At 67.9% G+C, this 221,326-nt stretch carries 222 protein-coding genes, 1 tRNA gene, 1 pseudogene and 1 CRISPR repeat array (2 of these 225 only partly in view); of the genes and pseudogenes, 113 read left to right on the plus strand and 111 right to left on the minus strand.

Annotation, left to right across the window (positions count from 1 at the left end; genetic code table 11):
* The 6 genes from LAJ50_RS02550 to LAJ50_RS02575 form a co-directional block, all read right to left on the minus strand.
* Positions 1-831, minus strand: the start of a protein-coding gene (locus tag LAJ50_RS02550) for an asparagine synthase C-terminal domain-containing protein (RefSeq protein WP_138652122.1). 915 nt of this gene lie to the left of the window's left edge; the window shows 831 of its 1,746 coding nt (coding positions 1-831); it begins with the start codon at positions 829-831; the stop codon falls past the left edge of the window.
* The gene (locus LAJ50_RS02555) at positions 831-1,511 is read right to left on the minus strand and encodes a lasso peptide biosynthesis B2 protein (protein ID WP_138652124.1); all 681 of its coding nucleotides are present in this window, start codon (positions 1,509-1,511) and stop codon (positions 831-833) included. The genes LAJ50_RS02550 and LAJ50_RS02555 overlap by 1 nt, the downstream gene beginning before the upstream one ends.
* A gap of 47 nt (positions 1,512-1,558) precedes the next feature.
* Positions 1,559-1,696, minus strand: a complete 138-nt coding sequence (locus LAJ50_RS02560; protein WP_138652126.1) for a benenodin family lasso peptide — start codon at positions 1,694-1,696, stop codon at positions 1,559-1,561.
* A gap of 47 nt (positions 1,697-1,743) precedes the next feature.
* On the minus strand, positions 1,744-1,890 hold the full coding sequence (locus LAJ50_RS02565) for a benenodin family lasso peptide (protein ID WP_138652128.1): 147 nt from the start codon (positions 1,888-1,890) through the stop codon (positions 1,744-1,746).
* Between the two features lie 168 nt (positions 1,891-2,058).
* Positions 2,059-2,697, minus strand: coding sequence for a GntR family transcriptional regulator (locus LAJ50_RS02570; protein ID WP_138652130.1), 639 nt, complete (start codon positions 2,695-2,697; stop codon positions 2,059-2,061).
* Between the two features lie 39 nt (positions 2,698-2,736).
* Positions 2,737-3,555, minus strand: a complete 819-nt coding sequence (locus LAJ50_RS02575) for a GntR family transcriptional regulator (RefSeq protein ID WP_138652132.1) — start codon at positions 3,553-3,555, stop codon at positions 2,737-2,739.
* Positions 3,556-4,173: 618 nt separating this feature from the next.
* On the opposite strand from LAJ50_RS02575, the gene LAJ50_RS02580 reads away from it, so the two are divergent.
* The 15 genes from LAJ50_RS02580 to LAJ50_RS02650 all read left to right on the plus strand — a co-directional run bounded on the left by LAJ50_RS02580 (position 4,174) and on the right by LAJ50_RS02650 (position 17,880).
* Positions 4,174-5,118 (plus strand): LysR family transcriptional regulator, encoded by a 945-nt coding sequence (locus LAJ50_RS02580; RefSeq protein ID WP_138652134.1) that lies wholly within the window; start codon positions 4,174-4,176, stop codon positions 5,116-5,118.
* Entirely contained in the window at positions 5,115-5,378 is a 264-nt protein-coding gene (locus tag LAJ50_RS02585) for an EexN family lipoprotein (protein ID WP_138652136.1), read from the plus strand. The genes LAJ50_RS02580 and LAJ50_RS02585 overlap by 4 nt, the downstream gene beginning before the upstream one ends.
* Positions 5,379-5,598: 220 nt before the next feature.
* A complete protein-coding gene (locus LAJ50_RS02590) occupies positions 5,599-7,596 on the plus strand; it encodes a conjugal transfer protein TraG (RefSeq protein ID WP_138652164.1) in 1,998 nt (665 codons plus the stop codon).
* Complete coding sequence (locus LAJ50_RS02595; protein WP_138652138.1) at positions 7,593-8,069, plus strand: ribbon-helix-helix protein, CopG family; 477 nt, start codon at positions 7,593-7,595, stop codon at positions 8,067-8,069. Before LAJ50_RS02590 ends, LAJ50_RS02595 begins: the two co-directional genes overlap by 4 nt.
* On the plus strand, positions 8,066-9,109 hold the full coding sequence (trbB, locus tag LAJ50_RS02600; RefSeq protein WP_138652140.1) for a P-type conjugative transfer ATPase TrbB: 1,044 nt from the start codon (positions 8,066-8,068) through the stop codon (positions 9,107-9,109). The genes LAJ50_RS02595 and trbB (LAJ50_RS02600) overlap by 4 nt, the downstream gene beginning before the upstream one ends.
* Positions 9,106-9,483 (plus strand): TrbC/VirB2 family protein, encoded by a 378-nt coding sequence (locus tag LAJ50_RS02605; RefSeq protein WP_138652142.1) that lies wholly within the window; start codon positions 9,106-9,108, stop codon positions 9,481-9,483. Before trbB (LAJ50_RS02600) ends, LAJ50_RS02605 begins: the two co-directional genes overlap by 4 nt.
* On the plus strand, positions 9,480-9,743 hold the full coding sequence (locus tag LAJ50_RS02610; protein WP_138652144.1) for a VirB3 family type IV secretion system protein: 264 nt from the start codon (positions 9,480-9,482) through the stop codon (positions 9,741-9,743). The genes LAJ50_RS02605 and LAJ50_RS02610 overlap by 4 nt, the downstream gene beginning before the upstream one ends.
* A gap of 14 nt (positions 9,744-9,757) precedes the next feature.
* Complete coding sequence (gene trbE, locus LAJ50_RS02615; protein ID WP_138652146.1) at positions 9,758-12,199, plus strand: conjugal transfer protein TrbE; 2,442 nt, start codon at positions 9,758-9,760, stop codon at positions 12,197-12,199.
* A complete protein-coding gene (gene trbJ / locus LAJ50_RS02620) occupies positions 12,196-12,924 on the plus strand; it encodes a P-type conjugative transfer protein TrbJ (RefSeq protein WP_138652148.1) in 729 nt (242 codons plus the stop codon). The genes trbE (LAJ50_RS02615) and trbJ (LAJ50_RS02620) overlap by 4 nt, the downstream gene beginning before the upstream one ends.
* 12 nt (positions 12,925-12,936) lie before the next feature.
* Positions 12,937-13,272 (plus strand): hypothetical protein, encoded by a 336-nt coding sequence (locus tag LAJ50_RS02625; RefSeq protein ID WP_138652150.1) that lies wholly within the window; start codon positions 12,937-12,939, stop codon positions 13,270-13,272.
* Positions 13,269-14,696, plus strand: a complete 1,428-nt coding sequence (gene trbL / locus LAJ50_RS02630) for a P-type conjugative transfer protein TrbL (protein WP_224096444.1) — start codon at positions 13,269-13,271, stop codon at positions 14,694-14,696. The genes LAJ50_RS02625 and trbL (LAJ50_RS02630) overlap by 4 nt, the downstream gene beginning before the upstream one ends.
* An 11-nt stretch (positions 14,697-14,707) precedes the next feature.
* Positions 14,708-15,412 carry a conjugal transfer protein TrbF gene (gene trbF / locus LAJ50_RS02635; RefSeq protein ID WP_138651818.1) on the plus strand — a complete coding sequence of 235 codons (705 nt, stop codon included), beginning with the start codon at positions 14,708-14,710 and terminating at the stop codon, positions 15,410-15,412.
* Positions 15,409-16,401, plus strand: coding sequence for a P-type conjugative transfer protein TrbG (gene trbG / locus LAJ50_RS02640; protein ID WP_138651816.1), 993 nt, complete (start codon positions 15,409-15,411; stop codon positions 16,399-16,401). The genes trbF (LAJ50_RS02635) and trbG (LAJ50_RS02640) overlap by 4 nt, the downstream gene beginning before the upstream one ends.
* Position 16,402: 1 nt before the next feature.
* Entirely contained in the window at positions 16,403-17,662 is a 1,260-nt protein-coding gene (locus LAJ50_RS02645; protein ID WP_138651814.1) for a TrbI/VirB10 family protein, read from the plus strand.
* Entirely contained in the window at positions 17,659-17,880 is a 222-nt protein-coding gene (locus LAJ50_RS02650) for a DUF2274 domain-containing protein (RefSeq protein ID WP_138651812.1), read from the plus strand. The genes LAJ50_RS02645 and LAJ50_RS02650 overlap by 4 nt, the downstream gene beginning before the upstream one ends.
* Here LAJ50_RS02650 and LAJ50_RS02655 read toward each other — a convergent pair.
* The 3 genes from LAJ50_RS02655 to LAJ50_RS02665 form a co-directional block, all read right to left on the minus strand.
* On the minus strand, positions 17,877-18,224 hold the full coding sequence (locus LAJ50_RS02655; protein ID WP_138651810.1) for an XRE family transcriptional regulator: 348 nt from the start codon (positions 18,222-18,224) through the stop codon (positions 17,877-17,879). The two genes, LAJ50_RS02650 and LAJ50_RS02655, sit on opposite strands and share 4 nt — an antisense overlap.
* Positions 18,225-18,237: 13 nt before the next feature.
* Entirely contained in the window at positions 18,238-18,582 is a 345-nt protein-coding gene (locus LAJ50_RS02660; RefSeq protein WP_138651808.1) for a type II toxin-antitoxin system RelE/ParE family toxin, read from the minus strand.
* Between the two features lie 80 nt (positions 18,583-18,662).
* Positions 18,663-19,934, minus strand: a complete 1,272-nt coding sequence (locus tag LAJ50_RS02665; protein ID WP_138651806.1) for a site-specific integrase — start codon at positions 19,932-19,934, stop codon at positions 18,663-18,665.
* A gap of 90 nt (positions 19,935-20,024) precedes the next feature.
* On the opposite strand from LAJ50_RS02665, the gene dusA reads away from it, so the two are divergent.
* From dusA to LAJ50_RS02690, 5 genes are all read left to right on the plus strand, one after another.
* The gene (gene dusA, locus LAJ50_RS02670; RefSeq protein ID WP_138651804.1) at positions 20,025-21,035 is read left to right on the plus strand and encodes a tRNA dihydrouridine(20/20a) synthase DusA; all 1,011 of its coding nucleotides are present in this window, start codon (positions 20,025-20,027) and stop codon (positions 21,033-21,035) included.
* Positions 21,036-21,048: 13 nt separating this feature from the next.
* The gene (locus LAJ50_RS02675; protein ID WP_130550462.1) at positions 21,049-21,960 is read left to right on the plus strand and encodes an arginine deiminase-related protein; all 912 of its coding nucleotides are present in this window, start codon (positions 21,049-21,051) and stop codon (positions 21,958-21,960) included.
* 148 nt (positions 21,961-22,108) lie between these two features.
* Complete coding sequence (locus LAJ50_RS02680) at positions 22,109-22,483, plus strand: hypothetical protein (protein ID WP_130550463.1); 375 nt, start codon at positions 22,109-22,111, stop codon at positions 22,481-22,483.
* A gap of 74 nt (positions 22,484-22,557) precedes the next feature.
* Positions 22,558-23,241 carry a response regulator transcription factor gene (locus LAJ50_RS02685; protein ID WP_130516330.1) on the plus strand — a complete coding sequence of 228 codons (684 nt, stop codon included), beginning with the start codon at positions 22,558-22,560 and terminating at the stop codon, positions 23,239-23,241.
* Positions 23,241-24,701: an ATP-binding protein gene (locus LAJ50_RS02690; RefSeq protein ID WP_130550465.1), complete on the plus strand. Its 1,461-nt coding sequence runs from the start codon at positions 23,241-23,243 to the stop codon at positions 24,699-24,701. The genes LAJ50_RS02685 and LAJ50_RS02690 overlap by 1 nt, the downstream gene beginning before the upstream one ends.
* A 382-nt stretch (positions 24,702-25,083) precedes the next feature.
* On the opposite strand, the gene LAJ50_RS02695 is transcribed toward LAJ50_RS02690, so the two are convergent.
* Both LAJ50_RS02695 and LAJ50_RS02700 read right to left on the minus strand, forming a co-directional pair.
* On the minus strand, positions 25,084-25,869 hold the full coding sequence (locus LAJ50_RS02695) for a M90 family metallopeptidase (RefSeq protein WP_138651800.1): 786 nt from the start codon (positions 25,867-25,869) through the stop codon (positions 25,084-25,086).
* Positions 25,836-26,087, minus strand: coding sequence for a hypothetical protein (locus tag LAJ50_RS02700; protein ID WP_130550467.1), 252 nt, complete (start codon positions 26,085-26,087; stop codon positions 25,836-25,838). Before LAJ50_RS02700 ends, LAJ50_RS02695 begins: the two co-directional genes overlap by 34 nt.
* 140 nt (positions 26,088-26,227) lie before the next feature.
* On the opposite strand from LAJ50_RS02700, the gene birA reads away from it, so the two are divergent.
* The 5 genes from birA to LAJ50_RS02725 all read left to right on the plus strand — a co-directional run bounded on the left by birA (position 26,228) and on the right by LAJ50_RS02725 (position 30,010).
* A complete protein-coding gene (gene birA, locus LAJ50_RS02705; protein WP_138651798.1) occupies positions 26,228-27,229 on the plus strand; it encodes a bifunctional biotin--[acetyl-CoA-carboxylase] ligase/biotin operon repressor BirA in 1,002 nt (333 codons plus the stop codon).
* On the plus strand, positions 27,226-27,990 hold the full coding sequence (locus tag LAJ50_RS02710; RefSeq protein WP_138651796.1) for a type III pantothenate kinase: 765 nt from the start codon (positions 27,226-27,228) through the stop codon (positions 27,988-27,990). The genes birA and LAJ50_RS02710 overlap by 4 nt, the downstream gene beginning before the upstream one ends.
* A gap of 11 nt (positions 27,991-28,001) precedes the next feature.
* The gene (locus tag LAJ50_RS02715; RefSeq protein WP_138651794.1) at positions 28,002-28,784 is read left to right on the plus strand and encodes an SPOR domain-containing protein; all 783 of its coding nucleotides are present in this window, start codon (positions 28,002-28,004) and stop codon (positions 28,782-28,784) included.
* A gap of 21 nt (positions 28,785-28,805) precedes the next feature.
* Positions 28,806-28,881: transfer RNA gene (locus LAJ50_RS02720), tRNA-Thr, on the plus strand.
* Between the two features lie 151 nt (positions 28,882-29,032).
* The gene (locus tag LAJ50_RS02725; protein ID WP_138651792.1) at positions 29,033-30,010 is read left to right on the plus strand and encodes a site-specific integrase; all 978 of its coding nucleotides are present in this window, start codon (positions 29,033-29,035) and stop codon (positions 30,008-30,010) included.
* Here LAJ50_RS02725 and LAJ50_RS02730 read toward each other — a convergent pair.
* From LAJ50_RS02730 to LAJ50_RS02790, 13 genes are read right to left on the minus strand one after another with little or no spacing between them, the layout of a single operon-like run.
* Positions 29,994-30,266: a hypothetical protein gene (locus LAJ50_RS02730; RefSeq protein ID WP_138651790.1), complete on the minus strand. Its 273-nt coding sequence runs from the start codon at positions 30,264-30,266 to the stop codon at positions 29,994-29,996. The genes LAJ50_RS02725 and LAJ50_RS02730 overlap by 17 nt on opposite strands.
* The gene (locus LAJ50_RS02735; protein WP_171044547.1) at positions 30,259-30,435 is read right to left on the minus strand and encodes a hypothetical protein; all 177 of its coding nucleotides are present in this window, start codon (positions 30,433-30,435) and stop codon (positions 30,259-30,261) included. The genes LAJ50_RS02730 and LAJ50_RS02735 overlap by 8 nt, the downstream gene beginning before the upstream one ends.
* Positions 30,432-30,587 carry a hypothetical protein gene (locus LAJ50_RS02740; RefSeq protein WP_171044546.1) on the minus strand — a complete coding sequence of 52 codons (156 nt, stop codon included), beginning with the start codon at positions 30,585-30,587 and terminating at the stop codon, positions 30,432-30,434. The genes LAJ50_RS02735 and LAJ50_RS02740 overlap by 4 nt, the downstream gene beginning before the upstream one ends.
* Positions 30,584-31,249, minus strand: coding sequence for a hypothetical protein (locus tag LAJ50_RS02745; RefSeq protein WP_138651788.1), 666 nt, complete (start codon positions 31,247-31,249; stop codon positions 30,584-30,586). The genes LAJ50_RS02740 and LAJ50_RS02745 overlap by 4 nt, the downstream gene beginning before the upstream one ends.
* Positions 31,246-31,587, minus strand: a complete 342-nt coding sequence (locus LAJ50_RS02750) for a hypothetical protein (RefSeq protein ID WP_138651786.1) — start codon at positions 31,585-31,587, stop codon at positions 31,246-31,248. Before LAJ50_RS02750 ends, LAJ50_RS02745 begins: the two co-directional genes overlap by 4 nt.
* A complete protein-coding gene (locus LAJ50_RS02755; protein ID WP_138651784.1) occupies positions 31,584-31,829 on the minus strand; it encodes a hypothetical protein in 246 nt (81 codons plus the stop codon). The genes LAJ50_RS02750 and LAJ50_RS02755 overlap by 4 nt, the downstream gene beginning before the upstream one ends.
* On the minus strand, positions 31,822-32,313 hold the full coding sequence (locus LAJ50_RS02760) for a hypothetical protein (protein ID WP_138651782.1): 492 nt from the start codon (positions 32,311-32,313) through the stop codon (positions 31,822-31,824). Before LAJ50_RS02760 ends, LAJ50_RS02755 begins: the two co-directional genes overlap by 8 nt.
* Positions 32,313-33,050: a hypothetical protein gene (locus LAJ50_RS02765; protein ID WP_138651780.1), complete on the minus strand. Its 738-nt coding sequence runs from the start codon at positions 33,048-33,050 to the stop codon at positions 32,313-32,315. The genes LAJ50_RS02760 and LAJ50_RS02765 overlap by 1 nt, the downstream gene beginning before the upstream one ends.
* 30 nt (positions 33,051-33,080) lie before the next feature.
* Positions 33,081-33,329 (minus strand): carbon storage regulator, encoded by a 249-nt coding sequence (locus LAJ50_RS02770; protein WP_171044545.1) that lies wholly within the window; start codon positions 33,327-33,329, stop codon positions 33,081-33,083.
* The gene (locus tag LAJ50_RS02775; RefSeq protein WP_171044543.1) at positions 33,326-33,511 is read right to left on the minus strand and encodes a hypothetical protein; all 186 of its coding nucleotides are present in this window, start codon (positions 33,509-33,511) and stop codon (positions 33,326-33,328) included. Before LAJ50_RS02775 ends, LAJ50_RS02770 begins: the two co-directional genes overlap by 4 nt.
* Entirely contained in the window at positions 33,508-33,825 is a 318-nt protein-coding gene (locus LAJ50_RS02780; RefSeq protein ID WP_138651778.1) for a hypothetical protein, read from the minus strand. Before LAJ50_RS02780 ends, LAJ50_RS02775 begins: the two co-directional genes overlap by 4 nt.
* 29 nt (positions 33,826-33,854) lie before the next feature.
* Positions 33,855-34,715: a Rha family transcriptional regulator gene (locus LAJ50_RS02785; protein ID WP_205961508.1), complete on the minus strand. Its 861-nt coding sequence runs from the start codon at positions 34,713-34,715 to the stop codon at positions 33,855-33,857.
* The gene (locus LAJ50_RS02790) at positions 34,712-34,873 is read right to left on the minus strand and encodes an Arc family DNA-binding protein (protein WP_138651776.1); all 162 of its coding nucleotides are present in this window, start codon (positions 34,871-34,873) and stop codon (positions 34,712-34,714) included. Before LAJ50_RS02790 ends, LAJ50_RS02785 begins: the two co-directional genes overlap by 4 nt.
* Before the next feature lie 101 nt (positions 34,874-34,974).
* Between LAJ50_RS02790 and LAJ50_RS02795 the strand changes: the two genes are divergently transcribed.
* On the plus strand, positions 34,975-35,475 hold the full coding sequence (locus tag LAJ50_RS02795) for an Arc family DNA-binding protein (protein ID WP_138651774.1): 501 nt from the start codon (positions 34,975-34,977) through the stop codon (positions 35,473-35,475).
* Positions 35,476-35,927: 452 nt separating this feature from the next.
* Here LAJ50_RS02795 and LAJ50_RS02800 read toward each other — a convergent pair whose 3' ends face one another.
* Positions 35,928-36,233: a hypothetical protein gene (locus LAJ50_RS02800; RefSeq protein ID WP_138651772.1), complete on the minus strand. Its 306-nt coding sequence runs from the start codon at positions 36,231-36,233 to the stop codon at positions 35,928-35,930.
* Between the two features lie 148 nt (positions 36,234-36,381).
* Positions 36,382-37,044, minus strand: a complete 663-nt coding sequence (locus tag LAJ50_RS02805; RefSeq protein ID WP_138651770.1) for a S24 family peptidase — start codon at positions 37,042-37,044, stop codon at positions 36,382-36,384.
* Positions 37,045-37,115: 71 nt separating this feature from the next.
* Here LAJ50_RS02805 and LAJ50_RS02810 point away from each other — a divergent pair, with 71 nt between their 5' ends.
* From LAJ50_RS02810 to LAJ50_RS02955, 30 genes are all read left to right on the plus strand, one after another.
* Positions 37,116-37,379, plus strand: a complete 264-nt coding sequence (locus LAJ50_RS02810) for a bacteriophage CI repressor (protein ID WP_138651768.1) — start codon at positions 37,116-37,118, stop codon at positions 37,377-37,379.
* 228 nt (positions 37,380-37,607) lie between these two features.
* Entirely contained in the window at positions 37,608-37,970 is a 363-nt protein-coding gene (locus LAJ50_RS02815; RefSeq protein WP_138651766.1) for a hypothetical protein, read from the plus strand.
* Positions 37,970-39,031 (plus strand): DUF1376 domain-containing protein, encoded by a 1,062-nt coding sequence (locus LAJ50_RS02820; protein ID WP_205961507.1) that lies wholly within the window; start codon positions 37,970-37,972, stop codon positions 39,029-39,031. Before LAJ50_RS02815 ends, LAJ50_RS02820 begins: the two co-directional genes overlap by 1 nt.
* A complete protein-coding gene (locus LAJ50_RS02825; RefSeq protein WP_138651764.1) occupies positions 39,031-40,908 on the plus strand; it encodes a bifunctional DNA primase/helicase in 1,878 nt (625 codons plus the stop codon). Before LAJ50_RS02820 ends, LAJ50_RS02825 begins: the two co-directional genes overlap by 1 nt.
* A complete protein-coding gene (locus tag LAJ50_RS02830) occupies positions 40,905-41,288 on the plus strand; it encodes a hypothetical protein (protein WP_138651762.1) in 384 nt (127 codons plus the stop codon). The genes LAJ50_RS02825 and LAJ50_RS02830 overlap by 4 nt, the downstream gene beginning before the upstream one ends.
* Before the next feature lie 20 nt (positions 41,289-41,308).
* Entirely contained in the window at positions 41,309-41,830 is a 522-nt protein-coding gene (locus tag LAJ50_RS02835) for a hypothetical protein (RefSeq protein WP_224096445.1), read from the plus strand.
* A gap of 420 nt (positions 41,831-42,250) precedes the next feature.
* Entirely contained in the window at positions 42,251-42,793 is a 543-nt protein-coding gene (locus LAJ50_RS02840) for a hypothetical protein (protein WP_138651758.1), read from the plus strand.
* Positions 42,790-43,107, plus strand: a complete 318-nt coding sequence (locus LAJ50_RS02845) for a hypothetical protein (RefSeq protein ID WP_224096446.1) — start codon at positions 42,790-42,792, stop codon at positions 43,105-43,107. The genes LAJ50_RS02840 and LAJ50_RS02845 overlap by 4 nt, the downstream gene beginning before the upstream one ends.
* On the plus strand, positions 43,104-43,370 hold the full coding sequence (locus LAJ50_RS02850; RefSeq protein ID WP_138651756.1) for a hypothetical protein: 267 nt from the start codon (positions 43,104-43,106) through the stop codon (positions 43,368-43,370). Before LAJ50_RS02845 ends, LAJ50_RS02850 begins: the two co-directional genes overlap by 4 nt.
* Before the next feature lie 26 nt (positions 43,371-43,396).
* Entirely contained in the window at positions 43,397-43,789 is a 393-nt protein-coding gene (locus tag LAJ50_RS02855) for a hypothetical protein (protein WP_138651754.1), read from the plus strand.
* On the plus strand, positions 43,786-44,076 hold the full coding sequence (locus tag LAJ50_RS02860; RefSeq protein WP_138651752.1) for a hypothetical protein: 291 nt from the start codon (positions 43,786-43,788) through the stop codon (positions 44,074-44,076). Before LAJ50_RS02855 ends, LAJ50_RS02860 begins: the two co-directional genes overlap by 4 nt.
* Entirely contained in the window at positions 44,073-44,441 is a 369-nt protein-coding gene (locus LAJ50_RS02865) for a hypothetical protein (protein ID WP_138651750.1), read from the plus strand. The genes LAJ50_RS02860 and LAJ50_RS02865 overlap by 4 nt, the downstream gene beginning before the upstream one ends.
* Positions 44,441-44,935: a DNA packaging protein gene (locus LAJ50_RS02870; protein ID WP_138651748.1), complete on the plus strand. Its 495-nt coding sequence runs from the start codon at positions 44,441-44,443 to the stop codon at positions 44,933-44,935. Before LAJ50_RS02865 ends, LAJ50_RS02870 begins: the two co-directional genes overlap by 1 nt.
* Positions 44,925-46,394 carry a terminase gene (locus tag LAJ50_RS02875; protein WP_138651746.1) on the plus strand — a complete coding sequence of 490 codons (1,470 nt, stop codon included), beginning with the start codon at positions 44,925-44,927 and terminating at the stop codon, positions 46,392-46,394. The genes LAJ50_RS02870 and LAJ50_RS02875 overlap by 11 nt, the downstream gene beginning before the upstream one ends.
* Before the next feature lie 68 nt (positions 46,395-46,462).
* Positions 46,463-46,663 (plus strand): hypothetical protein, encoded by a 201-nt coding sequence (locus tag LAJ50_RS02880; protein ID WP_138651744.1) that lies wholly within the window; start codon positions 46,463-46,465, stop codon positions 46,661-46,663.
* Positions 46,664-46,666: 3 nt separating this feature from the next.
* On the plus strand, positions 46,667-48,346 hold the full coding sequence (locus LAJ50_RS02885; RefSeq protein WP_138651742.1) for a portal protein: 1,680 nt from the start codon (positions 46,667-46,669) through the stop codon (positions 48,344-48,346).
* The gene (locus tag LAJ50_RS02890; RefSeq protein WP_138651740.1) at positions 48,346-48,690 is read left to right on the plus strand and encodes a hypothetical protein; all 345 of its coding nucleotides are present in this window, start codon (positions 48,346-48,348) and stop codon (positions 48,688-48,690) included. Before LAJ50_RS02885 ends, LAJ50_RS02890 begins: the two co-directional genes overlap by 1 nt.
* Positions 48,623-49,318, plus strand: a complete 696-nt coding sequence (locus LAJ50_RS02895; RefSeq protein WP_138651738.1) for a hypothetical protein — start codon at positions 48,623-48,625, stop codon at positions 49,316-49,318. The genes LAJ50_RS02890 and LAJ50_RS02895 overlap by 68 nt, the downstream gene beginning before the upstream one ends.
* Before the next feature lie 66 nt (positions 49,319-49,384).
* On the plus strand, positions 49,385-50,380 hold the full coding sequence (locus LAJ50_RS02900; protein WP_138651736.1) for a major capsid protein: 996 nt from the start codon (positions 49,385-49,387) through the stop codon (positions 50,378-50,380).
* A gap of 15 nt (positions 50,381-50,395) precedes the next feature.
* Positions 50,396-50,818, plus strand: coding sequence for a Bbp16 family capsid cement protein (locus LAJ50_RS02905; protein WP_138651734.1), 423 nt, complete (start codon positions 50,396-50,398; stop codon positions 50,816-50,818).
* A 14-nt stretch (positions 50,819-50,832) separates the two neighbouring features.
* A complete protein-coding gene (locus LAJ50_RS02910) occupies positions 50,833-51,159 on the plus strand; it encodes a hypothetical protein (protein WP_138651732.1) in 327 nt (108 codons plus the stop codon).
* 84 nt (positions 51,160-51,243) lie between these two features.
* Positions 51,244-51,561: a capsid staple protein gene (gene gp10 / locus LAJ50_RS02915; RefSeq protein WP_224096447.1), complete on the plus strand. Its 318-nt coding sequence runs from the start codon at positions 51,244-51,246 to the stop codon at positions 51,559-51,561.
* Positions 51,562-51,564: 3 nt separating this feature from the next.
* Positions 51,565-52,182, plus strand: coding sequence for a hypothetical protein (locus LAJ50_RS02920; protein ID WP_138651728.1), 618 nt, complete (start codon positions 51,565-51,567; stop codon positions 52,180-52,182).
* Positions 52,179-54,671, plus strand: a complete 2,493-nt coding sequence (locus tag LAJ50_RS02925) for a hypothetical protein (RefSeq protein WP_138651726.1) — start codon at positions 52,179-52,181, stop codon at positions 54,669-54,671. Before LAJ50_RS02920 ends, LAJ50_RS02925 begins: the two co-directional genes overlap by 4 nt.
* 25 nt (positions 54,672-54,696) lie before the next feature.
* A complete protein-coding gene (locus tag LAJ50_RS02930; protein ID WP_138651724.1) occupies positions 54,697-55,122 on the plus strand; it encodes a hypothetical protein in 426 nt (141 codons plus the stop codon).
* Positions 55,122-55,622, plus strand: a complete 501-nt coding sequence (locus tag LAJ50_RS02935) for a hypothetical protein (protein WP_138651722.1) — start codon at positions 55,122-55,124, stop codon at positions 55,620-55,622. Before LAJ50_RS02930 ends, LAJ50_RS02935 begins: the two co-directional genes overlap by 1 nt.
* Complete coding sequence (locus LAJ50_RS02940) at positions 55,622-57,838, plus strand: hypothetical protein (protein ID WP_138651720.1); 2,217 nt, start codon at positions 55,622-55,624, stop codon at positions 57,836-57,838. Before LAJ50_RS02935 ends, LAJ50_RS02940 begins: the two co-directional genes overlap by 1 nt.
* Entirely contained in the window at positions 57,835-65,256 is a 7,422-nt protein-coding gene (locus LAJ50_RS02945; RefSeq protein ID WP_138651718.1) for a zeta toxin family protein, read from the plus strand. Before LAJ50_RS02940 ends, LAJ50_RS02945 begins: the two co-directional genes overlap by 4 nt.
* A gap of 63 nt (positions 65,257-65,319) precedes the next feature.
* Complete coding sequence (locus LAJ50_RS02950) at positions 65,320-66,852, plus strand: hypothetical protein (protein WP_138651716.1); 1,533 nt, start codon at positions 65,320-65,322, stop codon at positions 66,850-66,852.
* Positions 66,852-68,429, plus strand: a complete 1,578-nt coding sequence (locus LAJ50_RS02955; RefSeq protein WP_138651714.1) for a hypothetical protein — start codon at positions 66,852-66,854, stop codon at positions 68,427-68,429. The genes LAJ50_RS02950 and LAJ50_RS02955 overlap by 1 nt, the downstream gene beginning before the upstream one ends.
* A gap of 87 nt (positions 68,430-68,516) precedes the next feature.
* Here the strand turns inward: LAJ50_RS02955 and LAJ50_RS02960 are convergent, their stop codons facing one another.
* Positions 68,517-68,939, minus strand: coding sequence for a hypothetical protein (locus LAJ50_RS02960; RefSeq protein ID WP_138651712.1), 423 nt, complete (start codon positions 68,937-68,939; stop codon positions 68,517-68,519).
* Between the two features lie 835 nt (positions 68,940-69,774).
* Here LAJ50_RS02960 and LAJ50_RS02965 point away from each other — a divergent pair.
* The 5 genes from LAJ50_RS02965 to LAJ50_RS02985 all read left to right on the plus strand — a co-directional run bounded on the left by LAJ50_RS02965 (position 69,775) and on the right by LAJ50_RS02985 (position 73,254).
* Positions 69,775-69,930 (plus strand): entericidin A/B family lipoprotein, encoded by a 156-nt coding sequence (locus tag LAJ50_RS02965; protein WP_130550471.1) that lies wholly within the window; start codon positions 69,775-69,777, stop codon positions 69,928-69,930.
* A gap of 198 nt (positions 69,931-70,128) precedes the next feature.
* Entirely contained in the window at positions 70,129-70,338 is a 210-nt protein-coding gene (locus LAJ50_RS02970; RefSeq protein WP_130516345.1) for a CsbD family protein, read from the plus strand.
* A gap of 138 nt (positions 70,339-70,476) precedes the next feature.
* Positions 70,477-71,775 carry a tryptophan--tRNA ligase gene (locus LAJ50_RS02975; RefSeq protein WP_138651710.1) on the plus strand — a complete coding sequence of 433 codons (1,299 nt, stop codon included), beginning with the start codon at positions 70,477-70,479 and terminating at the stop codon, positions 71,773-71,775.
* A 95-nt stretch (positions 71,776-71,870) separates the two neighbouring features.
* Positions 71,871-72,812, plus strand: a complete 942-nt coding sequence (locus tag LAJ50_RS02980; protein WP_138651708.1) for an MBL fold metallo-hydrolase — start codon at positions 71,871-71,873, stop codon at positions 72,810-72,812.
* Between the two features lie 85 nt (positions 72,813-72,897).
* A complete protein-coding gene (locus LAJ50_RS02985; RefSeq protein ID WP_138651706.1) occupies positions 72,898-73,254 on the plus strand; it encodes a hypothetical protein in 357 nt (118 codons plus the stop codon).
* A gap of 10 nt (positions 73,255-73,264) precedes the next feature.
* On the opposite strand, the gene LAJ50_RS02990 is transcribed toward LAJ50_RS02985, so the two are convergent.
* The gene (locus LAJ50_RS02990; protein WP_138651704.1) at positions 73,265-74,023 is read right to left on the minus strand and encodes an SDR family oxidoreductase; all 759 of its coding nucleotides are present in this window, start codon (positions 74,021-74,023) and stop codon (positions 73,265-73,267) included.
* Between the two features lie 135 nt (positions 74,024-74,158).
* Here LAJ50_RS02990 and LAJ50_RS02995 point away from each other — a divergent pair, with 135 nt between their 5' ends.
* Entirely contained in the window at positions 74,159-74,503 is a 345-nt protein-coding gene (locus tag LAJ50_RS02995) for a DUF6172 family protein (protein ID WP_138651836.1), read from the plus strand.
* Between the two features lie 315 nt (positions 74,504-74,818).
* On the opposite strand, the gene LAJ50_RS03000 is transcribed toward LAJ50_RS02995, so the two are convergent.
* The 6 genes from LAJ50_RS03000 to LAJ50_RS03025 form a co-directional block, all read right to left on the minus strand.
* On the minus strand, positions 74,819-75,415 hold the full coding sequence (locus LAJ50_RS03000; protein ID WP_138651702.1) for a hypothetical protein: 597 nt from the start codon (positions 75,413-75,415) through the stop codon (positions 74,819-74,821).
* Positions 75,416-75,520: 105 nt separating this feature from the next.
* The gene (locus LAJ50_RS03005) at positions 75,521-76,921 is read right to left on the minus strand and encodes a dihydrolipoamide acetyltransferase family protein (RefSeq protein WP_138651700.1); all 1,401 of its coding nucleotides are present in this window, start codon (positions 76,919-76,921) and stop codon (positions 75,521-75,523) included.
* Positions 76,918-77,274, minus strand: a complete 357-nt coding sequence (locus LAJ50_RS03010) for an SH3 domain-containing protein (protein ID WP_138651698.1) — start codon at positions 77,272-77,274, stop codon at positions 76,918-76,920. Before LAJ50_RS03010 ends, LAJ50_RS03005 begins: the two co-directional genes overlap by 4 nt.
* Before the next feature lies 1 nt (position 77,275).
* The gene (locus LAJ50_RS03015) at positions 77,276-78,316 is read right to left on the minus strand and encodes an alpha-ketoacid dehydrogenase subunit beta (protein ID WP_224096538.1); all 1,041 of its coding nucleotides are present in this window, start codon (positions 78,314-78,316) and stop codon (positions 77,276-77,278) included.
* A gap of 10 nt (positions 78,317-78,326) precedes the next feature.
* Positions 78,327-79,406, minus strand: coding sequence for a pyruvate dehydrogenase (acetyl-transferring) E1 component subunit alpha (pdhA, locus tag LAJ50_RS03020; RefSeq protein ID WP_138651832.1), 1,080 nt, complete (start codon positions 79,404-79,406; stop codon positions 78,327-78,329).
* A 175-nt stretch (positions 79,407-79,581) separates the two neighbouring features.
* Positions 79,582-83,082, minus strand: coding sequence for a Calx-beta domain-containing protein (locus tag LAJ50_RS03025; protein WP_224096539.1), 3,501 nt, complete (start codon positions 83,080-83,082; stop codon positions 79,582-79,584).
* 216 nt (positions 83,083-83,298) lie between these two features.
* Here LAJ50_RS03025 and LAJ50_RS03030 point away from each other — a divergent pair, with 216 nt between their 5' ends.
* Positions 83,299-84,168 carry a tryptophan 2,3-dioxygenase family protein gene (locus LAJ50_RS03030; RefSeq protein WP_130550984.1) on the plus strand — a complete coding sequence of 290 codons (870 nt, stop codon included), beginning with the start codon at positions 83,299-83,301 and terminating at the stop codon, positions 84,166-84,168.
* A 113-nt stretch (positions 84,169-84,281) separates the two neighbouring features.
* On the plus strand, positions 84,282-85,802 hold the full coding sequence (locus LAJ50_RS03035) for a peptide MFS transporter (protein WP_130550481.1): 1,521 nt from the start codon (positions 84,282-84,284) through the stop codon (positions 85,800-85,802).
* Positions 85,803-85,870: 68 nt separating this feature from the next.
* On the opposite strand, the gene LAJ50_RS03040 is transcribed toward LAJ50_RS03035, so the two are convergent.
* Entirely contained in the window at positions 85,871-86,710 is an 840-nt protein-coding gene (locus LAJ50_RS03040) for a helix-turn-helix transcriptional regulator (protein WP_130550482.1), read from the minus strand.
* A gap of 92 nt (positions 86,711-86,802) precedes the next feature.
* Here LAJ50_RS03040 and LAJ50_RS03045 point away from each other — a divergent pair, with 92 nt between their 5' ends.
* Entirely contained in the window at positions 86,803-87,261 is a 459-nt protein-coding gene (locus tag LAJ50_RS03045; protein ID WP_130550483.1) for a DUF6265 family protein, read from the plus strand.
* A 94-nt stretch (positions 87,262-87,355) separates the two neighbouring features.
* Here the strand turns inward: LAJ50_RS03045 and LAJ50_RS03050 are convergent, their stop codons facing one another.
* Entirely contained in the window at positions 87,356-87,925 is a 570-nt protein-coding gene (locus LAJ50_RS03050; protein WP_130550484.1) for a MarR family winged helix-turn-helix transcriptional regulator, read from the minus strand.
* A 48-nt stretch (positions 87,926-87,973) separates the two neighbouring features.
* On the opposite strand from LAJ50_RS03050, the gene hppD reads away from it, so the two are divergent.
* The 4 genes and pseudogenes from hppD (at position 87,974) to LAJ50_RS03075 (ending at position 92,257) form a co-directional block, all read left to right on the plus strand.
* A complete protein-coding gene (gene hppD, locus LAJ50_RS03055; protein WP_138651830.1) occupies positions 87,974-89,083 on the plus strand; it encodes a 4-hydroxyphenylpyruvate dioxygenase in 1,110 nt (369 codons plus the stop codon).
* Between the two features lie 183 nt (positions 89,084-89,266).
* Positions 89,267-89,597 (plus strand): annotated as a pseudogene (locus LAJ50_RS03060) (endonuclease domain-containing protein).
* Positions 89,598-89,631: 34 nt separating this feature from the next.
* Complete coding sequence (gene hmgA / locus LAJ50_RS03065; RefSeq protein ID WP_138651694.1) at positions 89,632-90,930, plus strand: homogentisate 1,2-dioxygenase; 1,299 nt, start codon at positions 89,632-89,634, stop codon at positions 90,928-90,930.
* 715 nt (positions 90,931-91,645) lie between these two features.
* Positions 91,646-92,257 (plus strand): lectin, encoded by a 612-nt coding sequence (locus LAJ50_RS03075; RefSeq protein WP_138651692.1) that lies wholly within the window; start codon positions 91,646-91,648, stop codon positions 92,255-92,257.
* Between the two features lie 104 nt (positions 92,258-92,361).
* Here the strand turns inward: LAJ50_RS03075 and LAJ50_RS03080 are convergent, their stop codons facing one another.
* The 5 genes from LAJ50_RS03080 to LAJ50_RS03100 form a co-directional block, all read right to left on the minus strand.
* Positions 92,362-93,660 carry an APC family permease gene (locus LAJ50_RS03080; protein ID WP_138651690.1) on the minus strand — a complete coding sequence of 433 codons (1,299 nt, stop codon included), beginning with the start codon at positions 93,658-93,660 and terminating at the stop codon, positions 92,362-92,364.
* On the minus strand, positions 93,657-94,439 hold the full coding sequence (locus LAJ50_RS03085) for a hypothetical protein (protein WP_138651688.1): 783 nt from the start codon (positions 94,437-94,439) through the stop codon (positions 93,657-93,659). Before LAJ50_RS03085 ends, LAJ50_RS03080 begins: the two co-directional genes overlap by 4 nt.
* Positions 94,440-94,461: 22 nt before the next feature.
* A complete protein-coding gene (locus LAJ50_RS03090) occupies positions 94,462-95,313 on the minus strand; it encodes a MurR/RpiR family transcriptional regulator (protein ID WP_138651686.1) in 852 nt (283 codons plus the stop codon).
* A gap of 856 nt (positions 95,314-96,169) precedes the next feature.
* Positions 96,170-97,267 carry a dipeptide epimerase gene (locus LAJ50_RS03095; protein ID WP_130550490.1) on the minus strand — a complete coding sequence of 366 codons (1,098 nt, stop codon included), beginning with the start codon at positions 97,265-97,267 and terminating at the stop codon, positions 96,170-96,172.
* Entirely contained in the window at positions 97,264-98,706 is a 1,443-nt protein-coding gene (locus tag LAJ50_RS03100) for an SH3 domain-containing protein (protein WP_138651684.1), read from the minus strand. Before LAJ50_RS03100 ends, LAJ50_RS03095 begins: the two co-directional genes overlap by 4 nt.
* A gap of 253 nt (positions 98,707-98,959) precedes the next feature.
* Between LAJ50_RS03100 and LAJ50_RS03105 the strand changes: the two genes are divergently transcribed.
* The 7 genes from LAJ50_RS03105 (at position 98,960) to LAJ50_RS03135 (ending at position 108,957) form a co-directional block, all read left to right on the plus strand.
* Positions 98,960-100,339 carry a transglutaminase domain-containing protein gene (locus LAJ50_RS03105; protein WP_138651828.1) on the plus strand — a complete coding sequence of 460 codons (1,380 nt, stop codon included), beginning with the start codon at positions 98,960-98,962 and terminating at the stop codon, positions 100,337-100,339.
* Between the two features lie 44 nt (positions 100,340-100,383).
* Positions 100,384-103,377: a TonB-dependent receptor gene (locus LAJ50_RS03110; RefSeq protein WP_138651682.1), complete on the plus strand. Its 2,994-nt coding sequence runs from the start codon at positions 100,384-100,386 to the stop codon at positions 103,375-103,377.
* Between the two features lie 56 nt (positions 103,378-103,433).
* Positions 103,434-105,011, plus strand: a complete 1,578-nt coding sequence (locus LAJ50_RS03115) for a serine hydrolase (RefSeq protein ID WP_138651680.1) — start codon at positions 103,434-103,436, stop codon at positions 105,009-105,011.
* A 32-nt stretch (positions 105,012-105,043) separates the two neighbouring features.
* On the plus strand, positions 105,044-105,820 hold the full coding sequence (locus tag LAJ50_RS03120) for an N-acetylmuramoyl-L-alanine amidase (RefSeq protein WP_138651677.1): 777 nt from the start codon (positions 105,044-105,046) through the stop codon (positions 105,818-105,820).
* Complete coding sequence (locus LAJ50_RS03125) at positions 105,817-106,524, plus strand: M15 family metallopeptidase (protein WP_224096448.1); 708 nt, start codon at positions 105,817-105,819, stop codon at positions 106,522-106,524. The genes LAJ50_RS03120 and LAJ50_RS03125 overlap by 4 nt, the downstream gene beginning before the upstream one ends.
* A gap of 75 nt (positions 106,525-106,599) precedes the next feature.
* Positions 106,600-107,844 (plus strand): DUF819 family protein, encoded by a 1,245-nt coding sequence (locus tag LAJ50_RS03130; protein ID WP_138651675.1) that lies wholly within the window; start codon positions 106,600-106,602, stop codon positions 107,842-107,844.
* A gap of 162 nt (positions 107,845-108,006) precedes the next feature.
* Positions 108,007-108,957 carry a sodium:calcium antiporter gene (locus LAJ50_RS03135; protein WP_138651673.1) on the plus strand — a complete coding sequence of 317 codons (951 nt, stop codon included), beginning with the start codon at positions 108,007-108,009 and terminating at the stop codon, positions 108,955-108,957.
* Here the strand turns inward: LAJ50_RS03135 and LAJ50_RS03140 are convergent, their stop codons facing one another.
* The 6 genes from LAJ50_RS03140 to LAJ50_RS03165 are packed head-to-tail and all read right to left on the minus strand — an operon-like array spanning position 108,958 to position 114,868.
* Positions 108,958-109,344 (minus strand): Na+/H+ antiporter subunit G, encoded by a 387-nt coding sequence (locus LAJ50_RS03140; protein WP_138651671.1) that lies wholly within the window; start codon positions 109,342-109,344, stop codon positions 108,958-108,960.
* A complete protein-coding gene (locus LAJ50_RS03145) occupies positions 109,341-109,625 on the minus strand; it encodes a K+/H+ antiporter subunit F (protein ID WP_130550498.1) in 285 nt (94 codons plus the stop codon). Before LAJ50_RS03145 ends, LAJ50_RS03140 begins: the two co-directional genes overlap by 4 nt.
* Positions 109,622-110,122 (minus strand): Na+/H+ antiporter subunit E, encoded by a 501-nt coding sequence (locus tag LAJ50_RS03150; RefSeq protein WP_138651669.1) that lies wholly within the window; start codon positions 110,120-110,122, stop codon positions 109,622-109,624. The genes LAJ50_RS03145 and LAJ50_RS03150 overlap by 4 nt, the downstream gene beginning before the upstream one ends.
* A complete protein-coding gene (locus LAJ50_RS03155; protein WP_138651668.1) occupies positions 110,122-111,663 on the minus strand; it encodes a monovalent cation/H+ antiporter subunit D in 1,542 nt (513 codons plus the stop codon). Before LAJ50_RS03155 ends, LAJ50_RS03150 begins: the two co-directional genes overlap by 1 nt.
* Positions 111,660-112,040, minus strand: a complete 381-nt coding sequence (locus LAJ50_RS03160) for a Na+/H+ antiporter subunit C (protein WP_138651666.1) — start codon at positions 112,038-112,040, stop codon at positions 111,660-111,662. The genes LAJ50_RS03155 and LAJ50_RS03160 overlap by 4 nt, the downstream gene beginning before the upstream one ends.
* Positions 112,040-114,868 carry a monovalent cation/H+ antiporter subunit A gene (locus LAJ50_RS03165; protein WP_138651665.1) on the minus strand — a complete coding sequence of 943 codons (2,829 nt, stop codon included), beginning with the start codon at positions 114,866-114,868 and terminating at the stop codon, positions 112,040-112,042. Before LAJ50_RS03165 ends, LAJ50_RS03160 begins: the two co-directional genes overlap by 1 nt.
* A 147-nt stretch (positions 114,869-115,015) precedes the next feature.
* On the opposite strand from LAJ50_RS03165, the gene LAJ50_RS03170 reads away from it, so the two are divergent.
* Positions 115,016-115,915 (plus strand): SDR family oxidoreductase, encoded by a 900-nt coding sequence (locus tag LAJ50_RS03170; RefSeq protein ID WP_138651824.1) that lies wholly within the window; start codon positions 115,016-115,018, stop codon positions 115,913-115,915.
* On the opposite strand, the gene LAJ50_RS03175 is transcribed toward LAJ50_RS03170, so the two are convergent.
* The 5 genes from LAJ50_RS03175 to LAJ50_RS03195 all read right to left on the minus strand — a co-directional run bounded on the left by LAJ50_RS03175 (position 115,909) and on the right by LAJ50_RS03195 (position 120,757).
* Complete coding sequence (locus LAJ50_RS03175) at positions 115,909-116,391, minus strand: Mpo1-like protein (protein WP_130550504.1); 483 nt, start codon at positions 116,389-116,391, stop codon at positions 115,909-115,911. The genes LAJ50_RS03170 and LAJ50_RS03175 overlap by 7 nt on opposite strands.
* Before the next feature lie 238 nt (positions 116,392-116,629).
* Complete coding sequence (locus LAJ50_RS03180; RefSeq protein ID WP_138651663.1) at positions 116,630-118,330, minus strand: peptidoglycan-binding protein; 1,701 nt, start codon at positions 118,328-118,330, stop codon at positions 116,630-116,632.
* 113 nt (positions 118,331-118,443) lie between these two features.
* Complete coding sequence (locus LAJ50_RS03185; RefSeq protein ID WP_224096449.1) at positions 118,444-119,013, minus strand: hypothetical protein; 570 nt, start codon at positions 119,011-119,013, stop codon at positions 118,444-118,446.
* Between the two features lie 219 nt (positions 119,014-119,232).
* Positions 119,233-119,703, minus strand: coding sequence for a hypothetical protein (locus LAJ50_RS03190; RefSeq protein WP_224096450.1), 471 nt, complete (start codon positions 119,701-119,703; stop codon positions 119,233-119,235).
* Positions 119,704-119,830: 127 nt separating this feature from the next.
* Complete coding sequence (locus LAJ50_RS03195) at positions 119,831-120,757, minus strand: phosphoribosylaminoimidazolesuccinocarboxamide synthase (protein WP_130550507.1); 927 nt, start codon at positions 120,755-120,757, stop codon at positions 119,831-119,833.
* A gap of 368 nt (positions 120,758-121,125) precedes the next feature.
* Here LAJ50_RS03195 and LAJ50_RS03200 point away from each other — a divergent pair, with 368 nt between their 5' ends.
* From LAJ50_RS03200 to yegS, 5 genes are all read left to right on the plus strand, one after another.
* Positions 121,126-121,467, plus strand: a complete 342-nt coding sequence (locus LAJ50_RS03200) for a J domain-containing protein (RefSeq protein ID WP_130516420.1) — start codon at positions 121,126-121,128, stop codon at positions 121,465-121,467.
* Between the two features lie 26 nt (positions 121,468-121,493).
* Positions 121,494-122,165, plus strand: coding sequence for a ribulose-phosphate 3-epimerase (rpe, locus tag LAJ50_RS03205; protein ID WP_138651661.1), 672 nt, complete (start codon positions 121,494-121,496; stop codon positions 122,163-122,165).
* On the plus strand, positions 122,162-122,641 hold the full coding sequence (locus tag LAJ50_RS03210; protein WP_138651659.1) for a GNAT family N-acetyltransferase: 480 nt from the start codon (positions 122,162-122,164) through the stop codon (positions 122,639-122,641). Before rpe ends, LAJ50_RS03210 begins: the two co-directional genes overlap by 4 nt.
* 10 nt (positions 122,642-122,651) lie before the next feature.
* Positions 122,652-123,815, plus strand: a complete 1,164-nt coding sequence (locus LAJ50_RS03215; RefSeq protein ID WP_138651658.1) for a lactonase family protein — start codon at positions 122,652-122,654, stop codon at positions 123,813-123,815.
* A gap of 309 nt (positions 123,816-124,124) precedes the next feature.
* Positions 124,125-125,051: a lipid kinase YegS gene (gene yegS, locus LAJ50_RS03220; protein WP_130550511.1), complete on the plus strand. Its 927-nt coding sequence runs from the start codon at positions 124,125-124,127 to the stop codon at positions 125,049-125,051.
* 91 nt (positions 125,052-125,142) lie between these two features.
* Here the strand turns inward: yegS and LAJ50_RS03225 are convergent, their stop codons facing one another.
* Entirely contained in the window at positions 125,143-125,544 is a 402-nt protein-coding gene (locus LAJ50_RS03225) for a helix-turn-helix domain-containing protein (protein WP_130550512.1), read from the minus strand.
* Positions 125,545-125,599: 55 nt separating this feature from the next.
* Here LAJ50_RS03225 and LAJ50_RS03230 point away from each other — a divergent pair, with 55 nt between their 5' ends.
* The 3 genes from LAJ50_RS03230 to LAJ50_RS03240 are packed head-to-tail and all read left to right on the plus strand — an operon-like array spanning position 125,600 to position 127,698.
* A complete protein-coding gene (locus tag LAJ50_RS03230) occupies positions 125,600-126,658 on the plus strand; it encodes an MDR family oxidoreductase (RefSeq protein ID WP_305015714.1) in 1,059 nt (352 codons plus the stop codon).
* A 29-nt stretch (positions 126,659-126,687) separates the two neighbouring features.
* The gene (locus LAJ50_RS03235; protein WP_138651656.1) at positions 126,688-127,476 is read left to right on the plus strand and encodes an SDR family oxidoreductase; all 789 of its coding nucleotides are present in this window, start codon (positions 126,688-126,690) and stop codon (positions 127,474-127,476) included.
* Positions 127,477-127,509: 33 nt separating this feature from the next.
* Complete coding sequence (locus tag LAJ50_RS03240; protein WP_138651655.1) at positions 127,510-127,698, plus strand: hypothetical protein; 189 nt, start codon at positions 127,510-127,512, stop codon at positions 127,696-127,698.
* Positions 127,699-128,029: 331 nt separating this feature from the next.
* A CRISPR array of direct repeats spans positions 128,030-130,464; the repeat unit is 32 nt; unit sequence GTTTCAATCCACGCGCCCACGAGGGGCGCGAC.
* Positions 130,465-130,589: 125 nt separating this feature from the next.
* Here the strand turns inward: LAJ50_RS03240 and cas2 are convergent.
* The 7 genes from cas2 to LAJ50_RS03275 form a co-directional block, all read right to left on the minus strand.
* On the minus strand, positions 130,590-130,928 hold the full coding sequence (gene cas2, locus LAJ50_RS03245; RefSeq protein ID WP_138651653.1) for a CRISPR-associated endonuclease Cas2: 339 nt from the start codon (positions 130,926-130,928) through the stop codon (positions 130,590-130,592).
* A 10-nt stretch (positions 130,929-130,938) separates the two neighbouring features.
* A complete protein-coding gene (gene cas1c, locus LAJ50_RS03250; protein ID WP_138651652.1) occupies positions 130,939-131,973 on the minus strand; it encodes a type I-C CRISPR-associated endonuclease Cas1c in 1,035 nt (344 codons plus the stop codon).
* Positions 131,974-131,975: 2 nt separating this feature from the next.
* The gene (gene cas4 / locus LAJ50_RS03255) at positions 131,976-132,608 is read right to left on the minus strand and encodes a CRISPR-associated protein Cas4 (protein ID WP_138651651.1); all 633 of its coding nucleotides are present in this window, start codon (positions 132,606-132,608) and stop codon (positions 131,976-131,978) included.
* Between the two features lie 19 nt (positions 132,609-132,627).
* Positions 132,628-133,494: a type I-C CRISPR-associated protein Cas7/Csd2 gene (gene cas7c / locus LAJ50_RS03260; protein ID WP_138651649.1), complete on the minus strand. Its 867-nt coding sequence runs from the start codon at positions 133,492-133,494 to the stop codon at positions 132,628-132,630.
* The gene (gene cas8c, locus LAJ50_RS03265; protein WP_138651647.1) at positions 133,491-135,332 is read right to left on the minus strand and encodes a type I-C CRISPR-associated protein Cas8c/Csd1; all 1,842 of its coding nucleotides are present in this window, start codon (positions 135,330-135,332) and stop codon (positions 133,491-133,493) included. The genes cas7c and cas8c overlap by 4 nt, the downstream gene beginning before the upstream one ends.
* On the minus strand, positions 135,329-136,003 hold the full coding sequence (gene cas5c, locus LAJ50_RS03270) for a type I-C CRISPR-associated protein Cas5c (RefSeq protein WP_138651645.1): 675 nt from the start codon (positions 136,001-136,003) through the stop codon (positions 135,329-135,331). Before cas5c ends, cas8c begins: the two co-directional genes overlap by 4 nt.
* 390 nt (positions 136,004-136,393) lie before the next feature.
* The gene (locus LAJ50_RS03275; RefSeq protein WP_138651643.1) at positions 136,394-138,685 is read right to left on the minus strand and encodes a CRISPR-associated endonuclease Cas3''; all 2,292 of its coding nucleotides are present in this window, start codon (positions 138,683-138,685) and stop codon (positions 136,394-136,396) included.
* 157 nt (positions 138,686-138,842) lie between these two features.
* On the opposite strand from LAJ50_RS03275, the gene LAJ50_RS03280 reads away from it, so the two are divergent.
* The 9 genes from LAJ50_RS03280 (at position 138,843) to LAJ50_RS03320 (ending at position 147,538) form a co-directional block, all read left to right on the plus strand.
* Complete coding sequence (locus LAJ50_RS03280; RefSeq protein ID WP_130550515.1) at positions 138,843-139,943, plus strand: PLP-dependent cysteine synthase family protein; 1,101 nt, start codon at positions 138,843-138,845, stop codon at positions 139,941-139,943.
* 178 nt (positions 139,944-140,121) lie between these two features.
* Positions 140,122-141,762 carry a malonate decarboxylase subunit alpha gene (gene mdcA, locus LAJ50_RS03285; protein WP_138651641.1) on the plus strand — a complete coding sequence of 547 codons (1,641 nt, stop codon included), beginning with the start codon at positions 140,122-140,124 and terminating at the stop codon, positions 141,760-141,762.
* Positions 141,763-141,773: 11 nt separating this feature from the next.
* Entirely contained in the window at positions 141,774-142,091 is a 318-nt protein-coding gene (gene mdcC, locus LAJ50_RS03290) for a malonate decarboxylase acyl carrier protein (protein WP_130550517.1), read from the plus strand.
* Positions 142,088-142,996 carry a biotin-independent malonate decarboxylase subunit beta gene (locus LAJ50_RS03295; protein ID WP_138651639.1) on the plus strand — a complete coding sequence of 303 codons (909 nt, stop codon included), beginning with the start codon at positions 142,088-142,090 and terminating at the stop codon, positions 142,994-142,996. Before mdcC ends, LAJ50_RS03295 begins: the two co-directional genes overlap by 4 nt.
* Positions 142,987-143,691, plus strand: coding sequence for a biotin-independent malonate decarboxylase subunit gamma (mdcE, locus tag LAJ50_RS03300; RefSeq protein WP_138651637.1), 705 nt, complete (start codon positions 142,987-142,989; stop codon positions 143,689-143,691). The genes LAJ50_RS03295 and mdcE overlap by 10 nt, the downstream gene beginning before the upstream one ends.
* Entirely contained in the window at positions 143,684-144,334 is a 651-nt protein-coding gene (gene mdcG / locus LAJ50_RS03305; RefSeq protein WP_224096451.1) for a malonate decarboxylase holo-[acyl-carrier-protein] synthase, read from the plus strand. The genes mdcE and mdcG overlap by 8 nt, the downstream gene beginning before the upstream one ends.
* A gap of 26 nt (positions 144,335-144,360) precedes the next feature.
* On the plus strand, positions 144,361-145,197 hold the full coding sequence (mdcB, locus tag LAJ50_RS03310) for a triphosphoribosyl-dephospho-CoA synthase MdcB (RefSeq protein ID WP_138655354.1): 837 nt from the start codon (positions 144,361-144,363) through the stop codon (positions 145,195-145,197).
* Positions 145,194-146,120 carry a malonate decarboxylase subunit epsilon gene (gene mdcH, locus LAJ50_RS03315; RefSeq protein ID WP_138655352.1) on the plus strand — a complete coding sequence of 309 codons (927 nt, stop codon included), beginning with the start codon at positions 145,194-145,196 and terminating at the stop codon, positions 146,118-146,120. Before mdcB ends, mdcH begins: the two co-directional genes overlap by 4 nt.
* 68 nt (positions 146,121-146,188) lie before the next feature.
* Positions 146,189-147,538, plus strand: coding sequence for an SLC13 family permease (locus LAJ50_RS03320; RefSeq protein WP_138655350.1), 1,350 nt, complete (start codon positions 146,189-146,191; stop codon positions 147,536-147,538).
* Positions 147,539-147,608: 70 nt separating this feature from the next.
* On the opposite strand, the gene LAJ50_RS03325 is transcribed toward LAJ50_RS03320, so the two are convergent.
* Positions 147,609-148,328 carry a GntR family transcriptional regulator gene (locus tag LAJ50_RS03325; protein WP_130550524.1) on the minus strand — a complete coding sequence of 240 codons (720 nt, stop codon included), beginning with the start codon at positions 148,326-148,328 and terminating at the stop codon, positions 147,609-147,611.
* A 176-nt stretch (positions 148,329-148,504) separates the two neighbouring features.
* Here LAJ50_RS03325 and LAJ50_RS03330 point away from each other — a divergent pair, with 176 nt between their 5' ends.
* Positions 148,505-150,526, plus strand: a complete 2,022-nt coding sequence (locus LAJ50_RS03330) for a M3 family metallopeptidase (RefSeq protein WP_138655348.1) — start codon at positions 148,505-148,507, stop codon at positions 150,524-150,526.
* A 266-nt stretch (positions 150,527-150,792) separates the two neighbouring features.
* Positions 150,793-151,494: a hemolysin III family protein gene (locus LAJ50_RS03335; RefSeq protein WP_138655346.1), complete on the plus strand. Its 702-nt coding sequence runs from the start codon at positions 150,793-150,795 to the stop codon at positions 151,492-151,494.
* Positions 151,495-151,507: 13 nt separating this feature from the next.
* Here LAJ50_RS03335 and LAJ50_RS03340 read toward each other — a convergent pair whose 3' ends face one another.
* Genes LAJ50_RS03340 through LAJ50_RS03355 form a run of 4 tightly spaced genes read right to left on the minus strand, consistent with a single transcriptional unit; the run spans position 151,508 to position 157,135 of the window.
* The gene (locus LAJ50_RS03340) at positions 151,508-152,626 is read right to left on the minus strand and encodes a hybrid sensor histidine kinase/response regulator (protein ID WP_130550527.1); all 1,119 of its coding nucleotides are present in this window, start codon (positions 152,624-152,626) and stop codon (positions 151,508-151,510) included.
* Positions 152,623-153,204 carry a chemotaxis protein CheB gene (locus LAJ50_RS03345; RefSeq protein WP_130550528.1) on the minus strand — a complete coding sequence of 194 codons (582 nt, stop codon included), beginning with the start codon at positions 153,202-153,204 and terminating at the stop codon, positions 152,623-152,625. The genes LAJ50_RS03340 and LAJ50_RS03345 overlap by 4 nt, the downstream gene beginning before the upstream one ends.
* Positions 153,201-154,049 (minus strand): CheR family methyltransferase, encoded by an 849-nt coding sequence (locus LAJ50_RS03350; protein ID WP_171044695.1) that lies wholly within the window; start codon positions 154,047-154,049, stop codon positions 153,201-153,203. Before LAJ50_RS03350 ends, LAJ50_RS03345 begins: the two co-directional genes overlap by 4 nt.
* A complete protein-coding gene (locus LAJ50_RS03355; protein WP_224096452.1) occupies positions 154,022-157,135 on the minus strand; it encodes a response regulator in 3,114 nt (1,037 codons plus the stop codon). The genes LAJ50_RS03350 and LAJ50_RS03355 overlap by 28 nt, the downstream gene beginning before the upstream one ends.
* Positions 157,136-157,359: 224 nt before the next feature.
* On the opposite strand from LAJ50_RS03355, the gene LAJ50_RS03360 reads away from it, so the two are divergent.
* Positions 157,360-157,737 (plus strand): response regulator, encoded by a 378-nt coding sequence (locus tag LAJ50_RS03360; RefSeq protein WP_130550530.1) that lies wholly within the window; start codon positions 157,360-157,362, stop codon positions 157,735-157,737.
* 129 nt (positions 157,738-157,866) lie between these two features.
* On the plus strand, positions 157,867-160,188 hold the full coding sequence (locus LAJ50_RS03365; RefSeq protein WP_138655405.1) for a S9 family peptidase: 2,322 nt from the start codon (positions 157,867-157,869) through the stop codon (positions 160,186-160,188).
* A 236-nt stretch (positions 160,189-160,424) separates the two neighbouring features.
* On the opposite strand, the gene LAJ50_RS03370 is transcribed toward LAJ50_RS03365, so the two are convergent.
* Positions 160,425-160,727, minus strand: a complete 303-nt coding sequence (locus LAJ50_RS03370) for a hypothetical protein (protein ID WP_130550532.1) — start codon at positions 160,725-160,727, stop codon at positions 160,425-160,427.
* Between the two features lie 290 nt (positions 160,728-161,017).
* Between LAJ50_RS03370 and dinB the strand changes: the two genes are divergently transcribed.
* The 6 genes from dinB to gph all read left to right on the plus strand — a co-directional run bounded on the left by dinB (position 161,018) and on the right by gph (position 169,065).
* Positions 161,018-162,118 (plus strand): DNA polymerase IV, encoded by a 1,101-nt coding sequence (gene dinB, locus LAJ50_RS03375; protein ID WP_138655403.1) that lies wholly within the window; start codon positions 161,018-161,020, stop codon positions 162,116-162,118.
* Positions 162,119-162,156: 38 nt separating this feature from the next.
* Complete coding sequence (locus tag LAJ50_RS03380) at positions 162,157-162,534, plus strand: hypothetical protein (protein WP_138655401.1); 378 nt, start codon at positions 162,157-162,159, stop codon at positions 162,532-162,534.
* A 69-nt stretch (positions 162,535-162,603) separates the two neighbouring features.
* Positions 162,604-163,875, plus strand: a complete 1,272-nt coding sequence (locus LAJ50_RS03385) for a TolC family protein (RefSeq protein WP_224096453.1) — start codon at positions 162,604-162,606, stop codon at positions 163,873-163,875.
* Positions 163,872-164,861 (plus strand): efflux RND transporter periplasmic adaptor subunit, encoded by a 990-nt coding sequence (locus tag LAJ50_RS03390; RefSeq protein WP_138653330.1) that lies wholly within the window; start codon positions 163,872-163,874, stop codon positions 164,859-164,861. Before LAJ50_RS03385 ends, LAJ50_RS03390 begins: the two co-directional genes overlap by 4 nt.
* A 194-nt stretch (positions 164,862-165,055) precedes the next feature.
* Positions 165,056-168,241 (plus strand): CusA/CzcA family heavy metal efflux RND transporter, encoded by a 3,186-nt coding sequence (locus LAJ50_RS03395; RefSeq protein WP_138653328.1) that lies wholly within the window; start codon positions 165,056-165,058, stop codon positions 168,239-168,241.
* A 173-nt stretch (positions 168,242-168,414) separates the two neighbouring features.
* Positions 168,415-169,065 carry a phosphoglycolate phosphatase gene (gph, locus tag LAJ50_RS03400; protein ID WP_138653327.1) on the plus strand — a complete coding sequence of 217 codons (651 nt, stop codon included), beginning with the start codon at positions 168,415-168,417 and terminating at the stop codon, positions 169,063-169,065.
* Positions 169,066-169,069: 4 nt separating this feature from the next.
* On the opposite strand, the gene LAJ50_RS03405 is transcribed toward gph, so the two are convergent.
* A complete protein-coding gene (locus tag LAJ50_RS03405) occupies positions 169,070-169,423 on the minus strand; it encodes a metalloregulator ArsR/SmtB family transcription factor (RefSeq protein ID WP_138653325.1) in 354 nt (117 codons plus the stop codon).
* A gap of 70 nt (positions 169,424-169,493) precedes the next feature.
* Between LAJ50_RS03405 and LAJ50_RS03410 the strand changes: the two genes are divergently transcribed.
* From LAJ50_RS03410 to LAJ50_RS03420, 3 genes are read left to right on the plus strand one after another with little or no spacing between them, the layout of a single operon-like run.
* Positions 169,494-170,378, plus strand: a complete 885-nt coding sequence (locus LAJ50_RS03410; protein ID WP_138653324.1) for an MBL fold metallo-hydrolase — start codon at positions 169,494-169,496, stop codon at positions 170,376-170,378.
* Positions 170,375-170,800, plus strand: a complete 426-nt coding sequence (locus LAJ50_RS03415; protein ID WP_138653322.1) for a YeeE/YedE family protein — start codon at positions 170,375-170,377, stop codon at positions 170,798-170,800. Before LAJ50_RS03410 ends, LAJ50_RS03415 begins: the two co-directional genes overlap by 4 nt.
* The gene (locus tag LAJ50_RS03420; RefSeq protein WP_138653321.1) at positions 170,797-171,213 is read left to right on the plus strand and encodes a DUF6691 family protein; all 417 of its coding nucleotides are present in this window, start codon (positions 170,797-170,799) and stop codon (positions 171,211-171,213) included. Before LAJ50_RS03415 ends, LAJ50_RS03420 begins: the two co-directional genes overlap by 4 nt.
* Before the next feature lie 279 nt (positions 171,214-171,492).
* Here the strand turns inward: LAJ50_RS03420 and LAJ50_RS03425 are convergent, their stop codons facing one another.
* The 36 genes from LAJ50_RS03425 to LAJ50_RS03600 all read right to left on the minus strand — a co-directional run bounded on the left by LAJ50_RS03425 (position 171,493) and on the right by LAJ50_RS03600 (position 208,613).
* The gene (locus tag LAJ50_RS03425) at positions 171,493-171,738 is read right to left on the minus strand and encodes a DUF2274 domain-containing protein (protein WP_138653319.1); all 246 of its coding nucleotides are present in this window, start codon (positions 171,736-171,738) and stop codon (positions 171,493-171,495) included.
* Positions 171,735-173,003 carry a TrbI/VirB10 family protein gene (locus tag LAJ50_RS03430; protein ID WP_138653318.1) on the minus strand — a complete coding sequence of 423 codons (1,269 nt, stop codon included), beginning with the start codon at positions 173,001-173,003 and terminating at the stop codon, positions 171,735-171,737. The genes LAJ50_RS03425 and LAJ50_RS03430 overlap by 4 nt, the downstream gene beginning before the upstream one ends.
* A 2-nt stretch (positions 173,004-173,005) precedes the next feature.
* Positions 173,006-173,998, minus strand: a complete 993-nt coding sequence (gene trbG / locus LAJ50_RS03435) for a P-type conjugative transfer protein TrbG (protein ID WP_138653317.1) — start codon at positions 173,996-173,998, stop codon at positions 173,006-173,008.
* Positions 173,995-174,699, minus strand: coding sequence for a conjugal transfer protein TrbF (gene trbF, locus LAJ50_RS03440; RefSeq protein WP_138653315.1), 705 nt, complete (start codon positions 174,697-174,699; stop codon positions 173,995-173,997). Before trbF (LAJ50_RS03440) ends, trbG (LAJ50_RS03435) begins: the two co-directional genes overlap by 4 nt.
* Positions 174,700-174,716: 17 nt before the next feature.
* Positions 174,717-176,093, minus strand: a complete 1,377-nt coding sequence (trbL, locus tag LAJ50_RS03445; RefSeq protein WP_138653314.1) for a P-type conjugative transfer protein TrbL — start codon at positions 176,091-176,093, stop codon at positions 174,717-174,719.
* A complete protein-coding gene (locus LAJ50_RS03450; protein ID WP_138653312.1) occupies positions 176,090-176,380 on the minus strand; it encodes a hypothetical protein in 291 nt (96 codons plus the stop codon). Before LAJ50_RS03450 ends, trbL (LAJ50_RS03445) begins: the two co-directional genes overlap by 4 nt.
* An 11-nt stretch (positions 176,381-176,391) precedes the next feature.
* Positions 176,392-177,132 (minus strand): P-type conjugative transfer protein TrbJ, encoded by a 741-nt coding sequence (gene trbJ, locus LAJ50_RS03455; protein WP_138653310.1) that lies wholly within the window; start codon positions 177,130-177,132, stop codon positions 176,392-176,394.
* Positions 177,129-179,579: a conjugal transfer protein TrbE gene (gene trbE / locus LAJ50_RS03460; protein ID WP_138653308.1), complete on the minus strand. Its 2,451-nt coding sequence runs from the start codon at positions 179,577-179,579 to the stop codon at positions 177,129-177,131. Before trbE (LAJ50_RS03460) ends, trbJ (LAJ50_RS03455) begins: the two co-directional genes overlap by 4 nt.
* Positions 179,580-179,591: 12 nt before the next feature.
* Positions 179,592-179,861 carry a VirB3 family type IV secretion system protein gene (locus LAJ50_RS03465; RefSeq protein WP_138653306.1) on the minus strand — a complete coding sequence of 90 codons (270 nt, stop codon included), beginning with the start codon at positions 179,859-179,861 and terminating at the stop codon, positions 179,592-179,594.
* Positions 179,858-180,241 (minus strand): TrbC/VirB2 family protein, encoded by a 384-nt coding sequence (locus tag LAJ50_RS03470; RefSeq protein ID WP_138653304.1) that lies wholly within the window; start codon positions 180,239-180,241, stop codon positions 179,858-179,860. Before LAJ50_RS03470 ends, LAJ50_RS03465 begins: the two co-directional genes overlap by 4 nt.
* Entirely contained in the window at positions 180,238-181,266 is a 1,029-nt protein-coding gene (trbB, locus tag LAJ50_RS03475; protein WP_138653302.1) for a P-type conjugative transfer ATPase TrbB, read from the minus strand. Before trbB (LAJ50_RS03475) ends, LAJ50_RS03470 begins: the two co-directional genes overlap by 4 nt.
* Entirely contained in the window at positions 181,263-181,739 is a 477-nt protein-coding gene (locus LAJ50_RS03480; protein WP_138653300.1) for a CopG family transcriptional regulator, read from the minus strand. The genes trbB (LAJ50_RS03475) and LAJ50_RS03480 overlap by 4 nt, the downstream gene beginning before the upstream one ends.
* A complete protein-coding gene (locus LAJ50_RS03485) occupies positions 181,736-183,736 on the minus strand; it encodes a conjugal transfer protein TraG (protein ID WP_138653298.1) in 2,001 nt (666 codons plus the stop codon). The genes LAJ50_RS03480 and LAJ50_RS03485 overlap by 4 nt, the downstream gene beginning before the upstream one ends.
* A gap of 232 nt (positions 183,737-183,968) precedes the next feature.
* Positions 183,969-184,247 carry an entry exclusion lipoprotein TrbK gene (locus LAJ50_RS03490; RefSeq protein ID WP_138653296.1) on the minus strand — a complete coding sequence of 93 codons (279 nt, stop codon included), beginning with the start codon at positions 184,245-184,247 and terminating at the stop codon, positions 183,969-183,971.
* A complete protein-coding gene (locus LAJ50_RS03495) occupies positions 184,244-185,188 on the minus strand; it encodes a LysR family transcriptional regulator (protein WP_138653294.1) in 945 nt (314 codons plus the stop codon). The genes LAJ50_RS03490 and LAJ50_RS03495 overlap by 4 nt, the downstream gene beginning before the upstream one ends.
* Positions 185,189-185,352: 164 nt before the next feature.
* Entirely contained in the window at positions 185,353-185,697 is a 345-nt protein-coding gene (locus LAJ50_RS03500; RefSeq protein WP_138653292.1) for a lipid-A-disaccharide synthase N-terminal domain-containing protein, read from the minus strand.
* Positions 185,697-186,419, minus strand: coding sequence for a glycosyltransferase family 2 protein (locus LAJ50_RS03505; protein WP_138653290.1), 723 nt, complete (start codon positions 186,417-186,419; stop codon positions 185,697-185,699). The genes LAJ50_RS03500 and LAJ50_RS03505 overlap by 1 nt, the downstream gene beginning before the upstream one ends.
* Before the next feature lie 85 nt (positions 186,420-186,504).
* A complete protein-coding gene (locus tag LAJ50_RS03510; RefSeq protein WP_138653288.1) occupies positions 186,505-187,494 on the minus strand; it encodes an NAD-dependent epimerase/dehydratase family protein in 990 nt (329 codons plus the stop codon).
* 96 nt (positions 187,495-187,590) lie between these two features.
* Positions 187,591-190,092 (minus strand): heavy metal translocating P-type ATPase, encoded by a 2,502-nt coding sequence (locus LAJ50_RS03515; protein ID WP_138653286.1) that lies wholly within the window; start codon positions 190,090-190,092, stop codon positions 187,591-187,593.
* A 230-nt stretch (positions 190,093-190,322) separates the two neighbouring features.
* Positions 190,323-190,694, minus strand: coding sequence for a diacylglycerol kinase (locus tag LAJ50_RS03520; protein ID WP_138653284.1), 372 nt, complete (start codon positions 190,692-190,694; stop codon positions 190,323-190,325).
* A gap of 117 nt (positions 190,695-190,811) precedes the next feature.
* Positions 190,812-192,554, minus strand: coding sequence for a glycosyltransferase family 39 protein (locus tag LAJ50_RS03525; protein WP_138653282.1), 1,743 nt, complete (start codon positions 192,552-192,554; stop codon positions 190,812-190,814).
* On the minus strand, positions 192,551-194,284 hold the full coding sequence (locus tag LAJ50_RS03530; RefSeq protein ID WP_343228013.1) for a phosphoethanolamine--lipid A transferase: 1,734 nt from the start codon (positions 194,282-194,284) through the stop codon (positions 192,551-192,553). Before LAJ50_RS03530 ends, LAJ50_RS03525 begins: the two co-directional genes overlap by 4 nt.
* Positions 194,285-194,299: 15 nt before the next feature.
* Positions 194,300-194,932: a hypothetical protein gene (locus tag LAJ50_RS03535; protein WP_138653280.1), complete on the minus strand. Its 633-nt coding sequence runs from the start codon at positions 194,930-194,932 to the stop codon at positions 194,300-194,302.
* Positions 194,933-195,029: 97 nt separating this feature from the next.
* Positions 195,030-198,185: a CusA/CzcA family heavy metal efflux RND transporter gene (locus tag LAJ50_RS03540; protein ID WP_138653278.1), complete on the minus strand. Its 3,156-nt coding sequence runs from the start codon at positions 198,183-198,185 to the stop codon at positions 195,030-195,032.
* 13 nt (positions 198,186-198,198) lie between these two features.
* Positions 198,199-199,191, minus strand: coding sequence for an efflux RND transporter periplasmic adaptor subunit (locus LAJ50_RS03545; protein ID WP_138653276.1), 993 nt, complete (start codon positions 199,189-199,191; stop codon positions 198,199-198,201).
* Positions 199,188-200,474, minus strand: coding sequence for a TolC family protein (locus LAJ50_RS03550; RefSeq protein ID WP_138653274.1), 1,287 nt, complete (start codon positions 200,472-200,474; stop codon positions 199,188-199,190). Before LAJ50_RS03550 ends, LAJ50_RS03545 begins: the two co-directional genes overlap by 4 nt.
* A 58-nt stretch (positions 200,475-200,532) precedes the next feature.
* The gene (locus tag LAJ50_RS03555; protein ID WP_138653272.1) at positions 200,533-200,916 is read right to left on the minus strand and encodes a hypothetical protein; all 384 of its coding nucleotides are present in this window, start codon (positions 200,914-200,916) and stop codon (positions 200,533-200,535) included.
* Positions 200,917-201,119: 203 nt separating this feature from the next.
* The gene (locus tag LAJ50_RS03560; protein ID WP_138653270.1) at positions 201,120-203,114 is read right to left on the minus strand and encodes a relaxase/mobilization nuclease and DUF3363 domain-containing protein; all 1,995 of its coding nucleotides are present in this window, start codon (positions 203,112-203,114) and stop codon (positions 201,120-201,122) included.
* A 448-nt stretch (positions 203,115-203,562) separates the two neighbouring features.
* Positions 203,563-204,162 (minus strand): S26 family signal peptidase, encoded by a 600-nt coding sequence (locus LAJ50_RS03565; protein WP_138653266.1) that lies wholly within the window; start codon positions 204,160-204,162, stop codon positions 203,563-203,565.
* The gene (locus tag LAJ50_RS03570; protein WP_138653264.1) at positions 204,159-204,716 is read right to left on the minus strand and encodes a DUF2840 domain-containing protein; all 558 of its coding nucleotides are present in this window, start codon (positions 204,714-204,716) and stop codon (positions 204,159-204,161) included. Before LAJ50_RS03570 ends, LAJ50_RS03565 begins: the two co-directional genes overlap by 4 nt.
* Positions 204,713-204,976: a chromosome partitioning protein ParB gene (locus LAJ50_RS03575; protein WP_138653262.1), complete on the minus strand. Its 264-nt coding sequence runs from the start codon at positions 204,974-204,976 to the stop codon at positions 204,713-204,715. Before LAJ50_RS03575 ends, LAJ50_RS03570 begins: the two co-directional genes overlap by 4 nt.
* Positions 204,973-205,611: a ParA family partition ATPase gene (gene parA, locus LAJ50_RS03580; RefSeq protein ID WP_138653260.1), complete on the minus strand. Its 639-nt coding sequence runs from the start codon at positions 205,609-205,611 to the stop codon at positions 204,973-204,975. Before parA ends, LAJ50_RS03575 begins: the two co-directional genes overlap by 4 nt.
* 265 nt (positions 205,612-205,876) lie before the next feature.
* Entirely contained in the window at positions 205,877-206,722 is an 846-nt protein-coding gene (locus LAJ50_RS03585; RefSeq protein WP_138653256.1) for a replication initiator protein A, read from the minus strand.
* Between the two features lie 26 nt (positions 206,723-206,748).
* Complete coding sequence (locus tag LAJ50_RS03590) at positions 206,749-207,033, minus strand: helix-turn-helix domain-containing protein (RefSeq protein ID WP_138653254.1); 285 nt, start codon at positions 207,031-207,033, stop codon at positions 206,749-206,751.
* An 88-nt stretch (positions 207,034-207,121) separates the two neighbouring features.
* Positions 207,122-207,910 (minus strand): DUF2285 domain-containing protein, encoded by a 789-nt coding sequence (locus tag LAJ50_RS03595; protein WP_138653252.1) that lies wholly within the window; start codon positions 207,908-207,910, stop codon positions 207,122-207,124.
* 352 nt (positions 207,911-208,262) lie between these two features.
* Positions 208,263-208,613 (minus strand): DUF2958 domain-containing protein, encoded by a 351-nt coding sequence (locus tag LAJ50_RS03600; protein ID WP_205961530.1) that lies wholly within the window; start codon positions 208,611-208,613, stop codon positions 208,263-208,265.
* 318 nt (positions 208,614-208,931) lie between these two features.
* On the opposite strand from LAJ50_RS03600, the gene LAJ50_RS03605 reads away from it, so the two are divergent.
* Complete coding sequence (locus LAJ50_RS03605) at positions 208,932-209,225, plus strand: helix-turn-helix transcriptional regulator (RefSeq protein ID WP_138653248.1); 294 nt, start codon at positions 208,932-208,934, stop codon at positions 209,223-209,225.
* A gap of 70 nt (positions 209,226-209,295) precedes the next feature.
* Here LAJ50_RS03605 and LAJ50_RS03610 read toward each other — a convergent pair whose 3' ends face one another.
* The 6 genes from LAJ50_RS03610 to radC all read right to left on the minus strand — a co-directional run bounded on the left by LAJ50_RS03610 (position 209,296) and on the right by radC (position 215,682).
* Positions 209,296-209,610 carry a DUF736 domain-containing protein gene (locus LAJ50_RS03610; RefSeq protein WP_138653246.1) on the minus strand — a complete coding sequence of 105 codons (315 nt, stop codon included), beginning with the start codon at positions 209,608-209,610 and terminating at the stop codon, positions 209,296-209,298.
* A gap of 759 nt (positions 209,611-210,369) precedes the next feature.
* Positions 210,370-212,412, minus strand: a complete 2,043-nt coding sequence (locus LAJ50_RS03615) for a ParB N-terminal domain-containing protein (RefSeq protein ID WP_138653244.1) — start codon at positions 212,410-212,412, stop codon at positions 210,370-210,372.
* Positions 212,413-212,491: 79 nt separating this feature from the next.
* Positions 212,492-213,316 carry a DUF932 domain-containing protein gene (locus LAJ50_RS03620; RefSeq protein WP_138653242.1) on the minus strand — a complete coding sequence of 275 codons (825 nt, stop codon included), beginning with the start codon at positions 213,314-213,316 and terminating at the stop codon, positions 212,492-212,494.
* 692 nt (positions 213,317-214,008) lie between these two features.
* The gene (locus tag LAJ50_RS03625) at positions 214,009-214,287 is read right to left on the minus strand and encodes a hypothetical protein (RefSeq protein WP_138653240.1); all 279 of its coding nucleotides are present in this window, start codon (positions 214,285-214,287) and stop codon (positions 214,009-214,011) included.
* A 298-nt stretch (positions 214,288-214,585) separates the two neighbouring features.
* The gene (locus tag LAJ50_RS03630; RefSeq protein ID WP_138653238.1) at positions 214,586-214,933 is read right to left on the minus strand and encodes a DUF2958 domain-containing protein; all 348 of its coding nucleotides are present in this window, start codon (positions 214,931-214,933) and stop codon (positions 214,586-214,588) included.
* A 239-nt stretch (positions 214,934-215,172) separates the two neighbouring features.
* Positions 215,173-215,682, minus strand: a complete 510-nt coding sequence (radC, locus tag LAJ50_RS03635; RefSeq protein ID WP_138653236.1) for a DNA repair protein RadC — start codon at positions 215,680-215,682, stop codon at positions 215,173-215,175.
* Between the two features lie 385 nt (positions 215,683-216,067).
* On the opposite strand from radC, the gene LAJ50_RS03640 reads away from it, so the two are divergent.
* The 5 genes from LAJ50_RS03640 to arsH are packed head-to-tail and all read left to right on the plus strand — an operon-like array spanning position 216,068 to position 219,134.
* Complete coding sequence (locus LAJ50_RS03640; protein ID WP_138653234.1) at positions 216,068-216,391, plus strand: helix-turn-helix domain-containing protein; 324 nt, start codon at positions 216,068-216,070, stop codon at positions 216,389-216,391.
* Between the two features lie 4 nt (positions 216,392-216,395).
* The gene (locus LAJ50_RS03645; protein ID WP_138653232.1) at positions 216,396-216,893 is read left to right on the plus strand and encodes an arsenate reductase ArsC; all 498 of its coding nucleotides are present in this window, start codon (positions 216,396-216,398) and stop codon (positions 216,891-216,893) included.
* Positions 216,894-216,903: 10 nt separating this feature from the next.
* On the plus strand, positions 216,904-217,980 hold the full coding sequence (arsB, locus tag LAJ50_RS03650) for an ACR3 family arsenite efflux transporter (RefSeq protein WP_138653230.1): 1,077 nt from the start codon (positions 216,904-216,906) through the stop codon (positions 217,978-217,980).
* A 16-nt stretch (positions 217,981-217,996) separates the two neighbouring features.
* Positions 217,997-218,419: an arsenate reductase (glutaredoxin) gene (gene arsC, locus LAJ50_RS03655; protein ID WP_138653228.1), complete on the plus strand. Its 423-nt coding sequence runs from the start codon at positions 217,997-217,999 to the stop codon at positions 218,417-218,419.
* Complete coding sequence (gene arsH / locus LAJ50_RS03660) at positions 218,412-219,134, plus strand: arsenical resistance protein ArsH (protein WP_138653226.1); 723 nt, start codon at positions 218,412-218,414, stop codon at positions 219,132-219,134. The genes arsC and arsH overlap by 8 nt, the downstream gene beginning before the upstream one ends.
* Positions 219,135-219,168: 34 nt before the next feature.
* On the opposite strand, the gene LAJ50_RS03665 is transcribed toward arsH, so the two are convergent.
* Both LAJ50_RS03665 and LAJ50_RS03670 read right to left on the minus strand, forming a co-directional pair.
* Positions 219,169-220,332 (minus strand): PDDEXK nuclease domain-containing protein, encoded by a 1,164-nt coding sequence (locus tag LAJ50_RS03665; RefSeq protein ID WP_138653224.1) that lies wholly within the window; start codon positions 220,330-220,332, stop codon positions 219,169-219,171.
* Positions 220,329-221,326 carry the 3' portion of a site-specific integrase gene (locus tag LAJ50_RS03670; RefSeq protein ID WP_138653222.1) on the minus strand. It continues 202 nt past the right edge of the window, so 998 of the gene's 1,200 nt are visible here — the last part of the coding sequence; the start codon falls outside the window, past its right edge; it ends in the stop codon at positions 220,329-220,331. The genes LAJ50_RS03665 and LAJ50_RS03670 overlap by 4 nt, the downstream gene beginning before the upstream one ends.

A 221,326-nucleotide genomic window follows, 5' to 3' on the forward strand; every position in this document is an offset into this window, starting at 1 on the left:
ACGCTCGTCTGCGCCGGGGACTGGCGTGACGAGCGTACAACAGGCCACACGGACGCGTGCCTGACGCAGACACACGCCCACAATCGAAGAGTCCAGGCCGCCCGAGAGCTCAAGCAGGATCGATCGGTCGATCTTTGCCCATGCTTTGATGACCATCAGGACGGCGGAGCGAACGTCGGCTGCCGCTTCGCTGAAGTCGCGATGGCGTTTCCCAGCGGCGACGTGATTCCAAGGAGACCAGATCAGCGATCTAGTGATTTCCTGCCCACAAAGCTGTAACGAGCAGCCAGGCAGCAGTTCATGGACATCGACCAGCGCGGTGCGGTGCACCTTATGATTGGGGAACGTCAGCAGGTAGGCGATGGAGTCCCAATCGATCTGCTTTCGATACAGCCCAGCCGCAGTCGCCACGGAGATGTCGGAGGCGACAAATCCAGATCCGTTCCGAAGAACGTAGACGCAGCCTACGCCACCGGAAGGATCCCGCGTGACGGTAATGCCTGCGGCGCCATCGATCGGAGGCTGCACGAGCACGTACTCGCCCCAGAAGTGCTTGAGCAAGTGCTCGCGGAGCTGACTCGGTTGCGCGAGCGCTGGAAGCCGCCCGCCGTCCGCGACGGACCTGCCAGTACTGGTGAATAAACGGCCGATCAGAACTCCATTTCCAGGCAGCAGGAGGATCGAAGTTTGCTCCTGGGCGAACACCTTGACCGGACCCAAGGTGCAGCGAAGCCGCATGCCGGCGTTCTCGAGGCCACGTTCGGTTTGTCCATCCATCCCGCATCCGGCGGGGCCTTCGCGCTCAACCAGGACGACGTAGGAGCAGCTCATCAGACGACCCGGATTTGGACAAAGGCGCTGGTGTGTCCGACGGTATCGTTGAGAGCCAGATCACCGGCTTGGACCCAGCAATGCGCCGAGAACGGATTGCTCGTGACGCCGAAGACAATGTTCGCGTGCAAGCCTCGCTTGGCAAGAAATCGCGTCATCGCAAGCGAGTCAAGAAGGCAGATTGGATCGACAGGGACGTAGCGACGACTGCGACGAAAGTCCTCCACTGCCTCCGTCAGACCCAACTGACGAGCATCGTTAGCTACCGTGTCGGAGGATGACGCATGCTCTCGCCGGTATGCGACAAGCGCGTCGAGAACGTGCTTAAGCCTGCGTCGCTTCAGTTGCCACTGCGTGGCGCACACAATCGCGAAGGATTCGATCAACGTGCTTAATGGGATTCTTCGGGACGAGGACCTGCCTTCGACCAGACTCCGTCGAGGGCATTCCAAGGCAAGCCTCGCTTGGTGTCTTGGCTCAGGCTGCCCATTTGCAAGGATGTTGGCCTCAACCAGGGGGCGAACGTCGGCCTCCGCGCTACCATCGCTCTCGAGCAAGGCGATGAGTGCCTGCTCCATGTCATCGGAAAGCCGAAAGTAGCGATCCTGATCGACGTCCTGGAAGATCAGCCCGCCGTCAACGTAGCAGTAGCTCAGGTCGTCGCGCAGTCGGTAAGGCACAAACTTCTCCTAGGGTGAGGCGCGCCTGTCGGCGCGCCTCACGATGCTCACTCGTCGGAAATGCCGGCCGGACGCATACCACCGACCGTTTCGTCCTTGGAGAGGACGCCCTTCGTTTCGGTACTCACGGCACCGAGCACGATGACGGCGGGGATGCGCCCCTCGCAATCTTTGAGGACTTTCATGGAGAGGTCTCCTATTAGCGTTGGGGGGGGGCTGCGGCGCGAGCCGCTTACTCGTCGGAGATGCCGGCCGGGCGAATGCCGCCGACCGTCTCGTCCTTGGACAGGTTGCCCTTGGTCTCCGTGCTCACGGCGCCGAGCACGATGACGTCCTGCTTCTTCGCCTCCGGCGAAGCGTGGTTCTTGCTGGTCTTCATGTCGATCTCCTGGGTTGGGGTATGCCATGGCTGTCATGGCGCATTTATTTGAGAACCTACTTTTCGTGATTTGCACGTAATTTCGACGAAATCACTAAGAAATTCTTAACAAATTTCGAGAGGCATGCTTATTCTGTTGAAACCTCTAGCAAAATTAGAATGGCGCGTTCATTGCTTTGGTCCGTCCTGTTTCGCAGCGTGACGGGCCATCACCGCAACGATTCGGGGCACCAGCTCTCTGCGGCGCTGGTGGTACTCGAACAACGCCTGGCGAAGGCGTGGGAGGTCTCGCTTTAGCCACAGCCGGTTGATATCAGCCAGTTCCTCGAGTGCGTCTTTGCAAAACGGTCGCTCGGTATGTCGTGCCGCGGCGAGCCGGTCGCTCGCGAGCCGCGCCTCTCTGCTCAGATCCGGCCACTGCGTGCCTGACGCGATCGCATCGAACAGTTGCCGGGTCAGCAAGACCGCATCCACGCCGCGCCGGTTGAACGCGGGTCCACCGGCGGGTTCGCTGTCGGCCGGCGTGAGATTGCACGAGTGGATCAACAAGAACTCCATCCAGTTGTACTGGCCGCGCAGGCTGACTTCGGTGGGCAGCGGAGCGCGGTAGCCGGCTCGGCCATGAGCCTCGAGTACACCATCGGAGCAAAGGCAGTAGAACGCGGACCGGACCGGCGTCAGGCTCGTGCGGTACTTCTGCGCCAATGGCGCGGGATCGATGCGGACGCCCGGCCGATAGCGGCCCTTATGTAGGCCGAGCCGAATGGCATCACAAATCTGCTCGACCTTTGAGTGTTTGGCTTCCATCAGTAGCTCCTCTCCACGGCATCTCGCCACGCGCAGCGGTCAGCGTCGGGATGCGGGCGGCGACGTGCTCAGCAGCTCGACGACGTCGGCCGCCATTCGCCTGCGGCGCGCGAGGTAGTTGGACAGCGCTGCCTTCAACGCCTTGAGGTCGCGCCGCTGCCATGCTTCCTGCAACTGCGACAGTTCCGCCGATGCGTCGGGGATCAGTGCAAACTCCGCCGGGCGGACCGGACCGAGAAGGCAGTTCATCCGCCCGATGTCGGCCGGCAGCACGCTTCCGGCGGCCGGCGGCATCTGCTCGAAGAAGATCGTCGTTTGCGTTGGCAGGTCGGTGTCCTCGCTGACCCCGGTAGCCGTGGTCGTGGCAGGAGACGGCTCTCTCGGCAGCACCGCGAGCAGGTTGCACGCCCGATCGGTGCACCACTGAGCGAAGTCGTAGTGGTCCAGCAGCACGGCCTCGGTGATCGGCGGCACACGAAACGCGCGCGCGGCGTCCAGCTCGACCACCTCCTCGCCGAGCAGGCGATAGAGCGCGAACCGAATCACGCTCCGGCCGCTGCCGTACGCCTGGGCCATCGCCGTGGGCTCCAGAGGTTCCGCTGGACGGTATCGGCCGCATTGCAGCGCCCTGCGGATGCGCCGGAAGACGAAGGCGCGCAGCCGATAGCGGGGGTCGTCTACGAGCAGGCCGGCGCCGACAAGGCGCAGGAGCGCACACTGCACCTCGATCGGTGTGGTGTTGAACGCCCGCGCGATGGCCGCCGTGTCCAGGCCCGCGCCTGGCCAGACATGCCCGTCGCGCGTGGCCTGCCGGATGTGCTCGTGCACCCGTTCGTTCGCGGGCAGGCGGTCATCCATCGCCAGCCCCTCGCCAACGATGTGGCCGGAGGATGCGGCGTACGGATACCGCGTCCATCCTCCAGTGCCGCGCTTCGTTGCACGGCCGCTCGCTCCGCGAGCACCTGGCTCTCATCGAAAAGATCCTTCTACGTGTCGCTCCCTCCCCTGGAAACGAGCCTATCGATGCGACGTCGCCCATTTCCGTGAGCTACAGCACACGCCGTAGGTGCGGGCACGTAAAAGAGGCGGGCATCGAGCATGCGGCTCGCTGGTGCGTAGGGGAACGCCCCGAATCCGTGTAGGGAAAGTCCTACACACCGGACCGTCGCGCTGACGTCGCCTTTCGTACGAAACGGCTCGCGGGTCGTCCGGCGCGTCGCGGTGTGAGTATCCGTGAGGAATGGCGACGCCCCGACTGACGGCCCCTTCGGGCCGGTTGTCGGCAGGAAAATGTATACGGCAGGCCCGCAGGCGGCGCTACACTGGCTGCCAAGGTTCCGAACGCGCTCGGCGCTGACGCGCCACCGCTTGCCCCTCCCGCGGGAACCGATGCGCTCGGGGCGAGCGCTCTGTGATCTGCACGCGCGAACTGTGCGAACGCTTCGGGCCGCATCCAGACCACCGGGAGGCTGGACGATGGAACTGCGCCATCTGCGCTGCTTTTTTGCGGTCGCTCAAGAACTGAGCTTCGCTCGGGCCGCCGAGCGGCTGCACATGGAGCAGTCGCCCCTCTCGCGCACGATCAAGGAACTGGAGGAAGACCTCGGCGTGCAGTTGTTCGTGCGGACGACGCGCAGCACGCGGCTGACGCGCGCCGGCACGCTGCTGCTCGAGCACGTCCCGCGCGTCTTCGCGGCGTTCCAGCAGGCTCGTGATGCCGCCCACGCCGGCGCAAATGGCTGCGAGGCGCAGCTGCGCATCGCATTGTCCGACGGAATCACGCTCTCGCGCCTGCCGGTGTTGCTGGCGCGCTGCCGCGAGGAAGAGCCTGATGTGGACTTCCGGCTGTACGAGGTGCCGCTGGCACAGCAGATCAAAGGGCTGCAGGACGATCTGTACGACGTCGGGTTCGCGCAGTCCGATGAGGTCGGGGAGCGGCTTCTGGCCGAGCCGGCGTGGAGCGAGCCGCTGGTCGTCGCCGTGCCGGCCCGGCACGAACTGGCGGCTGTGGCGCGCATCCCGCTCGACGAACTGCTGCGCTACCCGCTGGTGCTGTGCGACCCGCAGGTGTGCGAGGGCCACGCGCGGCAGGTCGAACGAGCGCTGCGCGCGGCGGATCTGGACCCGCTCATCGTCGATCGCGTGGCGTCGTTCGAGCTGATGATGGCCTTGGTCGCCGCTGGTTTCGCGCTCGGTCTGTCGGGCGCGTCGCAACTGGCGGCCATCGGTCACCCGGGCGTCGTGGCGCGTCCGCTCGCCGGTCGCTCACCGATGCTGACCACCTATCTGCTGCGCTCGGCCCGAGCCCCATCGCAAGTGCTGTCGCGCTTCGTGGAGCGGGTCGCGAATCTGGACACGCGCGATGCGACCAGCAGCGTCGCGGCGCCCACACCCGATAGCCCGGAGGAGATCACGTCATGAAGCGGACTGTACTACTGCCGTGGGCGCTGGCGGTGGCGGCGTGCGGCCAAACGCCGGCGCCGACCGGAACGGCGCTACCGACGGTCGAGGAATTGGCGGCCGATCCGGTACGGCTTAAGGAACTGCGCCAGCAGTGCCGGCTCGAACGCGGCAAGGTCGGCGAGGAGCTGTGCATCCGCGTGGCCGAGGCGACGCGCAAACGGTTCATCGGCGACGGCACGGCGCCATATACGCCGCCGAAGGAGCCGCCGAAGTTCTAATGCGCGGCCGGATCGGGTGAGTCGGCGATTTTCTCGCTGACACGCCGTAGCGCGCTGGCGCACGCCTTGTTTGTCGCGTCTTCGACTGCACGCGAATCCTTCCATTTTCATCGGCCGTCATGCTGAAAACGGTCTTTGACCGACACCGACTCTGCACCGATTTTTGCGCGTGCGGCACGTCTTCGTGTCGCGCGTCGATTGGATGGAGTCGGAGGTCGCGATGCAGGGCACGCAGGTCCTGTTTGGACAAATCGCCGCGGTATTCGGCATCGTCATCGCCGGCGTGTGGGCCGCCACGCAGTGGACGGCCGCCGCCCTGGGCTACCAGCCACGCCTCGGTGCGCCGTGGTTCGATTTGGCCGGCACACCGGTCTACCACCCGTGGCGGCTCATTGAATGGTGGTTCTTTTTCGACGCCTACGCGCCGACGATTTTCGACCTCGGCGGTGCGATCGCTGGCAGTAGCGGTCTTCTGGCCGTGGTCGTCGCCATCGCCATGTCGCTGTGGCGCTCGCGACAGGCGAAGCGGGTCACGACCTATGGCTCGGCGCGCTGGGCCGACGCCGCCGACATCCGTAGAGCCGGCCTTGACCAGCCTGCCGGCATCTTCCTCGGCAAGTACCGCAACGACTATCTGCGCCATGAGGGCCCGGAACACGTCCTGACTTTTGCGCCGACACGCTCGGGCAAGGGCGTGGGTCTGGTGGTGCCGACGCTCCTGTCTTGGCCCGCGTCCGCGGTCATTCACGACATCAAGGGCGAGAACTGGCAGATCACCGCCGGCTGGCGGTCGCGCTTTTCGCATTGCCTGCTGTTCAACCCGACCGATGCGCAGTCGGCGGCCTACAACCCGCTGCTGGAGGTGCGGCGCGGCGCGCAAGAGGTGCGCGATGTGCAGAACATCGCGGACATCCTGGTCGACCCGGAAGGCGCGCTGGAACGGCGCAACCACTGGGAGAAGACCTCGCACGCACTGCTGGTCGGCGCGATCCTGCACGTGCTCTACGCAGGCGAGGACAAGACGCTGCGCGGCGTCGCCAACTTCCTGTCGGACCCGGCCAGCCCATTCGAGCTGACCTTGCACCGCATGATGACGACGCAGCACCTGGGCGACGCGCCGCATCCCGTGGTCGCCTCGGCCGCACGCGAAGTGCTCAACAAGTCGGACAACGAGCGCTCGGGCGTGCTGTCTACGGCGATGTCGTTCCTGGGGCTGTACCGCGACCCCACGGTCGCCGAAGTCACCTCGCGCTGCGACTGGCGCATTGCCGACCTGATCTCGGCCGACTATCCGGTGTCGCTGTATCTGGTGGTGCCGCCTTCGGACATTTCGCGGACGAAGCCGCTAATCCGGTTGATCCTCAACCAGATCGGCCGCCGGCTGACCGAATCGCTCGACGGCAGCGACGGTATCGCGCGCCGCCACAAGCTGCTGCTGATGCTCGACGAGTTCCCGGCGTTGGGTCGACTGGACTTCTTCGAGACGGCCCTGGCCTTCATGGCCGGCTACGGCATCCGCAGCTTCCTCATCGCGCAGTCGCTCAATCAGATCGACAAAGCCTACGGCCAGAACCACTCGATCCTCGACAACTGCCATGTGCGCGTGACGTTCGCCACCAACGACGAGCGCACCGCGAAGCGCATCTCGGAAACCCTGGGCACCGCCACCGAGCTGCGCGCGCAGCGCAACTACGCCGGACACCGACTCTCGCCGTGGCTGGGGCACCTGATGGTGTCGCGTCAGGAGACGGCACGACCGCTGTTGACGCCGGGCGAAGTGATGCAGCTGCCGCCGGACGAGTCGGTCGTCATGGTCTCCAGCGTCGCGCCAATCAAGGCGAAGAAGCTGCGCTACTACGCAGACGCCAACTTCCAACGGCGTGTGCTGCCGTCTCCAGCGCTCAGCGCTGGGCGTTACGCCGATGCGCCGCCACAGCGGCCTGACGACTGGAGCGGCCGCGCGCCGCTGTCACCGCCGACCGCCGGTCTGGCGTCGGTCGCTGCGAACAGCGGCGCGTCGGAGGACGGCGGTCCGCGCCAACAGCCTGAGCTGTCCGAGGTCGCCGTGTACCGCGCCGAGCCGGCGCTGCCGGCCAGCGATGTCTCGCTGCTGGATGACGACGACGCGCCGCTCCCGCTTCCGCGCCACTTCGATCCGGCCCTGCAACGCACGGCGCGGTTGGCGTCCCTCGATCCTGACGACGGTATCCGGCTATGAGTCAAGCCCGCCTCAATCTGTTCATCCAGCCCGAGCATGCGCGACGCCTGGACGAGCTGGCCGCCATGAAGGGCGTATCCAAATCCTCGATCGTCGCGGCCGCGCTGGCGTCGTGGCTGTCGCCGGATGCCGGCGACCGGCGCGAGGCGGCGATGGCCAAGCGCCTGGATCGGCTGTCGCGCCAGCTCGAAAAGCTCGAGCGCGACCAGGCCATCCTGATCGAGACGGTCGCGCTGTACGTGCGCTACTTCTTGACCGTCAGCACGCCGGTACCGGAGGGGCACCAGAACGCGGCGCGCGCGCAGGGCAAAGCGCGCTACACCGAATTTGTCGAGCAGCTGGGCCGCCACCTGCTGCGCGGCCGCAGCCTCGTGCGTGACGTCGTAGAGGAACTACAGCCCGAGTCCGCGCGACTCGACGATCTCGCCGCGCAAGCTGCCGCGCAAGCTGCCGCGCAGGAGCGCGCGTCATGAGCCCGGCGACGCAGAGCGCAGCCACGGCGCGCCCACCGTCGGTGACGGCGTACGAGCGCAGCATCCGCATGCTGCGATCGGCGATGGGACCGCAGATCGCGGCGGCGCTTGACGATCCGGACGTCGTGGAAGTCATGCTGAATCCCGATGGCAGCCTCTGGGTCGATCGGCAGTCGACCGGCCGCACGCCGCTCGGCGTCGCGCTGTCGGAGACTGACGGCGAGCGGATCATCCGGCTCGTCGCCGCACACGTCGGCGCGGAAGTGCATCGCGGCCGGCCGATGCTGACGGCCGAGCTGCCCGAGACCGGTGAGCGCTTCGAGGCCGTGTTGCCGCCGGTGACGCCGGCGCCGGCATTCGCGCTGCGCAAGCGCGCGATCGGCGTCATCCCGCTCGAGCGCTATGTCGCAGACGGCGTGATGACTGCGGCGCAGGCTTCGTTCCTGGTGCGGGCGGTGCGTGACCGGCAGAACCTGCTGATCGTCGGCGGCACCAGCTCGGGCAAGACCACGCTCGCCAACGCCTTGCTCGCCGAGATCGCCGCGACCGGCGACCGTGTGCTCGTGCTCGAGGACACGACCGAGCTGCAATGTGTCGCACGCGACCATGTGCCGCTGCGCACGCGCGCCGGCGTGGTCTCGATGCGCGATCTGGTGCGGGCCACGATGCGGTTGCGGCCCGACCGCGTGATCGTCGGCGAGGTGCGTGGCGGTGAGGCACTGGATCTCATCAAGGTCTGGGGCACCGGCCATCCGGGCGGCATCGCGACGATCCACGGCGGCTCCGCCTTGGGCGCCTTGCTGCGCCTTGAACAGTTGATCCTCGAGGTCGCGGTCCATCCGCCGCGTTCCCTGATCGCCGAGGCCGTCAACCTCATCGTCCATATCGACGGCCGCGGCCGCAAACGCCGCATCGCGCAGATCGCCCGCGTGGCCGGCGTCGATGCGTCGGGCTACCAGCTGGTCGATGCGCTTCAAGCCGAACCGGCGACACCGTCGCCTGGCGATTCCCACCCCCGTCCTACCGGAGACCTGCCATGACGCACGTTGCTGCTTTGCGTTTTTCCGTATTTCCGTTTGCGCGGCATGCGCCGCTGCGCGACTTGGTCGTGGCCGCGCGACGTGGCCTGCTGCTCGCGGCCGTGATGCTCGCGACGATCGGCTCGGCGCAGGCCGCCGGCTCCTCGATGCCGTGGGAGGACCCGCTGCAGGCGATCCTCGATTCGATCCAGGGACCGGTCGCGCGCATCGTCGCGGTCATCATCATCATCGCCACTGGGCTGGCGCTCGCGTTCGGCGATACGTCCGGTGGCTTTCGGAAGTTGATCCAGATCGTGTTCGGTCTGTCGATCGCGTTCGCGGCATCCTCGTTCTTCTTGTCGTTCTTCTCATTCTCCGGCGGCGCCATCGTATGAGCGGCGATCTGCCCGGCTTTGAGGTGCCGCTGCACCGCTCGCTGACCGAGCCGATCCTGCTCGGCGGGGCGCCGCGCACCGTCGCCATCGCCAACGGCACGCTCGCCGCGGCCGTGGGCCTCGGGATGCAGTTATGGCTGCCCGGCCTCGCGCTGTGGATCGTCGGCCATGCGCTGGCGGTGTGGGGCGCGCGCGTCGATCCGCAGTTCATGGTCGTGTTCTCACGGCACCTGCGGCACCGGCCGCTGCTGGACGCGTAGGGGAGGGCGCCGCGATGCTGCATTTAGCCGAATACCGCCGACGACCGGCGCTGCTGGCGGACTGGCTGCCGTGGGCCGGCCTGGTCGCGCCCGGCGTCGTCCTCAACAAGGACGGCGCGTTCCAGCGCACGGCGCGCTTTCGCGGGCCGGATCTGGACAGCGCGACGCAGGGCGAGCTGATCGCCACCTCCGCCCGCGTCAACAACGCACTGCGCCGGCTCGGATCGGGCTGGGCCTTGTTCGTCGAGGCCGAGCGCCGGCCGGCAGCCGGCTATCCGCGTTCGGATTTTCCCGAGCCGCTGTCCTGGCTCGTGGACGAGGAACGGCGGGCGGCGTTCGAGGACGGCGGAATGCACTTCGAGAGCGGCTACCACCTGACGTTGGTGTTTCTGCCGCCGGAAGAGTCGCGCGCTCGGGCCGCGCGGATGCTCTACGAGCACACGCCGACGGCCGGCGTGGACTGGCGCGAGCGGCTGGCCGCATTCGAGGCCGAGTCCGATCGACTGCTCGACCTGCTCGACGGCGCGCTGCCCGAGATCGCGTGGCTCGACGATGCGCAGACGCTGACGTACCTGCACGGCACGGTCTCGACGCGGCGTCACCCGTTGGCGGTGCCCGAGGTGCCGTTTCATCTCGACGCGCTGCTGGCCGACTGTCCGCTGATCGGCGGCCTGGCGCCGATGCTCGGCGAGACCCATCTGCGCGTAGCGACGGTGAGGGGCTTTCCAACCTCCACCTGGCCGGGACTGCTCGACGAACTGAACCGGTTGGGCTTCGCCTACCGCTGGTCGACGCGCTATCTCTGCCTGGACAAGGCCGAGGCCGAGCGTGAGCTGACGCGGCTGCGCCGGCAGTGGTTCGCCAAGCGCAAGAACGTGCTCGCGTTGCTGCGCGAGACGATCTATCAGCAGGAGTCGCCGCTGCTGGACACCGATGCGGCGAACAAGGCGGCCGACGCCGACGTCGCATTGCAGGAGCTGGGCAGCGATCAGGTGGCCTACGGCTACGTGACCGCGACGGTGACGGTGCTCGACGCCGATGCAGACCCGGCCGACGAGAAACTGCGGCAGGTCGAGCGCGTGATCCAGGGCCGCGGCTTCGTGACGATGCCCGAGACGCTGAACGCCGTCGAGGCGTGGCTTTCGTCGCTGCCCGGCCATGCGTACGCCAACGTGCGACAGCCGATCGTCTCGACGCTCAACCTCGCGCATATGATCCCCGTGTCCGCTGTGTGGGCCGGGCAGGAGCGTAACGCCCACCTCGATGCACCGCCGCTGATCGTCACCCGGACCGAGGGCGCGACGCCGTTTCGGCTGGTCACGCACGTCGGCGACGTCGGCCACACCGTGGTCGTCGGTCCGACCGGCATGGGCAAGTCGGTGCTGCTGGCGACGCTGGCGATGCAGTTCCGGCGCTACCGCGGCTCGCGCATTTTGGCCTTCGACCTTGGCCGCTCGATGCGCGCGACGATCCTGGGCCTGGGTGGCGAGCACTATGACCTCGGCGGCGATGGCGACATCGCGTTCCAGCCGCTCGCGCAGATCGACGAACCCGCCTATCGCGCCTGGGTCGCCGAATGGATCGAGGGCCGGCTGCTCCATGAGGGCGTAACGGTCGGCCCCGACGAGAAGGCTGCGGTCTGGTCGGCCTTGGGAAGCCTGGCCGGCGCGCCGGTCGAGCAGCGCACGATGACGGGGCTTTCCGTGCTACTGCAATCGAACACGCTGCGTCAGGCGCTCGCGCCTTACGTGCTCGGCGGTGCCCACGGCAAGCTGCTCGACGCCGATCACGACCGCCTCGGCAGTGCCGAGGTGCAGTGCTTCGAGATGGAAGACCTGATGGCGAGCCGGGCCGCAGTGCTGGCCGTGTTGCGCTACTTGTTCGCGCGCTTCGAGGATCGCTTTGACGGTTCACCGACGCTGCTGATCCTCGATGAGTCCTGGCTGTTCCTGGATGAACCGGTGTTCGCGGCGCGGATCCGCCGATGGCTGAAGACGCTGCGCAAGCGCAACGTCAGCGTGATCTTCGCCACGCAATCGCTAGCCGACATCAAGGATTCGACGATCGCGCCGGCGATCATCGAAAGCTGCGCCAGCCGCATCTTCCTTCCGAACCCGCAGGCGACAGAGCCGCAGATCCGTTCGATCTACGAGGGCTTCGGGCTCAACAGCCGGCAAATCGAGATCGTCGCCACCGCCGAGCCCAAGCGCGACTACTACTACCAGTCGCGCCTCGGCAACCGCCTGTTCGATCTGGACCTCGGTGCTGTCGCGCTGGCGTTCGCTGCCGCCGCCTCGCCGCAGGATCAGCGCGACATCGACCGCGTGCTGCAGGACGCCGGCACGTCGGGCTTCGCCGGCGCGTGGTTGCGCCACCGCCGTCTGGACTGGGCCGCCGAGCTGCTGGCCTCGGCGCCCAGCGCAGCGTCCATCCACCCCCAGGAGAAACTGCCATGAAGAAGACCGTCCTCGCGCTGGCGCTCGCCTCGGCGCTGTGCACCGGCTCGGCCGCCTACGCCCAGGCGATCGTGATCGATCCGACCAATCTGATCCAGAACACGATCACCGCAATCCAGGCACTGGAGCAGGTCAACAACCAGATCCGTCAGCTCCAGAACGAAGCCCAGATGCTGGCCAACCAAGCGCGCAACCTCGCGAATCTCGACTTCACGGTCGTCGACCGGTTGCGCTCGGCGCTGGCGACGACGCAGCGACTGATTGCTCAAGCAGAGGGGATGGCTTACGACATCCAGAATCTCGATCACCAGTTCCGGATCTTGTACCCGGAGGAGTACGCCGAGACGATCAGCGGCGACCAGATGTACCAGGACGCGCGCGAGCGCTGGAAGTACACGCTGCAGGGACTGCATACCGCGATGCGGATGCAAGCGCAGGTGTCTGCGCTGGTCCGCGACGATCAGGAAGTCCTGACCGATCTGGTCAACCGCAGTCAGTCTGCCGAGGGCGCCTTGCAGACGATGCAGGCGATGAACCAGCTGCTCGCGCTGCAGGCCAAGCAGACGATCCAGGGCCAGCAGCTGCAGCTCACGCAGGAGCGTGCCGCCTCGCTGGAGCTGGCGCGCCAAGCGGCGGCGGTCGAGCGCTCGCGCGAGGTGCGACGCCGCTTCATCGGCGAGGGCACCCCGTACACGCCGTATCCGGTGCATTTCTACGGGCAGTGACGGGGGACCACGATGCGAATCCCGCTCGCTCTGCTGGTCCTGCTACTGGTCGCATGCGGCCAGCAGCAGACAGAGGACCTGACCGCCGTGCTGACCGCCGATCCAGCACGGCTGAAGGCGTTACGCGCGCAATGCGAGGCGGATCGGCATGCGGCCGGCGAAGACGCCTGCCGTGCGGCCGCCGAGGCATTCCGGCTTCGGTTCTTCTCCCGGAACACGGGACCGGACGAATACAACACGCTCGAGGAGCTGCCGGCGATTCCGCCGAGCTTCGATACGCCGCCCGAGGACGAGGTGGCTGTCGATGTCGAGCCGGACCGTGCGGATGACGCGGAGGCCACGCAGTGAACGACGTCACGATCATCGATCGCTTCCTCGATACGTTCTCGCGCTACATCGACTCAGGTTTCGGGCTGTTGCAGGGCGAGGTGGCGTTCCTCACCGCGACGCTGATCGTCATCGACATGACGTTGGCGGGTCTCTATTGGGCGCTCGGTCATGCGACCGGACAGGGCGAGGACGTCATCGCCAAGCTGATCCGCAAGGTGCTCTACGTCGGCGCCTTTGCGTACATCCTCGGCAACTTCAACTGGCTGGCCGGCATCGTGTTCCGCTCGTTCGCCGGCTTGGGCCTGACCGCCACCGGATCGGCCGTCTCGATGGAGCATTTTCTGCAGCCGGGGCGGCTAGCGAAGACCGGTCTGGATGCGGGTTGGCCGATCTTCCTTCAGCTCGACGCGCTGATGGGATTCCCCGATGTGTTCCTCAACCTCGACGCGATCATGGTGCTTTTCCTCGCGTGGCTGGTCGTGATCCTGTGCTTCTTCGCGCTGGCGATCCAGCTTTTCATCACGTTGATCGAATTCAAGCTGACTACGCTCGCCGGATTCGTACTCGTCCCGTTCGCGTTCTGGAACAAGACCGCATTCCTGGCCGAAAAGGTGCTCGGCAACGTGGTGTCCTCCGGCATCAAGGTGCTGGTGCTGGCCGTCATCGTCGGTATCGGCACCGGACTGTTCCACGAGTTTCAGACCGTGCCAGGCGAGCCGTCCATCGATCACGCGCTGGTCGTGATGCTGGCCTCGCTCGCCTTGCTCGCGCTCGCGATCTTCGGCCCGGGTATTGCGAGCGGGTTGATCTCTGGCGGACCGCAGCTCGGCGCCGGCGCGATGGCTGGTGCGGCGCTCGGCGCCGCCGGTACGGCCGTTGCCGTCGGCGCCGCGGGGACCGGCGTCGGTGGAGCCATCGCGGCGGGCGCACGCATGGCGCCGGCCGCCGCGCGCATGACCGGTGCCGGTGCGCGCATGGCCGCGGGCGCGGCGCGCGGCGCAGGCGCGGCGTTCAAGACCGGGTCGGCCGCGGCCGGCGGTGGCGCGCGGGGTGCCATGGCCGGCATCGGCAGTGTCGCCTCCCGCGGCGCCCAGGTCATCGGCGAGCGAGCGGCCGCCGGCGCGAACACGCTCAAGGAGCGCGCGGTCGCCAGCTTTCGGGAGGGCGCCGCCTCGCCCGCAGGCGCCCCGGTGGGCCAAGCCGGCACAGCGGGCGCGCCGAACGCAGCGGCGGGTTCGGCTGCGGTTGCTGGCGGGCAACAAAAGGGCGCTCCCGCGGGCCGGGCGCCCGCTCACGCCGCGGATCAGCAACCCGCCTGGGCCAAGCGCCTGCAGCGACAGCAGCGCCTCACGCATGCGGCCACGACGCTCGCGCACACGCTGCGCGGCGGTGACAGCGGCGCGTCGGGCAGCGGCCCGTCCTTGCGCGATTCGGATTCCTAGGGAGATCAGCGATGCGATTCAAACGACCCCAAGTGCGCTATGCCGTCACGCCGCCCCCGGAGACGCCGTACCAGGCGGCGGCCCAGGTCTGGGACGAGCGCATCGGCTCGGCGCGTGTGCAGGCGAGCAACTGGCGCCTGATGGCATTTGGCTGCCTGATTCTGGCGCTGCTGATGGGAGGCGGCCTCGTCTGGCGTTCCGCGCAGTCGATCGTGACGCCGTACGTCGTCGAGGTCGACCGCAGCGGTCAGGTCCGTGCGGTAGGCGAGGTGGCGACGGCCTACCAGCCTGCCGATGCGCAGATCGCGCATCACCTGGCTCGCTTCGTGACGCTCGTGCGCTCGCTGTCGATCGATCCGGTCGTCGTGCGCCGGAATTGGCTCGACGCCTACGACTACACCACCGACCGTGGCGCAGCGGTCCTCAACGAGTACGCGCGCGCCAACGATCCGTTCGCACGCATCGGCCGAGAGTCGGTGACGGTGCAGATCACCAGCGTCGTGCGCGCCAGCGATAGCTCTTTCAACGTGCGCTGGACCGAAGAGCGATTCATGAACGGAGCGCCGGCCGGCGTCGAGCGCTGGACCGCGGTCGTCTCGATCGTCCTGCAAACGCCGCGCACCGAGCAGCGCCTGCGTGCGAATCCGCTGGGGATTTACGTCAACGGTCTGTCCTGGACCCGCGAGCTGGACGCACCTGAAGGAGCCAAGCCATGAATCCGTTTTTCCGAATCTGGGCGTTGCTGATCGCGCTGGCGTTGGCTGGCTGTGCGAGTCGCGGCACACCGGCGCCGCGCATCTCGCTGGACGAGCCGGTGCAGGCGCAGCCGTTGCCCGAGCCGCCAGCGCCGGTCGAAGTCGTCGCGGTTCCCGAGCCGCTGGCGCTGCCGGCGCAACTCAAGCCACTGCCCACCGGCGACGAAGTGAAATCCGCGCCGGAGCCATCTGACGAGACGACCCGGGTCTCGCGCGCCAATGCCGAGGCGCGCATCGCGCCCACGCGAGAAGGCTACGTGAACGCGATCCAGGTGTGGCCCTACACCGACGGCGCGCTGTATCAGGTCTATGCGGCGCCCGGGCGAGTGACCGTCATCTCGCTGCAGGCGGGCGAAGAACTGGTCACGGTCGCCGCGGGCGACACGGTGCGCTGGATCGTCGGGGACACATCCAGCGGCGCCGGCGAGGCGCTGCGCGTCAACGTGCTGGTCAAGCCGATCCGATCAGGGTTGAAGACGAATCTGGTCATCACGACCAGCCGGCGCACATATCTGATCGAGCTGACCTCGACCGAGAAGGCATGGATGGCGTCGGTATCCTGGGACTATCCCAAGGATCGGATGCTGGCGTTGCAGAAGCAGGCGCGGGATGCGCAGGCGACGGCGCCGGTCGATACCGGACTGTCGCTCGAGCGCATCCGCTTCCGGTATGCGATCATCGGCAGCAATCCGCCGTGGAAGCCGCTGCGCGCGTTCGATGATAGCGAGAAGGTCTACATCCAGTTCCCGCCCGGCATCGCCCAGGGCGAGCTGCCGCCGCTGTTCGTGATCGGGCCGGCCGGCGACGGGCAACTGGTCAACTACCGCTTCCGCTCGCCGTACTACATCGTCGACCGGCTCTTCGGCGCGGCCGAGCTGCGCCTGGGCGGCAAGCAAGGCGACGTCGTGCGGATCGAGCGGACCGATGGCCAGCCGCCGCGAGGGATGTGACATGCGCCCGACCGATACGAGGCCCGACACAGGCAAGGTGGCGCCCGAGGCGGTGGCGCTGCGCGCCCGGCCGCGGCCGGTCACGCGGCTGAATCGGCGCACGCTGGTCATCCTTGTCGGCGGCCTGTCGATCGCCGTGCTCGGGGCCACGATCTGGTCGCTGCAACCGCAGCGGCGCGGCGCCAATGAGCAGACCGAGCTTTACAACGTCGATCGCGTGTCGAAGTCCGAAGGGCTGGACGGCCTGCCTTCGGACTACTCGAAGCTGCCGCCGAAGGTGCCCGAGCTGGGGCCGCCGCTGCCGGGCGACCTCGGGCCGGCCATCGTGAACTCGCAGCAGGCGGTGACGCCGACGTATGTACCGCCTGGCCACAATCCCGAGGATGCCTTGCGCAAGGAGGCCGACGCGGCGGCGGCCTCATCGGTGTTCTTCCGCTCGGGTGGCCAGGGCCAAGCGGCGCCTGCCGTGGCGCAGGCGGCGCTGGATGCCGCTGGTGCCACCCACACACAGGCGGCCTTCGACCCGCTCGCCGCCGGGCCGGCCTCGACGGCGGCGCAGGTGGATCCGATCACCTTGCAGAACCGGCAAGAGCAGAAAGAGGCATTCCTGCAAGGCGGCTCTACGGAAACCCGCAATTCCGGCAACCTGCAAATGCCGGCATCGCCGTATCAGGTCATGGCCGGAACGGTCATCGCCGGCGCGCTGGTGACGGGCATCAAGTCGGACTTGCCCGGCGACGTGATCGCGACGGTGACGGAGCCGATCTACGACACCGCGACCGGCGGCCACCTGCTGATCCCGCAGGGATCGCGCATTCTCGGCCGCTACAACAGCCAGGTCAGCTATGGCCAGAGCCGCGTCCAGGTCGTCTGGCATCGGATCATCCTGCCCGACACCTCGTCGCTGATGCTCGACAACCTGGTCGGGACCGATCCGGCTGGCTATGCCGGGCTCGAGGACGATGTGAACTACCACTGGGGCCGCATCTTCGCCGGCGCCGCGCTGACGACGCTGCTCGGCGTCGGCGCCGAGCTGGCGGCGCCCGAAAACCGACAGGACGGCGATCGCGTCGTCATCGCCGGTCGCGACAGCGCACAGGAGAGCATCAATCAGGTCGGCCAGGAGATGACCCGGCGCAACCTCAATATCCAGCCGACGCTGACCGAGCGGCCGGGCCTGCCGGTACGCATCATCGTCAACCGAGATCTGGTGTTGCGGCCGTACCAGCCGCTGTTCTTCAACCGAGGCGCTGCACGATGAGCACGACCAGGAAACTGCGGCTCGGGCCGCTGCCGAAGACCGAGAGCGTCAAGGTGACGTTTGCATGCCCGGCCAGCCTCAAGGTCGACCTCGATCGCTATGCGGCGCTGCACGCGCGGACCTATGGCGAGGCGGTGGACGCGACGACGCTGATCCCGTACATGCTCGAGGCGTTTATGGCGCGCGACCGGGCGTTCAAGAAGCCGCCGTCCGCCTAGCGCGCAGCCGCTTCGGCCGCCGCTTCGGGCGACGCCTCGTGATCGGCGAAGTTGCTGATCTTGACCGCTCCGTCCGGGAACCGGGCCACGATCTCCAGATCTCCACCCATCGCGCGGATGTAGTCGCGCAGCGTGCTGATGTACATATCGGCGCGGTTCTCCATCTTGGAGACGGCGGCCTGGTTGATGTGCAACGCCTCAGCCAGCTTGACCTGCGACAACGCCTTGGCCCGACGCAGCTCGTGCAGCGGCATTTCGGCCACCAGCTGCTCGTAAAGCGCATCCGACCGTGCGCGCGACGCCGGCGACATCTTCGCTTCAAGTTCGGCAAACGGCTTGGCCATCGATCAGTCCTCGTTACTTCAGCGTCTTCAGGTGTTCGTCGTACAGGCGGTCGGCAATAGGGACGTGCTTCTTGTACCAGCGGTCGTCTCCGGTCTTCTCCCCGCCGAGCAGCAGGATCGCGCTGCGCCGGGGATCGAAGGCGTACAGCACGCGGAACGGCCGGCCGCCGTACTGAACCCGCAGCTCCCGCATGTTCCCGTGCTTGGAGCCCTTGATGCCGCTGCTGTGCGGGAACCGCAGGTTGGGACCGTAGCTGCGCAGCAGCAGGACGCTCGCACGCACCGATTCGATCTCCGCTTCGGTCAGCTCAGCCCACCATTCCGCGAAGGTTTCGGTGTACTCGACATCCCATTCCATGCCCTGCGATCCTGAGAGGAATATAACTTATGAGGAATACAACGTCAAGGGAATACCCGGAGACACCGGTAGCGAGCCCGTCACGCTGAAAGTGCGAGCTGGCGCGGTGCTACCTGGCCGGCTTCAACGGGCTCGCTTTGATCTAGAAGCAGACTGGTTAGACGCTGGAGCAGTGGCGTTACGTCGGGCGCCGCTGTTGATTGCGTGATCGCCTGTTGCGACGCCCATGCCGCTTGAATTTGTGATGCCAGCAGCTGTGCCGCCGCACGTACCGTGTCGGAAACATCGGCCGGACCAGGTGAGCGGTCGGCACCAGCCCGATGCAGATGCTCGGGGCGCAGATTCGTATAGCGCTTGAGTTGCTTCCAGTCCCGATGCCCAGTCACGAGGGCGACCTGCTCGATACGCAAGCCCGCCTCAAACAACCGGCTAGTGCCTTCATGGCGTAGATCGTGGAAGTGCAGATTCTTGATCTTGAGTGCCTTGCATGCACGGCGAAATGCCGCGCCCACCGAGCGAGAGTTGTACGGAAAGATGATGTCGCCGCGCGGGCAATGCTTGCGCTGCAGGCGAATCAAGTGCAGCGCGTCGAAGCCAGTCAGATTGAGTAGCGGTACCCACTGGTCATTGCCATCCTTTTCGCGCGGATCCTTCCGGTCTTGGATGAGGACCAGACGCCGTTCAACGTCCAACTCGCTCCAAAGGATGCGGCAGATTTCCTCTTGGCGCATCGCGCTGGCGATCGCGAAGCGGACTATGCGGCCCATAGGAATCGACGCGCGATCATTGTTGTCGAAATGGTCCAGAAGCCGAGTCAATTCGTCGGCAGTTGGACGCCGATCGCGCGCTCGCGACTTCCCGACCAAGCCTAGTCGCTTGAGCGCGACGCGTGCCAAATCGACTGGCTCCACTTTGACGTCAATGCCGTGCACGGCCGCTGCGTGAGTAAGCACAAGCTTGAGATAGCCCAGGTCCGCACTCAGCGTCACCGGGCCGGCACCCTCTTTCGAGCGATCCTTGCCGAACTGGATCAGGCGCTCGCGAGTAAGGTCCTTGAGCTTGACCTTGCCGAGCTTCGCCTTGAGTGCGTCGAGGGTGAAACGCTTGGAGCGTCGCGGCGCTTTGCCGACCTCGCGCATGTCTTCGACGTGCAGGTCCACAAGGTGTTCGAAGGTCGTCGGATCTACTTTGGCCCGCTTCAGCGGTGCCTCGCCAAGATCAATCCGCCGCTCGGTCGCAGTTGCCCATTTCCGGGCGTCTTCATGGCGGAGGAAGGTCTCGCTCGCATAGCATTGCTTGCGCCGGACCTGAACGCGCCAGTGACCTGATGGAAGTTGGATGATCGTGGCCATTTTCGTGTGCGCTGCGTGTGCACTGGACCGTCGTAGCAGGGCGAATTTGGGCAAATTCCAGTGCACACGAGCGTGCTTTCGTCTCGCTCTATGTTGCTGATTATACGAGATAAACCATTGAACTACAAAGGGAAAATTTTATCCACAGCCCCCATGATGGACTGGACCGACCGCCATTGCCGGGCGTTCCATCGGGTACTCGCGCCCAACGCCTTGCTCTATACCGAGATGGTCCACGCCAATGCGGTGCTGCAGGGCGATCGGGAGCGGCTGCTTGGCTATGACGCCTCGGAGCATCCGGTGGCGCTGCAGCTGGGGGGCAGCGAGCCCGCGCGGCTGGCCGCGGCCGCGCGCATCGGGCAGGACTACGGCTACGACGAGGTCAACCTCAATGTCGGCTGTCCCTCCGACCGCGTGCAGGCGGGGCGCTTCGGCGCCTGCCTGATGAAGGAGCCGGCGCTGGTGGCCGAGTGCATCGCCGCGATGCGCGAGGCGGTGAGCATTCCGGTGACGGTGAAGTGCCGCCTGGGGGTGGACGAGCTGGAGGACTACGCGCATTTCGCCGGCTTCATCGACACGGTCGCCGCGACCGGCTGCGACACCTTCATCGTGCACGCCCGCAAGGCCTGGCTCGATGGCCTGTCGCCCAAGGAGAACCGCGAGATCCCGCCGCTGCGCTACGAATGGGCCTACCGGCTCAAGCGCGAGCGTCCCCAGCTGACGATCTCGCTCAACGGCGGCATTGCCGACCTGGACGCGATCGCCACCCACTTGTCGCAGGTCGATGCGGTGATGCTCGGCCGCGCCGCCTATCACGATCCCTACCTGCTGCATCGCGCCGATGCGCAGCTGGCCGGCAGGCAGGCGCGCCCGCGCGAGGAGCTGCTGCGCGCGCTGCGGCCCTATGTCGAGGCGGCGCTGGCGCGCGGCGTCGCGCTCAAGCACATCACCCGCCACGTGCTGGGCCTCTATGCCGGCCAGCCTGGCGGGCGCCAGTTTCGCCAGATCCTGAGCGAGGGCGCGCACCGCCCCGGCGCCGACTGGTCGCTGGTCGAACGTGCGCTGGCCGCCACCGGCGCCCCGCTGACCGTCGCCGCCTGAGGCGGGTGCAGCCGTGATCACGCGTGATCCGCAGGCCTTCCTCGCCCTGGCGCGCACCCTGGGGCCGGACTGGGGCGCGGCCACCGCGCGCGGCGTGTTCCTGGTGTCGCCCGACGGTTTCGCCCGCGCCGAAGAGTCCGCCCGCGACAACGCCTACATGGCCAACCACGGCTTCGACGCGGCCGCGGCGCTCGCCGAACACCGCGCGCTGCACCAGGCGCTGTCGGCGCAGCGGCCGGTGGTCGCCTTCGCCGGCGATGCGGCGACGCCCGACGCGCTGTTCCCCAACAACGTCTTCGCCACCGTGCCGGGCCGCGCGATCGTCGGACGCATGCGCCATCCGGTGCGGCAGCGCGAGGCCGCGCGCGAAGACATCCGCGCCTTCTTCACCGACGTGCTCGGCTACGCGCTGGAGGACCTCTCGACCCAGCCGCACCCGTGCGAGCTGACCGGCTCGCTGGTGGTCGACCGTGCGCGCGGCCTGGCCATCTGCGGGCTGTCCGAACGCTGCGACGCGCAGGGGGCCGCGTTGATGCATGCCGCGTTCGGCCTGCGCGCGACGCTGCTGGTCGAACTGGCGCCGGGCGAATACCACACCAATGTGGTGCTGGCGCTGCTGGCCGGCCGCGCCGCGCTGGTCAGCGGCGGCGGCTTCGCCCAGCCGGAACCGCTGCTGGAGGTGCTGCAGGCGCTTTATGGTTCGGGCGTGATCGCGCTGGACGCGGCCGAGCAGCGGGCCTTCGCCGGCAATGCCATCAGCCTGACCTCCGATTCGGTCTGGATGAGCCGCACCGCGCACCGGGCGCTGCGCCCGGCGACGCTGGCCGGGCTGGAGGCCGCTGGCCTGCGCCCGCACTCGGTGCCGCTGGCCGCCATCGAGGCCGCCGGCGGCTCGCTAAGATGTTGTGTGGGCGAGATTTTCTGAGGCGGCGGGGCGCCTGAACGAGTCCGCAGCCCCGTTCAGAAAATTCAGAACGGATTCACCGCCGCGCCCCAAGACTGGCCCCTCACCTCGCCACCGGAGTGTCGGTCGCGGTTCATCCCACCGCGCGAATAGCCGTTACGATTCCGTTATGACCAGCCGCCGCGCCTTAGATGCCCTTTTAACCGTTGCCCTCCTGCTGGGTGCGACGTCTGCGGCCTGGGCGCAGGTCGATCCGGGCCTGCCGCCGCTGGCGCAGCGCGGTCCGGGCGGTCGCCTGGACGCGGCCGACGCGGTGCGTCGGGCCCAGGCCGAGAGCGGTGGCCGGGTGCTGGGCGCCGAGCGCGTGCAGTTCGACGGCCGCGACATCATGCGGGTCAAGGTGATGGATCAGGACGGGCGCGTGCGCTACATGGACAGCGATGCGATGGGCCGGCGCGACACGCGTCGCGGCGGCGAGGCAGGCCCGGGGCGCGACGACTTCCCGCCGATGCGTCCACGCCGGGCTAACCCCCCACGCCCGTAAGCTGAACGGCATGGCGAGCCGTTCAGCTTGCCTCCCGATACTCAGGCACGTTCCCTTTCAGTTAGGAAGACTCCATGCGCATTCTGCTGGTCGAAGACGAAGCTCCGCTGCGTGAAACCCTGGCCGCTCGCCTGAAGCGCGAAGGCTTTGCCGTCGATGCGGCGCAGGACGGCGAGGAAGGGCTGTACATGGGCCGCGAGGTGCCGTTCGACGTGGGCATCATCGACCTGGGCCTGCCCAAGATGTCGGGCATGGAACTGATCAAGGCGCTGCGCGACGAGGGCAAGAAGTTCCCCGTGCTGATCCTGACCGCGCGTTCGAGCTGGCAGGACAAGGTCGAGGGCCTCAAGCAGGGCGCCGACGACTACCTGGTCAAGCCGTTCCACGTCGAGGAGTTGCTCGCCCGCGTCAACGCGCTGCTGCGCCGCGCCGCCGGCTGGAGCAAGCCCACGCTGGAATGCGGACCCGTCGCGCTGGACCTGGCCGCGCAGACCGTCAGCGTCAACGGGAGCAACGTCGACCTGACCAGCTACGAGTACAAGGTGCTCGAGTACCTGATGATGCATGCCGGCGAACTGGTCTCCAAGGCCGACCTGACCGAGCACATCTACCAGCAGGATTTCGACCGCGACTCCAACGTGCTGGAGGTCTTCATCGGCCGCCTGCGCAAGAAGCTCGACCCCGACGGCGCGCTCAAGCCGATCGAAACCGTGCGCGGTCGCGGCTACCGCTTCGCCATCCCGCGCAACGAGGGCTGATGCCCGGGGCCGCGCCTTCCGCGCAGGCCCCGGCGGCAGGGCGCGAACGCATCGTCCGGTGGCGCCCGCGCTCGCTGCGGGCGCGCCAGCTGCTGGCCGCCAGCGTGGGCCTGGTGGCTTTCCTCGCGCTGGCCGGCGTGGCGCTGGACCGTGCCTTCGTCACCACCGCCGAGGACAACCTGCAGCGGCGCCTCGAAGGGTATGCGTACTCGTTCGCCAACAAGGTGGACTTCGCCCGCGACGGGTCGCTGATCAATCCATCGGATGCGGCCACGGTGATCGATCCGCGCTTCGGCCAGCCCGGCAGCGGGCTGTACGCGCAGATCGTGCTGCCCAATCCGGAAGCCGGCTGGGGCTCGGATTCGACCCTGGGCCCGTATCTGCCGCAGGGCAAGATGCTCAAGCCCAACGACAAGGTCTTCGAAGGTCCGCTGGACATGGTCCAGCTCGACGGGCGCGATGGCGCGGTGTATCGCTTCGGCCTGGGCACGGTGTGGGCCGCGCGCGGGCCCAAGAGCGAGTTCTCCTACTCGATCTACGTGCTCGAAGACACGCAGGTGCTCGACTCGCAGCTGCAGACCTTCCGCCATGCGCTGTGGGTCTATCTGGGCAGCGCCGGCGTGGTGCTGCTGCTGCTGCAGGGGCTGATCCTCAACTGGAGCCTGCGCCCGCTGCAGCGCGTGATCAACGAACTCAAGCGGGTCCAGCGCGGCGAAGCCAAGGGCATGACCGAGCACCATCCGCGCGAGCTGGAGCCGCTGACCGAGAGCATCAACGCCTTCATCGATTCCGAGCGCGAGAACCTGGAGCGTCAGCGCAACACGCTGGCCGACCTGGCGCACAGCCTGAAGACGCCGCTGGCGGTGCTGCGCGCGCAGCTGGACGACGGCGTGCACGCCAATGCGCTGCGCGAGGAGCTCAACGTCCAGCTCAAGCGCATGAACGACCTGGTGTCCTACCAGCTGGCGCGCGCGGCCTCCACCGGCCACAAGCTGTTCTCGGCGCCGGTGGACATCGAGCCGCACGCCGACCAGATCGTGCGCGGGCTGGAGAAGGTCTACGCGGCCAAGGGCGTGATCTGCGAGTTCGAGATCGATCCGTCCGCGCGCTTCCACGGCGAGGTCGGCGACCTGCAGGAGCTGATGGGCAACCTGCTGGAGAACGCCTTCAAGTGGGCGCGCTCGCGCGTGCTGCTGACGGTCGCGCCGATCAACTCGGCCGGCAACCGCCGCGCCGGCCTGCTGCTGGCGGTGGACGACGACGGCCCGGGCATCCCCGAGGACAACGTGGCCAACATCCTCCAGCGCGGCGTGCGCGGCGACGAGCGCGTGCAGGGCCACGGCATCGGCCTGTCGATCGTGCAGGACCTGGTGCGCGGCTATCGCGGCGAGCTGACCGTCAGCCGTTCGCAGGAACTGGGCGGGGAGCGGTTCGAGGTGAAGCTGCCCGAGGGGCTGTGAGTCGGTCCCAGGTGCGCAGGCGGCCTGGGAAGCAACATCCTTCTTCGACTTCGACCCTCCCTGTTTGCCGCCGGGCGGGCGGCGCAGTCGGACATCACGAGCCGCGGCCAACTTCCTGCCGTCGTTCCCGAGAAAGCGGGAACCCACGGACGTTGCGCGACCTGGACGGACGTCCATGGATCCCCGCGTCCGCGGGGATGACCGCTTTTTGTGCTTCCCGTGCTACCACCCTCGACGCAGCAAGCCTCCCAAACGAGGTTTGAGCCCGCAAGCTCCTGATCGATTCCCGATTCCCGATTCCCGATTCCCGATTCCCGATTCCCGATTCCCGAATCCCGAATCCCGAATCCCGAATCCCGAATCCCGGCGCCGCGCAGCGGCGCTAGAACAGCGCCGGCGGCGCGCCATAGAGCTTGACCAGGTGGTCGGCGACTTCGGGCATCGCCTCGCGCAGGACCTGCGGGGCGGAGAAGTGGTATTCGCTGACCACCGCGAAGAATTCCTCCGGCGACTCGGCCGCGTAGTCGTCGATGCGGGTGCGCTTGCCGGCGTCCACGCGGGCGCACAGGGCGTCGTAGTGGCGCTGGAAATCCCTGGCCCAGGCGCGTTGCCAGGGGCCGGGCAGGGGCGGGCTGCCGTCCAGCACGCCGTTGAGGCTGTCGAGCTTGTGCGCCATCTCGTGCACGGCCACGCAGTAGCCGGAGGCCGGATCGTCGATTTCGGCCCTCACATCGGCCCAGGACAGGATCAGCGGGCCGCTGTCCCAGGACTCGCCCGCAAGCTCGTCCTCCCACTCGTGCAGCACGCCGGCCGCGTCGACGTGGCTGCGCTGCACGCGGAAGGCCTCCGGATACACGATCAGCTGCGACCAGCCGCGCAGCCCGCCGATGCCGAACTCCAGCAGCGGCAGACAGCACAGCGCGGCCAGCTGCACGCGCGCGCGTTCGTCCAGCTCCAGGCCGCCCAGCGCGGTGATGGTCTTCTGGTGGAGGAAGCGCGCCGCCAGCGCACGCAGCGTCTCGCGCTGGGACGGCTGCAGGCCGCGCACCCACGGCAGGCCCTCGCCGGCCTGCTGCCAGAGCGTGTCGTCGAGCGCGGGGGGCTGGCCGCGCAGCCAGCGCAACAGCGGCTGGATCAGCGGAACATCCCGGGCAGGAAGCTGTTCCACTTCGGCGCGCGCATGCGCAGCACGCCTTCGTCGTCGCCACCGCCGCCCTGGCTGGTCGCAGGCACGGCGGCATGGCCGTAGCCGGATGCCGCGCTGGTCTTGTCCGTCGCCGTGCCGGTCGTGGACTCGCCGGCGCGATTGCCCGCCGCCGTCGGTGCGGTCGCGGACACGGCGGTGCGCGCGCTCTGGGCCAGCACGGGCGAGGCGACGCAGGTCATCAGCACAACGGCAAGGCAGGCGCGAAGCATCGGAACACTCCGGGGCGGGGCACACAGCGGCGAATCCCGATCATAACGCGGTTTTGACTTCCTGTACGCCATGACAGGCGCCGCCGGGCCTCCCCCATAATGGCGGCCTGATGACCGCCCTCCCTGTTCAGTCTCCTGCGTCCGCCGAGCGCGAGCGCCAGCTCCTGTCGCGGCTGATGCAGGGCCCGGTCTCGGGCGACCTGCTGGCGCAGGAGACCGGGCTGACCCGCACCGCCATCTGGAAGCGGGTGCAGGCCCTGCGTGAGGCCGGCATCCCCATCGCCGGCAGCGCTGGCCAGGGCTATGCGCTGCAGGCACCGCTGGAGCTGCTGGACGCCGCCGCCCTGCGCGCGGCCCTGCCGGCCCGGGCGCTGGCGCTGATCGCGCAGCTGGAAGTGGCCTGGAGCCTGGATTCGACCAACAGCGAACTGCTGCGCCGGGCCAGTCCGGGCCATGGCTGCGCGGTGCTGCTGGCCGAGCGCCAGACCGGCGGCCGCGGCCGACGCGGGCGGAGCTGGGCCTCGCCGCTGGCCGCGCACGTCTATCTGTCGGTGGCCCGGCGCTACAGCGGCGGCCTGGCCCGGCTGGGCGGACTGAGCCTGGTGGCCGGCGTGGCGGTGGCCGAGGGGCTGCGCGCGCTGGGACTGGGCCAGGTGGGGCTGAAGTGGCCCAACGATCTGGTGGTCGAGGGGCGCAAGCTCGGCGGCCTGCTGGTCGAGGGCGGCGGCGAAGCCGGTGGCCCGGTGCGTGCCGTGATCGGCATCGGGCTCAACGTGCGCATGCCGCCGGCCCAGGGTCAGGCAATCGATCAGCCGTGGATCGATCTGGCCGGCGCGCTGCCGACGCCGCCCTCCCGCCAGGACGTGGTCGTCGCCGTGCTGGAGCAGCTGCTGCCGGCGCTGGAACTGTTCGATACCGAAGGACTTGCGCCGTTCCTGCCGCGCTATGCCGCGCTGGATGCACTGTGCGGACGCGCGGTGGCGGTGAAGCTGGACGAAGGCGAGGTCGTCGGCACCGCCGAGGGCATCGCCGAGGACGGCGCGCTGCGCGTGACCACCCGCCAGGGCCTGCGCGTCTTCCACGCCGGCGAAGTCAGCGTGCGCGCGGCATGACTTCGGAAGCGAGGCCACAGCGCTGGCTGCTCGACCTGGGCAACACCCGGCTCAAGGCTGCGCCGCTGCAGGCCGACGGGCGGATCGGCGCGGTCGTCGCGCTCGACCACGGGCGCGGGGCGCTGCTGGACCAACTGCGCGCGCAGCTGCCCGCGCAGGGCGTGTCGGCCTGCCTGGCAAGCGTCGCCGCCCCGGCCCTGACCGCCGGCGTGCTGGAGGTGCTGCAGGAACGCTTCCGCCTGGTCTCGCTGGCGCGTACCCAGGGGCGGCTGGCCGGCCTGCGCGTGGCCTATGCCGAACCGGCGCGGCTGGGGGTGGACCGGTTCCTGGCCATGCTGGGCGCGCGGGCCCGCGGCGCCGGGCCCTGGCTGGTGGCCGGCGTGGGCACGGCGGTGACGATCGACCTGGTCGATGCCGACGGTGCGCATCTGGGTGGACGCATCGCGCCCTCGCCGCAGCTGATGCGGCAGGCCCTGCACCGAGCCGCGGCGCAGCTGCCGGCCGAAGGCGGGGTGTTCGACGAGTTCGCCAGCGAGACCCACGACGCACTGGCCTCCGGCTGCGACGGTGCCGCCGTCGCCCTGATCGAGCGCAGTCTGGCGCAGGGGGCGCAGCGCCTCGGGCAGATGCCGTCGCTGCTGCTGCACGGCGGTGGCAGCGCCCCGCTGGCGGCCTTGCTGCCGCAGGCGCTGCGCGTCGACAGCCTGGTGCTGGAAGGCCTGGCCGTGTGGGCCGGCGTTTCCGGTGCGCCGGCCCGATAGAATCCCGCGCCATGCTGATCCGTGCCCTGATCCTGTTGCTGGTCGTCCTCAACCTCGGCGTCGCCGCCTGGTGGCTGATGGCCCCACCGCCACCGGCCTCGGCGCCTGCGGCACAGGTCGATGGCCTGCCTCTGCTGGAGACGCCCACGCCGCAGCAGCTGGCCCAGGCGCGTCGCGCCGCCGCCAGCCGCCCGGCGGCCGAGGCGCCCCCGGCGCCGCAGCTGGTCGAAGCCAGGCCGACCACGTCGGTCGCGGCCGCCCCGACGCCGCAGGCCAAGCCCGTCGCGCCGCCCAAGCCTTCGACCGAGCCTGCGCCGGTTGCGGACGCCGCCAAGCCGGCACCGCCCATCTGCGCGTCGCTGGGGCCGTTCGACAGCGAGGCCGAGGCGCGCGCCGCGCAGGGCAGGCTGAAGCCATCGCCCGCGTCGGCCCGGCTGCGCAGCCAGAACCAGCCGGCCCGTGCCTATTCGGTGATGGCGCCGTTCGCCGATCGCGCCGCGGCCGAGGACATGGCGCGGCGGATCTCGGCCGCGGGCTTCGACGATCTGATGGTCATCTCCAACGGGCCGACCTCCGGGGTGGCGCTGGGCCGGTACAGCACGCGCGAGGCGGCCCAGCGTCGCCAGCGCGATCTGGAGGCGGCCGGCTTCGACGCGCGCATGGAAGCGGTCGGCCCGGAGGGCCCGGTGCAGTGGTGGATCGATGTGCGCGCCAGCGTGCCGGCGGCCGCCCTGCAGGGCCAGGCCGGCGCCGCCCGCGCCGTGGCGCAGGACTGCGCGCGCGCCAGCGGCTAGAATGCGCCGCGACGCGTCATCGCCGCTTTAGCTCAGCAGGTAGAGCAACCGCCTTGTAAGCGGTAGGTCGTCCGTTCGATTCGGACAAGCGGCACCATGACCCCTCTTTCGGCGCTCCCTACTTCGCCCCGTATCGCCACATAAGCCCACGAAATCAGCGGGTTACGGCAGGCGCCATTACCCGTTTCGCCCCGACGTGCCCCGTATCGAAAGGCACACGGGCACACGAAATGGCACACAATCGCCCCATGGCCTCCATCCGACCACTGGGCAATCGATACCGCGCTTTCGTGAAGGTGGACGGCCGCCGCGCGACGAAGGTGTTCGATACCAAGCGCGCCGCGCTCGCCTGGGCGCAGGAGCAGGAGGCCCAGCTCGCCGGCACAGAGCTGCCGGACAAGACCCTTGAGGAGGCGTTCAAGCGCTACTCGGACGAGGTGACGCCAGGCAAGCGTGGCGGCCACTGGGACCGCGTGCGCATCGCGCGGTTCATCCGAGAGGACCGCATCGCCAAGCGCCGCATCCTGAGCCTGTCACAGAACGACATGGCCGAGTGGCGCGACGCACGGCTCAAGCTGGTGAAGCCGGCGACCGTGGCCAGGGAAATGAACCTGATCTCCGCGGTGCTGGAGGTGGCCCGGCTGGAATGGCGGTGGCTGAAAGAGAGCCCGATGCGGGACGTGAAGCAGCCGCCGAAGCCAAAGGGGCGCGCGCGCCGGATCTCGCCGGAGGAGGTCGAAGCCCTGGCCCAGGCGTTCGACGTGTGGGACACGTTGAAGACGGACACTCAGCGCCATCGGGTCGGCTTGGCGTTCCTGTTCGCGCTGGAGACCGCGATGCGGTCTGGCGAAATCTGTGAGTTGCGCTGGACCGATGTCCACCTGGACGAGCGCTATGTGACCGTGCGCACCAGCAAGAACGGCGACAGCCGCGACGTGCCGCTGACGGCCCGCGCGGTGCAGATCCTGCGCGCCCTGCCGCTGGGCTTCGGTCCCGTGTTCGGCCTGTCGGCCTCGAAACGTGATGGCCTGTTCCGGAAGGTCCGCGACGGCGTTCCGACCATCGCGAACCTGCACTTCCACGACGCCCGCGCGGAGGCGGTCTGGCGTCTGTCGAAGAAGCTGGACATCCTGGAGCTGGCCCGTGTGATCGGGCACCGAAACCTGTCCAGCCTCCTCATCTACTACCGCGCGACCGCGGCTGAACTGGCTAAGAAGCTCGCTTGATCTTGACCTTGGCCTCGTCGTCGGCCCAAAGGATCACGTCAGCCCGCCGCCACAACTTCTTGGCGCCGATATTGATCGGCTTGGGGAAACTGGTTCGTACTGCCACGCGCTCCAGGAACGCGCGGCGGTTCACCGTCCCCTTGCGCGTGGTCAGGCCCAGGAGGAAGGCGCACGCGTCGGCGCTGAGCCATTCGGCATCACGCGCCATGGCCGCGATCGTAGCCACGTCGATCTCAATGGAGGTCTCGTCAGCCATAGGGCCCTCCCAGGTAGGGCAGTCGGCCGGGCTGCCACGCCACCTTGTCGTTGTAGCGAATGTGCTCGTACTCGCCGGTGAGCCGGTGCCGGCGCTCAGTCGGCCAGCCCATCCAGTTGCGGGCGGTGATCTCCCAGAGGAGTCGGTCCAGGGCCTTAAGCAGCCTCACGGCGCCACCTCCCGCACGAACGCGAACGTCCCCGTCGGCTCGAACACGTTGAACGCCCAGGCGGCCAGCTGCGCAGTCCAGCGCCACCGGTGTTCGCTGGCCTCGATGGCGGGCATGCCGGCATAGCCGGCGATCATGACGCGGTACTTCATGTGGAAGCCTCCGGCCGCGCCTGGAGCGTGGAATCCCAGCCGCCCAAGTAGCGCGTCCCGCGAATTACTCGGAAGCGCCCAGCTTGTACGTCCCACATATCAGGCCGTTTGACTGGCTGGAACTCGAACCAGCCCCATTCACCGTCGGCATCCATGGCCAGAAACTTGGCCCAAAGCGGCGCCTCGTCCCAACTTGGCGCGGCGTGCTCCAACTCGGCGATGCGCTCGGCCGCCGCGTGGGCAACTTCCGTGCCATGTGAAGCTTGGAGCCGCCAGTCCTCCATCTCCTGCTGTAGGGCTGCCGCCGTCTGCTTCGCGCGCAGGGCGTAACCGGCACCGTCGAGCATTTCCTCTATCAGGTGCTGCAACCAATCCTGCTGCGTGAGGTCGGTGCGGTCCAGGGTAGTGCCGTACTTGGCCCGGCCAGCCTGATCGCGCTGGATCAGCATTTCGACCAGTGACCTGGTGGTGTCGCTGATGAATGGCGGACAGAGCATGTCGGCGATCAAGCCGCCAACCAGTTGGCGCTGGTGCTCGATCTCCTTCGCGCCGCTTTCCAGGAGATCAGCCGTCACCTTGTCGGACAGGGGGAGAAAATCGCCGGTGGGCGTGTGCCGCGCCGCCGCCTCGTCGCGCAGGGCTTTCAGGATGTCGGTGCTCATCCGACCCTCCTCACCTTGGCGGCCGACTCGACCATGCCAAGCACGTGGCAGTTGTCAGCCGTCACCGTGATTGCCACGGTCGGATGGGAGCCGCAGACCATCCGCAGGCTGCCGTCATCACGCAGGTATCGGATCTTCTGTTGGCCGGCGTGCTCCACTACGTAGAGGCCATCGGCGACGAAGCGGCGGATGGCCAGGTTCACCAACAGAACATCGCCGGGGACGTAGGCCGGGGCGTTGCAGTGATCTCGCACCAGCACGTGGGCGTAGTCGCCGGCCGGCAGCGGGAACAGCGCGGAGGGATGCGTTTCGAGCATCCCGTGGGGCTGGATGTTCATAGCTTGGCGTTCCTCTTGGCAAGGAGTTCGGTGGCGCGGCTCACGCGATCGAGGACGGCGCCGATGGTCCGGCCTTCGATGGTGTCGACCTGGGAGCCGTGCGGCTGCATGACCTGCAGCAGGGCTTTGGCCTCAGCGAGCGCTTGCTGGACGCCGGGGTCCACGGGGTCTTCCAGAGGAGGCAGCGGCGATTCGCGCAGGATCTGGGTCAGCTCCTCCCGGAGTAACTGGAGGTCATTCATTGCGCGCCTCCCGAATTTCGGCCAGCGTGTCGGTGATGGCCTCGCGCACAGCCTGCTTGGTCGTGGCGACACCCTTGCGGGCATTGCGCTGGACTACCAGTTCGGCCATGCGATCCAGCTTCGCTTCACGCTCCTTCTGCTGCCAGAACCTCGCTTCGATTTCTTCGCGTGCCTTGGCTACGCGCTTGCGCGCCCGTTCCATGGTGTCAGGCTTGCCACGCCTCACGTTGTACTCGAAGCCCATGCGCGCCAAGTCCTCCAGCCCTTCATCAAGGCGGCGCATCGGAGTACTCGCAATAGCGGCTTCTAGTGCAGCGCGCGCCTGAGGATCCGTGACTTCCTTGCCCTTGGCGCGCGCCCTCTTGACGAGCAGGCCCACCACCACGCCCTTCTGCGCTTCCAGCGCGCTGGGCGCGGTCAGGGCGGCGACAAGCTCCGGCGTGCGAACGATGCGATCCTTGGGAAACTGGACAACGGCGCCCATCACGCACCACCCGCCCGAGCCTTAGCGCCTCTGGCAATCCACATTTCATACTCGCCGTCATTGCACTCGCGCATGCTCTTGTGCGCCATGCGTCGGGCCTGCTGTCTGGTAATAGCGCCTCCGCAAAGCTCAGCGGCGGCCATCCAAGCGTCGGTGCGGAGCTTGATGGCCGCGGCCAGGTCGCCGCGATACTTAGCTTCGCGCTCCTTGACGCGCCGCGCTTTCTGGCGGGCGAACCACGCTTTCGCTCTCTCCTGGCGCTTCTTTACCTCTGCGTCGCTGTAGTGGACTTCATAGCGGCCTCTTGCCGCCTCCAGGGTCTTCGCGGGGAGCCCAAGCGGCATGCCCTCATGCCTGTTAGAGTCGATCGCGTCGTGCGCGATTGCGGTTGCGTACCACGAGGTTCCGCGGAACCTGTAGTGCATGGCCTCCTCGAACAGGTCAGGCGCGCCCAGCTCGGTTGGCTCATCCTGGCGCGCGGTCCAGCCAAGGAACTTGGCGCGCTGCATGAGGGCTGCGGCGCCCTTGACGGTCTCCACAACCACCTCGCCGGCTTCCTCGCCGCCAGCGCCGAAGTAGCAGAGCTTGAAGGTGTCGCCGCGGTGGGCTGCCAGCCATTCCACGTTCAAGAGGAAGTGGGCGATGAGGGTGCGTGCGCTGATGCCCGAGGCGATCAGTTCGTCGATTGGGTCAGCCGGCGACCTTTCATCGGTCTGAGGTACACTGCTGTTCGCCATGTGAAACTCCTGATCTTGGTCGTGATGGATCTACTTGGCAGACGGCTCGGGCGCGCCAACGCTCGGGCCGTCACTGTTTTCGGACTGCGGCATGTGCTCCGGCACGAAGTTCACCGCTCGATCGATGGTCGTTTCCTTCGGCGCATAGACGTGCAGCTTTGCCCTGCCTCGATGGGCCGCACGGATCTGGATCTGGATGTCGTCGCCGAGGAAGATCGTGGTTCCCGCGCGTACGAAGAGCTCGGCGGGTCTGAAACCGGGTGGTGCGTCGTTTTTCACGGGTGCGGCTCTCCTTGCGCCAGGCGGAAGGCCGGCACGTGGTGGGTTGGTTGGGGGTTGGTGGCGGGCTGAGTGGCGGTAGCACGCGCCAAGTGGGCGGCGTGGATCTCGCCGACGCGCAGCGGGATCACCACGGCGGCGACGCCGGCCAGGACGGCCCAGGCGATGGTGAGGCGGCTCATGCGGTCCGGGCCTTGAGACAAGCGCGGAACAGGCGGGCGCGTGCGTTCTTTTCGTCTGCCTTTGCTCGCCAAAGCTTGTCGCGCACCAGCTGGGGCAACCCGTGCAGCATCTGGTCCCACTCCGGCGAGTTCTTGGGGATAAAGTCGATGCCTTGTTGAGCCTTCCACGTCTCGCAAGCCAGACCGAACTCAAAAGCGGACTGCTTGCGCGCCTCGACCGCCAGCTGGTACTCAATGGCCTTGAGTCCTACGGCCCCGAGATTCCCCACGGTGGCGAGTGCCTGCGCACTCAGTTCGACGACGTTGGTTTTCATGCAGGTTGGTCCTTATTGGCTGGTGACAGTCAGGAGGCGAAAGGCATCTGACCTTCGAGCTCACGGTTGAGCTTGAAGCGGCCCTTGACGTAGGGATGGCTGCACTGAGTGGCGCTGACGCGCTTGCACTCGGACACGAACCGGGCAAAAACCTTGTTCACATCGGCCACCCAATACACCGCGTAGGTGGCACCCTTGGCGCTCTCGTGCTCGTTGCGCACCATGCCGGCGGGCTTGATGGTGAAAGGCGCCTGTCGCATCACCTCATGGATGATCCCGGCAGACAGGCCGTACTTCGCGCCCAGGCGCTTCACAATGTGGGTGATGCCCTCCGCGTTCGAGGGTCTGCTGGTCCAGACGTTCGACTCGGCCACCTGCTCCAGCTTTGCGTCGATGCGGTGGAGCTCGTTGGCTTGCACGGCCTGCTGCTGCTCGGTCGCGGCCAGGCGACGCTCGTGTTCAAGGTTGAGCTGGGCCATCTGCAGCAGCATTTCGGCGGGCGAAAGGCTCTGGGGCTTGATCAGACGCTGGCGCATGTCGAAGAAGGCCCGGACGAGCCGCTTCTTGAAGAAGCGCACGGTGTCCGAGTTGCGCATATACGTCAGGAGCAGGGTGGACTGCTGCTCGTTCAGTTCGGCGTATTCGGTGTCACCGCCGCCGTGCTGGCCATCCGATCTTGGTCGGATTTCAAATCTGACCAACCCGAATTCTTCCAGATCGGTCAGGTAGGTCCTCACCAGCTTGATAACGCTGGCGTGCTCGTTATCGGTGTTCTCGGCCATCACCAGAGTGGTGGTGACGGCTGTATCTCCGCTCAGGGTGACCAGATCGGTCGAAGGGGCTGGGCCGGGGCTTCTTCTGGATTCGATCAGAGTGGTGTGGTCAATCACGGGGTGGGTTCCTTGTGTTGGGCCTGCTTCATGCGTTCGGTCAGCTCGCTGGTCAGCTGGCCATTGATGGAGCGGTGCTCTTGGCGCGCTTTCTCCCTGAGCCAGGCGTACAGCACAGCCGGGATCCGGAACTGGCTGCGGACTTCTTCGTCTTTCATCGGGGTTGTCCTTGTGACACGACGGTGGTGTCGCGCCTATCAGGACACGACACGAGATTGGTGTCAAGACTTTCTGACACGAAAATGGTGGAATGCGCGCTATGAGCGACGACGGCTACACACGAATCACCCTGCGCATCCCTGACGGTCTGCACGCAAAGCTCACCGCAGAGGCGGCGCGCACCTCCAAGTCGATGAATGCGGAAATCGTGGCCAGGCTGAATGAGTCCTTGGACATGCCAAAGCCCACGGAGAGCGCGCTGGAAATGCGGATGCGGCTTGGCTCCTATCGCGAGATGCTTTCGTCCGCTGCTTCGATGTCTGGCCACCAGCTTGCTGCCCTGCGAGAGATCCAGGCGGACGGGCACACCGAAGGGATGACCGATACCTGGCCTATCAAAGAAGGCGAGGACGTAGACACAAAGCTGGAAGAACTGAGCCATGCACAGCACTTCTTCCACCAGCAGTTCGACCGCGTGAGTCGGCTCCTGCTCGACATCGCACTCGCCGAGATCAAAGGCAAGCCCATTCCCGCTGACGGTATCCGTGAGCTCCTTAAGCAGCACGGCATCCCCTCGACTGCGATCGATTACGCGCGGTAGACCGGAACCGCCGAACTTAGGGTCAAGGCCTTGGCCGCGATCAGCGGCCGGCACACGGCGGTCGCCGTCGCAGTCCGCGCAGTAGCCGCCACGGGCCTCGAACTCGTCCTCATCGTGGACGAAGGCGCCGCAGCTGTTGCAGAAGTCGTTGCAGGCGCTCACCGCGGCAACCTCACGCGGCGAGACAGCTCGGCCATACGGCAGCGGTGGGTCAGCGCACAGTCGGAGCCCATGCCCGCGTAGCGGTAGTTGATCTGGCCCAGGAGGTCGCCTCGCAGGCGTGTATAGCCGGCGAGTCCGAGAGGCAGCGTGGGCGGACATCACCCACGACGGCACGCCATCGAGGCGGCGCATGGGCTCGTAGAAGCGATTCCACAGCCGATCAGCAGTACGGAATGCTCGGTAGTCCGAGGCCCAGCGAGTGCGTGGGCCGGACAGGGGGAGCGGGGCGCTCACAGGGCACCGCCGATGCGGGCGATGGCTTCGCGGGCCTCACAGCAGGTCAGGAACTCGCACAGCGCGCCATGCTCGTCCACCATCGACTCGTAGTCGTAGCCGGGTGTCGCCGCCGGGTTCCAACGCGAAACGGTGACCGGCCAGCCGGGCTCATACTCAATGAACCACGGTCCGGGCACCGCAGTCACATCAACCGGCGCGCCCTTCGTCTCACTTGCAGTGCGGATGAGGGGCTGGCTTTGCGCTTGCCCCTCGCCCCCGACGGGGCGGCTGACTCTTCTTCCGTGATGCTGGTGATCCATGACGTTCCCCACTCAGTCGCCGGGACATCCGGCGTGGTGGGATCAGTCTATAGCGATGGACTATTCAGTCAATAGCTATGAACTTCAAAAGTGTCGAGGTATGAACTTAGTTCATCTTTTGTTTAGCTTTTCATGCGTCCCAGGCTGGTCAGCCTTCCCAGCTCCCGATCCATCGCACGCGCCCAACGATTCGCCACTGATTGGCGCCGTCTAGCGGGGTTGGCTTGCGCCACTTGGGGTCGGATTTGTTGTCGCTCTCGAAAAACCAGCGGCCGTCGATCTCGGTGAGGCGCTTGGCCACCGCCCCTTCGTCAGATTCCAAAACGAAGATCTCGCCGTCGCGTGGAGAGGTATCACTGCGGTCAACCAAGATGGCATCGCCGTCGTGAATCCGCGGCTCCATGGAGTCGCCGCGGCCGTAGTAGACCTCCAACTGCCTGCCGAGAAGGCCCTTGCGGCGCAGACTCGACTTGCGGAACAGGAGCCGGTGGGTCTCGGCGTACTCGCTCGGGGTGGCGCCGTCGCCGAGGGCCAGGCTGTGGGCGTAGCCGGGGACTTGCGCGGTGTCATCATCGAGCTGGGCTGACACGTCATCCATGCTGCCGCGGCCGGTCAGAAGCCAGTCCGAGCTCACGCGCAGGGCCGATGCGATCTTCTTGGCCGTCGCGCCCCAAATCTTCTCTGGCTGGGTGACGCCGTTGAGGATGTTGTAGACGGCGCCCTTGGACAGTTTGGTCAGTCGGATTACATCCGGCGGGGTCATGCCGCGCTGATCGAGCGCCTGCTGGAATCGTTTGGCCATCGTGGTCATAGCCAGAACACTAAACTTTTTGCAGTTCACAGCTATTGCCTACCGGAGTTCAGAGCAATATACTACCGGCTATGAACATCACCAAGCGCGAAGTTCGGGCCGCCCTGGGTTTCACCAAGGACAAGCAACTCGCTGAGTTCTTCGGCGTCGGCAAGGCCGCGATCAGCGCCTGGAAGGAAGACAAGCCTATTGTCCGGGCCAGACAGATCGAGCTGGTCGCTCGAGCACCCGACCGATTCAAGTTCGACGCCGATGGGCGCGTCGTCGCCTATGGCGCCCAGCTGGAGCCGATGGAGACGGGCAAGACCGTGGCGCTGAGCCCGGTCAAGGATTGATTTCAAAGCATTGATGGTTCGCGGGCGCGAGAGCGTGAGCGGCGATAGGGAGGCCCAGGACGGGCCGCCCGAATTGGGGCAAGGACGGCGACCACGTGGATGAGCGTGTCACTTGGGGCTCATCCGCGCCTGGCGCTAAGCGGGCTGCTACGGCAGCCATTCGTCCGAAAAGACGAAGCCCCGGCCGTCTCGCGAACAGGACCGGGGCTTCAAGCACGAGGCCCAAGTATGCCACACATTCAACCCCGGGAAAACCGGATCTCCGGAACAACCGAGCCCGAACTAGTCGATATCGGCAGCTATGCCGACCAGATCGTCGAGGAGCTTCGGCTCGACCTCGAAATGCCGCTGGTGAAGGTCGAAGAGAGACTGGACGACCGCCGTGTCGGCGTGGTCCTGTTCGACCGCGAAAACCCCGGCTTCAAGTACGACTTCTACGTCAGAAACCGCGCTGACGCACTCGATTGGATCTCTCACCTGGCTGAAAAGCGCTGGGTGACGACCAAGCATCTGCAGCTCCTCGCGGCGCTGGCCAAGCGGGAGTTCCAGGACAACTGGGAATCCCACCCCAGCGAGTGGGAGTCGGTGTGATGGAACCTCTCGTACCGGCTGGCGTGGACCTTCGCGGACTGCTGTTCATGCCGTTGGACGTGCAGCGCCTGCGCGACAGTGATCTGGCCCTCACCTTATCCGGGGATGAGTTCCGAGCCGCGGTGCTGCTCTGGTGCGCCGCTTGGACTCAGGTTCCGGCCGCCAGCCTGCCTGACGATGACCGCTTGCTTGCGGCCCTGGCCGGCTACGGCCGCGACGTGCGCGGATGGCAGGAAGTGAGGGCCGGGGCCATGCGCGGTTTCGTGCTCTGCGACGATGGCCGGTGGTATCACCCCGTGGTCGCCGAGAAGGCGATCGAGGCGTGGGCAGAGCGTCAGGAGTTTAGGGCCGAGAAGGAAAACGCTGATGATCGAAAGCGCCGGGAGCGCGCTTGGCGCAAAGCTGCGTTCGCCGAATTGTCGAGCGTGGGCGTCTCTCCGGAGTGGAATATCAAGACCACTGCGCTGCGTGATCTTGTTGAAAAACATGGACTTGAGGTGGTCACGCCACCTGTCACGCAGGGCAAGCCTGTCACGGCATCTGTCACAGGACAGGTCACGGGACAGGTCACGGAAAGTTCCCATGACAAGTCACGGCTTAGACAGGGACAGGGACAGGGACAGGGACAGGGACAGGGACAGGGACAGGGACAGGGATATTTAGAAGATCAAACACTCTTGCCCGACAAGTCGGGCGACGGTGCGGGTCAGCCTCGCGAGCAGCCAGCCCCCAAGGCCCCCAAGGCGAGGGCGAGGGCCAAGGTCGAGGAGAGTCCGGCGTTCGTCCGGTTCTACACCGCGTTCCCGAAGCATGTTGCCCGTCAGGACGCCGCAACCGCGTGGATCAAGGGCGACTGTGAGGCGATTGCCGAGACGATCATCGCGGCCGTGGTCGAGCGCGCAGCGAAAGACCCTCAGTGGCTGAGAGACGGGGGGCGCTACGTCCCGCATCCGGCGACGTACCTCAACCAGCGCCGATGGGATGACGAGTGGCAGGGCAAGGGCTCCGGGCGCGACGGCGCTGACGACGAATTGCCCGAGTGGATCAGGGGGGCCGTCTGATGCGCGCAACCCTACTGGCGGACCAGCTGGCCCAGCAGATTGACAGCGTTGTGCGGCTCCTGCTGCCGCACGGCAAGCGGGTCGGCCGCGAGTGGAAGGCCGGCTCCGTGGACGGCGATGCCGGCGAAAGCCTGGGCGTGGTGATGGTCGGCGACAAAGCCGGCGTGTGGTCCGACTTCGCCACCGGGGAGCGCGGTGACCTGATTGGCTTGTGGATGGCAGTGCGCCATTGCTCGCTGCGGGAAGCCTGCGAGCAGGCGATGGAGCTGCTGGGCATCCGTGACCACAAGCAGCTGCAGGAGGCCCCGAAGCGCTACAAGCGGCCGGCCAGGGACGGCATGCGATCGCTTCCCGACCCGCTGCGCGCCTGGCTGACGGACGAGCGCCGGATCAAGCCCGCGACCCTGGAAGCCTACCGGGTCGCGAGCAAGGACGGATGGATCGTGTTCCCCTACCTGCGGGACGGGGAGCTGGTGGCCGTGAAGTACCGGCGCCCGCCGAAGGATTTCCGGCAGGAGGCCGATTGCGAGCCATGCCTGTTCGGCTGGCAGGCGATCGACCCGACCGCCCGTGAGGTGACCATCGCCGAGGGCGAGCTGGACGCGCTGGCCTGGCACACCTACGGATTCCCCGCGCTGTCGGTTCCCATGGGCGCCGGCAAGGGCGGGAAACACAGCTGGATTGAGGGCGAGTTCGACCGGCTGGCGGTCTATGACCGCATCAATCTCAGCATGGATGACGACGGCCCCGGCCGGGAGGCTGTGGCCGATCTCGTCGAGCGCCTTGGGCGTGAGCGCGTCCACGTGGTGCGGCTGCCGTGCAAGGACGCCAATGCGTGCCTGATGGCTGGCGTCTCCGTCGAGGTCATGGCCCAGGCCCTGCGCAGCGCACGCACCATGGATCCAGTCGAGCTGCGTGACATCGGCGAGTTCGAGGACGAAATCTGGGCTGAGTACAACCGGCAGGACCACGGGCTGGTGCTGCCGTGGAAGAAGACCCACCAGCAGATCCGGCTGCGCCCCGGCGAAACGTCGATCTGGGGCGGCATCAACGGCCACGGCAAGTCGGCCCTCACGTCGTTTGTCACGGCCTCAATGGCGGTGGACGACGTGCCCTGCTGCGTAGCGAGCATGGAGTTTCGCCGCGGCCTGTGGATGCAGCGCATGAACCGCCAAGTCGTGGCCATGGCCCGGCCGACCGAAGCCTACGCCCGTCATGCGACCCGGATGATGGCCGGCAACGTGAAGGCGTTCGATGTCCACGGCGCCGCCAAGGCCAAGCGCATCCTGGAGGTGTTCCGGTACGCGCGCCGTCGCTACGGGATCCAGTTGTTTCTCCTGGACAACCTGACCAAATGCGGCTTCGACGACGACGACTACTCGGGGCAGAAGCGGTTCGTTGAGGACTTGAGCGACTTCGCGCGCGACGAGCAGACCCACGTGGCCATCGTGGCTCACATGCGCAAGGGCGATGACGAGTCCAAGCCCGTGGGCAAGATGGGCGTAAAGGGCTCGGGCGGCATCACGGACATGGTGGACACCGTGTTCGAGGTGTGGCGCAACAAGCCGTTGGAGAAGGCAAAGGCTGATGCCGAGTCCAGGGGCGAGCCGCTGGCGGAGAAGTGGGACAAGCAGGCCGACGTCTACCTGTACTGCTACAAGCAGCGTTTCAACGGCGAGGAGGGCCGCTTCGGGCTCTGGTACGACAAGGACTCGATCCACTACCTGTCCGCGCCCGATCACAAGCCGCGCACCCTGCTGCCGCGCGACAAGCAGTGCTCATTCCCTGTCGCGGCCTCCGTCGGTGGCGCGCCGGACGATGAAGACTGGCGGACCGCGTTCGACGACTCGGCCGAGTCGGGGCAGGTGGCTGCATGAGCCTGCACGAAGACCTGCTCCTGGCCGTCGCCGCGCGCCTCGACGCAGAGGCCCAGACATACCGCCGGCTGCTCGGGCAGCAGGAAGGCCGCAATGCGACGGTCGACGCCTGCACGCACTGCGCCTCGATCGTGCGCCAGGTAGCGTTCGAGGTGTCCACCCGCGGTGCCGAGGCGGTGATCCGCCGCACGCCACCGGCGCCAGGCACGCCCAGTTTCACCGACGCGGTGCATGCGGCTGCCGCAGCTCGGCTGTCGGCGATCTACGGGCGCTCCGCTAGGGAAGCGGAGATCCAGCACGAAATGAAGGCGATGCGTCGGGCGCTCTGCGCTGCCTGGCCGCATCTGAACGCGTCAGCCAAGAGGGGGGACGACGCTTGAGCAGGAGAGGATTCGACCACGTGATCGAGGAGCTGCGCCGCTGGGGCGTCGCCGAGGCCAACCGCTACGCCGTCCGAGGCTCGGACAGGGGCGGACATGCCCTGGAGCGGGCGAGGGACATGGCGCCAGGGACGCGTGAGCGGGCGCTGCAGAAGCTGGCCGGCCGGGATGGCACCTCGCGCCGCCGGCGCATGGCTCAGTCCGTGGGCATCGAGTCGATGCGGCTGCTGCCCATGTGGGCGGCGGATCCCGTGCGGTTCAGCGACGACGGCGACAAGCCCCGGGACATCGCCGAGACGGCCGTCGACATGGGAATCCCGGACGACCTGTTGTGGGTGGCGTCGGCCCTGGCCAGCATGCGCCGGCAGTTCCCCATCCGGGCCGAGGTATGCCGCACCGAGTTCACGGTCTCGGCGAGCCGCCGCATCAAGGCCAAGATGGTCCAAGAGGGCTACGGCGGCCGGTTCACCGAACGGCAGTACCGAACGGAGCTGGAGAAGGGCATCGAGTGGTTCCGAGCCTCCCGTCACCTGGCCGCTTGACATCGGCGTCACAGAAAGTCACGATTCTGCCAGCATCAATAAATCCCTCTGGAGCCCGGCCAAGCGTCGGGCTTCTGCGTTTTCAGAGGTCCGCCGGTCGCCATGTGAGTGGTCCGGCTACTCCCGGAGAAGTCCGGGCGAGGTTGAGGATTGGCAATAGCCGGTCGCCTCGATTCGGTCCAGATGCGGGGCTCACACCCTGAGCGGACGCCGGAACCGTAACCGGCTTGGTTTCAGGGGATCAAAGGCGTGTCTGCGGTGCGGGTGTCGGTCCTGGCCCGTTTCGCGGTCGTTGGTTCGATTCCGACAACCCCTGGACCTGCCCAACCCAATCCGCAGACATCCCGCGCACGTGCGCGCGAGGCCACACAACCCAGGCCCTGCCGGCAACGGTGGGGCCTTCGCATTTCTGGACGCCGCATGAGCATCGAACAGGCCAAGGCCATCAATCGGGACGCCATCACGCCGGCGCTGCACCTGCTGCCGGCGCGCCTGGACACGCTGCAGGCCCGGGTCGAGCTGCTGGCGATCTGCGGTCAGGAGGCGGACTTCCGCCACCGGTGGCAGGTCGTGAACCCCGCGCGGCCCGAGGTGCGCGGCGCTGCGCGCGGGCTATGGCAATTCGAGCGCGGCGGCGGGGTAAAGGGCGTCCTGGGACACGTACAGACTGCCCTGGCGGCGAACGCGCTGTGCCGGGCGCGTGGCGTGGACCCGGAGGCGTCGGCAGTGCATGCGGCCCTGGAGCGGGACGACATCCTCGCGGCAGGCTTCGCCCGGCTGCTGCTGTGGAGCGACCCAGCCCCGCTGCCGGCCGTGGGCGACGTGAACGGCGGATGGCAGCTGTACCTGCGCACCTGGCGGCCGGGCGCGTATACGGACGGCACGCCGGCTCAGCGCGTCCGCCTGCGCGGGAAGTGGGCCGGCTACTACGCCACGGCGCGCGAAGCGCTGGAGGCGGCATGAGCATGGACATGCAGCCCGATCAGGACGGACGCACCAAGCTCACCCTTGGCCCGATCGAGAAGGCGATATCGGGCGCTATCGGCGCCGCCTTGGTCATCGGCTTCTCGTGGCTGGTGGCCTCCATGCAATCCGTGCTGACCCAGCAGCAGGTGACCGCCCAGCAGCTGGTGTCGATGAACCAGCAGCTGCAGACCATCAACACCCAGCTCGCCGACGTGCCGGCGCTGAAACTGGAAGTGGCCAAGACGCAGATCAAGGTCGATCAGCACGACCAGGAAATCAAAGAGCTGCGACAGCTCAGGGGCATCAAATGAAAGTCCAGCTGATCGAGGACTGGCGCGCCGCGTGGCGTCTGTGGTCCGTGCGCTACGCCGTGGCGCTGGCGGCCCTGCCGGAGCTGCTGTACCAGGTCGCCCAGGCGCTGGGCCAGGTGCTGCCGCAGCTGCCGGCCGTGGCGCTGGACTACCTGCCGCCCTGGCTGCGCGCCGCCTGCGCGGTGCTGTCGCTCATCGCGGTGGCCCTGCGCATGCTGCGGCAGCCCGCGCCGCCCTGTCCGCCGGCCGGGCCCGCGCCGTGAACATCCCCGATCCCATCGCGCCCTATGTGGGCCTGCTGCGCATCGCCTTGTGGTGCGCTGCCGCCGGCTCGATCTTCATCGGCGGCTGCCGGCACGGTGAGTCGAACGGCCGGGCCGACGTGGACAAGGCCCAGGGCGAGCTGGCCAAGGCCAACGAGCGCGCCGCCGCGAATCTGGCCACCGCGAACGCCTGCGGCGCATCGCTGGCCAACGTCAACCGCGAGACCGGATTGGCCCAGAAGCGTGCCGAGGAATGGAAGCGCGCCGCGGACATCGCCGACGAGCGTGCAGCCAAGGCCAAGGCGGACGCCGCCGCAGCCTCTGCGCGCGCGGACAAGGCCCTGCAGGCGGCCAAGGCCAAGCCCGCATGTGCGGCGCAGCTGGCAATGGCCCTGTGCCCGGAGATCCCCGTCCTATGAACCGCCTACTGCTGATCGTCGTTCTGCTGCCGCTGGCCGGCTGGGGCGGCTGCTCCCGCGTGGTCAAGCCGACCATCCCCGAGACGGTCTATGTAAAGGTCGAAGTGCCCGCGCAGCTGCCGGCCTCGCTGACCGCGCCGTGCCCGCCCGTGCGCGCGGCGTCACGGACCGTGGAGGCGGTGGTCGCGGCCTACAACACCAACCTCCCGGCGCAGGCCGACTGCGACCAGCGCATGGGCGAGATCCGCAAGCTGACGGTGCCGCCGGTAGGGCAGACCAAGCCGTGAAGAAGCCCCCCAAGGTCCGCCTGCGCGACAACGAGCCGCTGCAGGACTACTACCAGGACAGGGACGGCGCACGGTACGCCGTTGCGCGCCTGCTGGACGACGCGAAGGATCTGCCGGTGTTCGAGGTGCCGCTGGCCGGCCTGAACCTATCGAGCGAACCCTGGAACGGCGAGAACATGCGCGGCCTGGCGCATCACGTTCGCGCCTGCATGAACGCCGACCTGAGCTACCCGATCCTACTGGACTGGAATGGCGCCATTGCTGACGGTCGGCACCGGGTGCTGAAGGCCATCGCCTTGGGCAAGCGCACGATCAAGGCGCGCCGGATGCATTGGAAGCCCGTGCCAGATAGGGAGGCGCCCTGATGGAAGCCAAGAAGACCAAGGACGCAGCGGTCGCGAAGAAGGGCGGCAAGCCGAGCCTGTACTCGCCCGAGGTGGTCGAAGCCATCGCCGCGCGCCTGAGCCAGGGCGAGCCCATGGCGGTGATCTGCCGAGACGAGGGCATGCCCGCCTACCGGACCGTGAAGGACTGGATGGATAGCCGCAGCGACGTGGCGGCCCTCATCGCGCTAGCGCGCGTAGAGGGGTTCGATTCGCTCGCCGCAGAGTGCCTGGAGATCGCCGACGACTCGCGCAATGACTGGATGGAGCGGGCTGCGGACGGAGGCGACGAGGTGGCGCTGCAGTTCAACGGCGAGCATGTCCAGCGCTCCAAACTGCGGATCGAAACCCGCCTCAAGCTGCTGGCCAAGTGGGATCCGAAGCGCTATGGCGAACGCCTGGCGCTGGATCACGACGTGGTCGGCAACCTGGCGGACCGGCTCCAGGCCGCACGCAAGCGAGCCGATGGCGGCTGATCCCGAGCAGGAGCTGATCGAGGCGGTCGCCTCGTTCCAGCTGGACCCGCTGGGCTACGCGCTGTTCGTCTTCCCATGGGGGGAGAAGGGCACGCCACTTGAGGGTAAGTCGCTGCGCAAGTGGCAGCGCAAGCGGTTGCAGCGAATTGGGGAGCGTCTACAGGGCGGGGCGGCGGACGCGGGGGAAGTGATCCGCCAGGCCGTCGCGTCCGGCCATGGCATCGGCAAGTCCGCGCTGGTGGCGATGCTCATCAAGTGGGCATTCGACACCTTCGAGGACACGCGCGGCGTCGTGACGGCGAACACCGACAACCAGCTCAGGACGAAGACCTGGGCTGAGGTGTCGAAGTGGCACGAGATGAGCCTGACCAAGCACTGGGCCACGCTGACGGCCACGGCGCTGATCAGCACCGCCCCGGGCCACGACAAGACCTGGCGCATCGATGCGGTGCCGTGGTCCGAAAGCAACACCGAAGCGTTCGCCGGCCTGCACAACGAGGGCAAGCGGCTACTGCTGATCTTCGACGAGGCATCCGCCATCGCCGACAAGGTGTGGGAAGTCGCCGAGGGCGCCCTGACAGACCAGGGAACCGAGATCATCTGGGCCGCTTTCGGCAACCCGACGCGCAACACCGGCGAGTTCCGCGAGTGCTTCCGCAAGCACGCGCACCTGTGGGAGCGCGAGCAGATCGACAGCCGGACTGTCGAGGGCACCAACCTCGTCGAGTTGCAGAAGATGGTCGACGCGCACGGCGAGGATTCGGACCGGGTCAAGGTCCGCATCCGTGGCCTGTTCCCGTCGATGTCGGCCAAGCAGTTCATCGCGCAGGCCGATGCCGATGCGGCCTACGGGCGGCATCTACGGCCGGAGCAGTACGACTTCGCGCCGAAGATCCTCACCCTGGATCCGGCCTGGGAGGGGGACGACGAACTGGTGTTCGGCCTGCGCCAGGGTCTGAGGTTCCGCATCCTGCGGACGATGTCCAAGAACGACAACGACGTGGTCGTGGCCACGATCCTTGCGCAGCTGGAGGATGAGCACAAGGCCGACGCGGTGTTCATCGACGCCGGCTACGGCACGGGCATCAAGTCGGTGGGCACCACCTGGGGACGTGACTGGCGCCTCGTCTGGTTTGCCGGCGAGGCAGGGGATAAGGGTTGCCTCAACAAGCGCGCGGAGATTTGGAAGCTGATGCGCGACTGGCTCAAGGAGGGCGGCGCGATCGAGGAAGACCCGCAGCTGCTCGACGAGCTGACGGCCCCGGAGACCGTGCCGCGCACGGACGGAAAGATTCAGCTTGAATCGAAAAAGGACATGAAGAAGCGCGGCGCTTCGAGCCCCAACCGGGCCGACTCGCTGGCGCTGAGCTTCGCGTATCCCATCGTTGCCAAGGGCGGCCGAGGCGCCGGCGCTGGCAAGGCTCGAACGATGGACGACCTCAACCACCAGGACTACTGACCGATGCGCATGCATCCCCTGGCGCTGGCGATCCGCTACGCGCTGCTGACCATCCGGAGCAACTGACCATGTGCTTCAGCGCATCCAAGCCGAAGACCCCGCAGTACATCACCAACCCGGGCGCTGACGCCGACCAGACCCAGGCCAACACCGCTGAGCAGCGCCGCCGCGCGCAGCTGGCCGGCGGTCAAAGCTCCACGCTGCTGACCGGCTCCCAGGGCGATACCAGCGCCGCGGTCACCGGCAAGAAGACCCTGCTGGGCGCCTGACCCATGGCCGAGAAAATCGCCCCCGGCCGGAGTCTCGCCCAGCAGATGCTGAGCCGCCTTGGGCAGCTGAAAAGCGAGCGTGCCTCTTGGGACGCGCACTGGCGCGAGCTGGACGAGTACGTTCAGCCGCGCTCATCGCGCTTCCTGTTCAGCGACCGCAACAAGGGCGGCAAGGCCAACCAGCGCATCCTCAACAACCAGGCCACGCGCAGCCACACGCGCCTGGCCAGCGGGCTCAAGTCCGGTCTGACCAACCCGGCCCAGCCCTGGCTGAAGCTCGGCGCCGCCGATGCCACGCTGGGGGACGTGTACGACGTCCAGGTATGGCTCGACGAAACCTCAGGCCGTGTGCTTTCCGCGTTCGGCCGGTCGAACTTCTACACCCAGATGGATCTGGTGTACGAATCGCTGGGCCTGTACGGCATCGGCGCGCTGGGCATCTTCGAGGAGGACGAGGACGACATCCGCTGCGAGTTCTATCCGGTCGGCAGCTACTACGTGGCCTGCAGCCGCAGCACGCGGATCGACACCTTCTACCGGGAGTTTCAGAAGAAGGTCGTGGAGATGGTTTCCGACTACGGCCTGGAGAATTGCAGCGCCGCAGTGCAGAGCTCCTACAGGAACAACAGCCTCGACGACCTGTTCACCGTCATCCACGTCATCGAGCCCAACATTGGCCGCAACGCCGAGAGCGCGCTGAGCAAGGACAAGCGCTGGCGCAGCTACTACTTCGAGCCGAGCGAAGCTGCGGCCAACAAGTTCCTCAAGCAGTCCGGCTTCGATGAGTTCCCGATCATGGCGCCGCGGTGGCGGCAGGTTGGCAATGAGGCCTATGGACGCTCGCCGGCGATGGACGCACTGGGCGACATCAAGGAGCTGCAGTACCACGAGCGGAAGAAGAAGCAGGCCATCGCCAAGATGGTCGAGCCGCCGATGGTGGCGCCGACGTCCTTGCGCAATCAGGCCGCCAGCACCATCCCGGGAGAGATCACCTATGTCGATTCGACCAATGCGCACGACGGCTTCCGGCCGGCGTACCAGGTTCAGTTTGACGTGGCTGACACGCGCGGCGAGATCAACGCGATCGAGTCGCGGATCCAGGAGACTTTCTTCGAGGACGTGTTCCGCGCCATCACCAACGTCCAGCGCGGCAACATGCGCGAGATCGAGGTCCAGGAGCGCGTGCAGGAACGCATGATGCAGATGGGGCCAGTGCTCAACCGGATGAACGACGAGCTGCTGGATCTAGCTGTCGACCGTGTGTTCGCCATCCTGGCCCGACGCGGAAAGCTGCCGCCGCCGCCCGAGGATCTGGAGGGCGCGGACCTCAAGATCGAGTACGTGTCGATCCTCCAGCAGGCCCAGCGCCAGGCCGGCCTGCAGGATCTGCAGCAGTTCATCGCCTTCCTGGGCAACATCGCCGGCATCTATCGCGAGGACGCGCTGGATGTCACCACGCCCGACAGGATCATGGATTCGGTCGCCGGCAAGCTGGGCATCGATCGCAAGACGCTGACTAGCGCCGATGAGCGCGCCGCGGCCCGTCAATCCCGCGCGCGCGCCGCTCAAATCCAGCAGATGGCGTCGCTTGCCCAGCCGGCGATGCAAGCCACGCAGGCGGCGAAGAACGTGGCTGAGATGCCGATCAACACGGGCGTGGCGGCGGCGCTGGGGGTGGGCTGATGGCCCTGACCAAGCGCCAGATCGAGGCAGAGGCGAGGAGGCAGCGGCAGCGCGACATCAAGGCGGTCGCGCGCACGCCGGAAGGTCTGCGCTTCATCTGCAGCGTGCTGGAGACCCTGGGCCTGTACCGGCTCAGCTTCAACGCCGAGAACACGCACGCCACCGCATTCCGCGAGGGCGAGCGCAACGCGGGGTTACGACTGCTGGCTCAGCTCGACGAGGCTGACCCGGGCATCTATCTCCGCATCATCCAATCTAAGCAGGAGCAGAAAGACCGTGAGCGAATCGAGCGAGAGCGCAACCCCGACGCCGACCCCGACACCAGCGGCCACGCCGGGCAGTGAGGGCGGCGCAGGCGGCCAGGGCGGCCAGGCCACGCCGCCGGGCGGTGAACAGGGCGGCGGGAAGCCGCCGGTAGAGGCTGGAGCCGAGGGCGCAGACAAGGGCGAAGGTGGCAAGCCTGCCGGTGAGGGCGACGCGCCCGTCGTGCCCGAGGCCTACGAGTTCAAGCTGCCCGAGGGCATGGAGGGCGTCGAGGTCGACAAGGCGATGGGCGAGGCCTTCACGCCCGTGCTCAAGGACTTGGGCCTGACGCAGGAGCAGGTCAACAAGCTGACCGAGGCCTACGCCAAGCAGGTCAAGGAGGGCAGTGACAAGGTCCGCACCGACCTGGAGGCGCAGTGGACCGGCCGCGTCAAAAGCTGGGAGGAAGCGGCGCGCAAGAACACCGAATACGGCGGCGAGCACTTCGACGCCAACCTGGATCTGGCCCGCCAGACCCTGGACAGATACAGCACGCCTGAGTTGAAGGCGCTGCTGGCAGAGACCGGGCTGGGAAGCCACCCGGACCTGATCGGAGCATTCGTGAAGATCGGGAAGGCCACGGCCGAGGACCGGCCGAAAAACGCGGCCGCGGGTAGCGGCACAGCACCAACCTCCATTGCGGATCGCCTCTTCGGGAAACCCGCGTAACCCCAACCCAACCCAACCAATCCCCAGCCGCCGCAAGGCGGTTTTTTTATTCCTACGGAGAACACCATGGCCACCATTGGCGGCGATGCAGTAACCCTCATCGACGTGGCGAAGCGACTGGACCCGGACGGCAGCGTCCCGGACATCGCCGAGCTGCTCACCCAGAACAACGAAATCCTGCTGGACATTCCGTGGTACGAGGGCAACCTGCCCACCGGCCACCGCGTGACCCAGCGCACCGGCCTGCCGGCGGCGTACTACCGCAAGATGAACGCCGGTATCCCGAAGTCCAAGAGCACCACCGCGCAGATCGACGAGGCGTTCGGTGAGCTGACCGCGTTGAGCGAGATCGACAAGTCGATCGCCGACCTCAACGGAAACACCACGGCTTTCCGCCTGTCCGAGTCGCGCCCCTTCATCGAGGCGATGAACCAGACGTTCTGCACCAAGCTGTTCTATGGCAACGTCGCCGCGAACGGCGAGGAGATCCAGGGCCTGGCCCCTCGATTCTCCAGCCTGAGCGCAGCTAACGGCGTCAACATCATCGACGCCGGCGGCACGGGCTCGAACAACACCTCTCTGTGGCTGGTCGGCTGGTCCGATCACACCGTGTGGGGCGGCTTCCCGAAGGGCTCGAAGGCCGGTATCCAGTTCACCCCCGGTGATGGCGACGACTGGGCGTTCGATGCGAGCAACAACCGCTTCCGCGCCTACATCGACGACTACAAGTGGCACAACGGCCTGGTCATGAAGGACTGGCGCTTCGTGGTCCGCATCGCGAACATCGACGTGACCGCGCTGACCAAGAACGCCGCGTCTGGCGCCGATCTGCTCGACCTCGTCGCGCAGGCCGTCGAGCGCATCCACTCGCTCACCGGTGTGACGCCGCGCTTCTACGGCAACCGCACCCTCTCGTCCTTCTTCCGCCGTCAGACCGTGAACAAGGTCGCCAACAGCACCCTCGCGTGGGGTGATGTCGCCGGCAAGCGGATCCTGATGCTGGAAGAAGTTCCGTTCCGCCGCGTCGATGCGCTGCTGAACACCGAAGCCCGCGTGGTCTAACCGGAGAACCAAGCCATGTTCCTCGACGCAAAAAACGAGTTCTCGACGGCGCAGACCATTGCGACCGCCGTGTCCACCAACACCATCGACCTCACCCCGCTCAAGGCGGCGGCGCGCGACATTGGTATCGGCCAGCCGATCTATCTGGTGCTGACCACGCCGACCACCCTGGCCGGCACCTCGCCGACCCTGACCGTCGCGATCCAGACCGACGACAACACCGCGTTCTCCTCGCCGGCGGTCCTGGCGACGAGCGCGGCCTACGCCCCGGCCGACTTCGCGAACGGTCCGATCGTCATCCCGCTGCCGAGCGGCGCCGAGAAGTACCTGCGGCTCAGCTACACCGCGGGCGGCACGGTCACGGCGGGCACGGTCACCGCAGGCCTGACGCTGGACGCCCAGCGCCTGAAGGTCTACCCGCGCAACTACACGGTCTAAGGGAGGGCTGACACATGACCATCAAAGTGAAGGCCATCGCCGAGGGCTACTACGGCGACGTGCTGCGCATCCCGGGCACCGCCAACGCGGAGTTCGAGATCGGCAGCGAGGAGGAGCTGGGCAAGTGGATGGAGGTGGTCGGCGGGAAGGCCTCCTCCGACGATCCGCCGCCGGCCGATCCGTTCCTGGATCGCACCGTGGCGGACATCACCGGCGATCTGGCGTCGCTCACGCCCGAGCAGCTGGTCAGCTACCGCGATGCGGAGTCGAAGGGCAAGGCGCGCAAGGGCGTGCTGGAAGCCATCGACGCCGAGACCGCGGCGCGCTCGGCCGACGCGTAACCCACCCACCCACCGCAGCAGAGACAGGGGGCGCCTTCGGGCGCCCTCTGCATTTCTGGAGAGAGCGCAATGAAGCTGGTATCGATGAAGAAGACCGACGAGGAGGAAAAGAAGGAAGCCTCGTCCGAGTGCTGCGGCGACTACAAGGAGCCCGACTACCCGTGGGGCCTGCGTGTCCGTCTGGAGGACGAGCAGCTGGAGGCCCTGGGCATCGGGAGCATGCCGCCGGTGGGCGCTCCGATGGAGCTACAGGCCCTGGCCAAGGTGATTTCGGTCTCTGAGGAGCAGGTAGAGGGCAAGCCCAAGCGCTGCCTGGAGCTGCAGATCACCGATCTGGCGGTCGGCGGCATCCGCATGCCCATCGCTGATCGACTGTTCGCGAAGGGCGCAGAGCAGGGCTGACCCATGACCTCGCCGATCGATATCTGCAACCTCGCGCTGGGACACATCCGCGCGGGGCGTCGCATCGCGGCGCTGACCGAGAACAGCGAGGAGGCGGATGCCTGCGGGCAGTTCTACGAAATGGCACGCGACACCGCGCTGGCGGCCTACACGTGGCAGTTTGCGCGCCGCTACGCCGCGCCGGCATTGGTGACCGCGCCGCCGGCCGGATACTCGCAGGCTTATCGCGTGCCGGATGGGTGTCTCCAGGTGATCGCCCTGCGCGGCAGCGAGGAGTTGGCGGGCCAGCGGCATCACTGCTGGACGATGCCGCCTCTGCCCATCCATGACTTCGTGCTCGCGGCAGACGATGGTGGCCAGCTGGTGCTGACCAATCTGAGCAGCGCTGTGATGGCGTACACCAGCAGGGTCGAGAATCCGGACGCATGGAGCGCGCCATTCCGCCAGGCCGTGGGATTCCTGCTGGCCAGCTATATCTCGATCCCGATCACGGGGAAAGAAGACCTGGCCAAGACCAACCTTGGCTTCTATCAGGACGCGCTGGAGAGCGCCAAGCTCCACGACATTAGCCAGCAGAACCAGCAGGTTCAGGTGGCAAGCGGTGTCGAGGCGCGGCTATGAGCTCGCAGACCCAACCGACGTTCGCCGGCGGCGAGGTCTCACCTTCGGTTTCCGGCCGCGTCGATCTGGACCTTTACCAGAACAGCCTGGCCAAGTGCCGCAACTTCATCGTGCTGCGCACCGGCGGCATCGCCAACCGGCCAGGCTTTGAGTTCTGTGGACCGGTGATCAATCACGCAATCCCCTACTGGCTGCTGCCTTTCAGCTTCAACACCGAGCAGACCTACATCCTGGAGCTGGGCAACTTCACGATGCGCGTCATCAAGGATGGCGCCTACGTGCTGGGCACCGGCGGCACTCCCGTCGTGTTCGCGACTCCGTGGCCCTACGACGTGCTGAGCCGCCTGCAGATCACGCAGAGTGCGGACGTCATGTGGGTTGTCAGCAAGGGCTATCCGACGCAGAAGATCAGCCGCACCAGCCATACCGATTGGAGCGTCACGGACTACACCTTCGTGACCCCGCCTTTCCAGGACGTGAACCCGGACAAGACGGTCAAGGCCTACGCCAGTGCGGCGACCGGCACGGTCACGGTCACGGCCACCGCCGCCATCTTCAAGCCCAGCGACGTGGGCCAGTCCTTCTTCCTGGACATCGCCGACTATGGGGACTACACCCCCTGGGCGGCGGACACGGTATTCGGCGTCGGCGACTACACCTACAGCGACCAGAAAATCTACAAAGCCACCGCCAAGTTCACCAACAACCCGGACTTCACCACCTTCAAGACCGGAGCGACGCAGCCGACGCACACCGAGGGCTCTGCCTGGGACGGTAAGGGCTCCTACGATTCCGGCTCTGCGGGCTCGTCGTACAACATCGGCTTCAAGTGGCAGTACATCAACAGCGGCTTTGGGTTCGGCACCATCACCGCAGTGGCGTCTGACGGGCTATCCGCCACGGTCCAGGTCGTGACCGAGTTCCCCACACTGGTGGTCGGCAGCACGCACGCCACCTACAAGTGGGCGATCGGGGCGTTCGGCGGAAGCGACGGCTATCCGGCGGCGGTCGGCTTCTACCAGCAGCGTCTGGTGTTCGCCTGCACTGCGCTGCAGCCGCAGACCGCCTGGATGAGCAAGACCAACGTCTACAACGACCAAGGCGCCAGCCGGCCGACCGAGGACAACGACGCGATCAGCTTCACAATCGGCAGCCGCGAGGTGAACGAGATCCGCCACATCGTTCCGCTGCAAGTGCTGCTGCTGCTGACCAGTGGCGGCGAGTTCAAGGTGGCCACCGGCGACGGCAGCGGCACCATCACGCCCAGCTCGCTGTCGATCGAGCAGCAGGGCGGCCGGGGGAGCTCTTACGTCAGCCCGCTGGTGATCGGCTCGACCGCGCTGTACGTGCAGGCCAAGGGCAGCGTGGTGCGCGACCTGGGCTACCAGTACACCAACGACAGCTTCACCGGCGACGACCTCAGCGTGCGCGCCTCGCACCTGTTCGACGGCTTCCAGATCGTCCAATGGGCCTACGTCCAGGTGCCCTACTCGGCGGTGTTCGCGGTGCGCAACGACGGCAAGTTGCTGTGCCTGACCTACATGCGCGAGCAGTCCGTGGTGGGTTGGTCGCTGCTGGAGACCGATGGCTACGTGGAGAGCGTTGCGGCGATCGGAGAGGGCGATGAAGACGTGCTGTACCTGTCGATCAGGCGCGAGGTTGGAGGCGACACGGTGCGCTACGTCGAGCGCATGCACACCAGGCTGTTCACGGACCGCACCGACGCCTTCTTCGTCGACTCTGGCCTGACCTACGACGGGCGCAACACCGGCGCCACGACCGTGACCATCACCGCGGCGGACTACACCAAGGGCGCGACCCTGACCGCGACCCTGACGGCCGAGCTGCTCGATTCCAGCTACGTGGGCCGCTATATCCACGTGCCGGCGCATGACGATTCGGGTGTGGTCATGGTGCTGGAGATCATCGAGGTGGTGACCGCAGCGCAGGCGCATTGCACCGCGCAGCGCGACGTTCCGGAATCGCTGCAGGCCCTGGCGACAACGGACTGGGGTTTCGGCGTCAGGACCGTCACTGGCCTGGACCACCTGGAGGGCAAGACCTGCGCGATCCTGGCTGACGGTGCGGTCAAGGCGCAGCAGGTCGTCGATGACGGCACGTTGACGTTGGACTACCCGGCTGTGGTCATCCACGCCGGACTGCCCTATCGAGCGCTGGCGCAGACCCTGGACCTCTACAGCCAGCTGCAGGGCACCTCAATGCGGGACAAGCGGCGCAATGTCAGCAATGTCTCGTTGCTGTGTGAGGCATCTGCCGGCGTCATGGTTGGCCCGGAACTGGACGCCCTGCGTCCGATCAAGCAGCGCGACTACCAGTTCTATGACCAGACCGCCGGCCTGATTACCGGCATGGTGGACTGCACCTTCCCGGGGCGCTGGGACAGGTCCGGGCGCGTGCTGGTGGTGCAGGACGACCCGCTGCCGCTGTCGGTGCTGTCGATCACGCCGGAGTTCACTGTCGGTGGCTGACGTTGTACCCGTCACGCCCGAGCACGTGGCCGAACTCCTGCAGGGCATTCGGGCGCCAGACGTGGACGAGTTCTGGGCCGCCGCCAGGCTGACCCCTGCGCAGGCCCTGTCGATGTCCTTGGAGTGCCGCGGTGACCGCTGGGCAGCCCTTCACGAGGGGAAGCTGCTCTGCATCTTCGGCGTGGCGCGCGGCTCGCTGCTGACCACGTCCGGGACGATCTGGCTGATCGGTCATCGGCGCATCGACAGGATGGCGCGAGCCTTCCTCGTGGACTGCCGGCCGACGCTGGACGCGATCCTCAGCCGGTACAGCCACCTGTCCAACTACGTCGACGCGCGAAACAGGAGGGCAATCCGCTGGCTGCAGTGGCTCGGCTTCCAGATTCACCCCGCAGCTCCGCATGGCGCTGAGGGGCTTCCATTTCACTATTTCGAGAAGGGGTGTGGGTGATGTGCGAGCCGGTATCGATCTCGGCTGCCGTCGTTGCGGCGGTCTCCGCCTACGCTGACTACGAGCAGGCGGATGCGCAGGAGAAGTCCTACAAGGCCCAGGCTGAGGCCGAGGGCGTCCAGGCCAGCCAGCAGGTCAAGCAGGGCGCGTCGGAGGCCTACCAGCAGGTACGCGCCGCGCGTGCGGTGGCTGCCCAGCAGGACGCAGCCTTCGGTGCAAACGGGCTGCTGAGCACAAGCGGCAGCGCGCTCAACATCCTCACCGACACCTACAACGAGGGCCAGACCGCCGCCAACACGATCATCGGCAACGCCTACAACGGCGCGTTGAGCACTAGGTATCAGCAGAACGCGCTGCTCGCATCCGCCAAGAACGTGGGATCGAACAAGGTGGCCGGCTCGCTGCTGACGGGCGCCAGTACCTACTTCGGGATGGGCGGGAAGGTGAGCAACTTCAACACCAGCAGCGCCCCAACTCGCACCCGCAAGGGGGTGTACTAATGCCCCGCGTTCCGATCTACCGCACCAACGAGACCTTCCGCGCGCAGAGCGCGCCGGACTTGCGCGTCGCGCCCAATCAGCTCGGCCAGAAGGTGGCCATCGCCGCGCAGGAGGTCGGCGGTGCGGTCATCCGGCAGATGCGCGAGAACGACGAGACGAACCTGCTCGCGTTCAACAACGCCATGCTGCAGAACAAGGCCAAGCTGCTGAACGACCCGGACAGCGGGTTCCTGTCGTCCCAGGGCATCAACGCCCAGAACGCACGCGAGCAGGTGCGGCAGCAGTGGCAGGACCAGGCGCAGCTGGCGATTGCCGCGATGCCGGACCGGATCAAGGCGCGCGCCGAGGCGATGGCCGGCAAGTACACGCTGGACTTCGATAACGACGTGGATCGCCACGTGCGCCAGCAGACCGGGCTCTACCAGGATCAGGTCTACAAGGACACGATCGCGTCCACCGCCAACGAGGCGGCGCTGAGCTACAGCAATCCCGAGCGTGTCGCGCAGCAAGCGGAGTCTGCCGCCATCGCCACCCGGCTCGACCGTCGCCGTCAGGGCCTGCCCGAGGATGACGCCGCCAGCGCCGCGGCCAGCAGCGTCTACCAGGCCGCACTTGAGCGGCAGGCGGGCCTTGACCCGCTTGGCGCTGAGCGTCGCTACTACGAGCTGCTGAGCGAGGGAAAGCTGACTGGCGCCTCCGCGATGGCGATCGACCAGCTGATCAGGCCAGTCGCGCAGGACGCGGCATCCACCTCCGACGCCGACGCGATCAACAACGGCGGCACGCTGAGCGTCGGCGCGGCTCCGGCTGGCATCGATGACGCGATCATTGGCCTGGAGAGCGGAGGCGCTGCGACCGCCAAGAACCCGAACAGCTCGGCCACCGGAGCCGGCCAGTTTCTCGACTCGACCTGGCTGGACCAGATCCGCAAGAATCGGCCCGAGCTGACGCAGGGCAAGACCGACGCCGAAATCCTGGCGATGCGCAGCGACCCGAAGCTCTCGCGCGAAATGGTCGGCGCCTACCGCGAGGAGAACACGCGCCGCCTGCGCGCCGCCGGCCTGTCGGCATCTGCAGTGAACCTGTACGCCGCGCACCACTTCGGCGCGGCCGGCGCCACCGCCTTCGCCCGTGCCAGTACCGATGCGCCGATGACCACGATCCTGGACGCCCGTTCGATTGAGGCCAACCCGTACCTCAGGGGCAAGACCAAGGCGGACGTGCTGACCAACTGGCAGGGCCGAGGTCTGGCCGTCGGACAGGATTCGGTCACCTTCGCCGGCCCGGCGCAGAGCGAGGCCGAAGCGCTGCAGCGCGCCCAACAGATTGCCGACCCGCGCCGGCGGGACGCCGCGATGTCCAAGGTGCGCATGCAGTGGAGCATCCGCGATGCCCAGGAGGCTGCGGCGAAGAAGGCCACCAGCGAGCGCGTGTTCAACACCATCGCGGCCAACACCAACCCGACCGCCAGCCTGGCCGCGATCATCTCGCCGGCCGACTACGCCGAGCTGACCAGGAACGGCCAGCTGCTGGCGATGGAGAACTATCGGAAGAACATCCTGGAAGGGCGTCTGATCCAGGACAACCCGGTACTGGCCGACGAGCTCTATCGCCAGTCCGCGCTGGATCCTGACGCTTTCCGGAAGCGAGACCTGCACGCACTGGCCGACAACCTCAGCGCCAGCACGCTGACCGAGCTGGTCAACCGGCAGAAGGCGCTGGACAGCAAGGATGCCAGCCAGTCGAAGGACTGGATGAGCGATGAGGATCGGCTCAATGCCGGCTTCACCATGTTGGGCATCGGCAAGGAAGGCGACGTCAGCGGCACCGGTTCGGAGAGCAAGAACGCACCGCGCGACCGTCTGCGTGGTGAGTTCCGGATCGCCTACCAGAACGCTTACACGACCTTCATGCAGCAGGCCGGCAACAAGAAGCCCACCCCGGAGCAGGCCGACGCGCTGCTGCGCACCGTCGCCAAGCAGTTCGCCCCGCGCATGACCTCCGGCGCGCTGGGCGTCACGCAGGATGATGGGCGATTCAAGCTCACCCCCAAGAGTACGGGCGGCATGTATAGCCGCGCCGCCGGCTACCAGCTCCAGATCAGCGAGGCAGACCGCACTGCCGTGCGTGACGCCTACCGCGCCAAGTTCGGGATCAATCCCACCGACGCGTGGATCACCCAGTACATCACCGCTAAGCGAGGCGCCGCGAAGTGACAGACAACCTGCTCGATGGTTTCGACGACCTGGCCCAACAGATCGAGGACCAGCGCAAGCAGCGCCTGCGCGCCGCCGCCGTCTCCACCGGCGACCAGCGTCCAGATGATGCCGCCCGCGCCAACGACATCGCCGCGCGCCGCGGCCTGCCATTCGGGGTCGTTGCCGACAACTTGAAGGACTTCCACGAGCAGGACCGGCTCGATGACATCGACTCGGTCGGGCAGCGTGCGCCGGTGGTTGGTCAGTTCCTGGCCGATCCTCGCCGCATGGCGCTGGCCGGCGATGAGGCGCAGGGCCTGGAGCGGTTGTCCGGGAGCCTGGCCGGGACGCGCGAACCGGAGGACATGAGCTTCTTCCATCGCACGATCCGCAACCTGCTGCCGGTCGGTGATGCCACCTACAAGGCCAATGTCGGCACCTCGCTGGACTACATGGGCGCAAGGTTCCAGACCTCCGACGCCAAGGTGTTCTCGACCGCGGCGCAGTCTGTGGGCCGGATGCTGTCCTTCGCCAACATCGCCAACCGGTTCGTTTCCGAGCAGTACCAGCGCGCATCGGAAGCGGCGGGCGCGCGCGGCGATACGGAGCGGCAGCAGGCGCTTGCTCGCGTCGCCGAGGCGTACCGCGACCCGACTGGCGTGGAGAGCTTCGTCCAGGGCGCGCAGGCGTTCACCCAGGATCTGACCGCGCAGCAGCAGGCCCTTGGCAGCCAGACCCAGCGCCCCGCCAGCGTGCGGGCGGCGATCGATGCGCCCGGCAACTCCCTGCGGTACTACGGCGGCATGCTGGCCGACTCGGTGCCCGCGATGCTGTTCGCGATGGCCACGCGCAGCCCACAGGCCGGTGCGGCTGCCATGGGCGCCACCACGGGCATGCAGACCTACGCGGACCGGGTCAACGAGGGCGCGGGCGACGTGCAGGCCCTGCGCGAGGGCGCGGCCCAGGGCGGCATCGAGGCGGTCGGCTCGGTGGTCCCTCTGTCGCATGCCTTCGGTGGTGGCGCGCGCCGCTTCATCACCACGCCCCTGGCCGAGGCAATCTCGGAGGGCGCCACCCAGGCCGCGCAGGTCGACGCTGAGGATTTGCTGCAGGGCAAGCAGACGCCCAGCAGCGAGAAGTTCGCCCAGGTGATGGACGCGATGATCGTGGGCGGGCCGATGGGCCTCATCGAGGCCGCCGGCGGCGGTGCCCCGTCCCAGGCTCAGCAGCGCGCGTTCGGCGAGCAGGTGCAGCAGGCGGTCGCATCGGCTGACCAGGTCGCCCAGTTGAAGGACATCACCGACGCCGCAGCAGGCACCAGGCTGGTAGAGCGCTCGCCGGCCGACGCGGAGGCCTTCGTGGAGGCGTCCGGCGCCGGTAGTGCCCGGGTGTACCTGCCGGCCGACTCGGTCGCGACCCTATTCCAGTCGTCCCCTGGCACGCTGGAGGAGGCAGTCGGCGGCCCCGAGGTGTTGGCCGAGCAGATGGCCAGCGGCGACGTCACGATCCCCATGTCCAAGTGGGTGAGCGTCGTGTCCCGCATGCCGAACGTCGAGGAGATCCGGCGCCATGCGCGGCTGTCCGCTGAGGGTATGTCCGAGGCCGAGCTTGAGAACTTCGATCCCGAGTCCATCGCCCAGGAGCTGGGCATCGGCCCGACCCAGGCCAGCGAGGCGCAGGCACCGGACACGGCCTCCGAGGTCCAGGCCGACGTCTACGCGCAGCTGCTGGCGACGCAGCGCTACACGCCGGCGCAGGCGGAGGCGCAGTCCAAGCTGTGGGGCGCGGCGTTCGGGCGCCTTGGCCAGATGACCGGTCAGGATCCTCTCGCCCTCTACCGGGAGCGCATGGCGGGCATCCGTACCGGGACCGACGTGGAAACGCGCGGCGCGACCTCGCTGGCCCAGGGGCCGGCGCCCACTGAGCCAGCCCCGGGCGCGGCGCTGCGCGAGCGCTGGGCGACCGACTTCGACACCGCCGCGGCCGACTATGCCGCCCAGACCGGCGAGTTCGACACGGAAGGCGGACGGGTGCTGAACACCGACTTGGCGCGCGAGTTGTCGCCGGAGTATCGCGCCGACCGCACGCGCAGCGCGGACGTCCACGAGGCGGCCAGCGACTTCGTCAAGGAGCTCTACCGCCGCAAGCTGGAGGCTCCGACGCCGGAGGGCATGAGCCCGACTGTGCTGTTCTCGGCCGGCGGAACAGGCGCCGGCAAGACCACCGGCCTGCGGGCGATGGGCGAGGCCCTGGGCAATCCGGAGATCATCTACGACACCAACATGAACACGTTGGAGTCGGCGGCTCAGAAGATCGATCAGGCGCTGGAAGCCGGCCGCGACGTGAAGATCCTCTACACCTACCGCGACCCGGTCGAGGCGCTGCGCGGCGGCGCCCTGCCGCGTGCGATGCGCATGGCTGCCGAGCAGGGGACCGGCCGCACCGTGCCGATCGCCGAGCACGCCAAGACGCACGCCGGCAGTGCCAAGGTGATCCGACAGCTGGCCGAGCGGTATGCCGGTGATGAGCGCGTGGAGGTGGTGGCGATCGACAACAGCCGAGGGCGCAATGCCGCGGCGCTGGTTCCGCTGGACAGCCTGCCTGAGGTGGTGGAGAATCGTCTCCATGAAGACCTCCGCGCCAGCCTCGAAGAAGCCCGCGCCGCCGGTGAAATCTCCGACGTCGTCTACCAAGGCTTCATCGGTCAGCCGGTCGAAGATGCCCAGCAATTGGGCGCAGTCGATCGTGGACAATCTGAACCGGCAAACGGCCGTGAAGTAACCGACCAAACCCCGCCCACCGGCGGGGTTTCTGCTTCTGGGCAGGGCATCCTCCAGCGTGCGTTCGACTCGGTGCGCCGCTTCTTCCAGCCGGCCTACCACGGCACGCCCCACGAGGTGGAGCGTTTCAGCCTGCAGAAGATCGGAAGCGGCGAGGGGAACCAGGCTTTCGGGTGGGGCATGTACTTCGCCAGCAAGCGCTCGGTCGCGGACTACTACGCTGCGGCCGTCTCCCGGGAGCAGCGCGAGGGCGATGCGGCGCTGTCGGAGGCGCGCGACAACCTGCGCGCCGCGCTGAAGGCTGAGGACGACCTGGGCTTCGACACCTTCGGCGAAGCGGTCAACAGCCTGCTGGCCGATGCGAATTGGCGCGATCGCTGGGATCTGACAGACGCCGATCGGGTCGGCACGGCGCTGGAGGCGTACCGCGCGCGCCGCGACGCCCTGCAGGGGAAGCTCTACCAGGTCGAGGTGCCGGAGGACGCGAACCTCCTGGACTACGACAAGCCGCTGGGCAGCCAGCCGGCCGCCGTGCGCGAGGCGATCCAGCCGTTGGCTGCCGAGGTGTACGGAAACCAGTACAGCGTGGACCACATCGCCGCGTGGTTCACCGGCCAGGGCGGCGGGCCGAAGGCGGGCGACTTCGTCAGCCGGCTGGGCCGGTTCATGCAGTTCGAGCGTCGCGCCGAGAACGGCCCCCGTGCCGCCAGCGAGGCCATGCTTGCCGCCGGCGTGCCCGGGCTGCGGTATCTGGACGGCGGGTCGCGCGCGCAGGGCGAGGGCGCCTACAACTACGTGATCTGGGACGAGTCGGCCGTGGGCGACCTGCAGCGCCTCTACCAGGGCGACGAGAGTGCGCCGCGAGGGCAGATCGACGTGTTCCCCGACCAGCGCATGGCGATCAGCCTGTTCGAGTCGGCGGACCTGTCCACGTTCCTGCACGAGTCGGGCCACTTCTTCCTGGAGGTCTACCGCGACGCCGCGGCGGCCGAGGGCGCGTCACCGCAATTGCGCGCGGATTTCGACGCGCTGGTGCAATGGCTGGGCGTGGACTCGCCGGACAAGATCGGCACCGAGCAGCACGAGCAGTTCGCGCGGGGCTTCGAGGCGTACCTGGGCGAGGGGCGCGCGCCGTCGGCCGACCTGCAGGCGGTGTTCTCGCAGTTCCGGGCCTGGCTGCTGGGCGTCTACCGCACCCTGGCCGGCCTCAAGGTCCAGCTGACCGACGAGGTGCGCGGCGTGTTCGACCGCATGCTGGCGACCGAGGCTGAGATTGAGGTGGCCCAGGCCAGGTCCGGCGCGCAGCCCCTGGCGCGCACGGCCGCCGAAGCGGCGCAGCTTGGGCTCACCGAGAAGCAGTTCAACGACTACCAGCGCATGCTCGCCGCTGCGGCCGAAGAAGCCCGGGCCGAGGTTCAGCAGAAGCTGGAGCAGGCGCACACCCGCGAGCGTGAGCGCTGGTGGAAGGACGAGGCCGAGAACGTCCGCGGCGAGGTCCAGGCTGAGATCGAGGCGCAGCCGGCGGTGCGCGCGCGGCGCATCCTGGCCGGCGCTGCCGAAGCGGCAGGCGAGCCGGTGCCGGCGGCGCTGAGGGGCATGAAGCTGGACCGCGCGGCACTGGTGGCCGACTACGGCGCCGACCACCTCAAGAAGCTGGGCCGGGTCTACGCGCGGAAGGGCGGCGTCCACCCGGACGAGGCGGCGGCGCTGCTGGGGTTCTCGTCGGGCGACGAGCTGGTGCAGGGGCTGTGGGGCGTGGACCAGGCGTTGGCGGCGATCCCAGACGAGGTGCGCCGGCGCATGCACGAGCGGCACGGCGACCCGATGACCGATGGGTCGCTGCCGGCGCTGGCGCTGGAGGCCGTCCACAACTCCAAGCGTGCCCAGGTGCTCGACCGAGAGCTGGCGGTCCTGGCGCAGCTGGCCGGCGAGCCGCGGCCCAGCCGGCGCGAGCTGCGCGCCGTCGCTGAGGACGTGGTCGCCCGCAAGACCGACCGCCAGATTCGGCCCAACGATTACTTGGTGGCGGAGCGCCGGGCAGCGACCGACTCCGCGCGCGCCGCCGCCAGCGGCGACTATGGCGCGGCACTGCTGGCCAAACGTCGTCAGGCGCTCAATGCGGCGCTCTACGCGGCTGCGCGGCGCGCCAAGGACGAGATCGCCAGCAAGGCGACCGACATACGCAAGCAGAGCGAGGGCAAGGCGCGCGAACGCCTGGGCTTGGCGGGAGCCGACTACCTGGAGGCCATGGACGCCCTGACCGAGGCGTTCGAGTTCCGTCCAGTGTCGGCCCGGGAGGTGGCACGCCGTCAGTCGTTGCGTGCTTGGGTGGAGGCCAGGCAGGCCGACGACGACCTGACCGCCGTCACGGACACGCTTCTGGCGCGGGTAGAGGCCGAGCGCGTCACCAACTACCAGGACATGACGCTGGCCGAGCTGCGCGAGCTGCACGACGCGGTGACCAACATCGCGCACCTGGCCAGACTCAAGAACGAGCTGTTGAAAGGGAAGGACAAGCGGGAGTGGAAGGCCGCGCAGGAGGAAATGGCCGGCGCGATCCGCACCGCCTTGGCAGCAGGCAAACCGGTCCCGTTCTCGGACGCCGATCGCACCGTGATCCAGAGCGTGGGCTCGGCCTACGAAGGCCTGCTGGACTGGGTTGTGCGGCCGGAGACGGTCGTCGAGTGGCTGGACGGAGGCGAATCCGGCCCCTGGCACGACTACCTGTGGAACCAGGCCGAGGCCGCGCAGCAGATGCGGATCGACTACCGCAAGAAGGTCGGGGGCATGCTCGCCGACATGGCCAACGCCATGACCAGCCAGCAGCGCGCGGACCTGCAGCGGAAGGTCTACATCCAGGGCCTGGGCCGGTCGGTGTCGCGCAACACGATCGTGGCGATGGCCCTGAACATGGGCAACGCTGGCAACCGCGACAAGCTCATGCGCGGCGGCTATCTGGCCGACGGCAGCACGGTCCCCTTCAACACGGAGACGGTTGCCGAGATGCTGGGGCACCTGACCCCAGCCGACGGGCAGATGATCCAACGCATCTGGGATGCCGTGGACTCGCTGTGGCCGGACATCGAGGCGCAGCAGAAGCGCCTGTCCGGCGTCGCCCCGGAGCGCATCGAGCCGGTGCCCCTCATCTTCACCGGCGCCGGTGGCGCGCAGATCAGCCTGCGCGGCGGGTACTACCCGGCGGTGTACGATCCGCGCGCCTCGCGTGGTGGCACCCAACAGGCGCGCGCAGCCGAGGAGCGCATCATGGGCGGGACGTTCTCCCGGGCCATGACCAGCAAGGGACACACCAAGGAGCGCACCGAGTACGCCGCGCCGATGCTGCTCGACTACCACGCGGTACTGTCGCGCCACCTCAACGACGTGATCACCGACCTATCCCACCGCGGCTACGTGAAACAGGCCTTGCGCGTTCTGGAGGACGGGGAGCTCAAGGGGCTGATCATCGAGCGGCTGTCGGAGGGCGCCTACCACTCGCTCTACGGCAGCGTGAAGAACGCCGTCGCCGGCGCGTCGATCGCCGAGCCTGGGTCGAAGATGGCGGAAAAGCTCGCCGACGCCGTGCTCACCAACACGGCCGTCGCCGCGCTCGGCTTCCGCATCCCGCTGGTGCTGGCAAACTCGGTCGTCGCGCCGATCCAGGCCGCTGCGCGCGTCGATCCCAAGTATCTGGCCACCGGCTACACCGCCTACTACCGCAACCCTGCGGCGGCGACGCGCGCCATCCACGAGCTGTCGCCCTTCATGCTGGACCGGGCCGACTCGATGGATTCGACCTACCAGCAGGTGCTTGGCAAGCTGACCGGAAAGAAGGGCATCCGCGCGGCGGCGATGAAGATGGCCATGGAGGTTCACCGCTGGGTGGTGCCTATCTCGGAGCGCGCAATCTGGCTTGGCCGCTACCAGCAGGCCCTGGCCGAAGGTATCGGCCAGGCCGATGCGGTGCTGCTCGCCGACAAGTCGATACGACAGACCCAGCAGGCCGGCGCGCCCAAGGATCTCTCGGCCGCCGAGCGTGACCCCCGTTACAAGTGGGTCCGCATGTTCATCGGCCCGATGATCATCATGAACAACCGGCTGCAGGAATCCGGCTTGCGCGGGCTTTACCTGGGCCGAGTCCAGTCGCCGGCGCGGGCCTTGGGCACGTGGCTATCGGCTGCCGTGCTGTCGAACGCGGTGTTCGAGCTGCTGATGGGGCGCGGCCCCGGAGACGATGACGACGACGGACTGGATGCCGAGGACTGGGCTGCCTGGCTCGCGCGCAAGTCGGCGCTGTTCCCTCTGCAGACCTTCCCGCTGGTGCGTGACGTCGCCGCGGCTGTCGATGCCGCCATAGAGGGCAAGCAGCAGTCCAGCCGGCCAAATCCGATCGTCGATGCAGGCGTGGCGCTCGCGCGGTTCGGACAGGCCGCATGGCGGGAGGGTCATGACTGGTTCGCCGAGGACGACGAGGTCGACACCGAGAAGCTGCTCAAGACCGGCGTGCGCGCTGCCGGCCCGGTAACTGGCATCCCCAGCAATCAGATGCTGACCACCGGCGAATACCTCTACGACGTGAGCACCGGGCAGTACACGCCGGACAATCCGGCCGAGGCTGCCGCCTACCTCCTCTATCGCCGACCCAAGGACAAGCAGTAGTCCGCCACAGCACACACGCCACCCGGCCCGCCACGCGCGGGCCTTTTCATTTCCGGAGATCGCATGACCATCACCAGCACCGACCAGCGCAAGGCCTACGAGGGCAATGGCCTGGCCACTCAGTTCGTTGGCCCTCGCGCGTTCAAGGCGGAGCACTTGCGTGTGTTCGTCGGCAACGATCCCAGCTACACGTTGGTGCCAACCAGCCAGTACACGGTGCGCGGATTGTCCGCGAATCAGACGGTGGTGACCTTCAACACCGCGCCGGCGTCAGGCAAGGACATCCTGATCCTGCGGACAGTGCCCTACGATCAGCCGACCAGTGTCACCAATCAGGGGGTTTTCCTTCCGCAGATCCATGAGGACGCCTTCGATTACCGGGTGATGCAGATCCAGCAGCTGGTGGATGGTTCGCTTTCGCTGGTGTTCGAGGACGGCAGCGGTGAGTTCGTATGGGATGCGAAGGGCTCGCGCATCATCAATCTGGGCAATGCGCTGAACCCCGGCGACGCGGTCAACCTGACTACGCTGTTCAAGTACATCGACCAGGCCGCGACGGGCGGAATCGGCGTGGATCCGAAATATTGGCCGTGGGTAGGCGATGGGACAACCAAAGCTTTTCCGATCCCCGGCGCGGACGTGTCCAGCCCGCTGATGTTCGATACCGCGCAGGAGCAGACCGCCGGCGCCGGCCGCTACCTTGTGCTGGACCCGGCCGTCGATTTCACGATCGAGATCGCCAGCGATCCGACCGAGAGCCTGTTGCGCATGGCGGTCGCTCCGGCAAATGGCGTGCATGGCTTCACCGTCATGCGCGGATTCGCTCGGCCTTACTCAGGCGATCCGCCGCTCACCACCGTTGCGCCGATCGTCACCACTGTCACTGCAAACACCGTGGTCGATGCCGCCTCGCAAAACGCGCTGCTGATCGTCGACGCGAGCGCGGACGTGACGATCACGATTCGTTCCAATACCGGCAGCTCAACGCAGGACTGGACTTTAGGTGAGGGGTTCAGCGTCCAGCAGAAGGGTGCGGGCAAGGTCACACTGGCGATGCAATCCGGCGGCACGATAACTCCGTCGCCGGGCTTCCTGGCGCAAACGCGCGGGCAGGGCAGCATTATCAGCGCGACCTGCACCAATCCCGCCACAAATGCCTGGGCATCCTCCGGCGACTTGCTGCGCGTGGCCAACACGGCCGACAAGCAGCACATCGCGCTGATCGATCGCTCGGTCCTGATAGGAACCAACATCACCGCGGCCGCAGGCACGGCCAAAAACAGCTTCACCATGCCTTACGGCCTGCTGCTGGACGCGGTGGCGGATGGCGGGCTGTATGCGACCCTGTCGGTCGCGCAGGCGGCGGGATCCCTCGTCACTGTGGACGTCAAGCGCAACGGCGTTTCGATCCTTTCGACCAAGCTCACGTTCGATAACGCCGAACGGACAACTGTCACCGCGGCGACGCCGCCCGTAATCCTCAGCGGAGGGAATGTCCTGAGCAAAGGCGATGAGATCACCATCGAGGTGACGCAGATCGGCACGGCCCTAGCCAAGGGCCTGACCGTGTATCTGGTCGGATCGAGGATTAGCTGATGATCGCGCGCCCTTATGATCGCCCCGATCTGGATCAAGCTCGATACGCACCGGCGCTGTACGTCACCGGCGCCCTGATCAGCGGCAAGCCGATGCTTGCCTACGAGGGACGTCTACAGATCCACAACGCCATCGGGGCGTGCACGGCCGAGCAGATCGACGGCGACACCCTGCCGAACGGGTCGGCCATCTATGTCGACCAGGCCACCAGCGAGGTGGTTGTAGCTTGGCCGGCCTACGCCGAGACCGGGGCAGCAGCGCTGAACAACCCAGGCTTCGAGGCGGGGAATCTGACCGGATGGGACGTCGTCACGATCGGCCAGCAAGGCACGCCACCCAACCATATCGGTGTGACCACCTCGCGCCCATACGCTGGTAGTTACTGCAGCCACTACGCCGGGCAGAAGGGCGTCGGCCACGCTGGCGGTATCGAGGCCCAGTGGCTCAACACCAAGCGCGCGGCCTGCTACCCACAGAAGAAGATCACCGCTGCAATCAAGGTCAGCTTCGACGACACCACCAGCAGCCAGAACCGTGGCCGCGCGCGGCTGGTGTTCTTTGACGGCAGTGGCAACCCGATCCAGGCCTATGACGGCAACCTGATCAAGGGCAATAGCGAGGCCTGGCAAGATTCGTCGCTGACGCAGGCGGCGCCCGAAGGCACGCGCTCGGTCGGCATGGGCGCGTGGGTCACGTCGAATCAGAGTGGCGCTGTGCGTTTGGACGCGGCCACCTGGGATGCGCCTGACATTGTGGGGACGGCAGTTGCTGGCGTGTTCAATCTCACTATCCGTGTACGGGATTCCGCTGGGCGTGTGTATTTCTGGATAGGCCAGGTGATCATCACGCCAGTGGGCTGGTCGCCCGCTGATCTTGCGGCCATGAATTGGTTTGACGCCAAGCTCAGCTCCTATGGGGAAATAGGGCCGGATTTGTTGCCCTTGGGATGGGAGAATCTCGGTTCCAACGGAGGATATACATCCAATTCTTACGGCCCACCTTCGATTCAGCCCAATGGGATGATGGGTCGAGATAATAACAACCCCTGGCAAATGTCATTGCCAGAATCCTCTAACTTCGTGCCTGTCGGGAACGTCGCATATTTCATGGCGGTGATCGCATATCCGGTCTCGGATAGCGAGGGCGTTTTTGTCCGACAGGGGCCGGGGACTGACATGACGACGCCGCACTTGGGGGTCAGGCCTACAAGTACCAGTGAGCACAATAACTACTCCGCAGACCTTTATGGGCAAACCGGAAGCGTAACTCTCAATGCACCTAATATTTTCGTAGCCACCTACGACGGCGCATTTAAACGAACATTCGTAAATGGCGTACAAGATGCATTCGTCGCTCAGACCAACCTTAATACCCAGGGCGGAACTAATTGGCTTGGCGGATATTCACAGTTCGGGGCTTCGCTGGTCGGCCAGATCGGCACCATTGCAACCGGCCCGGGCCCGCTAAGCACCGAGGATCGGCAGAAGCTAGAAGGGTATCTGGCTTGGCACTGGCAGGAACTCGGCGCTGTGGCCATGCTTCCGTCTGGGCATCCATACAAGAGCGCACCGCCCTGACCCGTCACACGAGCTCAGACGGTCCGGAGCATGGCGCCGCCATGGCGACCCGCTCAGCGATCACCGCCAGCGCCGGCTCGCCGTGCCTCAGCCGGCGTGAGGAGGGTTGCGTAGCTCCGCTTGCTGGAGCCTGTGCGATCCACCTGGGCCAGCCTCAGCGCGGCGCATGAGGGCGGCAAAGACCATACTTCCAACGGCGAGGCCGGAAAGCCCGCCGATGGCCGAGCCGAAGGAGGTGTACTGGCCGTCCTCGTCTACGCCGCCCCAAGCGCCGGGCGTCCAAGCAAGCATGTCTGCGACGCCGAACGCGCAGACGAGCACAATGCCGAGCCACGCAAGCCCCAGGTAGGCGTAGCCGGCCCAGCGGCGTAGCCGCGACGCGTCATGGAAGGGGTTCGCGGCGGCGACGATGGTTCGATCCCAGAGATAGGCGCCGGCGACGAAGTGCAGCGCGGGCAGCAGCACCGTCAAGCTACATGCCCCGGCAAGTACCTGTTCGGCTGTGTTCATCGCCCCTCCCTGGTTGGCGCCCAAGTCTACTTCGCCCGTCGCAGCGTGGGAGATCCTAGCCGCGCACCATACCCCCATGACCAAGATTCCAGGAAAAGCAGCATGGGCCGCCCGCCGGGCGCGTGAGCTCGAGGAGCAGGCTCGAGCCCTCCTCGACACACCGGCGGCGGACTGGCGCGCCCGCCAGCGGCTCAGAGATGGCGCGGCCAGGCTGCGGAATGAGGCGGCCAGGTTCCGCGATATCGCGCAGCGACTGAGCCCTCAGGCGGCCTGATTCGGAAAAGTCTTACGTACCGTCGCGGCATGGGCTGAGAAGACCATCTTGTTGAAACACACAAGATGGTCTCGCCCTCCCGGAAGCATGCGCGCCGGTGTGGCGTTCTTTTAAGCCATTGATTTCTAAGCACTAAACAAAATTGTGCAGTGTTCTCAGCGCCGCCGCGCAGCGCACCTTAGCGAGATCCGATAAGACGGGGTAAGTTCGATAAGACCCCGCCGCCGGGGCACTGCAGGTGGTGCAGGTCGACCACGACCATGCAGGCCGTGTTCCACGGTTCATTGTTCCACGAAACTGCGCAGATCGGCGCAGTTGCGCCCGCTGGCAAAGCCGCGAAGCCGGGCGCACGAAAGGCACACGACACCCCGCAAAGCCTTATGGCGTAAGGATCGCCGTTGCGGACAAGCGGCACCACCTCCCGGGGCGGATCTGCGCGTTGTTCAACCAAAGCTGACCGCTGTTCAGCGTGTTCACGCAGTTTCGACGAGGCGCTGGGCAGCCTTCACATCAAGGTTTTCCAGAGGGGAAAGCCGGGAAACCAACTTCGGAGAATTCCCAATGAAGCGCACGATCTGCCTGCTGGTGCTGTCCGTTTTCTTCGCCGGTTCGCTGGCTGCCTGCAACACCGTCAAGGGCGCCGGCCAGGACGTCCAGAAGGTCGGCAGCAAGATGGAAGATTCCGCCGACAAGACCGGCGGCACCGGGACCAAGTAATCCTGCTGCAGCGTTCAATGATTCAGCAAGGAAGCCGGCGCAAGCCGGCTTCTTCTTTGCACGCTTGTCGGTGACGTTCGCGGCAGGCCAGGCGGGCTAACGGCGTCTCCACGCGCGGCTCATGCCTGCGCAACGCGCGCCCCGGCAGGCTGCGTGCACGGCATCCATCCCGCCGTGTTGAAACCATGAGGTGAACGCATGAACAAGGACATCATCGCCGGCAACTGGAAGCAGCTCAAAGGCAAGGCCCAGGCCAAGTGGGGCGACCTGACCGACGACGTGTTCGACGTGGCCGAGGGCAACGCCGAGTACCTGGCCGGCAAGCTGCAGGAGCGCTACGGCTGGGACCGCGACCGCGCGCAGAAGGAAGTCAACGCCTTCGAGCGCTCGCTGGACGAGCGCCACTGAGACGCCGGCGTATCGCAATCCCACGACGGGCCCCATGCGGGCCCGTTGTCTTTTGAGGGGCGAGGGAGGGGGCCCCGGCCGGGCGCTCGCCGCGGACGGGTAAACTGGGCGGCCCGCTTGCCACCGCATCGCCTTCGCATGAGCACCCGCGTCCTGACCGGCATCACCACTTCCGGCACGCCCCACCTGGGCAACTATGTGGGCGCGGTCCGCCCGGCCATCGCCGCCAGCCACGTCGCCGACACGGAGAGCTTCTTCTTCCTGGCCGACCTGCACAGCCTGATCAAGGCGCAGGATCCGGCGCGCACGCAGCGCTCGACGCTGGAGATCGCCGCGACCTGGCTGGCCGCCGGGCTGGACCCCGACAAGGTGTGGTTCTACCGGCAGAGCGACATCCCGGAGATTTCCGAGCTGACCTGGTTCCTGACCTGCGTGGCCGGCAAGGGCATCCTCAACCGCGCCCATGCCTACAAGGCGGCGGTGGACAAGAACGTGGCGGATGGTGAGGATCCGGACGCGGGCGTGACCGCGGGCTTGTTCATGTACCCGGTGCTGATGGCCGCCGACATCCTGCTGTTCAACGCGCATCAGGTGCCGGTGGGACGCGACCAGATCCAGCACATCGAGATGGCGCGCGACTTCGGCCAGCGCTTCAATCATGTCTATGGGCGCGAGTACTTCACCCTGCCCGAGGCGCTGATCGACGATCAGGTCGCCACCTTGCCCGGCCTGGACGGCCGCAAGATGAGCAAGAGTTACGGCAACACGATCCCGCTGTTCGCGCCGCCGGCCGAGCTGAAGAAGCTGATCTTCTCCGTCCTCACCGACTCGCGCGCGCCGGGGGAGGCCAAGGACACCGAAGGTTCGCCGTTGTTCCAGCTCCACCAGGCGTTCGCCTCGCCGGAGGAGACCGCCGACTTCGCTCAGGCTTATGCCGAAGGCATCGGCTGGGGCGATGCCAAGCAGCGCCTGTTCGAGCGGGTCGAGCGCGAGGTCGCGCCGCTGCGCGAGCGCTACGAGACGCTGATCGCCAAGCCCGCGCGCATCGAGGAGATCCTGCGCGACGGCGCGCAGCGGCTGCGGGCGAAGTACGCCACGCCGTTCCTGGGCGAACTGCGCCATGCGGTGGGTCTGCGCGATCTGTCCTCGGTCGCCACGGTGCAGACGCAGGCGGTGACGAAGGCGGCCTTGCCGGTGTTCAAGCAGTACCGCGAGGCCGACGGCAAGTTCTACTTCAAGCTCTCCGATGCGCAGGGCCAGGTGCTGGTGCAGAGCCGCGGCTTCGATGCGCCACGCGATGCGGGACAGCTGGTGGCGGCGATGAAGGGCGCCACCTCGATCGCGGCACTGCCGTCGGCCGACGTCGCACTGTTGGTCCCGCCCGATGAGGTGCTGGCGGCGCTGGCGGCGCTGCGCGAGGCCGCCGCGCAGGCTTGAGGTCCGCGCTTCGGGATCCTGCGACCAAGGCCGCATCGTGCGTGCACGGGGCGCTGCCTAGAATCGCGGCATCCTTCCGATTCGGCGCGCACGCCATGAGCCAGCACGGCATCCACACCGTCGACACCGCGTTCCAGCGCGATCACTTCGACGCGTGCTATCTGATCGTCGAGCAGGGGCGCGGCGCGTTCGTCGATTGCGGGACCAATCATTCGGTGCCGCTGCTGCTGCAGGCGATCGCGCGGGCCGGGCTGACGCCGGCCGACATCGACTGGGTGCTGGTCACGCACATCCATCTGGACCATGCCGGCGGCGCCGGCCTGCTGCTGCAGCATCTGCCCAACGCCCGGGTCGTGGCGCATCCGCGCGCGGCGCCGCACCTGATCGACCCCTCGCGCATCATCGCCGGCGCCACCGCGGTGTATGGCGCCGAGGAGATCGAGCGCAGCTACGGTCAGGTGCAGCCGGTGCCGGAGTCGCGCGTGGTGGTGGCCGAGGATGGCCACGTGGTCGATCACAACGGTCGTCCGCTGCTGTGCCTGGATACGCCGGGCCACGCCCGGCATCACTACTGCGTGTGGGACGCGCGCAGTGCGTGCTGGTTCACCGGCGACACCTTCGGCCTGTCCTATCGCGAGCTGGATGGCCCGCAGGGGCCCTTCATCCTGCCGACCAGTTCGCCGGTGCAGTTCGAGCCCGAAGCGCTCAAGCAGTCGATCGCGCGGATGCTCGCCTACGAGCCGCAGGGCATGTATCTGACCCACTACGACCGCGTCGGCCACCGCTACGCCGAAGTCGAGAAACTGGCGCAGGATCTGTACGAGCAGATCAATGCGATGGAGGCCTTGGGCCGCGACGCCGACGGCAAGCCGGACCGCCACGCGAAGCTGCTCGAGGCCCTGTCGACGCTGTACCTGCAGCGCGCCCGCGCGGCGCAGGTGCCGCTCGAGGATGCGCAGATCGAACGCGCGCTGGCGATGGACATCGAACTCAATGCGCAGGGGCTGGCCTGCTGGTTGGATCGGGAGCGGCGGTGAGTGTTGCAAGCCGTGGCGGCAGTGACACCTGGCGGCGACTTCATGTGGGCACGATCGAGCCTTGTCGGATCAAGGGAACTCAAGGATGGCCAAGGGCAGGCAGATGACAGGTTGGCACGCGCGGTGGGGTCTGGCGCGCGGTTCCGATGTGGCGGCCTTCTGGATGGCCATCGCGGTGGTCGGGGCATTGATGGTGCTGGGAATATTGGGCGTACGGACCACCGGCGCGCTGCAGGCCGCTGCGCTGGCGTGCTTCGCTGCGTCGCTCTGGATCGAGCGCCCACTAGATCGACGGCGGGGGCTGTTGAACATGCGCCTGGGGCAGATTCATGAAGCCTTCGCACAGGGCCTGTTGCCGCGCATGCCTTTGGCCTCGCGACTGTTATCGATCACAGGCGCGGGACTGTTGCTGATCGCGGTCGTCCGCGCGATCGAAGGATAAGTACGCGTAGCTAAGCGCCCAGCGACTGGCCGCCGTCGACGGCCAGGATCTGGCCGGTGATCCAGCGCGCCGCGGGCGAAGCCAGGAAGACGGCGGCGTTGGCGATGTCCTCCACCGCACCGAACTCGCCGAACGGGATGCGCTCGCGGATGCGCGCGTACAGCGCCGGCTCCTGGGTGCGGCGCTGCTCCCACAGGCCGCCGGGGAACTCGATGGAGCCTGGCGCGATGGCGTTGACGCGGATCTTCTCGCGCGCCAGTTCGGTGGCCAGGGTCAGCGTGTAGTAGTTCAGCGCCGCCTTGGCGGTGGAGTAGGCGGCCGCGCGCGGCGTGGGCACCTGGCCGTTGATCGAGGAGATGTTGAGGATGCTCGGGGAGGCGCTGCGGCGCAGGTGCGGCAGGGCCAGTCGCGTGCTGCGCACGGCGGACATCAAGTCGACGTCGAAGCCGGCCTGCCAGCTGGCGTCGTCGCTGCCGTGACCGTAGCCGGAGGCGTTGTTGATCAGCACGTCGATGCCGCCGAGCGCGCCGGCCGCGGCCTCGATCCAGGCCGCGATCTGCGCGGGATCGGATAGATCGCAGGGCAGGGCGTGCACGGCCAGGCCATGCCGGGAGAGATCGGCCACCGCGGCCTGCAGCGGCGCCTGGCCGCGCGCGCAGATCGACAGCTGGGCGCCGGCCGCGGCGCAGCCCTGCGCGATGGCCAGGCCGATGCCGCGGCTGCCGCCGGCCACCAGCACGCGCAGACCCTGCAGGCTGGAAGTGTTCATCGCCTCGTGCTCCTGTTCGAAAACGCCCATGATGCCCCTGTGCCGGTGAGCGCCGGGGCGGTGGCGATGAAGCGCGGCATTCGCGCAATGGCCCATGGTGGCCTCACAATGCCCGGCCCTCCCGTGGACCATGCCATGCGCAAGACCTATCACCTGGATATCGAAGGCCGGCATCCCGAGCGCCTGCTGGAGGCGGCCAAGCACGACATCCGCAAGTACCTCAAGCGCGAGCGTCGCAAGCCGTTGCCGGCCGGCGCGGACATCTGGGATTTCGACGTGCGCTTCGGCCAGGACGAGGCCAGCGCGCAGCCGCTGCCGCTGACCGAGCTCATCCGCACCATCGACCAGCATGTCGCCACCGGCGCGGTGCAGTTCTATGTCGAGCTGCTGCGCAAGCCGGGCAACCGCAATGCACGGCCGCGCGGGCGCGACGGTGCGGCTGCCACGGATGCGGGCGAGGATCTGCACGACGGCGACTGAAACCGCCGGAAGGCGAGCGCTGGTTGCGGCGACAGGCGGCCATGCGCGGTGAGCGCTGCGGCGGGGGCTGGCCGGATGCCTGATACCTGGGGCCGATCGTGACGCCCCAGCGTGCTCCCCCACAGAGGCGGGAAGCCAGTGGCTTTGATGCGAGGCGCTAACGTCCGTGGGTTCCCGCTTTCACGGGAACGACGGCTTCCTGGTCCTGCGCTCTCCGGGTCGTAAGGCGCGCGCGCCAGGCGGGCCGGCCGACGGTTGAGGCCGGCGCAGGGGGGCTTCCGCACACTGCCGTCGCTTGCCTGTGGACGAAGAAGATCAGGGCAGGCGCTTGCGCAGCGCCTGCTCGCGCGCGGCGTTTTCCGCCCGCAGCTGGGCCAGCGGGGCGATGCCGGCGGCTGCGCGTTCCTGGTCGCTGACCGCGCCCTCGCGCACCGCCAGCGTGCACGTCGGCGGGGTGGTGCGCGCATCGCAGATGGGCTGGGTGCCGTACCACTGCTCGGGTTGCCGGGAGAGCAGCCAGCGATCGGTGGTGGCCGCCGCCAGCCAGCGCAGCTGCGCATCGTCCGGCGCCAGGGTGCTGCCCAGGGTCGCCAGCGCATGCGCCAGGGCGTAGTCGTCCCCGGTCAGGCCGTGCTGGAAGATGGTGGCCGCCATGCGGTAATCCTCGGCGCTGTGCAGCGCGCCGTCGCGGATCATCGCGCGGACCTGCTCGCGGCGCTGGGCGTCGTGCTCGGCCATCGCCTTGGCGGCGGACTTCAGTGCGCCCGGATCTGTGAGGGTCCGCACCTGGCCGCGTTCGGCCTGATCGGCCTCGTACAGGGCAGCCAGCGAGGGGCCGGGCTGGGACTGGGCTGCCGCGGCGCCGCAGGCCAGGACGCCGCCGGCCAGCAGGAGGAGTGCACGAAGTCGCATGGGTCTTCCTTGAGATGGAAGGCGGAGTCTGCCCGGGCCGGGCGCCTGCCTGCAATGGCGCAGTCCCTCGACCCGCACCGGCGGGCCAAGGGCTGCGGGCACGGATCAGTCCGAATGCGCCAGGTCGTCGATCAGGGCGCGCAGGAAGCGTGCGGCTTCGCCGCCGGTGCAGGCGCGATGGTCGAAGGTCACCGACAGCGGGATGACCTTGTGCGATTCGAAGCCGCCCATCACCGGTGTCATCTGGAAGCGCGCGCGCCCGGCCGCGACGATGGCCACGCATGGCGGCACCACGATCGGGGTGGCATAGCGGCCGGCGAACATGCCGAAGTTGGACAGCGAGATGGTGTAGCCGGTCAGCTCGCTGGCCGGGATCGAGCGCTCCTGCACCTGGGTGCGCAGGCGGTTGACGCCCTCGCGCACGCCGCGCGCGTCCAGGATGTCGGCATTGCGCAGGGCGGGCACGAACAGGCCATCGTCGGTGTCCACCGCGATGCCCACGTCCACGTGCGGGTGCAGGGTGCGGGTCAGCGCCTCGCCGTCGAACCAAGCGTTCATCGCCGGCACCGCGCGGCAGGCGGCGACGATGCCGCGCACCAGGCGCGCGGTGACGTCCTGGCCCGGCGCCCAGGCCTGGATGTCGGCGTCGTCGTTGAGCGTGGTGGCCACCACCTTGGCGTGCGCGTCGGCCATGACCCGCGCCATGTTGCGGCGCACGCCCTTGAGCGGCTCGGGCTGGCCGCTGGCGCCGCTGCCCGGGGGCGAGGTGCGCATCGGCTTGCCGCTGGCCGACAGCGCGGTGCGCATACGGTCCGAGCCCCGCTCGCCCTGGGCAGCGGATTCGGGACGTGCAGCGCTCTCTCTGGCGGACGCACCCGCCCCTCCAGTGCCTCTGGCGGTGGGAGCGGAAAGCAACAGCGAAGGATCGGCGGCGGCCTGTTTGACGTCGGCCATGGTGACCACGCCCTCGGCGCCGGTGGCGCGCACGCGCGCCAGGTCCACGCCCAGCTTGCGCGCCATCGCGCGCACGGCCGGCATCGCCCGGACGCCGCCCACGGCGACCGCGGCCTCGGCCTGCACGGCGTCGGAGGACTGCATCGCGCCGACCACCGTGCCGGCGTCGTCGCGTTCGTGATCGAAGCTCTCCACCGCCGGTGTCGGCGTGGGCGCCGGCGCGGGCTTGGCAGGCGCGGCAGGCGCGGGCTTGGGCGGGCCGTGGTGATGCCCGGTGTCCTGGCCTTCGGCACGCTGCGGCAGGCTGGGATCGGGTTCGAACTGGGCCAGCATGGCGCCGGTCACCACCACCTCGCCGGCGGCGCCGGCCAGCTTGAGCACCTTGCCCGAGACCGGCGAAGGCACCTCGACCACGGCCTTGGCCGTCTCCATCGATACCAGCGGTTCGTCCAGGCGCACGATGTCGCCTTCCTTGACGAACCACTCCACGATGGTCGCATCGGGCAGGCCCTCGCCCAGGTCGGGAAGGTGGAAGGTCTTGCTTTCGCTCATGGTCGGTTCTCTTGAATCAATTCGATCGCGCGGTCTGGAATCCAGCCGCTGCGTCCCTGTGCATCGTGCGCCCACCACCAGCCGGTGTGTTCGCGTTCCAGCGTGATCACATCGCCCGGGTCGGCGTCGAGCTCGCGCGTGTCGTAGTCCTGCTGGGCGATGGCGGCGCCGGCCTCGTCGATGCGGAAGACATCGGCCGGCATCCAGCCGCCCAGGCCCTGGGCCAGCGTGGCCCAGACGAAGTCGGGCCACTCGTGGTCGTGCTCGCCCAGCACCGCGCGCTCGCCCCGCGCCACCCGCACCGCCTCGCGCTCGGGCGCGCGATGCCGGGTCACCACGCGCGCGCGTCGCATGTCAGCCGCGCGCCAGCGTGCGCCTGGCCGCCTCGACCACGCGCTGGGCGCTGGGCATGTACTTCATCTCCAGGCGGAACAGCGGCATGTGCGTGTCCGGGCCGGTGACGCGCTCGACCGGCGCCAGCAGGTCGTACATGCACTCCTCGGCCAGGCGCGCGGCGATCTCCGCGCCGAAGCCCGCCGTGCGCGGCGCCTCGTGCACGATCACGCAGCGCCCGGTCTTGGCCACCGACTCGGCGATGGTGTCGAAGTCCAGCGGCGTCAGCGTGGCCACGTCGATCACCTCGGCGCTGATGCCTTCGGCGGCGAGGGTGTCGGCGGCCTCCAGCGCTTCCTTGACCTGCGCGCCCCAGCTCACCAGCGTCACGTCCGAACCGTCGCGCAGCACGAAGCACACGTCCAGCGGCAGCGCCTCGCCGTCGTCGGGCACCAGCTCCTTGTACTGGCGGTAGATGCGCTTGGGCTCCATGTAGATCACCGGATCCGGGTCGCGGATCGCCGCCAGCAGCAGGCCGTAGGCGCGCTGCGGCGAGGACGGCATGACCACGCGCAGGCCGGGCACGTTGGTGAAGATGGATTCGTTGGCTTCGGAGTGGTGCTCGGGCGCGCGGATGCCGCCGCCCCACGGTACGCGCAGCACCATCGGGCAGTGCAGCCGGCCGCGGGTGCGGTAGCGCAGGCGTGCGGCGTGACAGATCAGGTGATCGACCATCGGGTAGACGAAGCCGTCGAACTGGGCCTCGGCCACCGGCTTCATGCCCTGCGCGGCCATGCCCACGCTCAGGCCGGCGATGGTGGTCTCATCCAGTGGCGTGTCCAGGATGCGCTGCGCGCCGAAGCGCTTCTGCAGGCCGGCGGTGGCGCGGAACACGCCGCCGTTGACGCCCACGTCCTCGCCCAGCACCACCACGGTGGGATCGTGCGTGATTTCCCAGGCCAGGGCCTGGGTGATGGCTTCGATCAGGGTGATCGGCGTGGTGGTCGGGGTCTCGGCGGTGGGCATCGCGTGGGTCTCGCTGGTCGCCTCGTGCGCGGGCATCGGCTTGTGCTCATCCATGGCGCTGCTCCCGGGCGATGGCGTCGGCGCGCTGCTTCAACAGGTCCGGCGGCGGGTCGGCGTACAGGTAGTCGAACATCGCCTCGACCGGCTGCACCGGCGTGGCCAGATAGGCGTTGACCTCCTCGTCCACGCGCTGTCCGCACTGCGCTTTCCACACGCTTTCCTGTTCCTCGTCCCACAGGCCCTGCGCGGTCAGCCAGGCGCGCATGCGCGGGATCGGGTCGCGTTCCCAGGCGGCCTTGACCTCGGCCTCGTCGCGGTAGCGGCGGGCGTCGTCGGCGGTGGTGTGGTCGGACAGGCGATAGGTGACGAACTCCAGCACCGTGCCGCCCAGGCCGCTGCGCGCGCGCTGCATGGCCTGGTCCATCGCATCGAGCACGGCGATCAGGTCGTTGCCGTCCACCTGCAGGCAGAACAGGCCGCCGGCCAGGCCCTTCTGCGCCAGTGTCTCGGCGCCGGTCTGCGCCGAGCGTGGCACCGAGATGGCCCAGCCGTTGTTGACCACGCCCAGCACCAGCGGCAGCTGGTAGGCGCCGGCCGAATTGAGCGCGGCGTAGAAGTCGGTCTTGGACGAACCGCCGTCGCCGCAGGTGCTCACCGCCACGCGGTCTTCGCCGCGCAGCTTGAACGCCAGCGCCGCGCCGGCCGCATGCAGGCACTGGGTGGAGATCGGCACCGACCAGGAGAAATCCTGGCGCGGCCCCTCGAAATCGTTGCCACGCTCGTCGCCGCCCCAGTACAGCAGCACCTCGCGCGGCTTCACCCCGCGCATGAACTGCGCGCCGTATTCGCGATAGCTGGGCGCGAACACGTCCTGCGGGCGCATGGACGCGCCGATGCCCACATGCGTGGCCTCGTGGCCCAGGCAGGAGGCGTAGGTGCCCAGCTTGCCGGTGCGCTGCAGTGCGATGGACTTGGTGTCGAACACGCGCACGAACAGCATCTGCTTGAACAGCTCGACCAGCCGGCCGGTGTCCTTGGCCAGTTCGGGCAGCGGGCGCCCGTTGGAAGTGCCGTCGGGGTTGAGGTACTGCAGGAATTCGATCTGGAAACTGGCTGCCAGGGGCATGGCATCGTCGGTCTTGCGGGATGTGGACTTCATCATAGCCGCGCCATGGTAATGACCCGGTGCGGCTTTTCCTTCATGCAGCGCAGCAGCAACCGGTTCCCGTTCACGCCGATTCACGCAAAAAAACGCGGCCCATCAAGGGCCGCGTGGGTTTTTGCCTGGATGTGTCGCCGACTTACCTGACCGCGGTGGAAAACCGTGTGCCGTTGTTGGACGTGTCGTTCTCGGTCGAGCTGGTCGACACGGTGGCATCGACCTGCACCGTGGATCCGCGCCGCGCCGTGCCGGTGGTCGTCCACAGCGTGAACGCCGCCTGCGCGCCGTTGGCCAGCGGCGCGCCGGAGACGCAGCGCAGCCGGGTGTCGCGCAGCGAGCCCTCGCGCCGGCAGCTCCAGCCGCGCGGCGGATCGATCAGCGACAGCAGGTTCAGCGTGTTGCCGTCGATCAGCACCTGCGCGTTGGCCGCCGGCTGGCCGGCATTGGCCACGCGCACCACGTAGCGCGTGTAGAACTGCGGCGCGCGGATGGTCGTCGGGCCCTCGATGGACACCGACACGTCGGCGGTCGGCGGCGCGGTGACCTGCACGTTGGCCACGGCCTGGTTGTTGCTGCTGTCCGGGTCGAAGGTCTGCGAGGTCGCGGCCACCGCCAGGGTGGCGCTGCCGCCGGCCTGGCCGGCCACCGAGGTCGCGCTGACGCCGAAGTCGGCCGCGCCGGCGTTGTCCAGCGTGGCAGTGTTGCAGGCCACCGAGGTCATGCCGTCGGCCACCTGCGCCGCGTCGCAGCTCCAGCCGGCGGGCGCGGCCACGGTCATGTCCGGCAACGCGCCGGCCAGCGAGAAGCCCACGCCCGGGGCGTTGGCGGCCTCCGGTCCCTGGTTGCGCACGTTCACCGTGTAGTGCAGCGGCTGGCCGGCGACGACGCTGGCGGCGTCGGCCGTGGCGGTGACGGCCAGGTCGGCCTTGGGCGCCAGTTCGAAGTAGGCCACCACCGGATCGTGGTCGGACAGCCGCGCCGGCGAGGTCGCATCGTTGCGCGCGACTTCCGGGAAATCGGCGTTGATGCGCGCGTGGTCCATGCCGAAGGCGGTGGTGGCCAGCACCAGCGCGTCGTTGACCAGCACGTGGTCCAGCGTCTGCGCGCTGCCGCCGAAGGTGTAGGAGTAGTTCTGGCCGGCCGCGAGCAGTTCGCCCAGGTTGGTCAGGTCCGGATTGACCAGGTCGGCGCCATCGCCGGTCACCAGGGTCTGCGCATCGGGGCTGGGCACGCCGGTGATGGTGCCCAGCGCATCGACGTAGCCGTCGTTGAACTGGAAGGCGTTGAAGTCGCCCAGCACGGTGATGCGACGCTCCGGATCGTCGGTCTGCAGGCCCTGGATCAGGTTCGCCAGGAACACCGCCTGCGCCTGGCGCTTGGCGCGCACGCGTTCACCGGCGGCGTCGAGCGTGTCGGCGCCGTTGAGCGAGCGCTGATGCACGGCGATCACGGTGATCGGGAAGCGGCGGCCGTCGGCCCAGTGCACCACCGCCTCCAGCGCCAGCGGCGGGCGGTCGTTGAGCAGGCTGGTGGCGCCGGAGGGCTCGGTCCAGGTGGTGTCCTTGCCGTACTGGGTCACGCCGGAGACCTCCACGCGCGCCACGCTGGAACCGACCGTGGCGGTCTTGACCAGGAAGCCGACGTCGATGCCGCCCACGTCGTTGCCTTCCTGGAGGTAGGGCACGTACTGCGGATCGGCCAGGCCCTGCGCCACCGCATCGGCGTTGACCTTGTCGGCCACCTTCTGCAGCGTGGCCAGGTTCTCCATCTCCACCACCGCCAGGATGTCGGGCAGGTGCAGGTAGTCGCGGATGGCGACCGAGGCCTTGGACAGGCGGTTGGCAAACGCGGAGGGCGTCAGCGTGGGCGCGCCGTTGCCGTCGGCCGTGGTGTCGAAGAAGCGCTCCATGTTGTAGCCGGCCACGGTGAACTCGTTGGCGTTCGGGGCGCGCGCCGGCGTCGGGCCCGGGCCGGAGACGGTCTCCACCGCCACGCTCGGGTCGCGCACCAGGACGTAGTGGCGATAGCTGTAGTCCAGCGGGCCGGTCATGCCGGTGACGACGGCACCGGCGGCCAGGTCAAGCGCGGTGCTCGCCCCGCCCAGGGTGTCGCTGTCAATGGTCAGGATCTCCGGATTGCCGTCCCACTGCGGGATCGTGCCGGAGACCGGCGTGGGCGCCTCGATGCCCGGCTCGCGGAACGGGCGCGCGGTGTCGCCGATCACGGCGTAGAACTGGCCGTCGGTGGTCCCGGTGGCGTTGACTTCGTTGGTGAAGCCGCCGGTCGGGCCGACCACGCGCAGGCGCGGCACGGTGACGCGCATGCCTTCGAAGCGCTCCAGCTGGTCCAGGCCGCCGCCGGCGGTGAGCATCGCGGCATCCAGCGGGATCGGCGCCGGCAGCGCCTGGCCGGTGGCCAGCGCCGTGGCGGTGACCGCGCCGCTGAGTTCGGTCAGCGGGCGCTGGTAGGGATCGGCGCTGGGCACGTACTCCTGCACCGTGCCGGACACGCGCACCAGGTTGCCGACCACGGCCGCGGCCGGGCGCGTGCTGCCGGTGTAGACGTACAGGCCTTCGGAGGTGGCCGGGTCGCCGTCGACCTCGGCGTCGGGCGTCTGGATCCAGAAGCCGACGTTCTTGACCGCGGTGACGATGCCGGTGGTGTAGACCAGCGCGCCCTTGCGCGGCGATTCGATGCCCGCGCCCTGGATGTCGTGGATGGCGGTCAGCGACAGATCGTCGTTGACGATGGTGCCGGTGGCCTTGGCCGTGCCCAGCAGCGCCGCGCCGGACAGGTTGGAGAGATTGAGGCTGAAGGTCTCGTCGGCCTCGGTGACGCTGTCGTCGATGAGCGTGATGGAGACCGTCGCGCTGGTCTGGCCCGCGGCGAGGGTGACGCGGCCGCTGCTGGCGACATAGTCGCTGCCGGCGGTGGCGGTGCCGTCGGCCGTGGCGTAGTCCACCGCGATGCCGCCGGACGGCGCCGGCTGGCTCAGGGTCAGGGTGAACACCAGCGGGCCCGCGCCCTCGTCGCCCGAGGCATCGGCGATCGACAGCACCGGCGTGCCGGCCGCGCCGCAGATCACCGCGGCGCTGGCGCGGTTGCGCGGGGTCGGGGCGCCGGTGGCGAAATCGGTGGCGTTGTCGTTGCCGTCGGTGCAGCCATCGCCGGCGCGCAGCACCGCCAGGGTGTTGCTCGGCGCCGGGGTGGGGCCGCTGCCCTCGTAGCAGCTGGCCGTGCCGCCGAAGCCGACCAGGTCCACCGCCCCGCTCGGGCAGGCGCCGCTGAGCGCGGTGGCGCTGGACACCAGGGCGACCTTGCCGGCGGTGCCGGACATGGCGATGTTGCCGCTGGCGTCCGGCGTGGGCAGCGCAGTGCTGCCGCCGGTGCCCTTGGCTTCCTGCACCAGGTAGTAGCCGCCCGCGGGCAGGCTGCCGCTCAGCGCGGTGACCGCCCAGCTGGTGCCGGTGGCGCTGGCGTACTGCACGCTGTAGCCGGACAGGTCCACCGCGGCCGTGCCGGTGTTGTGCAGTTCGATGAAGTCGTTGGTGTAGGTGGCGCCGTTGTTGCCGCCGCCGCCGTAGACCTGGCTGATGACCACCTGGGCCTGCGCGATCTGCGCGCTGCCCAGTCCCAACATCGCAAGCGCCAGCAGGCGCGACCAACGCGTCGTCATCGACGGCTTCTCCATGGCAAGGCTTCGGGGGACGGGGCCGGTCTGCCCCCGGCCCACGCCCGGACTATGAACGAAGCCTGAGTAAATTGCATGACAGCCACCGCCCGCGACACGGCGGCATCCGGCCATGCCCGCCGACGCGGGCGCTACCATGCCGCTCCCCTCGGGATGGCCGAACGCATGCAGATCCAGGACAACCAGCGGCCGCTGGAAGACGGCATCCACACCGACCTGGCCGGTCGCACGACCTATGGCGGCTACCTGCGCCTGGACCAGCTGCTCGCCGCGCAGCAGCCGCTGTCGGCGCCGCCGCACCACGACGAGATGCTGTTCATCGTCCAGCACCAGGTCTCCGAGCTGTGGATGAAGCTGATGATCCACGAGCTGAGCGCGGCCATCGGCCACCTGCGGCGCGACGAGGTCTGGCAGACGCGCAAGGTGCTGGCGCGGGCCAAGCAGGTGCTGCGCCAGCTGACCGAGCAGTGGTCGGTGCTGGAGACGCTGACGCCGTCGGAATACATGGGCTTCCGCGACGTGCTGGGCCCGTCCTCGGGCTTCCAGTCGCTGCAGTACCGGCAGCTGGAGTTCATGCTGGGCAACAAGAACGCGGCGATGCTCAAGGTGTTCTCGCACGATCCGGCCGGGCAGCGGTCGCTGGCCGCCGCGCTGGAGGCGCCAAGCCTGTACGAGGAGTTCCTGCGCTACCTGGCGCGCTTCGGCCATGCGGTGCCGGCCCAGCACCTGGAGCGCGACTTCAGCCACGCGCACGTGCGCGACGAGGCGCTGCTGCCGATGTTCGAGCGCATCTACGCCGATACCGACCGCTACTGGCGCGAGTATTCGCTGGCCGAGGACTTCGTCGATCTGGAGACGCAATTCCAGCTGTGGCGCTTCCGCCACATGCGCACGGTGATGCGGGTGATCGGCTTCAAGCGCGGCACCGGCGGCTCCTCGGGGGTGGGGTTTCTCAAGCAGGCCCTGGAGCTGGAGTTCTTCCCGGAGCTGTTCCAGGTGCGCACGGTGGTGGGGCTGACAAGCCCGTCAGCCTGAAACCGGCGCGATTGGTTTCATTTGACGCAAAGGCCCGGCTGCGGCGATCCTGCGCCGTCCCCCGCGCGGGGCGTTTTTTTGTCTACGCACGATTCAAGAGGGGAATCTGACGCATGACTGCCGAGGCCAAGTCGCCCACGCTCGAACCCGTTCCGCCGCTTGCCGGCGATCCGCCCGTCTTCGATAACCTGATGGGGCATCCGCGACCGTTGTGGATGCTGTTCATGACCGAGTTCTGGGAGCGCTTCGCGTTCTACGGCATCCGCTGGGCCCTGGTCCTGTACATCGTGGCGCAGTTCTTCGGCGGCGATGCCTCGGGCCAGGCCGATGCCAGCCGCACCTACGGCGCCTACCTGGCGCTGGTCTACGCCGCGGCGATCTTCGGCGGCTATATCGCCGACCGGGTGATCGGCTACCAGCGCTCGATCCTGCTCGGCGCGGTAGTGATGGCCGCGGGCCTGTTCCTGATCTCGGTGCCCAATCACCAGGTGTTCCAGCTGGGCCTGTCGACCATCATCGTCGGCAACGGCCTGTTCAAGCCCAACATCTCGACCATGGTCGGCAAGCTCTACGGGCTGAAGGACGAGCGTCGCGATTCGGGCTTCACCATCTTCTACATGGGCATCAACATCGGCGCGATGATCGCGCCGGTGCTGACCCAGTACCTGGCCGAGCGGGTCTTCGGCACCCAGGCCATGCCGTCCTACAAGATGGTGTTCATCGCCTCGGGCGTGGGCATGCTGGTGTCGCTGGTGTGGTTCTACGTCGGCCGCCGCGGCCTGGGCGGGATCGGCACGCCGCCGGCCGACGCCCAGGGCATGGGACGCACCTGGCTGGTGGCGTTGGGCTGCGTGGTCGCCGTGCCGGTCGTCTACTTCCTGCTGGCGATGGGCGCCACCGCGCTGGCCTGGGTGCTGGGCGTGATGTTCATCGCGCTGGCGGTGCTGCTGCTGGTCGAGGGCGTGCGCGAGGGCAAGGTCCAGCGCGACCGCGTGATCGCCATGCTGATCATCTTCCTGTTCAACGTGCTGTTCTGGTGCTTCTTCGAACAGGCCGGCAGCAGCTTCACCTTCCTGGCCGACGAGATCGTCAACCGCCAGTTCGGCGACTGGACCTTCCCGACCGCGTGGTTCCAGTCGGTCAACTCCATCGCCATCATCACCCTGGCGCCGGTCATCGCCTGGCTGTGGGTGCGCCTGGGGCGCTTCAATCCGTCCATCCCGCGCAAGTTCGGCCTGGGCCTGCTGTTCAACGGCTCGGCCTTCCTGCTGCTGATGTTCGCGCTGTCCACCCTGGTCAGCGACGCCGGCAAGATCCCGTTCTGGACCTTGTTCATGGTCTACGTGCTGCAGTCGGTGGGCGAGCTGTGCCTGTCGCCGATCGGCCTGTCGATGGTGACCAAGCTGGCCCCGGTGCGGCTGGTCGGCTTCGGCATGGGGGGCTGGTTCCTGTCCACCGGCATCGGCAACAACCTCTCGGGCATCTTCGCCGGGCTGGTCAGCGGCGAGGGCGGCATGACCGTGGCCTCGGCGCAGCACGCCTACACGATGGGCTTCTGGATCCTCACCGGCTTCGGCGTGGCGCTGTTCCTGATCGCGCCGCTGGTCAACAAGCTGATGCACGGGGTGAAGTAAGCCGCCGGTTCGCTTCGCGCGGCGGCGGCCCGGGCCGTCGCCGCGTGTGGCGCGGCAGGCGGCATGCTTCAGGCGCTGGCGTGCCCGCGGACGAAGGCGGCCGCCAGCCGCACCGCATCGGCGCCATCGCGATCGCCACGCAATGCGCGCACCAGCCGCGCCGGCGTCATCCCGGTGAGCCGCGCCAGGTCGTGGGTGGCGTGCGCCTGATCGCTGTAGCCGTGGCGCGCCGCGGCCTCGGCGATGGGCGACCCCTCGCCATCCAGCGTGCGCAGCAGGGCCTGCAGCCGTCGCACCCTGGCGTACTCCTTCGGCGTCAGGCCGACCGCCGCCAGGAAGCGCGTTTGCAGCGCGCGCAGCGAGACGCGCAGGCGATCGGCGAGCGCGGTCATGCGCACATCGCCCTCGGCGGCGTCCAGCAGCGCGGCGGCCTGTTCGGCCAGTGCGTCCATGACGAAGCCGGCGCACCAGACCTGCAGCAGGTCCCACAGCGGCTGCTGCGTCCCCTCCCGCGCGCTGGTGCGGGCCGCCTGTTCGAAGCGGCTCGCGAACGCAGCGTCCAGGGTGTACAGATCGGGCGCCTGTTCGCGCAGGCCCGGCAGTCGCGCGCCGGCCACCAGGCCGCTGGCGGCGGCGGTCAGGCGCACGCCGATGCAGTGCACCGGGCCGGTGGCCTGCAGGCGGATGGGGCCCCGCTGCTGGGCGGCGAAGCAGAACGCCTGGTCCGCCCGCAGCTGGCCATCGGTGCCGTGGAAGCGCAGGGGCACGCCGAGTTCGGCCAGCAGTTCGCAGCGCCCGTCCGGGTAGACGGTCTGGACGGCCGCATCGGGGGCGTCGTCGCGCAGTTCCCAGAGGCAGTCCACGTAGCGGCGCAGCGCCGGCGGCGGCGCGTGTTCGGCGTAGTCCATGGCCGGGCATCGAACAGGGTCGTGCGCGTTTTTACAAGCATCGCCGCGGCGCCGTCGCTAAGGTCGCCGCATCTTCCTGAAGGGGACGCGACATGCGGATGGCGAAGGCGGTGCTGGCGATCGGCTCGGCGATGTGCGTGCCTGCGGCGCAGGCCGTCGCGCCGGACCTGGGATGGCTGTCCGGCCACTGGTGCGGGGGCGAGGCCGGGCGTGTCATCGAGGAGACGTGGCTGGCGCCCGTGGGCGGCGAGTTGATCGGGCTCTCGCGGACCAGCAAGGGCGGCACGACGCAGTCGTTCGAGTTCATGCGCATCGTGGGCGATGGCGCGGGCCAGGCCATGCGCGTCCAGCCCAACGGCGATGCGGCGACCGTGTTCCCCAGGGTGGCCAGCGGCGCCGGATGGATCCGCTTCGGCAACGCCGCGCACGATTTCCCCAACACGATCGAGTATCGACGCGAAGGCGACCGCCTGCACGCCTGGATCGAGGGCCCGGGCCCGCAGGGCAAGCCCCTGCGCATCGCGTTCGACTACACCCGTTGCACGCGATGAGGGCGGACTCGGCACGGACGCGCGAGGTAAGCGCTTTCTGCCTTCGCCCGCCGGACCGCCGCCCATCGGGAGAGGACCGGCGTCAGGCGGCGGCTCAGCCCAGCGGCGGGTTGCGGTCGGCCGAGGACACCGGGCTGACCGGGGCGTCCTTCAGCCCGGCCAGCAGGTTGTCCATGCCGCTGCCGGCCAGGCGCTGCATCAGCGCGTGCAGCTGGGCCACTTCGGACTCGTCCAGCACCGAGAGCAGGCGGCGCTCGCACTCGAGCACCAGCGGAGCCACCGTGTCGTGCAGGTCGCGGCCCTTCTCGGACAGCGCCAGCACCGAGCGGCGGCGGTCGTCGCCGTGGATGTCGCGGCTGACCAGGCCGCGTTCGAGCAGGCGCGCCACCGCGCGGCTCACCGCCACCTTGTCCATCGCCGTCTGTTCGGCCACCTCGCCGGCGGACAGGCCCGGATAGCGGCCGAGCACGCACATCGTGCGCCACTCGGTCATCACCAGGCCGAAGCGCCGGTAGTACTCGGCGGAAATCGCCTGGCTGACGCGGTTGGACAGCACGCTCAGCTGGTAGGGCACGAAGGTTTCCAGCTGCAGGGTCAGCGGCTGGGCGGGCGGCAGTGGATCGGGCTGCTTCATGGTGCGGTGCGGCTTGTCAGCTTGTTTCATATGAAACTATGCTGTCGCCAAGTCCTTTGCAAGGTGGGAGAAATGTCCGTGAGCGCCCAGCCCTCCATCCAGGCCCCGCAGACCAAGCCGCAGGTTGCCACGTTCGACAACCCAATGGGCATCGACGGCTTCGAATTCGTCGAATTCGCCGCCCCCGCCGGCCAGGGCGGGCAGCTGCACGACTACTTCCGCAAGCTCGGCTTCACTCAGGTGGCGCGGCACAAGACCCGCGCCATCAGCACCTACCGGCAGAACGACTGCACCTTCCTCATCAACGAGGACCCGGATTCCTTCGCCGCCGACTTCGCCGCCGAGCATGGGCCGAGCGCCTGCGGCTTCGCCATCCGGGTCAACAAGCTGGCCGAATGGGCGCGCGTGCAGGCGCTGAAGAACGGCGCCGAGCAGATCGGCCCGCGCGAACTGACCAAGGCCGTGGCCGCGCCGGTGATCAAGGGCATCGGCGGCTGCATGCTGTACATCGTCGACCGCTACGACAGCAGCGGCACCATCCACGACCCGGACTACGAATGGCTGCCGGGCGTGGAGCATATGCCCAAGGGCTTCGGCCTGACCTTCATCGACCACCTGACCCACAACCTCTACCCGGGCAACATGGCGCAGTGGGCGGATTACTACGAGCGGCTGTTCAACTTCCGCGAGATCCGCTACTTCGACATCAAGGGCGCCAAGACCGGGCTGCTGTCCAAGGCGATGACCGCGCCGGACGGCATGGTGCGCATCCCGCTCAACGAGTCGTCCGATCCCAAGTCGCAGATCAACGAGTACCTGGACGCCTACAAGGGCGAGGGCATCCAGCACATCGCCTGCTTCACCGACGACATCTACGCCACGGTCGAGCAGATGCGCGCGGCGGGCGTGGACTTCCTGGATACGCCGGAGACGTATTTCGAGGTGATCGACCAGCGCATTCCGGAGCATGGCGAGGATGTCGAGCGCCTGGCGCGCAACAAGATCCTGATCGACGCCGATCCGGAAACTGGCAAGCGCAAGCTGCTGCAGATCTTCACCCAGAACGCGATCGGTCCGATCTTCTTCGAGATCATCCAGCGCAAGGGCAACGACGGCTTCGGCGAAGGCAACTTCAAGGCGCTGTTCGAGAGCATCGAGCGGGACCAGATGCGGCGCGGCGTGCTGTAGGGCTTGGCTTGAGCCCCTCTCCCTGCGGGAGAGGGGTTGGGGTGAGGGTTCGGCGAAGTCCAGGTGGCGAACGACGCTATGCTTCCAGCCAGCTTCCAGACAGGACGTCTGCCCGTGCCAGGACGCATCAAGCCCCCGCTGCCGACGCGGACGCTGCGCTACGCGCGCGCCTTACGCCGCGAGATGACCGATGCCGAGCGGCTGCTCTGGAAGCAGCTACGCAGCGGTCAGCTGGGAGGACTGAAGTTCCGGCGCCAGTATCCGATCCCGCCTTACATCGCGGACTTCTGCTGCGTCGAGCGCAGGATGATCGTCGAGCTGGATGGTGGCCAGCATTCGCAAGGTCGCGATGCTGCACGCACGGCGTTTCTTGAAGCGCAGGGGGGGGCGCGTGCTGCGGTTCTGGGACAACGAGGTGTTGTTGGAGGTTGAGGCGGTGGTCGAGGCGATCTGGCATTTCGCCTACGGACGCACCCTCACCCCAACCCCTCTCCCAGGGGGAGAGGGGCTTTAATGCGCTGCGAGAGGCAAACAAGGTGGGTGGGTCCATGAATTCGACGCAGTACATGACCGGCTTCGGCAACGAGTTCGCCAGCGAGGCGATCGCCGGGGCCTTGCCGGTGGGGCGCAATTCGCCGCAGCAGGTCGCGTTCGGGCTGTACGCCGAGCAGCTGTCGGGCACGGCGTTCACCGCGCCGCGCGGGCAGAACCGGCGCAGCTGGCTGTACCGCATCCGCCCGGCGGCGATGCATGGCGGCTTCGCCCTGTTCGAGCAGGCGCCGGATTTCCACAATGGCTTCGGCCAGGGGCCGGTCAGCCCGGACCAGCTGCGCTGGTCGCCGCTGCCGCTGCCCGAGGCGCCGACCGACTTCCTCGAAGGCCTGCTGACCATGGCCGGCAACGGCGCGGCCGAGGCGCAGCACGGCGTGGGCATCCACCTGTACGCCGCCAACCGCGACATGGCCGGGCGCTGGTTCTACGACGCCGATGCCGAACTGCTGATCGTCCCGCAGCAGGGCCGGCTGCGGCTGGCCACCGAGTTCGGCGTGATCGAGCTGGAGCCGCAGCAGATCGCGGTGATCCCACGCGGCGTGCGCTTCGCGGTGACACTGCCCGATGGCCAGGCGCGCGGCTACATGTGCGAGAACTTCGGCGCGCCGCTGCGCCTGCCCGAGCTGGGGCCGATCGGCTCCAACGGCCTGGCCAATCCGCGCGACTTCGAGACGCCGGTGGCCGCCTTCGAGGACATCGAGGGCGAGTTCGAACTGATCGCCAAGTTCCAGGGCCACCTGTGGCGCGCGGCCATCGGCCACAGTCCGCTGGATGTGGTCGCCTGGCACGGCAACGGCGCCCCGTATCGCTACGATCTGCGCCGGTTCAACACGATCGGCTCGATCAGCTTCGACCATCCCGATCCGTCGATCTTCACCGTGCTGACCTCGCCCAGCGACACGCCGGGCACGGCCAACCTGGACTTCGTGATCTTCCCGCCGCGCTGGCTGGTGGCGCAGGACACCTTCCGCCCGCCGTGGTTCCACCGCAACGTGGCCAGCGAGTTCATGGGCCTGGTGCACGGTGCCTACGACGCCAAGGCCGAGGGCTTCGCGCCGGGTGGGGCGTCGCTGCACAACGGCATGACCGGGCACGGGCCGGATGCGGCGACCTTCGAGAAGGCCTCGCATGCGGACCTCTCCAGGCCGGACGTGGTCACCGACACGATGGCCTTCATGTTCGAGACGCGTGCGGTGCTGCGGCCCACGCGTCAGGCGATGGAGGCCGCGCACCGCCAGCGCGACTACCAGCAGTGCTGGGCGGGCCTGAGGCGTAACTTCCAGCCGCCGGGCTGACACGGGCCTGGTCGGGCGGCGCCAGGGCTTCCAGCGCGTGCAGGTGCGCCTCGGGCAGCACTTCGCGCAGGCGGTCGGCGATGCGCTGGACGTAGCCGGGGGAAGTCAGGGCCGGCAGCACCTGCAGCGCCTCGCGCATGGTCCGCACCGCCTGCTCATCGTCGGCCGCGCGCTGCAGACGGGTGTGCATGCCCTGGGCCTCGGGATGGCGCTGCAGTTCGAGCATGCCCAGCAGGTAGAGGCGCGCGGCGACCATTGAGCGGCGGTGCGGAGCGGGCGCGGCGATCGGCCCGGGTGCAGCGCCCGGCACGGGCACGGCCTGCGCGGGCGACGGCTGCGAAGCGCTTTCGGGTTCCACGCCCAGGTAGCCGGCGCGGACCAGCGCGGCCACGTGCAGCGGCGTGTCCGCGCCCAGCAGGGCGGTCAGGGTCTCCAGGCTGCGCTGGCCGTCGGCCAGGATCAGCACGCGCCGCTGGCGCATGTCCAGGCCCGCGCGGTGAGTCTGCAGGGCGGCGTGGGCCTGGTCGGTCTTGCGCGGGCGCATGCGGGTCGGTCCGGAAGGGATGCGCGTGCAGCCTCCGCCGCCCCGATGAAGCGGTGGTGACACGATGCGGCCGCATGCGCGCAAGTGCGCGCCAGGTCCGGGTTTGCGTGCGATTCACCGGCGCCGGCTAGGCTGGGGCGGATCGATTCCGCCTTCGAGGAGCCTGCCCGCATGAAATCCCTGCTGCCCCTGACCGCCGCGCTGGCCCTCGCCCTGGCCGCGTGCAAGCCGGCCGATGCGCCGCAGTCCAGCGCCCCGGCCCAGTCCACGCCGCAGGCCTCCGCGCCGGCGCAGGCCTCGCAGCCGGCCGCCTCGTCGCAACCCGCCCAGGACGCCGACGTGCCGGCCACCTGGCAGGGCTATGGCGATCTGAAGCTGGGCAGCACCGCCGACGCCGCGCGCCAGGCCTGGGGCGGCGAGCTCAACAGCAGCACGCCCTCCGAGGGCGGCGCCTGCTACCAGCTCACGCCCAAGTGGGCCACCGACAAGGCCGACGTGGCCTTCATGATCGAGGGCGATCACTTCGTCCGCTACGACGTGACCACCTCCAGGGAAACCGCGCCCGGCGGCGGCAAGGTCGGCATGGACGAGGCCGCGCTGCGCGCGCTGTACGGCGACAAGCTGCAGTCGATGCCGCACAAGTATGTCGAAGGCGGCAAGTACCTCAGCGTGGACGGCCAGGGCGGGGCGAAGCTGGTCTTCGAGACCGGCGCCGACGGCGTGGTCACCAGCTGGCGCGTGGGCCTGCCGCCGCAGATCGACTACGTCGAAGGCTGCGCATAACGCGAGGTGCGGGTCGCCTTGGTGGGAGCCGCCATGGCGGCGATGGGGCTCTACCTGGAAAGCCCCGCCACGAGCTGATAGGCCACAGGGCAGCCCGCCCTTCTTCAGGCCTTGCGCGGAAACAGGTAGATCACGGTCCCCACCACCATCGCCACGCCGACCGCCAGCAGGTTGGACAGGCTGGCGCTGCACAGCAGGCCCAGGGTGAGCAGCAGCGCCAGCACGGGGATCAGCGGACCGCCGGGCAGGCGCAGGGCATTGGGGTTGTCGCGATGCCTGCGCGCCAGCACCAGCACCGCCGCCGCGGTGCCGATGTAGGCCAGCAGACGCGTGACCATCGACAGCAGGGCGAGCTTCTCGAACGAGCCCGACAGCGCCAGCGCCACCGACAGCACGCCCTGCACGATGATCGCCGCGGCCGGCGTGCGGAAGCGCGGATGGACGCCGGCCAGGAACTTCGGACCGAAGCCGTCCTGCGCCAGCGCGAACAGGAAGCGCGGCCCCAGCATCACCGTGTTGCTGGTGGTGCCCAGGATCGAGATCACCGCGCCCACCGTCAGCACCAGCGCCAGGCCCTCGCCGCCGAAGCGCGCGGCCGCATCGGCCAGCGGTGTGGCCGACTGGGCCAGGCCGGGCAGGGTGCCCATCGCCACCACCTGCACCGCGGCGTAGATCAGCGTCACCAGCGCGATCATCGTGATCAGCGCGAAGGGCACGTCGCGGCGCGGGTTGCGGAACTCGCCAGCGGCGGCCGGGATGTTCTCGAAGCCGGCATAGGCGAACAGCAGCAGCAAGGCCGCCTGGCCCAGGTTGGGCAGGTCGCGCAGGTCCGGCGCAGTGCCGGCGAAGGCCAGCGACCAGTCCATGTAGAACAGGCCGACGACCACGAACAGCAGCAGCGGCACCAGCTTGCCGATCACCAGCGCCACGCCGGTGCGCGCGGCCGAGCGCACGCCGATCACGTTGATCGCGGTCAGCAGGCCCAGCGAGCCGATCACCACCAGCAGGCGCCCGCCGCCGCTGGCCGCCGCCGGCCAGAAGCGCGAGACCGCATCGGCCAGGCCGTTGCCCAGCGCCGCGGCCGAACTGATGCGCGTGAGCCAGATCATCCAGCCGACCTGGAAGCCCGCGTAGCGGCCGAAGGCCTCGCGGGCGTAGAGATAGCTGCCGCCCGGCTGGTCGAAGTAGCTCGCCGCCTGCGCGTAGCACAGCACCAGCAGCGCCACCGCCACGCCGGCCAGCAATACCGCCCACAGGCTCAGGGGGCCCATCAGCGCGACCGTGGCCGCGGGCAGCAGATAGATGCCGCTGCCGATGACGTCGTTGATCGACAGCCCAACGATCTGCCAGCGGCTGACCGCGCGGACCAGCGTGCCCTGCGCGGGCGTCGGCGCGACGCTCACGGCTGCGCGCCCGGGGGCAGCGGCGGGAGCGACCAGGCCTGCTGCAGGCGTTGGTACTCGGGCCTGGGCAACAGCACGAACAGCGGCTGCCGCGCCGGATCCAGCCACGCCTGCAGCGCCGCCATGCTGGCCGGCGCCATGGCCGTGCAGCCGGCGGTCGCCTCGCCGGGCTTGCGCCACAGGTGGGCGAAGATGCAGCTGCCCGCGCCCGGCGTGGCCTTGGTGTTGTGTTCGATCACGAAGCCGCGGGCGTAGCGCGGATCGCCGTCGTTGTGCAGGTCCAGCCGCATGTGCTCGCTGGCGCCCTGGACCGCCTGCGCGCCGACCTGGCGTTCGTCGACGATCCGGTTGTAGAGCGGCGAGTCCGGCACGTCCACGCACCAGCTCGAGGCCTGCATCTGCTCATAGCGCAGCCGGGTGTCGGCCGACGGCGCGTAGCCGAAGGCCTCGCCGATGCCGTAGAGCCCGGCCGGGCTGCGGCCATCGCCCTCGCGCTTCTGCGGACCCTCGTGCTGGGCGGGGAACAGGCCCTCGCCCCAGGCGCTGCCGTGCTTGCCGATCGCCACGGCGAACGCCGGCGCGGCCGGTTTCCAGCCCTGTCCATCGCGTTCGAAGGTCTGCAGCCGGCCCTGGGTGTCGTCCCAGCCGCCGGTGGTGACCACCACCAGCTGTTGCGCCCGGGTCATCGAGGCCGGGGCGGTGGTGGCGTTCGCCAGCACCGGCGGCGCGGCGAGCGCGAGCAGCGTGCACAGCAGGACATGGGGCAGGCGCAGGGACATGGGGGCTCCGCGGGCGGTGGGGTCAGGCGTCGAGCAGGTGCTGGACCCGTTCCAGGTTGACCGCCAGCTGGCGCTCGCGGTCGGGATTGGTCTGGCACAGCAGCACGAACACGAAATCCAGCAGGGACTGCAGCGAACAACGGTACAGCAGCTGGGCGATGTGCGGGGCCGGATCGTGCGCGGACACCACCAGCGCCGCATCGGCATGCGCGCGCAGCGGGTTGGCGGTGTGGCGGGTGATGGACACCACCGCGCCGCCGGCGTCCTGGAACTGGCGCGAGATCTGCGACAGCTGCGGCAGCTGGCCGAACTCGGACAGCAGGATCAGCACATCGCCCGGCCGCGCCGCCGAGACGTTGGTCATCATCAGGATCGCGTCGGCATGGTGCACGGTCAGCACGCCGAGCAGCGACAGGCGCATGGCGAACTCGCGCGCGAACAGGCCGTCGTCGCCGAGCCCGCAGACGAACACCTTCTGCGCCTGGTCGATGCGCGCGACGATCTGCTCGATGCGTGCGCGCGGGTTGAGCAGGCGCGTCTCCTCCTCGGCCGCGGCCTTGCTGCGGCGCAGGCTGTCTTCCAGCCGGGTGTAGGCATCGCCGCTGTCGGCAGGCGATGCCGGATCCGCCGGCTGGCCGCCATTGCCGCGCGCGATGGCTTGGCCGACCGAGTACTTCAGGTCCGGATAGCCCCGGAAGCCGAGCTTCTGGCTGAACTTCACCACCGAGGACTGGCTGACGCCCAGCGCGCTGGCCAGCTGCTGGGAGGAGTAGTCGCGCAGCAGATGGGCGTTGTCGAGGATGTAGTCGGCGATGCGCCGTTCGATGGCGGACATGCGCTCGCGTTCGGCGCGGATCTTGAGCAGGGGGGGCATCAGCCGGTGCTCCTGCACAAGTTGTTGCCGTTGCCGTGGCTTCTGCTTTTCCGGGCCCCCTCCGCAGCGGCGGGACCGGCGGGGAAACACCCGAAGGGCGCCGCGCATGGATGCGCGGCGTTCGCGGCAGGGGCAGGATGCCCCTTCCGCGAATCCCCGCCGGTCCCGCGGACCCGGCGCGCGTAGCGCGGCGGGCGCGAGGACGGGGTGTGCTTTCTTTTGGTTACTTTTCTTTGCACAAGCAAAGAAAAGTGACTCGCGCCCGACAGGGCGAGAAACGCTTTGGCGGTTGCCCCTGCTTTGAACAGAAGCTGCAACACCAGCGCGCTCGCCCTCTCGATTGCAGTAAAGCGAACCGCGCAACCCTCGAACGTGTTCGTGTTCTCCTTGGTTCCATGCGGCACTCCTCCAACGCGGAGCAGCATGTAACAGCAAAGGCTTTCGCGCCCCTCCGGGGCACGACCTACCTTTCTTTGCTTGTGCAAAGAAAGGTAGGCCAAAGAAAGCACACCCCGTCCTCGCGCCCGCCGCGCCTGCGGCGCACCGGGTCCGCGCTGCCGACGGGAATTTCCGGACGGGGCATCCTGCCCCGACCGGAAACGCCGCGCATCCATGCGCGGCGCCCCTGCGGGGTTTGACCCGTCGGCATCGCCGCTGCGGAAGGGGCCCCGAAAGGCGGAAGCAACAGCAACAGCAACAGCGCTAGCAGGTGCCGCTGGAGCAGAAGTCTTCGCCGTTCCCGCGTACGCGGGGACCCAGTGACTTGCGCGCACGAAAGGCAAAGGCGCTGGATCCACGCCTTCGTGGGGATGACGGCCGCAGGGACGCGTGGCGTTCCGGAGAAGGCGCATGTGCCTCACGGCGCGAGCAGCTCCAGCCCCTGGATCTCGCGGATGCCCAGCCCCGGCGCATCCGGGATGCTGATCTCCGACTCGTCGAACAGCACCCCGCCCACCACCGGGTTGAACTGCCCCAGCGAGGGCCCGTCCAGATCGATCTTGGTGATCACGTTGGCCTTGGCCACCGCCAGGTGCACCGCCGCGGCCACGCTGATCGAGGACTCGATCATGCAGCCGATCATGCAGTCCACCCCGTACAGCGCGGCGATGTCGGCGATGCGGATGGCGTTGGACAGGCCGCCGGTCTTCATCAGCTTGATGTTGATGATGTCGGCAGCCCGGCGCTGGATCAGGTCGAACACCTGCTGCGGGGCGAACACGCTCTCGTCGGCCATCACCGGCGTGTTGACCCGCTCGGTGACGTACTTGAGGCCGTCGATGTCGGCCGCCTTGACCGGCTGTTCGAGCAGTTCCAGCACCACGCCGGCGTCCTCGAGCTTCTGCATGGCGTAGACCGCCTGCTTGGCGGTCCAGCCCTGGTTGGCGTCCAGGCGCAGCAGGGCGCGACCCTCGACCGCGGCGTGGATCGCCTTGACCCGCTCGATGTCCAGGCCGATGTCCTTGCCGACCTTGATCTTCAGCGACTCGAAGCCGCGCTCCAGCGCGGACAGCGAGTCGGCCACCATCTTGTCGATGTAGTCCACGCTGATGGTGATGTCGGTGGTGATCACCGGATCGCCGCCGCCCAGCAGCTGGTACAGCGGCGCGCCGTAGCGCTGCGCCCACAGGTCGTACAGGGCGATCTCCACCGCGGCCTTGGCGCTGGTGTTGCGCTCCATCGCGGACTGCACCAGGGCGGTCAGATGGTTGAGGTTGGCGATGTCCTGGCCGATCAGGCGCGGGGCGATGAAGTGGCGGATGGCCTCGATGATCGAGCCATGCGTGTCGCCGGTGATCACCGCGGTGGCGGCGGCCTCGCCGTGGCCGGTGTGGCCGCTGTCGGTGCGGATCAGCACGATCACGTCCTCGACCGTGTCCACGGTGCGCAGCGCGGTCTTGAACGGCGTCTTCAACGGCACGCGCAGCATGCCCAGTTCGATGTGGGTGATCTTCATTCTTGGGCTTTCGGGCGCACGCGCTGGATGTTGGTGATGCGGTCGACGTAGCTGGCGGTGTCGCTGGCCAGCATCGGCTCGAGCGGGGTGACCGACACGCCGTTGAGGTGGCCGGCCACGCGCTTGCCGTCGGCGCCGGCCCAGCCGCCGCCGGCGGTGTCGTGGATGACGTAGGCCAGGCCGTCGGCGTGACCCAGCACCACCATGACGTGCCCCGGGATGTAGACCAGGTCGCCGAGCGACAGCTGCCTGACCGCGGTCAGGCGCTTGGCGTCGGGGTCGTCGGGGGCGAAGGCGATGCGGTCCAGCGCCGGGCTGACCGCCTGCTGCGAGGTATTGCGCGGCAGCAGCACGCCGAAGCTGCGGTAGACCTCGGAGGTGAAGCCGCTGCAGTCGCGCGCATCGTAGGAATGGCCCCAGCCGTAGCGCTCGCCCAGGAACTTGAAGGCCTGGGTGATGAAGTGACGCGGGGTCAGGGGCAGGTAGTCGGCCGCCGTGTCGGCCGTGCGCGGCAGCAGCGCCGGCACCAGCGTCAGCGTGCCGTCGGCGCTGCGGATCGGCAGCTGGATCACCCAGGCGGTGTAGGGCAGCTGGCCGTTGACCGGCCGGGTCGGCGCCCAGTCGGCCAGCACCGGCACGCGCACGCCCATGTCCAGCTGCAGCTGCGAGACCTGCGGCTGCTCGGGCGTGAACACCGTGGTGGCGGTGGCGCCGGTGACCACGCGGTACGGGCCACGGGCGCCGTAGCCGAACACCTGCTGCGCGCTGCCCAGGCCGACGAAGCGCTTCTCGATCCAGGCGCTGTAGCGCTCGGAGGTGACGAACAGCCACTGCCCGTCGCGGCTCTCGTGCAGCACGGCCACGGCATCGCCGGGGAACAGCGCGCTTTCCTGGAAGCGGTCGATGTCGTGGTCGTCCAGGCTGCTGAAGACGCGCTGCGTGGTCGGGAAGGTGCGCAGGTCGGCGCGATGGGTGACCAGGCCGTAGCGCAGCGGCGTGGTGGCGGGCACGGCGTCCAGCGCCAGGCTGGCCTGGAGCGCGTCCAGGGCGGGGCCGTCCAGGGCCTGGCCGTCGAGGCCGTACAGCGTGCGCGTGGGCCGCGCCGACAGCGCCTGGATCGCTTCGACCACCTGCGCCCTGGGCAGCTGCGCGGGCAGGGCGCGCAGGTCGTGGATGGCCGGGTCGTCGCGGCGCATGCGCGCGTTCTGCGCGGCGATGCCGGCGCGGTCCAGCAGCACGCGGTCGGGCTGCCGCTGCCGGGCGATCCAGTAGGCGGCGGTGAGCTTGGGCGGATCGACGCCGACCACGCCGGTGACCGGGTCGATGGCCACCTGCGGCACCGGCACGCGCGCGGCCAGCGGGCCGATGACCAGCAGCGACAACAGGGCGCAGCAGGCGGCCGATCGCAGGGCGAGGCTCGCAGGAAGCAGGCGCGTCATGGGGTGTCGCTCCGGAATCGATGAAGAAAAATAATTATTCCTCAAGATTGAAAATGCAAGAATAAATTATTGACCCGGCCGCATCGTGCATGTTAATCGTGTCGTCCTCCGCCGCTGCCCGGACGACCGCCTCGACGTGGACGCCTCGACCTGCCCCGGTTTCACCCTCGCCACGCGCCTGGCGCGCGGCGTCCTGCTGTGCCTGGTGCTGGCGACCGCGTCGCTGGGCGCGCGCCCGGCCGCGCCTTCGGAGATGTTGCCCGATCTGATCGCCCAGGTGGACCGCGGCCAGTTCCGGCAGGCCCAGGCCAGGATCGACCAGGCCCTGGACGATGCGAGGCTGGATGCGGCCACGCGCCAGGCGCTGCTCGACCAGCGCGAGCGCATGCGCCGCATCCGCCTGGATTTCAGCCTGGACCGCGCTGCGGCCTTCGCCCGGGTGCAGCAGGCGATCCCGGACCTGCGCCAGGACGAGTTCGACGCCTGGGACGCGCAGGGCCTGATCGAGCACATGGACATCGACGGGCAGCGCTGGTGGTTCAAGCGCGCCCCGTCCAACCTGTTCCTGCTGAGCAAGCAGGCCGTGGCGCGCCGCGCCCAGCCGCGGGCACCCTCCGACGGCCCCAACGAGCGCCTCAACGACCATCACCGCGAAGTCCTGCGCGAAGCCAGGGCCAGCGGTCGCACCAGCGTGGCGCCGCGCCGTATCGAGGTGACCCAGTCCCTGACCGTCAAGGCCGATGCGGTGCCCGACGGCGAGACCATCCGCGCGTGGATTCCCTATCCGCGCGCCATCCCCGGCCAGCAGGAAGACATCGTGTTCCTGGACAGCACGCCGGCCGGCGCGCGCGTGGCCGGGACCGATGCCCTGCAGCGCACCGCCTACCTGGAGGCCCCCGCGCGCAAGGGCCAGCCCACGCGCTTCGCCGTGCATTACGCGGTGACCGTGTATGCGCGCCACTTCGCCATCGACCCGGACAAGGTGGTGGCCACGCCGGACGATCCGGCGCTGAAGCCCTTCCTGTCCCAGCGCCCGCCGCACGTGGTGTTCACCCCGCAGCTGCGGGCGTTCTCGCGGCAGGTGGTGGGCGATGAGACCAATCCCTACCGCATCGCGCGCAAGCTGTTCGCCGCGGTGGACAGGATCCCGTGGGCCGGTGCGCGCGAGTACTCGACCATCAGCAACATCTCCGACTATGCCCTGCACGCCGGCCACGCCGACTGCGGCCAGCAGACCCTGCTGCTGATCGCGCTGCTGCGGATGAACGGCATCCCCGCGCGCTGGCAGAGCGGCTGGGTGTTCTCCGACGACGCGGTGGGCTACGACAACATCCACGACTGGGGCTGGCTGTATCTGGCGCCGTACGGCTGGGTGCCGATGGACGTGACCACCGGCGCGCTGGACAGCGCCGACCCGGCCGAGCGCGACTTCTACTTCGGCGGGCTCGACGCCTACCGCATGGCTTTCAACGACGACTGGTCGGTGGGCTTCGCCCAGCCCAAGGCGGCATGGCGCTCGGACGATGTGGACTCGCAGCGCGGCGAGGCCGAGTGGCGCGGCGGCAACCTGTACTACGACCAGTGGAACTACGACTTCAAGTGGCATGTCGCGCCGCTCAAGCGGGCGCCGTAGCCACCTCCGATCTTCCCCCCATTTCACCTGAAGGAGAGAGCAGGATGAAAGCCAAGCAGTACAAGCGCCTCGCCCTGTGCGTGGCCCTCGGCGCGTGCCTGGGCGCGATGGCGCCCGCCATGGCGCAGAGCACCACCGGCGCCATCGCCGGCCGCGCCGCCGTCGGCGACACGATCACCCTCACCAACCAGGCCACCGGCCTGACGCGCACGGTCACCGTCGGCAGCGACGGCCAGTACCGCCTGGCGCAGCTGCCGGTGGGCGAGTACCGCCTGGTGGTCGAGCACGCCGGCGGCGGTGCCGGCGCGCCGCTGCAGGTCAGCGTGCCGCTCGGTGGCACCACCACGGTCAACCTGGGCGACGCCGGCGCGGTGACGCTGGACGGCGTGCGCGTGGTCGGCGCCAAGGTGATCAACCAGGTCGATGTCCATTCCACCGAGACCTCGTTCAACATCAGCCGGCAGGAGCTTTCGCGCCTGCCGGTGGACCAGAACCTCAGCGCGGTGGCGCTGCTGGCGCCGGGCGTGGTGTCCTCGGGCGCGACCTTCGGCGGACTGACCTTCGGCGGCTCGTCGGTGGCCGAGAACGCGGTCTACATCAACGGCCTGGACGTGACCGATCCGTACCGCCGCCAGGGCTTCTCCTCGGTGCCGTTCGGCTTCTTCCAGGAAGTGCAGGTCAAGACCGGCGGCTACTCGGCCGAGTTCGGCCGCAGCACCGGCGGCGTCATCAACGCGGTGACCCGCTCGGGCGACAACACCTTCCGCGCCGGCGCGGAGCTCACCGCCGAGCCTTCGGCCTGGGCCGCGTCCAAGAAGGACCATTTCCACCACGACGGCACCCTGGACGAGCGCGACCGCACCAGCCGCGACGCCAGCTCGTTCTACAAGACCAACGTCTGGGCCTCGGGCCCGTTGATCCGCGACAGGCTGTTCTTCTTCGGCATGTACGAGATCCGCGACAGGCAGCCGCGCGACATCGACACCACCCAGGCCTTCTACACCAAGGGCGACAACGACTTCTGGGGCGGCAAGCTGGACTGGCACATCAACGACGACCACCTGCTGGAACTGCTGGCCTTCTCCGACAAGGCCGACACGGTCACCGATGCCTACGGCTACGACTGGGACAGCGGCACGCGCGGGGCGTGGGTGGGCAGCAGCAATGCGGCCACCGGCGGCAACAACTGGTCGCTGACCTATACCGGCCACTTCGGCGACAACTTCGTGGCCAAGGCGCTGTACGGGGTGAACAAGCGCAGCGAGGACAGCGGCAGCCCGCTGGATGCGGCGTGCAGCATCGTCACGCGGTCGGGCAGCTATACCGCCGCCTTCGGCCCCAGGACCACGCAGGAAGGCTGCCACCCGAGCAACTCCAGCATCAACAGCCGCGAGGACGAGCGCAAGGCGGCGCGCCTGGACTTCGAATGGACCCTGGGCGATCACCTGCTGCGCTTCGGCGCCGACCAGGAAATCATGGATTCCACCAGCGCCCGGGTATATCCGGGCGATGGCCGCAGCTACCAGGTGCAGGCGACCACGCCGGGCAGCGTGCTGCCGGGCGGCGGGGTGGTGCCGGCCGGCGTCAATGCCATCGTCGATGCGCGCTACTACGTCACCGGCGCGCCGGTGCGCGCCAAGGCGCAGGCGATCTACGTGGAGGACAACTGGAACGTCACGCCCAACATCCTGCTCAATCTGGGCGTGCGCGCGGACAAGTTCGAGAACACGCTGCTGGCCTCGGGCGCGACCTTCGCCAAGGCCGACTTCTCCGACATGGTGTCCCCGCGCGTGGGCTTCAGCTGGGACATGCGCGGCGACGGCACGACCAAGCTGTTCGGCAACGCCGGCCGCTACTACATTCCGCTGACCAACAAGCTCACCGACTACTTCGGCGGCGGCACCACCGACGAGCACACCTACTACGTGCTCGACGGCTGGTCCGAGCAGCGCCACCCGGTGACCGGCGATCCCTACCTGCTGCCCAACCTCGGCGCGCAGATCGGCCCGGTCAATACCGACGGCAACGCGCCGGCGCCCAGCGACCTGCGCACCACGGTGGCCAGGAACATCAAGCAGGTCTACCAGGACGAATACATCCTGGGCTTCCAGCAGGCCATCAGCGAGGCCTGGTCCTATGGCGTCAACCTGACCTATCGCAAGATGACCCGCGCGGTCGAGGACGCGCGCATCAACCACGTGGAGGGCTGCCCCTGGTACTCGGGCGACTGGCCGATCATCAACCCGGGCGAGAAGACCACGCTGTGGTGCCCGACCACCGAGGACTGGGTGACCTTCGACTCCTCCAAGGACGGCTACAAGGCCGGCGGCAGCGGCGCGATCATGGGCTACAAGAAGCCGCGGCGCACCTACAAGGCGGCCGAGTTCCAGATCGACCGCGCCTGGGACGACAAGTGGTTCTTCAACGCCAGCTACATCTATGCGCGCAGCGAGGGCAACATCGAAGGCCCGGTGAACTCGGACACCGGCTACAACGACACCAACCTGGTGCAGTACTACGACCATCCGGCGGTCAATGAGCGCTACGGCGTGCTGTTCAACGATTACCGTCATCAGGTCAAGCTGCGTGGCGGCTTCAAGCTCAACGACATGTGGAGCTTCGGCGCGACCCTGGCGGCGCATTCGGGCGGCCCGATCACCGCCTTCGGCGTGGTCTGGCCCAACGACAGCCGCGCGGCCGGCGGGCCAGGCGAGTTCAGCGGCGGCGGCTCGGGCTGGCTGTGCACGGCCAACTGCGGCGACTGGCGCACCCGCCAGCTGGTGTATTCCGAGCGCGGCGCGTTCGGCCGCATGCCCTGGGTCTACAACCTGGGCGCCAACGTGACCTGGACGCTGCCGGTGGAAGGCATCGACCTGAAGGCGCGCCTGTCGGTGTACAACCTGCTCAACCGGCAGACGGTGATCAACGTGCATTCGCGCTACGAGAGCGCGCCGGGCACGCCGATGCCGTATTTTGGCGAGGGCACGGTCTGGCAGGAGCCGCGCTGGACCCAGCTGGTGGTGACCTGGAACTTCTGAGGGCACGCGCGCGGACGGCCCGTCGCGCACGGGCCGTCCATCGTGACGGGAACGGCATGTTCAAGCACACAGGCAAGGCGCTGGCCCTGGCAGGGCTGCTGCTCGCATCGGGGCCGTCGGCGGCGGCCGATGCGCCGGCGCAGGCATCCTTCGACACACTGTTCGATCAGGCCATGGCGCGCTACCGGCTGCCCGGCCTGGCGGTGGGCGTGGTCGAGGACGGCAAGGTGGTCTACCTGCGCACGGCGGGCGAGACGCGCGCCGGCAGCGGCGAGAAGATCGACGCCGACACGCTGTTCAAGATCGCCTCCAACACCAAGGCCATGACCACCGGCGTGCTGGCGCGGCTGGTGGACCAGGGCAAGCTGAAGTGGGACGACCCGGTCACCAAATACCTGCCGCAGTTCCGCATGGCCGATCCCTGGGTCACGCGCAACTTCCAGGTGCGCGACCTGCTGATCCACAACAGCGGCCTGGGGCTGGGGGCGGGCGATCTGATGCTGTGGCCCGAGCCCAACGACTTCACCCGCGCCGACATCATCGCCGGGCTGGCCCATCTGCAGCCCACGCACAGCTTCCGCGCGCACTACGCCTACGACAACCTGATGTACGTGGTCGCCGGCGAAGTGGCGGCCAAGGCCGGCGGCAAGCCCTACGACCAGCTGGTGCGGCAGGAGCTGTTCGGCCCGCTGGGCATGACCCGCTGCCAGGTCGGCGCGTTCGATCGCGATGCGGTGGGCAACCTGGCCCAGCCGCACATGGTCCAGGACGGGCACAACGTGGTGGTGCGCGCCGATGGCCCGACCATTCCGGACAACCCGTCCATGTCCGCCGGCGGCATCCGCTGCAGCGTGCGCGATCTGACCACCTGGATCGCGATGTGGCTGGCGCCCGACGCGGCGCATCCCTGGCTCTCGGCCCAGCAGCGCGCCGCGCTGTGGACGCTGCACACGCCGATGCCGATCGGGGCGCAGCTGCGCGACTGGGACGGCACGCATCTGTACGGCTATGGCTACGGCTGGCGGCTTTCGGACGTGGACGGCCAGTGGCGCGTGGCGCATACCGGCACGCTGATGGGCATGTATTCCTCGGTGACGCTGCTGCCGGACCGCAGCGTCGGCTTCGTGGTGCTGATCAACGGCGACGGCGAGGCCGCGCGCACCACGCTGACCGAGGCGCTGACCAAGCATTACACCCGGCCCGGCGCGGGGCTGGATGTCGATCACTACGCGGGCCTGCTGGAACAGGCCCGCGCGAAGGCGGTCGCCACCGCCACGCACCCGCAGGTGCCGGACACGTCGGACCGCAGGCCCGCCCCGGCGGCGCAGCTCGCGCGCTGGCAGGGCGTGTACCGCGATCCTTGGTTCGGCCAGGTGAGCCTGTGTCCGCAGGACCAGGGCGTCGTGTTCCGTGCCGCGCGCTCGCCGCTGATGCGCGGGCCGGTGCTGGTCTCGCACGGGCGCTGGCTGGTGGACTGGGACGATGCCAGCGTCGATGCCGAACCGTGGCTGGACTTCGCCCAGGCCGACGGCAAGACCACGCTGACGCTGAAGGCGATCGATCCGGACGCCGATTTCAGCTACGACTACCAGGACCTGCACTTCCAGCGCGTCGGCGCGTGCCCGGCGAAGTGAGGCGCAGGCGATCCATGAACCAGGGCCCGTCGATGCATCCCACACCGAACCTGCCATTGCGCGCGGCCATGCTGCTGCTGGCCGCGCTGCTGCTGTCGGCCTGCGCCGGCCTGCCGCCGAAGAATCCGCTGGCGCAGTGGGATCCGTCGCCGAACCAGAATGCGCGCGGGCCGATCCTGATCGTGATCCACTTCACCAGCGAGGACTCGGTGGCCGAGAGTCTCAAGACCCTCAAGACCGCCAACAGCACAGGTCCGGTCAGCGCGCACTATCTGATCGGCGCCGACGGCAAGCGTTACCAGCTGGTCAGCGACGCTCGCCGCGCCTGGCATGCCGGCGCGGGCCACTGGGGCACGATCAACGACGTCAACTCGGCCTCGATCGGCATCGAGCTGGACAACGATGGCCACTCGCCCTTCGCCGATGCGCAGATCGACAGCCTGCTGCTGTTGCTGGACGACCTGTGCCGGCGCCACCACATCCCGCGCACGGCGATCATCGGCCACGAGGACATGGCGCCGGGGCGCAAGGTCGATCCGGGTCCGCTGTTCCCGTGGAAGCGGCTGGCGCAGGCCGGCTTCGGCGCGTGGCCGCGCGCCGATGCGCCGCCGGCGCCGGCCGGCTTCGATCCGTGGCTGGCGATGGCCACGCTGGGGTATCCGCTGGACAACCGCGGCGATGCGGTGCAGTCCTTCCGCCATCACTTCCGCGGCATGGAAGGACGCACGCTGGATGAAGAGGACCTGCGCATCCTGCACGACCTGACCCTCCCACCCCCGGCGAAGGATGCGCAGGAGGATGCGCCGTGAGGCGCACGCTGACACTGCTGGCGGCGCTGGCCGCGTGTGGTGCGGCGCATGCCGCCGAGCCGGTGCGCACCTCGCCGGCCACCACCGCCGCGCAGGCCGGCCTGGTCGATGTGACCACGCTCGCGCCGGACGTGCAGCGGGACATCCGCTATGCCGGCGCGCACAACTTCACCGGCAGGCCGGTGGACGGCTACGACGCGCCCAGGTGCCTGCTGCTGGCGCCGGTGGCGCAGGCGCTGGCGCAGGTGCAGGCCGACCTGCGCGCGCAGGGCCTGGGCCTGAAGCTGTTCGACTGCTATCGCCCGGTGCGCGCGGTGCAGGCCTTCATGCGCTGGGCCGCCGATCTGCCCGACCAGGCGATGAAGGCCGAGTTCTATCCGGCGCTGGACAAGACCCGGATCATCCCCGATGGCTATGTGGCCGAGGTCTCCGGCCACAGTCGCGGCGCGACGGCGGACCTGACGCTGGTGCGTTGCCACGACGGCGCCTGCACGGAGCTGGACATGGGCACGCCGTTCGACTTCTTCGATCCGCGCGCGCATACCGATGCGCCGGGCCTGAGCGAGGCGCAGCGCGCCAACCGCAGGCGCCTGGTCGAGGCGATGGCGCGGCGCGGCTTCGCCAACTATCCCGGGGAGTGGTGGCATTACACCTTCAAGCCCGAGCCCTCGCCCGGCGTGCAGTTCGACGTGCCGGTGCGCTGACGATGCGGCCATCTTCCCCTGTCGCGGGCCACGGCCGGTTCCGGCCCGCCGCCTGCGCGCCTACCATGCGGCGCCATGTCTGAGACCCACACCGCCCTGATCCAGTCCGACATCGTGCTGTTCGGCCTGATCGCCGCCACGCTGGCGTTCGTCTTCTGGACCGCCTCGCTCAAGGGCGTCTGGCAGAAGTTCTACGGCATCGTGCCGCCGCTGCTGCTGTGCTATTTCATCCCCGGCATCTTCAACTCGCTCGGTGTGATCGACGGCGCCGGCAGCCAGCTCTACAACCCGGTCGCCAGCCGCGTGCTGCTGCCGGCCGCGCTGGTGCTGCTGACGCTGACCATCGACCTCAAGGCGGTCATGGGGCTGGGCTGGAAGCTGCTGGCGATGTATTTCGGTTCGTCCTTCAGCATCATGCTCGGCGCGTTCTTCGCCTTCTGGGTGATGCAGCACGCGCATCCGGCGACCACCGCCGGCGACACCTGGGGCGGCATGGCGGCCCTGGCCGGCAGCTGGATCGGCGGCGGCGCCAACATGGTCGCGATGAAGGAAATCTTCCAGGTCGACGAGACCACCTTCGGCCAGTTCGTGGTGCTCGATGTCGGCGTGGGCTATGTGTGGATGGCGGTGCTGATCTTCCTGGCCGGGCGCGCCAAGGCCATCGATGCGCGCTCGGGTGCCGACACCTCGGCCATCGACGCGCTCAAAGCGCGCCTGGCCGACTACAGCGCCCAGCACGCGCGCATCCCCACGCTGACCGACTACATGCTGATCATCGGCCTGGCCTTCGGCGTGGTCGGCCTGGCGCATGCGGTGTCGCCGCCGCTGGCGGGCCTGTTCGCGCCGTATCCGTGGGCGCATGCGGCCAGCCTGGATTCGCCCTATGTGTGGGTGGTGCTGCTGGCGACCTTCGCCGGGCTGGCGTTGAGCTTCACCCGCGCGCGCCAGCTCGACGGCGCCGGCGCCTCGAAGATCGGCACGCTGCTGCTGTACGTGCTGATCGCCTGCATCGGCATGCAGATGGACATCGCCGCGCTGCTCGGCCGGCCCTGGCTGTTCGTGCTGGGCGTGCTGTGGATCGCCGTGCACATCGTGCTGCTGTGGCTGCTGGGCCGGCTGCTGAAGGTGCCGTTCTTCTATTTCGCCATCGGCTCGCAGAGCAATATCGGCGGGCCGGCCTCGGCGCCGGTGGTGGCGGCGGTGTTCCATCCGGCGCTGGCCCCGGTCGGCGCGCTGCTGGGCACGCTGGGCTATGCCACCGGCACGGTGCTGGCCTATCTGGTCGGCATCGGCCTGCGCGCGATGGCCGGCGCGGGCTGAGCCGGGGCGGCTTTCGCGCGCAGGCCGGCCTTTCCGCGAACGCGCGAATCCGGCGCCTCCGGCCTCGTGCGTTGCAGCGCCCGTCGTCGGCTTCCGGGCGGCTTACACGCGGATGGATGACAGGCCCTAGAATCCCCTCACTCATCCGAGCGGGGCGGTGCGATGGTCGAGGGCTGGGGTTTGTTCGTGCTGGGCCTGGTGCTGCTGGCGCTGGGCGGCGACACGCTGGTCAAGGGCGTGTCGGGCATCGCGCAGCGGGCCGGGCTGTCGCCGTTCACCGCGGGGCTGCTGCTGCTGGCCTTCGGCACCTCGCTGCCGGAGCTGTTCGTCAACGGCGCGGCGCTGCTGCGCGGCACGCCGTCGCTGGCGCTGGGCAACGCGGTCGGCAGCAACCTGGTCAACCTGGGCCTGACCCTGCCGCTGGCCGCGCTGCTGGCCAGCGTGCAGGTACGCCTGCGCCTGCTCACGCCGCTGCTGTGGGTGCTGGTGGTCGCCTCGCTGCTGGTGATGGTGTTCGGCCTGGACGGGCGCCTGAACCGGCTCGAGGGCGGCCTGCTGCTGCTCGGCTTCCTGCTGGTCGCGGTGAAGGTGGTCGTACGCGGGCGCGGCGAGGCGCCCGAGGTCCGTGCGCCGGTGGAGGCCTACGCCGCCACCCGCACCGTGACCTGGCTCAACCTGCTGCGGCTGCTGATCGGCGTGGTGCTGCTGGGCTACGGCGCGCGCGATGTGGTGGTGTCGATGGACACCCTGGCCCCGGCGCTGGGCCTGACCCCGCTGATGGCCGGCCTGCTGCCGGTGGCGATCGGCACGGCGCTGCCGGAGATCGTCGCGGCCATCGCCGCCGCGCGCCGCGGGCAGGGCGACATGGTGCTGGGCCATGTGATCGGCTCCAGCGTGTGCAACCTGCTGCTGGTGCTGGGCGGCATGGCGCTCGTCTCGCCGCTGGCCCTGCCGGCCTCGTTCGTGAAGCTGGAACTGCCTGCGGCCATCGTCCTGGCCATCGTGCTGGTGCCGATGCTGCGTGGCGACGCGCGCGTCAGCCGCGGCGAGGCGGCGGTACTGCTGTTGGCCTTCTGCGCCTGGGTCGCGCTGGAACTGGCCTGGCTGCGCTGATCAGCGCGGTCCTTCGTCCTCGTCGGCCTGCGGCGCCGGCTGCCTGGTGACCTGCGGCGAGATCCGGGTGTCCTGCGGCGGCACCGGCCGCGCCTGCGTCATCAGCGACAGCGCGGCCTTGCTCATCAGGTGCGCGCTGATCGGCGAGGTGATGAACAGGAAGGCGGTGATCAGCAGTTCGCGTGGCTGCGGGTCCTGGCCCAGCACCAGGTGATAGCCGACCGAGGCGATCAGCACGCAGCCCACGCCCAGCGTGCTGCCCAGCGTCGGCGCATGCACGCGGCGGAAGAAGTCCGACAGCCGCACCAGGCCCAGCGCGCCGAGCAGGATGAAGGCCGTGCCGGCGATCAGCACCAGCGCCAGCAGTATGCGGAAGAGGTCGATCATTCGACCACGTCCCGGCGCAGCACGAACTTGCACAGCACCACCGTGCTGCTGAAGCCCAGCATCGCCACCACCAGCGCCGCCTCGAAGTACACCGGGCTGTCCAGGTGCATGCCCAGCAGCATCAGCGCGGCGATGAAGGTCACCGACAGCGTGTCCAGAGCCAGAATGCGGTCGGCTACGGTGGGCCCGCGCAGCAGCCGCCACAGGCACAGCAGCGCGGCCACGCCGATGGCCGCCAGGCAGGCCACGATGGTGTGCTCGAAGAACAGATGTGCGGTCATGGAAAGATCTCCATCAGCGGTTTTTCGTAGCGGCTCTTGATGTTGTCGATCGCCTCCTGCGCACCGCGCATGTCCAGCATGTGGACGAGCAGGTAGCGGCGATCGTCGGTCAGCGCGGCAGAGACCGTGCCGGGGGTCAGGGTGATCATGCTGGTCAGCGCGGCAATGCCGTGCAGGTTCTGGATGTCCAGCGGGATCCAGATGAAGCCCGGGTGCAGCCGGCGCTCGGGGCCGAGCACCTGCAGGGCGACGATCACGTTGGAGCGCAGGATGTCCCAGGCCACCACGCACAGCATGCGCGGCACCGGCCGCAGCGACCCGATGCGCGCGTATTCGCGGTCCAAGCGCGCGGCGAAGCGCGGGATCAGCCAGCCCAGCAGCAGGGCCAGCGCGAACTGGGCCGCGCTGTAGCTGTCGGTCATCAGCAGCCAGAACGCGATCACGCACAGGCTCAGCGGCCAGGACGGCGTGAGCCGGCGCAGCAGGCGCGCGCCCATCACGGCGCCCTCAGCACGGACGGCGCCGCGCGCAGTTCGCCGGTGTAGCCGGCCGCATCCAGCATCTGCGCCCCGGCCGCGTCGGTGTAGCGCATCAGCGGCGCGGCGAAGGCCGTCATCGCCACGCCGTAGGCCAGCAGCAGCACCGTGGCCCAGGTCTCCTGCGGCCGCGCGCGGGCGGGCACCGGCTGCTCGCATTCGGCCTGTTCCACCTGCGCGGGCAGGCGCCAGAACAGGCGCACGCCGGCACGGCTGAGGCCGATGATCACCAGCAGGCTGGAGAGCAGCACGACGGACCACACCAGCGGCGTCTGCGCCGGCGGCACGGCCGAGAGCAGCGCGGCCTTGGCCAGAAAGCCGGACAGCGGCGGCAGGCCCGCGGCCGAGACCGCGGCGATCAGGAACAGCGTGCCCGGCACCGCGCGCCCGGGAAGCGGTGCGACGACCGCCTTGTCGTCGCCGGCCGCGCCGCGACGGCGGCGGATCAGGTCGGCGATCAGGAACAGCGCGGCGGCCACGAAGGTGCTGTGCGCCAGGTAGTACAGCCCGGCCCCGATGGTCTGCGCCTGGCCCAGGGCGAAGGCCACGAACAGCGTGGCCGCCGACCAGATCACCAGATAGCCGACCATCAGCCGCAGCCGAGCCGACCCCAGCACGCCCAGCGCGGCCACCACCAGCGTGCCGGCGCCCAGCCACAGCAGCGCGGGGCGGGCGAAGCCGGCCAGCAACCCGGCCTGCGCGCCCAGCAGCAGGGTGCTGACCCGCAGCACCGCATACAGGCCGACCTTGGTCATCACCGCGAACAGCGCCGCCACCGCCGCCGGCGCGCGCGCATAGGTCTCCGGTAGCCACAGGTACAGCGGCAACAGCGCGGCCTTGGCGCAGAACACCACCAGCAGCAGGCCGAAGGCGGCCTTGACCAGCCCGGCCTGCGCCGGCGGCACCTGGCCGATGCGGGCGGAGAGCTCGGCCATGTTGAGCGAGCCCAGCAGCCCGTAGATCAGCCCCAGCGCGATCAGGAACACCGCCGAGGCGGCGATGTTGAAGGCCACGTAGTGGAACGCCCCGCGCAGGCGCAGCCCGCGCCCGCCGCTGGCCAGCAGGCCGTAGCTGGCGCTCAGCAGCACCTCGAAGAACACGAACAGGTTGAACACATCGCCGGTGAGGAAGGCGCCGTTGAGCCCCATCAGCTGCAGCTGGAAGAAGGCATGGAAATGCGGTGCGCGCCGGTCCCAGCCAGCGCAGGCGTGCAGCAGGCAGGCCGCGCCCAGCAGCCAGGTCACCGCCAGCATCCACCCCGACAGGCGGTCGGCCATCAGCGCGATGCCCAGCCGCGCCGGCCAGTCGCCCAGCAGGTAGGCCTCGACCCGGCCATCGGCCACGCGCGCCACCACCGCGGCCACCGCCACGCCCTGCAGCGCCATCAGCGCCCAGGCCGCCCAGCGCCGCGCCGTCCAGCCGAAGCGGCGGTGCTCCAGGAACAGCGCCAGCGCCGCGCCCAGCAGCGGCAGCACGATCGGCCACAGCGGCAGGTGGCTCACGGGCGCGTCTCCCGCGGCGGCGGGGCCGGCGGTTCGGGCGCGGCGTCGTGCGCATCGACATGGTCGCTGTGGTTGTCGGCACGGCTGCGCATGGCCAGCACCAGGCTGACCGCGGTCATGGCGAAGGCGATCACGATCGCGGTCAGCACCAGCGCCTGCGGCAGCGGATCGGCGTAGTGCGCCAGGTCGGCCGGCTGGCCGTCCACCAGCACCGGCGGCTGGCCCGGCCGCAGCCGCCCGCCGGCGAAGATCAGCAGGTTGGTGGCGTAGGACAGCAGGGTCAGGCCCAGGATCACGTCGAAGGTGCGCGCGCGCAGCATCAGCCAGATGCCGGCCGCGGCGAGGATGCCGATGGCGCTGGCCAGGGCGAGTTCCATCAGGCGCGGCCTCCGGTGCTGGGCGAGCGGCGGTCCGGGTCCAGCGGCTTGCGCTGGGCCTGGCGGCGGGTGGAGCCGCGGATCGTGCCCAGCATCGACAGCATCAGCATCGCCCCGCCGAACACCACCAGGTAGACGCCGGTGTCGAAGCCCAGCGCGCTGGCCAGCGGCACCTGCCCGATCAGCGGCAGGTCCGGCTCCAGGTGGCCGCTGGTGAGGAAGGGCACACCGAACAACAGCGAAGCCAGCCCGCTGAGCACCGCCAGCACCAGGCCGATGCCGATCAGGCGGATGTAGTCGAAGCCGAAACGCGATTCGACCGAGGCCGCGCCCTGGATGACGTACTGCATCAGCAGCGGCACGGCCAGCACCAGCCCGGCGATGAAGCCGCCGCCCGGTGCGTTGTGGCCGCGCAGGAACAGGAAGATCGACACGGTCAGCGTCAGCGGGAACAGGATCTGGGTCAGGTCGGCCGGCACCGGCAGCTGCACCGGATCGCCGCCGACCAGGCGCTCGGGCGCCATGCGCGCCCGCCGCAGGCAGGCATGCACCACCAGCGCGGCGATGGCGAACACGGTGATCTCGCCGAAGGTGTCGAAGCCACGGAAGTCCACCAGCGTCACGTTGACCACGTTGCGGCCGTAGCCTTCGGGCAGGGCGCGCGCCAGCAGGTCGCCGGCGACGGTGTCCGCGGGTCGGGTCATCATCGCGTAGGCCAGCACAGCCAGGCCGACGCCGGCCACGCAGGCGACCAGCGCATCGCGCCACTTGCGCCACCGTGCGGGTTCGGGCGGGCTGGTTTCGGGCAGGTAGTTCAGCGCCAGCATCATCAGCACCAGGGTCACCATTTCCACCAGCAGCTGGGTCAGGGCCAGGTCCGGCGCGGACAGCAGCACGAAGACCAGGCTGATCATCAGCCCGCTGGCGCCCAGCACGATCACCGCCAGCAGGCGCTGGCGATGCAGCCAGACCGCGCCCAGCGCCGCGGCGATCATCACCACCCACACCATCGCGCCCAGCAGCGGCAGCGGCTGCACCCCGACCAGCGACAGGGCCAGGCCGTCGTTCCACAGCGGCGCCGCCGCCGCGGCGATGGCCACCAGCACCAGCATCAGCAGGCTGCGCTGCAGGCTGTTGTTGGCCAGGCGCGTGGTGATGCGGTGGCCGGCGATGAACAGCAGTTCCAGATGCTGCTTGAACAGGTCGCGCCCGGTCGCGCGGGTCACCACCGCATGCAGGTCCAGCAGCCGCGCCAGGCCCAGGTACAGCGCCACGCCGCCGATCACCCCGGCCAGGCTCATCGCCAGCGGCCAGTTCAGGCCGTGCCATACGGCCAGGCTGTAGTCGGGCGTGGCCGCGCCCAGGATCGCGAAGACACCGGCGTGCAGCACGCCGGCCACGGTCAACGCCGGGAACACGCCCACCGCCACGCACAGCACCACCAGCACCTCGATCGGGATCTTCATCCAGCGCGGCGGCTCGTGCGGCACGACCTCCAGATCGCGCGGGCCCTGGCCGAAGAAGGTCTCGTAGACGAAGCGCAGGCTGTAGGCCACGCCCAGCACGCCGGCCAGCAGCGCGGCGATGCCGGTGAACACGCGCATCGGCAGCGGCGCCGGGGTCTCCAGCGCCGCGGCGAAGAACATCTCCTTGGACAGGAAACCGTTGAGCAGCGGGATGCCGGCCATCGACAGCGAGGCCACGATCGCCAGCGTGCTGGTGAAGGGCATCAGCCGGCGCAGCCCGCCCAGCCGGCGGATGTCGCGCGTGCCGGTCTCGTGGTCGATGATCCCGGCGGCCATGAACAGCGAGGCCTTGAACACCGCGTGGTTGAGGATGTGGAACACGCCGGCGACCACCGCCATCGGCGTGGACAGCCCGAACAGCATCGTGATCAGGCCCAGGTGCGAGATGGTCGAATACGCCAGCAGGCCCTTCAGATCGTGCTGGAAGATGGCATACCACGCGCCCAGCAGCAGCGTGACCGCGCCAAGGGTGCTGACCGTGTAGAAAAAGAGGTCGGTCCCGGCCAGCGCCGGATGCAGGCGCGCCAGCAGGAACACGCCGGCCTTCACCATCGTGGCCGAATGCAGATAGGCCGAGACCGGCGTCGGCGCGGCCATGGCCTGCGGCAGCCAGAAGTGGAACGGGAACTGCGCGCTCTTGGTGAAGATGCCGCCCAGCACCAGGAACAGTGCCCACGGATACAGTGGGCTGGCGCGCAGCGTGTCGCCGGCGTCCAGCACCGCCTCCAGGTCGAAACTGCCGACCACGCGGCCGATCAGCAGCACACCGCCCAGCAGCGCCAGGCCGCCGCCGCCGGTCACCACCAGCGCCATGCGCGCGCCCTCGCGCGCGTCCTTGCGCTGGGTCCAGAAGCCGATCAGCAGGAACGAGGTCAGGCTGGTCAGTTCCCAGAACACGCACAGCAACAGCAGGTTGCCCGACACCACCACGCCCAGCATCGCGCCCATGAACAGCAGCAGGAAGGCCAGGAAGCGCGGCACCGAATCGCGCTCGCTCAGGTAATAGCGCGCGTACATCACCACCAGCGCGCCGATGGCCAGCACCAGCAGCGCGAACATCCAGGCCAGGCCATCCACGCGCAGCGTGAACTCGAGGCCGATGCGCGGCAGCCACGCGTGCCGGTCGACCAGCACCTGTCCATCGAGGATCGCCGGCGCCATCGCCGCCAGCAGCGCCAGGCCGCCGAGCGGCGCCAGCGCTGCCAGCCACGCCAGCGCCGTGCGCGGCAGGCGATGGGCCGCCGCCACGATCGCCGCCATGACGAACGGCAGGGCGAGCAGGGGGATCAGGAGGGGGTGCATGCGGGGAATGCAGCCATTCGCGAGCAGACCGTCACGATAGCAGCGGCTACGTGAGCAGGCCGCTGACCGTCGGGTCATCGCGGTCATCCGGCGTCGCGGGCGTGCGCCCGGGAACGCGAGCGCGCGGTGCTGGCCTATCCTGTGCGGATGACCGCGCCTGTCGCCGCTGCCGTATCGTCTTCCCCCTCCCGCGTGGCCCTGGTGCTGGGCGGCAGCGGCCAGATCGGCCAGGCGCTGCTGGCCCGGCTGGTCGCGCGCGGCTGGTCGGTGCTGGCGGTCTCCCGCCACGGGCAGCCGGCGCGCGCGCGCGTGCAGTGGCTGGCCGGCGACCTGGCGACCATGCCGGCGCTGCCCGACCGCGTCGATGCGATCTTCAGCGCCGGGCCGCTGGACCACTTCGCGCGCTGGTATGCCGGCAGCGCGCTGGTCGCACCGCGCGTGGTGGCCTTCGGTTCGACCAGCCTGGGGACCAAGCAGGACTCCTCCGACGCGCATGAGCGCGACCTGGCCGCACGCCTGCGCGATGCCGAGGCCGCGGTGTTCGCCGCGGCTGTCGCGCGCGGCGCGCAGGCCACGCTGCTGCGGCCCACGCTGGTCTATGGCGCCGGCCGCGACGCCTCGCTGACCCGGATCGCGGCGCTGGCGCGGCAGCTGCGCTGTTTTCCGCTGCCGCGCGGCGCCACCGGCGGCCTGCGCCAGCCGGTGCACGTGGACGATCTGGCCGATGCGGCGCTGGCGGCCTGCGACGCCCCGGCCAGCGACGGCCAGGCCTATGCGCTGCCCGGCGGCGAGACGCTGACCTATCGCGAGATGGTGGCGCGCACGTTGGCGGCGATGTCACCGCCGGCGCGCCTGCTGGAGCTGCCGCCGCCGCTGTTCGCCCTGGCGGTGCGCGCCGCGCAGGCGCTGGGCGTGGCCCGGTCGTTGAATTCCGCCGCGGTGGCGCGCATGCGCCAGGACCTGGTGTTCGATGCCGCGCCCGCGCGGCGGGACTTCGGCTACGCGCCGCGTGGCTTCGCGCCGACCGCGGCGATGCTGGGTCAGTAGCGCCAGCCCATCTTCCGGTAGAACTTGGCCAGCACCCAGATCGGGCCGATCAGCAGGTAGGACAGGTCGGTGAGGAAGCTGGGCTTGCGGCCCTCGATCTTGTGGCCGACGAACTGCGCGATCCACGCCACCACGAACACGCTCACCGCGCTCCACAGCAGCACCTCGGTGCCCGCGCGCTGGCTGATCAGCCGGCACACGCAGCCCATGGTGAAGAACACCACGAACATGCCGTAGCCGATCGGCCGCGAGAGCCGGTTGTAGTACATCCACGCGCAGAACATCGCCAGGCCCGCCCACACCCCGCCGCGGAACCAGCTGGCCTGCACCGGGATGCACCACAGCAGCGCGATCACCGACCACAGGATCGCCGGCACCGCGATGACGTGGATGGCCTGGTTGGTGAGATTGCGGTGGTCCTGCGAGTAGTTCGCGAACCACTGATCGATCGGGCGTTCGGCGTGGACGTGCTGCATCGGATCCCTCCCAGGAAGACCGACAGCATAGCCCGGCGCCCGGCGCCGCACCCAGCGGGCGGCATGCTGCGCCGCGAAATCGACGCGAATGCAAACAGAAGCGCCGCGCCTTCTTACGAAAGCGCGGCGCTTTGGCCCCTCCCCTTGCGCAGCAGGGGGAGGCTGGGAGGGGGTTGCCTCAGCTACGCGCGGCCCAAACCGAAGGCTGCCTCACCAACCCTCCCACACCCTCAGCTCATCACCGCTGCATCGCCACCACCGGCGTCGGCTCGACGATCTGCGCCGCGCGCTGCTGCGCCAGCAGCTGCTGGCTGCTGTGCTCGAAGCTCGGCGGCTGCGCCAGCTCGACCGTGGCGCGGAACCCCGGCGTGGTGCCCATCACGAAGGCCTTGCCGTCCTGCACGGCCACGCCGCCGACCTTCTCCGGCGCATCGATGCCCTGCAGCTTGGCCTGCGTGGTGACGTACGCGGCCAGCTCGTTCGAGTAGGGCGCCGGCAGCTGCGCGCGGATGGCGGTGTACAGGCGGTGGTCCGGATGCGTCGGCTGGTCCAGCCCGGGCGTCGCGCCGGGCGCGGCCAGGGCCTGCGCGCCGCGCGCCAGCGCCCGGCGCGTGTCCGGCCCGACCTCGCCATCCACCACGATCCCGTGCGCGCGCTGCAGCCGCTCCACCGCCGCCTGCGTATGCGCCCCGAACTTGCCGTCCTCCGCCAGCCGGCGTCCGCGCTCGTCCCCCATGCCCAGCGTGTTGAGCTGCTGCTGCAGGGCGCGTACCTGGGCGCCGTGGTCGCCGTGCTGGAGCACCTCGCCGCCGGCGCCACGGTGCGGTGCCGTGGTCGAGGCCGGCGCTGAGGGGGTCTGCGCCGGCGCGTGGCGGTCCCAGAACGTCTGCGGGCTGATCAGGTGACCCTGCGGATCGCGCATCTGGTAATGCACGTGCTGGGCATACTGGCTGGCGCCCTCTGGCCCGCGCCCGCCCATGGTGCCGATCGGATCGCCGGCGCGCACGACCTGGCCTTCCCTGACCGAACGCGAATCCAGATGCAGGATCTCGTGCGAGTTGCCCTGCGCGTCGCGGATCTTCACCGTGCCGTACTGGCCGCCGGAGAAGGTCACCGTGCCGTCGATCGGCGCATGGACGGTCGGGTGCCGCAGGTTGCGTCCTGCCTGGCCGCCCTCGTAGTTGAAGTCGGTGCCACCATGCGGCCCCTTGCCACGATGCTCGCCGAAGTTGCCCGTGATGTGGGGGTCCTGACCGCCCTGGCCCGGCAGCATGCGCTCCATCGTCTGCTGGAAGCCGCTGTGGCCTTGCGCGTGGGAGGCGGGCGAGGGCGTCGTATGCGTCGGCGTGTGTCCCTGGGTCTGGGTCTGCGACAGGCGCTGTTCGACGAAGTGCTCGTACCGGTCCAGGTAGGGCGCCACCTCGCGCCGGGACAGGCCGAGGCCGCCATAGTCCTTGCTGGGGCCGTCGTGGTGGTACTTGTAGATGTAGTCCTCGCCGTGGCCGCGGCTGCGCGCCAGGTCCCGATTGTCGATGAAGTGCTGGACCAGCGCCCGCGACTGGGTCTGTACGTCGAAGCGGTTGCCGTTGTTAACGCCGTACTGGCTGCCGGTGCGGTCGATGAACTGGCCGAGGCCGGAAGCGGAGGTCGTGCCCGCCGCCGCGTCGGGGTTGAAGCCGGATTCGACCCGGGCGATGGCCAGCACGTAGGCGGTTTCCCGCGATGACAGCCCGGCCTCGCGCGAGGCGTCGATCAGGTTGTCGATCACCCTGGACTGGGTCTGCGGGCTGGCATCGCCCCATCGGCGCGACTCGCCGTGCAGGCGGCCATCGCCGGTGTCGATGGGTTCGCGGTAATGGCTCCAGGGCTTGATCCTGTCGCTGCGGTAGCCCGCTCCGCGGGGCTGCACCATGTCGGTGTAGATCGTGTCGTCGGTCATGTCGTGCGTTCCTTTCTATGAGACGGATTCTTCCTTGTGAGGGGTACTGCTCCATGTACTGCGTACTGCATTGGCCATGCGTCGCCGGATCGCGGCGCATGGGCATTCCTGGCTCAGGACGGGAAGGGCTCCACCTCCGGATGCCTGAGCCCGAGTTCCTCGAGCTTGTGCCCGTATTCGTCGTTGTTCGGGCTCTGCTGGCCGTCTTCCTCGCGCAGCGGCGGCGTCGCGTGATTCAGCAGCCGCCCCTGGCCGTCGTAAAGGAAGAACCACTCGCAGAATTCGCAGCCATACGGCAGTTCGCCGTACTGCACGACGAAGTAGGTCGCTCCCTTGCCGTCCTCGGCGCAGCCCAGCCCCACCGCGGTGTAGTCGGCCATCTCGGGGGGCGCGACCAGCGGCTGGCGCTGCCCGTCGCGTTCCAGCTCGACGCGCGTGCTGGTGGGGGCCGCGCCTTCCTGACCGGGCAGTGCGGTCAGGTGCAGGCGTGCGCCCGGACATTCCTTGATCATGCCGTTCTGTCCTTGTGCGGCCGCTTCGGTCGAAGCAGGGGAGGGAGAGGTGGTCGCTGTCGGCATCGGCGTGGTGGTCGCGGTCTGGTCAGGGGAAGGTGCCTTGCCATCGCAGGCCGCAAGCACCAGGGTCAGGCCGAAGGTCGGCAGGATGGAGAACGCGTGGCGCATCATGTCGCCTCCTTGGTGGGGCAGATCACCGCAGTCCCGGCCGGGCCCCCGCGCAGGAGCGTCACGTGGGTCGTATGGGCCGGGATCCCAGCGTGGATTTCATGGCGCGTCCCGTCCGCGCGGGCGCATGCCGCGGTGGCCGCCGCCAGCGGGACCGCCGCTGGCCAGCGGCCGCGGCGTCGGACATGCTGCGATGGCCGGTCGGCGCGATTCATCGACTTACGGCGACTGGTCGTCCACTTTCACCAGGACCCAGCAGGGGCGCTGGGCGAAGTGGTAGACCTGCTGATCGCCGGTGTCCGGGGTGCGCACCAGGACCTTGCGGCCATCGCCGTCGTCGGAGACCACGACCTCGCGCCCGCCGTTGCGGGCGGCCTCCAGGTTCGGGATCACCGGCCATTCGACCTCGGCCAGCGGGACCTGGCGCGTCACCGGCGCCGGCTCGGGCTGGGCGTTCGGATCGAGCTGGATCATCGTCAGCGGATCGGCCGTGGCCTTTTCCTGGACCGCGATGTTCGCGCTGAAGCGCTGCACGAAGTGTTCGAAGTCCGCGTCGGGGCACTTGGCCGGGGCCGCGGCGGACGTGGTCTCCGCAGCGGGGGCCGGCGCAGCCGCGGCGGGCGCCTGCGGCTTGCAGGCGGCGAGCGCCAGGAGTAGCGCGAAGGCGGGCGCGAGAGGGCGTAGGGACACCAATGGATCCTCCTGATCGCAGGCAAAGCGCCCGTGCGGGCGCGTTATCTCGCCGGAGGATACCCGGCCCCCGTGACCAGGTTTTGTGAAACGCACCCCGCGTTGCGCCCGGGGTGCGCGAGCCGGTTCAGTCCAGGCGGATGTCGGCCAGCTTGAGCAGGGCCTCGGCGTAGCGGGCGCGGGTGCGCTCGATCACTTCCGGCGGCAGCACCGGGCCGGGCGCGGTCTTGCCCCAGTCCAGCGTCTCCAGGTAGTCGCGCACGATCTGCTTGTCGTAGCTGGGCGGGCTGAGGCCGACCTGGTACTCGTCGGCCGGCCAGTAGCGCGAGGAATCCGGGGTCAGCATCTCGTCCATGATGTACAGGCGGCCGTCGGCGTCGGTGCCGAACTCGAACTTGGTGTCGGCCAGCAGGATGCCGCGCGAGGCGGCGTATCCGGCCGCGAAACTGTAGATGCGCAGGGTCGCATCGCGCACGCGCTCGGCCAGGTCGCCACCGACGGTCTTGACCATGGCGTCGAAGTCGATGTTCTCGTCGTGGTCGCCGACCGCGGCCTTGGTCGAGGGGGTGAAGATCGGCTCGCGCAGCTTCTGCGCCTGCTGCAGGCCGTCGGGCAGCTCGATGCCGCTGATCTTGCCGGTGCGCTGGTAGTCCTTCCAGCCGCTGCCGATCAGATAGCCGCGGGCGATGGCCTCCACCGGCACCGGCTTGAGCTTGCGCGTGACCACCGCGCGGCGCGCGTACAGCGCCGGGTCCACGCCGTCGGGCAGGACGTCGGCGACCTCGATGCCGGTCAGGTGGTTGGGCATCAGGTGGGCGGTCTTGTCGAACCAGAAATTGGAGATCTGGCACAGCATCTCGCCCTTGCCGGGGATCGGATCGGGCAGGACCACGTCGAAGGCGGAGAGGCGGTCGGTGGCGACGATCAGCAGGTAGTCGCCGGGCGCCGCGTTGGCCGGCAGGCGTTCGCGTGGGATGTCGAAGACGTCGCGGACCTTGCCGCGATGGCGCAGGGTCAGACCGGGCAGATCGGCTTGCAACAGCGTGGTGGGCACACAGCACTCCTGGCGTGAGGCGAAAGGCGCTCGAAACCCCGCTCGCTGCGTGTGCCGGCGCGCCGGTTAAGGCGGCGGCGGGCCGCGTAGTGTACGCGCCTGCGCGCAAAGCAACAGGTGCCAAGGGCCCATCCTCGATCCCCGGGCAGGCCGCGTTGACGCCGCCCTGCGGCGCCAACCCGAAAGGCCGCCCTTGCGCGCACCCGGGGACTGCGTCATTGCTCGGTCGTGGACGGATGCCTGCTCTCTCCCGCTCCTTGCCCCGGGCACGCGCAAGGACGGCGCGGCCCACCCGGGGATCGATGACGGGCCCTGGGCCGCCTACCGTAAAATGCCGCTTCCCTCCCCACCGCAGGCCCGGCCTCCCGATGAATCGCTGGTACGGAAAACTGCTGGGCGGCATCGCCGGCGCGCTGCTGTTCCGCCCCAATCCGGTGTTCGGCGCGCTGGTGGGGCTGCTGCTGGGCCATGCCTTCGACCGGGACTGGTTCCAGCTGTCGCGGGACAACCCCTATCGCGCCTTCGACCTGACCCGCGACGCCAGCGACGCGGAAGTCGACCAGGCCTACCGCCGCCTGATCTCCCAGTACCACCCCGACCGCCTGGCCGGCGCCGCGCCCGAGCTGCGCGCCCGCGCCGAGGCCCGTGCGCGTGAGCTCAACGCGGCCTACGACCGCATCAAGACGCTGCGCCGCAAGCGCGCCGCCTGACCTCCTTCCTCTGCCGGCAGACCGCCATGTCCAACTGCATCATTTCCCCGTCCATCCTGTCTGCCGACTTCGCCCGGCTCGGCGCCGAGGTCGACGCCGTGCTCGCCGCCGGTGCCGACTGGATCCATTTCGACGTGATGGACAACCACTACGTGCCCAACCTGACCATCGGCCCGATGGTGTGCGAGGCGCTGCGCAAGTACGGGGTGACCGCGCCGATCGACGTGCACCTGATGGTCGAGCCGGTGGACCGCGTCGTGCCGGACTTCGCCAAGGCCGGCGCCAGCCACATCAGCTTCCACCCGGAGGCCAGCCGTCATGTGCACCGCACGATCCAGCTGATCAAGTCGCACGGCTGCACCGCCGGCGTGGTGCTCAACCCGGCGACCTCGCTGGACGTGCTGGACTGGGTGCTGGACGAGGTGGACCTGGTGCTGCTGATGTCGGTCAACCCGGGCTTCGGCGGTCAGGCCTTCATTCCCTCGGCGCTGGACAAGCTGCGCGCGGTGCGCGAGCGCATCGATGCCAGCGGCCGCAGGATCCATCTGGAGATCGACGGCGGGGTCAAGGTGGACAACATCGCGCAGATCGCCGCCGCCGGTGCCGATACCTTCGTCGCCGGCTCGGCGATCTTCAACGCCCCGGACTATGCGCAGGTGATCGCGCAGATGCGCGCGGCCGTGGCGGGGGCGAAGTGAGCCTGACCATCCGCAGCGCCACGCGCGAGGACATCCCGCTGATCCTGGAACTGATCCGCGCGCTGGCCGAGTACGAGCGCGAGCCGCACGCGGTCAAGGCCACCGAGGCCGACCTGGGGCGCACGCTGTTCGACGAGGGCGCGACCGCCTACTGCGTGCTCTGCGAGCAGGACGGCGTGGCGCTGGGCTTCGCGGTGTACTTCTTCAACTACTCCACCTGGACCGGGCGCAACGGGATCTATCTGGAAGACCTGTTCGTACGGCCGCAGGCGCGCGGGCAGGGCGCCGGCCTGGCCCTGCTGCGCCACCTGGCGCGGCTGGCGGTGGAGAAGGACTGCGCCCGCTTCGAATGGTCGGTGCTGGACTGGAACCAGCCGGCCATCGACTTCTACCGCGCCGTGGGCGCGCGGGCGATGGACGAGTGGACCGTCTATCGCCTGGATGGCCAGGCGCTGGCCGACTTCGCGCGCGGCTGAGGGACGCACCATGTTCAATCTGATCAAGGCCACGATGCTGACCATCGCCGCACTGCCGCTGGCCGCGGCGGCGGCGCCGGCCCCGGTCGATCTGCTGGTCGGCTCGTATACCGACAGCGGTTCGCCGGGGCTGTATGCCTATCGCTTCGACACCGGCAACGGCCGGCTGGATGCGCAGCCCTGGCAGACGCTGCGCCTGGACAACCCGTCCTGGCTGGTGCTCGCGCCGGACCAGGCGCGCGTCTACGCCGTCAGCGAGAACGGGCCGGGTGCCCGCGACACCGTCGGCCGCGCCGGGATGCTGGCTATGGATGCGCAGCATCGGCTGACGCTGGAAGGCCAGGTCTCCACGCTCGGCGACCATCCCACCCACGCCAGCCTGGCGCCGGACGGACGCTATCTGCTGGTGGCCAACTACTCGGTCGATACGCATCCGGGCGGTTCGCTGGCGGTGCTGCCCATCGACGCCCAGGGTCGGCTGCAGCCGGTCACGCAGCTGCTTACCTACCAGGCCAGCCACGTGGATCCCGAACGCCAGCGTTCGGCGCACGTGCACTGGGTCGGCTTCTCGCCCGATGGCAGGACGGCCTATGCCACGGATCTGGGCGGCGACCGCGTCTACGCCTACCGCTATGCGCCGCAGGACAATCCCGAACGGCCGCTGCAGCCTGCGGCCACGCCGTTCCTGGCGCTGCCGCCGGGCAGCGGGCCGCGGCACCTGGCCTTCGATGCCAGCGGCCGGCACGCCTACCTGACCCTGGAAATGGCCGGGCAGGTGGCGGTGCTGGACGTCGACGCGCGGGGGGCGCTGCGGCTGCGCGAGGTGGTGGACCTGTTCGCGCCCGGCTTCACCGGCGGCAACGGCGGCGGCGCGCTGCACCTGTCGGCGGACGGGCGCTTCCTGTATGCGATCAACCGCGGTGGCGACGATCACCTGGCCGTGTTCGCGGTGGGTGCCGACGGCGGGCTGACGCTGGTCCAGCGACGCGCCACCGAGGGCCGGCAGGCGCGCGAGTTCGCCATCGATCCGTCCGGGCGCTTCCTGCTGATCGCCGTGCAGGGCGCCAACCGCATCGTGGTGCTGGCGCGCGACCCGCGCACCGGCAAGCTCGGCAAGACGCTGCAGGCGGTGGAAGTGGCCGCGCCGTCGGACCTGAAGTTCCTGCGGCCTTGAGTCGGGGGCCGGCGGGTCGGCTCTGGTTTGGCTTGGTGGGAGCCGCCATGGCGGCGATGAGGCTCCACCGGTAAGGCCCCATCGCCGCCATTGGCACAAAAGGCCACAAGGGCGGCTGCCACGAAGGCAAAAAAAGAACCGCGTCGAGTCGCCCCGGCGCGGTTCCCGCGAAGACTGGAGGCTGATCCTGCCTCCCTCCGTCGTCCCTGCTATGGCCTTCCACGCTACGCGCCGTATCTGACGGGAACATGACAGCCGGGGACCGCGGCGACTGCTAGCCTGCGCCACCCCACGTCCGTTCTCCTTCTCATGTCGCAGCCGCGCTGGCGTCTGATCCTCAACGGCAAGGCCGCCGGCAACGACGCGGTGCGCGCCGCGGTGACGCAGGCGCGCGAGCGCGGCGTGCGGCTGGACGTGCGCGTGACCTGGGAAAGCGGCGATGCCGAACGCTACGTCACCGAGGCCATGGCCGACGGCGTGGACACGGTGATCGCCGGCGGCGGCGACGGCACGCTCAGCGAGGTCGCCACCGCCCTGGCCCATCGCGACGAGCGCGCCGACGCGCTGCCCGCGCTGGCCCTGCTGCCGCTGGGCACGGCCAACGACTTCGCCACCGCCGCCGAGCTGCCGCTCGAGCCGCAGGCCGCGCTGGCGCTGGCCGCCGAGGCCCCGGCGCGGCCCATCGACCTGCTGCGCGTCACCGCCGACCACGGCCCGCACTGGTGCGCCAACATGGCCACCGGCGGCTTCGGCACCCAGGTCACGGTGGAGACCGACGAGGCGATGAAGCGCGTGCTCGGTGGCCTGGCCTACGTGGTCACCGGCCTGTCGCGGCTGGGCCGGGTCGAGCCGATGCAGGCCCGCTTCCGCGGGCCCGGTTTCGCCTGGGAGGGCAGCTTCATCGCGCTGGGGCTGGGCAACGGCCGCCAGGCCGGCGGCGGCCAGGCGCTGTGCCCGGACGCGCTGGTCGACGACGGCCTGCTGGAGCTGACCCTCATTCCCGAGCTGACCGGCACCTTCGCCGCCACGCTGGGCACGCTGATCACCGGCGGCAAGCGCGCCGCGCTGGAGCAGGCGGCCGTACGCGCACGCCTGCCGTGGGTCGAGATCGACGTGGCCGAACCGATCACGCTCAACCTGGACGGCGAACCGGAGACCTCGCGCCACTTCCGCGTGGACTGCGTGCCGGGCCGCCTGCGCATGCACCTGCCCGACGGCTGTCCGCTGCTGGCGTGAGCTGACCGGATCGCGCCGCGGTCGTCCCGCCGCTTCCGCTCACGAGGCACGGCATCCGAAGGCGCGGCGCCACACGGAGTGGACGAGATCGTCAGGCCTGCTGGGTTTCCGCCAGGCCCGGGGATGCGGCGTCCTCGCAACGCGCACCGTCGCCCTCACTTTCTCCCTGCGCCACCTGGTAGCGCTCGCCCCACTCACGCAGGCCATAGAGCAGCGGCACCAGGGTGCGCGCCAGCGCGGTGGCTTCATATTCGACACGCGGCGGCACCTCCGGATACACATGCCGGATCACCAGGCCGTCGACTTCCAGTTCGCGCAGCTGCAGGGTCAGCATGCGTTGCGTCGCCGTGGGGATCAGGCGACTGAGCTCCATGAACCGGCGCTTCCTGGTGAGGATGTGGAACAGCAGGATCGGTTTCCAGATCCCGCTGATCAGCGAGACCGTCAGTTCCACGGGGCAGCCGCTTTTCGGGTTGAGTCGTCTTGGGCGCATGGAAGCCTCGGTCGCTGCGTCGGGATACGTACAAACTTGATAGTAACGAGGAAACTTGTGCGTTCTTACGGAACGCGCGACGCAATCCTATAGTCCGGCGGTCGCTCACAACACAGGCGTCTGCCGGATGTCCTTTCGTGCCTTGCTTGCTTCGCTCTCAGACGAGGGCGCGGTCACCACGTCGCTGGAAACCCTGCAGGACGACGTGCTCGTCGACGGCGACGTCGATGTCGAGATCGCGTGGTCCAACCTCAATTACAAGGATGCGATCGCGCTGGCAGGGTTCAACATCATCCAGTCCTTCCCGCTGGTGCCGGGGATCGATTTCGCGGGCACCGTGACGGCCTCGCGGGACCCGCGTTTCAAGGCCGGTGACTCGGTCGTCGCCACCGGCTGGGGCCTGAGCCAGACCCATCATGGCGGCTTCGCGCAGCGTGCCCGTGTGCCGGCGGACTGGTTGATCGCGCTGCCAGCCGCGCTCGATCCCCGCAACGCCATGGCCATCGGCACGGCCGGCCTCACCGCCATGCTCAGCGTGCTGGCGCTCGAACAGGCCGGGCTTACCCCGGCGCGTGGCGAGGTCCTGGTCACCGGCGCCTCCGGCGGCGTGGGCTCGGTGGCCATCGCGTTGCTGGCCGGGCTGGGCTATCGCGTGGTGGCCTCGTCGGGCAAGCCGGCCGAAGCGGATTACCTCAGGCAACTCGGCGCCGCCGACGTCATCGCCCGCGACACGCTCAGTCAGCCTGGCCCGCCGGTGGCGGCCGAACGTTGGGCGGGTGCGATCGATTCGGTCGGCGGGCAGACGCTGGCCAACGTGCTGGCGCAAACCGCGTACCGCGGCGTGGTGACCACCTGCGGCTTCGTCGGCGGGCGCGAGCTGCCGTCCACGGTGCTGCCCTTCATCCTGCGCGGCGTGACCCTGGCAGGGATCGATTCGGTCCAGGCCCCGCGCGTCCTGCGCGAACAAGCGTGGCAGCGCCTGGCGTCGGATCTGGACCTCGACCTGCTGGCGTCCACGCTCAGCGAGATTCCGCTCGATGCGGTGCCCGCGACCGCACAACAGATGCTGGGCGGCGGCCGCAAGGGCCGCACCCTGGTCGACGTCAACCGCTGAACCCGCCTTCCCTCCGAGGAGCTTCACCCATGTCATCCCGTGCTCCAACCACATTGATCACCGGCGCCTCCGCCGGCATCGGTGCCACCTACGCCGATCGCCTGGCCGCGCGCGGCTACCGCCTGATCCTGGTCGCACGCGACCAGGCCCGGATGCAGGCGCTCGTCGCCTCGCTGCGGCAGGCCGGCGCCACCGACGTCGAGATCCTGCCCGCCGACCTGACGCGGCCCGACGATCTCGCGGCCGTCGAGCGCCGGCTGCAGCAGGGCGATGTCTCGCTGCTGGTCAACAACGCGGGCATGTCGCTCAAGGGCGGCCTGCTGGAGAACGGGCCGGAGGACATCGCCAGGATCATCGCCTTGAACGTCACCGCGCCCACGCGCCTGGCGGCCGCCGCCGCCAAGGCCTTCGTCGCGCAGGGACAGGGCGGCATCATCAACTTGTCCTCGGTCCTGGCGCTGGCACCGGAGATGTTCGAAGGCATCTATAGCGGTACCAAGGCCTACCTGCTCAACCTCAGCCAGGCCATGGCCGCGCAACTGGGCCCACAGGGCGTCCATGTCCAGGCCGTCCTGCCCGGCGCCACGCGAACCGAGTTGTGGGGCAAGGCCGGACGCGACATGGACGAGTTCCCGCCGGGGTTCCTGATGGAGGTGGGGGACATGGTCGATGCAGCCCTTGTCGGCTTCGATCGCAAGGAGACCGTGACCATCCCGCCGCTGCCGGACGCCGACCAGTTCGAGGCGATGCAGGCCGCGCGCCGCGCCATGGCACCCAACCTGTCGCGCAGCGAGGTCGCCGCGCGCTACCGCCGTTGACGGCGATCCGGAGCCTGCCCGCGTGAAGGAGCGATGTTCGAGTTCGTCACCGTCAAGGACGGCGCCCGGATCTTCTACAAGGACTGGGGCGCGGGTATGCCGGCGCGCCGCACGGCTGACGTCCATGCACGCCGCAGCGTTCAACGCCGACCTGCTGGCCTCGGCCAAGCGCTGACCAGACCCGGTTGGCCGGAGGCTGTCCTTCAAGTCGACCGGCACTGATTGCGCTCACCCGACGTGTGCCCTGCGGTCAGCGTTCGTGACAGGGGATGTTCCCTCCCATCCACTGTCGCGTCGCATCGGCCGCAGGGCACACGTCACCTCTCATCCTGTGCGGGAGTACCGCCCTACTGATCGACTGGTCGCAACACGTCTCCGCAGGTCACTTTTCGCATGAGAAGGCTGAAGCGCGCGGGCGCCCGCCTGCGCGGCACCTGCCACTGCTAGCCTGCGCCCCCCCCGCCCGTTCTCCTTCTCATGTCGCAGCCGCGCTGGCGTCTGACCCTCAAAAACAAGGCCGCTGGCAACGATGCGGTGCGCGCCACGTATGCGGTGTTTCAATCTACACGCCGCGAGGGACGCGACGGTTTGGTGCTGTTCGTACAGTGCGGTGATTGTGATGTTTTAATCCACGCGCCCCCGAGGGACGCGGCTCTCCGGTGCGCAACTACCTGATCCTCGCTCAGGAGTTCCAATCCACGCGCCCGCGAGGGGCGCGACGCGCGCGCCATCTATAACTACCGGAGCCAGTACGAATGTTTCAATCCACGCGCCCGCGAGGGGCGCGACGACGCCTGATCTACGCGGCCTGGCGGTGCTCATAGTTTCAATCCACGCGCCCGCGAGGGGCGCGACGTCCAAGGCCCAGCAGCGCGGCGAGATCGCGGTTCTGTTTCAATCCACGCGCCCGCGAGGGGCGCGACGACGATGAGCAGGAGCCGCATCGGCATCAACATGTTTCAATCCACGCGCCCGCGAGGGGCGCGACAAGTCCAGCAACGGCGCGTGGGGTGGCACCGCGCTGTTTCAATCCACGCGCCCGCGAGGGGCGCGACGACACCGCGTGGCTCCTCGTTCTCACCGCCTTGGTTTCAATCCACGCGCCCACGAGGGGCGCGACAAGCAGCATCCCGGCGATGGCGGCTGGCTGAACGAGTTTCAATCCACGCGCCCACGAGGGGCGCGACCTCGGTGTGCTCCTCTCGCTCCCCTGCTCTGTTCTTGTTTCAATCCACGCGCCCAGGAGGGGCGCGACGATGCCACCGCTGATCTCCTCGACCGTGAAGATGTCGTTTCAATCCACGCGCCCACGAGGGGCGCGACGGGCCTTGGCTCGACCTTGTACAAGCTGACCTGGTTTCAATCCACGCGCCCACGAGGGGCGCGACAGGTCCAGGATTGAACCCACGCCCTTGGTGTCCAAGTTTCAATCCACGCGCCCACGAGGAGCGCGACCTTCGGCGATCGCCATGCCCTTCAGGACATCGGTGTTTCAATCCACGCGCCCACGAGGGGCGCGGCCACCAGACAACCACGTTCAGCAGGTCCCGGCAATGTTTCAATCCACGCGCCCACGAGGGGCGCGACACCACGATCAAGCCTGGTGGCGCGCGGCTGGTGGAGTTTCAATCCACGCGTCCACGAGGGGCGCGACGCTTACCGCTACTTCCGATTGGGAGAGGGGCCGACGGGTTTCAATCCACGCGCCCACGAGGGGCGCGACCGTTCCAGTTCGCCAAGGCGATCGCACGCCACGAGTTTCAATCCACGCGCCCACGAGGGGCGCGACGCGCATCAGCGCCCACACCTCGCCGAGCTTGAAGTTTCAATCCACGCGCCCACGAGGGGCGCGACCTAAGGAGGAATACGACTGCGAGGTTGAAGTATGTGTTTCAATCCACGCGCCCACGAGGGGCGCGACTGCGGGCGGCGTCACGCCGTGGGTGCGGGCAAAGAGTTTCAATCCACGCGCCCACGAGGGGCGCGACTGGACGCGGCCGGTCAGCACGGTGCCCGCGGGGATGTTTCAATCCACGCGCCCACGAGGGGCGCGACGCCTCCGCCAGGATGGCGGCAATTTCCTCACGCAAGTTTCAATCCACGCGCCCACGAGGGGCGCGACTCGAGGTGACCAATGCGTCCAACGGTTCGGCACAGTTTCAATCCACGCGCCCACGAGGGGCGCGACTCTACCAACGAAGCTCAGGAGAGAGCCATGCAAGAGTTTCAATCCACGCGCCCACGAGGGGCGCGACGGCCACCCTACCGCCTGGGGGCCATGGGGCCTCAGTTTCAATCCACGCGCCCACGAGGGGCGCGACGGCAGCGTGTGGCTGGTCTTCAGCAGTACTTGTTGTTTCAATCCACGTGCCCACGAGGGGCGCGACACCACGTACTGCGGCGTGCCCTCTTCGAACGTCGGGTTTCAATCCACGCGCCCACGAGGGGCGCGACGGTCTGCGCGATGGCTGCAAGGTCGAAGCCTTCGCCGTTTCAATCCACGCGCCCACGAGGGGCGCGACCTGGTCACCCAGCAGGCCGACCCGATGGCCGTGCTGTTTCAATCCACGCGCCCACGAGGGGCGCGACATCTACAACGCGCTGAAGCGCCACCAGGCGTCCAAGTTTCAATCCACGCGCCCACGAGGGGCGCGACCGCATCGGCCTGACGGTGCTGTTCGTCTACCCGTGGTTTCAATCCACGCGCCCACGAGGGGCGCGACCGCATCGGCCTGACGGTGCTGTTCGTCTACCCGTGGTTTCAATCCACGCGCCCACGAGGGGCGCGACGACGCTCGACCTCATTGCGCAGCACGCCGCGAGCGTTTCAATCCGCGCGCCCACGAGGGGCGCGACGGTCTTGGTGGTGGGTCACCGCGTAGGCGTAGACGTTTCAATCCACGCGCCCACGAGGGGCGCGACCCTCGTTGTCGAACACGTCCGCCAGGCTCGCGCAGTTTCAATCCACGCGCCCACGAGGGGCGCGACCGCGCCAGCGTAAGCGATTACCTGCTATTGCGAAATTCCGCACTTCTCGCGAACGTGCGCGGTGTGCTGAGCGCGGGCAGTTAAGATATGGTGTTCCAAAGAAATTGTCTTTCAGGAACAATGAATTACGCGGCCGCGAACCTGCCGGCATATGCCAGGACGCTTGTGGTTCGCGTTAGAATCAGCGGGCCTTTGAGGTCAAGCACTGGCTTGGCACCCACATGCTCGACGCGGGCTTCCCACTTGGCGCCCAGCTGGTAGAAGCGCAGGCTGTCCACATCCTGATCGATCAGGTCGCACAGGCGCTGACGTAACTGCACCCACTGCGCGGGCTCGACTTCGATCTCGAAAACGGAGTACTGCACGCGCTGGCCGAGATCGCGGCAGGCTTTGGCGACCCTGCGGAGGCGCTTCTCGCCGCCTGGGGAGCTGGTGCTGACATCGTAGCTGACCAAGACCATCATCCGGACGCTCTCATTTCCAAAGAAAGGCGGGGTAGCCGTCCAGATCGCCACGCAGGTGTCGCGCCAGCAATTGCGCCTGGACGAAGGGCAGCAGCCCGATGTCCACCTTCTCGCCGAGGAACACGTGCTGGAGTTGCTCGCGTTTGCGTTCCTGGTAGGCGACAAGTACCGCCCTGCGGGCGTCGTCCTTCAGCATGACGGCGCCATTGTCGAAGACCTGGAAGTCGCGTGCGTTCAGCTGCCGGCGGTTGATCAGCGACAGCGCGAGGCGCTCGCCGAGCAAGGGACGGAACTCCTCCGCCAGATCCAGGGCCAGGCTGGGGCGTCCCGGACGGTCGCGGTGCAGAAAGCCCACCGCGGGATCCAGGCCGACGGTCTCCAAGGCCGAGCGGCAGTCGTGCGTTAGTAAGGTGTAGAGGAACGAGAGCGGGGCGTTGAAGGTGTCGCGCGGCGGGCGCCGGTTGCGTCCGCCGAAGCGCAGCAGCGGCTGGTCGGCGCGTACCAGTTGCCCGAACACACCGAAGTAGGCCTGCGCCGCCTCGCCCTCCAAACCTCGCAGCACGTCCACGTCGGCTTCGATCAGGATGCGCTGCGGAATGCGCTTCAGCCGCTTCAGCGCGTGCTGGAACGCCGCCACGTCGCTCAATCGGTCGCCATGGTCGCGCCAGCCGCGAGCCAGGACCGCGCGTTGGTTGTGAATCTTGCCGGCCAGCAGGTGGCGGACGATTGCGGCGCAGCCGCCGGGGTCATCGCTGCGCCTGTACTGCGCGCGCCGTAGCAGGACGTTGCCGGACACCGGCCCCTCGACGCGGGCCAGGAATCGGCCTTGCGGAGTCAGGTAGCAGATGCTGATTCCCTGTTCCGCGCAGAAGCCCAGTAGCTGTGGAGACACGGCGACGCGGCCGATGCAGACCAGACTCTCGAGCATATGCACCGGCAGCCGGGCGCGCTCCCGGCGCTCGACCTCCATGACGACATTGGCGCCGTCCTTGCGCAGCCAGGCGCCGTCGGTGGTGGCGTACAGCGTGTTGAGCTGGCGGCGCATGCTCAATCCTCCTCGGTGTCGAGCTGGTGGCGCAGCCAGCCTTCGACGGCGCCACGACCGAGCAGACGCGGCTGGCACACGTCGATCAGGGAGCAGGCGTCACAGCGCTTGTCCTCGTAGCGTGCGGATGGTGTGGTGCCTTGTTGCAACATCGCGCGCGTGTCGGCGATGGTGCGCAGGGTAAGCGCGCGCAGCGCCGCATCGAAGGCGACTTCCTTGCGACGGCGGGTTTGCCCGTAGAACAGCGCGCCGGTAGCAACGCCGCGCCCAAGCATGTATTCCAGGCACAACGCTTGTGCGCACAACTGGACCTCATCGGCACGGTGTGCCTTGGGACGCCCGCGCTTGTACTCCACCGGGAAGGCCACCTCGCCCTCGCCGTCGTGGTGGAACTCCACCGCGTCGGCCTTACCGGTAATGCCCAACTCCAGCGCCAGCAACGGCATCGCGGTGACGGTGCGTACGCCGCGCCGGCGCTCCGCCTGCGGCGCGTCGGCGCGTTGATGCAGCAGGCGCCCTTCGGCGGTCTGCCGGTTTTCCGCCCACTGCTGCTCCACATGGATCAGCGCGCACTGGCGCGGGCAGTACAGATAGTGTTGCAGGGCGGAGAGCGGGATCAGGTCGGCGTCGTCCATGTCCCGCTCCCCGCATCCCTCAAAACAGTTCTTCGACGCTGACCCCAGCCGGCAGGTCGCGATCGATCTCGACCCGATAGTCGGCGAAGCTACGTGCCGGCCCGGCGTCCACCTCGGCGACGCGCTCGACCGTGACTTTGTCGAACAACACGTGTGCCGGCGCATTGCCCATCGGATTCTCGTGCTTGAACACGATCAGCTTGCGCGCCGACATCTCGCCGCGGGCGGCGGAGCGGTCGTGCTCGAACAGGTTGGTCAGCGCGCGCCACAGCAATTGCAGGTCGTCCTCGGAGAAACCGGTACGTTCGGCCAGCTTGGCGGAGACGAAGCCGTGTGCGCGATACAGGCCGTAGGGCAGGATGTGTTTGCGGCCCATGGTGCGCTCTTTCTCCAGGTCCTTCTCGTTGGTGACGGCCACGCGGGTGATCGACACTTCCAGCGGCAGTACCGGTTCCACCGAAGTGGCGAAGGCCAGTTGTACGGGGCCGCGGACCTGGCCGGAGTTGACCTCGGTGGTCATCACCGCGCCGAAGGTGCGCACGTCGAAGAAGTTCGTACACATCCACGACGTTAACTTGCGTGCCGTGGCTTCGTCCTTGGGTAGCTTCTTGGCCTCGTGTTCGATCCCCAGCGCGGCATAGGACTGCTTGTGCTGGTTGTTCAACACCGACTTTTCCTGCATGTAGATCGCGTAGCCGGGCTGACCCTCCTTCTCCAGCGCGACGTAGTTGCGGATCTTGCGCTTGAGCGCCACGTCGGTGACCAGACCGCGATTGGTTTCCGGATCCAGGCGCGGCAGGTTGCCGGCGTCGGGATCGCCGTTGGGATTGCCGTTGGTGACGTCGAACAGGTAGACGAACTCGTAGCGGTTGGCGATGGCGCTCATGCGGTCTCTCCTTCGGAAGCGGGGTCGGTGGCGTCCTGGCCGTCATTGCTGGCGAAGCGCGCCTGATTCTGGTGGTAGTAGCCGATCGCGAAGCGGCCTTGTTCCTGGATTGGCAGGCTGCGCGGGAAGTTGGGAGCTAGGGCATCGACGATCTGGCCGATCTCCTTCTCCAGGTTGACTGCTAGTCCCGCCTTTTCCTTGCGCAGCTTCCCGAAATGGTTCTGCGCGCTGCGCAGCAGCACCGGGAAGATGCTGGCCGGTGTCGCGGATGCGGCACCGTAGTAACGATCGCGGATGGTGGCGTTGATGCGGTCGCCGAGCGCGGCGCGTTGCAGGTTTTCCAGCGACGCGAACAGGCGCCCCAGTAGGTAGCCTGGATCGGTATTGCCTGTGTCGAGACTCATGGGTGGTTCCTTGTGGTCGGTGGACAGTCCTTGTTGCCTGCGCAAGCGCGCGTCGCGTGCCAGGACAGCCCGGCACAGCGCGATGCGTAATGGGGTGAGTTGTCCGTCGGCGCGGAAGCGCATGACGATGCTGCCGAGCAGGCTTTGGGGGTAGCGCGTCCCGGCAAGGATCGCCCGGATCAGTTCGCCAACCAGTATCGGCGAGACATCCTCGGACTTGGGCTTGCTGTGCTCGTTGTAGATGGGGGCGGTCTGCAGCGCTAGGTAGGCGGGCGTGGGCGGGCGTTTCCACGCCGGCGGCTCCAATGTGAGGTCGTTGTAGTGCTCGGCCAGGCGCTTGGCGAATCCGGCCAGCGTTTGCGTCTCCCAGAAGCGGATGGACAGGCGCGAGGCATTAGGCGCCAGTCCTAGCACGAAGATGCGCGCGTCGTCGTCCAGCGAGTCATCCAAATCGCGCAACGGCCGCGCATGGCGGACCTGCTTGATGACCAGTTCCAGCCGCCGGGTGGCTTGACCGTCGGCGATTGCGGGGTCGTCGGCGTCGCGGCTGCGCATGAAATCAGCAAAAATGTCTTCGGCATTCTGCGCCCGCGCTACGGTACTGGCCTGCGCCCAGAACACCACGGTGGTGTCGCCGATCTGCACGCGCTGGCGGTTGTGTGAGTCGCGGCGCAGTAGATGGTTGAGGGCGGTGGTGTAGGCGAATGCCGCTTGTTCGGAAACGGGAGCGTTCTCGCCTTGCTGCTTGCCGTAGGAGGTAAAGGCATCGAGGTTGAAGGAGACGATGGAGGCGCCGGAACTCTGCGCGCCGTTCACGCCCTTGATCGCCGGATGCAACCGCGCCAGCGGTGCCATCGTGCCGCTGACCAGACACAGGCCGCGGACGCCATCGACACCTAGGCCCTGTTGCCGGTCCCAGGCCGCGCGTGCAGCGGGACGCTCGTGCAGAGGTCCCTGGTCGCTCTCCAGCCTGAAGGCCAGATTGGTATCCAGCAGTGCTTCGCCATGCGGGGCGAACGCAGGATGAGCGGCGTATTGCTCAGGCGACCATGCCGCAAGGAACGCCAGCAGCGCCAGCAGCCCGGGATCGTCGCTGCCGACCAGGGCCTGCTGGTGCAACGTCTTGAACGCGGCATGTTCCTGCTCGCTGCGCTTGCTGCTGGCGCTGACGCCCAGGGCGTAGCTGGTCTTGTCCCAAAGGAAGTTGGACTTGATGCCAGCGGTGCGCTTTTCCGGCTGTGGGACGCGCATGGCCTTGGCGAGACGCTTCTTACCCTCGACGCGATGCTCGTCGTGGACGGAAACGACGCTGCCGTCGGCGGCCAGCACCACGGTGTAGCCGATGTTCTGCTGGCTGTAGCCGGGCGCAGCGATGCCGGATTCAGGGTCGTCCAGTAATCGCTGGTAGTAGTCGGCGAGGGCGGACAGGATCATGCGCGCACCCCGCGGTCCTGCGGCGGTGGCACCGCGACTAGCCCATCGACCATCCGCGCGCGAAAGAAGCGCGGGGTCATGCCGTCGGCGAAGTCGATGTCGTGCAGCATCCAGCCCAGGTCGCGTTCGCCGGACAAGGCCGGGTCGCTGGCTGGTGGCGTGTCGTCGTCGCCGAGCAAGGCGAAGCTGGCGGGAAACTCGCGGGTGCCAAGGCATGGCGCCTGGAAGCACTGCCCGCGCCGTGCGCGGCGGTTGAAGATGTCCAAGTGCTTGCCGACGTTGTCGTCGGGGCCTGCCTTGTCGCTCATCTCGAAGTGCGCGGCGATAATGTAACCGACGTCGCGCAGCACGGTGGCGGCTCGCTGTTGCCGATCCTCCTCAACGTAACTGACCAGTTCGTCGGTACGCCCGGCCTTGATCGCCTTGCCGACACTGGCGGCAGACAGCTTGCTGCCAACCTCGTTGCGGCGGATCGACTCGAACCGGATCGGTTTGAGCACCTGGACGCTGTCCACCACCCAGCGGATCGCCGGCTTCCAGTGGATCGCTTCGAGAATCCCGCGCGCGGCCGATGGCGTGATGATGTCGTAAGACACCCGCTCCACCTTCATTTCCGGACGCGTGAACAGCGCCCGCTCGCCCCAAACATGAAGTCTGACTCCGTAACTCATCCTTGTTCTCCCGCCCGTCGGGGCGTGTCTTCACGGAAGACCCCTCTCCTTCGGAGAGGGGCATGTGTTACTTCAGTCGCACCACACAAGTTTCAATCCACGTTCTCTCAGAACATCTGTCTTACGAGTCCTCCAATCCATGGGCTGCTGACCGCCAAGGCAAAGAGAACGACAAGCACCCGGGCCACGCAGACGGCTTTTCCCGACTTTTGATGTCTAGTCTCAGGCTGATGCTTGAGTAGTTGGAGTCCTTCTCTTCCTTCTCTTGCTGAGACATAACCTAGCCACCTGACGGGCGTTGGTTGGCTGTAATTTATTGAATGTTCTTATGAGTTGTAACTGGAAAATTTTTGAGAGAACGGCCGTTCTGGATCTGGCGGCTTCTGCTCCTCACCACACATTGCATTGAGCCTCCAGGAACTGCGGTTCTTGCCAATGCAGCCCGAACCGCGCGTCGTAGAGCCTCGAATTGCGCAAAGAGACGAACTGCTCGCCATAGCGCTCCGGTGCCACAGGGGCAATCGCGGATGCTTGCCACAGCGACTTGTAGGTCTGCTCGGGTACCTGCACTAGCCACGGTTGCAGGCGGCGGGCGGCACCGGCTACGCCGATCCGATCGGCGTGTTCCAGTTGGCGCAGCACTTCGTTCACTTCTGCCAATTCGCGCTCCGCGACATTTCGGTCGGTCGCATAGGGCGCATACGGCACGATCAGCGGGCGCATGCTCGTCTGGATCATCCGGAACTTCTGAGCCAGGGTGTCGAATGGCAGGTCGTCCAGATCGGCGGTGCGCAGTTGCGTCAGGATCGCTTCGTCGTCCAGCCGGTTGTCGCCCAAGCGCCGGTACAGCCCCCGGAAGTAGGCGTGGATGGCCTCCATCGCCAGCAGGTCGTCGCCGTGCGTGCGCTCGACCTCGCGGAAGACTTCAGTGAAGACTTTCAGTTCTTGTGGCGGCTGCCAGTTCACGGGGGCGAACACCTGCACCTCGCTGGCATCTATCTGGCGCCGGCCCTCGCGATTGCAACGCCCTGCCGCTTGTGCCACCGAATCCAGACCGGCTTCCGCTCGCAGGACGGTCGGGAAGTCCACGTCCACGCCGGCTTCGATCAAGCTGGTTGCAACCAGTCGGCATGGCCTGCCCGCTTTTAGGTCTTCGCGTATCTGCGTCAACGCCGCGCTGCGATGCCGTGCATGCATCAAGGTGGTCAGGTGGCGCGCGCCGGGCTGGTCGGCGATGGCGTCGAACAGAGCGCGTGCGTGGCGGCGATTATTGACGATGCACAGCACTTGCGCGCGCTGCCGCAATTCCTCGGCCAGCACGTCGTCTTCCAGTGCGCCGACATGGCGCACCCGGACGCGACGCAGCTGTGCATACAGCGCATCCGGCTCCGTCATCAGTTCCTCGACGTGTTCGAGGCCTCCCGGGAAGCCCTGGTCCTGGCGCAGCGCAGGCTGGGTGGCTGTACACAGCACCGGACTGACCCGGTAGTTGCGCGCCAGTTCGTCCAGTAGCGCGACGCAGGGGCGCAGCAGCGTCTGCGGCAGGGTCTGCGCCTCGTCCAGGATCACCACGCTGCCTGCGATGTTGTGCAGCTTGCGGCAGCGCGACGGGCGGTCGGCGAACAGGCTCTCGAAGAACTGTACCGAGGTGGTGACGACGATTGGCGCATCCCAGCTTTCCATCGCCAGCTTGCGCTTGTCGATCGACTGCGGCGCCTTGGCCGGATCGTCGAAGAACGCGCTGTGGTGTTCCAGCACGACGTCGTCGCGGTCCTGAATGCGGAGAGCGTGGCGGAACACTGCGGCGGTCTGATCGACGATGCTGGTGAACGGGATCACGTAGATCACCCTGCGCAAGCCATGCGCGATGGCATGGTCCAGCGCGAACGCCAGCGAGGCCAGGGTCTTGCCACCGCCGGTAGGCACGGTGAGCGAGAACAGGCCGGTACGCGCGTGCGCCTTGGCCCGCGCTTGGCGCAGGATGGTCGCGCGGATCGGATTGATGCCGCCCTCGGTGGGAAAGGTGGCCAGGTGCCGATCAAGTCGTTCGCGCAGTTCTTCCAGCGTCGGCCGTGTGCCGACCTCTTCCGCGCGCGTCTTGCGCGCTTCCACACGCCGGTAGAAATCGTCGGTATCGACGAAATCGGCATCGACCAGGCAGGAGAACAGCATGCGCGCCAGGACCATCATCTGGAAGGCCCGGCGCTCGGTGCGCGGGTGGCCGCTGAATCCCGGTGGCAGTTGCAGCTTGGCGGGCAGCACGATTTCCCGTTCCCAGGCCGGCAGCAAGGGCGGCAGCTCGCGCGCGCGGTAGTCTTCCGACAGCCGCTCCCGCAACGAGGAGCGAGACGTCAGGTCATCGCGGCGTCCGTCGGCCAGCCCCGCGTGGTGCCCGGCGATGCCATAAGCGAGCAGCGTTCCGCCACTGCCATACAGTTCGCAGGCTTTCCGCGCACCCCAGGTCGCATGGTCCACCCTGGCCGGGTCGCCACCCAAGCGCGCCTGGAACTTCTCGGTGTACTTGCCCAGGTCATGCAACTGTCCGGCCACGCGTGCCATCACGTGGCCGCCGAATGCCTCGGCGTAACCCGCCGCCAACTCGCCGACATCGTTCAGGTGCTCGGCCAAGCGCTGCCAGTTGCTCTGGTCTCGACGTTCGGTTGAATGCGCAAAGAAGTCCATTTCCCCATCTCCCTAAGCCGTGCCATACCAGCCAGCTGCAGGTCGTCCCGAGAAAGAGTAGCTCTTCTGGATCGCACCGAGTGAGACTCGCAACGGGCGCGGCGGAGGTAGGTGAGGGCGATACAATGGCGCGTCCCTCCCGTCGATGTTTCATCCCATGTCGCAGCGTGACTGGGTGGCCGCCGCCATCCACAAGATCGAGGCCGACTTCAACCGCTCGGCCGACACCCACCTGATCCCGCTCGAGCTGCCCGGCTATCCGGGCATCGACCTGTACCTGAAGGACGAGTCCAGCCATCCCACCGGCAGCCTCAAGCACCGGCTGGCGCGCTCGCTGTTCCTGTACGCGCTGGCCAACGGCTGGCTGCGCGAGGGCGCGCCGGTGATCGAGGCGTCCAGCGGTTCGACCGCGGTGTCCGAGGCCTACTTCGCGCGCCTGCTGGGCCTGCCCTTCATCGCGGTGATGCCGGCCAGCACCTCGCCGGAGAAGATCGCCGCGATCACCTTCTACGGCGGGCAGTGCCATCTGGTCGAGCAGGCCGGGGCGATCAACGCCGAGTCCGAGCGCCTGGCGCGCGAGCACGGCGGCCACTTCATGGACCAGTTCACCTACGCCGAGCGCGCGACCGACTGGCGGGCGAACAACAACATCGCCGAGTCGATCTTCAAGCAGATGGCGGCCGAGCCGCATCCGATCCCGGAATGGATCGTGTGCAGCCCCGGCACCGGCGGCACCGGCGCCACGCTGGGCCGCTACGTGCGCTACCGGCGCCACGCCACGCGCATCCTGTGTGTCGATCCGGAGCATTCGGTGTTCTTCGACTACTACCGCGACGCGCTGGACGGCGCCTGCGATCCGGCGCGCCTGCACCACTGCGGTTCGCGCATCGAAGGGATCGGCCGGCCGCGGGTGGAGCCGAGCTTCGTGCCGGCCTGCATCGACGCGATGGTCAAGGTGCCCGATGCCCTGAGCCTGGCGGCGATGCGCTGGGCCAGCGCGACCCTGGGCAGGCGCGTGGGTGGCTCCACCGGTACCAACCTGGTCGGCGTGCTGCATGCCGCCCACGCGATGTGCCGGGCCGGGCGCCGCGGCTCCATCGTCACCATCCTGTGCGATGCCGGCGATCGCTACGCGCACAGCTATTACGACCCGGCTTGGTACACGCGCTGCGGCATCGACACCGCCGACAGCGACGCGGCCATCGCCGCGGCCGTGGCCGGCGGCGCCTTGCCCGCACTGGCCACAGCCGCAGGCTGAGCGGGCGGATCGACGCCACCAGGGGCGCGCGGCGAGCCGGTCCGGCCCCAGGCAATCAATTGAAATAAAAGGACTTTCAGCGGCGCCTGCCGAAACTTCGGCCAGCTGCTGCGGCGCCGCATGCGGGTCGGGCGCAGAATGATTACTCTGTAATTACAGAGTAATTCCTGGTGACGCGATGGCGGATTGGAACACCTTGAGCACCGACCGGAACCTGCGCCTGCAGGCCGCGGCCAAGCTGGCCAAGGGCCGCCTGGTGCGCAGCCAGGACGTGGTGCCCCTGCTGGAGGCCGTGCTGCGGCCCGGCGACCGGGTCTGCCTGGAAGGCAACAACCAGAAGCAGGCCGACTTCCTGGCCGAGTGCCTGACCCGGGTCGATCCGGCGCGGGTGCACGACCTGCACATGGTGCAGTCGGTGCTGTCGCTGCCCTCGCACCTGGACGTGTTCGAGAAGGGCATCGCCAGGAAGCTGGACTTCTCCTTCTCCGGCCCGCAGTCGGTGCGCCTGGCGCGGCTGCTGGGCGAGGGGCGGTTGGAACTCGGCGCGATCCACACCTACCTGGAGCTGTTCGGTCGCTACTTCATCGACCTGACCCCGCGCGTGGCGCTGATCGCCGCGCATGCGGCCGATCGCCACGGCAACCTCTACACCGGCCCGAACACCGAGGACACCCCGGCGATCGTGGAGGCCACCGCCTTCGGTGGCGGCATCGTCATCGCCCAGGTCAACCAGATCCTCGACACGCTGCCGCGCGTGGACATCCCGGCCGACTGGGTGAACTTCGTCACCCATGCGCCCCGGCCGAACTACATCGAGCCGCTGTTCACCCGCGACCCGGCCCAGATCAGCGAGGTGCAGGTGCTGATGGCGATGATGGCCATCAAGGGCATCTACGCCGAGTACGGCGTCAATCGCCTCAACCACGGCATCGGCTTCGACACCGCGGCGATCGAACTGCTGCTGCCGACCTACGCCGAGTCGCTGGGGCTGAAGGGCAAGATCTGCCAGCACTGGGCGCTCAATCCGCATCCGGCGCTGATCCCGGCGATCGAGTCGGGCTTCGTCAGGTCGGTGCATTCCTTCGGCTCGGAACTGGGCATGGAGGACTACATCGCCGCGCGCCCGGACGTGTTCTTCGTCGGGGCGGACGGCGCGATGCGCTCCAATCGCGCGTTCTCGCAGACCGCCGGGCTGTATGCCTGCGACATGTTCATCGGCTCGACCCTGCAGATCGACCTGGCCGGCAACAGCTCGACCGCCACGCGCGACCGCATCGCCGGGTTCGGCGGCGCGCCCAACATGGGCTCGGATGCGCGCGGCCGGCGCCACGCCAGCCCGGCCTGGCTCAAGGCCGGGCGCGAGGCGGCCAGGCCCGGCGAGATGCCGCGCGGGCGCAAGCTGGTGGTGCAGATGGTGGAGACCTTCCGCGAGCACATGGCGCCGGCATTCGTCGACAGGCTCGACGCCTGGGAGCTGGCCGAGCGCGCGGGACTGGATCTGCCGCCGGTGATGATCTACGGCGACGACGTCAGCCATGTGCTGACCGAGGAAGGCATCGCCAACCTGCTGCTGTGCCGCACGCCGGAGGAGCGCGAGCAGGCGATCCGCGGCGTGGCCGGCTACACCGCGGTCGGCCTGGGCCGCGACAAGCGCATGGTCGAGAACCTGCGCGATCGCGGCGTCATCAAACGTCCCGAGGACCTGGGCATCCGCTCGCGCGATGCCACGCGCGACCTGCTGGCCGCGCGCACGGTCAAGGACCTGGTGCGCTGGTCCGGCGGGCTGTACGACCCGCCCAAGCGCTTCCGCAACTGGTAAAGGGGCACGCCATGGAAACCCTGCGCTACCGCTACGACGGACGCATCGCGCCCACCGGCACACTCGACCACGTGCTGGTCGGCGTGGTCGCCTCGGGCAACCTGGAAGTCATGATCGAGCCGGCCGCGCTGGAGGGCGCGATGGAGATCGAGATCGTCACCGCCGCGCGCGGCTTCGGCCAGATCTGGCAGGCCGTGCTGGACGACTTCGCCGCGCGGCATCCGCTCAAGGATGTGCGTATCTGGATCAACGATGTCGGCGCGACGCCGGCGGTGGTCAGCCTGCGCCTGGACCAGGCGGTGGAAACGCTGCAGGAGCCGGCCGCATGAGCACCGCGCGCAGCTTCTACGAGGCCGATGCGCGCGAGCGCATCGCCGGCCTGCTGGATCCGGGCACGTTCGTCGAGTTCCTCGGCCCGCGCCGGCGCATCACCAGCCCCCACCTGGCGCAGCTGGACCAGCCGGGCGAGTTCGACGACGGCATCGTCGTCGGCGAGGGCATGCTGCAGGGACGCCGGGTGCTGATCGCCGCGCAGCAGGGCCAGTTCATGGGCGGCGGCGTCGGCGAGGTACACGGCGCCAAGCTGGTCGGGCTGCTGGAGCGCGCGCAGCGGGTCGGGCCCGCGGCGGTGCTGCTGCTGCTCGATACCGGCGGCGTGCGCCTGCACGAGGCCAACGCCGGCCTGATCGCGATCTCGGAGATCATGCGCGCCACGCTGGCCACCCGCGCGGCCGGCGTGCCGGTGCTGGCGCTGATCGGCAGCGGCAACGGCGCCTTCGGCGGCATGGGCATCGTCGCGCGCTGCTGCAGCGCCGTGCTGATGTCGGAGGAGGGGCGCCTGTCGCTGTCCGGTCCGGAGGTGATCGAGACGGTGCGCGGCGTCGAGGAATTCGATGCGCGCGACCGCGCCCTGGTGTGGCGGGTCACCGGCGGCAAGCATCGCGTGCTGCTGGGCGAGGCGGCGCAGCTGGTCGCCGACCGCATCGACGCGTTCGCGCAGGCCACGCTCGAGGTGCTGGATCGGCTGCGCCCGGCCGACGATGACGCGCAGCTGCTGCAGGCCCTGGAGGGCGAGCACGCGCGTCTGGCGCAGCGCATCGAGGCGTTCGGCGATTGCCGCGACGGGCTGCAGGTCTGGGAGGCGCTGGGCATCGCGCAGCCGCAGGCCTTGCCGCTGCTGGACACCGCCGCCTTCCTGGAGGCCACGCGCGGCCGGAGGATGCCATGGTACTGAGCGAACTGCTGGACCGGCTGTTCCCGCTGGGACACCGCATCGATCAGCGCGACGACGTGCTGACCGGCACGGCGAGCACCGCGCTCGGCGAGGTCACCGTCATCGGCACCGCCAACAGGCTGGAGGTCGGCGTCGACCATGCGTTGGCCCTGGCCGCCACCGTCATCGCCAGCACCAAGGCGCACCCGCAGCGGCCGATCGTGATGCTGGTCGACACCGCCGGCCAACGGCTCTCGCGCCGCGATGAGCTGCTGGGCATCAACGGCTACTTCGCCCACCTGGCCAAAGCGTTGGACCTGGCGCGCCGCCGCGGCGCGGCGCTGGTGTCGCTGGTCTATGGCGAGTCGGTGAGCGGGGGCTTTCTGTCCTTCGGCCTGATGGCCGATGCGGTCTACGCCCTGCCCGAGGCGCAGGTGCGGGTGATGGACCTGCGCGCGATGGCGCGCGTGACCAAACAGCCGCTGGAAAAGCTGCAGGCGCTCTCGCAAAGCTCGCCGGTGTTCGCGCCGGGCGTGGAGAACTACGTGGCGATGGGCGCGGTGTGCGCGATTTGGCGTGGCGACCTGGCCCAGGCCCTGGTAGATGCGCTGCGGGCACCGCGCGAGGGCGACACCCGGCGCGCACTGGGCGCGCAACGGGGCGGGCGCACGCTGGCGGCGGACGTGTCGGCGATGGTGGCCGCCGGCGATGCCTGAGCCCCTGCGCCGCCACACGCTGGTCTGGCTGCCGCCGCAGGCCGCGCACGCGGTCGCGCCGGCACAGGCCGCGCGCGTGTGCGCCTGGTTCGAACAAGGCCATCCGGCCATCGTCGCGCGGCGCCCGGCGGCGGCGCCGGCCGATCCGCTGCACCTGGGCGTGCCGCTGCCGCCGGCCGAAGGCAAGCAGCGGCTGGCGGTGCGCGCCGCGGCTGCGGAAATTCTCCGTGTCGCGCCCCCGCCCACGCTGGAGCAGGGCATCGCCAGCGCGCCGGCGGCATGGCGACCGGCCCTGGCGGCGCTGGCGCATCAGGCGCACGCCCTCGACCTGGTGCCGCGCGCCTTCGGCGCGTTCTGCTGGCAGGCGCTGACCGGCTTGGCCTACGTGCACGAGGCGTCGGATCTGGACCTGCTGTGGGAGATCGAGACCGCCGCGCAGGCCGACGCCATCGTCGGCATGCTGGGCGTGTGGGAACGGCGCCATCGCCGTCGCGCCGATGGCGAGCTGCGCCTGCCCGACGGACGTGCGGTGAGCTGGCGCGAGTACGCCAGTGGCGCGACGCGGGTGCTGGTTAAGACCGAGGACGACGCGCGCCTGGTCGCGCGCGCGACCCTGTTCGAGGCGCAGCAGGTGGCCGCTTGAGCGCGCACGAGCCTCAGCCTGCGTGCGTGCCACGGCCGCAGGACCGCGCCGAAGCGGCGCGCCTGGGCCGGCTCGCCATCGCCAGCCTGCACGCCGAACTGGCGCTGGCCCCAAAGCCGGGCCTGGTGACCCCGCGCGATGCCGGCAGCCATGCCGACATGGATGCGCGCACCTTCTGGCGCAGCCTGGCCGCGCTGCGCGGTTACTTCGAGGCGGTCGCGCGGGCCGGAGGGGCGCAGGCGCCGTTCGATACGCTGCGCCGCCTGGGCCTGCAGGCCGAGGACGCGATGCTGCGCGCCACCGACGGCATCAACACCCATCGCGGCGCGATCTTCAGCCTGGGCCTGCTGACCGCCGCCGCGGCGCGGCTGCGGCGCATCGAACGCGGACCCGTTGCCGCCGAGGCGGTCTGCCACGCGGTCAGCGACTGGCGTGCCGCACTGGAGACCGCACCGCTCGATCCGGACAGTCCCGGCCAGCGCATGCGGCGCGCCCACCGGGTCGAGGGAGTGCGCGAGCAGGCCGCGCAGGGCTTCCCGCTGCTGCGCCTGGCCGCGCTGCCGGCGCTGCGTGCCGCGCAGCAGGCCGGGCACGCGCCCACGGCCACGCACGCGCACGTGCTGATGACGCTGATGGCGCAGGTCGACGACCTGAACCTGCTGCACCGCGGTGGTGCCGAAGGGCTGCGCTTCGCGCAGCGGCAGGCGCGCGCCTTCCTCGCCCGCGGCGGCGTCTGGCAACCCGACTGGCAGGCGCAGCTGGAGACGCTGGGCGAGGCCTTCGTCGCGCGCCGCCTGAGCCCCGGCGGCAGCGCCGACCTGCTCGCCTGCACCGTGTTCCTCGACCGGCAGGCGCGCGCATGAGCCTGGCGCTGCTGTGTCCGGGGCAGGGCGGCCAGCATCCGGCGATGTTCGCGCGGGTGCGGGGCGATGCGGCCGCCGAACCCATCCTCCGCTACGCGGCCGACGTATTGCAGGAAGCGCCCGAGGCGCTGGCCGCGAGCGAAGCGCGCTTCGACAACGCCATCGCCCAGCCGCTGGCGTGCGCGGCCACGCTGGCGACCTGGGCGGCGCTGCGTGTGCGCCTGCCCTCGCCGGGGCTGGTGCTCGGCTACAGCGTGGGCGAGCTGGCCGCCCATGGCGTGGCCGGCAGCATGACGCCGCAGGTCTGCCTGACCCTGTCGCGGGCGCGGGCGGCCTGCATGGACGCGGCCAGTCCTGCCGACGGCGGACTGCTGGCGGTGATCGGCCTGTCGCGCCGGAGCATCGAGCGCCTGTGCGAGGCGTGTGAGGTCGCGGTGGCGATCGTCAACGATGAGGACCACTTTGTGCTGGGCGGTCGTGCGGCCGGCCTGCAGGCCGCCCAGCGCGAGGCCGAAGCCCTTGGCGCGCGCACGCTGCGCCTGCCGGTGCACGTGCCCGCGCACACGCCGTGGCTGGCGCAGGCGGCCGACGCGTTCGCCAGGACGCTGCAGGACGCCGCCGTGCGCGCGCCCGATCTGGCTGTGCTGGCCGGCATCGATGGTCACCGCATCGCCTCGCGCGAGGACGTCGTCCGCAGCCTGTCGCGCCAGCTCGCCCAGCCCGTGGAGTGGCACAGCGTGATGACGCAGGCGATCGAGCGCGGCGCGCGCGTGCTGCTGGAGATCGGTCCGGGCAGCGCGCTGGCGCGGATGGCGCGCCAGACGCATCCGGACTGCGAGGCGCGCGCGGTGGAGGAGTTCCAGACGCTGGAGGGCGTCGTGGACTGGGTCGTCAGCGCCCTGGAGCGCCAGGCGATGCACTGAAGCAGGACCCCGGGGTGGCGGGCCGCCACTCGACGCAGTCGCGATATCACGTGTCTCAGGGAGGGCGCATGAGTCCGCAAATCATCACGATCATCGGCTTGGTGATCATGTTCGTCGTGGCCACGGCGCTGCCCATCAACATGGGGGCGGTGGCCTTCGCGCTGGCCTTCATCATCGGTGGAGTCTGGCTGGACATGGATGCCAAGGGGGTGCTGGGCGGTTTCCCCGGCGACCTGTTCCTGACCCTGGTCGGCATCACCTATCTGTTCGCCATCGCGCAGAAGAACGGCACCATCGATCTGCTGATCCATTGGGCGGTCAAGGCGGTGCGCGGCAAGCTGGTGGCGATCCCGTGGGTGATGTTCCTGGTCACCGCGCTGCTGACCGCCTTCGGCGCGCTGGGCCCGGCGGCGGTGGCGATCATCGGCCCGGTCGCGCTGCGCTTCGCCAAGCAGTACCGGATCAATCCGCTGTTGATGGGCCTGCTGGTCATCCACGGCGCGCAGGCCGGCGGTTTCTCGCCGATCAGCGTCTATGGCGGCATCACCAACAAGGTGGTGGAGAAGGCCGGCCTGCCGGTCAGCGAGATGTCGGTGTTCCTGACCAGCCTGGGCTTCAACCTGGCCATGGCGATCATCTGCTTCTTCGCGTTCGGCGGCCTGGCCTTGCTCAAGCGTCACGAGCCTTCCCAGGCCGAGTCCGAAGCCGTGCCGCTCAACGAGGCCTCGCCGCGCAGCTTCGCCATCGAGGGCCATGGTGCGCTGGTGACCCCGGGCGGTGGCACCCTGTCGACCAATCCGGCCGCGCTGGAGGCGGTGTCGATCAAGCGCGACCATCTGTTCACGCTGGTCGGGCTGATCGGCCTGGGCGTGGCCTCGCTGATCTACAACCTTAACGTCGGCCTGGTGTCGATGACCGTGGCGGTGCTGCTGGCGCTGCTGTCGCCCAGCGCGCAGAAGGGTGCGGTGGAAAGCATCAGCTGGTCCACGGTGCTGCTGATCGCCGGCGTGGTCACCTACATCGAGGTGCTGCAGAAGGCGGGCGCGGTCGACTTCATCGGCAACGGCGTGTCGCACATCGGCATTCCGCTGCTGGGCGCGCTGCTGGTCTGCTATGTCGGTGGCATCGTGTCGGCGTTCGCCTCCTCGGCGGCGGTGCTGGGCGCGACCATTCCGCTGGCCGTGCCGTTCCTGCTGCAGGGGCACCTGACGCCGGCCGGTGTGATCTGCGCGCTGGCCGTGTCCTCGACCATCGTCGACGTCAGCCCGTTCTCGACCAACGGCGCGCTGGTGGTGGCCTCGGCCGCGCCGGACGAACGCGACAGGCTGTTCCGCCGCTTCCTGGTCTACAGCGGCCTGGTGGTCGCGCTGGGGCCGCTGGCCGCGTGGCTGGTGTTCGTGGTGCCGGGCTGGCTTTGACCGGCGCCGTTCGCCGGACGCACCGAACAGCCGCCGTGGCGCGCCTGTTCGGCCCTGGGCACGCGGTGGATCAGCGCGCGCCGGTCCGCGGCAGCGGTGCCGGCACGTTGAGCTTGCCGCCCGAGGCGACGTACCTGGCCAAGGCCTCGCCTTGGCTGAGCAGATGGCGGTGCATGGTGCGTTCGGCCTCGGCGGCATCGCCGTTGCGGAAGCAGGCCATCAGTTCGCGGTGTTCGCTCAGCGACATCGCCATGCGCCCCGGCGTGAGCAGCTGGCGGCCGCGATGCATCTTGAGGATGCGGTGCAGGTCGTGGGTGACGCGGATCAGCCACGGGTTGCCGGCGTGGTCCTGCACGGCTTCGTGGATGAGGTAGTTGTTGCGGTAGAACTCGGCCATGTCGCCGCGCTCGGCGGCCGCCTCCATCGCCGCGTGCAGCGATTCCAGCCGCGCCAGGCCGTCGGCGTCGATCTTGCGCACCGCCTCGTAGGCGCAGCGGCCCTCCAGCATCGCCATGATCGGGAACAGCTCGTTGAGGTCTTCCAGCGTCAGCCGGGTCACGCGCGCGCCGCGGCCGGGCTCGATCTGCACCAGCCCCTCGGCGGCCAGCAGCTTGAGGCTCTCGCGCAGCGGGGTGCGGCTGATGCCCAGTTCCTGGGCCAGGGCGGGCTCGTCGATCCAGTCGCCCGGCGGCAGGACGTAGTCGTAGATCTTCTGCCGCAGCGTATCGGCCACTTCCTCGTACATGGGCACGCGCCGTCGGGAGCTGGACTTGTCGGGCGTCAGGGTCATGGACGGGCGCGGCGCTTGGCACGGTGTGTCAGGCCTGCATCTTAATCCCAGCGCAGCGGCGACCGCGCAGGCGCCGGAGGTCGCGCTCGCGCCGTATCATCGCGTTCTCGCGCTTGCCCGAGGGCCGGTGCGCCCCAAGATCGTCCGCCCGCCCCACGTTTTCGGAGTGTTCCACCATGAACCCGCTGCTCGACTTCTCCGGCCTGCCCAGGTTCGACGCCATCAAGCCCGAGCATGTCGGCCCGGCCATCGACACGCTGCTCGAACAGGCCGAGGCCGCGGTGAAGCAGGCCGAGACGGTCAGCCCGGTGACCTGGGACAGCTTCGTGGTGCCGCTGGACGATGCGACCGAGCGGCTGTGGCGCGCCTGGGGCCTGGTCAACCACCTGCAGGGCGTGCTGAATTCGCCGGCGCTGCGCAAGGCCTACAACGACAACCTGCCCAGGATCACGCGCTTCGGCAGCGCGCTGGGGCAGAACCTGGCCCTGTTCTCGCAGTATCGCGCCCTTGCCGATGCGACGGACCTGGCCAGCCTGGACGTCGCGCGCGCCAAGACCCTGGACAACGCGCTGCGCGACTTCCGCCTGGGCGGCGCCGAACTGCCGGACGAGGCCAAGGCGCGCTTCGCCGCGGTGCGCGAGGAGCTGGCCAGCCTGTCGGCCAGGTTCTCCGAGAACGTGCTCGATGCCACCGACGAGTGGGAGTTCTGGATCAAGGACAAGCAGCACCTGTCCGGGTTGCCGGCCGATGTGATCGCCGCCTGCCGCGCCGCGGCCAAGGCCGACGACGAACCGGGCTGGAAATTCACCCTGCAGATGCCGTGCTACCTGCCGGTGCAGACCTATGCCGACGACCGCGCGCTGCGCGAGACGCTGTACCGCGCGTACGCGGTGCGCGCCTCGGAGGCCGGCGAGGAGAAGCTGGACAACTCGCCGCTGATCGACCGCATCCTGGCCCTGCGCGCCGAGCTGGCGCAGCTGCTGGGTTTCGCCTCCTACGCCGAGTATTCGCTGGCGACCAAGATGGCGGGCAGCCCGGCCGAGGTGCTGAGCTTCCTGCGCGACCTGGGCGCCCGCGCGCTGCCGTATGCCAGGCAGGACCGCGCCGAACTGGAGGCCTTCGCCCGCGACGAGCTGGGCCTGGAGACGGTCGAGCCCTGGGACCTGGCCTACGTCAGCGAGAAGCTCAAGCAGGCGCGCTACAGCTTCTCGGCGCAGGAGGTGAAGCAGTACTTCACCGAGGACGCGGTGCTGGCCGGGCTGTTCGGCGTGATCAAGGCGCTGTACGGCGTGGACGTGCTGCCCGACACCGCGCCGGTGTGGCATCCGGACGTGCGCTTCTATCGCCTGCAGGGCGCCGATGGCGCGCTGGTCGGCCAGTTCTACCTGGACCTGTACGCGCGCGAGGGCAAGCGCGGCGGTGCGTGGATGGACGACTGCCGCAACCGCCGCCATCGTGCCGACGGCGAGCAGACGCCGCTGGTCTATCTGGTGTGCAACTTCGGCAAGGGCGTGGATGGCGGGCCCGCCACCTTCACCCACAGCGATGTGATCACCCTGTTCCACGAGATGGGCCATGGCCTGCACCAGCTGCTGACCGAGGTCGGCGAGCTGTCGGTGGCTGGCATCAACGGCGTCGAGTGGGACGCGGTGGAGCTGCCCAGCCAGTTCATGGAGAACTTCTGCTGGGAGTGGTCGCGCGTGCAGGGCATGACCCGCCATGCGGAGACCGGCGAGCCGCTGCCGCGCGCGCTGTTCGACAAGATGGTGGCCGCGCGCAATTTCCAGAGCGGCATGCAGACCGTGCGCCAGCTGGAGTTCGCGCTGTTCGACATGGAGCTGCACAGCGCCTTCGATCCGTCCCGGGAAGGCGTGATGGATCTGCTCGAGCGCATCCGTGACGAGGTGGCGGTCAACCGCGCGCCGAAGTGGGGCCGCTTCCCGCACGCCTTCAGCCACATCTTCGCCGGCGGCTATGGCGCGGGCTACTACAGCTACAAGTGGGCCGAGGTCCTCAGCGCCGACGCCTACGCGGCCTTCGAGGAAGCACCCGACCAGCTGGCGGCCACGGGCGCGCGCTTCCGCGCCGAGATCCTCTCGCGCGGCGGCAGCCGCAGCGCGCTGGAGAACTTCACCGCCTTCCGCGGCCGCGAACCGCGCATCGACGCGCTGCTGCGGCATAGCGGGATGGCGGCGTGAGGGCAGGGCGGCAGTAGGTAGGGCGGGCGCAGTGGTCGGCATGGACGCCGCCGACCTGCACTCCGCGTCTTAGATCAACGAAGCGCGGCCAACGCCAAGCAAAAGCCAACCCCTCCCCCTCAGTCGCTAGCCGCGACTTCGAGCTGCCCTTCGCTGCACGAAAGGGAGGGGCAGATTCTTCCGTGGGAGCCGCCATGGCGGCGATGGGGCTTTTGCGGCAAGGCCTACAACGCGCGAAAGGCCACCCCGCGGCTTGCCTCATCCGCATGCGCGTATCCTGTCGATCCCCACGTTGCATCGATCGGCCCGTGTCCGTGTCTTCGTCTCCCGCACCGCATTACCAGACCCCTGGCGCGCGTCGCGCCGACCTGATCGTCCATGTCGCCGGACTGGCGCTGGCCATCGGCGGCGGCGCGGCGCTGCTGTGGCGCGCGGCGGCCAACGAGGCGCTGCTGCTGGCTACCTGCGTCTACGCATTGGGGCTGCTGGTGATGTTCGCGTGCTCGGCCGCGTACAACTTCGCCGCGCCCGCGCGCCAGCCGGTGCTGCGCAAGCTCGATCACGCCGGCATCTTCGTGATGATCGCCGGCTCCTACACGCCGCTGCTGGTACTGGCGCTGTCCGGCGCGTGGCGCTGGTCGATGATCGGCGTGGTCTGGGGCGTGGCGCTGTTCGGGGTGTTCGCCAAGCTGTGCCTGCCGGGCCTGGGCAAGGGCTTCTGGGTGGCGATCTACCTGCTGCTGGGCTGGGTCGGCATGGTCGCGATCAAGCCGATGGTGGCCGGGCTGCCGACGGCGGTGCTGTGGCTGATCGCCGCCGGCGGGCTGATCTACACCATCGGCGTGGGCTTCTACGTGCGCAAGTCGATGGTCTACAACCGCGCGCTGTGGCACGCCCATGTCCTGGGCGGTGCGCTGGCGCACTGGGCGGCGATCTGGCTGTGCCTGCGGCCGCTGCCGGCGGCCTGAAGGCACGCTTCGGTCAGCGGTTGCGGCGCGAGAGCAGGGCTTCCATCACGACCTTGCCGTCGGCGTTGCGCGCGCTGAGCAGGCCGCCGTGGGCGCGCACGAACTGGTCGGCGATGTACAGGCCCAGGCCCAGCCCGCTGCTGGCGCTGAAGCGGCCCTTGAACGGCTCGAACAGCCGCGGCAGCAGCTCGTCGGAGATCGCGCCGACGTTGCTCACCGTCAGCCGTACGTGCGCGTTCTCGCTGCCGTCCAGGGTGACCTCGACCGGCTCGCCGCCGCCGTGCTCGAGCGCGTTGCCGAGCAGGTTGGACAGGATCTGCGCATAGCGGTCGGCGTCGACGTCGGCCACCAGGTCGCCGCTGCAGGTCAGGCGCAGCACACTGCCGGGCTTGGCCTGGCGGAACTCCTCCACCGCGCCGGCGGTCAGCGGCTGCAGATCCTGCGCGGCGAAACTCATGCGCAGGCCGCGGGTGCGGATGCGCGAGAAGTCCAGCAGCTGTTCGACCATGCGCGCCATGCGCCGCCCGCTGCTCTCCAGGAATCCCAGCGTGCGCTGCGCCGCGGCGTCGGGCGGCAGTTCCACGCTCAGCTTCTCCGTGCACAGCAGCACCACCGACAGCGGCGTGCGCAGGTCGTGGGTGAGCACGGCGGTCATGGTCTCGTTGAGTTCCAGCGCGCGCTCCAGCTCGGCGTTGCGGCGGGCCAGCAGGCGGCGCTGTTCGTAGAGCTCGACGAAGATCTGCACCTTGCCCAGGATCACGTGGGTCTCGATCGGCTTGTGCAGGAAATCCACCGCCCCGGCCTCGTAGCCCTTGAACGCACGCAGCGGGTCGTTGGGCGAGGCGGTGAGGAAGATGATCGGCACCTGCCGGGTGCGCTGCGAGCCGCGCATCAGCTCGGCCAGGGCGAAGCCGTCCATCTCCGGCATGTGCACGTCCAGCAGCGCCAGGGCGACCTCGTGGGTCAGCAGCAGTTCCAGCGCCTGCGCGCCGGAGGACGCGCACAGGATGTTGAGATCCGGGCGGCGCAGCAGCGCCTCCATCGCGATCAGGTTCTCCTGGATGTCGTCGACGATCAGCAGGTTGATCGGCTCGCCGGTCGGCGCGTCCTGGGGCGTGAGGTTGAGATTCATCGAGAAAGGGCCGACAGGTGGTGGCAGAGTTCTGCCAGGGAAAGAACGGCGTCTGCACCGGCGCGGGCCAGGGCCGAGGCGGGCATCAGGGGGGAGGACGCATCGGCCGGCGTCTGGATCCAGGCGGTGCCGCCGGCGCGGCGCACCGCGGCCACCCCTTCGCTGCCGTCGCTGCTGGCGCCGGTGAGCAGGATCGCCAGCAGGCGCGGGCCGAAGACCTCGGCGGCGGTTTCGAACAGCGGGTCGATCGCCGGCCGCGAGAACAGCACCGGTTCGTCCAGCGACAGCGCTACATGGCCGGCGTCCTCGACCAGCAGGTGGTAGTCGGGCGGGGCGACCAGGACCTGGCCGGCGCGCAGCGGCTGTTTGTCCTGCGCCTCGGCCACCTCCAGCGCGCAGTGCGCGCCGACGATCTGCGCCACCTTGCTGGGCCGGTCGCGCGGCAGGTGCAGCACGATCAGCACCGGTTGGGCCAGCGTCGCCGGCAGGCTGGCCAGCAGCGTCTGCAGCGCCATCACCCCACCGGCCGAGGCGCCGATGACGATGGCATCCAGGTCGTGGCCGCTGGGCAGCTTCATGCGGCCTTCCGGTACAGGCGCTGTTCGCGGCTGAGCACTTCGAACGCGTTGGCGTGCGGCCCGAACTGCAGCGACTCCTTGCTGCCCAGGCCGAGGAAGCCGCGATGCACCAGCGCCTCCTGGAACAGCCCGATCGCGCGGTCCTGCAGGGCGCGGTTGAAGTAGATCAGCACGTTGCGGCACGACACCAGGTGCACTTCGGAGAACACCGTGTCGGTGGCCAGGCTGTGGTCGGCGAAGACCACGTTGCGGCGCAGGCTGCGGTCGAACACCGCCCCGTCGTAGGCGGTGGTGTAGTAGTCGGCCAGCGAGCCGCTGCCGCCGGCGGCCAGGTAGTTGCGGCTGAACAAGGCCAGCCGCTCGATCGGGAAGATGCCGGCCTCGGCCTGGGCCAGCGCCTCGGTGTTGATGTCGGTGGCGTAGAGGATGGTGCGCTCCAGCAGGCCTTCCTCGCGCAGCAGGATCGACAGCGACCAGACCTCCTCGCCGGTGCTGCAGCCGGCCACCCACAGCTTGATCGAGGGATAGGTGCGCAGCACCGGCAGCACCTGGGTGCGCAGCGCGGCGAAGTAGTCCGGGTCGCGGAACATCTCCGAGACCTGCACGGTGAAGTACTGCAGCGACTGGGCGAACAGGGTCGGGTCGTGCAGCAGCCGGTGCTGCAGCTGCGCCACCGTGTCGCAGTCCAGGCGCGTCATCGCATGGCGCACGCGCCGGCGCAGCGAGGACATGGCGTACTGGCGGAAGTCGTAGTGATAGCGCCGGTAGATCGCCTCCAGCAGCAGCGACAGCTCCAGATCGAACAGCTCGGCCGCGTTCACTGGCGCGAGCACCACACCCGGCACAGCGAGACCAGCTTGTCCACGTCGATGGGCTTGGCGATGTAGTCGTTGGCGCCGGCCTCCAGGCAGCGCTCGCGGTCGTCGGCCATGGCCTTGGCGGTGAGGGCGATGATCGGCAGGTTCTGGTGACGGCGCTGGGTGCGGATCTGGCGCATCGCGGTCAGCCCGTCCATCTCCGGCATCATGATGTCCATCAGCACCAGATCCACTTCCTGGTCCTGTGCCAGGCGCTCGACCGCCTCGCGGCCGTTGCGGGCGATCTCCAGCTTCACCCCGAGCGGTTCGAGCACGCTGGACAGGGCGAAGATGTTGCGCACGTCGTCCTCGGCCAGCAGGATCGTGCGCCCGTCGAGCACCGCATCGCGCTTGCGCGCCTCGCGCAGCAGGCGCTGCTGGTCGCTGGGCAGCGAGGCCTCGACGCTGTGCAGGAACAGGGTCACCTCGTCCAGCAACCGCTCGGGCGAGCGCGCGCCCTTGATGATGATGCTCTTGGAGTACCGGCGCAGGCGCTGCTCCTCCTCGCGGGTCAGCGCGCGGCCGGTGTAGACGATCACCGGCGGGAACGCGCCGGACTCGCGCTCGCCCATGCGTTCGAGCAGGTCGTAGCCGCTGCCGTCGGGCAGCGCCAGGTCGGTGACCATGCAGTCGAAGGTCACCGCCGCCAGCTGCTCCATCGCCTCGGCGATGCTGCCCACCGCGGTGATGTCCAGGCCTTCGTGCGCGAGCAGGCGGCGCAGGTTCTCGCGCAGGTTGCGGTCGTCCTCGACGATCAGCAGGCGGCGCATGTTGCGCTCGCTGGTCCGCTCCAGCTGGCGGATCGCCGCCACCAGGCGCTCGCGCGTGGCCGGCTTGAGCAGGAAGCCCACCGCGCCCAGCTCCAGCGAGACCTGCGCGCGCTCCTGCGCGGACATCACGTGCACCGGGATGTGGCGCGTGGCCGGGTCGCGCTTGAGCTGCTCCAGCACGCTCAGGCCGGAGACGTCGGGCAGGCCGACATCCAGCAGCACGCCGCTGGGCTGGATCCGCGGCGCCAGGTCGATGGCCTCCTGCGCCGAGCCGGCCACCACGCAGTCGAAGTCCATGTCGTGGGCCAGTTCGACCAGGGCCTGGGCGAAGGCGGCGTCGTCCTCCACCGCCAGGATCGCGCGGCCGGGGCGGGTGCGGCGATCGCGGTCGTCGAACGCCGAGGGGGCGAGCGCCGGCGTGGGCGGTGCGGCCGGGGCGGAGGCCGGCGTAGGCTGCGGCGCGGGGGCCGGGACCGGCGCCGGCGTGCGCGCGCTCACCGCCGCGGCGGCATCGCCCGCCGCTTCCGGCGCGCCATGCACCGGCAGCTCCAGGGTGAAGACGCTGCCGCGCCCGGGCTCGCTGTCCACGGTGATGGTGCCGCCCATGCGCTGGGCCAGGTCGCGCGAGATCGACAGCCCCAGGCCGGTGCCGCCGAAGCGACGCTGGGTGCTGCCGTCGGCCTGGCGGAAGGCCTCGAAGATCACCCCGGTCTGCGCCTTGGCGATGCCGATGCCGGTGTCGCTGACCACGAAGCGCACGCGGTCGGCGCCATGCGCCTGCACCAGCAGGCCGACGTGGCCGTGCTCGGTGAACTTGACCGCGTTGGCCAGCAGGTTCTTCAGCACCTGCTGCAGGCGCTGCGCATCGATGGTCAGCCGCTCCGGCGCGCCGGGCTCGGCGCGGATGTCCAGCCCCAGCGCCTTCTGCGCGGCCAGCGGCTCGAAGGTCTCGCGCAGGCGCACCAGCAGCGGCGCCACGGCGATGTTGTCCTCGGACAGCTCGACCTGGCCGGCCTCGATCTTGGACAGGTCCAGGATGTCGTTGATCAGCGCCAGCAGGTCGTTGTTGGACGAGTGGATGGCCTGGGCGTACTTGATCTGCTCGGGGCTCAGCGTGCCCTCGCGGTTGTCGGCCAGCAGCTTGGCCAGGATCAGCGAGCTGTTCAGCGGCGTGCGCAGCTCGTGGGACATGTTGGCCAGGAACTCGGACTTGTACTGCGAGGCGGCCTCCAGCTCCTTGCCGCTGCGCACCAGCTCGTCCTGCGCGGTCAGCAGCGAGCGGCGCTGCTCCTCCAGCTCGTGGGTGCGCTCCTCCAGATGCACGTTGATCTGCTCCAGCTCGGCCTGCTGTTGCTCGAGGTTGGCCTGGGACTGCTGCAGGCTGCGGCTCTGCTCCTCCAGTTCCTCGTTGGCCACGCGCAGTTCCTCCTGCTGCGCCTGCAGTTCCTCGCTCTGGCGCTGGGTCTGCTCGAGCAGTTCCACCAGGTCGGCGCGCAGCTGCGCGGTGCGCAGGGCCACGCCGATGATCTCCATGCAGCGCTCCAGCAGCGCCAGCGCGCGGCCGTCGCCCTGGGCCACGCCGACGCGGCCCAACTCGATCACGCCGATTACGCGGGCACCGGCGGTGACCGGCGCCAGCATCAGCTCGCCCGGCGCGCTGCGGCCCAGGCCGGTCTGGATCTGCACATGCGCCGCATCGATCGCGCGCAGCTGGAGGGTGTGCTTCGTGCGCACCACTTCGCCGAGCTGGCCCTCGCTTGCCGGAATCTCCTTGGCGATGCCCGACGGCAGCGCGATGCCGCCGCTGAGCACCAGGCGATCGCCGAGCAGCCGGTACAGCGCGCCGACCTGCGCACCGGTGGCCTGGCACAGCGCGCCCAGCGCGTTCTGGGCCAGGTCCTCCGGCGAAAGGTCGCCCTGCACCGCGGTGGCGACCGCAGTCTGGCGCTCCTGCAGCCACAGCGCGCGCTCGGCCGACATGCGCGCGCGGATGCCCTGCATGGTGACCAGGCCCATGCCCAGGAAACACAGGCCGCCGAAGGTGCGGTTCACGGCGGAGAACGACGAGTTGGCGCTGGCCGGCGCCACCTGGAAGCCGACCGCCACCAGCACGCAGGCCAGTACCGCTACCACCAGCGGCACGCGCGGGCGCGACTGGAAGTTGGTGATCGCCACGGCGAAGAAATGGATCAGCCAGACCGCGTAGCCCAGCGGCGTCACCAGTTCGAGGCCCAGGGTGAGGATCAGCAGGCCGGCCGCGGCCGCCCAGATCCAGGCGTCCCGCGAGGTGTTGGTGATTTGCATGGTGCGCGTGGGGCTGGGAAAAAGACCCCCGATGGTAGCCGACATGACGCGCAGGGCACGTGCAGCCGGCCCCGATCGCGGGCATCTCCACGCCGCCTTCACGTCGCGGCTTCGAACAATGCCTGGCCCCGTCGACATCGCCACCGCGCGTGCGTCGGGCGGCGCCGCGTCATGCTTCCGGGTCGTGTCGTGCCATTCCTCCCGCCACTTCCCGAGCCCCGCCCATGTCCGAGCCGCTGCGCATCCTCTTCGTCGAAGACCAGGCCGACCTGCGCGAACTGATGTCCGATGTCTTCGTGCAGATGGGCATGGAGGTCAGCGCCCTGTCCGACGCCGCCGCCGCCCTGGAACTGCTGGCCGAGGGGACGCCGGTGGACGTGTTGTTCACCGACGTCTACATGCCGGGCCGGATGAGCGGCGCCGAGCTGAGCATGCGCGTGGCCCAGCGCTGGCCGCAGGTGCGCATCGTGCTGGCCTCGGGCCACGCCCGCCACCAGCTGCCCGACCTGCCGCCCGGCGTGCAGTTCATCCAGAAGCCCTACAGCCTGCAGCAGGCCGCGCGCCTGATCCGCGGCGAGACGATCAGCCCCCAGGCCGCCTGAGCCGGCGCCCCGCGCCGGGCGCAGGACCTTCGGCAGGGGAGGGCGGACCGCCGGAACGGTACGATCACCGGTCCGTGCGTGGCCGGGCCTGGTGTCCGGCACGCTTCACCTGATTGCCTGGGGATCCGCATGCTCCTGAAATCCACCGCCCCGCGCCTGCTCGGCGCCCTGGCCCTGGCCGCGTGCTCGGCCGGCGCCTGGGCGCAGACGCCGACCGTGTCTGCCGCCGACTACGCCCGCGCCGGCACGCTGATGTTCGCCCAGCCGCTGGTCGACCACGCCGTCACCCGCGTGACCTGGCTGGACGACACGCACTTCGTCTACACCGACCACGACGCCAGCGGCGACCGGCTGCTGCAGACCGACACCGCCACCGGCACCACCGCGCCGCTGTTCGACGCCAAGGCGCTGGCCGCCTCGCTCAACACGCTGCTGGAGACCAAGGACAAGCCGATCAAGGCCGACAAGCTGGGCATCCGCGGCATCGCGCTGACCGCCGACGGCCGCTACCGCTTCGCCATGCGCGGCACCGAGGTGGTCTGCGACGCGCGCGCCAAGTGCGCCAAGCTGTACGCGAAGAAGGACGCCGAGCCGGGCGCCCTGTCGCCGGACAAGAAGTCCGAGGCCTTCATCCGCGACTGGAACCTGTGGGTACGCGACCTGGCCACCGGCAAGGAGACCCAGCTGACCACCGATGGCGTCAAGAACTACGGCTACGCCACCGACAACGCCGGCTGGAAGCACACCGACAGCGCCATCGTCGAGTGGTCGCCGGATTCGCGCAGGATCGCCACCTTCCAGCAGGACCAGCGCAAGACCAGCGACATGTACCTGGTCAGCACCAAGGTCGGCGCGCCCAAGCTGGAGGCATGGAAGTACCCGCTGCCCGGCGACAAGGACGTGACCATGATCGAGCGGGTCATCATCGACGTGCCCACCCGCCAGGTCACGCGCCTGAAGATGGAGCCCGACCAGCACCGCTCCACCCTGTGCGACGACATCAGCTGCGGCCCGGACGGCGGCTGGGACGACGTGAAGTGGGCGCCGGACAGCAAGACCGTGGCCTTCGTGTCGACCTCGCGCTTCCACAAGGACGCCTGGTTCCGCATCGCCGACGCGGCCACCGGCGCGGTGCGCACCGTGTTCTCCGAACACGTCAAGACGCAGTACGAGAGCGGCAACGGCACGGCCAACTGGGCCTACCTGCCGGCCAGCAACGAGGCGGTGTGGTTCTCCGAGCGCTCCGACTGGGGCCAGCTGTACCTGTACGACCTGACCACCGGCAAGCTCAAGCACGCCATCACCACCGGCGAGGGCAACGTCACCGAGATGCTCAAGGTCGATCCGGCCACGCGCACGGTGTGGTTCCGCGGCGTCGGCCGCACCGCCGGCCTGAATCCCTACTACCAGCAGTTCTGGAAGGTCAGCCTGGACGGCGGCGCGCCGACCCTGCTCACGCCCGAACCGTCCGACCACACCGTGGCCCTGTCGCCCGACGGCAAGCTGTTCGTTGACGCGTACTCGACCACCACCGTGCCGCCGGTGACCGTGCTGCGCAGCGCGGTCGACGGCAAGGACGTCGCGCCGATCGCCAAGGCCGACATCAGCCGCCTGAAGGCCGCCGGCTGGGTGCCACCGGAACCGTTCATGGTGAAGGCGCGCGACGGCAAGACCGATCTCTACGGGATCATGTTCAAGCCCTCCAACTTCGATGCGTCGAAGAAGTATCCGATCGTCAACTACATCTATCCCGGGCCGCAGACCGGCTCGGTGCGCGGACGCAGCTTCCTGGCCGCGCACGGCGACAACCAGTCGCTGGCCGAGCTGGGCTTCATCGTGGTGGCCATCGACGGCATGGGGACGCCGTGGCGCTCCAAGTCCTTCCACGACACCTGGTACGCCGACATGGCCGACAACACGCTGCCCGACCAGGTGGCCGGCATGAAGGAGCTGGCCGCGCGCTATCCGTGGATCGACCTGTCGCGCGCCGGCATCTGGGGCCATTCGGGCGGCGGCAACGCCTCCACCGCGGCGATCCTGCGCTACCCGGACCTGTTCAAGGTGGCCTGGTCGGAGAGCGGCAACCACGACAACCGCGGCTACGAGGACGACTGGGCCGAGCGCTATCAGGGCGAGCTGATCGTCGGCAAGGACGGCAAGAGCAACTACGACGCCCAGGCCAACCAGTCCCTGGCCGGCAACCTCAAGGGCCATCTGATGCTGGTGCACGGCACGCTGGACGACAACGTGCCGCCGTACCTGACCCTGCTGGTGGCCGACGCGCTGATGAAGGCCAACAAGGACTTCGACATGCTGATGATCCCCAATGCCCGCCACGGCTATGGGGCGATGACGGCCTATGTCGCGCGTCGCCGCTGGGATTACTTCGTGCGCTATCTGGCGGGCGGCACGCCGCCGGCGCAGTACGACCTGCAGATGCCGAAGGACTGATCGCGAGGGATTGTCTTCGCTCCGCTGGTTGTGTTCGAGAGAGGCCGGGTCCCTTGAGGGATCCGGCCTTTTCTTTTTTCAGATCGTCATTCCCGCGAAAGCGGGAATCCAGGGACGTTGCTTTCGGCGTTTGCTGATGCCTTGAGATCCCCCGCCAGTCACAGTGAGAGGCAGACCCCCCAAAAGAAACGCCGGTGCAGGACCGGCGCTTCTCTTCCTCCCTTCCGTCGAAGGGATCAGGTCTTCGACTCGAGCGGAAGCAGGCTCACCGGCCGGGTTTGCCCGATCAGGATCTCCTGCCCGTTCTGATCCTTGATGTGGAGCTGCGTGCGTTGCGCTTCGGCGGTCCCCGGCTGCCCTTCACATCGCTCCATGCACATCTCGAGCTTGGTCTCGCATTGATCCTCGGGACTGCCGCTGGACAGGCACTGCCTGTATGCCATGTTGCAGACGCCGACACATGAAGCGTCCGCCTTTCCAGGGGTGAGTGAGAGGGCGGCGCCGACCGCCAACGCGGCTCCAACGATGAGTGCTTTCATCCGTCAATCTCCTTTTGGTGGGAATCATTCCCCCTGCAGTTCTAGCACTGCCGACCTGCCGCTGGCGCAACCGTCATCACGGTCTCGCCGCGATCCGCCTGCCCACCCGGCTTGGCCACCAGGAGCGGGCAGCCCCGGGCGTCTTCAATGGTCACGGTGGTCGATCGCGACGCGCCATCGATCCTGCCGGCGAATCGGCCCGCCCGACGACAGTCAAACCGACCAAGCGCGGCGCCACGGCAAGTGTCCGGTGGCCTGCCCGACCGGCCGCGCGCGATACTGCGCATCTCATGCGCAAGATCCTCCACATCGACATGGATGCCTTCTACGCATCGGTCGAACAGCGCGACGACCCCTCGCTGCGCGGCAAGCCCGTGGTGGTGGCCTGGCGCGGCGCGCGCTCGGTGGTGTGCGCGGCCAGCTACGAGGCGCGCGTGTTCGGCGTGCGCTCGGCCATGCCGGCGGTGCGCGCCGAGCGGCTGTGTCCGGACGCGGTCTTCGTGCCGCCCGACTTCGCTCGCTACAAGGCCGTCTCGCGGCAGGTGCGCGAGATCTTCCTGGCCCATACCGACCTGGTCGAACCGCTGTCGCTGGACGAGGCCTACCTGGACGTGACCGAACCGAAGATCGCCTCGCCCAGCGCCACGGCCACCGCGCAGGCGATCCGCGCGCAGATCTTCGAGACCACGCAGCTGACCGCTTCGGCGGGCATCGCGCCCAACAAGTTCCTGGCCAAGATCGCCTCGGACTGGAACAAGCCCAACGGCCAGTACGTGATCAAGCCGGCGCAGGTCGAGGCCTTCCTGACGCCGCTGCACGTTGGACGCATCCCCGGCGTGGGCAAGGTCGCCGAGCAGAAGCTCGCCGAGCTGGGCATCACCACGGTCGGCGAACTGCGGGCGTTCTCGCTGGAGGAACTCACCCTGCGCTTCGGCCGCTTCGGCGCGGCGCTGCACCGGCGGGCGCGCGGCATCGACGAGCGTCCGGTGGAGCCGGACCAGCCGGTGCAGTCGATCTCGGCCGAGGACACCTTCGCGGTGGACGTGCCGCTGGAGGAGCTGGACGAACCGATCGTGCGCATGGCCGCCAAGGCGTGGGCGGCCACGCGCAAGACCCCACGCATCGGCCATACCGTGGTGCTCAAGCTCAAGACCGCGCAGTTCCGCATCCTCACCCGCAGCTTCACGCCCGAGGCGCCGCCGGCCTCGCTGGAGGCCTTCACCCGCATCGCGCTGGCGCTGCGCGAGCGCGTGGACCTGCCCGCCGACACGCGCTATCGCCTGGTCGGCGTGGGCCTGTCGGGGTTCCGCGAACGCGAGGAAGTGGCGGTGCAGGGCGCGCTGTTCGATCATGCGCCCGCGCCCGCCGGCGATGACAAACCGGCCATGTGATTGTTTAACGCGCGGCGCGCGCACTAGCATCGGCGCCCATGTCGCTGCGCCTCGTCCATCGCTGCCTGTCCTGGCTGCGCCTGCCGGCGCTGGCCATGTTGCTGCTGGCGGTGCTGGCCAATCCGGTGCTGGCGGCGGTGGGCGACCTGCATGAGGCCACGCGCGGCAATGCCGCGCACCTGCACCAGGCCGACGAGCACGCGCTGGCCGCCGATGCGGACGCCGGCGACGATACGGGCGATCTGCTGCATGCGTTGATGCATGCGGCGCACTGCTGCGGCCACCTGACCGCCATCCCCTCGCAGTTCGCGCCGCCGCCGATGGCGCTGGCGCGCGCCGTTCTCCAGGCGCGCGTGATGTTGCCGGCGCGCTCCCACACGCCCAGCCTGGCCCTGCGCCCGCCGATCGCGGCCTGACGCTCCCCTTCCCGCCGCGCCCGTGAACGGGGCGCCGCGGGGACGTCATCGCCCTTTCGGAGATTCCCCATGTGGTTGCGACTGGCGGCATTGGCCGCCTTCGCGGTCGTGCCCTGCGCGTTGGCGCAGGCGCGGCCGCCGGCTCCCCTGAGCCTGGACCAGGCGCTGCGGCGCGTGGCCGACACCCATCCCCAGCTGCGCCTGATCGACGGCGAGCGGCCCGTGCTGGAGGCGCGCCGCGATGCGGCCGTGCTGGCGCCCGCGATGAGCCTCGGCGTGGAACTGGAAAACGCGCTCGGCAGCGGCCGCGCGCGCGCGTTCGACAGCGCTGAGCTGACCGTCTCGCTGTCCGGCGTGCTCGAACGCGGCGGCAAGCTCGACGCGCGCCGCGCGCTGGCCCAGGCCAACCTGGACGCGCTGGCGCCGCGGCGCGAGGCCGCGCGTCTGGACGTGCTGGCGCAGGTCGCCCAGCGCTACCAGGCCATCGCCCTGGCGCAGCGCCAGCAGGCGATCGCGCAGCTGGACATCGACCAGCGCCAGCGCGCCGTGCAGGCGGCACGCGCGCGGCTGCAGGCTGGCGCCTCGCCCGAGTCGGTGCTGCTGACCGCGCAGGCGCAGCTGGCCCAGGCCGAACTGGACCGTGACCGCGCGCTGGCCGCAGGCCAGGCCGCGCGCCGCCAGCTGGCCACGCTGTGGGGCCAGCGCGAGGCCGACTTCGACGCGGTCAGTGGCGATCTGGAGGCCCTGCCCGAGCTGGCGTCCTTCGACGCCCTGGCCGACCTGCTCACGCGCACGCCGGAGTTGGCCATCGTCGCCGGCCAGGCGCGCGTGAGCGAGGCGCAGCTGCGCCTGGCCACCAGTGCGCGCAGTGCCGATGGCCAATGGCAGCTGGGGGTGCGCCGCCTGCAGGACGCGGGCGACACCGCGCTGGTGGCGGGCTTCAGCCTGCCGCTGGGCAGCGCGGGTCGCGCCGAGCCGGAGATCCGCGCGGCGCGGGCCGAACTGGCCGCCAGCGGCCTGCAGCGCGACGCGCTGCTGCTGCAGCTGCACGCGACGCTGGCCGAAGCGCACGGCCGCTACCTGACCGCGCGCCTGGAGGCGCAGCGCCTGGCGCGCGAGGTGCTGCCGCGCCTGCAGCAGGCCGAGCGCGCCGCCGAACGCGCCTGGCGCGCCGGTGCCCTCAGCTACCTGGAATGGGCGCAGCTGCAGTCCCAGCGCGTGGACGCGCTGCGGCGCCAGCTCGATGCGGCCGCGCAGGCCCAGACCGCCCTCATCGAACTGCAGCGCCTGACCGGGCAACCGGTGGTGGCGACCCGCGCTGCGCAGGAGACCACGCCATGAACACGCATTCTCACCTCCCGCGCTGTCTGTTGCTGCTGCTCGGCACGCTGCTGGCCGCCTGTGGCAAGGACGCGACGCCGGCCGTCGCGACGGACGATCACACCGGAACCACCGCCCGCGGCGAGCACGCCGATGCGCCGCAGGACGCGCACGAAGACGCCGAGGACGACAGCACGGTGATTCCCGCGGACATCGCGCGCGAAGCCGGCATCCGCGTCGCCCCGGCCGGGCCGGGCACCATTGCCGATGCGCACGAGGTGCAGGGCGTGCTGACGCCCGTCGATGGCCGTATCGCCCAGGCCACCGCGCGTTTCCCCGGCCCGGTGCGCAGCCTGCGCGCCAACGTCGGCGATCGCGTGCGCGCCGGGCAGGCGCTGGCCAGCATCGAGAGCAATCTCAGCCTGACCCCCTACACCGTCAGCGCGCCGATCGGCGGCGTGATCACCGCGCGCAGCGCGCAGCTGGGCGAAGTGGTGGGCGAGGGCGCCGCGCTGTTCGAGATCGCCGACCTGTCCACGCTGTGGGTGGACCTGCACGTCTTCGGCAGCGACACCCAGCACATCACCGCTGGCGTGCCGGTCACCGTGACCCGGATGACCGACGGCGTCAGCGCCCGCACCACGCTCGAGCGCGTGCTGCCCGGCACGGCCACGGCCAGCCAGAGCACCGTGGCGCGCGCGCCGCTGCGCAACGACGACGGCCTGTGGCGCCCGGGCGCTGCGGTGAAGGCGCGCATCGTGGTGGCCACTACGCCGGCGGCGCTGGTGGTGCCGCTGGCCGCGCTGCAGACGCTGGAGGGGCGGCAGGTGGTGTTCGTGCGCGAGGGCCAGGACCGCTACCTCGCCCGCGCGGTGGAACTGGGCCAGCGCGACGCGACCCAGGTCGCGGTGGTCTCCGGGCTGAAGCCCGGCGAGCAGGTCGTGGTCGAACAGAGTTACGTGGTCAAGGCCGACATCGGCAAGGCGGGGGCCGGCCATGCGCATTGACGTTGCCGTTCCCGCCGCGCCGGGCGCGCGGCCATCCCCGTCATTCCCGCGCACGCGGGAATCCAGCGCCTTCGCGCTCGATGGACCGGAATCACCCGGCAGGGCGGAATCGCGCCGCCGCCGGTTCCCCGCATGCGCAGGGATGGCGCCGCTGACAGTGCGGGTCTCCAGCACGGGGCACGGGGGACGCGCCCATGCTTGAGTCCATCCTGCGCCTCAGCATCGCCCACCGCTGGCTGGTGCTGGCGCTGACCGGCGTGCTCATCGCCGTCGGCGCCTGGAGTTTCACGAAGCTCCCCATCGACGCCACGCCGGACATCACCAACGTCCAGGTGCAGATCAACACCGCCGCGCCCGGCTACGCACCGCAGGAGGCCGAGCAGCGCATCACCTTCCCGGTGGAGACGGCCATGGCCGGCTTGCCGGGACTGGAGCGCACGCGCTCGCTCTCGCGCTACGGGCTGTCGCAGGTCACGGTGTCCTTCGTCGATGGCACCGACCTGTACTTTGCCCGCCAGCAGGTGGTCGAACGTCTGCAGCAGGTGCGCGCGCAGCTGCCCGAGGGCATGGATCCGCAGCTGGGGCCCATCGCCACCGGCCTGGGCGAGATCTTCGCCTACACCGTCGACGCCGCGCCCGACGCGCGCAAGCCCGATGGCGGCCGCTATACCGCCACCGACCTGCGCACGCTGCAGGACTGGGTGATCCGCCCGCAGCTGCGGACCGTGCCCGGCGTGACCGAGGTGAACACCATCGGCGGCCACGCGCGACAGATCCACGTCACGCCCGATCCGGCGCAGCTGCGCGCGCTCGGGCTGACGCTGGAAGACGTCGTGCAGGCGCTGCGCATCAACAACCGCAACGTCGGCGCCGGCTACATCGAGCGCAACGGCCAGCAGCTGCTGGTACGCGTCCCGGGCCAGGTCGACGGCCTCAAGCAGCTGGGCGAGATCGTGCTGGCGCGGCGGCAGGGTGTGCCGATCCATGTCCACGATGTCGCCCAGGTCGCCGAGGGGCCGGAGCTGCGCAGCGGCGCCGCGACCCAGGACGGGCACGAGGTGGTGCTGGGCACGGTGATGATGCTGGTCGGCGCCAACAGCCGCAGCGTGGCGCGCGCGGCGGCCGAGAAGCTCGAAGTGGCCCAGCGCAGCCTGCCGCCGGGCGTGACCGCCACGCCCACCTACGACCGCACCGCGCTGGTCGAGCGCACCATCGCCACGGTCGCCAGGAACCTGGTCGAGGGCGCGCTGCTGGTGATCGTGGTGCTGTTCGCGCTGCTGGGCAATCTGCGCGCGGCGCTGATCACCGCCGCGGTGATCCCGCTGGCGATGCTGTTCACCCTGACCGGCATGGCGCGCGGCGGCGTGTCGGCCAACCTGATGAGCCTGGGCGCGCTGGACTTCGGCCTGATCGTCGACGGCGCGGTGATCATCATCGAGCACTGCCTGCACCGCTTCGGCCTGCGCCAACGCGAGCTGGGCCGCGTGCTCACCCACGAGGAGCGCTTCGAGGAAACCGCGCGCGCCAGCGCCGAGGTGATCCGGCCCAGCCTGTTCGGGCTGGGCATCATCACCGCGGTCTATCTGCCGATCTTCGCGCTCACCGGCGTGGAGGGAAAGATGTTCCACCCCATGGCCATCACCGTGGTGCTGGCGCTGAGCGGGGCGATGCTGCTTTCGCTCACCTTCGTGCCGGCCGCCATCGCGCTGTGGCTGGGCGGCCGCGTGCGCACGGACGAGAACCGGGTGATGGGCTGGCTGCGGCGAGGCTACGTGCCGCTGCTGGACGCCAGCCTGCGCCATGGCCGCGTGGTCGCCCTCGCCGCGCTCACCCTGGTGGCGCTGTGCGGTGCGCTGGCCACGCGGCTGGGCAGCGAGTTCGTGCCGCAGCTGGACGAAGGCGATATCGCCATGCACGCCATGCGCATTCCCGGCACCTCCCTGAGCCAGTCGGTGGACATGCAGCAGCGGGTGGAGAAGCGGGTGCTGGCCTTCCCCGAGGTGGCGCGCGTGTTCTCCAGGATCGGCACGCCGGAGGTCGCCTCCGATCCGATGCCGCCGTCGGTGGCCGATACCTTCATCATGCTCAAGGACCGCGCGCAGTGGCCGGACCCGCGCAAGTCCAAGGACGCGCTGATCGGCCAGATCGAAGCCGCCGTGCGCGCGCTGCCGGGCAACAACTACGAGTTCACCCAGCCGATCCAGATGCGCATGAACGAGCTGCTCTCCGGCGTGCGCGCCGACGTGGCCGTCGCGCTGTACGGCGACGACCTGGACACGCTGCGCCAGGTTGGCGCGCGCATCGAGGCCGTGGCCCACGGCGTGCCGGGCGCGGCCGACGTGCGCCTGGAGGAGACCGAGGGCCTGCCGCTGCTTTCCGTGCTGCCCGATCGCGCCGCGCTGGCCGGCTACGGGCTCAACGCCGGCGACGTGCAGGACACGGTGGCCACGGCGATCGGCGGCGAGGTGGCCGGCCAGCTGTTCGAGGGCGATCGCCGCTTCGATATCGTCGTGCGCCTGCCCGAGGCGCTGCGCGGCGACCCGGCCGCACTGGCCGACCTGCCGATCTCGCTGGCCCCGGCGCTGGCCGGCGACGATGCCGACGAGGCCGGCCGCGTCGGCGGCTGGAACACGCCACGCACCGGCGCCGCCGCGCCGCGCACGGTGCCGCTGCGCGAGCTGGCGCGCCTGGAGATCAGCGAAGGCCCCAGCCAGATCAACCGCCAGGACGGCAAGCGCCGCATCGTCATCACCGCCAATGTACGCGAGGGCGATCTGGGCAGCTTCGTGCAGCGCCTGCGCGGGGCGGTCGATGCGCAGGTCGCGCTGCCGACGGGCTACTGGATCAGCTACGGCGGCAGCTTCGAGCAGCTGGCCTCGGCCAGCCGGCGGCTGGCGATCGTGGTGCCGGCGACGCTGGCGCTGATCTTCGCGCTGCTGTTCTGGGCCTTCGGCAATGCGCGCGACGCGGCGGTGGTGTTCACAGGGGTGCCGCTGGCGTTGACCGGCGGCGTGCTGGCGCTGGCCCTGCGCGGGCTGCCGCTGTCGATCTCGGCCGGCATCGGCTTCATCGCACTGTCCGGCGTGGCCGTGCTCAATGGGCTGGTGCTGGTGAGCTTCGTGCGCGACCTGCGCGCGCGCGGCGTGGCGCTGGCCCAGGCCGTGCGCGAAGGCGCGCTTGGCCGTCTACGACCCGTGCTGATGACCGCGCTGGTGGCTTGCCTGGGCTTCGTGCCGATGGCGTTCAACACCGGCGCCGGCAGCGAGGTGCAGCGGCCGCTGGCCACGGTGGTGATCGGCGGCATCGTGTCCTCGACGCTGCTGACCCTGCTGGTGCTGCCGCTGCTGTATCGCTGGGCGCATCGGCGCGAGGCGATGTAAGGCGCGGCGTTGGGCTTGCAGGACGCGTGGCCCACGGCCGCCGCCGCCGTCCGCAAGGATGCGGCGGCAGGCGGTTGCCGGGGTCTGGCAGCGCCGACGTCGCGCCTGGCTTGAACGCCGCGCTACGCGTCGGCGGCTAACATGCCGCTCCCCTTCGTCGCGTGGAGCGCACCGTGTCCTTTCCCTACCCACTGGTGATCTTCGACCTGGACGGCACGCTGGTGGACAGCGCGCCGGACATCGCCGAGGCGGTCAACCGCACGCTGACCGACTGGAAGCTGCGGACCTTCGACCTGGCACAGATCACCAACTGGATCGGCGAGGGCTCGCGCCAGCTGATCACCTACGCGATGCGCGCGGCCGGCAGCGATGCCGACATCGACGCGGTGATGCCCGGCTTCCTCAAGCACTACGGCGATACCGCGCTGGATGGTCAGCTCTATCCGGGCGTGGCCGACACGCTGGCGGCGCTGCACGGGCAGGGCGTGCGCCTGGCGGTGTGCACCAACAAGCCCGAGCAGTTCGTGCGCCCGCTGCTGGAGGCGCGCGGCGTGCTGGGCCTGTTCGACGGCATCGTCGGCGGCGACACGCTGCCCCAGCGCAAGCCGGCGCCCGAGCCGCTGTGGCACCTGGCCACGCAGTTCAGCGTGGAGCCCGGCAAGAGCCTGATGGTGGGCGATTCGGAAAGCGACGCGCTGGCCGCGCACAACGCCGGCGTGCCGCTGGTGCTGCTGCGCTACGGCTATCGCAAGCAGTACGACCTCGACGCCGCCGGCGCGGTCGCGGTGCTCGACACCTTCCCGGAACTGCTCGCGCTGCGCTGAGGGTTCAGCGACGGCGCGGGCGCTGCGTTTTTCCGGCAGGCACGCAATAGGCCGCATGCAGCGCCTGCATCACGCCCAGCGCCGGGCTGTCGAGCAGGCGGTAGAAAATGGTCTGGGCCTCGCGTCGGGTGTCCACCAGCTCGGCCTGGCGCAGCACTGCCAGGTGCTGGCTCAGCGCCGACATCGACAGGGCGCTCTTGGCCTGCAGTTCACCCACCGAAGCCTCGCCCTCCACCAGCCGGCACAGCACGCGCAGCCGCGCCGGATGCGCCAGCGCCTTCAGCAGCGCGCTCGCGGCCTGGGCGTGGCGGGCCATCGCGGCGGCATCCAGCGCAGGCGAGGGCAGGCGGGCGGGCATGGGCTTGACCTTTCGTTTTCGATGCGTCTAATTTAGATAAATCTAAAATATGACGCAACGGGAGTTTCGGATGTCACCGGCATCGCCCTCGCCGCAGGTCCAACCCTTCCACGATCCGGCCACCGGCACGCTCACCTATGTCGTGCGCGACCCGCACGGTCCGGCGGCAGTGGTGATCGATCCGCTGCTGGACTACGACGCCAACGCCGCGCGTACCTCCACCGCCTCCGCCGACGCGCTGCTGGCCTGGGTGCGCGAACAGGGGCTGGACGTGCTGTGGATCCTGGAAACCCACGCCCACGCCGACCATCTCAGCGCCGCTGGTTATCTGCGCGACGCGCTCGGCGCGGGGATCGCCATTGGCCGCGGCATCGTCGGCATCCAGGCGCGCTTCAAGGCACTGTTCGGCCTGGGCGATGAGTTCGTGGCGGACGGGCGCCAGTTCGACCGCCTGCTCGACGACGGCGACGCATTGCAGGTGGGCGCGCTGACGGTGCGCGTGCTGGCCACGCCGGGACATACCGAGGACGGCCTGAGCTATGTGATCGGCGATGCGGCCTTCATCGGCGACACGCTGTTCGCGCCGGCCTCGGGCACGGCGCGCACCGATTTCCCAGGCGGCGATGCGGCGCAGCTGTACGCCTCGATCCAGCGCCTGCTGGCGTTGCCGGAGGACACGCGGCTGTTTTTGTGCCACGACTATCCGGCGCAGGGCGCCGGGCCGAAGATCGAGGTCAGTGTCGCCGAGCAGCGCGCGCACAACCTGCATGTCGGCCAGGGCGCGAGCGAGGCCGACTTCGTCGCCCGCCGCCGCGCACGCGATGCGGGCTTGCCCGTACCGCGCCTGCTGCTGCCCGCGCTGCAGGTGAACATCCGCGGCGGTCGTCTGCCGCCTGTCGAGGCGGACGGCGTGGCCTATCTGCGCCTTCCGCTCAATCGGCTGGGCCCGCAATGAGCCTGGACTGGATCGGCGCACTGGCCGGCGGCGTGCTGATCGGCCTGTCGGCCAGCGCGCTGCTGTGGCTGACCGGGCGCATCGCCGGCGTCAGCGGCATCGCCGGGCGCGCGCTGCTGGCACCCGGCGAGGGCCTGGCCTGGCGGCTGGCCTTCCTGGCGGGGCTGATCTGCGTCGGCGGTCTGGCGCTGCATGCGCTGCCATCCGCACAGCCCGCGCGCGCCGGCTTTTCCCCGTGGCTGCTGGTCGTGGCCGGCCTGCTGGTCGGGGTCGGCACACGCATGGGCAATGGGTGCACCAGCGGTCACGGCGTCTGCGGGCTGGCGCTGCATTCGCGTCGCTCGCTGGCCGCCGTGGCGGTGTTCATGGCCGTGGCGATGGCGGTGACCTTCCTGGTGCGGCATGTATGGCGTGGGTCATGAATCGCCAGGCCTGGGCCGCGTCGGCCTGTGGCGCGCTGTTCGGCGTCGGCCTGGTGGTCTCGGGCATGACCGACCCGCAGCGCGTGCTGGGCTTCCTCGATGTCGCCGGGCGCTGGGATCCGCGTCTGCTGTTCGTCTTGGGCGGCGCGGTGCTGACCAGCGGCGCGCTGTTTCCGCTGATCCGGCGACGTCGGGCACCGGTGTGTGCGCCGTCGTTCTCGCTGCCGGCCGTCCGCGCGATCGATCGTCCGCTGTTGCTGGGGGCCGCGCTGTTCGGCGCCGGCTGGGGCCTGGCCGGCTATTGCCCTGGCCCGGCCTTGGTCGGCCTGGGGGCGGGCGGCGCCGAGGCGCTGTGGTTCGTGCCGGCCATGCTGGCGGGCATGGCGTTGCACCGGTTGCTGGCGCGCGCATGAAAAATGTCCGCTGTCAAGTTCTTTGTGGAACCACGCAGCGGCGTGAAAGGTCTTGCGGGGCAAAAGGTTAGGCCAGATTCCGGCCTCTGTGTGCGGTTGCCGCTTTTCGAGCTAGGTGCCGCATAGGCGCTTCGCGGTGGAAAGCATAGGAGCGTCGCAGCGGGCAAGGTCGTATTGCCATCATAGCCCTGACCTGCCACAAGACGCCCTCAAAAGCGAAAGCGCAGCCCATAGGCTGCGCTTTCGTCGTGGGCGGTGGTAGTGGCAGCGCCTGCATCGTCAATTTGGCTTCGCGGGCGCTGCCTTGCCCGCGCCTCCCTTCCTGAACCCCCGATCCCCAGCCATGAACGCCTCCAGCATATGTGGAATCAGCGTGGCCGCATCGACCGCCTCGCCATACGCCTGCGCGTGCAGCGCGGCGTAGCGGTCGAGGTCGGCTTTCAGGCTGGCTGGGCAAGCAAAGGTCAGCTTCGTGGATTCCGTTTTCGGCAGCGGCCCGAGCCGCAGCTTCTTGGTCGTGCTCATCGTGAAGTCCCCCGGTTGAAGAACAAGGGCTGGTACGGCCGCAGCACCAGATCGCGGTTGACGATGATGCGAACCGGCAAGCCGGGGCGCTCGGTCAGCGTCGGCTGGATGTTCATGTTGCGCCGGGTCATCTCCTGGCCGACCTGATTGATGCTGTCCTGCGCGCTGTCGCGGCCGGCGATGATGATGCGATCACCGTCTTGCCGGTTCTCCGGCGCGGCTAGTTCGGCACCGACACCCAGCAGCGTGGTCAGCGCCGCACCGGCGAAGATACGGCCCCAGTGGTAGTCCACGTCATCCTCCAGTCCGGCATAACCGGCCGGGTCGGTGCCGGCCAGGTTGTCGAGCGTCAGCGAAGACGTGTCGGGCAGGATGATCCGGTTCCACACCACTTGCACCCGGCTCTGCCCGTAGGCGACCTGGCTGTTGTAGCGGCCGAGGATGCGCGAACCCTGCGGGATCAGCAGGAACTTGCCGGTAGCCGTGTCATAGACCGGCTCCGTCACCGTAGCGATCACGTCGCCGGGCAAGTCCGACTTGATGCCCGTCACCAGCGCCCCGGCGACCACCGTTCCGGCCATGACCTGATACGGCGAAGCTGGCAGGGCCAGATTGCCGGAATTACGGGTTTCCGTGGTTCCGGCTTTCTGAAACGCCTCTTTCTGGTCTTGCCGGTTCTGCATGGCGGTCGGGTCGGCAGGCTGGGCCGCCGTCGAGGCCGGGCCAGCCGCCGCCGGGTCGAACGCCGCATTGGCGGCGAAGCCCGGCGTGGCGGCGGTCTGCGATTGCGCTACCGGTGCGGCTTTCGGTGAACCGGAACGGAAGAACACCGAAGAACCCGCCGCGGCTTCGGCCTCCTTGCGCAGTCCGTCATTCGGGTCGTGGCCGGGTGCCGCGTAGGCGGCCACGGCGGGCTGCTGCGACTTCACGATGGCCGGGCCGAGATCGCCCGGCAGCGGTGGCCCCAGCTCGGGCACCTTGGGCGGCAGCTTCGAGTAATCCGATGGCAGGCCATCCAGCCCTTCGGACTTGGAAACGCGATCCACGTTGTAAAGCTCGGCCTGCTCGCTGGCGCTACGCCGCTGCGGTTGCAGCGACCACATCAGCGCGCCGAGCACGGCGACCGACAGGCCGCCGGCGAGGATGGCCAGCGTGCGCCGGTTCAAGCGCGTGACCGGGCGCGGCTGGGCGCGCAGCGCCACCGCCTCGGGGGCTACCTTGCCCGCCTGCGGCGCGGCAAGATCAGGGGTGTCGTCCTGGCTCATGGTCAGTTCCTCCGCGCCACGCCATCCGTGCGCTCAATCCGCACCACGTCGCCACCATCGCCGCCCAAGCGCAGTTCGGCCGCGCCGAACAGCCGATCCACGATGTAGTACGGCGGGCGGAAACGGTAGTTCACCAGTTGCCCGTCGCCCTGCGCGCCGATGACGAACAGCGGCGGCAGTTCGCCTTGGGCGATGCCTGGCGGGAACTGGATATAGACCTTCTCGCCGTCATCGAAGGCGCGCAGCGGCTTCCACGGCGGATTGCTGCCGCTGACCGCGTAGCGGAAGCGGATTTTCTCCAGCGACAAGCCGGTATCGACCGGCGCGGCGGCGTTGGCCGCTTGCGCCTGGCGCTGCAAGGCCAGCATCCGGTCTTTCGGGTAGTCCCAGGACACCGAGGCCATCCATGCACGTTCGGTCGAGGTCAGCTCCAGCAGGTACGTCCGGCGGCTGGTGGTGATGACAAGATTGGTTTTCAGGCCCGAGCGGATGGGCTTCACCAGCACGTTCACGCGCAGCGCGTCGCCGCTGCCGCTGGACGTGTCGCCCACGATCCAGCGCACGGTATCGCCTGCGGCGACCATCACGAGTTCCTCGCCGGGCTGGAGCGAAACCACGGTGACGCGCCCCGGCGCGGCATAGACCTGATAGAGCGCGCCATCGGTGAAGGGCCACACCTGAATCGCGTTGACGTAGCCCTCGCGGGTCGGCGCAATGCGCGCCTCGGCGTTGGCCTTGGACACGCGCACGGTTTCGTCGGCCGGCTCCGGCACGGGCTTGGCTCCGTCCGTCCCCGGCAGCGGTTTCAACTGATCCGGCAGCGCCAAGGGTTCGGGAACGGTGATGACCTCCACCGGCTTGGGCGGCTCCGGCAGCGGCTGGGCCTGCACTGGCTCATCGAGCGAGATGGACGGCGGCGGCTTGCCCTGCGAGGCGCAGCCCGCGAGAGCCAGCAGGATCAACGGCAAAACGGATTTACGGAAAAGTGCATTCATGGCTTGGCTCCTTCGGACGAATCCAGTTCGCGGCTCCACGACAGGCCGTTGACGTAGATACCCAGCGGGTTCTTGCGCAGGCGCTGTTCGGTGCGCGGGGTTTGCAGGACGGTGGAAAGCACGGCGTTCCAGCGTTCGGTGCCAGCGGGCGCACCATTGACGAACCGCTGCTCCGTCCAACGCACGTTGAAAGACGTGTCGCTGGCGCGGGTCACGCTGGTGATCTGCACAGTCACCGACTCCTTGCCGACGCGAGCGAACGGGTCGTTCTTGCTGGCGTAGTCGTTGAGCACGGCCGCGCCCTTGTCGGTGGTGTAGTCGTAGGCATCGAGCCAGTTCTGCCGCACCACGATCGGGTCGATGGAGAGCGAGCGAACCAGCATGATGAAGTGCGCCAGGTGATAGGCGATCTGCGCGTCAGCCGGCTTGTACGGCGTGGCTGCTTCGCCGACCGCACGCACCTGGCCGCTCTTGTCCACCTCGATGACGTAGGGCGTGACGATGGACTGCGCCGAACGCCACACCAGGCCGCCGGCCATCAGCAAGGCCAGCAGCAGGCAGCCGAAGGCCATGAATCGCCAGTTCTTCGCCTGCACGCGGGCCGAGCCGATACGCTCGTCCCACACCTGGGCGGCGGCTTGATACGGGGTGGCAGGCTGCGGCGTATCGGCGTAGCGCACCTGCGGTCGCTTGAATCGCATAGGGTTCTCCTTGGGGGTCAGGTATCGGAATCGCGCAGGCTCGGGCCTTGCCCGGAGCCGCCGCCGTCGCCACCGCGCAGCGTGTGGGCGGCGGTGGTTGCGGCATGGGTGATCTGCTGGCGGCGGTGCATCCGCTTGGCCCAGGCGGGTTGTTCCTGCTTCTGCGAGCTGGCGGCGTTGTCGGCGGCTTCGCCTGTGCTGGCCTGCCCGGAGCCGGAAGCGCCGGCCTCTGCACCGTTCCATCCGGCACGGAAGGAATCGGCCACCTTCTGCCCGGCAGCGGCAGCACCCGATGCGGCACGGCGACCTGCCGCCTGCGCGCCGGTCTTGGCGACGTTGCCGAGGCCAGCGGCTGCGCCCTTGGCCCCGCCGCCCGCTGCGGCGGAGCCGGCCTGGAATGCCGACTTGGCGCTGCCCGCCGCCGATGTGGCTGCACGCGCGCCAGCGCCGGCCAGCTTCGCGGCGGCGGGTGCCATGCGCGCCCCGGCGGCGACGGCACCGCCTACGCCGGTCGCGGCGGCACCGATGGCAACGCCTGTGCCGACTGCGCCGACCGCAGCACCTGCCATCGCGCCCGCGCCCAGTTGGGGCGCACCGGACACAAGGCCCGTAGCGATACCTGGCCCGTAGATGCCGAGCGCCAGCAAGGCGAGCGAGGCCAGCATCACGACAAGCGCGTGGTCGATGGACGGTTCATCGGGATGAACCTGGAACTGCGAGAACAGGCCCGAGCCGATGCCGACGATGACGGCCAGTACCAAGACCTTGATGCCCGACGACACCACGTTGCCGAGCACTTTTTCCGCCAGGAAGCTCGTCTTGTTCCAAAGCGCGAACGGCACCAGCACGAAGCCGGCAAGCGTGGTCAGCTTGAACTCGATCAGCGTGATGAAAAGCTGTACCGCCAGCACGAAGAAGCAGAGGATCACCACCAGCCAGGCGAGGAACAGCACCAAGATGGCATCGAGGTTGGCGAACACCTCGGGGAAACCCATCATGTCGTCGAGTTGAAGGAAGATCGGCCCGGCCGCATCGAGGCCGGTTTTCGCCAGCCGTCCCGGTTGCAGGAAATGCTCCATGCTCAAGGTAGAGTCGCCTGCCATCAGGCCCAGCCCGGCAAACGAACGGAACACGATGCCGGCCAGCCAGTTGAAGTTGCCGATGATGTAGGCGAAGGCACCGACATAGAGCACCTTGCGCAGCAGCTTGGCGATCACGTCCTCGCCCTGGCCGGTGGCGTGGCTCATGGCCCAATACAGGCCGGCGATGGTCATGTCGATGACGATGAGCGTGGCGGTCAGGAACGCCACTTCGCCATGCAGCAAGCCAAAGCCCGAGTCGATGTAGCGCGAGAACGTATCGAGGAATTGGTCGATGATGGTCACGTCGTTCATGGCGTGTCCTCCCCGGTGGGTTCATCGAAGCTGGCTGGAATCGGCGGCAGCTCGGCCAGCGAGTTGTATTCGTCCGGCCCGGTGTGGCCGGCGAAGAAACGCCGCCGGAAGGCATCGGCGGCGGCGCGGCAAGCGTCTTCGCCCACGGCCCGCCGGTCGGCCGCGCATTGCGCGCGCAGCGCCTTGAGCCGCACGGGGTCGGCGGCCAAGGCGTCGGCCAGGTTCTCGGCCGGCTGCTGGCCGCAAGCGGTCAGCAGCACGGCCAGCAGGACGGAAGCGCATCGCATGGCCGCCTCCGTCAGTTGTTGTTGTAGAAATTGACGGTCTGCGGCGTGTACGGCGTGCCGGTGCCGAGGAAGCGCCGCCGCACTTCGCGGGCGCGCTCGGTCGCTGCCGCCTGCCGCGCCAGTTCCAGCGAGGCCGCCCGGTCTTGCGTGATCTGGAGCTGCTGCGCCTGGATGGACTGCTTGGCCTGCAAGGCGAGAAGCTGGTTCGTCGCCTGCATCGCTTGCAGCGCGCCGGTGGCCGACTGGCTCTGGCTCACGAGGTCGGCCAGCGCGCTTTCGTCTTGGGTCAGGTTCTGCGATACCTGCGCCTGCATCTGCATCGCGGTGTGCAGGCCGTTCAAGGTGTTCTGCCAGCGTTCGCGGGCGTCCTGCGCCATGCGGTCGCCGCTGATGGTGGCGGCGTACTGCTCCGGGTACAGGCGCGAGAACGTGGCATCCATGCTCTGCACGTCGTAGGCCAGCCCCTGCGCCTCGGCGATCAGGCGTTCGGTGGTGGCAAGCGTGGAGCGCAGGCGGTTGACGATGTTGAAGTCCAGCGTCGCCAGATTGCGCGCCTGGTTCATCAGCATCTGCGCCTCGTTCTGGAGCTGGTTGATCTGGTTGTTGATCTGCTCCAGCGTGCGAACGGCGGTCAGCGTGTTCTGCACGAAGTTCGACGGGTCGAACACGGTGATGGCCGCCGCCGGTTGGGCGAGCATCAGCGAGCCGGACAGCACGATGGCGAGCGAAGCGGAAAGCACACGGGTCTTCATGGCGAAACCTCCAGCGGTTGAGAAGCGAGGAAGGAAGCCGCCACCGGTGCGGACGGCAGCAGGTCGGCGGCCCAATCAAGGCCGCGATGGCGCAGCCACGCGCCGGCGAAGCCGGGAGCGCCGGCCTGCGTCAGCACGCGGTCGATGTCGCGTTGGTCTTGCGGTGTGGATGCGCCGGCGAAGGCGAGCGCCGCCGACCCCAGGTCGAGGTCAAACAGGCGATTGCCGAGGCGCGATTGGTAGTAGTAGTCGCGCTTGGGCTGCGCGGTGGCGACGATTTCGATTTGCCGGCTGTTGAGGCCGAAGCCCTCGTAGATCGTGCGAATCTGCGGCTCGGTGGCCTGCGGGTTCGGCAAGAAAATCCTGCTCGCGCAGCTTTCGATGATCGCGGGCGCGATGGTCGAATCCTTAATGTCCGCCAGCGATTGCGTGGCGAAGATCACCGACACGTTTTTCTTGCGCAGCGTTTTCAGCCACGCCCGGATGCGGGCGGCGAACGCCGGCTCATCAAGGAACAGCCACGCCTCATCGAGAATCAGCAGCGTGGGCGCACCGTCGAAACGCTCATCGAAGCGGGCGAACAGGTAGCGCAGCACCGCTTGCACGGCGGCCGGGCTGTGCATCAGTTCTTCCATCTCGAAGCCCTGCACGCCGGCCATGCCTAGCCGGTCGTGGTCGGCATCCAGCAGCTTGCCGTGCGCGCCGCCGAGCACATAGGGCGAAAGCGCCTGGCGCAGCGCGTTCGATTGCAGCAGCACGGAAAGCCCGGTCATCGTGCGCTGTTCCGGCGGCGCACCGGCGAGGCTGCCGAGCGCCGACCAGATAGCCGCCTTCTCGTCCGGGCCGATGGTCACGCCTTCATGCAGCAGGCGGCCTTCCACCCATTCGGCGGCCCAGGTGCGGTAGCCCTCGCCGTCGATGCGGGCGAGCGGCTGGAACGCGATACCGCCATCCGCGCCCAGGTCGTAGTGCTCGCCGCCCAAGCCGAGGATGGTGGCGCGCATCGAGCGGCCCATGTCGAAGGCGAAGATGCGCGAGCCGAAGTAGCGCCGGAACTGCATTGCCAGGATGGCGAGCAGCACCGACTTACCCATGCCGGTCGGCCCGGCGACCAGCGTATGCCCCACGTCGCCGATGTGCGTCACCAGCCGGAACGGCGTCGCGCCATCGGTGCGGGTAACGATCAGCGGCGGGCCGTCGAGGTGGTCGTTCTTCTCCGGCCCGGCCCACACCGCCGACAGCGGCATCATGTGCGCCAGGTTCAGCGTCGAGACGATGGGCTGGCGCACGTTCGCGTAGGCGTTGCCAGGGATCGAGGACAGCCACGCATCGACGGCGTTCAGCGTTTCGGGAATGGTGACGAACCCGCGCCCTTGGATGACGCGCTCCACCATGCGCAGCTTTTCGTCGGCAGCGGCGGCATCCGTGTCCATCACGGTCACAGTGGCCGTCAGGTAGCCGAAGGCGACTTGATCGCTCCCCAGCTCCTGCAAGGCCGCATCGGCATCGCTGGCCTTGTTGCTGGCGTCGGTATCGACCAGCGGGCTTTCCTGCTGGAAGATGGTTTCGCGCAGCAGCGCAACGACGTTCTTGCGCTTGGCGAACCACTGGCGGCGCAGGCGGCCGAGTTCCTTTTCCGCCTCGGCTTTGTCCATGCAGAGAAAGCGGGTTGACCAGCGATAGCCAAAGCCCAGGCGGTTGAGGTCGTCCAGCAAGCCCGGCCAAGTCGAGGTCGGGAAGCCCCGCACCGACACCACGCGCAGGTGCTGGTCGCCCAGCGTGGGCGCGAGGCCGCCGACCAGCGCGGAATCGGCCAGCAGCGCGTCCAGATGGAAAGGCACCTCGGGAACGCCGATGCGGTAGCGTCGCGTCGAGACGGTGGCGTGCAGATAGGTCAGCGTCTGCGCGTCGTCGAGCCAAGCGATTTCCGGCATCACGCCGTCGAGCAGGTCGAATACGCGATCGGTTTCCGCCATGAACGCACTGAGGCGGCCGCGCCAGTCCACGCCGTCGCCGGGTGCGTTCTCGTAGAGCATCTTCGCGGCGCGAGCGCGGGATTCCTCCGGCGGCAGGTAGGCCAGCGTCAGGTGATAGCCGCTCTCGAAGTGGTTGCCCGATTCCTCGAAGGCGGCGCGGCGCTCCTCGTCCACAAGCCACGAAAGCGGCTCGGGGAAATCGGAGTGCGGGTAGTCCGCCGCCGACCGGCGCTCGGCTTCGATGAACAGCGCCCAGCCCGAACCCAGCCGGCGCAGCGCGTTGTTGAGCCGCGCCGACGCGGCGATCAGCTCGCCTTGCGTGGCGCTGTCCAAGTCGGGGCCGCGAAAGCGCGCCGTGCGCTGGAAACTGCCGTCCTTGTTCAAGACGACGCCCGGCGCGACCAGTCCGGCCCAGGGCAGCCAGTCGGCGAGCAGCGCGGGCCGCTGGCGGTATTCGGCAAGGTTCAGCATGGCGGCGCCTCCCTACACGTCCATCAGCGGCTTGTGCTTGATGTGCCGGGCAAAGACCTGCATGAACTGCGGATCGACGCGCGCACCCCACACCGCCAGCGAATGGCCGACGACCCAGAGCACCACACCGGGAATCCACAGTTGCAAGCCCAGGCCCATGGCGGCGGCCAGCGTGCCGTTAGCAATGGCGACGGTGCGCGGCGCACCGCCCATGAGGATCGGCTCGGTCAGCGAGCGGTGCAGCGGCACCTCGAAGCCCGGCAGGTCGTTGGCCGTGCTCATACGACGGCCCCACCGGAGAAGCTGAAGAACGACAGGAAGAACGAGGACGCGGCGAAGGCGATGGTCAGGCCGAACACGATCTGGATCAGCTTGCGAAAGCCGCCTGACGTGTCGCCGAAGGCCAGTGCCAGGCCCGTGGCGATGATGATGATGACGGCGACGATGCGCGCGACCGGCCCCTGGATGGAATCGAGGATGGATTGCAGCGGGCCTTCCCACGGCATCGAGGAGCCGGCGGCCTTCGCGGTTCCGGCCGTCATCAGCATGGTGGCGGCCAGCAGCAGGCCGTGGTGTGCTGGCGCGGCCAGCCGCCGCAGGCGGGCGAAGGCCGAAGCCGGATTTACGGAAATACGCAAAGCATGGGCGTTCATCTGCGTCATGGCAGTTCTCCAGGTTGGTCAGGGGACGGGGAAGAAAGCGGCGGCAGCTCGGGAAACGGCGTTTCCAGCGCGTCCGCCAGGCGATAGCTCGCAGCGTCGAAGCCAACGACGCGGGCGATGGTTTCGACGTGGCGCTTGCGGCCACGCCCGGCGATGTGGATGACGACGTTGACCGCCTCGGCGATCAGCGCCCGAGGTGGGTTCACCGCCACTTCGAGAATCAGTTGCTCCAGGCGCAGCAGCGCGCCCAACGCCGAACCGGCGTGGATGGTGGCGATGCCGCCGGGATGGCCGGTGCCCCACACCTTGATGAGATCCAGCGCCTCGCCGCCGCGTACTTCGCCAACGACGACGCGATCCGGGCGCAGGCGCATCGTGGCGCGCACCAGCTCCTGCATCGACACCACGCCGGTGCGCGTGCGCAGCGGCACATGGTCGCGGGCGGCGCATTGCAGCTCGATAGTGTCTTCGAGCACCAACACACGGTCGCCGGTGGCGGCGATCTCGGCGAGCAAGGCGTTGGCCAGCGTGGTCTTGCCGCTGCTGGTGCCACCGGCGATCAGGATGTTCTGCCGCGCGCGCACGGCGCGGCGCAGGAACTCGGCTTGTCCAGCGGTCAGGATGCCGTCGGCCACATACTGATCCAGGCCGATGATGCTCACGGCACGCTTGCGCAGCGCGAACGCCGGGCCAGGCGCGGCCGGCGGCAAGATGCCCTCGAAGCGTTCGCCAGTCTCGGGCAGCTCGGCAGTCAGCAGCGGCTGGCCGCGATGCACTTCCGCGCCGACGTGGGCCGCCACCAGCCGGATGATGCGTTCGCCATCGGCCTCGGGTAGTTCGACGCCCAGCGGCGTACGGCCCAACGACAACCGATCCACCCATAGGGTGCGATCAGGGTTAAGCATGATTTCCACCACGTCCGGGTCTTCCAGCGCGGCGGCGATCAGCGGCCCCATTGCCGTGCGCAGCATCTGGATGCGGCGATCCAGCGCGGTGGTTATGGATGACTTCGGAACGGCGCTCATGAGGCACGCTCCGTAGCGCGTTCATGGGCTTCCGCCTGTGTCGCCGCGTCATCCATCCGCATCGGGTCGGGATGCAGTTCTTCCACCACGTCCCGCACCAGGCTCCGGCCGCGCAGCAGGTGGCGGCCGAGTTGTTCGACGAACTGCTCGAAGCGGGCCTTGCCTTGGGCGCGGGCTGCGTCTTGATGCGCCTCGGGAATGGGCGTGCTGACGGTCAGGAAGTAGCGGACGAACAGCGCCAGCGTCTCGATCTGGATGTTCTGGTCGCGCTCCAGGCGCTCGGCCTGCCGCGACAGGCGATCCAGCCGCTTGGCAATGGCGGCCTCGCGCTGGTCGCCGGCATCGGGCGATAGCCACGATGCGAGCGCCGCCGCGACTATGCTGGATTTCGACACACCTTTCTTGGCGGCCAGTTCCTCCAGGCGCTTGGCGTGCTCGTGCTGGATGAACAGATTGAGGCGGTATTGGCTCATAACTCGATTCCGTCGTGTTGGTCGAGGGAAGCCAGCCGGGCCGTGCGCTGCATGGCCGGGTCGAGCTGGCCGGGAAGCGGCAGCGGCAGGTCGTCGTCGTCATCGAGCAGCGCCAAGTCGTTGGCGAGAGCCGCTTGTTCGGGGTGGTACTCGGCAACCTCGGATAGCTCCGGCTGCCAGCGCGGGCCTCCGTCATCGGTGCCGCCCAGGTCATCGGCGGATGCCGTAGCCAGTGCGGCAGGGACGGCGGGAATCGCCAAGCCGCTCCAGTCGTCGGGGCGCGATGGCGGTGCGTCGGCGTACTGCCCGGACGCGAGCGCAGGCGGCGACAGGACACGCCGCTTGAAATTGGCATCGGTGTAGTAGCGCAGCTTCTTCGCCTTGATCGGCGGCAGGCTGGACACCATCACCACCGATTCGTCGGGCGGAAGCTGCATCACTTCGCCCGGTGTCAGCAGCGGTCGGGCCGTCTCTTGGCGCGACACCATGAGATGCCCGAGCCACGGCGCGAGCCGGTGGCCGGCGTAGTTGCGCTGCGCGCGCAGCTCGGTGGCGGTGCCGAGCGTTTCGGAGATCCGTTTGGCCGTGCGCTCGTCGTTGGTGGCGAACGTCACACGGACGTGGCAGTTGTCGAGGATGGAATGGTTCTGGCCGTAGGCTTTGTCGATCTGGTTGAGCGACTGCGCGATGAGGAAACTGCGGATGCCGTAGCCGGCCATGAACGCCAGCGCCGTCTCGAAGAAGTCGAGCCGGCCCAGCGCCGGGAACTCATCGAGCATCAGCAGCAGCTTGTGGCGACGGGCGATGCCGTCGCTGCCGTCGAGCGATTCGGTCAACCGCCGTCCGAGCTGGTTGAGGATCAACCGGATCAGCGGCTTGGTGCGGCTAATGTCCGAAGGCGGCACCACGAGGTACAGCGATACCGGGTGCTCGGCGGAAATCAGGTCGGCGATGCGCCAGTCGCAGCGCGATGTGACTTCGGCCACCGTGGGATCGCGGTACAGACCGAGGAACGACATGGCGGTGCTCAACACGCCGGAGCGTTCGTTGTCCGACTTGTTGAGCACTTCGCGCGCAGCGGACGCGACAACCGGGTGCGGTGCATCGCCCAGGTGCTTGGTCGTCATCATCCGGTGCAAGGTCAGCTCGAACGGGCACGCTGGATCGGACAGGAAATTCGCCACCCCACGCAAAGTTTTGTCGGTGCCCGCGTAGAGCACATGCAGGATGGCGCCGACCAGCAGCGCGTGCGAAGTCTTTTCCCAATGATTCCTGCGTTCGAGCGCCCCGTCTGGATCGACCAGAATGTCGGCCACGTTCTGCACGTCGCGCACCTCATGCGCGCCGCGCCGCACTTCCAGCAGCGGGTTGTAGGCTGCCGACTTCGCATCCGTCGGGTTGAACAGCAGGCAATGCGAGAAGCGCGAGCGCCAGCCGGCGGTGAGCGTCCAGTTCTCGCCTTTAATGTCGTGGACGACGACGGACGCGGGCCAGCTCAATAAGGTCGGCACCACTAGGCCGACACCCTTGCCGGAGCGCGTCGGCGCGAAGGTCAGGACGTGTTCCGGGCCTTCGTGGCGCAGGTACTGGCCGCGATGCTGGCCGAGGAAGATGCCGGCGGGCTGTGTCAGCCCGGCCTTGCGAATGTCGGCAGCATCAGCCCAGCGTGCGGAGCCGTAGGTGGTGACGAGGCGCGATTGCCGCGAGCGCCACACCGACATGGCGATGGCGACGATCACGGCCACCAGGCCGCTGCCGCCCGCGATGGCCCCGCCTATGTCGAAGACGTGCGGCGCGTAGGCATCGAAGAGGAACCACCACTCGAACAGCCGCCAAGGGTGATAGACCGTCGTTCCGAAGAAATCAAACCAGGGCGAGCCAAGGCGTACTTGATAGGCCAGAGCGGCGGCTGTCCATTGCGTTGCACTCCATACGCCGGCGATCACGATGCCGAAGACGGCGGCGATCTGCCCGAATAGCACGCCCTGAGCTTGCATGTCTGGCCTCCGATTTCTGCGCTTATTCCTCGTTCACGCGCGGCACAAGGACGTGCCGCATAGCGCGAGGATCAGAGCCGATTCGGCACCGGTCAAAGACCGTTTTCGGCATCAATATGCCGGAAAAAACAATATCTCCAGTTGGGGAGCGATCAATAAAAACGCCGCGAATACTGGCTCATTGCGGCGTGTCGAGAAATAAATTGAAATTTTCGTGGCAGAGCCGCCACGGTCAGAAATTGGGTGGATTCTCCGGCGGCGTATAAGGCACCTTGCCATCGCCAATGAATCGTTTGCGCGTGGCTTCGGCCACGCGGTTGCACAATACATCGCCGAGGATGGAGCGATCGGTCTTGCATTGCTGACGCAGTTCTTTCAGCCGTTCGGGATTGGATGCCAGTTCTTCAACGGTCGGCACGTTGGTCTGCTTTGGCGTTTCGTACTTCGGTGTTTCGGATAGGCCGCAGGCCGACAGCATCACGGCCAACAAGAACCGGATGGTTTTCTTCATGGCTTGGGTTCCTCCGTGGGGTCGGGATCAATACGCGGCGCGGCTCGGCTGCTTTCCGGGGACTCAATGGCCTGCACGCGTTCAATGAACCGATCCAGCGTATCCGAAGGATCACCTTCCGGGCGTAAAAGATAGGTCGTGAGCATTGGCGAGCGCCCAGCCAGCGGACGTGCGACAACGCCCTGTTCCCGACTGGCTGCGATGTGCGCATAGCCCGTCAGACCCAAGCCGAAGCCTGCAGATACCAATGCCATCATCAAATCGCACGAAACAACCCGTTCGGCAACGAGCGGTTCCATGCCCACACGACGCAGCACCTTCTCGACCTGTCGGGCATGGCCTTCGCACATATGAGGATCAGCGAGAATCAGCGGAAATCGCATCACTTCTTCCAGTGGGATCCTTCGATACTTGAGCAAGTCATGCCGTGCTGGCACCGCCACCATCAATGGATCGTTCCAGGCTGGCATGGCTACTATTCCGTCTCCAACCTCATCGGAGCGGGCAAGTCCCATGTCGTACAAATCGCAATGAATTCCCTTGATCTGCTGCGAAAGCGAAACCTCGAAGAAACGAATTTCAACTTCAGGCTCTTCCTGTCGGCAGAGTGCCAGCAAAGCCGGCAGGCGCGTCGGCGTGATACCGTCGGACAAGGCAATACGCAATTGGTGATGAAAGCCATTAGCTGCAGCTTTCACGCTATCACGCGCTTGCTGTATCGAAAGGAAGATACGTGGCACATGCTCCGCAAATAGCTTGCCAGCGCGGGTCAATTTGGTGCTACGGCTAGTTCGGATAAATAGCTGCGCACCGAGTTCTTCCTCCAGCTCTCTGATGGCCCGTGATAGTGGTGATTGCTCAATATGCAGCTTCTGCGCTGCACGGGCAAAATGAAGTTCCTCGTGAACAGCCCAAAAGCAGCGAAGGTGCCTTAGTTCCATTGGGCATCCATAGTCTCAATAATGTTTCTGTATAGATTGACGATCAGCTGTGAAGTACATAGCCATGATCAATTTTTATCGTGCTGGCTTGGTGATCCATTAGAAGCACCGATTCGCCAACGTATTGGAAGATAACGGACCGCAAAATCCAGCGTTCACAGTGCTCAACGCCTTACCTTGTCCCGCTTCCACCCCCGATACTTGATGTCAAGGTGAAGGCTGTACATCGCCGTGAACGCCGGGAACAGGTTCTGCAGCACGCCCACCGAATCCTGCTTGGCCGAAAAAAGGAAGTAGCTCAGCGTCATCAGGCTGCCGAGCACGCTCATGTACCAGAACAGACGCGGGATCACCGGCTTGCCAGCGCGTTTGGAGGCGACGAACTGCACCAGCCAGCGGCCGCCAAACATCAGCGCGCCGAGGTAGCCGATCAGCTTCCAGCCGGTCACGTGTACACCGGTCCAGTACATCCAGGTTAGCGGCTGGTCAAGCCAGTGCAGGTCGTCCATCAGACTTCCTCCACCACTGTGCGTTTGCTGCGCGCAATCAGCCAGACCATGCCGTACAAGTCACGGATGCCGACCAAGGCGCGACCAAGGTTACTGTACTTGGACACGCCGGAGGTGCGCGGCCGATGGTTGACGGGAACGCTCACAGTCTTCCAGCCAGCACGCTGCATCAATGCTGGCAGGAAGCGGTGCATGTGATCGAAGTACGGCAGATCCAAGAATGCGTCGCGCTCAAACAGCTTGATGCCGCAGCCGGTGTCGGGAGTGTCGTCGCGCAGCAAGCGTGCCCGGATCGCGTTAGCCCACTTGGATGCCCAGCGCTTGGAACTGGAATCATGGCGAGTAACCCGCCAGCCTGCGAAGAGCTTCACTTCCGGGACAGCGGCATCACGTGCGGCCAACAGCTTCGGAATGTCGGCCGGATCGTTTTGGCCATCGCCGTCGAGCGTAGCGATCCATGGCGCGCGCGCAGCCCTCACGCCATTGCGAACCGCTGTGCTCTGCCCGATCTGGCTAGCGTGGCGCAGTATCCTGAGCTCGGGCGTAGAGGATTTCAGCGACTTCAACACTGCCAGCGTGTCGTCCCTGGAGTTGTCATCGGCATAAATGATCTCGAAGTTCAACCGCCCACGTAACGAAGAGATGACCTCATCGACCAGTGGCGCGATGTTATTGCGCTCGTTGAATACCGGAATGACGATTGAAAGTTGCATTTTTCTCATGGATTCATGCTAGTAACTTGGATTGTCCAATAAGACAGATTTTCGGGATTACGAAGGGCTCGAAAAATAGCAGGGGCCTTCTGCGTCAGAGATGACGGAAGTCATCGTGCACGGCTTTATCACCAAAATATTCGCGGCACCAATCCACTACTTGCTGCAACCCAAACTCGATCGGGATCGCAGGATCAAATCCGAATGCTGCCTGCGCACGCGAGGTGTCGGCCATCGTGGCGGGCATATCGCCAGGTTGCATTGGCTTGTAGATTTTCTTGGCTGCCCGTCCAGCGGCGTGCTCGATCACCGCGATGAAACGCTCCAGTTCTACCGGGGTGTGGTTGCCCAGATTAAAAACCCGGTGGGGAACTGCTTCTTCCGAGGGATGCTCCAGCGCGCCAAGTACCCCGGCAACGATATCGTCGATGAAGGTGAAGTCGCGCTGCATCCGGCCATGATTGAACACCTCGATCGGCTGCCCTGTCAGTACCGCGCGGCTGAAAATCAGTGGCGCCATGTCCGGCCTTCCCCAAGGACCGTACACGGTAAAGAAGCGCAGGCCGGTGGCACGCAAGCCATACAGCTGCGCGTAGGCATACGCGATCAGTTCGTTGGCAGCCTTGGTCGCCGCGTACAACGAGCGCGGCTTGTCGATGCGCTGATCCTCGGAGAATGGCGGCAGCGCCGAGTCGCCGTACACGGAGCTACTAGAAGCGTAGACACAGTGCCCGACGCTGCGCTGACGGCATAGTTCGAGCAGATTGACAAACCCTGCCAAATTGGAATCAACGTAGATATAGGGATTCCGCAGGGAGTAACGCACCCCCGCCTGCGCAGCGAGATGCACCACGCGCGTGGGCTTCACCTCGTCGAACAGCGCAGCCAGGCCATCACGGTCGACAAGGTCGATCATGCGAATGTCGACCTTCGGACACAACGCCGCTACACGATCTCGCTTGAGTTGTGGGTTGTAATAGTCGTTGTAATTGTCGATTCCGACCACGGCCTCGCCGCGTGAGGCCAATGCACGACAGGTATGAGCGCCTACAAATCCCGCTGCACCAGTGACAAGGGTGGTCATCGTATCCATCTTGATGGTGATGCAGCGGTTTCACTGGTACGTGGGGACGCGTCAACCTTGATGGAAACGGCGACAAACAGAGATACCGGTGTCATCTCACACATTGCTGCTCTCGCTATCGGCGCTGGAGAGTAGCCGTACACGGGATGGAGATGCCCCCTGATAGGCCAACAATCGCAAGGCATTGATGACCACCAGCAGCGTCGAGCCTTCGTGCATGGCCACGGCCGGGCCAATACCCAAACCGAAGATCGTGGCCGGCACCAGCAAGGCCACCACCCCAAGACTGACGAACAGGTTCTGCCGGATCACTGCCCGCGTGCGTCGGCTTAATCCCACGGCAAACGGCAGGTTGCGCAGGTCGTCAGCCATCAGCGCCACATCGGCGGTTTCCAATGCGACGTCTGAACCGGCTGCACCCATCGCAATGCCTACCGTGGCATTGGCCATCGCCGGTGCGTCGTTCACGCCATCGCCCACCATCGCCACCTTGTCTTGCTCGCGCAGCTTGCGGATGGCCTCCACCTTGTCCTCGGGCATCAGGTCACCCCAGGCTTCGTCCAACCCGACCTGTTCTGCCACGGCGTTGGCGACGTTGCGGTGATCCCCCGAGATCATGATCATGCGCTCGATGCCAAGCGTGCGCAGATGTTCCAAGGCTTCGCGTGCGTCGGCGCGCGGGGTGTCCATCAAGCCAATCGCTCCAAGATCGCGCTCACCCAAGCGCACGACCATGGTGGTACGCCCCTGTTCGCGCAGAGTCTCGATTGCCGCAGCAACCGCCGGACTGAGCGGAGGCAAGCCGTCACTGCCGAACATTTCCGCCTTGCCAATCCACACTTGCGTGTCGCCGATACGGGCAGTGACACCTTGACCAGTCAGGCTTTTCAGGTCGTTGGCCAGTGCGGGTTCACGCCCGTCTAGCCGTCCGCGACCATCACGAGCGATGGCGGCGGCCAGCGGATGGTCGCTGAGCGACTCTACCGCTACTGCGACATCCAATAGCTCGGCTTCATCAATACCTTCGGCAGGGACCACATCAGTGATGCGCGGCCGGCCCTCTGTCAGGGTGCCGGTTTTGTCGAAGGCCATTGCTCGCAATGACCCAAGATCCTCCAGCGGCGCACCGCCCTTCACCAATACGCCACCGCGTGCCGCACGGGCAATGCCGGACAGCACCGCACTGGGAGTGGCGATTGCCAACGCACAGGGGCTGGCCGCTACCAGCACCGCCATCGCCCGGTAAAAACTGTCGCGGAAGGGCTCATCCACCACCACCCAAGCAAACAGCAGCACGAACGCCAGCGCCAGGACCGAGGGCACGAAGATCCGCTCGATCCGCTCGGTCAGCCGCTGGGTGGGCGATTGCCGGGTTTCCGCTTCGCTGACCAGTTGGACTACTCGTGCCAAGGCCGACTCTCCCGAACGCTTGGTGACTTCGACCTCAAGCGCGCCACTGCCATTGATCGTTCCAGCAAATACCCGCGAACTGGCGTCCACCGAGCCTGCTTTATTGCGTGCTGCAACGGGATCGCCGACCGGACGCTTGTCAACCGGAATGCTTTCTCCGGTCACTGGCGCCTGGTTGACGCTGGAGGTCCCTGCAACCACGAAACCGTCAGCGGGCAGACGTTCATTCGGTCGCACGGAAACCACGTTGCCAATGTCCAATTCGGAAACCGGGACTTCTACCCACTCGCCTTCTCGGCGTACCCGGGCCGTTTCCGGTGCCAGCTCCGCCAACGCCTCGATTGCGCGCTTGGCCCGCCCCATCGCGTAGTGCTCCAGGGCATGTCCCAAGCTGAAGAGAAACAGCAATAATGCCCCTTCTGCCCATGAACCCAGGGCCGCAGCGCCTGCAGCGGCCACCAGCATCAGGGTGTCGATCTCGAAACGCTTGAGCCTCAGATTGTCGAAGGCCTCGCGCACCGTATAGAAGCCGCCAAACACGTAAGCGGCGATGTAGCAAACCAGCGGCAGCCATCCGGGAGCAGAGGTCAGCTTCTCGACGGCGAAGCCGATCGCCAGTGCCACGCCACAGGACAAGGCAAAGAACAGCTCGCTGTTCGGCCCAAGGATGCCGCCATGGTCATGGGCATGCTTCTTTTCACCATCATGACCGTGTTCTGGAGAACCCGATGGCTGTTCCTGATGTTTTGGCGTCACTCCAATGCGCGACAGGACAGCAAGCAGGGCCGACTCATCGACTTGATCGCGGTCGAACTCGATCTGCATGGTACCGGCAGCGCTGGCTTGGGCTTCCAGGACGCCGCGCATTTTCCGCAGCGTCTCCGCTACGGTGCGGGCGCGTCGCTCGTGCTGGAGGCCCTCGACTTCCAGATGCATGTGTCCGAACTGCTGGCTGATGCGAGCGCCGGCCGCCTCAGCCAGTTCCCGGATACGCGCCAGTGGCTGAAGATTCGGGTCGTAGTGGATGCACAGCTGTGCTGAAGCGCCTTCGCCTGCGGGGCGTACGTGCACACGGTCGATACCTGATTTCCCCTGCAAATCATCGACCAAACGGGAGATGCAGGCGTCGGCCTCATCCAAGACATCTGGCAGTAGGATGGGGATGTCCAGTTGTAGCTTCTTGATCACCTCAGTGTCTCCTGTCGTGATGGGCCTTCAAAAGGGAAAGTCTGGTGAAGTTGTTTGTTCATGACGCTTGTACCTCGTGCATCCAAATTCACATGAGAGATGACAAGGGCGGTGTCTGCCCGTTGTTCAACCATGGGGGCGGGATCGACATGCGGAGATAGCTTCGCCCGATGTCGCCGATCAAGGTGTGGAGGCATGTGCTATTCACGTGTACAGATCCCATAGCCAGGTCAGCCTGCCAGCACCAGCAGCCACGTGGCCGCGGTTCCGATCATGGCGACGAATACCGCCGCCGATCCCATGTCCTTGGCTCGCCCAGCAAGCTCGTGATGCTCCGGACCATAGCGTTCGATTACCGCTTCGATGGCGGAGTTGAGCAACTCCATTGTCAGGACGAGCAAGACACTGGTGACTAGCAGGGCGCGTTCCGGCCCGCTTTCCCCCAACGTCACTCCCAGAGGAAGCAGAAGGACGGCCAGACAAACCTCGAGCCGGAACGAAGACTCGTAAAGCCAAGCGGCGCGCAATCCCTTCATCGACCACGTGAACGCGAGCCATAGGCGGCGTGGATCGCGTGGGCTGTGCCCGTACTTATCTGCCATGTGCGAAGTCCTCGTGGGTCCGTGTGGTGATGTGTGCCGAGCACGCGCATGCGTCCGTGCCATGCACGGATATCAACTTTTTCCTGCCGGCCTGGATTGCAAGTGCGAAGCCGAGCGTCATGGCATGTCCTCTTCGCTCTGGGCGGATCGAGCCACACTCGCAGGCTTACCCGGCATGGTGTTGGAGCAGTGGCGCACCACCTCGGTACCGTCCAGCAATACCCAGGTGGTGCGATTGGCTTGTCCTGTCCACAGAGGGTGTGTCTGGCCGGAGCATTGCTCAGCCGCCACCTGCGAAACCAGCAGCAGACGTGTAGTGGGCGCCTGCGCTGCCCAATGCCAGGCCAGCTCCCATTGCTGGTTGATCGGCGCCTTGAATCCGAAGTCGGTCACCGAACGCCCGGCCTGCAAGTAGTTCTGCTCGCGCCAGTCCACCAGGCCCAACTGACCGTTGGGCCCGGCGACATCTCGCACGTGTTGCATGAGCCGGGATGCAGAAGCGAACGGGTCCAGTGCTGGCATCAGGCCGATTCCATAGACCAGCCAGAGCGTGCACGACGTCGCTACTGCAGCACGCCCGATGTGGCGGCGGCCCCAGCCGATAACGATCAGCACGAGGGCAATGCCAAGAACGAGCATCCAAATCGCGAGCGCGTGCTGGGAAGCGAAATCAACATCGCGACCAGCCAGCCGCGTTTGCACCCAGGGACCGTTCCGGAACAACGCTCCGCCCAGCAAGAGTGCAACCGTGCCGATGACATAGAGATAGCCACCCAGCAGTATCCGACTGCTGCGCAAACGCAGGATGGCAGGCAGCAACGGTGCGGCGGTCAAACACAATGCGGGGAGTATCGGAAAGATATAGACTTCGCGCTTGCCGGGACTGGCACTAAAGAACAGCAATACCAGCAGCGCCCAGCCGATCAGCAACAGGTAACGTGGGTTGCTGCGACGTAGTCGCTTCCACCAGGGTACAGCCAGCCATGGCAACAACAAGCATCCTGGTAGCCACAACGTGGCGATTACCTTCAGGTAGTACCAGGCGGGCTGCACATGGTGCCAGGCCGAGATATAGCGGGTCGTGGTCTGCTTGAAAAGCAGTTCGCGGGCGTAGCGTTGCAGGGCCATGTCGTCGCTACCGACAAGCGCCAGCCCTAGCGGTCCGAGCCAAACCGCGACACCGGCCACAAAGCTACCGAGTAGCCACAGCAGCTGCTTGCCTCCTAGTGGCACCACATCCTTGCGCTGGTACACCGCGAAGGCGTAGGGAACCAACAGAAGCAATGGTAGGAAGCCAACGCCCTTGGTGACGGTACCCAGTCCGGCGAAGAACCCTGCGATGACCAGGCCACGCGTATCCGGCCCTCGCAGCATGTGTCGCAACAATCCCCATAGCGAGGCGGTGGTCATCGTTACCAAGGCCATGTCGATCTGGCCGCGCTTGGCCATCAGGCCAAACTGCACCGTGGCGAACAGTGCCAATGCTGCATAACGTCCGACACGGGCATTCCAAAGCCGGCGCCCGATGTCATAGGTCAACCACAACGTCAGTAGTGCGCCGACCAGCGAAGGCAATAGAAAGGCGATGTCCCAGTTTCCGACGACGTGATAGGCCACCGCTTGCAGCCACATGAACACCGGCGGTTTCTCGGCGTACAACTCGATGCCCCGCCGGGGCAACAGCCATTGCCCGGTCTCCACCATAGTCCGTGCCGCCAGCACAAAGCGCGGCTCGTCCGGTGGCGAAGGCTGTCGCAGCCCGATCCCTGCTGCGAGACTGGCTGCGATGAGCAGCCAGACAATCCAGCCTGTCGATAGCCGGCCCCAAAGTGTCCGGATCCGAGAATTCAGTACGCTCATTGCACCGACTCTCCGCGAGGCGCGGTAGCGCAAATTCCGAATACGTCCTTGCTCCGTTCGTAGGCGCGTGTGGATACCTCCATCAAGCCAAGTACCGAGTGGAAAAGATTGTCGTGAGAGGCCGGACGTTTTGCCTGCTTCCTCACGCACTGCATGTCCAAGCCGCGCCAACGCGCCATCGATGGGGAAACCCAGGCCACCATGGGCACCTTTATCTGCGTATTTGGGGCTATCGCATACGGCAGCCCATGCAGGTACAGATTGCTCTCGCCTAGCGACTCGCCATGGTCGGAGACGTACAGCAGGGCGGTGTCTCTGTCCTGCAATGAGTCCAGCAGGCTGATCAGTCGCGCCAACAGATCATCTGTGGCCAGAGTGGCGTTGTCGTAGGCGTTGACCACCTGCCCACGTGCGCACTCACCCAGGTCGGCATTACGGCAATCCGGACGAAATCTGCGCAACGACTCGGGATAACGCAGGTAGTAGCTTGGACCATGATTGCCGAGTTGGTGTAGCACTACCACGGTATCGCCGGATGCGGCTTGCAAACGCGTCTTCAGCCCAGCCAGCAAGATGGCATCTTGGCAGCCCTGAGCAGTGCAGAGTTCGGGATCTTGTGACTGACGCACGGACTCGAATGGCAGGCCCTCACAAACGCCCTTGCATCCCCCTTGGTTGTCTCGCCACAAAACCTTCACCCCCGTGCGTGCAAGCACGTGCAGGAGCGATTCGGAGTTACGGATCTGACGTTCGTCGTAGCTGCTTCGCCCATGCACCGAGAACATGCAAGGCAGCGACACTTCCGTGCTCGAGCCACAGGCAGTGACGTCCGGATAGTTCACCACGTCCAATGCGGCCAGCTGTGGCGTGGTCTGCCGGGCATAGCCGTTGAGCCCCCAGTTCTGCGCGCGGACGGTTTCGCCAACGACGATCACCAACACGTGTGGGCGCGTCATGGTTGCGTGCCCATCCAGGCGCGCATCAGCTGCAATCACCTGACGCGGCCCGTCACTTCTACTTTTCCAGTCCTTGGCAGCGATACGAGCCAGAGATGCCAGGACGTTCGACGGTGCCACCAGATAGCGCAATTCGTGGTGATTGCGCATCAATGCCGACACATCCTTGAAACCCAGCAACGCGCTGGCCACGACCAGAACCAATGCCAGTACAACCGAGCCAAGCATCCGTAACAGGGAGCGTGGTTTAGATGGCCAGCGTAGTACGCAGCCCCAGATCAGGATCAGCGGCAAGGTTGCATAGAGCAGCACATGCCCCAACAGCGCGGCAGTGAGCAACTCGCGCGATTCGGCAGGATCGGTCGCGAGAATGTTACGCATCATCCCGACATCGAAATACACCGCATAGCGATCTGAAAAGAACGATGCGAAGACGGCAACCAGCAAGAAAACACTCAATATCGGACGTGTCGTCCAACGTGTGCACAACGGGCGTATCAGCAACACGTTGAGCGCAACGATGATCAGGAACAGGCTGATCGCAGTCGTGATGGATCCCTTGCCCGCGAAGGCGCCTGCCGCGTTAGCTGCACGCCAGAACGCCGTATTCAACAACGCCGCCATATAAACCGCTTCACCCCATACAAGCGTGTCTACGCACAGCCGCGGGCGCCATCCTGCCCAGCGTGACGACGAACGATCGCCAAAATGTATCGTTCCACGCATGCCGGTACTCTTCAAAATCGCTGGCGATTTTTTTTCATCGACCATCATCGTGCATCCTCGACGTTATAAGTGTGCAAACAGAGCGTGGGTAGTCACAGTTCCGTCGCCGAGTTTTTCTCGCCGAACTTCCTTCAACATGAACTCACTCCCCAGCACGACGGCAACGCCTTCTGGACTAGAAAATCTCCTAATGTTTTTTTCTGGTTTCTTTCCATCATTGATCGACGCGCATCTAATAAGCGCATATCCGCCCTGCGAGACCGCATTTGCTGCTTGCTTGGCGTAGGCGCGCAGATGGGCTGGTGCGAACAATCTGTGTAATACGATGCTGTCGTGCCAGTGCGTACAGCAGCCTTTTTCCAGCAATAGCTGGGTCATATCCACATCGATCCACTTGATTGGCGATCCGATGGGTGGAATCTCAGGCTTTGGCAGATACAGAGAACGAAAGTGGCAATTCCATATCCAAATATCCTTGACATCGCGTTCCAGCAACCAATCGATAAAGGGAAATATCCCACCCCCTACGTCAAGTATTCGGCTTTCTGCTCGTACACCAGCCTTGACGAACAAGGCTTGCGCAGCGCTCGGCTGAGATTTATTTCGACGACATTCATTCATGGCACAGGCCTTATCGGGGACTCTGCGGCGAACCCTGGACATAGCCATCGCGACGATGACGCGAGTGATGGACACTCATTCCAGAGTCCTCCTTGCTACGGGCAGGTGTTTAGTGTTCGCACCAGTAGACCGATCACCCGCCGAGAAACGGCGGGTGATCCGGGGCTTGGCGTCAGGCAGCCTGTGTTTGCTTTCCGGGAAAGCGGCCATGCACCCATCGGTACAGCACTGGCAGGACCACCAGTGTCAGCAGGGTCGAGGAGATGATCCCGCCGATGACCACCGTCGCCAGTGGCCGCTGAACTTCCGAACCGGCACCGACGTTGAGCGCCATGGGCACGAAGCCCAGCGAGGCCACCAATGCGGTCATCAACACCGGCCGCAGGCGGGTCACGGCACCGTGCCGCACCGCCTGTTCCAGCGACTCGCCCTGTTCGCGCATGTGCCGAATGAAGCTGATCATCACCAGGCCGTTGAGCACCGCAACACCAGACAGGGCGATGAAGCCGATGCCCGCTGAAATCGAGAACGGAATCCCGCGCAGGATTAGCGCCATCACCCCGCCGGTCAACGCCAGCGGCACACCACTGAACACGATCGCCGCATCCTTGACCGATCCGAAAGCCCAGAACAACAACGCAAAGATCAGCACCAGTGTCACCGGCACCACGATCGCCAAGCGCTGGCTGGCCGAGATCAGTTGCTCGAAGCTGCCGCCGTATTCGATCCAGTAGCCGGTAGGCACCTGGACCTGGGTATTGATGGTCTGCTGCAGATCGGCCACGAAACCGCCCAGATCGCGGTCGCGCACGTTGGCAGTGACTGCAATGCGACGCTTTCCGTTGTAGCGGTTGATCTGGTTTGCGCCCTCGATCATTTCCACCTTGGCCACACTGCCCAGTGGCACAGTGTGCGGCTTGCCATCACCTCCCGCGTCCGGCAAGGCCGGCAACGGAATCGGCAGTGCAGCGATAGCAGCGGGGTCTTGACGTAGGGTCTCGGGCAGGCGCACCACGATGTCAAAACGGCGATCACCCTCGAACAACTGGCCGGAAACTTCGCCACCGATGGCGGTAGACACCGTTGCCTGCACGTCCTCCAAGTTCAGCCCATAGGTAGAAAGCGCAAGTCGGTCTGGCACGACAGACAACAACGGCAAACCACCCGCCTGCTCCACGCGTACGTCGGCCGCACCGGACACACTGCCAGCGGCGGCTGCAATGCGCTGCCCCACCTGCAACAGAGTGTCCAAGTCATCGCCATAGAGATTGATCGCCACGTCGGCACGCACGCCGGAGATCAGTTCATTGGTACGCATCTGTATCGGCTGACTGAACTCGTAGTTGTTGCCTGGCACCTTGGCTGCAATGGCCTGTATTTCTGTGACCAGTGCCTCCTTGCGCTTGGATGGATCAGGCCATTGATCGCGCGGCTTCAACATCACGTAGGCGTCGCCCACGGATGGCGGCATTGGATCGGAAGCAACTTCCGCCGTGCCCAGCCGGGTGAACACGCGCTCCACCTCGGGGACTTCGAGCAGGCGCGTTTCCAGTCGCCGCTGCATCTCCACCGACTGGGTCAGGCTGGTGCCGGGGATGCGCATGGCCTGCAGGGCGATGTCGCCTTCGTCCAGGTTGGGCACGAACTCGCTACCCAGGCGAGTGGCCAGGGCCGCACTGCCCGCCAGCAACACCACAGCGCCGACACCGACCAGCGCGCCGCGGCGCAAGGCAAAGCCCAGCAGCGGCTCGTAGCACCGCCGCAGCCAGGCCATCACTCGGTTCTCCTTTTCCTCGACCTTGCCACCCAGGGCCAGGGCAATGGCCGCCGGTACGAAGGTCAGCGCCAGCACCATCGCGCCGGCCAAGGCCATCACCACGGTGATCGCCATCGGGTGGAACATCTTTCCTTCCACCCCGCTCAGGGCGAAGATCGGCAGGTACACGGCCGTGATGATGCCCAGGCCGAACAGGCTGGGACGGATCACCTCCGCAGTGGCGCTGGCGGTCAAGCCAAAGCGTTCATCAAGGGTCAGTGTCCTGCCTAGTTCGTGCTGTCGCTCGCCAAAGCGGCGCAGGCAATTTTCGATGATGATCACCGCACCATCGACGATCAGGCCGAAGTCCAGCGCGCCCAAGCTCATCAGGTTGGCTGACACGCCAGTGCGTGCCATGCCGGTCAGGGTGAACAGCATCGCCAACGGGATCACTGCCGCGGTAATCAACGCCGCACGGAAATTGCCCAAAAGCGCGAACAGGATGACGATGACCAGCAGCGCACCTTCGACCAGGTTCTTCTCTACCGTGGCGATGGTTCGGTCCACCAGAACGGTGCGGTCATAGACCGGCGTGGCAGTGATGCCCTCAGGCAAGCTCTTGCCAGCTTCCTTCAAGCGTGCGGCGACAGCTTGGGCCACGTCGCGGCTGTTGGAACCGACCAGCATGATCGCCGTGCCCAGCACTACCTCATGTCCGTTCTGGGTAGCCGCACCATTGCGCAATTCCAGGCCTTCGGTCACCTGAGCCACGTCGCGAATGCGCAGGACCGCGGCACCACGCGTACCTAGCACGATGGACTGGATCTGCGGGATGTCAGCCACCTGGCCCGGTATGCGTACCAGGAACTGCTGACCATTACGTTCGATGTAGCCAGCACCGGCGTTCTGGTTGTTGGTCTGCAGTGCCTGTACCACGTCTTCAAGCGTGAAACCAAGCGCGCGCAGCCGTGCAGGATCAGGGGTGACGTGGATCTCGCGCTTGTAGCCGCCCAGGGTATTGACCTCGGTGACACCGGGCACGTTGCGCAACTGCGGGCGAATCACCCAGTCCTGCAACGTGCGCAGATCGGTAGCGGTGTACGTCGTGCCATCGGGCTTGCGAGCCTTCGGGTCGGCGTCGATCGTGTAGTTGAATATCTCGCCCATGCCGGTGGCGATCGGCCCCAGTGTCGGCTCCACACCGTCTGGAATCTGCGATTTCACCTGCGACAAGCGTTCGGCCACCTGCTGGCGGGCGAAGTAGATATCCGTGCCGTCCTTGAACACCACGGTGATCTGCGACAGGCCGTAGCGCGAGAGCGAGCGGAAGTAGTCCATCTTCGGCAGGCCGGCCATCGCCGTCTCCACCGGATAGGTGATGCGCTGTTCGGTCTCCAGGGGTGAGTAGCCAGGTGCAGACGTGTTGATCTGGACCTGGACGTTGGTGATGTCGGGGGTGACGTCAATCGGTAGTTGCCGGAAGCTCCAGACACCTACAGCGATCAGCGCCAGGGTGAGGGTCATGACCAACCAACGATGATTGATCGACGCGCGGATGATTTTCTCGAGCATGTCGGTGGTCTCCTCAGTGCTCGTGGGAGGCGCCGGACTTTTCGATGTCCGCCTTGACCAGATAGCTCTGCGCAACCACCACTTCTTCTCCGGCCTTCACGCCTTCGAGAATCTCGACATGGGTGGCATCACGGGCACCGGTCTTCACTGCACGCGCGGTGTAGGTATTACCGCTACGCACGAACACCGCGTCGCGGCCGTCCATCGTCTGCAACGCCGCCAGCGGCAGCACCAGTGCCGCATCCCGGCGAGCGGTCGTGATGCGAGCGGTCACGGCCATGCCAGGCCTCCACTGTCCATCTGCGTTGTCCAGCGTGGTGCGAGCGATCGCACTCTGGCTGGCGGCAAAAGTGCCGGGCAACACGCGCTCAATGGTGGTCTGCGCAGCACTGCCATCGTACAGGCGGGTGAGTGTGACTGGAGCACCGGCCGGCACTTGGCGGATCTGGTCGCCGAACAGGTTCAGGTCGGCCCAGACCTTGGAAAGATTGGCGATCTCGAACAACGGCTGGCCTTCGGCTGCACCACCGCCGAGCTGAGCCTGCCGGCTCAGCACCACGCCCGACAGTGGCGCTGCCACCGAATATGTACTCAGGCTGAGGTTGCTCTCGATAGCAGCCAACGATTGTCCGGCTTTCACCTGGTCACCGACGTTGGCGCGTAACGCCTGGATGCGCCCTGGGTAGCGCGCCGTGACCTGGGCCACGCTACCGTCAACCGCGGCGAGCAGGCCCTGGACTTCCAGTTCCTGTGCGATGGTGCCCGGGCCGGCCGGGGCGACCGCGATGCCGTTTGCATCGGCCTCGGCCTTGTCGATGACCGTGGACTCGGCGGCCTCTTCGTGCTCACCACCTTCTTCTTCGTGGGAGCCTTCGGCTTCCTCGTCGGCTTGCGTTGACTTGTCTTCTGTGGCTGGCGCAGCGTCTTGCTTGCCGCAACCGGCCAACAACAGGGAAATCGTCAAGGCCAGCGCCGTGGCCGAGAGGTTCTTTGCAATAATTTTCATGGGGTGTTATCCGAATGGGGGGCATTGCCGGCAGCCGCGACGACGGGCTGGCCGGTCAGGCGCTGGATTTCGATGAGGGCGGTCTGAGCGTCGAGAGCGGCTTGCAACTGGCGGCTGCGCGCCTGTACCCGCTGGTCCTGCAACATCGCCCACTCCATGTAGCTGATCGCCCCGGCGCGCCAAGCGCGGTCGGCGGCCTGTTCGGCCTTCGCCAACCGTGGCAGCACGTCCCGGGACAGCCGTGCGGTTTCCATCCGCGCAGTCGTGTAGTCGCCATAGGCGCTGGACAGCGTGGAATACAGTTGGATCGACAGAGCCTCGCGTTCGACAGAACTCAGGGCCAGTTCCGCCTCTGCGGCGCGTATGCCCGGCTGGGCGCGACGCGACACGCCTAGCGGCACGCTCAGGCCCGCGATCAGCGCCACGTCGTTGTCATCGCCTCGCAGGGCACGCGCGCCGATCTGCCATTGCAGGTCGGCCTTGGTCTCGCTACGCGCCAAGCGCACCTGCGCTTCGCGGATGCGCGCCTCGCCTGCCAATTGGGCCAACTCGGGCGTTCTTTCCAGCCAGGCGCTCAACTGCGCAAAATCCTCCAACGCCGGTAGCGCCAGCGGATCGCCAGCGACCGTGCCAAAGTCCGGGTCGCGCTGGTTCCAAAGTGCCGCCAGGGTCTGGCGGGCCGCCCGCTCGCGTTGTTGCGCGCGCTCACGATTCAACTCAGCCTCGGCCAGCGCCGCTTGTGCGGTCAGCACGACCGACTCGGGCGAGGCACCAGCCTCATGTCGTCGCCGTGCCGCCTCGACGCTGCGCTTGCGCTGCTCGATGTCGGTATCGGCAATCTCACGTTGCCGAATTGCGGCAGTGACCGCCAGATAGCGTCGTGCCGTCTCGGCGAGCAGATCCAGACGCGCAATCTCGCGCTGCGGCGCGAGGTTGTCGATGTTGGCTTGCACCAGGGTACGGCGGGCATCGAGCTTGCCGCCGCGTTCGAGCGTACCGGCCAGAGTGACGGTCAACTCGGCTTGGTCGAAGCCACGGTAGGTGCCGCTGCCAACGGCATTCTCCAGCGTCGCACCCAGCGTCAGCGGTGGACGCAGGCCGGCCGCATCCAAGTTGGCCTGCAGCACGTCGCGGCGACCATCAACCAGGCGTAGGTCGGGGTGGGTTGAGGCGACCCGCTGGATCGCTTGGTCGAGGGTAAAAAGGGGGACAGGCGACCGTTCCTGTGCGTGAAGCACGGGCACGACCGCGAAGACGGCCAATGCCGCCAATCGCAACCACATGGGGATTCTCCGATGAACTCAGGGACGTGCGCCGGTTCCCAAGGAACCGGACGGGACATCAACCTGCGATCGGAGGACGGATCGGCGAAGTCTGACCAGCAGAAACCGAAAATACCGACTCGGAATGCGGTATTACGGCAGGAATCTGAGAGAAGATGAGAGACACGAACAACGCAGGAAGCGCCGTCTGGTGGCCACAGCCATGTACACCGTGCATCAGGGCATGCAATAGATCGCCCGTTTTTCCATCGTCGTCGATGGCTGCATCATCGCTGGCATCATGTGCCTGAAGGGAATGATCCAGATGCGCAGTATTGCCACGCACGGCTTCGTGCATATCCCCTACCGTGGCAAGAACCGGATTGGCCAGTACCGAAAACAACAACACCGTCAGCGCCGGAAGGCGCAATAGGCGGAGAAGTTGTCGGATCGTACGGGACATTGCCGCTGATTCTAAGGAGAATTCATGTGTTAGACAATTTCATCGGGAGAGGGACTGTATAGCTTTATAGCTTTTATCGCTACTGCTGAACAACCAATACAGGTTTCATTTGGCCACATAAGTATCGTTAACAACAGCACATGGGTCATGCTCTGAGGCTGAACATGAGTCATATCCTTTTATGAACATGTTCCAACAGCCTGCTATCCAATGGTAGGTCCACGCTGCCGCCCAATCTCCCACGACACGCCTCGGCTGTGCGCCGTTGTGGCAAGCTGCCACCCCAGCCGCTGTTCAATCACCGGTTGCCACGGCACCAAGCTGAATCCCTTGCCGTCGTCCAGCATCGCGTAGCGCCCGCTCGCCAGCATGATGGAGCGCCGGTAGATGCCGGCCACGCGCTGACCGTCGGCGACGGGCCGATGCTCCAGGCCAGTATCGGCGGCAATATCCTTTGCGATTTGCGCCAGCTCCCGATTGCGCAGCGTCCCCAGCAGGTTCCGGGCGAGAATCATGCGCTGCCCGCGCCGCTGGGCCAGCCCCTGTTCTTCGAGGAAGTCGGAGCGCCGCTGCAAGGCTTCCTTGGCCTCGGCACCAAAGCCCAGGTCGCCCAGCCCACGGCCGCCGCCGATCAGTTGCTGGTCGAGCCAGGTGGCTCCGATCACGCGGGCCTGCCGCTCAATCGGCAGGTGTGATTTCAATTCCACGGCCACGCCGCCCAGCCGTTGCGCGTCGTACTGGCGGCCACGCTCGGCCAGGTCGTCCGGCACCTTCCATAAGCCATCGGCCACGCGCTCCACGATGCCGGTCCAGCGCAGGGCTTCCAGCCGGCGAACGTGAGTCGCGACGACTTCCTGCGGGTCGCGTCCTGCCTTGGCCCGGCCTTGTTCGATGGCAAGGTGATGATCGGTACGGTACAGGCCATCGCTCGCCAGCGCGGCGATGTTCTTGTCGGCCGCCCGCACTTCGGCGGAACCACGTACCTCCACCACGGCTCCGGTGGGATAGTTCTCCAGCTCATCGCGGGCATTCAACGCGACGTAGTGAGCCTTGCCGTCCACGCCGTCGATGACCAGATAGCCGCGGTCGCGCAGTTCGTCAGCCAACCCCTTCGCAGCCACGCGGCCGAGGATGGTGCGGCCATCGTCGCCCGGCTCGAACACCGCCAGCTCGCGCAGCTGGCCGCTCATCGCCCGCTGCATGGTGCGGATGATGTCGCCACGCTCGTCCAGGGCACGCAAGGTCTTCTCCGCGTCAGCATGGATGGCCCAGGTGCCGGGCTGCACCTCATCGGCCATGCCCAGGCGCTGCAAGCGTTGCAGGCGGCCGATCAGCAGCAAGCGCTGGCGTTGCAGCCGGGGTTCGTTGAAGCGTTCGATCTGCACCCGGCCATCCTCGCCGGCCTCGCGCAGCAACGTGTGGTCGAGGCTCGTCCACCGCTCTTGCTCCACCTCGCGCTGCAAGGTCTGCTGGATCTCCAGTTCGGTGCGTGGCCCCAGCCATTCGGTCGCCAATTCGGCGGCGCGATGCCGAAAGCCGTGGGCGATGTAGTCGCCCGCGATGATGAGGTCTTTGCCGGTGTCGTCGCGTCCGCGCACGATCAGGTGAATGTGCGGGTTGTCTGTGTTCCAGTGATCCACCGCCACCCAATCCAGCCGCGTGCCCAGGTCGGCTTCCATGCGGTTCACCAGATGCCGGGTGTAGGTGCGCAGCTCATGAAGCTCGGCACCGTCCTCCGGGGAGACGATGAAGCGGAAATGGTGCCGGTCGTCCTGGCAGCGTTCCTTGAAGGCGTCGAGGTCGGCTTCGTCGGCCTGTGGCCCATAGGCCCGGCCCGGCTCGCCATCACGGCCCGCGCCGTCGCGTTCGACATAGCGCAGGTGTTTGGAAAGCGACTGAGGGCTGGCTCGTTGGTGATTGGCCAGCAAGGTCTTGATGGTCACGCGCCGCGACATGGGCGTTAGCTTCGCGCCTGCGAAGCGTGCCGCCGTATGGCCGCGCCCCAAGCGCGAGCCGGGACGCTGGCCGGCGCGTGCGCCGCTGCCGCCAGTGGCAGGACGGCGCACCGCCGACTTGCCGCCGCTGGCCTTGCCAGCCTGCTTGAGCACCTTGGAAACGAAGCTCTGGCCCTGGCCCTTGCCCCGGTTCTTCGGGGCGCTGGGACGCACGCGGAAATCGTCGTCGCGGCGGTCGGTCATGGCTGCGCTCCCCACAAGCTATGGCGTGTCCGGTCGTGCGAAGCACGCGGACATGCCTGCATTGGCGCGAGCCTCGCGCCGAACGCGGCACGGTGGCAAAGCCGCTCCGTGCCGCGCTCCCCCCATGTGCAGACTGGCTTTACGTTAGGCCGCGTGCCGAACCCTTTTGTCTTGCCTTCCGCCTTTGCCCCTCGCTCGCGCTCCGGGCATTGGCGGCCCGGCGGCGCTGCTGCACCAGCAGCCAGCCCGCCGGCGAACGCGCCAATGGCCGCAGGCCAGGCTCGTTCGAGGCAAGACGCCTGCACGCTGGACCGCTGCGCCGGATGTTGCGCGAGGCGCGGCGCGGATGCGCTCGCGCTGCACGCGCGACGACACGGCAGCAGCAGCCGGAACGACATGCCCGATGGCACGATGAGATGCACGGCATGGTGCAGAGAATCGGCGGCCATCATGGGCGTGTCTCCAGCCAAACCGGATGCGCAACGCCGATCACGGCGGATGCGCTGACCGGCCCGAAATACCGGCTGTCGAACGAGGCCGGATTCGTCACGCTCAACAGGAACAGCTCGCCCGGTTCGAGGCGGCGGCAAAGCTGCAAGGATGGCAGCGGCCGGCCCAGCCGGTCGGCACGCAGCGCGGTGGCCGCAGGCACACCGTCGATGCGTACCTGACCGGCGACGATGCAGACGTGTTGCGGCACGACTGCGCCCACACGTTTGAGCAGCGGAACACGGGTGGGCAGGTAGCCGCGCTGCGCGGCCAGCGTGGCGGCCCTGTCGGGCAGCGGCACCAGCACGATGCTGTCCACGGACAGCGGACGTGGCAGCGAGGCGGTGCGCGGGTCGAACGGTTCGATGCGATACCAGCCGACCGCCACGCTGTCGGACGGGTTGTAGGTCAGACGCGGCAGCGGCGACACGAAAGCCGCCCAGGCTAGCGCAGCGAGGCCGACGGCGGCGAAGCCCGCCAGCACGATGCGAACGCGCAGGCGCGAGCGAGGATGCGGCGCGGCTTCGGGCGTGCGCGCGGTGGTGGATTGGGTCGTCATGGCAGCGCCCTCCCGGCCAACCAGGCGGCGTGCCGCTCGGCGGTGTATTCGGGCAGCGGCAGGCGGGCCGCCAGACGGTTGCCCAGCGTGCGCCAGTACGCGGGCGACACGTCGATGGCAGCGATGCCCAGCGCCTCAATGCCGTCGATGCGTTCCAGCACGGCACGCACCGCGTTTTCGCCTTCGGCGTGCAGCAGCAGGCGTGCGCCCGGCCGCACGCCGGGGATGCGCTGCATGTCGTCCAGCGGCGTGGCGGCTTGCATCACCGTGAGTTGCCAGCGGATCGTGCCGTAGTCGTTTGCTTCCCAGCGCACGCGGCAGAACATTGCACGCGGCAGGAATACCGCGCAGCGCCGCCAGCGGTCGAGCCGCAGCGTGCGCGCCGGTTCGCCGAAACGCAGGTAGAGCTTGAAGCGCGGTTCGATATAGGCGAGCGATACGCGAGTCAGTGGCACGCTGCCAGCCTGGCCGGAGAGTGCCGAGAGCGAAGGTGGCGGCGCAGCAGCCGGTGCAGCCGTCGCCGCGTCAGCGGCAGGCAAGGCGGATGCGTTCATGGCAGGTTCTCCGAGCGGTTGTCGGGGAACTCTCGTTCCAGCAGGCCGCGCAGCAACTCGGCCACGGTCACGCCTCGCGTGAAGGCCGACACCTTGATGCGAGCACGCATCGCGGGTGTGATGTCGAGGGTCAGGCGTGCGGTGTAGAGGTCGCCTTTGTTGAGTGCATCGGCATCGCCCTGGCGAATCCACGCCTCGGCGTGCGGATTCGCGGGTGGACGTGCGCCGATGCCGACGCGCTTGCTGCGCGGGCCGCTCATGTCGGCCACCGCAGCAGTTCATCGGTGAGCGCGGCGATCTCGCGTGCGGCGGCGCTGTCGGGCGCCGTCTCGCGGGCGAGCCGGCCAGCGGCCACGCTGTCGGCGAAGACGATGCGCTGGCGCACTTCGCTGCGCAGCGCCGGCAGCGGCTGTTCGGCCAGCGATTGCCGTGCTTCTCTGCCGATGATGGTGGTACTGACGCGCCGATTGATGACGAAGGCCGCGCGCAGCGCAGGCCGGAACACCTGTGCCTCGCGGATCAGCGCCACCATCTCGGCGCTGGCCCACAGGTCATACGGGCTGGGCTGCACGGGAATCAGCACGCGCTCGGCCGCCAGCAGCGCGGAACGCGCCAGGGCGGCGATGCGCGGCGGGCCGTCGATGACGATGTGATCGGCCCGCCTGGCGAGTTCGGGCGCTTCCTGATGCAAGGTTTCGCGGGCGAGGCCCACGGCGCTGAACAGCCGGGGCAAGCCCTGCTGGCTTCTGCGCTGCGTCCAGTCGAGCGAGGAACCCTGCGGGTCGGCATCCAGCAGGATGACGTGCAGGCTGCGCATCGCCAGCTCGCCCGCGATGTGGGTGGCGAGCGTGGTCTTGCCGACACCGCCTTTCTGGTTGAGCAAAGCGACGATCATGGCGCGGCCCTCCCTGCTGGAAAGCCGGGCTTTGCCTGCCGTGCGAAAGGCTGTTCGCCGTGCCGTTTTGCGGTTGTCCACCGAAACGGCGCTTCTCTACTAAAAGTTAGAGAATTTAAGTTAGGAATGTTAGATGGCGACGAAACCCAATGCTGGCAAGGGTTTGCGGCCGATTTTGTTGCCTGATAGCACGAGGATTTGTTGCCTGATAGCACGAGTCCCCTGTTGCCTGATAGCACGAGTGAATCCACAGGTTTTCCCGCACTTATCCCCGTGCCGTATGCAGCACGGGCCGGAAGGTCAGCAGCTCGATTTTCTCGCCCGGCATCCGCTCGATGCCCAGGACGTAGCCGGGCAGCGATTGCCGCGCCACCAAGGCGCGCAGATCGGCGGCGAAGTCGTAGTAGCGCGCCACGCTGCCCGACTTGCGGTACAGGTGCTGGAAATCGAATTGCCAGCCGTGTTCCTGTCGCCCGCCGTGCTTGCGCACCAGGCGGTACAGCCACCGCTCGATGCCGCCAGTCAGCCGGAAATAGGTCGGGTCGATGGTCAGCACCAGGGCCGCGTCCACCACGCCCGCGTAGAACCAGTCCGGCAGGATCAGCTCGATGCCCAGCGGCGTGCCGCTGGCGTCGGCCAGTTCCTTCCACTCGTTGATCCACGAGAAGCGATGCAGGCGCCGGCCTGTTGTCTCTCGGATGGACGTGGCCACCGTGGTCGATTGCAGGCGATCCAGGGCCGCTTTGAGGCGCTGGTAGTCGCGCAGCGACGTACCGCGCCCGATGAAGCGCAGGATCTCGTAGGGGCGCACCTGCATCAGCCGCGAGGTCGGGATGCCCGCGTCGCGGGCTTCCACGATCTGCGAGGCGGCCCAAATCAGAATATCGGCATCCCATATCGTGGCGATGCCGTGCTCCTGCGTGCCTTCCACGCGGATGGTAATGCCACCCGCTCGGAAGTCGATCGCCGCGGTGCGCCGCGACTTGGCGAGCGAGAAGAACGGAAAGGCCATCAAGTCCTGGCTGTCGCGTGGTGCCATGTCGCCCGGCAGCGCGCGGAACAGGTCGAGCTGTTCGCGCTGCTGCAAGGCTCGCCCTGACGGGCTGGACATGGCGAAGGCCACCCACGCGCCGACGGTCAGCGGCCATCACGGTAGTCGCCCGCGTGCCGTTCGGCATATTCCGGGTCGGAAGTCGCCTCGTAGCTGCGCTGGTCAGCCCAGGCATCGAGGTCGCTCACGGCGTACATGACGCGGCGGCCGAACTTGCGAAACTTCGGGCCGCCGCCGATCACGCGCTGCTTCTCCAGCGTGCGCGGCGAAAGGCGCAAGTATTGGGCGGCTTCATCGTTGGTCAGGTAGCGTTGGGGCTGCGCGGGCGCAGCGACAGCAGCGGCGGCAGGCCGCAAGGGAGCGGGTCGCATGGGATGTACCTCCATCAAGCCCGGCAGCACCACGCGGCCGGATAGAGGCACTTTCGAGAAAGCGAGGCTTCTTGCTAAGGGACGTTCTTCAAGGGACGCGAAACGTCCCCCCGTGCAACGGTGGCGGAAGCTGTGCCAGGCGGCGGTAGCCGCCGCGCATCAGCGCATCGCCCCGGCGCACCAGCCGCCGCACGCGGGCACGCAAGGCGCTGTCCTTGTGCCAGTCGGCCGCGACGGCATCCGCGCCGAACAGCCCTTCGGCCACCACACGCAAGGACGCGCCCGTGAGGGTCCCGTCGAGCGCCTGCAAGGTGTGCAGTTCCAGCACCGCGGCAGGCGTAGGCCGGGAACGGGCCGCTGCCGCAGGCGCGGCCCCGGTCGCGGCGGACAGCGCATCCAGCCCGGCCGCCAGCGCACGGTAGCGCGCGCAAGGCGTGGTGCAGGCGCGGATGGCGTAGAGGTAAGCCATACCGTCTTCCAGTCCCGGCGCGAGTGCGAGCCGCACGCAGCAGCCGGGCCAGCGCGACACCAGCACCAGGCGCTTTCCGTCGTGGATCAGATGCTTGTCGCCAGGGACGCGCCAGAACGCGAAGGCGTCGGCCTCCGGTGGTGGGTCGGCGTCCGGGTAGAGCTGGAGCACGCCGTCATGGTCGGGGAACCAGGCCGGATGCGCGTCCCGCGCGTCCAGGTCTGGATTTTCCAGCAGGCGCAGGCCCCAGCGTTCGGCGGCCTCCGGCCGGCGACGACGGCGCAGCCAGTCGCGGCGGTAATAGGAGTTTCGGCGCAGGTATTCCCACGCCAGCGCGGGGCCGTTGAGGTGCAGCGTGTAGAGATAGGCGGCGGTGGGATACCAGTGCTCGGCGCTCGGTTCAGCCATGACGCAATCTCCTGTCGGTTAGCAGGAACGTCGCCACGGATTTCGCTGTACGGAGCTATCGAATCGCCATCAAACTGTCGTCGGGTCGGGATAGGCTGGAGTGGTAGGTGTCAAGACCGATTGGCTCCGAAGAATTGCGAAAATCGTCTCAATGCGACGGCTGAAACGCCGGAAAATTGGCGTCAGCATCGGGCACCGTGCCGAAACCCGCGCCAAAGATCATGTCTATTTTGGTCTGGCACGCACCGATTTTGTGCAATGAAGCCGATCAAGACCCGTTCGGTCTTGACCAAGACCGAAATAGTCACGATGCGCTCGCCTTGGCTCGGCTTTTCCCTGCCTTCGTGGCCGGTCAGTCCGTGATCGAGCCGTTCTCCTGCGCCAGCCGGACGTACTCCGACAGCGGGCGTGCCGCCAGGAAATAGCGATCGCGCATCACCGACTGCTGTCGCGGCCCGACGATAGATGCCAGATCGGACAGCTTCACCGTTCCCAGCGCCGGCAGGCCGATGCCCAGGTCGATCAGTCCCCAGGCCGTATCGCCATCGGTCGGGTCGAGTGCGGCCAGCAGCCAGGTGGCGTGTGCGTCGGGCGTGAACAACCGCACCACCGGCACGGGGTCGATGCCTTGGCCGGCGGCGCGTGCCTCGCCGACGGCGAGAAGTTGCACACGCTGTTCGGCGGTGATGAGCGATTGGGTCATGGCCGACACTCCCACGAAACCGGGGATGCACGGAGACGCTTTGCCGCCAAGACGCGGAAGCGTCGAGGCGGATGCGTGCTTTCGTGCGGAAGCACGAAGGCGCAAGCCGTCGAATCCGTACATGCACGGAAACGTAGAAGCGGAATTGCGTAGGTCAGGAAAGGCACGGATGCGGTTCCCCGTTTCTGTGGAAAGCCGCCGAAGCGGATTTCCGTAAAGGCACGAATACGGAAATCAACAACACCAAATGCGCACTATAATTTGTAGCGTTATAGTGTGCAATCGGCTGTCATCTTGGTTTTCTAAGGGAAACCATAGGTGGCGGCGAAAGGCTCATTGGCGACGGCGATAAGGACAGTCAGGAAGGCGCGCGGCTTGAGCCAGGAAGCGTTCTCCGACGTGTCCAGCCGTACCTATATGAGCCTGCTGGAACGCAACCTGCAAAGCCCGACCCTGCACAAGCTGACCGAGCTGTGCGAGGTCATGGAAGTGCATCCCCTGACATTGCTGACGCTGGCGTATGCCGGCGATAGCACGCGCATGGCCGATGAGCTTCTGGCGCAGGTGCGCCAGGAGCTTGAGGCCGTCTTGAAGGAGCGCGACGCGCCATAGGCGCGTGCGTGACGTGCTGCGCCAGCAGCACGGCGCCCCGCCGCAGTGGGCGGGGCGCGGTGGGCGGCCGTCAGGCCGCCTTGGGCTTGCTGCGCGACCAGATCAGGTCGTGCGTGCCATTCTCGCCTTCGATCAGGCGGGCATAGACCGTTGCCGGGAACGAAGGATCGTCGAGGGTCACGGACAGGTAATCCCGCCCGGCCTCGCTGGTCTTTTTCCACGCCGCGCCGATGTCGTGGCCTGCCGCCTGCACGCGGAAGTCGGGGGCGCTCTCGCTGTCGCCCTTGTCGTTGGGAGCAAGTTTGACCTTGACGTTCAGGGTCAGGGTGCGGAGCTGGCCGGTGAAGCCGTCTTTCTCTGCGGTGAAGGTGCCGATGTTAGCCATGATGTTTCTCCTTTCGGGTTGAACAAGGTCGCGCCATTGCGTCCTTGTTGTGATCCGGCCGGCGGGGGATGGGCGGGCCGCACCGCTTGCGGTCGAAACGTAGTGGAGAACCTGGAAGCGAAAAGAATTTGTCCCGCGAGGAATGCGCGCAGCACAGGGGAAATTATTTTCGCTGCAAGGTTGCGGCCATGAAGCCCAAGGCGCAGCCGCGCCACCGCCAGGATTCACAACGAGACAAGGACGCAGGGGCCGCCCTGTCCCGAATGGAGAGATGGCCGACTCGGCATCCCCGCGTGACGGCTACACCGGCCTGCGCCCTGACGCTGGCAAGGCCAACCCTCAACGACAAAGCGAGAACGCCCCTTGTCGCCACAGGCGGCAACGTGCTTGAGGCGTGGCGTGGAAGCTCCATAGGCGTGGCCGGGCGGCGTGTTCGTGGCCCGTCCTTCGTGACGTGGTTGATCTGAACCGCCAGCGTCGAGGACGGCACGCTTTCGTGCAACCTGCCGCAGCAAGCTACGGCGTAGCCGCCCGCGCTTCCGCCCATTGCGGCGGGGCGCTATCGAAATCCTGCCCGCGCCAGCGGGCGCCGATGGCTGTACCGCGTGCAAGGTACTTGCACGCCCGCCACGTTGCCGCCTGGTCGAAGGCGGCAACGTGGCGATTTTGATTTCGACGTTGAAACCGGGCGCGGCCACCGCCGCGCCCGGTTCTGGATAAGGAAACCCCGGCGCTACGCGCCGGGGCCGTGCTACTGCCTCACGCGGCCAGCGCGTGCGCGTCCTCCACCTCGGTGGCATCTTCCGGCGCATCCACTTCGCCCGCCACCTCCGGCACATCCTCCGGCTCGGTGTGGTGGTCGTTTAGGAACACGGCGGGCATCCAGCCACTGCCATCGGCCAGCCGTTCGGCTTCGCTGGCAATGTCGCCCTTCTTCAACTTTGCCAGCCGGGTGACGTTCGACGGTGCGAACGCGCCCACGGCTTCCAGAATCGCGGCCTTCGGCACATGCTGGAAATAGCCGTCAGCGGTGGGCTTCCACCATGCGGCCATGTCCAGCCCCACGGCCTGCGCCAGTTCCGCGCCCGGTTGCCGCGCCGTGGTGCGGGGTGTCACCACGTCCACCGTGGAAGCCACGCACACGGCCAGCAGCCGCACCAGTTCATCCTGCGACTTCGCCAGCAGCGCGGCGAACAGTTCGGCGCTGTCCTCCGGCAAGGCTTCGCCCGCGACTTCCTGCAAGGTGCGCAGCGCCACGGCGGCGGGCGATTCCGACACGTCCGGGGCAAGGCTTTCCAGCCGGTTTTGCAGTTTCAGGCTCACGCCCAGCGGCAGGTCGTGGCCGTAGTGGCTTTCCTGCAAGACGGTCTGCACCATGCCATGCACCAGCGCGGCCAGTGCCACCTGCGGATGCCGTGCGACTTCGATTTGCAGCGCGGCGGTGCGGTGGGCGCTCAACCGTTGCGCAAGCCGGTCGGACACGCTGGTGGTCTTGGGCGGTTCGGGTTCGTCGCCTTCGTCGTCGTTCGCGCTTTCCCCGCTGAAACCCTGCCGCAGCTTTTCCAGCGTGCGCAGCGCCTTGGCCTCGGCCTCGCGCAGCAACCCGCGATGAATCACGGCCTCGCCGTTGCGGTCGAGCGTGACGATGGCACCGGCCACGGCCCGCACGTCCGGGGCGTACTCGCGCAAGCCGTCCTCGATGGCTTGCAGTTCCTCGACCACCTGTTCGCGCCGTTCTTCCAGCGTTGCCGCCTTGTCCTCGTCCTCGGTGTCGTAGGCATCTTCCAGTTCGGCGTCGATCTTTTCGATGCGGGTTTGCAGCGAGGCGATGCGGCGGGCTTCGCGGGCGCTCGGTTCGCGGCGCTGGCGCGGCGCATTCTGGAACGCCTGCCGCTCGGCGTGGCTGATGTGCGGCACGGCTTCCACCCACGCCCAACCCTCGGCACGGATGCCATCGGCCAGCGCATCCAGCTTGCCGCGCACCAGCGTTTCCAGCAGCCCGGCATCGGTCAGGTAGGTTCCGGCATCGCCTTCGGCGAACAGGTCGCGGCGGATGCCGCCGCCTGCCGCCGTGTAGCTGTCCAGCCCGGCGAAGCGCACCAGCGGATGCGTGGCGGTGATTTCGCGCTCGGTCAGGCGGTCGCGCAGCGCTGACGCGCCGCGCTGCCATTCCAGCGCACCGTAGTACGCGGCTTCCTGTGCAGCGCGGTCGTCGGTGATGGTCAAGGCCATCAACTGTTCCAGCGTCGCGGCCCCGGCGCGGTAGTCGGCCAGCAGGCGCGGCGAGACGTTGGCCAGCTTCAAGCGGCGCTGCACCACCAGCGGAGTCACGCCGAAGTCGGCGGCAATGTCTTCGATGGGTCGGCCTTCCTTGACCAGCGCGGCGAAGGCCGCGAACTGGTCGGCGGGGTGCATGTTCTCGCGCTGCACGTTCTCGGCGAGGCTGACGGTACGGGCGGACGCATCGGCTACCAGCAGGCACGGCACCTCAACGTCGGCGGCGATGCGCTTCTTCTTCGCCAGCAGCTTCAACGCGGTCAGACGGCGGTCGCCTGCAACGACTTCGTACTGCTCGCCATCGGCGGACAGGATAACGATGAGGTTTTGCAGCAGGCCGACGCGGGCAATGCTCGCAGCCAGTTCGGGGATGGACTGGCGCGGGGTCATGCGGACGTTGCGCTTGGAGCGGCGCGGCAACAGTTGCGACAACGGAACCAGAATCAGGTTCTTGGTCGGGTCGGCCACTTCAAGCGGCGCGGCGGTTTCGATGGCGATGGCTTCGGTTTTCAGGACGGCGCTCATGGTGATAACTCCTTGCGGTTAGGGATGCAGCAGCGAGAGAAGCGGCAAGGGCTGCTGCCTGCCCCTGCCGCGTGGGGATTCAGGCTTTCAACTGGCGCAGGCCATCGGCCAGCAGCCATAGGGCGCGATTGAGGCGGATGCCGTTGTCGATGCCCTGCACCGGGCGCGTGGTCTGACGGCGACCGTTCGCGGCGCGGGCGGACAAGCCGCCTTTGATGAGGTTTTCTTGCGTGCGGTTGAACACGCTCCACAAGTCGCGGCGGCTGTCGTCATGGCGGCGCGGCAGCAGGATTTGCGATTCGGTGATGGGCGCGGGCTTGTCGTCGTCGTACTTCAACGCCAGCGCGGCGCGGGCGAACACTTCCGATTCCCCGGCATCCAGCGTGATGGCCTGCATGGCATCGCGGGATTCCTGCGCCCGGTCGAAACCGTGCAGGACTTCGTAAGCGCCTTCGATGACGTGCGCGGCTACGTCGCCCTTGTGGGGAACGCGCACGTCCGCCACGGTGTCGCCGCAAACGAGGCCGTTCTGGCACACGAAGCGGAACATCCCGGCCAGCATCTGATAACTGCTGGTGCCGTCGTGCGAGTTCAGCAGGATGATTTCGTTCGCTTCGCGTCCGTTGATCTGGCTGGCATGGCGCAGCCGAATCATGTGCTTGGTGTAGTCGCGGCGGTCGTCGTGGCGCACGCGGGTTTGCGTCACCATGAAAGGCTCGAATCCTTCCCCGCGCAGTTCTTGCAGCACGGTCGCGGTGGGGATGTAGCTGTACCGCTCGGAGCGGCTTTCGTGCGGGGCCTCCGCGAAGATGGACGGGGCCACGGCCCGGATTTGGTCATCGGACAAGGGATAGTCGGAACGCAGTACCGGCGAACGGGAAGCGAAGCGGGTGGCGAGTTGCATGGTCGTTTCTCCTGACAAAGAAAAAGAGGTTTGCTGTTCACACCGCACCGGATTCCTAGATTCGGAAGCCCAGCCTTTGACTTCCGGTGCGGTCGGCGCGAAGAACCCGGTCGGCCTTGTTGCCCCGTCTTTCCTGAGTTCATCGCCCGCGAAAACCGGGCGCTTGCCGAAGGGCCGTCAAGGAAGAAGTGCGGGGTTGGTGCGGCCCGCAGCCGCAGGCGAGGACACGGCCACGCACGCCTTGACGGCACGCAGGCACGCGCTACGGTCGCGGGAATGGCGATGAAGGAGAGGAAAGACGGAGACAGGCAACGGGCGACCCTGTGCGCAGACCGCACGCAAGCGAAGCGCGCAGGCCCGAAGCTGGAAGCCGGGCCGTAGGCGTCAGCCGAGCGGAGCGAGGGAACGATGGAAGCCCGTCAGGGGCGAGACTCGCGCAGCGAGGCTCGATGCGCAGCACGACAGCGCGACCGGCCATGTTTCTTGGCCGGGGACGCCCATGCAGTTGTGAAGATGCCGCGTGGATCTCCTGCACCGAGCGATGAACTGCCACGGCTTCGGTATGGCCGTGCCGGCGCAGCCGGGGCGGCGGGCTTGCAGGGGCGCCAAGCGAAGCGCGGCGGGGATGTGCCGAAGGCACTTCCCCTGGAGTGCAAGCGCAGCGCGCAGCGCCCCATTGGGGCGCGAAGGCATCAGGCTGGTTCGTCAGGGCGCAGGCTGGATTCCGCAGCCGGCATCCAAGGCGATGACGAATTCAGCAGGTAGCGCCTGCCAAGCGCATACAGGCCCGAAGGCCCGGCAGGCCGATAGAACCCGGTGACGCGGAGCCGGAACTGCAAGCCGGCGTCGTTCGTGTAGATCACCGCGTCGCCGATCTTGAAGCGCAAGGGCTGGCCGTTCTCCGGTGCGAACGGCTTGCGCGCATCGTGCTCTGCCGTGATTTCGATGATCCAATCGTGATGGCTGCTCATGGCATTCTCCTGTCGCACGGGCGGAATTGCCCGGAACCGTGGCGAGCACGGCGCAGCGCAGCAGTCAGGGGGCAAGGACGGCCGCCAGGCCGCAAGCGTGCAAGCACGCGCAGCCCTTGACGGCGAGAACGCCGTGGTACGGTGAAGGGAACAGCAAGACCGCCCAGCCTTCTCAATGCAGGCATGGACAGGCAATCGCAGCGCGCAGCGCGCAGCGCGCAGCGCCGCAGGCGCGAAGGTATCGACGAGCGCAGCAGAAAAAAAGCGCGCCGCCCGAAGGACGGCGCGCTTGCTTGGGCTACACGACGATCTGCCCGGCCCGCCGCGCATCACGCGCGTAGGCACTCAAGCGTTTCTCCGCGCGGAAGTGCAAATCGCGCTCGACTGGCAGGCCGAGGCGTCCGCGCACGGCCGCCAGCTCCTGAAAGCTGACCCAGCCAAGTTCTGGTTCGCCCAGGCCCAGGTCGCACAGGCCGAAAGCGTGGTCGTGGTCGTCCGGGTCAATCTCGGTCAGCAGCCAGGTCGCACCGGCGTCCGGTGTGAACAACTTGACCACGGGGGCCGGATCGAAGTGCGTGTTCTGGAGTGATTCGCGGCCGTTGGCCAGCAGCAAGAAGCGTTGTTCGTCAGTGATGAGTGCGTTCATGGCGATCTCCGGTTGCACGGGCGGAATTGCCCGGAACCGTCGCCAGCACAGCGCAGCGCAGCAGTCAGGGGGCGCAGCCGGCTACGGCCGCAAGCGCCAAAGGCGCGCAGCCCTTGACGGCGAGAACGCCGTGGTACGGTGAAGGGATCAGCAAGACCGCCCAGCTACCTTCAACGAAGGCACGGACAGGCAAGCGCAGCGCCTACGGGCGCAGCAAAAAGGGGCCGAAGCCCCTTGGGCTAGATCAGCCCGCGCTCGGCGAACGATGCCGCAGCGGCGCCGGCGACGATGATGTGGTCGAGCACGCGCACGTCCACCAAGGCCAGCGCCTGCTTGAGCCGCTGGGTCAGCGCCCGGTCGGCCGCACTCGGCTCCGGGTTCCCGCTCGGGTGGTTGTGGCTGATGACCACCGCCGCCGCGTTGAGCCGCAGCGCCGTCTTGACCACTTCGCGCGGATGCACCTCCGCACTGTCGATCGTGCCGCGGAACATCTCGGCATATTCAATCAGCCGATGGCGCGTATCGAGGAACAGCACCGCGAAGACTTCATGCTCGAAGCCGGCCAGCTTGGCGCGCAAGTAGTCCTTGACCGCCGCCGGCGAAGTGAACTCGTCGCCGCGCTGCATCTTCTGGTCGATGACCTGGCGCGCGGCTTCAAGAATCTGGTCGGCCGATGCCAGCGCATAGCGCCCGTGAGGGTCACGCACCAACAAAGCGGCATCGAACGAGGAAAAGGACAGTTGCGACATGATCGTGCTCCGGTTGCTCGGGCGGAATTGCCCGGAACCGTGTTCAGCACGGCGCAGCGCAAGCAGTCAGGGGTCAACGACGGCCGCCAGGCCGCAAGCGTGCAAGCACGCGCAGCCCTTGACGGCGAGAACACCGTGGTACGGTGAAGGGAACAGCAAGACCGCCTACACCCGCCCATTGCACACACCCGCCTTTGGCAAGCGGAGCGCGCAGGCCCGCCAAGGCCGAAGGCATCAGCCGAGCGGAGCGAGGGAACGACGGAAGCCCGTAGGGGCGAGATGCCGCAGGCGGCTCGATGCGCAGCACGAGGGCGCGTCGGCGGCACGCCGGGATGCCCTGGAGATTTCCCTCCCAATGATTCAATAATTGTTGTATCATCGAACAATGAACGAAGATCAAGCCGTTTCCGCCCTGAACGCCCTGGCCCACACCCAGCGCCTGCGCGTGTTCCGCGCCCTGATCGTTGCCGGCCCGGAAGGCATGACACCGAGCACGCTGGCCGACCAGCTCGACGTGGCCCGCAACACCTTGTCCTTCCATCTGAAGGAACTGGCCCATGCCGGCCTCGTCACCATCGAGCAGCAGGGCCGCAACCTGATCTATCGGGCCGAGTACGGCCACATGAACGGCCTGATCGGCTACCTGACCGAGCATTGCTGCCAAGGCGGCGTGTGCGAAGTCACCGAATCCACCCGCTGCGACTGCTGACACCATGACGACCGACACCACCTACAACGCCTTGTTCATCTGCACGGGCAATTCCGCCCGCTCCATCCTCGCCGAAGGCTTGCTCAACGCGCTGGGCCAAGGCCGTTTTCACGCCTATTCGGCCGGCAGTCACCCGAAGGGCGAGGTTCACCCGCTGGCGCTCGCCACGCTGGAGCGGCTGCACCTGCCGACGACCGACTACCGCAGCAAGAGCTGGGACGAGTTCGTGAAGCCCGACGCGCCGGTGTTCGACTTCATCTTCACCGTCTGCGACAACGCCGCCGGCGAGGCGTGTCCGCTGTGGCCGGGCAAGCCCGTGTCGGCCCATTGGGGCGTGCCCGACCCGGCCGCGGTCGAAGGCGCCGATGAGCAGCAGCGCAAAGCGTTCCTCGATGCAGCGATCACGCTGCGCCGACGCATCGAACTGTTCCTGTCGCTGCCGCTCCAGCGCCTCGATGCCATGTCCTTGCAGCGCGAACTGCGCGACATAGGCCGCCAGTGAGGCCCGCCCGATGACCGCAACCAATACCGCCGGCTCCACGCCGGCCGCGTCTGCCATGAGCGGCTTCGAGCGATACCTGAGCGTTTGGGTGGCGCTGTGCATCGTCGCCGGCATCGCCCTCGGCCAGTTCGCACCGGGCGTGTTCCAGGCCATCGGGCACATGGAAATCGCCCAGGTCAATCTGCCGGTTGGCTTGCTCATTTGGGTGATGATCGTGCCGATGCTGCTGAAAGTGGACTTCGGCGCACTCGGCCAGGTCGGGCAGCACTGGCGCGGCATCGGCGTCACGTTGTTCGTGAACTGGGCGGTCAAGCCGTTCTCGATGGCGCTGCTGGCGTGGATCTTCATTCGTCACCTTTTCGCACAGTGGCTGCCGGCCGAACAACTGGACAGCTACATCGCCGGCCTGATCCTGCTGGCCGCCGCGCCGTGTACGGCAATGGTCTTCGTCTGGAGCCGGCTGACCGGCGGCGACCCGGTGTTCACGCTGTCGCAAGTCGCGCTCAACGACACCATCATGGTGTTCGCCTTCGCGCCCGTCGTCGGCCTGCTGCTGGGCCTGTCGTCCATCACCGTGCCGTGGGACACGCTGCTGGTGTCGGTGGCGCTCTACATCGTCATCCCGGTCATCCTCGCCCAGTTCTGGCGCCGGGCGCTGCTGCGCCGGGGCCAGGCCACGTTCGACCGGGCGCTGGAGCGCATCGGCCCGTTGTCCATCGCGGCGCTGCTGCTGACGCTGGTGCTGCTGTTCGCCTTCCAGGGCGAGGCCATCATTCGACAGCCGCTGGTGATCGCCATGCTGGCGGTGCCGATCCTGATTCAAGTGTTCTTCAATTCCGGGCTGGCGTACTGGCTCAACCGCCAGGCGGGCGAAAAACACAACATCGCCTGTCCCTCGGCGCTGATCGGCGCGAGCAATTTCTTCGAGCTGGCCGTGGCCGCCGCCATCAGCCTGTTCGGTTTCCACTCCGGCGCGGCGCTGGCCACCGTGGTCGGCGTGCTGATCGAGGTGCCGGTGATGCTGCTGGTGGTGCGCGTGGTCAACCGCTCTCGCGGCTGGTACGAGCGCCGCGCGACCACTTCGTAATCTTCAAGAGCATCCCATGAACACCATCACGATCTACCACAACCCGGCCTGCGGCACCTCGCGCAACGTGCTCGGTCTGATCCGCAACAGCGGTGAGGAACCTTCCGTCATCGAGTACCTGAAAACGCCGCCCGACCGCGCCACGCTCCAGGCGCTGATCGCGGCGATGGGCGTGCCGGTGCGGGACGTGCTGCGCGAGAAAGGCACACCCTATGCCGACCTCGACCTGGGCAATCCGAAGTGGAGCGACGACGACCTGATCGGTTTCATGCTCCAGCATCCCATCCTCATCAACCGGCCGATCGTGGTCACGCCGCTGGGTACGCGCCTGTGCCGGCCGTCGGAAGCCGTGCTCGACCTGCTGCCGCAGCCGCAGCGCGGCGCGTTCAACAAGGAAGACGGCGAGCCGGTGGTCGATCAGGACGGCCGCCGTGTCTGAATCCCGCGTCGACCTGCCGAACATCGACACGGCGCTGTTCCAGCAACCGGACACCGAACACCTGTTCGCGCCGGCACGGGCCACGCACGTGCCGCGCTTCCTGCTGCTCTACGGTTCGCTGCGCGAACGCTCGTTCAGCCGCCTCGCCGCCGAAGAAGCGGCCCGGATCCTGCGGGCGCTGGGCGGCGAAACCCGGTTGTTCAATCCGTCCGGCCTGCCGCTGGTGGACGATGCGCCGGCCGATCACCCGAAGGTCAAGGAACTGCACGAACTGGTGCAATGGGCCGAAGGCATGGTGTGGAGTTCGCCAGAGCGCCACGGCGCGATGACCGGCCTGATGAAGACCCAAATCGACTGGATTCCGCTGTCGGTCGGCGCGGTGCGCCCGACCCAGGGCAAGACGCTGGCGGTGATGCAGGTATCGGGCGGCTCGCAGTCGTTCAACGCCGTCAACCAGATGCGCGTGCTCGGCCGCTGGATGCGGATGCTGACCGTCCCGAACCAGTCCTCGGTTGCCAAGGCGTACCAGGAGTTCGACGAGGCCGGACGCATGAAGCCCTCGGCCTACTACGACCGCATCGTGGACGTGATGGAAGAACTGATGAAGTTCACGCTGCTCACGCGCGACGCGGCCCCGTATCTGGTGGATCGGTACAGCGAACGCAAGGAAAGCGCCGAGGCGTCGAGCCGGCGGGTCAATCAGGCGGCGATTTGATCTTCCCCGCAGCCACTGGCAGCGGTACGCCCCGTTAGCGTTTGCGCGTGTTGGGGCGTGCCGTTCTGCGCGATTCGATCAGCCGCCGCGTGTTCTCCAGTTCCTTTTGCAGCATTTCGGCATCCGGCAGCACCATCTTGTAGTTCGCGGCCATCACCTTCGACGGCAACCCCTCCAGCGCGTACCGCGCCAAGGCGTGTCCCTTGTCTGCACACAAGATCAGGCCCACAGGCGGGTTCTCGTCGGCGAACGTCCAATGCTCTTTCGCGTAATTGCAATAAAGGTGCATCTGGCCCACGTCGGCATGGGTCAAGGCACCGAGCTTCAAGTCGATGATGACCAGGCAGCGCAACTTGCGATGGAAGAACAGCAAATCGACGCGATACCACGTCTGGTCGATGCGAAGCCGGCGCTGCCGCCCGACAAAGGTGAAGCCATCGCCCAATTCGAGCAGGAAGTCTTCTAGCCGCCGAATCAAGGCTTGTTCGAGGTCGGATTCGGAATACTCATCCTTGAGGTCAAGGAACTCCAGCACGAACGGGTCTTTGATCGCGTCGTCGGCCGTGACGGCATCGGCCGGCTTCGGCACGGCGCCCTTGACCAGCATCGCTGCCTTGTTCTTCGACAGCGCCGTGCGTTCGTAGAACTGGCTGCCGATCTGCCGGTCGAGCTGGCGCACGCTCCAGCCGCCGCGCAGGGCTTCGGCCTCGTAGAACTGGCGGGCGTGGTCGTCCTTGACCGTCAGCAGCCGGACATAGGCCGACCACGGCAGGGGGAAGACCTGGGCCAGTTCGTCCAGCCGCCACGGTCGCCCCTGCGCCAGCAGGGAGCGCCCTTGCGACAGCGCCGGGGAAGATTCGCTAGACACTGTCTGGCGAATTGGCCAGGTTAGGAAGAACGCCCGCATCTGCTGCAAGTTCGGGCGGCTGAACCCGCGCCCGAACTGCGCGGTCAGGTCGGCAGACAGCCGCTCCATCAACTGCTCGCCGTAGCCTGCGCGCCGCTTACCCTGCTGCTCGGCTTCCACGATGCGGCGGCCAATCTCCCAATAGCTCGCCGTCATCAGCGCATTGACGCTGCGCGCCGTCGCGCGGCGCGCAGCATCGAGCACTTCCACGATGCCGCTGTGAATGCCGGCATAGCCGGCCGGCAAGGCGGCGGGGGTTTCCTCCGCCGCCGCAAGCGTCTTCTTGGTCATGCCGTGACCTCCGCAGGGCGAGTTGCGCCGGTGATCGTCTTGCGCCGGTTCGCCACCAGTTCGGCCGCCTTGCGCACGGGGTCATCCTCGGTGTGGACGTAGCGCATGAACATCGCCACGGTCTTGTGCGCGGTCAGCGCCATGCCGACCTTGACCGGGATACCCGAGTTGGCAATGTCGGTCGCTGAGCGATGGCGGATGCCGTGCGTACCCACATGCGCGGCACCGGCTGCTTTCAGCGCGCGGCTCCAGCCGTTGTAATACTCGCCCGTGGTCAGGTGTTGGCCGGGATGGTTCGGGGACGGCAGCACATAGGGACAATCATCCCGGCGCGGCGCCGTCGAAAGCAGCCGATAGACTTCCTCGCTCATGGGCTTGGACATGCCGCCGGTCTTGCTGTCGGGCCAGACGACGCGCCGGTTCTCGAAGTCCACCCAATCCCATTGGAGCGTGACGATTTCGCCGCGACGGCCGGCGAACTCGAATTGCAGCCGGATCGCCAGTGGGATGACGTAGTTCTCCAGCCCCTCGACCTCCAGATGGTCAAGATGACGAAACAGCTTGCCCATGTCCTCGTCACTGATGAGGTGGGTGGCCTTGCCGTTGGGAAACATGGGGACGTGGCGGCACGGATTGGTGCCATCGGGCCGGTAGCCCCACACCTCGGCCAGATTGAACATCCGGCGCATGACGCTGAACGTCCGGTTCGCGTCGGCCGGCTTGTGCGTCATCTTCTTCATCATCCCGGCCACGTCCGGGCGCTTCACGTCCTGAACCTTCATGCGGCCGATCATCGGAACGATGTTGCGGTCGATGACGCTCTGGTAGCCTTCCTGCGTGCTGGGCTTGTTGCGCAGCTTGGAGTAGTCCTCCATGAACTTCGTGCATAGCTCCTTGACCGTGGGAGCTTTGCGCGCAGTCGCCTTGTCGGCGGACGGGTCGCCGCCCCGACGCACCTGGGCCAGCCATTCCTGCGCCAGCGAGCGGGCCTGTT

Origin of the sequence: Pseudoxanthomonas sp. X-1, assembly GCF_020042665.1 — a bacterium.
GTDB lineage: Bacteria > Pseudomonadota > Gammaproteobacteria > Xanthomonadales > Xanthomonadaceae > Pseudoxanthomonas_A > Pseudoxanthomonas_A spadix_A.

What these genes read in the sequence shown, in the direction of transcription:
- trbF (WP_138653315.1), bottom strand. Translation starts at nt 174,699, where the DNA reads ATGCGATTCAAGCGACCGCAGGTGCGCTACGCCGATACGCCGCAGCCT.
- LAJ50_RS03100 (WP_138651684.1), bottom strand. Translation starts at nt 98,706, where the DNA reads ATGACGCGCCTGCTTCCTGCGAGCCTCGCCCTGCGATCGGCCGCCTGC.
- LAJ50_RS02805 (WP_138651770.1), bottom strand. Translation starts at nt 37,044, where the DNA reads ATGACCACGATGGCCAAACGATTCCAGCAGGCGCTCGATCAGCGCGGC.
- radC (WP_138653236.1), bottom strand. Translation starts at nt 215,682, where the DNA reads ATGTCGCAACTGTCCTTTTCCTCGTTCGATGCCGCTTTGTTGGTGCGT.
- LAJ50_RS03415 (WP_138653322.1), top strand. Translation starts at nt 170,375, where the DNA reads ATGAGCCTGGACTGGATCGGCGCACTGGCCGGCGGCGTGCTGATCGGC.
- LAJ50_RS03485 (WP_138653298.1), bottom strand. Translation starts at nt 183,736, where the DNA reads ATGCAAGCTCAGGGCGTGCTATTCGGGCAGATCGCCGCCGTCTTCGGC.
- trbF (WP_138651818.1), top strand. Translation starts at nt 14,708, where the DNA reads ATGCGATTCAAACGACCCCAAGTGCGCTATGCCGTCACGCCGCCCCCG.
- LAJ50_RS02740 (WP_171044546.1), bottom strand. Translation starts at nt 30,587, where the DNA reads ATGAAGTACCGCGTCATGATCGCCGGCTATGCCGGCATGCCCGCCATC.
- birA (WP_138651798.1), top strand. Translation starts at nt 26,228, where the DNA reads ATGACCGCCCTCCCTGTTCAGTCTCCTGCGTCCGCCGAGCGCGAGCGC.
- parA (WP_138653260.1), bottom strand. Translation starts at nt 205,611, where the DNA reads ATGATCGTCGCTTTGCTCAACCAGAAAGGCGGTGTCGGCAAGACCACG.
- dinB (WP_138655403.1), top strand. Translation starts at nt 161,018, where the DNA reads ATGCGCAAGATCCTCCACATCGACATGGATGCCTTCTACGCATCGGTC.
- LAJ50_RS03490 (WP_138653296.1), bottom strand. Translation starts at nt 184,247, where the DNA reads ATGAAGAAAACCATCCGGTTCTTGTTGGCCGTGATGCTGTCGGCCTGC.
- LAJ50_RS03130 (WP_138651675.1), top strand. Translation starts at nt 106,600, where the DNA reads ATGTCTGAGACCCACACCGCCCTGATCCAGTCCGACATCGTGCTGTTC.
- cas4 (WP_138651651.1), bottom strand. Translation starts at nt 132,608, where the DNA reads ATGGACGACGCCGACCTGATCCCGCTCTCCGCCCTGCAACACTATCTG.
- trbB (WP_138652140.1), top strand. Translation starts at nt 8,066, where the DNA reads ATGAGCCCGGCGACGCAGAGCGCAGCCACGGCGCGCCCACCGTCGGTG.
- LAJ50_RS03170 (WP_138651824.1), top strand. Translation starts at nt 115,016, where the DNA reads ATGACCGCGCCTGTCGCCGCTGCCGTATCGTCTTCCCCCTCCCGCGTG.
- LAJ50_RS03560 (WP_138653270.1), bottom strand. Translation starts at nt 203,114, where the DNA reads ATGACCGACCGCCGCGACGACGATTTCCGCGTGCGTCCCAGCGCCCCG.
- LAJ50_RS02745 (WP_138651788.1), bottom strand. Translation starts at nt 31,249, where the DNA reads ATGAGCACCGACATCCTGAAAGCCCTGCGCGACGAGGCGGCGGCGCGG.
- LAJ50_RS03090 (WP_138651686.1), bottom strand. Translation starts at nt 95,313, where the DNA reads ATGCCCCCCCTGCTCAAGATCCGCGCCGAACGCGAGCGCATGTCCGCC.
- LAJ50_RS03665 (WP_138653224.1), bottom strand. Translation starts at nt 220,332, where the DNA reads ATGACCAAGAAGACGCTTGCGGCGGCGGAGGAAACCCCCGCCGCCTTG.
- LAJ50_RS03120 (WP_138651677.1), top strand. Translation starts at nt 105,044, where the DNA reads ATGCATCCCACACCGAACCTGCCATTGCGCGCGGCCATGCTGCTGCTG.
- LAJ50_RS03320 (WP_138655350.1), top strand. Translation starts at nt 146,189, where the DNA reads ATGAGTCCGCAAATCATCACGATCATCGGCTTGGTGATCATGTTCGTC.
- LAJ50_RS03005 (WP_138651700.1), bottom strand. Translation starts at nt 76,921, where the DNA reads ATGAGCGAAAGCAAGACCTTCCACCTTCCCGACCTGGGCGAGGGCCTG.
- LAJ50_RS03185 (WP_224096449.1), bottom strand. Translation starts at nt 119,013, where the DNA reads ATGCGCCACGCGTTCTCCATCCTGCCGACCTTCGGCCTGACCCTGGTG.
- LAJ50_RS03175 (WP_130550504.1), bottom strand. Translation starts at nt 116,391, where the DNA reads ATGCAGCACGTCCACGCCGAACGCCCGATCGATCAGTGGTTCGCGAAC.
- LAJ50_RS03140 (WP_138651671.1), bottom strand. Translation starts at nt 109,344, where the DNA reads ATGATCGACCTCTTCCGCATACTGCTGGCGCTGGTGCTGATCGCCGGC.
- LAJ50_RS03035 (WP_130550481.1), top strand. Translation starts at nt 84,282, where the DNA reads ATGACTGCCGAGGCCAAGTCGCCCACGCTCGAACCCGTTCCGCCGCTT.
- LAJ50_RS02795 (WP_138651774.1), top strand. Translation starts at nt 34,975, where the DNA reads ATGAGCGACGACGGCTACACACGAATCACCCTGCGCATCCCTGACGGT.
- LAJ50_RS02900 (WP_138651736.1), top strand. Translation starts at nt 49,385, where the DNA reads ATGGCCACCATTGGCGGCGATGCAGTAACCCTCATCGACGTGGCGAAG.
- LAJ50_RS02905 (WP_138651734.1), top strand. Translation starts at nt 50,396, where the DNA reads ATGTTCCTCGACGCAAAAAACGAGTTCTCGACGGCGCAGACCATTGCG.
- LAJ50_RS02780 (WP_138651778.1), bottom strand. Translation starts at nt 33,825, where the DNA reads ATGAAAACCAACGTCGTCGAACTGAGTGCGCAGGCACTCGCCACCGTG.
- LAJ50_RS02650 (WP_138651812.1), top strand. Translation starts at nt 17,659, where the DNA reads ATGAGCACGACCAGGAAACTGCGGCTCGGGCCGCTGCCGAAGACCGAG.
- LAJ50_RS02975 (WP_138651710.1), top strand. Translation starts at nt 70,477, where the DNA reads ATGAGCACCCGCGTCCTGACCGGCATCACCACTTCCGGCACGCCCCAC.
- LAJ50_RS03275 (WP_138651643.1), bottom strand. Translation starts at nt 138,685, where the DNA reads ATGGACTTCTTTGCGCATTCAACCGAACGTCGAGACCAGAGCAACTGG.
- trbL (WP_138653314.1), bottom strand. Translation starts at nt 176,093, where the DNA reads ATGAACGACGTGACCATCATCGACCAATTCCTCGATACGTTCTCGCGC.
- LAJ50_RS03365 (WP_138655405.1), top strand. Translation starts at nt 157,867, where the DNA reads ATGCTCCTGAAATCCACCGCCCCGCGCCTGCTCGGCGCCCTGGCCCTG.
- LAJ50_RS03590 (WP_138653254.1), bottom strand. Translation starts at nt 207,033, where the DNA reads ATGCGACCCGCTCCCTTGCGGCCTGCCGCCGCTGCTGTCGCTGCGCCC.
- cas2 (WP_138651653.1), bottom strand. Translation starts at nt 130,928, where the DNA reads ATGATGGTCTTGGTCAGCTACGATGTCAGCACCAGCTCCCCAGGCGGC.
- LAJ50_RS03000 (WP_138651702.1), bottom strand. Translation starts at nt 75,415, where the DNA reads ATGCGACTTCGTGCACTCCTCCTGCTGGCCGGCGGCGTCCTGGCCTGC.
- LAJ50_RS02760 (WP_138651782.1), bottom strand. Translation starts at nt 32,313, where the DNA reads ATGGGCGCCGTTGTCCAGTTTCCCAAGGATCGCATCGTTCGCACGCCG.
- LAJ50_RS03645 (WP_138653232.1), top strand. Translation starts at nt 216,396, where the DNA reads ATGACGACCGACACCACCTACAACGCCTTGTTCATCTGCACGGGCAAT.
- LAJ50_RS02715 (WP_138651794.1), top strand. Translation starts at nt 28,002, where the DNA reads ATGCTGATCCGTGCCCTGATCCTGTTGCTGGTCGTCCTCAACCTCGGC.
- LAJ50_RS02700 (WP_130550467.1), bottom strand. Translation starts at nt 26,087, where the DNA reads ATGACCTGCGTCGCCTCGCCCGTGCTGGCCCAGAGCGCGCGCACCGCC.
- cas8c (WP_138651647.1), bottom strand. Translation starts at nt 135,332, where the DNA reads ATGATCCTGTCCGCCCTCGCCGACTACTACCAGCGATTACTGGACGAC.
- LAJ50_RS03235 (WP_138651656.1), top strand. Translation starts at nt 126,688, where the DNA reads ATGTCATCCCGTGCTCCAACCACATTGATCACCGGCGCCTCCGCCGGC.
- LAJ50_RS02955 (WP_138651714.1), top strand. Translation starts at nt 66,852, where the DNA reads ATGATCGCGCGCCCTTATGATCGCCCCGATCTGGATCAAGCTCGATAC.
- cas7c (WP_138651649.1), bottom strand. Translation starts at nt 133,494, where the DNA reads ATGAGCGCCATCGCCAACCGCTACGAGTTCGTCTACCTGTTCGACGTC.
- LAJ50_RS02595 (WP_138652138.1), top strand. Translation starts at nt 7,593, where the DNA reads ATGAGTCAAGCCCGCCTCAATCTGTTCATCCAGCCCGAGCATGCGCGA.
- LAJ50_RS03085 (WP_138651688.1), bottom strand. Translation starts at nt 94,439, where the DNA reads ATGTCCCTGCGCCTGCCCCATGTCCTGCTGTGCACGCTGCTCGCGCTC.
- LAJ50_RS03115 (WP_138651680.1), top strand. Translation starts at nt 103,434, where the DNA reads ATGTTCAAGCACACAGGCAAGGCGCTGGCCCTGGCAGGGCTGCTGCTC.
- LAJ50_RS03370 (WP_130550532.1), bottom strand. Translation starts at nt 160,727, where the DNA reads ATGAAAGCACTCATCGTTGGAGCCGCGTTGGCGGTCGGCGCCGCCCTC.
- LAJ50_RS02610 (WP_138652144.1), top strand. Translation starts at nt 9,480, where the DNA reads ATGAGCGGCGATCTGCCCGGCTTTGAGGTGCCGCTGCACCGCTCGCTG.
- trbJ (WP_138653310.1), bottom strand. Translation starts at nt 177,132, where the DNA reads ATGAAGACCCGTGTGCTTTCCGCTTCGCTCGCCATCGTGCTGTCCGGC.
- LAJ50_RS03510 (WP_138653288.1), bottom strand. Translation starts at nt 187,494, where the DNA reads ATGACCACCCTTGTCACTGGTGCAGCGGGATTTGTAGGCGCTCATACC.
- LAJ50_RS03570 (WP_138653264.1), bottom strand. Translation starts at nt 204,716, where the DNA reads ATGAACGCATCCGCCTTGCCTGCCGCTGACGCGGCGACGGCTGCACCG.
- LAJ50_RS02750 (WP_138651786.1), bottom strand. Translation starts at nt 31,587, where the DNA reads ATGAACATCCAGCCCCACGGGATGCTCGAAACGCATCCCTCCGCGCTG.
- LAJ50_RS02800 (WP_138651772.1), bottom strand. Translation starts at nt 36,233, where the DNA reads ATGGATCACCAGCATCACGGAAGAAGAGTCAGCCGCCCCGTCGGGGGC.
- LAJ50_RS03425 (WP_138653319.1), bottom strand. Translation starts at nt 171,738, where the DNA reads ATGAGCACGACCAAGAAGCTGCGGCTCGGGCCGCTGCCGAAAACGGAA.
- LAJ50_RS03405 (WP_138653325.1), bottom strand. Translation starts at nt 169,423, where the DNA reads ATGCCCGCCCGCCTGCCCTCGCCTGCGCTGGATGCCGCCGCGATGGCC.
- LAJ50_RS02950 (WP_138651716.1), top strand. Translation starts at nt 65,320, where the DNA reads ATGACCATCACCAGCACCGACCAGCGCAAGGCCTACGAGGGCAATGGC.
- LAJ50_RS02940 (WP_138651720.1), top strand. Translation starts at nt 55,622, where the DNA reads ATGCCCCGCGTTCCGATCTACCGCACCAACGAGACCTTCCGCGCGCAG.
- LAJ50_RS03530 (WP_343228013.1), bottom strand. Translation starts at nt 194,284, where the DNA reads ATGATGGTCGATGAAAAAAAATCGCCAGCGATTTTGAAGAGTACCGGC.
- LAJ50_RS03395 (WP_138653328.1), top strand. Translation starts at nt 165,056, where the DNA reads ATGCTTGAGTCCATCCTGCGCCTCAGCATCGCCCACCGCTGGCTGGTG.
- cas1c (WP_138651652.1), bottom strand. Translation starts at nt 131,973, where the DNA reads ATGCGCCGCCAGCTCAACACGCTGTACGCCACCACCGACGGCGCCTGG.
- LAJ50_RS02825 (WP_138651764.1), top strand. Translation starts at nt 39,031, where the DNA reads ATGCGCGCAACCCTACTGGCGGACCAGCTGGCCCAGCAGATTGACAGC.
- LAJ50_RS02990 (WP_138651704.1), bottom strand. Translation starts at nt 74,023, where the DNA reads ATGAACACTTCCAGCCTGCAGGGTCTGCGCGTGCTGGTGGCCGGCGGC.
- LAJ50_RS02985 (WP_138651706.1), top strand. Translation starts at nt 72,898, where the DNA reads ATGGCCAAGGGCAGGCAGATGACAGGTTGGCACGCGCGGTGGGGTCTG.
- arsC (WP_138653228.1), top strand. Translation starts at nt 217,997, where the DNA reads ATGAACACCATCACGATCTACCACAACCCGGCCTGCGGCACCTCGCGC.
- LAJ50_RS03105 (WP_138651828.1), top strand. Translation starts at nt 98,960, where the DNA reads ATGTTGCCCGATCTGATCGCCCAGGTGGACCGCGGCCAGTTCCGGCAG.
- LAJ50_RS03215 (WP_138651658.1), top strand. Translation starts at nt 122,652, where the DNA reads ATGTTCAATCTGATCAAGGCCACGATGCTGACCATCGCCGCACTGCCG.
- LAJ50_RS02565 (WP_138652128.1), bottom strand. Translation starts at nt 1,890, where the DNA reads ATGAAGACCAGCAAGAACCACGCTTCGCCGGAGGCGAAGAAGCAGGAC.
- LAJ50_RS03360 (WP_130550530.1), top strand. Translation starts at nt 157,360, where the DNA reads ATGTCCGAGCCGCTGCGCATCCTCTTCGTCGAAGACCAGGCCGACCTG.
- LAJ50_RS03150 (WP_138651669.1), bottom strand. Translation starts at nt 110,122, where the DNA reads ATGGGCGCGCGCCTGCTGCGCCGGCTCACGCCGTCCTGGCCGCTGAGC.
- arsB (WP_138653230.1), top strand. Translation starts at nt 216,904, where the DNA reads ATGACCGCAACCAATACCGCCGGCTCCACGCCGGCCGCGTCTGCCATG.
- LAJ50_RS02890 (WP_138651740.1), top strand. Translation starts at nt 48,346, where the DNA reads ATGGCCCTGACCAAGCGCCAGATCGAGGCAGAGGCGAGGAGGCAGCGG.
- LAJ50_RS02850 (WP_138651756.1), top strand. Translation starts at nt 43,104, where the DNA reads ATGAAAGTCCAGCTGATCGAGGACTGGCGCGCCGCGTGGCGTCTGTGG.
- LAJ50_RS02775 (WP_171044543.1), bottom strand. Translation starts at nt 33,511, where the DNA reads ATGAGCCGCCTCACCATCGCCTGGGCCGTCCTGGCCGGCGTCGCCGCC.
- LAJ50_RS02935 (WP_138651722.1), top strand. Translation starts at nt 55,122, where the DNA reads ATGTGCGAGCCGGTATCGATCTCGGCTGCCGTCGTTGCGGCGGTCTCC.
- trbE (WP_138653308.1), bottom strand. Translation starts at nt 179,579, where the DNA reads ATGCTGAACCTTGCCGAATACCGCCAGCGGCCCGCGCTGCTCGCCGAC.
- LAJ50_RS02710 (WP_138651796.1), top strand. Translation starts at nt 27,226, where the DNA reads ATGACTTCGGAAGCGAGGCCACAGCGCTGGCTGCTCGACCTGGGCAAC.
- LAJ50_RS02810 (WP_138651768.1), top strand. Translation starts at nt 37,116, where the DNA reads ATGAACATCACCAAGCGCGAAGTTCGGGCCGCCCTGGGTTTCACCAAG.
- LAJ50_RS03630 (WP_138653238.1), bottom strand. Translation starts at nt 214,933, where the DNA reads ATGAACGCACTCATCACTGACGAACAACGCTTCTTGCTGCTGGCCAAC.
- LAJ50_RS03340 (WP_130550527.1), bottom strand. Translation starts at nt 152,626, where the DNA reads ATGAATCTCAACCTCACGCCCCAGGACGCGCCGACCGGCGAGCCGATC.
- hmgA (WP_138651694.1), top strand. Translation starts at nt 89,632, where the DNA reads ATGAATTCGACGCAGTACATGACCGGCTTCGGCAACGAGTTCGCCAGC.
- LAJ50_RS03325 (WP_130550524.1), bottom strand. Translation starts at nt 148,328, where the DNA reads ATGACCCTGACGCCCGACAAGTCCAGCTCCCGACGGCGCGTGCCCATG.
- LAJ50_RS03240 (WP_138651655.1), top strand. Translation starts at nt 127,510, where the DNA reads ATGTTCGAGTTCGTCACCGTCAAGGACGGCGCCCGGATCTTCTACAAG.
- LAJ50_RS02885 (WP_138651742.1), top strand. Translation starts at nt 46,667, where the DNA reads ATGGCCGAGAAAATCGCCCCCGGCCGGAGTCTCGCCCAGCAGATGCTG.
- LAJ50_RS03450 (WP_138653312.1), bottom strand. Translation starts at nt 176,380, where the DNA reads ATGCGATGCGCTTCCGTCCTGCTGGCCGTGCTGCTGACCGCTTGCGGC.
- LAJ50_RS02875 (WP_138651746.1), top strand. Translation starts at nt 44,925, where the DNA reads ATGGCGGCTGATCCCGAGCAGGAGCTGATCGAGGCGGTCGCCTCGTTC.
- LAJ50_RS03015 (WP_224096538.1), bottom strand. Translation starts at nt 78,316, where the DNA reads ATGCCCGCGCACGAGGCGACCAGCGAGACCCACGCGATGCCCACCGCC.
- gp10 (WP_224096447.1), top strand. Translation starts at nt 51,244, where the DNA reads ATGAAGAAGACCGACGAGGAGGAAAAGAAGGAAGCCTCGTCCGAGTGC.
- LAJ50_RS03050 (WP_130550484.1), bottom strand. Translation starts at nt 87,925, where the DNA reads ATGAAACAAGCTGACAAGCCGCACCGCACCATGAAGCAGCCCGATCCA.
- LAJ50_RS03465 (WP_138653306.1), bottom strand. Translation starts at nt 179,861, where the DNA reads ATGAGCACGGCCAACGACCTGCCGGGCTTCGAGGTGCCGCTGCACCGC.
- LAJ50_RS03610 (WP_138653246.1), bottom strand. Translation starts at nt 209,610, where the DNA reads ATGGCTAACATCGGCACCTTCACCGCAGAGAAAGACGGCTTCACCGGC.
- LAJ50_RS03355 (WP_224096452.1), bottom strand. Translation starts at nt 157,135, where the DNA reads ATGCAAATCACCAACACCTCGCGGGACGCCTGGATCTGGGCGGCCGCG.
- LAJ50_RS02680 (WP_130550463.1), top strand. Translation starts at nt 22,109, where the DNA reads ATGACCAGCCGCCGCGCCTTAGATGCCCTTTTAACCGTTGCCCTCCTG.
- LAJ50_RS02925 (WP_138651726.1), top strand. Translation starts at nt 52,179, where the DNA reads ATGAGCTCGCAGACCCAACCGACGTTCGCCGGCGGCGAGGTCTCACCT.
- LAJ50_RS02880 (WP_138651744.1), top strand. Translation starts at nt 46,463, where the DNA reads ATGTGCTTCAGCGCATCCAAGCCGAAGACCCCGCAGTACATCACCAAC.
- LAJ50_RS02590 (WP_138652164.1), top strand. Translation starts at nt 5,599, where the DNA reads ATGCAGGGCACGCAGGTCCTGTTTGGACAAATCGCCGCGGTATTCGGC.
- LAJ50_RS02665 (WP_138651806.1), bottom strand. Translation starts at nt 19,934, where the DNA reads ATGGCCACGATCATCCAACTTCCATCAGGTCACTGGCGCGTTCAGGTC.
- LAJ50_RS03040 (WP_130550482.1), bottom strand. Translation starts at nt 86,710, where the DNA reads ATGGACTACGCCGAACACGCGCCGCCGCCGGCGCTGCGCCGCTACGTG.
- LAJ50_RS02660 (WP_138651808.1), bottom strand. Translation starts at nt 18,582, where the DNA reads ATGGAATGGGATGTCGAGTACACCGAAACCTTCGCGGAATGGTGGGCT.
- LAJ50_RS02690 (WP_130550465.1), top strand. Translation starts at nt 23,241, where the DNA reads ATGCCCGGGGCCGCGCCTTCCGCGCAGGCCCCGGCGGCAGGGCGCGAA.
- trbB (WP_138653302.1), bottom strand. Translation starts at nt 181,266, where the DNA reads ATGAGCGCCGTTCCGAAGTCATCCATAACCACCGCGCTGGATCGCCGC.
- LAJ50_RS02970 (WP_130516345.1), top strand. Translation starts at nt 70,129, where the DNA reads ATGAACAAGGACATCATCGCCGGCAACTGGAAGCAGCTCAAAGGCAAG.
- LAJ50_RS02790 (WP_138651776.1), bottom strand. Translation starts at nt 34,873, where the DNA reads ATGAAAGACGAAGAAGTCCGCAGCCAGTTCCGGATCCCGGCTGTGCTG.
- LAJ50_RS03615 (WP_138653244.1), bottom strand. Translation starts at nt 212,412, where the DNA reads ATGAGCGCCGTCCTGAAAACCGAAGCCATCGCCATCGAAACCGCCGCG.
- LAJ50_RS02575 (WP_138652132.1), bottom strand. Translation starts at nt 3,555, where the DNA reads ATGGATGACCGCCTGCCCGCGAACGAACGGGTGCACGAGCACATCCGG.
- LAJ50_RS03030 (WP_130550984.1), top strand. Translation starts at nt 83,299, where the DNA reads ATGCAGATCCAGGACAACCAGCGGCCGCTGGAAGACGGCATCCACACC.
- LAJ50_RS03525 (WP_138653282.1), bottom strand. Translation starts at nt 192,554, where the DNA reads ATGAGCGTACTGAATTCTCGGATCCGGACACTTTGGGGCCGGCTATCG.
- LAJ50_RS03095 (WP_130550490.1), bottom strand. Translation starts at nt 97,267, where the DNA reads ATGAAGATCACCCACATCGAACTGGGCATGCTGCGCGTGCCGTTGAAG.
- LAJ50_RS03625 (WP_138653240.1), bottom strand. Translation starts at nt 214,287, where the DNA reads ATGAGCAGCCATCACGATTGGATCATCGAAATCACGGCAGAGCACGAT.
- yegS (WP_130550511.1), top strand. Translation starts at nt 124,125, where the DNA reads ATGTCGCAGCCGCGCTGGCGTCTGATCCTCAACGGCAAGGCCGCCGGC.
- LAJ50_RS02845 (WP_224096446.1), top strand. Translation starts at nt 42,790, where the DNA reads ATGAGCATGGACATGCAGCCCGATCAGGACGGACGCACCAAGCTCACC.
- LAJ50_RS02580 (WP_138652134.1), top strand. Translation starts at nt 4,174, where the DNA reads ATGGAACTGCGCCATCTGCGCTGCTTTTTTGCGGTCGCTCAAGAACTG.
- LAJ50_RS02960 (WP_138651712.1), bottom strand. Translation starts at nt 68,939, where the DNA reads ATGAACACAGCCGAACAGGTACTTGCCGGGGCATGTAGCTTGACGGTG.
- LAJ50_RS03575 (WP_138653262.1), bottom strand. Translation starts at nt 204,976, where the DNA reads ATGAGCGGCCCGCGCAGCAAGCGCGTCGGCATCGGCGCACGTCCACCC.
- LAJ50_RS03180 (WP_138651663.1), bottom strand. Translation starts at nt 118,330, where the DNA reads ATGACCGACGACACGATCTACACCGACATGGTGCAGCCCCGCGGAGCG.
- LAJ50_RS02755 (WP_138651784.1), bottom strand. Translation starts at nt 31,829, where the DNA reads ATGAATGACCTCCAGTTACTCCGGGAGGAGCTGACCCAGATCCTGCGC.
- pdhA (WP_138651832.1), bottom strand. Translation starts at nt 79,406, where the DNA reads ATGCCCCTGGCAGCCAGTTTCCAGATCGAATTCCTGCAGTACCTCAAC.
- LAJ50_RS03520 (WP_138653284.1), bottom strand. Translation starts at nt 190,694, where the DNA reads ATGGCAGATAAGTACGGGCACAGCCCACGCGATCCACGCCGCCTATGG.
- cas5c (WP_138651645.1), bottom strand. Translation starts at nt 136,003, where the DNA reads ATGAGTTACGGAGTCAGACTTCATGTTTGGGGCGAGCGGGCGCTGTTC.
- LAJ50_RS03225 (WP_130550512.1), bottom strand. Translation starts at nt 125,544, where the DNA reads ATGCGCCCAAGACGACTCAACCCGAAAAGCGGCTGCCCCGTGGAACTG.
- LAJ50_RS03430 (WP_138653318.1), bottom strand. Translation starts at nt 173,003, where the DNA reads ATGAGCCAGGACGACACCCCTGATCTTGCCGCGCCGCAGGCGGGCAAG.
- mdcA (WP_138651641.1), top strand. Translation starts at nt 140,122, where the DNA reads ATGGCGGATTGGAACACCTTGAGCACCGACCGGAACCTGCGCCTGCAG.
- trbG (WP_138653317.1), bottom strand. Translation starts at nt 173,998, where the DNA reads ATGAATGCACTTTTCCGTAAATCCGTTTTGCCGTTGATCCTGCTGGCT.
- LAJ50_RS02870 (WP_138651748.1), top strand. Translation starts at nt 44,441, where the DNA reads ATGGAAGCCAAGAAGACCAAGGACGCAGCGGTCGCGAAGAAGGGCGGC.
- LAJ50_RS03500 (WP_138653292.1), bottom strand. Translation starts at nt 185,697, where the DNA reads ATGGACGACCTGCACTGGCTTGACCAGCCGCTAACCTGGATGTACTGG.
- LAJ50_RS03025 (WP_224096539.1), bottom strand. Translation starts at nt 83,082, where the DNA reads ATGTTGGGACTGGGCAGCGCGCAGATCGCGCAGGCCCAGGTGGTCATC.
- LAJ50_RS02820 (WP_205961507.1), top strand. Translation starts at nt 37,970, where the DNA reads ATGGAACCTCTCGTACCGGCTGGCGTGGACCTTCGCGGACTGCTGTTC.
- dusA (WP_138651804.1), top strand. Translation starts at nt 20,025, where the DNA reads ATGTTGCTGATTATACGAGATAAACCATTGAACTACAAAGGGAAAATT.
- LAJ50_RS03565 (WP_138653266.1), bottom strand. Translation starts at nt 204,162, where the DNA reads ATGACGACCCAATCCACCACCGCGCGCACGCCCGAAGCCGCGCCGCAT.
- LAJ50_RS02585 (WP_138652136.1), top strand. Translation starts at nt 5,115, where the DNA reads ATGAAGCGGACTGTACTACTGCCGTGGGCGCTGGCGGTGGCGGCGTGC.
- LAJ50_RS02560 (WP_138652126.1), bottom strand. Translation starts at nt 1,696, where the DNA reads ATGAAAGTCCTCAAAGATTGCGAGGGGCGCATCCCCGCCGTCATCGTG.
- LAJ50_RS03505 (WP_138653290.1), bottom strand. Translation starts at nt 186,419, where the DNA reads ATGAGAAAAATGCAACTTTCAATCGTCATTCCGGTATTCAACGAGCGC.
- LAJ50_RS03550 (WP_138653274.1), bottom strand. Translation starts at nt 200,474, where the DNA reads ATGTGGTTGCGATTGGCGGCATTGGCCGTCTTCGCGGTCGTGCCCGTG.
- LAJ50_RS02655 (WP_138651810.1), bottom strand. Translation starts at nt 18,224, where the DNA reads ATGGCCAAGCCGTTTGCCGAACTTGAAGCGAAGATGTCGCCGGCGTCG.
- LAJ50_RS02645 (WP_138651814.1), top strand. Translation starts at nt 16,403, where the DNA reads ATGCGCCCGACCGATACGAGGCCCGACACAGGCAAGGTGGCGCCCGAG.
- trbG (WP_138651816.1), top strand. Translation starts at nt 15,409, where the DNA reads ATGAATCCGTTTTTCCGAATCTGGGCGTTGCTGATCGCGCTGGCGTTG.
- LAJ50_RS02995 (WP_138651836.1), top strand. Translation starts at nt 74,159, where the DNA reads ATGCGCAAGACCTATCACCTGGATATCGAAGGCCGGCATCCCGAGCGC.
- LAJ50_RS03555 (WP_138653272.1), bottom strand. Translation starts at nt 200,916, where the DNA reads ATGTCCCGTACGATCCGACAACTTCTCCGCCTATTGCGCCTTCCGGCG.
- LAJ50_RS02725 (WP_138651792.1), top strand. Translation starts at nt 29,033, where the DNA reads ATGGCCTCCATCCGACCACTGGGCAATCGATACCGCGCTTTCGTGAAG.
- mdcH (WP_138655352.1), top strand. Translation starts at nt 145,194, where the DNA reads ATGAGCCTGGCGCTGCTGTGTCCGGGGCAGGGCGGCCAGCATCCGGCG.
- LAJ50_RS03200 (WP_130516420.1), top strand. Translation starts at nt 121,126, where the DNA reads ATGAATCGCTGGTACGGAAAACTGCTGGGCGGCATCGCCGGCGCGCTG.
- LAJ50_RS03345 (WP_130550528.1), bottom strand. Translation starts at nt 153,204, where the DNA reads ATGAAGCTGCCCAGCGGCCACGACCTGGATGCCATCGTCATCGGCGCC.
- LAJ50_RS03380 (WP_138655401.1), top strand. Translation starts at nt 162,157, where the DNA reads ATGTCGCTGCGCCTCGTCCATCGCTGCCTGTCCTGGCTGCGCCTGCCG.
- LAJ50_RS02840 (WP_138651758.1), top strand. Translation starts at nt 42,251, where the DNA reads ATGAGCATCGAACAGGCCAAGGCCATCAATCGGGACGCCATCACGCCG.
- mdcC (WP_130550517.1), top strand. Translation starts at nt 141,774, where the DNA reads ATGGAAACCCTGCGCTACCGCTACGACGGACGCATCGCGCCCACCGGC.
- LAJ50_RS02625 (WP_138652150.1), top strand. Translation starts at nt 12,937, where the DNA reads ATGCGAATCCCGCTCGCTCTGCTGGTCCTGCTACTGGTCGCATGCGGC.
- LAJ50_RS02860 (WP_138651752.1), top strand. Translation starts at nt 43,786, where the DNA reads ATGAACCGCCTACTGCTGATCGTCGTTCTGCTGCCGCTGGCCGGCTGG.
- LAJ50_RS03165 (WP_138651665.1), bottom strand. Translation starts at nt 114,868, where the DNA reads ATGCACCCCCTCCTGATCCCCCTGCTCGCCCTGCCGTTCGTCATGGCG.
- LAJ50_RS02910 (WP_138651732.1), top strand. Translation starts at nt 50,833, where the DNA reads ATGACCATCAAAGTGAAGGCCATCGCCGAGGGCTACTACGGCGACGTG.
- LAJ50_RS02765 (WP_138651780.1), bottom strand. Translation starts at nt 33,050, where the DNA reads ATGGCGAACAGCAGTGTACCTCAGACCGATGAAAGGTCGCCGGCTGAC.
- LAJ50_RS03495 (WP_138653294.1), bottom strand. Translation starts at nt 185,188, where the DNA reads ATGGAACTAAGGCACCTTCGCTGCTTTTGGGCTGTTCACGAGGAACTT.
- LAJ50_RS03145 (WP_130550498.1), bottom strand. Translation starts at nt 109,625, where the DNA reads ATGACCGCACATCTGTTCTTCGAGCACACCATCGTGGCCTGCCTGGCG.
- LAJ50_RS02920 (WP_138651728.1), top strand. Translation starts at nt 51,565, where the DNA reads ATGACCTCGCCGATCGATATCTGCAACCTCGCGCTGGGACACATCCGC.
- LAJ50_RS03595 (WP_138653252.1), bottom strand. Translation starts at nt 207,910, where the DNA reads ATGGCTGAACCGAGCGCCGAGCACTGGTATCCCACCGCCGCCTATCTC.
- LAJ50_RS02605 (WP_138652142.1), top strand. Translation starts at nt 9,106, where the DNA reads ATGACGCACGTTGCTGCTTTGCGTTTTTCCGTATTTCCGTTTGCGCGG.
- LAJ50_RS03545 (WP_138653276.1), bottom strand. Translation starts at nt 199,191, where the DNA reads ATGAAAATTATTGCAAAGAACCTCTCGGCCACGGCGCTGGCCTTGACG.
- LAJ50_RS03280 (WP_130550515.1), top strand. Translation starts at nt 138,843, where the DNA reads ATGTCGCAGCGTGACTGGGTGGCCGCCGCCATCCACAAGATCGAGGCC.
- LAJ50_RS03045 (WP_130550483.1), top strand. Translation starts at nt 86,803, where the DNA reads ATGCGGATGGCGAAGGCGGTGCTGGCGATCGGCTCGGCGATGTGCGTG.
- LAJ50_RS02980 (WP_138651708.1), top strand. Translation starts at nt 71,871, where the DNA reads ATGAGCCAGCACGGCATCCACACCGTCGACACCGCGTTCCAGCGCGAT.
- LAJ50_RS03420 (WP_138653321.1), top strand. Translation starts at nt 170,797, where the DNA reads ATGAATCGCCAGGCCTGGGCCGCGTCGGCCTGTGGCGCGCTGTTCGGC.
- LAJ50_RS03470 (WP_138653304.1), bottom strand. Translation starts at nt 180,241, where the DNA reads ATGACGCAGATGAACGCCCATGCTTTGCGTATTTCCGTAAATCCGGCT.
- LAJ50_RS03295 (WP_138651639.1), top strand. Translation starts at nt 142,088, where the DNA reads ATGAGCACCGCGCGCAGCTTCTACGAGGCCGATGCGCGCGAGCGCATC.
- LAJ50_RS03075 (WP_138651692.1), top strand. Translation starts at nt 91,646, where the DNA reads ATGAAATCCCTGCTGCCCCTGACCGCCGCGCTGGCCCTCGCCCTGGCC.
- LAJ50_RS03480 (WP_138653300.1), bottom strand. Translation starts at nt 181,739, where the DNA reads ATGAGCCAATACCGCCTCAATCTGTTCATCCAGCACGAGCACGCCAAG.
- LAJ50_RS03600 (WP_205961530.1), bottom strand. Translation starts at nt 208,613, where the DNA reads ATGACCCAATCGCTCATCACCGCCGAACAGCGTGTGCAACTTCTCGCC.
- LAJ50_RS03410 (WP_138653324.1), top strand. Translation starts at nt 169,494, where the DNA reads ATGTCACCGGCATCGCCCTCGCCGCAGGTCCAACCCTTCCACGATCCG.
- LAJ50_RS03010 (WP_138651698.1), bottom strand. Translation starts at nt 77,274, where the DNA reads ATGCGACGCGCGCGCGTGGTGACCCGGCATCGCGCGCCCGAGCGCGAG.
- rpe (WP_138651661.1), top strand. Translation starts at nt 121,494, where the DNA reads ATGTCCAACTGCATCATTTCCCCGTCCATCCTGTCTGCCGACTTCGCC.
- LAJ50_RS03540 (WP_138653278.1), bottom strand. Translation starts at nt 198,185, where the DNA reads ATGCTCGAGAAAATCATCCGCGCGTCGATCAATCATCGTTGGTTGGTC.
- LAJ50_RS02830 (WP_138651762.1), top strand. Translation starts at nt 40,905, where the DNA reads ATGAGCCTGCACGAAGACCTGCTCCTGGCCGTCGCCGCGCGCCTCGAC.
- LAJ50_RS03390 (WP_138653330.1), top strand. Translation starts at nt 163,872, where the DNA reads ATGAACACGCATTCTCACCTCCCGCGCTGTCTGTTGCTGCTGCTCGGC.
- LAJ50_RS03585 (WP_138653256.1), bottom strand. Translation starts at nt 206,722, where the DNA reads ATGTCCAGCCCGTCAGGGCGAGCCTTGCAGCAGCGCGAACAGCTCGAC.
- LAJ50_RS02685 (WP_130516330.1), top strand. Translation starts at nt 22,558, where the DNA reads ATGCGCATTCTGCTGGTCGAAGACGAAGCTCCGCTGCGTGAAACCCTG.
- trbE (WP_138652146.1), top strand. Translation starts at nt 9,758, where the DNA reads ATGCTGCATTTAGCCGAATACCGCCGACGACCGGCGCTGCTGGCGGAC.
- LAJ50_RS03640 (WP_138653234.1), top strand. Translation starts at nt 216,068, where the DNA reads ATGAACGAAGATCAAGCCGTTTCCGCCCTGAACGCCCTGGCCCACACC.
- LAJ50_RS03335 (WP_138655346.1), top strand. Translation starts at nt 150,793, where the DNA reads ATGCGCGTATCCTGTCGATCCCCACGTTGCATCGATCGGCCCGTGTCC.
- LAJ50_RS03330 (WP_138655348.1), top strand. Translation starts at nt 148,505, where the DNA reads ATGAACCCGCTGCTCGACTTCTCCGGCCTGCCCAGGTTCGACGCCATC.
- mdcG (WP_224096451.1), top strand. Translation starts at nt 143,684, where the DNA reads ATGCCTGAGCCCCTGCGCCGCCACACGCTGGTCTGGCTGCCGCCGCAG.
- LAJ50_RS03160 (WP_138651666.1), bottom strand. Translation starts at nt 112,040, where the DNA reads ATGGAACTCGCCCTGGCCAGCGCCATCGGCATCCTCGCCGCGGCCGGC.
- LAJ50_RS03135 (WP_138651673.1), top strand. Translation starts at nt 108,007, where the DNA reads ATGGTCGAGGGCTGGGGTTTGTTCGTGCTGGGCCTGGTGCTGCTGGCG.
- LAJ50_RS02730 (WP_138651790.1), bottom strand. Translation starts at nt 30,266, where the DNA reads ATGGCTGACGAGACCTCCATTGAGATCGACGTGGCTACGATCGCGGCC.
- LAJ50_RS03620 (WP_138653242.1), bottom strand. Translation starts at nt 213,316, where the DNA reads ATGCAACTCGCCACCCGCTTCGCTTCCCGTTCGCCGGTACTGCGTTCC.
- LAJ50_RS02815 (WP_138651766.1), top strand. Translation starts at nt 37,608, where the DNA reads ATGCCACACATTCAACCCCGGGAAAACCGGATCTCCGGAACAACCGAG.
- LAJ50_RS03385 (WP_224096453.1), top strand. Translation starts at nt 162,604, where the DNA reads ATGTGGTTGCGACTGGCGGCATTGGCCGCCTTCGCGGTCGTGCCCTGC.
- LAJ50_RS02570 (WP_138652130.1), bottom strand. Translation starts at nt 2,697, where the DNA reads ATGGAAGCCAAACACTCAAAGGTCGAGCAGATTTGTGATGCCATTCGG.
- LAJ50_RS03110 (WP_138651682.1), top strand. Translation starts at nt 100,384, where the DNA reads ATGAAAGCCAAGCAGTACAAGCGCCTCGCCCTGTGCGTGGCCCTCGGC.
- trbJ (WP_138652148.1), top strand. Translation starts at nt 12,196, where the DNA reads ATGAAGAAGACCGTCCTCGCGCTGGCGCTCGCCTCGGCGCTGTGCACC.
- LAJ50_RS02965 (WP_130550471.1), top strand. Translation starts at nt 69,775, where the DNA reads ATGAAGCGCACGATCTGCCTGCTGGTGCTGTCCGTTTTCTTCGCCGGT.
- mdcE (WP_138651637.1), top strand. Translation starts at nt 142,987, where the DNA reads ATGGTACTGAGCGAACTGCTGGACCGGCTGTTCCCGCTGGGACACCGC.